Annotated in this window: 211 protein-coding genes and 2 tRNA genes (1 of these 213 cut by a window edge); 130 read left to right on the top strand and 83 right to left on the bottom strand. The window is 40.4% G+C overall.

The genetic code is table 11. The features are described from left to right. The 14 genes from purL to DDV96_RS09170 all read left to right on the top strand — a co-directional run. Positions 1-3,535, top strand: the 3' portion of a protein-coding gene (purL, locus tag DDV96_RS09235) for a phosphoribosylformylglycinamidine synthase (protein ID WP_116694475.1). The gene continues 173 nt to the left of window position 1, outside the view; the window shows 3,535 of its 3,708 coding nt (coding positions 174-3,708); the start codon falls outside the window, past its left edge; the stop codon is at positions 3,533-3,535. Positions 3,536-3,729: 194 nt separating this feature from the next. Next, positions 3,730-6,123 carry a M14 family zinc carboxypeptidase gene (locus DDV96_RS09230; RefSeq protein ID WP_116694474.1) on the top strand — a complete coding sequence of 798 codons (2,394 nt, stop codon included), beginning with the start codon at positions 3,730-3,732 and terminating at the stop codon, positions 6,121-6,123. A gap of 119 nt (positions 6,124-6,242) precedes the next feature. Continuing rightward, positions 6,243-8,024: an AMP-dependent synthetase/ligase gene (locus DDV96_RS09225; protein WP_116694473.1), complete on the top strand. Its 1,782-nt coding sequence runs from the start codon at positions 6,243-6,245 to the stop codon at positions 8,022-8,024. Positions 8,025-8,067: 43 nt separating this feature from the next. Continuing rightward, positions 8,068-11,130, top strand: a complete 3,063-nt coding sequence (locus DDV96_RS09220; RefSeq protein WP_133240833.1) for a ligand-binding sensor domain-containing protein — start codon at positions 8,068-8,070, stop codon at positions 11,128-11,130. Positions 11,131-11,144: 14 nt separating this feature from the next. Further along, on the top strand, positions 11,145-11,759 hold the full coding sequence (locus DDV96_RS09215; protein WP_116694471.1) for a response regulator: 615 nt from the start codon (positions 11,145-11,147) through the stop codon (positions 11,757-11,759). 58 nt (positions 11,760-11,817) lie between these two features. Then, positions 11,818-12,705 (top strand): T9SS type A sorting domain-containing protein, encoded by an 888-nt coding sequence (locus DDV96_RS09210; RefSeq protein WP_165805992.1) that lies wholly within the window; start codon positions 11,818-11,820, stop codon positions 12,703-12,705. Between the two features lie 130 nt (positions 12,706-12,835). Beyond that, on the top strand, positions 12,836-13,282 hold the full coding sequence (locus DDV96_RS09205) for a MarR family winged helix-turn-helix transcriptional regulator (RefSeq protein WP_116694469.1): 447 nt from the start codon (positions 12,836-12,838) through the stop codon (positions 13,280-13,282). Between the two features lies 1 nt (position 13,283). Continuing rightward, entirely contained in the window at positions 13,284-15,692 is a 2,409-nt protein-coding gene (locus DDV96_RS09200; protein ID WP_116694468.1) for a 3-hydroxyacyl-CoA dehydrogenase/enoyl-CoA hydratase family protein, read from the top strand. Between the two features lie 95 nt (positions 15,693-15,787). Further along, the gene (locus DDV96_RS09195; RefSeq protein ID WP_116694467.1) at positions 15,788-16,153 is read left to right on the top strand and encodes a four helix bundle protein; all 366 of its coding nucleotides are present in this window, start codon (positions 15,788-15,790) and stop codon (positions 16,151-16,153) included. A 39-nt stretch (positions 16,154-16,192) separates the two neighbouring features. Continuing rightward, positions 16,193-17,383, top strand: a complete 1,191-nt coding sequence (locus DDV96_RS09190) for an acetyl-CoA C-acyltransferase (protein ID WP_116694466.1) — start codon at positions 16,193-16,195, stop codon at positions 17,381-17,383. Positions 17,384-17,577: 194 nt separating this feature from the next. Then, positions 17,578-19,389, top strand: coding sequence for an acyl-CoA dehydrogenase family protein (locus tag DDV96_RS09185; protein WP_116694465.1), 1,812 nt, complete (start codon positions 17,578-17,580; stop codon positions 19,387-19,389). A 173-nt stretch (positions 19,390-19,562) separates the two neighbouring features. Continuing rightward, positions 19,563-20,429: a hypothetical protein gene (locus DDV96_RS09180; RefSeq protein WP_116694464.1), complete on the top strand. Its 867-nt coding sequence runs from the start codon at positions 19,563-19,565 to the stop codon at positions 20,427-20,429. Between the two features lie 68 nt (positions 20,430-20,497). Beyond that, a complete protein-coding gene (locus DDV96_RS09175) occupies positions 20,498-21,829 on the top strand; it encodes a M28 family peptidase (protein WP_116694463.1) in 1,332 nt (443 codons plus the stop codon). 10 nt (positions 21,830-21,839) lie between these two features. After that, the gene (locus tag DDV96_RS09170; protein WP_116694462.1) at positions 21,840-23,468 is read left to right on the top strand and encodes a M1 family metallopeptidase; all 1,629 of its coding nucleotides are present in this window, start codon (positions 21,840-21,842) and stop codon (positions 23,466-23,468) included. Between the two features lie 13 nt (positions 23,469-23,481). Here DDV96_RS09170 and DDV96_RS09165 read toward each other — a convergent pair whose 3' ends face one another. Continuing rightward, entirely contained in the window at positions 23,482-24,693 is a 1,212-nt protein-coding gene (locus tag DDV96_RS09165; protein WP_116694461.1) for a TlpA disulfide reductase family protein, read from the bottom strand. A gap of 75 nt (positions 24,694-24,768) precedes the next feature. On the opposite strand from DDV96_RS09165, the gene pheT reads away from it, so the two are divergent. The 6 genes from pheT to DDV96_RS09135 all read left to right on the top strand — a co-directional run bounded on the left by pheT (position 24,769) and on the right by DDV96_RS09135 (position 30,340). Next, positions 24,769-27,216, top strand: coding sequence for a phenylalanine--tRNA ligase subunit beta (gene pheT, locus DDV96_RS09160; RefSeq protein WP_394340128.1), 2,448 nt, complete (start codon positions 24,769-24,771; stop codon positions 27,214-27,216). A 143-nt stretch (positions 27,217-27,359) separates the two neighbouring features. Further along, positions 27,360-28,094 (top strand): hypothetical protein, encoded by a 735-nt coding sequence (locus tag DDV96_RS09155; protein ID WP_240607697.1) that lies wholly within the window; start codon positions 27,360-27,362, stop codon positions 28,092-28,094. Between the two features lie 5 nt (positions 28,095-28,099). After that, a complete protein-coding gene (locus DDV96_RS09150; protein ID WP_116694459.1) occupies positions 28,100-28,345 on the top strand; it encodes a hypothetical protein in 246 nt (81 codons plus the stop codon). 393 nt (positions 28,346-28,738) lie between these two features. Further along, on the top strand, positions 28,739-28,987 hold the full coding sequence (locus DDV96_RS09145; RefSeq protein WP_116694458.1) for a putative signal transducing protein: 249 nt from the start codon (positions 28,739-28,741) through the stop codon (positions 28,985-28,987). A gap of 45 nt (positions 28,988-29,032) precedes the next feature. Then, positions 29,033-29,842: a helix-turn-helix domain-containing protein gene (locus DDV96_RS09140; RefSeq protein WP_133240832.1), complete on the top strand. Its 810-nt coding sequence runs from the start codon at positions 29,033-29,035 to the stop codon at positions 29,840-29,842. A 42-nt stretch (positions 29,843-29,884) separates the two neighbouring features. Then, the gene (locus tag DDV96_RS09135) at positions 29,885-30,340 is read left to right on the top strand and encodes a hypothetical protein (RefSeq protein ID WP_116694456.1); all 456 of its coding nucleotides are present in this window, start codon (positions 29,885-29,887) and stop codon (positions 30,338-30,340) included. A gap of 125 nt (positions 30,341-30,465) precedes the next feature. On the opposite strand, the gene DDV96_RS09130 is transcribed toward DDV96_RS09135, so the two are convergent. Further along, complete coding sequence (locus tag DDV96_RS09130) at positions 30,466-32,091, bottom strand: ABC-F family ATP-binding cassette domain-containing protein (RefSeq protein WP_116694455.1); 1,626 nt, start codon at positions 32,089-32,091, stop codon at positions 30,466-30,468. Between the two features lie 151 nt (positions 32,092-32,242). On the opposite strand from DDV96_RS09130, the gene DDV96_RS09125 reads away from it, so the two are divergent. After that, positions 32,243-33,649: a TlpA family protein disulfide reductase gene (locus tag DDV96_RS09125; protein WP_133240831.1), complete on the top strand. Its 1,407-nt coding sequence runs from the start codon at positions 32,243-32,245 to the stop codon at positions 33,647-33,649. 161 nt (positions 33,650-33,810) lie between these two features. On the opposite strand, the gene fsa is transcribed toward DDV96_RS09125, so the two are convergent. The 8 genes from fsa to DDV96_RS09090 form a co-directional block, all read right to left on the bottom strand. After that, positions 33,811-34,464, bottom strand: coding sequence for a fructose-6-phosphate aldolase (gene fsa / locus DDV96_RS09120; RefSeq protein ID WP_116694453.1), 654 nt, complete (start codon positions 34,462-34,464; stop codon positions 33,811-33,813). Between the two features lie 79 nt (positions 34,465-34,543). Further along, positions 34,544-35,353, bottom strand: a complete 810-nt coding sequence (locus DDV96_RS09115) for an SDR family oxidoreductase (protein ID WP_116694452.1) — start codon at positions 35,351-35,353, stop codon at positions 34,544-34,546. 83 nt (positions 35,354-35,436) lie between these two features. Further along, on the bottom strand, positions 35,437-36,192 hold the full coding sequence (locus tag DDV96_RS09110) for a LytR/AlgR family response regulator transcription factor (RefSeq protein WP_116694451.1): 756 nt from the start codon (positions 36,190-36,192) through the stop codon (positions 35,437-35,439). Positions 36,193-36,329: 137 nt separating this feature from the next. After that, on the bottom strand, positions 36,330-37,055 hold the full coding sequence (locus DDV96_RS09105) for a head GIN domain-containing protein (protein WP_116694450.1): 726 nt from the start codon (positions 37,053-37,055) through the stop codon (positions 36,330-36,332). A 32-nt stretch (positions 37,056-37,087) separates the two neighbouring features. Beyond that, on the bottom strand, positions 37,088-38,890 hold the full coding sequence (locus DDV96_RS09100) for a PspC domain-containing protein (protein ID WP_116694449.1): 1,803 nt from the start codon (positions 38,888-38,890) through the stop codon (positions 37,088-37,090). Continuing rightward, the gene (locus DDV96_RS09095) at positions 38,887-39,225 is read right to left on the bottom strand and encodes a PadR family transcriptional regulator (RefSeq protein ID WP_116694448.1); all 339 of its coding nucleotides are present in this window, start codon (positions 39,223-39,225) and stop codon (positions 38,887-38,889) included. The genes DDV96_RS09100 and DDV96_RS09095 overlap by 4 nt, the downstream gene beginning before the upstream one ends. A 5-nt stretch (positions 39,226-39,230) precedes the next feature. After that, positions 39,231-39,401: a hypothetical protein gene (locus tag DDV96_RS15845; protein WP_165805991.1), complete on the bottom strand. Its 171-nt coding sequence runs from the start codon at positions 39,399-39,401 to the stop codon at positions 39,231-39,233. Continuing rightward, positions 39,385-39,921: a DUF4870 domain-containing protein gene (locus tag DDV96_RS09090; RefSeq protein ID WP_165805990.1), complete on the bottom strand. Its 537-nt coding sequence runs from the start codon at positions 39,919-39,921 to the stop codon at positions 39,385-39,387. Before DDV96_RS09090 ends, DDV96_RS15845 begins: the two co-directional genes overlap by 17 nt. A 133-nt stretch (positions 39,922-40,054) precedes the next feature. On the opposite strand from DDV96_RS09090, the gene DDV96_RS09085 reads away from it, so the two are divergent. Next, positions 40,055-40,510 (top strand): DUF4442 domain-containing protein, encoded by a 456-nt coding sequence (locus DDV96_RS09085; protein WP_116694446.1) that lies wholly within the window; start codon positions 40,055-40,057, stop codon positions 40,508-40,510. A gap of 213 nt (positions 40,511-40,723) precedes the next feature. Here DDV96_RS09085 and trxB read toward each other — a convergent pair whose 3' ends face one another. Beyond that, a complete protein-coding gene (trxB, locus tag DDV96_RS09080) occupies positions 40,724-41,692 on the bottom strand; it encodes a thioredoxin-disulfide reductase (RefSeq protein WP_116694445.1) in 969 nt (322 codons plus the stop codon). A 128-nt stretch (positions 41,693-41,820) separates the two neighbouring features. Further along, complete coding sequence (locus tag DDV96_RS09075; protein ID WP_165805989.1) at positions 41,821-42,267, bottom strand: methyltransferase family protein; 447 nt, start codon at positions 42,265-42,267, stop codon at positions 41,821-41,823. 334 nt (positions 42,268-42,601) lie between these two features. Between DDV96_RS09075 and DDV96_RS09070 the strand changes: the two genes are divergently transcribed. Further along, positions 42,602-43,036, top strand: coding sequence for a hypothetical protein (locus tag DDV96_RS09070; RefSeq protein WP_116694443.1), 435 nt, complete (start codon positions 42,602-42,604; stop codon positions 43,034-43,036). A gap of 113 nt (positions 43,037-43,149) precedes the next feature. Here DDV96_RS09070 and DDV96_RS09065 read toward each other — a convergent pair whose 3' ends face one another. Further along, a complete protein-coding gene (locus DDV96_RS09065) occupies positions 43,150-44,658 on the bottom strand; it encodes an FMN-binding glutamate synthase family protein (protein ID WP_116694442.1) in 1,509 nt (502 codons plus the stop codon). Positions 44,659-44,884: 226 nt separating this feature from the next. On the opposite strand from DDV96_RS09065, the gene mqo reads away from it, so the two are divergent. The 19 genes from mqo to DDV96_RS08965 all read left to right on the top strand — a co-directional run bounded on the left by mqo (position 44,885) and on the right by DDV96_RS08965 (position 62,762). Further along, on the top strand, positions 44,885-46,369 hold the full coding sequence (gene mqo, locus DDV96_RS09060) for a malate dehydrogenase (quinone) (RefSeq protein ID WP_116694441.1): 1,485 nt from the start codon (positions 44,885-44,887) through the stop codon (positions 46,367-46,369). A 570-nt stretch (positions 46,370-46,939) separates the two neighbouring features. Then, positions 46,940-47,380 carry a PepSY-like domain-containing protein gene (locus tag DDV96_RS09055; protein WP_165805988.1) on the top strand — a complete coding sequence of 147 codons (441 nt, stop codon included), beginning with the start codon at positions 46,940-46,942 and terminating at the stop codon, positions 47,378-47,380. A 267-nt stretch (positions 47,381-47,647) separates the two neighbouring features. Next, positions 47,648-48,082, top strand: a complete 435-nt coding sequence (locus DDV96_RS09050) for a DoxX family protein (RefSeq protein ID WP_116694439.1) — start codon at positions 47,648-47,650, stop codon at positions 48,080-48,082. Between the two features lie 220 nt (positions 48,083-48,302). Beyond that, positions 48,303-48,827, top strand: coding sequence for a YceI family protein (locus DDV96_RS09045; RefSeq protein ID WP_116694438.1), 525 nt, complete (start codon positions 48,303-48,305; stop codon positions 48,825-48,827). A 351-nt stretch (positions 48,828-49,178) separates the two neighbouring features. Then, positions 49,179-49,463, top strand: a complete 285-nt coding sequence (locus tag DDV96_RS09040; protein WP_116694437.1) for a GNAT family N-acetyltransferase — start codon at positions 49,179-49,181, stop codon at positions 49,461-49,463. Between the two features lie 212 nt (positions 49,464-49,675). Next, complete coding sequence (locus DDV96_RS09035; protein WP_116694436.1) at positions 49,676-50,569, top strand: pirin family protein; 894 nt, start codon at positions 49,676-49,678, stop codon at positions 50,567-50,569. After that, entirely contained in the window at positions 50,536-50,697 is a 162-nt protein-coding gene (locus tag DDV96_RS09030) for a TMEM175 family protein (protein ID WP_394340127.1), read from the top strand. Before DDV96_RS09035 ends, DDV96_RS09030 begins: the two co-directional genes overlap by 34 nt. A 165-nt stretch (positions 50,698-50,862) precedes the next feature. After that, entirely contained in the window at positions 50,863-51,582 is a 720-nt protein-coding gene (locus DDV96_RS09025; RefSeq protein ID WP_116694435.1) for a pirin family protein, read from the top strand. A gap of 128 nt (positions 51,583-51,710) precedes the next feature. Then, positions 51,711-52,436 (top strand): DUF981 family protein, encoded by a 726-nt coding sequence (locus DDV96_RS09020; RefSeq protein WP_116694434.1) that lies wholly within the window; start codon positions 51,711-51,713, stop codon positions 52,434-52,436. A 5-nt stretch (positions 52,437-52,441) separates the two neighbouring features. Further along, a complete protein-coding gene (locus DDV96_RS09015; protein ID WP_116694433.1) occupies positions 52,442-52,945 on the top strand; it encodes a VOC family protein in 504 nt (167 codons plus the stop codon). Positions 52,946-53,104: 159 nt separating this feature from the next. Further along, on the top strand, positions 53,105-53,908 hold the full coding sequence (locus tag DDV96_RS09010; RefSeq protein ID WP_116694432.1) for an MliC family protein: 804 nt from the start codon (positions 53,105-53,107) through the stop codon (positions 53,906-53,908). 62 nt (positions 53,909-53,970) lie between these two features. After that, a complete protein-coding gene (locus DDV96_RS09005) occupies positions 53,971-54,444 on the top strand; it encodes a DIP1984 family protein (protein WP_116694431.1) in 474 nt (157 codons plus the stop codon). 536 nt (positions 54,445-54,980) lie between these two features. Continuing rightward, positions 54,981-56,954 (top strand): monovalent cation:proton antiporter family protein, encoded by a 1,974-nt coding sequence (locus DDV96_RS09000; RefSeq protein ID WP_116694430.1) that lies wholly within the window; start codon positions 54,981-54,983, stop codon positions 56,952-56,954. Between the two features lie 387 nt (positions 56,955-57,341). After that, a complete protein-coding gene (locus DDV96_RS08990) occupies positions 57,342-57,896 on the top strand; it encodes an NADPH-dependent FMN reductase (protein ID WP_116694428.1) in 555 nt (184 codons plus the stop codon). 127 nt (positions 57,897-58,023) lie between these two features. Then, on the top strand, positions 58,024-59,085 hold the full coding sequence (locus DDV96_RS08985) for a 2,3-butanediol dehydrogenase (RefSeq protein WP_116694427.1): 1,062 nt from the start codon (positions 58,024-58,026) through the stop codon (positions 59,083-59,085). 117 nt (positions 59,086-59,202) lie between these two features. Beyond that, positions 59,203-60,450 (top strand): amidohydrolase family protein, encoded by a 1,248-nt coding sequence (locus tag DDV96_RS08980; RefSeq protein ID WP_116694426.1) that lies wholly within the window; start codon positions 59,203-59,205, stop codon positions 60,448-60,450. Between the two features lie 122 nt (positions 60,451-60,572). After that, on the top strand, positions 60,573-61,754 hold the full coding sequence (locus DDV96_RS08975; RefSeq protein ID WP_206074017.1) for an MFS transporter: 1,182 nt from the start codon (positions 60,573-60,575) through the stop codon (positions 61,752-61,754). Positions 61,755-61,803: 49 nt separating this feature from the next. Next, positions 61,804-62,373: a YceI family protein gene (locus tag DDV96_RS08970; RefSeq protein WP_116694425.1), complete on the top strand. Its 570-nt coding sequence runs from the start codon at positions 61,804-61,806 to the stop codon at positions 62,371-62,373. Between the two features lie 8 nt (positions 62,374-62,381). Further along, positions 62,382-62,762 (top strand): nuclear transport factor 2 family protein, encoded by a 381-nt coding sequence (locus tag DDV96_RS08965; RefSeq protein WP_116694424.1) that lies wholly within the window; start codon positions 62,382-62,384, stop codon positions 62,760-62,762. Positions 62,763-62,789: 27 nt separating this feature from the next. Here DDV96_RS08965 and DDV96_RS08960 read toward each other — a convergent pair whose 3' ends face one another. Continuing rightward, the gene (locus DDV96_RS08960) at positions 62,790-63,152 is read right to left on the bottom strand and encodes a winged helix-turn-helix transcriptional regulator (protein WP_116694423.1); all 363 of its coding nucleotides are present in this window, start codon (positions 63,150-63,152) and stop codon (positions 62,790-62,792) included. Positions 63,153-63,372: 220 nt separating this feature from the next. Here DDV96_RS08960 and DDV96_RS08955 point away from each other — a divergent pair, with 220 nt between their 5' ends. The 9 genes from DDV96_RS08955 (at position 63,373) to DDV96_RS08915 (ending at position 74,247) form a co-directional block, all read left to right on the top strand. Continuing rightward, on the top strand, positions 63,373-64,296 hold the full coding sequence (locus DDV96_RS08955) for a ClpXP adapter SpxH family protein (protein ID WP_116694422.1): 924 nt from the start codon (positions 63,373-63,375) through the stop codon (positions 64,294-64,296). A 149-nt stretch (positions 64,297-64,445) separates the two neighbouring features. Then, positions 64,446-65,711 carry a T9SS type A sorting domain-containing protein gene (locus DDV96_RS08950; protein WP_116694421.1) on the top strand — a complete coding sequence of 422 codons (1,266 nt, stop codon included), beginning with the start codon at positions 64,446-64,448 and terminating at the stop codon, positions 65,709-65,711. Between the two features lie 596 nt (positions 65,712-66,307). Further along, positions 66,308-67,201: a branched-chain amino acid transaminase gene (locus DDV96_RS08945; RefSeq protein ID WP_116694420.1), complete on the top strand. Its 894-nt coding sequence runs from the start codon at positions 66,308-66,310 to the stop codon at positions 67,199-67,201. Next, on the top strand, positions 67,198-68,874 hold the full coding sequence (gene ilvD, locus DDV96_RS08940; RefSeq protein WP_116694419.1) for a dihydroxy-acid dehydratase: 1,677 nt from the start codon (positions 67,198-67,200) through the stop codon (positions 68,872-68,874). Before DDV96_RS08945 ends, ilvD begins: the two co-directional genes overlap by 4 nt. A gap of 16 nt (positions 68,875-68,890) precedes the next feature. Next, positions 68,891-70,585, top strand: a complete 1,695-nt coding sequence (gene ilvB, locus DDV96_RS08935; protein WP_116694418.1) for a biosynthetic-type acetolactate synthase large subunit — start codon at positions 68,891-68,893, stop codon at positions 70,583-70,585. Positions 70,586-70,591: 6 nt separating this feature from the next. Next, the gene (gene ilvN, locus DDV96_RS08930) at positions 70,592-71,125 is read left to right on the top strand and encodes an acetolactate synthase small subunit (protein WP_116694417.1); all 534 of its coding nucleotides are present in this window, start codon (positions 70,592-70,594) and stop codon (positions 71,123-71,125) included. 109 nt (positions 71,126-71,234) lie between these two features. Beyond that, on the top strand, positions 71,235-72,278 hold the full coding sequence (gene ilvC / locus DDV96_RS08925) for a ketol-acid reductoisomerase (protein WP_116694416.1): 1,044 nt from the start codon (positions 71,235-71,237) through the stop codon (positions 72,276-72,278). Next, on the top strand, positions 72,278-73,522 hold the full coding sequence (ilvA, locus tag DDV96_RS08920; protein ID WP_116694415.1) for a threonine ammonia-lyase IlvA: 1,245 nt from the start codon (positions 72,278-72,280) through the stop codon (positions 73,520-73,522). Before ilvC ends, ilvA begins: the two co-directional genes overlap by 1 nt. A 107-nt stretch (positions 73,523-73,629) precedes the next feature. Beyond that, entirely contained in the window at positions 73,630-74,247 is a 618-nt protein-coding gene (locus DDV96_RS08915) for a trimeric intracellular cation channel family protein (RefSeq protein WP_116694414.1), read from the top strand. Between the two features lie 223 nt (positions 74,248-74,470). On the opposite strand, the gene DDV96_RS08910 is transcribed toward DDV96_RS08915, so the two are convergent. From DDV96_RS08910 to DDV96_RS08825, 18 genes are all read right to left on the bottom strand, one after another. Further along, positions 74,471-75,586 carry a mechanosensitive ion channel family protein gene (locus tag DDV96_RS08910; protein ID WP_116694413.1) on the bottom strand — a complete coding sequence of 372 codons (1,116 nt, stop codon included), beginning with the start codon at positions 75,584-75,586 and terminating at the stop codon, positions 74,471-74,473. A 233-nt stretch (positions 75,587-75,819) separates the two neighbouring features. Further along, positions 75,820-76,620 carry a HoxN/HupN/NixA family nickel/cobalt transporter gene (locus DDV96_RS08905; RefSeq protein WP_116694412.1) on the bottom strand — a complete coding sequence of 267 codons (801 nt, stop codon included), beginning with the start codon at positions 76,618-76,620 and terminating at the stop codon, positions 75,820-75,822. Positions 76,621-76,676: 56 nt separating this feature from the next. Beyond that, complete coding sequence (locus DDV96_RS08900; RefSeq protein WP_116694411.1) at positions 76,677-77,315, bottom strand: MarC family protein; 639 nt, start codon at positions 77,313-77,315, stop codon at positions 76,677-76,679. A gap of 22 nt (positions 77,316-77,337) precedes the next feature. Then, positions 77,338-78,168 (bottom strand): urease accessory protein UreD, encoded by an 831-nt coding sequence (locus tag DDV96_RS08895; RefSeq protein ID WP_116694410.1) that lies wholly within the window; start codon positions 78,166-78,168, stop codon positions 77,338-77,340. After that, the gene (gene ureG / locus DDV96_RS08890) at positions 78,161-78,781 is read right to left on the bottom strand and encodes an urease accessory protein UreG (RefSeq protein ID WP_116694409.1); all 621 of its coding nucleotides are present in this window, start codon (positions 78,779-78,781) and stop codon (positions 78,161-78,163) included. The genes DDV96_RS08895 and ureG overlap by 8 nt, the downstream gene beginning before the upstream one ends. A 53-nt stretch (positions 78,782-78,834) precedes the next feature. Beyond that, entirely contained in the window at positions 78,835-79,521 is a 687-nt protein-coding gene (locus DDV96_RS08885) for an urease accessory protein UreF (protein ID WP_116694408.1), read from the bottom strand. Then, the gene (gene ureE / locus DDV96_RS08880; protein ID WP_116694407.1) at positions 79,514-79,975 is read right to left on the bottom strand and encodes an urease accessory protein UreE; all 462 of its coding nucleotides are present in this window, start codon (positions 79,973-79,975) and stop codon (positions 79,514-79,516) included. The genes DDV96_RS08885 and ureE overlap by 8 nt, the downstream gene beginning before the upstream one ends. Before the next feature lie 12 nt (positions 79,976-79,987). After that, complete coding sequence (gene ureC / locus DDV96_RS08875) at positions 79,988-81,706, bottom strand: urease subunit alpha (protein ID WP_116694406.1); 1,719 nt, start codon at positions 81,704-81,706, stop codon at positions 79,988-79,990. A 4-nt stretch (positions 81,707-81,710) separates the two neighbouring features. Further along, on the bottom strand, positions 81,711-82,022 hold the full coding sequence (locus DDV96_RS08870; RefSeq protein ID WP_116694405.1) for an urease subunit beta: 312 nt from the start codon (positions 82,020-82,022) through the stop codon (positions 81,711-81,713). Positions 82,023-82,048: 26 nt separating this feature from the next. Then, complete coding sequence (locus tag DDV96_RS08865; protein ID WP_072875681.1) at positions 82,049-82,351, bottom strand: urease subunit gamma; 303 nt, start codon at positions 82,349-82,351, stop codon at positions 82,049-82,051. Between the two features lie 55 nt (positions 82,352-82,406). After that, a complete protein-coding gene (locus DDV96_RS08860; RefSeq protein WP_116694404.1) occupies positions 82,407-83,879 on the bottom strand; it encodes a catalase in 1,473 nt (490 codons plus the stop codon). 26 nt (positions 83,880-83,905) lie between these two features. Next, positions 83,906-84,379 (bottom strand): Dps family protein, encoded by a 474-nt coding sequence (locus tag DDV96_RS08855; RefSeq protein WP_116694403.1) that lies wholly within the window; start codon positions 84,377-84,379, stop codon positions 83,906-83,908. 178 nt (positions 84,380-84,557) lie between these two features. Beyond that, positions 84,558-85,499, bottom strand: a complete 942-nt coding sequence (locus DDV96_RS08850; protein ID WP_116694402.1) for an NADP-dependent oxidoreductase — start codon at positions 85,497-85,499, stop codon at positions 84,558-84,560. A gap of 807 nt (positions 85,500-86,306) precedes the next feature. Further along, positions 86,307-86,380, bottom strand: a tRNA-Pro gene (locus tag DDV96_RS08845). 261 nt (positions 86,381-86,641) lie between these two features. After that, entirely contained in the window at positions 86,642-87,055 is a 414-nt protein-coding gene (locus DDV96_RS08840; RefSeq protein WP_116694401.1) for a DUF4168 domain-containing protein, read from the bottom strand. Between the two features lie 156 nt (positions 87,056-87,211). Continuing rightward, complete coding sequence (locus DDV96_RS08835; protein WP_116694400.1) at positions 87,212-88,753, bottom strand: acyl-CoA carboxylase subunit beta; 1,542 nt, start codon at positions 88,751-88,753, stop codon at positions 87,212-87,214. 14 nt (positions 88,754-88,767) lie between these two features. After that, positions 88,768-90,210, bottom strand: coding sequence for an acetyl-CoA carboxylase biotin carboxylase subunit (gene accC, locus DDV96_RS08830; protein WP_116694571.1), 1,443 nt, complete (start codon positions 90,208-90,210; stop codon positions 88,768-88,770). A 6-nt stretch (positions 90,211-90,216) separates the two neighbouring features. Further along, complete coding sequence (locus DDV96_RS08825; protein ID WP_116694399.1) at positions 90,217-90,705, bottom strand: acetyl-CoA carboxylase biotin carboxyl carrier protein subunit; 489 nt, start codon at positions 90,703-90,705, stop codon at positions 90,217-90,219. A gap of 165 nt (positions 90,706-90,870) precedes the next feature. On the opposite strand from DDV96_RS08825, the gene DDV96_RS08820 reads away from it, so the two are divergent. The 20 genes from DDV96_RS08820 to DDV96_RS16095 all read left to right on the top strand — a co-directional run bounded on the left by DDV96_RS08820 (position 90,871) and on the right by DDV96_RS16095 (position 118,650). Next, positions 90,871-91,638, top strand: a complete 768-nt coding sequence (locus tag DDV96_RS08820) for a YebC/PmpR family DNA-binding transcriptional regulator (protein WP_116694398.1) — start codon at positions 90,871-90,873, stop codon at positions 91,636-91,638. A 139-nt stretch (positions 91,639-91,777) separates the two neighbouring features. Continuing rightward, positions 91,778-92,470, top strand: coding sequence for a LuxR C-terminal-related transcriptional regulator (locus tag DDV96_RS08815; RefSeq protein WP_116694397.1), 693 nt, complete (start codon positions 91,778-91,780; stop codon positions 92,468-92,470). 183 nt (positions 92,471-92,653) lie between these two features. Next, entirely contained in the window at positions 92,654-98,023 is a 5,370-nt protein-coding gene (locus DDV96_RS08810; protein WP_116694396.1) for a hypothetical protein, read from the top strand. A gap of 11 nt (positions 98,024-98,034) precedes the next feature. Next, positions 98,035-102,285 carry a hypothetical protein gene (locus DDV96_RS08805; protein WP_116694395.1) on the top strand — a complete coding sequence of 1,417 codons (4,251 nt, stop codon included), beginning with the start codon at positions 98,035-98,037 and terminating at the stop codon, positions 102,283-102,285. A 477-nt stretch (positions 102,286-102,762) separates the two neighbouring features. Beyond that, positions 102,763-103,884: a PQQ-dependent sugar dehydrogenase gene (locus DDV96_RS08800; protein WP_116694570.1), complete on the top strand. Its 1,122-nt coding sequence runs from the start codon at positions 102,763-102,765 to the stop codon at positions 103,882-103,884. 32 nt (positions 103,885-103,916) lie between these two features. Beyond that, positions 103,917-104,393 carry a c-type cytochrome gene (locus tag DDV96_RS08795; RefSeq protein ID WP_116694394.1) on the top strand — a complete coding sequence of 159 codons (477 nt, stop codon included), beginning with the start codon at positions 103,917-103,919 and terminating at the stop codon, positions 104,391-104,393. Between the two features lie 152 nt (positions 104,394-104,545). Then, on the top strand, positions 104,546-105,166 hold the full coding sequence (gene udk, locus DDV96_RS08790) for a uridine kinase (protein WP_116694393.1): 621 nt from the start codon (positions 104,546-104,548) through the stop codon (positions 105,164-105,166). After that, the gene (locus tag DDV96_RS08785; RefSeq protein WP_116694392.1) at positions 105,163-105,498 is read left to right on the top strand and encodes an FtsB family cell division protein; all 336 of its coding nucleotides are present in this window, start codon (positions 105,163-105,165) and stop codon (positions 105,496-105,498) included. Before udk ends, DDV96_RS08785 begins: the two co-directional genes overlap by 4 nt. Next, positions 105,491-106,918, top strand: coding sequence for a methylmalonyl-CoA mutase subunit beta (locus DDV96_RS08780; protein WP_116694391.1), 1,428 nt, complete (start codon positions 105,491-105,493; stop codon positions 106,916-106,918). Before DDV96_RS08785 ends, DDV96_RS08780 begins: the two co-directional genes overlap by 8 nt. A gap of 170 nt (positions 106,919-107,088) precedes the next feature. Continuing rightward, positions 107,089-109,233, top strand: a complete 2,145-nt coding sequence (gene scpA / locus DDV96_RS08770; protein WP_116694389.1) for a methylmalonyl-CoA mutase — start codon at positions 107,089-107,091, stop codon at positions 109,231-109,233. Positions 109,234-109,338: 105 nt separating this feature from the next. Next, positions 109,339-110,223 (top strand): SDR family oxidoreductase, encoded by an 885-nt coding sequence (locus tag DDV96_RS08765; protein ID WP_116694388.1) that lies wholly within the window; start codon positions 109,339-109,341, stop codon positions 110,221-110,223. Between the two features lie 133 nt (positions 110,224-110,356). After that, on the top strand, positions 110,357-111,118 hold the full coding sequence (locus DDV96_RS08760; protein ID WP_116694387.1) for a ParA family protein: 762 nt from the start codon (positions 110,357-110,359) through the stop codon (positions 111,116-111,118). A gap of 9 nt (positions 111,119-111,127) precedes the next feature. Next, positions 111,128-112,027 carry a ParB/RepB/Spo0J family partition protein gene (locus DDV96_RS08755; RefSeq protein WP_116694386.1) on the top strand — a complete coding sequence of 300 codons (900 nt, stop codon included), beginning with the start codon at positions 111,128-111,130 and terminating at the stop codon, positions 112,025-112,027. Continuing rightward, positions 112,017-112,616, top strand: coding sequence for a DUF5683 domain-containing protein (locus DDV96_RS08750; protein WP_116694385.1), 600 nt, complete (start codon positions 112,017-112,019; stop codon positions 112,614-112,616). Before DDV96_RS08755 ends, DDV96_RS08750 begins: the two co-directional genes overlap by 11 nt. Next, the gene (gene dapB / locus DDV96_RS08745) at positions 112,616-113,320 is read left to right on the top strand and encodes a 4-hydroxy-tetrahydrodipicolinate reductase (RefSeq protein ID WP_116694384.1); all 705 of its coding nucleotides are present in this window, start codon (positions 112,616-112,618) and stop codon (positions 113,318-113,320) included. The genes DDV96_RS08750 and dapB overlap by 1 nt, the downstream gene beginning before the upstream one ends. Before the next feature lie 83 nt (positions 113,321-113,403). Further along, a complete protein-coding gene (gene lepB / locus DDV96_RS08740) occupies positions 113,404-114,978 on the top strand; it encodes a signal peptidase I (protein WP_116694383.1) in 1,575 nt (524 codons plus the stop codon). Between the two features lie 51 nt (positions 114,979-115,029). Next, a complete protein-coding gene (locus DDV96_RS08735; protein WP_116694382.1) occupies positions 115,030-115,650 on the top strand; it encodes a WbqC family protein in 621 nt (206 codons plus the stop codon). Between the two features lie 127 nt (positions 115,651-115,777). Beyond that, a complete protein-coding gene (locus tag DDV96_RS08730) occupies positions 115,778-117,601 on the top strand; it encodes a flavohemoglobin expression-modulating QEGLA motif protein (RefSeq protein ID WP_116694381.1) in 1,824 nt (607 codons plus the stop codon). A gap of 6 nt (positions 117,602-117,607) precedes the next feature. Then, the gene (locus tag DDV96_RS08725; RefSeq protein ID WP_206074014.1) at positions 117,608-118,321 is read left to right on the top strand and encodes an ATP-grasp domain-containing protein; all 714 of its coding nucleotides are present in this window, start codon (positions 117,608-117,610) and stop codon (positions 118,319-118,321) included. After that, positions 118,321-118,650 carry an ATP-grasp domain-containing protein gene (locus DDV96_RS16095; protein ID WP_206074013.1) on the top strand — a complete coding sequence of 110 codons (330 nt, stop codon included), beginning with the start codon at positions 118,321-118,323 and terminating at the stop codon, positions 118,648-118,650. Before DDV96_RS08725 ends, DDV96_RS16095 begins: the two co-directional genes overlap by 1 nt. A gap of 155 nt (positions 118,651-118,805) precedes the next feature. Here the strand turns inward: DDV96_RS16095 and bshC are convergent, their stop codons facing one another. Continuing rightward, positions 118,806-120,407 (bottom strand): bacillithiol biosynthesis cysteine-adding enzyme BshC, encoded by a 1,602-nt coding sequence (gene bshC, locus DDV96_RS08720; protein WP_116694569.1) that lies wholly within the window; start codon positions 120,405-120,407, stop codon positions 118,806-118,808. A 186-nt stretch (positions 120,408-120,593) separates the two neighbouring features. On the opposite strand from bshC, the gene DDV96_RS08715 reads away from it, so the two are divergent. From DDV96_RS08715 to DDV96_RS08665, 11 genes are all read left to right on the top strand, one after another. Beyond that, a complete protein-coding gene (locus DDV96_RS08715; protein WP_116694380.1) occupies positions 120,594-122,798 on the top strand; it encodes a RelA/SpoT family protein in 2,205 nt (734 codons plus the stop codon). A gap of 24 nt (positions 122,799-122,822) precedes the next feature. After that, on the top strand, positions 122,823-123,275 hold the full coding sequence (locus DDV96_RS08710; protein WP_116694379.1) for a Fur family transcriptional regulator: 453 nt from the start codon (positions 122,823-122,825) through the stop codon (positions 123,273-123,275). A gap of 6 nt (positions 123,276-123,281) precedes the next feature. Next, positions 123,282-124,553 carry an adenylosuccinate synthase gene (locus DDV96_RS08705; protein WP_116694378.1) on the top strand — a complete coding sequence of 424 codons (1,272 nt, stop codon included), beginning with the start codon at positions 123,282-123,284 and terminating at the stop codon, positions 124,551-124,553. Between the two features lie 49 nt (positions 124,554-124,602). Then, positions 124,603-126,411 carry an OstA-like protein gene (locus tag DDV96_RS08700; protein WP_240607695.1) on the top strand — a complete coding sequence of 603 codons (1,809 nt, stop codon included), beginning with the start codon at positions 124,603-124,605 and terminating at the stop codon, positions 126,409-126,411. A gap of 19 nt (positions 126,412-126,430) precedes the next feature. Further along, positions 126,431-127,615 carry an aspartate aminotransferase family protein gene (locus DDV96_RS08695; protein ID WP_116694377.1) on the top strand — a complete coding sequence of 395 codons (1,185 nt, stop codon included), beginning with the start codon at positions 126,431-126,433 and terminating at the stop codon, positions 127,613-127,615. Positions 127,616-127,757: 142 nt separating this feature from the next. Beyond that, positions 127,758-129,158, top strand: coding sequence for a tetratricopeptide repeat protein (locus tag DDV96_RS08690; protein ID WP_116694376.1), 1,401 nt, complete (start codon positions 127,758-127,760; stop codon positions 129,156-129,158). 34 nt (positions 129,159-129,192) lie between these two features. Further along, entirely contained in the window at positions 129,193-130,164 is a 972-nt protein-coding gene (locus tag DDV96_RS08685; RefSeq protein WP_116694375.1) for a DUF368 domain-containing protein, read from the top strand. Continuing rightward, positions 130,165-131,187, top strand: coding sequence for a DUF368 domain-containing protein (locus DDV96_RS08680; RefSeq protein ID WP_116694374.1), 1,023 nt, complete (start codon positions 130,165-130,167; stop codon positions 131,185-131,187). Continuing rightward, positions 131,180-131,911, top strand: coding sequence for a shikimate dehydrogenase family protein (locus DDV96_RS08675; protein ID WP_116694373.1), 732 nt, complete (start codon positions 131,180-131,182; stop codon positions 131,909-131,911). The genes DDV96_RS08680 and DDV96_RS08675 overlap by 8 nt, the downstream gene beginning before the upstream one ends. Positions 131,912-132,013: 102 nt before the next feature. Beyond that, complete coding sequence (locus DDV96_RS08670; RefSeq protein WP_116694372.1) at positions 132,014-134,119, top strand: DUF349 domain-containing protein; 2,106 nt, start codon at positions 132,014-132,016, stop codon at positions 134,117-134,119. Continuing rightward, positions 134,112-134,753, top strand: coding sequence for a methyltransferase domain-containing protein (locus tag DDV96_RS08665; protein ID WP_116694371.1), 642 nt, complete (start codon positions 134,112-134,114; stop codon positions 134,751-134,753). The genes DDV96_RS08670 and DDV96_RS08665 overlap by 8 nt, the downstream gene beginning before the upstream one ends. 67 nt (positions 134,754-134,820) lie before the next feature. Here DDV96_RS08665 and mazG read toward each other — a convergent pair whose 3' ends face one another. Then, positions 134,821-135,594 (bottom strand): nucleoside triphosphate pyrophosphohydrolase, encoded by a 774-nt coding sequence (gene mazG, locus DDV96_RS08660; RefSeq protein WP_116694370.1) that lies wholly within the window; start codon positions 135,592-135,594, stop codon positions 134,821-134,823. A gap of 172 nt (positions 135,595-135,766) precedes the next feature. On the opposite strand from mazG, the gene nhaA reads away from it, so the two are divergent. After that, positions 135,767-137,083, top strand: coding sequence for a Na+/H+ antiporter NhaA (gene nhaA / locus DDV96_RS08655; RefSeq protein WP_116694369.1), 1,317 nt, complete (start codon positions 135,767-135,769; stop codon positions 137,081-137,083). Between the two features lie 77 nt (positions 137,084-137,160). Here nhaA and DDV96_RS08650 read toward each other — a convergent pair whose 3' ends face one another. From DDV96_RS08650 to ruvX, 4 genes are all read right to left on the bottom strand, one after another. Beyond that, on the bottom strand, positions 137,161-137,589 hold the full coding sequence (locus tag DDV96_RS08650; protein ID WP_116694368.1) for a DUF5606 family protein: 429 nt from the start codon (positions 137,587-137,589) through the stop codon (positions 137,161-137,163). A gap of 68 nt (positions 137,590-137,657) precedes the next feature. Further along, positions 137,658-138,248 carry a peptide deformylase gene (gene def / locus DDV96_RS08645; protein WP_116694367.1) on the bottom strand — a complete coding sequence of 197 codons (591 nt, stop codon included), beginning with the start codon at positions 138,246-138,248 and terminating at the stop codon, positions 137,658-137,660. A gap of 36 nt (positions 138,249-138,284) precedes the next feature. After that, positions 138,285-138,647, bottom strand: a complete 363-nt coding sequence (locus tag DDV96_RS08640) for a four helix bundle protein (RefSeq protein ID WP_116694366.1) — start codon at positions 138,645-138,647, stop codon at positions 138,285-138,287. A gap of 49 nt (positions 138,648-138,696) precedes the next feature. Continuing rightward, entirely contained in the window at positions 138,697-139,107 is a 411-nt protein-coding gene (gene ruvX / locus DDV96_RS08635; RefSeq protein WP_116694365.1) for a Holliday junction resolvase RuvX, read from the bottom strand. 96 nt (positions 139,108-139,203) lie between these two features. Between ruvX and DDV96_RS08630 the strand changes: the two genes are divergently transcribed. Genes DDV96_RS08630 through DDV96_RS08610 form a run of 4 tightly spaced genes read left to right on the top strand, consistent with a single transcriptional unit; the run spans position 139,204 to position 143,584 of the window. Further along, on the top strand, positions 139,204-140,019 hold the full coding sequence (locus DDV96_RS08630; protein ID WP_116694364.1) for a 2,3,4,5-tetrahydropyridine-2,6-dicarboxylate N-succinyltransferase: 816 nt from the start codon (positions 139,204-139,206) through the stop codon (positions 140,017-140,019). Between the two features lie 4 nt (positions 140,020-140,023). Beyond that, entirely contained in the window at positions 140,024-141,859 is a 1,836-nt protein-coding gene (locus DDV96_RS15990; protein WP_240607694.1) for a glycosyltransferase, read from the top strand. Beyond that, positions 141,860-142,540: a phosphocholine cytidylyltransferase family protein gene (locus tag DDV96_RS08615; protein ID WP_116694363.1), complete on the top strand. Its 681-nt coding sequence runs from the start codon at positions 141,860-141,862 to the stop codon at positions 142,538-142,540. A gap of 48 nt (positions 142,541-142,588) precedes the next feature. Next, complete coding sequence (locus DDV96_RS08610) at positions 142,589-143,584, top strand: CDP-glycerol glycerophosphotransferase family protein (RefSeq protein ID WP_240607693.1); 996 nt, start codon at positions 142,589-142,591, stop codon at positions 143,582-143,584. Here the strand turns inward: DDV96_RS08610 and DDV96_RS08605 are convergent, their stop codons facing one another. Beyond that, a complete protein-coding gene (locus DDV96_RS08605) occupies positions 143,585-144,337 on the bottom strand; it encodes a lipopolysaccharide kinase InaA family protein (RefSeq protein WP_116694361.1) in 753 nt (250 codons plus the stop codon). It lies immediately after the preceding gene. A gap of 88 nt (positions 144,338-144,425) precedes the next feature. On the opposite strand from DDV96_RS08605, the gene DDV96_RS08600 reads away from it, so the two are divergent. The 14 genes from DDV96_RS08600 (at position 144,426) to uvrB (ending at position 158,699) form a co-directional block, all read left to right on the top strand. Next, entirely contained in the window at positions 144,426-145,529 is a 1,104-nt protein-coding gene (locus DDV96_RS08600) for a glycosyltransferase family 4 protein (RefSeq protein WP_116694360.1), read from the top strand. Position 145,530: 1 nt separating this feature from the next. Beyond that, entirely contained in the window at positions 145,531-146,703 is a 1,173-nt protein-coding gene (locus tag DDV96_RS08595) for a glycosyltransferase family 4 protein (RefSeq protein WP_116694359.1), read from the top strand. 7 nt (positions 146,704-146,710) lie between these two features. Further along, positions 146,711-147,772, top strand: coding sequence for a glycosyltransferase family 4 protein (locus DDV96_RS08590; protein ID WP_116694358.1), 1,062 nt, complete (start codon positions 146,711-146,713; stop codon positions 147,770-147,772). A 15-nt stretch (positions 147,773-147,787) separates the two neighbouring features. Beyond that, positions 147,788-148,348 carry an L-threonylcarbamoyladenylate synthase gene (locus DDV96_RS08585; RefSeq protein WP_116694357.1) on the top strand — a complete coding sequence of 187 codons (561 nt, stop codon included), beginning with the start codon at positions 147,788-147,790 and terminating at the stop codon, positions 148,346-148,348. 7 nt (positions 148,349-148,355) lie between these two features. Continuing rightward, the gene (locus DDV96_RS08580) at positions 148,356-149,420 is read left to right on the top strand and encodes a copper resistance protein NlpE N-terminal domain-containing protein (RefSeq protein ID WP_116694356.1); all 1,065 of its coding nucleotides are present in this window, start codon (positions 148,356-148,358) and stop codon (positions 149,418-149,420) included. Between the two features lie 32 nt (positions 149,421-149,452). Further along, entirely contained in the window at positions 149,453-150,871 is a 1,419-nt protein-coding gene (locus DDV96_RS08575; protein WP_116694355.1) for a CCA tRNA nucleotidyltransferase, read from the top strand. Next, positions 150,871-151,905 (top strand): COX15/CtaA family protein, encoded by a 1,035-nt coding sequence (locus DDV96_RS08570; protein ID WP_116694354.1) that lies wholly within the window; start codon positions 150,871-150,873, stop codon positions 151,903-151,905. Before DDV96_RS08575 ends, DDV96_RS08570 begins: the two co-directional genes overlap by 1 nt. An 84-nt stretch (positions 151,906-151,989) precedes the next feature. After that, positions 151,990-152,244: a DUF6364 family protein gene (locus DDV96_RS08565; protein ID WP_116694353.1), complete on the top strand. Its 255-nt coding sequence runs from the start codon at positions 151,990-151,992 to the stop codon at positions 152,242-152,244. Then, positions 152,234-152,671, top strand: a complete 438-nt coding sequence (locus DDV96_RS08560) for a type II toxin-antitoxin system VapC family toxin (RefSeq protein WP_116694352.1) — start codon at positions 152,234-152,236, stop codon at positions 152,669-152,671. Before DDV96_RS08565 ends, DDV96_RS08560 begins: the two co-directional genes overlap by 11 nt. Before the next feature lie 152 nt (positions 152,672-152,823). Next, positions 152,824-153,342, top strand: a complete 519-nt coding sequence (locus tag DDV96_RS08555) for an IS1096 element passenger TnpR family protein (protein ID WP_116694351.1) — start codon at positions 152,824-152,826, stop codon at positions 153,340-153,342. An 84-nt stretch (positions 153,343-153,426) separates the two neighbouring features. After that, entirely contained in the window at positions 153,427-154,485 is a 1,059-nt protein-coding gene (locus DDV96_RS08550; protein ID WP_116694350.1) for a nucleoid-associated protein, read from the top strand. A gap of 243 nt (positions 154,486-154,728) precedes the next feature. Further along, positions 154,729-155,628 carry an ABC transporter ATP-binding protein gene (locus DDV96_RS08545; protein ID WP_116694349.1) on the top strand — a complete coding sequence of 300 codons (900 nt, stop codon included), beginning with the start codon at positions 154,729-154,731 and terminating at the stop codon, positions 155,626-155,628. A gap of 8 nt (positions 155,629-155,636) precedes the next feature. After that, positions 155,637-156,473 (top strand): ABC transporter permease, encoded by an 837-nt coding sequence (locus DDV96_RS08540; RefSeq protein ID WP_116694348.1) that lies wholly within the window; start codon positions 155,637-155,639, stop codon positions 156,471-156,473. Positions 156,474-156,698: 225 nt separating this feature from the next. Then, a complete protein-coding gene (gene uvrB, locus DDV96_RS08535) occupies positions 156,699-158,699 on the top strand; it encodes an excinuclease ABC subunit UvrB (RefSeq protein WP_116694347.1) in 2,001 nt (666 codons plus the stop codon). A gap of 59 nt (positions 158,700-158,758) precedes the next feature. Here uvrB and DDV96_RS08530 read toward each other — a convergent pair whose 3' ends face one another. From DDV96_RS08530 to DDV96_RS08520, 3 genes are read right to left on the bottom strand one after another with little or no spacing between them, the layout of a single operon-like run. After that, positions 158,759-160,183 carry a YggN family protein gene (locus DDV96_RS08530; RefSeq protein ID WP_116694346.1) on the bottom strand — a complete coding sequence of 475 codons (1,425 nt, stop codon included), beginning with the start codon at positions 160,181-160,183 and terminating at the stop codon, positions 158,759-158,761. After that, positions 160,161-160,760, bottom strand: a complete 600-nt coding sequence (locus DDV96_RS08525; RefSeq protein ID WP_116694345.1) for a hypothetical protein — start codon at positions 160,758-160,760, stop codon at positions 160,161-160,163. The genes DDV96_RS08530 and DDV96_RS08525 overlap by 23 nt, the downstream gene beginning before the upstream one ends. Further along, positions 160,744-161,289 carry an RNA polymerase sigma factor gene (locus DDV96_RS08520; protein WP_116694344.1) on the bottom strand — a complete coding sequence of 182 codons (546 nt, stop codon included), beginning with the start codon at positions 161,287-161,289 and terminating at the stop codon, positions 160,744-160,746. Before DDV96_RS08520 ends, DDV96_RS08525 begins: the two co-directional genes overlap by 17 nt. A 148-nt stretch (positions 161,290-161,437) precedes the next feature. Between DDV96_RS08520 and DDV96_RS08515 the strand changes: the two genes are divergently transcribed. Then, positions 161,438-162,001: a PA2169 family four-helix-bundle protein gene (locus DDV96_RS08515; RefSeq protein WP_116694343.1), complete on the top strand. Its 564-nt coding sequence runs from the start codon at positions 161,438-161,440 to the stop codon at positions 161,999-162,001. Positions 162,002-162,101: 100 nt separating this feature from the next. Here the strand turns inward: DDV96_RS08515 and DDV96_RS08510 are convergent, their stop codons facing one another. Beyond that, the gene (locus DDV96_RS08510) at positions 162,102-162,533 is read right to left on the bottom strand and encodes an organic hydroperoxide resistance protein (protein ID WP_116694342.1); all 432 of its coding nucleotides are present in this window, start codon (positions 162,531-162,533) and stop codon (positions 162,102-162,104) included. Positions 162,534-162,622: 89 nt separating this feature from the next. Between DDV96_RS08510 and meaB the strand changes: the two genes are divergently transcribed. Beyond that, a complete protein-coding gene (gene meaB, locus DDV96_RS08505; RefSeq protein WP_116694341.1) occupies positions 162,623-163,705 on the top strand; it encodes a methylmalonyl Co-A mutase-associated GTPase MeaB in 1,083 nt (360 codons plus the stop codon). A 155-nt stretch (positions 163,706-163,860) separates the two neighbouring features. On the opposite strand, the gene DDV96_RS08500 is transcribed toward meaB, so the two are convergent. The 3 genes from DDV96_RS08500 to DDV96_RS08490 all read right to left on the bottom strand — a co-directional run bounded on the left by DDV96_RS08500 (position 163,861) and on the right by DDV96_RS08490 (position 168,972). Further along, positions 163,861-164,388, bottom strand: coding sequence for a hypothetical protein (locus tag DDV96_RS08500; RefSeq protein ID WP_116694340.1), 528 nt, complete (start codon positions 164,386-164,388; stop codon positions 163,861-163,863). Between the two features lie 13 nt (positions 164,389-164,401). After that, positions 164,402-167,926, bottom strand: coding sequence for a T9SS type A sorting domain-containing protein (locus DDV96_RS08495; RefSeq protein ID WP_116694339.1), 3,525 nt, complete (start codon positions 167,924-167,926; stop codon positions 164,402-164,404). A gap of 104 nt (positions 167,927-168,030) precedes the next feature. Continuing rightward, entirely contained in the window at positions 168,031-168,972 is a 942-nt protein-coding gene (locus DDV96_RS08490; RefSeq protein WP_116694338.1) for an NAD-dependent epimerase/dehydratase family protein, read from the bottom strand. Between the two features lie 98 nt (positions 168,973-169,070). On the opposite strand from DDV96_RS08490, the gene DDV96_RS08485 reads away from it, so the two are divergent. The 3 genes from DDV96_RS08485 to DDV96_RS08475 are packed head-to-tail and all read left to right on the top strand — an operon-like array spanning position 169,071 to position 172,028. After that, positions 169,071-169,781, top strand: coding sequence for a glycosyltransferase family 2 protein (locus DDV96_RS08485; protein ID WP_116694337.1), 711 nt, complete (start codon positions 169,071-169,073; stop codon positions 169,779-169,781). Then, positions 169,778-170,410, top strand: coding sequence for a lipid-A-disaccharide synthase N-terminal domain-containing protein (locus DDV96_RS08480; RefSeq protein WP_116694336.1), 633 nt, complete (start codon positions 169,778-169,780; stop codon positions 170,408-170,410). Before DDV96_RS08485 ends, DDV96_RS08480 begins: the two co-directional genes overlap by 4 nt. Continuing rightward, complete coding sequence (locus DDV96_RS08475) at positions 170,400-172,028, top strand: ArnT family glycosyltransferase (RefSeq protein WP_116694335.1); 1,629 nt, start codon at positions 170,400-170,402, stop codon at positions 172,026-172,028. The genes DDV96_RS08480 and DDV96_RS08475 overlap by 11 nt, the downstream gene beginning before the upstream one ends. Before the next feature lie 292 nt (positions 172,029-172,320). Here DDV96_RS08475 and DDV96_RS08465 read toward each other — a convergent pair whose 3' ends face one another. From DDV96_RS08465 to DDV96_RS08455, 3 genes are read right to left on the bottom strand one after another with little or no spacing between them, the layout of a single operon-like run. After that, complete coding sequence (locus tag DDV96_RS08465; protein ID WP_116694333.1) at positions 172,321-172,890, bottom strand: phosphatase PAP2 family protein; 570 nt, start codon at positions 172,888-172,890, stop codon at positions 172,321-172,323. Beyond that, positions 172,883-173,113, bottom strand: coding sequence for a hypothetical protein (locus DDV96_RS08460; RefSeq protein WP_116694332.1), 231 nt, complete (start codon positions 173,111-173,113; stop codon positions 172,883-172,885). The genes DDV96_RS08465 and DDV96_RS08460 overlap by 8 nt, the downstream gene beginning before the upstream one ends. A gap of 18 nt (positions 173,114-173,131) precedes the next feature. Continuing rightward, a complete protein-coding gene (locus DDV96_RS08455) occupies positions 173,132-174,520 on the bottom strand; it encodes an MATE family efflux transporter (protein WP_116694331.1) in 1,389 nt (462 codons plus the stop codon). 74 nt (positions 174,521-174,594) lie between these two features. On the opposite strand from DDV96_RS08455, the gene DDV96_RS08450 reads away from it, so the two are divergent. Beyond that, positions 174,595-175,050 (top strand): DUF1801 domain-containing protein, encoded by a 456-nt coding sequence (locus DDV96_RS08450; RefSeq protein ID WP_116694330.1) that lies wholly within the window; start codon positions 174,595-174,597, stop codon positions 175,048-175,050. 291 nt (positions 175,051-175,341) lie between these two features. Further along, positions 175,342-176,013: a DUF1853 family protein gene (locus tag DDV96_RS08440; RefSeq protein WP_116694329.1), complete on the top strand. Its 672-nt coding sequence runs from the start codon at positions 175,342-175,344 to the stop codon at positions 176,011-176,013. A 13-nt stretch (positions 176,014-176,026) separates the two neighbouring features. Here the strand turns inward: DDV96_RS08440 and DDV96_RS08435 are convergent, their stop codons facing one another. The 9 genes from DDV96_RS08435 to DDV96_RS08395 all read right to left on the bottom strand — a co-directional run bounded on the left by DDV96_RS08435 (position 176,027) and on the right by DDV96_RS08395 (position 185,634). After that, complete coding sequence (locus DDV96_RS08435) at positions 176,027-177,439, bottom strand: M20/M25/M40 family metallo-hydrolase (protein ID WP_116694328.1); 1,413 nt, start codon at positions 177,437-177,439, stop codon at positions 176,027-176,029. A gap of 74 nt (positions 177,440-177,513) precedes the next feature. Continuing rightward, positions 177,514-178,392 carry a PPK2 family polyphosphate kinase gene (locus DDV96_RS08430; protein WP_116694327.1) on the bottom strand — a complete coding sequence of 293 codons (879 nt, stop codon included), beginning with the start codon at positions 178,390-178,392 and terminating at the stop codon, positions 177,514-177,516. 7 nt (positions 178,393-178,399) lie between these two features. Continuing rightward, on the bottom strand, positions 178,400-179,563 hold the full coding sequence (locus DDV96_RS08425; protein ID WP_116694326.1) for a sigma-54-dependent transcriptional regulator: 1,164 nt from the start codon (positions 179,561-179,563) through the stop codon (positions 178,400-178,402). A 3-nt stretch (positions 179,564-179,566) separates the two neighbouring features. After that, the gene (locus DDV96_RS08420; protein WP_240607692.1) at positions 179,567-180,499 is read right to left on the bottom strand and encodes a DUF6268 family outer membrane beta-barrel protein; all 933 of its coding nucleotides are present in this window, start codon (positions 180,497-180,499) and stop codon (positions 179,567-179,569) included. A 6-nt stretch (positions 180,500-180,505) separates the two neighbouring features. Further along, positions 180,506-181,402, bottom strand: a complete 897-nt coding sequence (locus tag DDV96_RS08415; protein WP_116694325.1) for a mechanosensitive ion channel family protein — start codon at positions 181,400-181,402, stop codon at positions 180,506-180,508. 2 nt (positions 181,403-181,404) lie between these two features. Beyond that, positions 181,405-182,712 carry an ABC transporter permease gene (locus DDV96_RS08410; RefSeq protein ID WP_116694324.1) on the bottom strand — a complete coding sequence of 436 codons (1,308 nt, stop codon included), beginning with the start codon at positions 182,710-182,712 and terminating at the stop codon, positions 181,405-181,407. A 12-nt stretch (positions 182,713-182,724) separates the two neighbouring features. Further along, positions 182,725-183,651, bottom strand: coding sequence for an ABC transporter ATP-binding protein (locus DDV96_RS08405; RefSeq protein ID WP_116694323.1), 927 nt, complete (start codon positions 183,649-183,651; stop codon positions 182,725-182,727). 303 nt (positions 183,652-183,954) lie between these two features. Beyond that, complete coding sequence (dnaJ, locus tag DDV96_RS08400; RefSeq protein WP_116694322.1) at positions 183,955-185,070, bottom strand: molecular chaperone DnaJ; 1,116 nt, start codon at positions 185,068-185,070, stop codon at positions 183,955-183,957. Positions 185,071-185,073: 3 nt separating this feature from the next. Then, entirely contained in the window at positions 185,074-185,634 is a 561-nt protein-coding gene (locus tag DDV96_RS08395) for a nucleotide exchange factor GrpE (RefSeq protein WP_116694565.1), read from the bottom strand. Positions 185,635-185,791: 157 nt separating this feature from the next. On the opposite strand from DDV96_RS08395, the gene DDV96_RS08390 reads away from it, so the two are divergent. Further along, positions 185,792-186,457, top strand: coding sequence for a YceI family protein (locus DDV96_RS08390; protein ID WP_116694321.1), 666 nt, complete (start codon positions 185,792-185,794; stop codon positions 186,455-186,457). Between the two features lie 50 nt (positions 186,458-186,507). Here the strand turns inward: DDV96_RS08390 and DDV96_RS08385 are convergent, their stop codons facing one another. The 3 genes from DDV96_RS08385 to DDV96_RS08375 all read right to left on the bottom strand — a co-directional run bounded on the left by DDV96_RS08385 (position 186,508) and on the right by DDV96_RS08375 (position 188,761). After that, positions 186,508-187,413, bottom strand: coding sequence for a TIGR01777 family oxidoreductase (locus DDV96_RS08385; protein ID WP_116694320.1), 906 nt, complete (start codon positions 187,411-187,413; stop codon positions 186,508-186,510). Positions 187,414-187,538: 125 nt separating this feature from the next. Further along, on the bottom strand, positions 187,539-188,213 hold the full coding sequence (gene mnmD / locus DDV96_RS08380) for a tRNA (5-methylaminomethyl-2-thiouridine)(34)-methyltransferase MnmD (protein ID WP_116694319.1): 675 nt from the start codon (positions 188,211-188,213) through the stop codon (positions 187,539-187,541). Between the two features lie 2 nt (positions 188,214-188,215). Beyond that, positions 188,216-188,761 (bottom strand): DUF4920 domain-containing protein, encoded by a 546-nt coding sequence (locus DDV96_RS08375; RefSeq protein ID WP_116694318.1) that lies wholly within the window; start codon positions 188,759-188,761, stop codon positions 188,216-188,218. A 111-nt stretch (positions 188,762-188,872) separates the two neighbouring features. Between DDV96_RS08375 and DDV96_RS08370 the strand changes: the two genes are divergently transcribed. After that, positions 188,873-189,943: a branched-chain amino acid aminotransferase gene (locus DDV96_RS08370; protein ID WP_116694317.1), complete on the top strand. Its 1,071-nt coding sequence runs from the start codon at positions 188,873-188,875 to the stop codon at positions 189,941-189,943. 22 nt (positions 189,944-189,965) lie between these two features. Here the strand turns inward: DDV96_RS08370 and DDV96_RS08365 are convergent, their stop codons facing one another. Continuing rightward, positions 189,966-190,355, bottom strand: coding sequence for a pyrophosphohydrolase domain-containing protein (locus tag DDV96_RS08365; RefSeq protein ID WP_116694564.1), 390 nt, complete (start codon positions 190,353-190,355; stop codon positions 189,966-189,968). Positions 190,356-190,401: 46 nt separating this feature from the next. On the opposite strand from DDV96_RS08365, the gene DDV96_RS08360 reads away from it, so the two are divergent. From DDV96_RS08360 to DDV96_RS08315, 10 genes are all read left to right on the top strand, one after another. Continuing rightward, the gene (locus DDV96_RS08360) at positions 190,402-190,590 is read left to right on the top strand and encodes a hypothetical protein (RefSeq protein WP_116694316.1); all 189 of its coding nucleotides are present in this window, start codon (positions 190,402-190,404) and stop codon (positions 190,588-190,590) included. Between the two features lie 113 nt (positions 190,591-190,703). Continuing rightward, entirely contained in the window at positions 190,704-191,111 is a 408-nt protein-coding gene (locus DDV96_RS08355) for a response regulator transcription factor (protein WP_240607691.1), read from the top strand. 64 nt (positions 191,112-191,175) lie between these two features. Next, positions 191,176-191,877: a hypothetical protein gene (locus DDV96_RS08350; RefSeq protein WP_116694314.1), complete on the top strand. Its 702-nt coding sequence runs from the start codon at positions 191,176-191,178 to the stop codon at positions 191,875-191,877. A gap of 25 nt (positions 191,878-191,902) precedes the next feature. Then, positions 191,903-192,565 (top strand): hypothetical protein, encoded by a 663-nt coding sequence (locus DDV96_RS08345; RefSeq protein ID WP_116694313.1) that lies wholly within the window; start codon positions 191,903-191,905, stop codon positions 192,563-192,565. Positions 192,566-192,585: 20 nt separating this feature from the next. Beyond that, the gene (locus DDV96_RS08340; RefSeq protein WP_116694312.1) at positions 192,586-194,031 is read left to right on the top strand and encodes a C1 family peptidase; all 1,446 of its coding nucleotides are present in this window, start codon (positions 192,586-192,588) and stop codon (positions 194,029-194,031) included. After that, positions 194,032-194,523 (top strand): hypothetical protein, encoded by a 492-nt coding sequence (locus DDV96_RS08335; RefSeq protein WP_116694311.1) that lies wholly within the window; start codon positions 194,032-194,034, stop codon positions 194,521-194,523. It begins immediately after the preceding gene. A 43-nt stretch (positions 194,524-194,566) separates the two neighbouring features. Next, positions 194,567-196,345: a M48 family metalloprotease gene (locus tag DDV96_RS08330; protein ID WP_116694310.1), complete on the top strand. Its 1,779-nt coding sequence runs from the start codon at positions 194,567-194,569 to the stop codon at positions 196,343-196,345. Between the two features lie 33 nt (positions 196,346-196,378). Next, positions 196,379-197,065: an ion transporter gene (locus DDV96_RS08325; protein WP_116694309.1), complete on the top strand. Its 687-nt coding sequence runs from the start codon at positions 196,379-196,381 to the stop codon at positions 197,063-197,065. Next, positions 197,062-198,240, top strand: a complete 1,179-nt coding sequence (locus DDV96_RS08320; protein ID WP_116694308.1) for a CHASE2 domain-containing protein — start codon at positions 197,062-197,064, stop codon at positions 198,238-198,240. Before DDV96_RS08325 ends, DDV96_RS08320 begins: the two co-directional genes overlap by 4 nt. Then, positions 198,213-198,998, top strand: a complete 786-nt coding sequence (locus DDV96_RS08315) for a hypothetical protein (RefSeq protein ID WP_116694307.1) — start codon at positions 198,213-198,215, stop codon at positions 198,996-198,998. Before DDV96_RS08320 ends, DDV96_RS08315 begins: the two co-directional genes overlap by 28 nt. A gap of 162 nt (positions 198,999-199,160) precedes the next feature. Here DDV96_RS08315 and DDV96_RS08310 read toward each other — a convergent pair whose 3' ends face one another. Beyond that, on the bottom strand, positions 199,161-201,203 hold the full coding sequence (locus DDV96_RS08310) for a dipeptidyl-peptidase 3 family protein (RefSeq protein ID WP_116694306.1): 2,043 nt from the start codon (positions 201,201-201,203) through the stop codon (positions 199,161-199,163). A gap of 120 nt (positions 201,204-201,323) precedes the next feature. Here DDV96_RS08310 and DDV96_RS08305 point away from each other — a divergent pair, with 120 nt between their 5' ends. Together DDV96_RS08305 and crcB are read left to right on the top strand one after the other, a co-directional pair. After that, on the top strand, positions 201,324-202,385 hold the full coding sequence (locus DDV96_RS08305; RefSeq protein ID WP_116694305.1) for an SRPBCC family protein: 1,062 nt from the start codon (positions 201,324-201,326) through the stop codon (positions 202,383-202,385). Beyond that, a complete protein-coding gene (crcB, locus tag DDV96_RS08300; RefSeq protein ID WP_116694304.1) occupies positions 202,386-202,757 on the top strand; it encodes a fluoride efflux transporter CrcB in 372 nt (123 codons plus the stop codon). Here crcB and DDV96_RS08295 read toward each other — a convergent pair. The 3 genes from DDV96_RS08295 to DDV96_RS08290 all read right to left on the bottom strand — a co-directional run bounded on the left by DDV96_RS08295 (position 202,754) and on the right by DDV96_RS08290 (position 204,260). Further along, a complete protein-coding gene (locus tag DDV96_RS08295) occupies positions 202,754-203,362 on the bottom strand; it encodes a DUF1684 domain-containing protein (protein WP_116694303.1) in 609 nt (202 codons plus the stop codon). The genes crcB and DDV96_RS08295 overlap by 4 nt on opposite strands. Before the next feature lie 103 nt (positions 203,363-203,465). Further along, positions 203,466-203,717, bottom strand: coding sequence for a hypothetical protein (locus tag DDV96_RS15780; protein WP_133240830.1), 252 nt, complete (start codon positions 203,715-203,717; stop codon positions 203,466-203,468). Positions 203,718-203,822: 105 nt separating this feature from the next. Continuing rightward, positions 203,823-204,260, bottom strand: coding sequence for an Lrp/AsnC family transcriptional regulator (locus DDV96_RS08290; protein WP_116694302.1), 438 nt, complete (start codon positions 204,258-204,260; stop codon positions 203,823-203,825). A gap of 130 nt (positions 204,261-204,390) precedes the next feature. Between DDV96_RS08290 and DDV96_RS08285 the strand changes: the two genes are divergently transcribed. Continuing rightward, positions 204,391-204,786, top strand: coding sequence for a hypothetical protein (locus DDV96_RS08285; protein ID WP_116694301.1), 396 nt, complete (start codon positions 204,391-204,393; stop codon positions 204,784-204,786). Positions 204,787-204,837: 51 nt separating this feature from the next. Here the strand turns inward: DDV96_RS08285 and DDV96_RS08280 are convergent, their stop codons facing one another. The 3 genes from DDV96_RS08280 to DDV96_RS08270 form a co-directional block, all read right to left on the bottom strand. Then, complete coding sequence (locus DDV96_RS08280; RefSeq protein WP_165805987.1) at positions 204,838-205,296, bottom strand: RES family NAD+ phosphorylase; 459 nt, start codon at positions 205,294-205,296, stop codon at positions 204,838-204,840. 14 nt (positions 205,297-205,310) lie between these two features. Continuing rightward, positions 205,311-205,802: a type II RES/Xre toxin-antitoxin system antitoxin gene (parS, locus tag DDV96_RS08275; RefSeq protein WP_116694299.1), complete on the bottom strand. Its 492-nt coding sequence runs from the start codon at positions 205,800-205,802 to the stop codon at positions 205,311-205,313. Between the two features lie 76 nt (positions 205,803-205,878). Then, the gene (locus DDV96_RS08270; RefSeq protein ID WP_116694298.1) at positions 205,879-209,304 is read right to left on the bottom strand and encodes a methylmalonyl-CoA mutase family protein; all 3,426 of its coding nucleotides are present in this window, start codon (positions 209,302-209,304) and stop codon (positions 205,879-205,881) included. A 167-nt stretch (positions 209,305-209,471) separates the two neighbouring features. On the opposite strand from DDV96_RS08270, the gene DDV96_RS08265 reads away from it, so the two are divergent. The 3 genes from DDV96_RS08265 to DDV96_RS08255 all read left to right on the top strand — a co-directional run bounded on the left by DDV96_RS08265 (position 209,472) and on the right by DDV96_RS08255 (position 211,495). Next, entirely contained in the window at positions 209,472-210,383 is a 912-nt protein-coding gene (locus DDV96_RS08265) for a T9SS type A sorting domain-containing protein (protein ID WP_116694297.1), read from the top strand. Between the two features lie 89 nt (positions 210,384-210,472). Next, positions 210,473-211,183 carry a DUF4197 domain-containing protein gene (locus DDV96_RS08260; RefSeq protein WP_116694296.1) on the top strand — a complete coding sequence of 237 codons (711 nt, stop codon included), beginning with the start codon at positions 210,473-210,475 and terminating at the stop codon, positions 211,181-211,183. 129 nt (positions 211,184-211,312) lie between these two features. After that, entirely contained in the window at positions 211,313-211,495 is a 183-nt protein-coding gene (locus DDV96_RS08255; protein ID WP_116694295.1) for a Lacal_2735 family protein, read from the top strand. Positions 211,496-211,498: 3 nt separating this feature from the next. Here the strand turns inward: DDV96_RS08255 and DDV96_RS08250 are convergent, their stop codons facing one another. From DDV96_RS08250 to DDV96_RS08185, 13 genes are all read right to left on the bottom strand, one after another. Continuing rightward, positions 211,499-212,275 carry an ABC transporter substrate-binding protein gene (locus DDV96_RS08250; RefSeq protein WP_116694294.1) on the bottom strand — a complete coding sequence of 259 codons (777 nt, stop codon included), beginning with the start codon at positions 212,273-212,275 and terminating at the stop codon, positions 211,499-211,501. Then, positions 212,265-213,083 carry an orotidine-5'-phosphate decarboxylase gene (pyrF, locus tag DDV96_RS08245; protein WP_116694563.1) on the bottom strand — a complete coding sequence of 273 codons (819 nt, stop codon included), beginning with the start codon at positions 213,081-213,083 and terminating at the stop codon, positions 212,265-212,267. Before pyrF ends, DDV96_RS08250 begins: the two co-directional genes overlap by 11 nt. Positions 213,084-213,145: 62 nt before the next feature. Beyond that, positions 213,146-214,222 (bottom strand): peptide chain release factor 1, encoded by a 1,077-nt coding sequence (gene prfA / locus DDV96_RS08240; protein WP_116694293.1) that lies wholly within the window; start codon positions 214,220-214,222, stop codon positions 213,146-213,148. Between the two features lie 155 nt (positions 214,223-214,377). Beyond that, complete coding sequence (locus tag DDV96_RS08235; protein WP_240607701.1) at positions 214,378-215,493, bottom strand: DUF3078 domain-containing protein; 1,116 nt, start codon at positions 215,491-215,493, stop codon at positions 214,378-214,380. Between the two features lie 20 nt (positions 215,494-215,513). Beyond that, the gene (locus tag DDV96_RS08230; RefSeq protein ID WP_116694292.1) at positions 215,514-216,707 is read right to left on the bottom strand and encodes an AIR synthase related protein; all 1,194 of its coding nucleotides are present in this window, start codon (positions 216,705-216,707) and stop codon (positions 215,514-215,516) included. A gap of 92 nt (positions 216,708-216,799) precedes the next feature. Then, on the bottom strand, positions 216,800-218,323 hold the full coding sequence (locus DDV96_RS08225) for a carboxypeptidase regulatory-like domain-containing protein (protein ID WP_116694291.1): 1,524 nt from the start codon (positions 218,321-218,323) through the stop codon (positions 216,800-216,802). A gap of 29 nt (positions 218,324-218,352) precedes the next feature. Further along, on the bottom strand, positions 218,353-219,726 hold the full coding sequence (locus DDV96_RS08220; RefSeq protein ID WP_116694290.1) for a CsgG/HfaB family protein: 1,374 nt from the start codon (positions 219,724-219,726) through the stop codon (positions 218,353-218,355). 11 nt (positions 219,727-219,737) lie between these two features. After that, entirely contained in the window at positions 219,738-220,142 is a 405-nt protein-coding gene (locus tag DDV96_RS08215) for a curli production assembly/transport component CsgF (RefSeq protein WP_116694289.1), read from the bottom strand. 4 nt (positions 220,143-220,146) lie between these two features. Continuing rightward, positions 220,147-220,920: a CsgE family curli-type amyloid fiber assembly protein gene (locus DDV96_RS08210; protein ID WP_116694288.1), complete on the bottom strand. Its 774-nt coding sequence runs from the start codon at positions 220,918-220,920 to the stop codon at positions 220,147-220,149. Positions 220,921-220,933: 13 nt separating this feature from the next. Continuing rightward, the gene (locus DDV96_RS08205; RefSeq protein ID WP_133240829.1) at positions 220,934-221,413 is read right to left on the bottom strand and encodes a hypothetical protein; all 480 of its coding nucleotides are present in this window, start codon (positions 221,411-221,413) and stop codon (positions 220,934-220,936) included. Positions 221,414-221,570: 157 nt separating this feature from the next. Then, complete coding sequence (locus DDV96_RS08200) at positions 221,571-223,043, bottom strand: curlin (protein WP_116694286.1); 1,473 nt, start codon at positions 223,041-223,043, stop codon at positions 221,571-221,573. A 413-nt stretch (positions 223,044-223,456) separates the two neighbouring features. Further along, on the bottom strand, positions 223,457-225,643 hold the full coding sequence (locus DDV96_RS08190) for a glutamine synthetase III family protein (RefSeq protein ID WP_116694284.1): 2,187 nt from the start codon (positions 225,641-225,643) through the stop codon (positions 223,457-223,459). 285 nt (positions 225,644-225,928) lie between these two features. After that, a complete protein-coding gene (locus DDV96_RS08185; RefSeq protein ID WP_116694561.1) occupies positions 225,929-226,885 on the bottom strand; it encodes a calcium/sodium antiporter in 957 nt (318 codons plus the stop codon). 261 nt (positions 226,886-227,146) lie between these two features. Here DDV96_RS08185 and DDV96_RS08180 point away from each other — a divergent pair, with 261 nt between their 5' ends. The 3 genes from DDV96_RS08180 to DDV96_RS08170 all read left to right on the top strand — a co-directional run bounded on the left by DDV96_RS08180 (position 227,147) and on the right by DDV96_RS08170 (position 229,553). Next, entirely contained in the window at positions 227,147-227,500 is a 354-nt protein-coding gene (locus DDV96_RS08180) for a BlaI/MecI/CopY family transcriptional regulator (protein WP_116694283.1), read from the top strand. Between the two features lies 1 nt (position 227,501). Further along, positions 227,502-229,334 (top strand): M56 family metallopeptidase, encoded by a 1,833-nt coding sequence (locus tag DDV96_RS08175; RefSeq protein WP_116694282.1) that lies wholly within the window; start codon positions 227,502-227,504, stop codon positions 229,332-229,334. A gap of 63 nt (positions 229,335-229,397) precedes the next feature. Continuing rightward, entirely contained in the window at positions 229,398-229,553 is a 156-nt protein-coding gene (locus DDV96_RS08170; protein WP_116694560.1) for an SsrA-binding protein, read from the top strand. Here DDV96_RS08170 and DDV96_RS08165 read toward each other — a convergent pair. After that, positions 229,547-230,059, bottom strand: coding sequence for an adenine phosphoribosyltransferase (locus tag DDV96_RS08165; RefSeq protein ID WP_116694559.1), 513 nt, complete (start codon positions 230,057-230,059; stop codon positions 229,547-229,549). The genes DDV96_RS08170 and DDV96_RS08165 overlap by 7 nt on opposite strands. A 185-nt stretch (positions 230,060-230,244) precedes the next feature. On the opposite strand from DDV96_RS08165, the gene DDV96_RS08160 reads away from it, so the two are divergent. Next, positions 230,245-230,318 (top strand) — tRNA-Arg (locus DDV96_RS08160). Positions 230,319-230,686 lie beyond the last annotated feature (368 nt).

Here is a 230,686-nt window from a genome sequence, read left to right as displayed (position 1 = left end):
GATCACCCCTTGGAGCACCAATGCGGTGGAAATTACGCAAAACATGGGGGTTGAAGGTATTAGCCGGATTGAAGAATTTTCAAGTGTTGCTGAAGGTTTTTCAGATTACGACCCAATGTTATCTCAAAAATACGAGGGGTTAAATCAAGACATTTTCAACATTGATATTGAACCTGAAGGTATAAAGGAAATCGACGATATCGCTGCCTTTAATGAAGCCGAAGGATTGTCCCTCAACAAAGAGGAAGTGGTTTATTTGGAAAACCTTTCCACCAAGTTAAACCGAAAATTGACCGATAGCGAAGTATTTGGTTTCAGCCAAGTGAACAGTGAGCATTGCCGCCATAAAATTTTCAACGGCACGTTTGAAATCGACGGGAAAGAGATGCCTTCTTCCCTATTCAAGCTAATAAAGAAAACTTCCGAAAAAAACCCTAACACCATTGTTTCGGCATATAAAGACAATGTGGCTTTTGTAAAAGGCCCTAAAGCCATTCAATTTGCTCCAAAAACCCCAGATAAACCTGATTTTTATCAAAATTCTGGATTTGACAGCGTTATTTCCCTAAAAGCCGAAACCCACAACTTCCCTACTACCGTTGAACCTTTTAACGGTGCAGCTACTGGAAGCGGCGGGGAAATACGTGACCGATTGGCCGGTGGAAAAGGTTCTTTGCCATTAGCCGGAACAGCGGTTTATATGACTTCTTATTCACGACCCTTCGACTCCCTGCCCGATCAGCAGGCGGACGATCACGGTGTTAATAGACCTTGGGAACAATCCATGAAAGAACGTGATTGGCTGTACCAAACACCTTTGGATATTTTGATTAAAGCCAGTAACGGGGCTTCAGATTTTGGAAATAAATTTGGGCAACCGTTGATTGCCGGGTCGGTGTTTACTTTTGAACACGAAGAGCAAGCACGAAAGTTAGGTTATGACAAAGTTATTATGCTGGCTGGTGGTGTTGGTTACGGCAAAGCAGACCAAGCTATAAAAGACATCCCTAAGAAAGATGATAAAATAGTAATTCTCGGTGGCGAAAATTACCGTATTGGTATGGGCGGTGCCGCAGTATCTTCGGCAGACACCGGCGCTTTTGAGAGTGGTATCGAACTCAATGCCATACAACGAAGCAACCCCGAAATGCAAAAACGTGCCGCAAATGCTGTCCGCGGAATGGTGGAAAGCGAAACAAACCCTATTGTTTCCATCCACGATCACGGAGCGGGCGGCCACCTCAACTGTTTGAGTGAATTGGTTGAAGAAACGGGCGGCAACATAGACTTGGACAAACTGCCAGTTGGCGATCCTACCCTCTCAGCCAAAGAAATTATCGGGAACGAATCGCAAGAACGCATGGGGCTCGTTATTGGCAATCATGATATTGACAAACTAAAACGCGTGGCAGACCGCGAGCGTTCTCCAATGTATGAAGTTGGCGATGTAACCGGCGATTACCGTTTTACATTCGAAAGCAAAACCACCGGCGAAAAACCAATGGATTTTGAATTGGCCGATATGTTCGGAAGCTCTCCAAAAACCATTTTAAAAGACAAGACCGTACAACGAGAGTACAAAAATCCTGAGTATAATACAGCCGACATTCAAAAATATGTAGCACAGTTGTTTCAACTAGAAGCTGTGGGCTGTAAAGACTGGCTTACCAATAAAGCAGACCGTTGCGTAGGCGGAAAAGTAGCCAAGCAACAATGTGTGGGGCCGTTGCAATTGCCCCTTAACAATTGTGGCGTCATGGCAATGGATTATAACGGAAAAGAAGGTGTTGCCACTTCCATTGGGCACTCTCCTATTTCCGGATTGGTCGACCCCGTTGCTGGATCCAGAAATTCTATTACCGAAGCGTTGACCAATATTGTTTGGGCTCCTTTGGAAGATGGATTGAAAAGTGTATCCCTTTCCGCAAACTGGATGTGGCCTTGCAATAATGAAGGGGAAGATGCCCGATTATATCAAGCCGTTCAAGGAGTTTCAGAATTTGCAATCGATTTAGGGATTAACGTTCCTACCGGAAAGGATTCGCTTTCCATGAAGCAGAAATATAAAAATGAAGAAGTGATTTCCCCGGGAACGGTCATTATTTCGGCTGCTGGACATTGTAACGATATTAAAAAAGTTGTGGAGCCCGTTCTTCAGAAAGAAAAAGGAAGCATCTACTATATTAATGTATCACAAGACGACTTTAAATTGGGCGGTTCTTCTTTTGCCCAGATTTTGAGTTCGGTTGGTAATGAGGTTCCAACGGTAAAAAGCGCTGAATACGTAAAAACGGTTTTCAACACCCTTCAACACTTAATTTCTGAAGGAAAAATCGCTGCTGGGCACGACGTGGCTTCAGGTGGATTGATTACTACCTTGCTGGAAATGTGTTTTGCCGACACCAATTTGGGCGCAGATCTTAATCTTTCACAATTAGGGGACGATATAGTAAAAATACTGTTTTCTGAAAATTGTGGTGTTGTTATTCAAGCTTCGGAAGATGCTATTTTAGAAGAAACCTTGACTTCAGCAAAAATCGAATTCAACAAAATAGGAAGCGTTTCTACTTCTGAAACCGTAAACATTGCATTCAACAATACTACTTTAAACTTTAATATTCCTGAAATACGCGACGTTTGGTACACAACCTCTCGATTGTTGGACGAAAAGCAAAGTGGAAAAGAAAAAGCACAAGAACGGTTTGAAAACTATAAAAAGAATCCGCTTCAATTTAGGTTTCCGAAGCAATTTGACGGGAAGCTTCCTAAAGTATCTTCAGAAAAACCACGAATTAAAGCTGCTATCCTTCGCGAAAAAGGAAGCAATAGCGAACGCGAAATGGCAAACGCCCTTTATTTGGCCGGATTTGACGTAAAGGATGTACACATGACCGATTTGATTACAGGCCGCGAAACACTTGAAGATATCAAGTTAATTGCCGCGGTAGGTGGATTCTCAAACAGTGATGTGTTGGGAAGCGCCAAAGGTTGGGCCGGAGCGTTTTTATACAACGAAAAAGCCAACAAAGCCCTAAAGGATTTCTTTGCAAAAGACGATACGCTTTCATTGGGCGTTTGCAACGGATGCCAACTGTTTATCGAGCTTGGATTGATGACACCAAACCACGATGAAAAACCAAAAATGTTGCATAACGATACCGGAAAATTTGAATGCAATTTCACGTCAGTGAAAATTCAGGAAAACAATTCGGTCATGCTATCTTCACTCGCTGGAAGTACATTGGGTATTTGGGCGGCTCACGGAGAAGGGAAGTTCAGTTTTCCGCTTTCCGAAGACAATTATAACATTGTTGGAAAATATGGCTACGAAACCTTCCCGGCAAACCCGAACGGAAGTGATTTCAATACAGCTATGATGACCGATGAAACCGGAAGGCACTTGGTCATGATGCCACATTTGGAACGCTCTACGTTCCCCTGGAACTGGGCACACTACCCAAAAGACCGTACCGATCAAGTTTCCCCTTGGTTGGAAGCTTTTGTAAACGCGCGAAAGTGGTTGGAGAAAAGATAAATTTCAGGGCTCAATGTCAGTAATGCAATAACGAGTAAACCGATTTTGATTTTGCTTTTTCCTTAGCAGAACCTCTTTCTTTTTGCCGAAACAGCAAACTTGTCCGTAATTTTTTAGTTAAAAAGCACCATAAATTAAAAGCAATTTGTTAGTTTTCGGCTCGTTTTAAGACCACACTAAACCAAAACCCGAATATGAAAAAAACAGTACTCTTATTTTTATTATTGACCACTTCGTTCCTTTTTTCGCAGGAATATCAAGAAAAACACCAACGTGCCAAAATAAACTACACGTCAATTGATGACCTTTCAAGATTAGAATCCCTAGGGGTTCCCGTAGCGCACGGCACTCATAAACGGGGGTATTTTATTATTTCAGATTTTTCAGTTTCAGAAATTGAAACGGCCCGAAATGCCGGCTATAAGGTGGATGTATTGATTGAAGACAGCAAGCAATATTTCCTACAGCGCAACCAAATGCAAGAACCTGTCGTAAACCCCAGTTGTGATACCTCGGGCGAAGATTATGAAACCCCGGCCAATTTCAATTTGGGATCTATGGGCGGCTACTTAACCTACCAAGAGCTTTTGGACGAGCTGGATGCCATGCGTGCCCAATATCCAAATTTAATTACTGAAAAAGAAAACATCGGTAATTTTTTAACCGAAGGCACGCCCGACAATTCCACTACCCCTTCCATTGGCGGCAACGGTATTAAGTGGGTGAAAATAAGCGACAACCCTGAAAATACTTCAGAAGGCGAACCACAGATACTTTATACAGCCATACACCACGCCAGGGAACCCATCTCACTGTCGCAATTGGTATTCTATATGTGGTATTTATTGGAAAATTACGACACAGACCCCGAAGTACAAAGCATTGTAAACAACACCGAGCTGTATTTCGTGCCCGTAATAAACCCCGACGGATATTTATACAATGAGAAAACAGACCCCAACGGCGGCGGGTTTTGGCGTAAAAACCGAAAAAACAGTTATGGGATAGACCTAAACCGTAACTACGATTATTATATAGATGGCAATCCCAATAACGGTGTTTGGGGGGGCGAAGGAGCATCTTCAAATACCAGTAGTGAAACTTACCACGGTCCTGCGCCTTTTTCAGAAGTGGAAACGCAGGCCATAAAGTTTTTTGTGGAAAACCACGATTTCCTCATGGCATTCAACAATCACACCTCAGGGGATTTGCTATTGTACCCGTATGGATATACAAGCAATGCCCCAACGCCCGAGAACGATTTGTTTATGGGTATTTCAGAAGAATTGGTCTCCCGAAACGGCTTTAACAATATTTTATCTTCAGAACTGTACCCGGCTGCTGGCGATAGCGATGATTTTATGTACGGAACCGTAGGAACCCACGATAAAATTTATGCTATGACGCCAGAGATTGGTCCTGAGTTTTGGCCACCGAGCAATCAAATTGAATCACTGGTAAAAACTATGATGTACTTGAATTTGACTTCGGCAAAAATGGTCAATAATTTTGCAGAGGTTACCGACACCGCTCCAGCTTTTACGGGAAATACAGCGACGAGCGATGCTACGTTCAACATTAAGAGATTGGGCATAAACGGCAATGGCAGTTTTACCGTTAACCTAAATCCTGTTTCAGCGAATATTACCTCAGTTGGAAGTCCGGTTAGTTTTAATGGCCTTGAGCTTTTAGATGAAGATACTGGAAGCATTCAATTTACATTGGCCACCAATGTAGAACCTGGGGACGAAGTGGTTTACGAACTGGTAGTTAACAACGGAAGCTACGACACCAGTACATTGATCACCAAAACATTCGGGGCATTGGAAGCTGTTTTTGAAGACGCAGGCGATAGCGTAACCGATAATTTCAACAACAACGGCTGGGGCACCACAACGGCTACTTTTGTATCGCCATCCAGTTCTATCACAGATTCGCCAGGAGGGGATTACCAAAACAACGCCAATAAAACCATTACGCTAAAAAATACTGTGGATTTAACCGAAGCCATTGGTGCCAATGTTACTTTTTATGCCAAATGGGACATTGAAAACAATTGGGACTACACGCAATTTGAAGTATCGATAGACAACGGTGCCACGTGGACGCCCCAGTGCGGTAAATTCACCAATAACGGTAGTTCAAACAGCGGCCAACCCACGGGCGAACCTCTTTACGATGGCACGCAAAACGATTGGGTATTGGAAGAAATCGATTTAAGCGATTACTTGGGCGAAACCATTTTGGTACGCTTTCAGTTTAGCTCAGACACTGCCGTGAGTGCCGATGGGTTTTATTTTGACGACCTAACCATAAATATTGTTGACGATTCCGGGCTGTTGGTTTCAGGTATTTCAGAAAATCAATTCAACATTTACCCCAATCCCGTTACCGATATTTTGAACATAAACACAGCGTTAAACGATTATTCTGTTGAACTTTTTACTGTACAGGGACAACGCGTTTTTGTATCAAAAAGCAATCGTGGATCGCAAACCTTGAACTATAACGGTTATGCTGCGGGAATTTATCTTTTAAAACTTACTTCGGAAGAAGCGTCACAAACTTTTAAAATTGTAAAACAGTAACTTTTTGAAAAATTATCATTAATTTTAATGGAGCGGCCACAAAGTTGGCAGCTCCATTTTTTTTTCGGCTTCATTCTGAAAAAAATCACTATTTTGCACCTATCCTTTAAATACAGATTATGAAAGACCCTAAAAGACTTTTCGATTTTCCATACTATCAACTGGAGACCAACCCACAAAAAAAAGCCTTGGTAACAAAGTACGATGGCACTTGGAAAGCCACTTCAACCCAAGAATACATTGATAAAGCCAACGCGTTAAGCCGCTCCTTGCTTAAAATGGGAGTTGAGCCCAATGATAAAATTGCCATCATCTCCATGACCAACCGCACCGAATGGAACATCTGCGATATAGCCATTATGCAAATAGGAGCGCAAGACGTTCCCATTTATCCAACCATTTCGGAAGATGAATACGAATACGTGCTCAACCACAGTGAATCAAAATATGTTTTTGTTTCGTGCCAAGAAGTACTGGATAAAGTAAAAAAAATAAAAAACAATGTACCTTCTTTAAAAGAGGTGTATTGTTTTGACAAATTAGACGGGTGTACCAATTGGGAAGAGTTGTTAGAAAAAGGAAAGGACGAAAGCAACCAAGATGAAGTTGAAAAACGAAAAGAGGCCATAAAAGAAGACGATCTGGCTACCTTGATATACACATCGGGCACAACCGGAAAGCCCAAAGGGGTCATGCTGTCGCACAAAAACATAGCCAGCAACGCCATTTACAGTTCCGATAGGTTGCCAATCGATATTGGCGAGTCGCGGGCACTCAGTTTTTTGCCGGTTTGCCATATTTATGAGCGTATGCTGCTATATATGTACCAATACACCGGTTGCGAGATTCATTTTGCCGAATCGTTGGAAACCATAAGCGATAACCTGAAAGAAGTAAAACCACACGTTATGGGCTCGGTCCCAAGGTTATTGGAAAAAGTATATGACAAAATTATCGCCAAAGGAGCTGAACTTTCGGGCATAAAGAAAAAACTGTTTTTCTGGGCCATTGAAGTCGGTTTGCAATATGAACCGTACGGTCAAAATGGTTGGTGGTACGAAACCAAGCTGAAGGTAGCCCGCAAGTTGATTTTTAGCAAATGGCAAGAAGCCTTGGGCGGTGAACTTAAAGCAACAGCAAGCGGTAGTGCCGCCTTGCAACCGCGCTTGGCCAGGGTGTTCAACGCTGCTGGAATCCCGGTAATGGAAGGATACGGCTTGACCGAAACCTCCCCGGTGGTGTCGGTAAACGATATGCGCGACCACGGTTTTAAAATTGGCACCGTAGGTAAACCCTTAAAAGAAACCGAAGTGAAAATTGCCAACGATGGCGAAATATTGATCAAAGGCCCACAGGTTATGTGTGGGTATTACAAAGACAAAGAAAAAACAGACGAAGTATTGATAGACGGGTACTTTCATACCGGCGATATTGGCGAAGTAGATGAAGAGGGTTTCCTTAAGATAACCGACCGCAAAAAGTCTATGTTTAAAACCAGTGGCGGCAAATATGTAGCCCCGCAGTTAATAGAAAACGACTTAAAACAATCCCGATTCATCGAACAGGCCATGGTTATTGGCGAAGGCGAGAAAATGCCAGCTGCGCTCATACAGCCTGATTTTGAATTCTTAAAAGAATGGGGAAGCAAAAAAGAATATGATATCCCTAACGACCATAAAGAGTTGGTCAAAAATGAACATGTAATAAAACGCATTCAAGAGGAAGTCGATTTTTACAACGAACGTTACGGGCAATGGGAAAAAGTTAAAAAATTTGAACTTACCCCAGACGTTTGGAGCATTGAAGAAGGCCACCTTACCCCTACTATGAAAATGAAACGCAAAGTGATACAGGAAAAATACCAAGACCTGTACGATAAAATTTACGGGCACAAAAAATAACCATTCAAAAAAAACCACAATAGCTTATTTCTCCTCTAAAAATTTGCCAATAGCGTTGCCCAATCTTTTGTTGGTGCTCTTTTTATTGTGCTATGCCAAAAGTATAGCCCAAGACACAGAAGTAGTTCAAATAAACAGATTGGGGCAAGAAGCTGGTCTGTTGCAATTAAATGCACAAGCATTGACGCAAGACTCCTTGGGTTATTTGTGGATAGGTACCGAAGATGGCCTACACAGGTTTAATGGCTACAGCTTTAAACCATACTTGGCGCATGCCAAAGACAGTACTTCTATCCCCGACGATCACATACGTGGACTATTGTCCGTTAATGACACACTGTGGATTGCGACCAACTCTAAAGGGATAGCAGGATATAAACGTTCAGAAAATAGGTTTTTCAATTTATATGAAACGTATGAAAACAGTGATTTGGCCATCGCTTATAAAATTTTAAAACTCGATGAACAAACCCTGCTTTTTTCAACGAGAAACCACATCATTATTTTCGACAGGAAATCTAAGGCCAAACAGGTTTTCAAACTTCCGAAGACGAACAAGGAAAATTTTGTGACCGATGTCGTCAAGGTTTCAAAAAACACCTATTGGTTGGCAACCACCCAATCCGGCATCCTCATTTTTAACTTATTGACCAAAGAGAAAAGCCTATTGGAAAATTTTGAGGACCATTCAGTTTATTCCTTTTTAAAAAACGGAGACATCGTTTATATTGCTTCAGGAAAAGGGCTTCAAACCTATAACTTAAAAGACGGTACCGTTTCAGGTATTTTACTGGATGTTCCATTGCGATCACTCTTCAGAAAAAACGAAAAGAGCTGCTATATCGCTTCTAACCAAGGAACGTATTTATTTACATTCAGTACAGGAGCGATCAAAAAGATTATATTCAAGGACCAACAGTCTAAAGTTTATGAAAATGTACACATAGAGCAGTTTGTAAAAGACAACAAAGGCAACTTATGGATGGGAACGGCGGGCGAAGGTGTGTTTCACAGCAATGTGTATCAAGATAAATTCGCATCTGTAAAAGTAACATTGCCAACCAAGAAGGACGACCAACGCATCAGTGTTTTTCCTTTTTACAAACGCAATGACTCTATTTTGTGGATGGGCACCACCCGTGGCACTCTAAAATACAACTTAAAGAAACAAACGTTTAAGCAGTACCAAACAGGAAAAAACGGGATCACCTATTGTTTTGCCGAAGATGAAGATGGCACCTTATGGACCGGTGGCATCTATGATGGTTTAATGAAATACAACCCAAAATCTGACACCTTTGAACAATGGCTGCACAACGGAACTAAAAATAGCTTGCCAGATAATGAAGTACTCACCATCATCCCCATGGAAAACCATAAGTTATGGCTGTGCACTTGGTCTGGCGGAATTAGTGAGTTTAACACCAAAACTGAAACATTCACACCTGTTTTAATTAACGGAAAGCAGTTGAACCGGGTTCGGGTGTACTTAAAAGACTCAAAAGAAAATTTATGGTTGGGTACCGATCAAGGCCTGTACAAACTCTCAAACGGAAAATGGGTGCAAACCTATTTGCAAAGCAATACAGAAAAAAGCCAACTTACCAACGATAGGGTTTTTGCTCTTAACGAAGACCAAAAAGGCATGATTTGGATAGGCACCAGCGCTGGATTGACCAAATTGAACCCGAAAACCGACGAAACCACCCTTTATTACAAACAAAAAGGTTTTCCTAACGATTTTGTTTATACCATATTGATAGATGATAACTGTCACATTTGGATGAGCACCAATTATGGACTTTCTGTACTAAATACCAGCGACAATACTTTTAAAAACTACACAGAGAAAGACGGTCTGCAAGACAATGAATTCAACGGAAAATCTGGTTTCAAGGATGACGATGGCACGTTTTATTTTGGGGGCATCAACGGTTTCAACAGTTTTGATCCTGAAAACATTGTGGACAACCCCTATTTGCCAAACGTTTATGTAGAATCGGTCGAGCTGTTCAACAAACCCATTGACCGTAACGAACTCTTCAAGGACAGTTTGCGCTTTGAAAGCAGCGAAAATGTCCTTACCTTCAATTTTGCAGCATTGAATTATTTGAACCCACAAAAGGTATCGTACCAATACAAATTGAAAAATTTTGATAAAAATTGGAGTCCGCCAAGCGGAAAACGCAGCGTTACCTATACTAATCTAAACCCTGGAAAATACACCCTTAAAATAAAAGCTTCGAACGATGCTGGGGTTTGGGGCGATACTGTAAAAACACTACGGTTGATTGTGGTCCCGCCGTGGTACCAAACAACTGTTTTTAAGGTTGCCGTTGTGTCTTTCCTTATTTTTGTTGTAATTGCGTTTTATTTATATCAAACCAGGAAGTTAAAAAGAGACAAATTAAAACTGGAACACACTGTTTATGAACGCACCCAAGACTTAATTCATAAAAACGAAGATTTAAAAGCTTATAACGAAGTTATTTTAAAGCAACGGAACAATATCGAATTTTTAATGAAAGAACTGAGCCATCGCGTTAAGAACAACTTGCAGATCGTGTCCAGTTTGTTGAACATCCAGACCAACTCCATAAAAGATGAACATTCCAAAGAAATATTGACCATCGCCAAAAACAGGATTTTGGCCATTTCGTACGTGCAAGCAGAACTCAGTTCAAAAACAGACGAGGTGAACATGGGCGCTTTTATAGAAAACTTTACGACCAAGATCATGGAAACCCTAACCGATGAGCATTCTGCCAAATTTGAGCTGGAACTCGATTTGCAAAAAAACATCATCTGCAAAATAAACATTACACTGGTTGGATTGATTTTGAACGAACTGATCACCAATACTTTTAAATATGCTTTCAGACAGTACAAACCACAACATCTACTGTCTATTTCCTGCAAACAAACTGCAGGAATGGTTATTATTACCATTAAAGACAATGGTAAAGGCTATAGCGCAGAAGCAATAAAACGAGATTCGCTTGGGCTGGACATGGTAAATGAGATGGTGCACCAATTGAACGGCACCATAGCAACAGACAGCTCAAATGGAGTAGTTAACAAAATTGAAATTCCTTGCACATCATAAAAACAGCCATCGTTATGAGAACAATTTTATTGATTGAAGACGAATTTATCATCGCTAAGGATATTAAGCTCTTATTGGAGAAAGATACTTCCATACAGGTAAAGACGGCCCGAAACCATAAAGAGGCCTATCATCATTTTAAAGCGAATGATATTGATGTTATAATTTGCGATATCAACTTAAATGAAGAAAAAGACGGTATTGCTATCATGACCGAATTTAAGCAACTAAAAACTGTTCCCGTGGTCTATTTAACCGCTTATGATTCCCCGGACATTTTAAAACGCGCCAAAGCCACCATGCCTTTCGCCTATTTGCTGAAACCGTTTAATGAAACACAGTTAAGGGTAACGATAGATTTGGCATATTTAAATTACCAAAAAGAAACCGATAACATTAGCGAAAATATAGACTATACAGACCAACTGGAGCACCTCACTAAAAGGGAAAAGGAAATTTTAGTGGTCATCGCATCTGGAAAAACAAGCAAGGAAACCGGAGAATACCTGAATATCTCCTCCCACACGGTGGAAAAGCACAAAAAAAACATTAAAAAGAAACTCAATCTGAATACTGTGGGCGAATTGGTACGGTTTGCCATGCGGTCTAATTTGTATGAGGTATCTTAAAAAATTATTATATTTAACTGGTTTTTTCTTATTAAAATACCATTATCGACCAAATATTATGAAAAATATTTTACTTTTTATAACTTTAGTATTAGGTGTTACGCAATTATATAGTCAAAATGATTGCTCACAAGATGATGGCACATTTCAATATCGGGCACACCTAACTTTAGAAAATGTCCCTATAGATTTTAATAAAAATGACTTTTTAACCTTTATAATTGGTCTTGACAATATTTCCAATCAAGATTTAAATACACTTACCGATCACGTAACATCAGTCTCTAAAACCATTCCTTCATTAAACCCGCATAAATCTATTACCATAGTTGCAACTACCGAAATATATTCAATTTTGGATGAGTTGAACAATTCTATAGAATTCCAATATTGTGTTATAAGAGACTGCACCCAAAACGATGGAACCTATAGCTATTATTCCACCCTCACAAATGGTCCCATTGCGAACGACTTTGATAAAAATGACTTTATAGACTATGTTACCGAACTTGATGACATCTCTACAGATGATTTAGCCATAATCACCGAACATATAACAGCGGTCTATAAAGCATTTCCCAGCTCACAATCAGATTTCCTTAAACGCACTGTTGTCATTGATGCTACAGCTGATTTATATTCAATTTTGGAAAGTTTGAACAACGCTATTGAATTTCACGAATGTATTGACGACGCAATCATTTTAGGACTAAACGACAGCCGAAGCATCAACTTTTCAATTATCCATCCCAACCCTACTAAAAACATATTTAATATTTCTAACCTAAAACATGGGACAATTAAAGTGATGGACAGCCAAGGCAGAATGGTGAGAAAGTTTAAAGCAGGTGATTCGTATTCCGTGAAAGACCTTCCCAAAGGGATTTATTTTGTTCAAATTCAATCGGGCAATTACAAAACCGTTCGGCAACTGATTAAAAATTAAGGTTGTTGCTAAAAACAACATCTTAAATCCAATATTTAACATTACTGCCTAAAACTTTTACATTTATTTACTATGCGTGCATAATAAAATTTTCTATCTTTGGTATTCCGAAAAATAAAACCAATACTTTTTGAAGGAAAAAACAATAGATTACATACTACGTTCCACTTGGATGGGCGTTCAAAAAATGTATAACGAAGAAGCCAGTAAAAAAGACAGTACCATGGCCACAGGCTTTGCCCTGATAAGCATCGATCCTGAAGAAGGAACCCCTTCTACAGCTTTAGGCCCAAAAATGGGAATGGAAGCTACGAGCCTATCGCGCACCTTGAAAAATATGGAAGCAAAAGGCTTGATTGAACGCAAACCAAATCCCGAAGATGGCCGCGGGGTGTTGATCCATTTAACCCCTTTTGGAAAAGAAATGCGGGAATTTTCAAAAAATGTGGTGCTCCGGTTTGACGAAGCCGTAAAAGAGAACATTTCAGAAGAAGAATTAAAAACATTTACAAAAGTGGCCAACACCATTTTAGAACTGATTAATTCAAAAAAAATATATACCAAAAAAATAGCATAATATGTCCAAAAGAAGAATTAACAAAGTTGCCGTAATAGGCTCCGGAATCATGGGTAGCGGAATTGCCTGCCACTTTGCCAATATTGGTGTGGAGGTTTTGCTGCTCGACATCGTTCCGCGCGAACTCACCGATAAAGAAAAGAAAAAAGGGTTGACCCTTGAGGATGAAGAAGTGCGCAACCGCGTGGTAAACAACTCACTACAAGAATCCATTAAATCCAAACCTGCCCCACTCTATCACAAAGATTTTGCAGATCGCATCACTACGGGGAACATGGAAGATGATATTTCAAAAGTTTCTGAGGTAGACTGGATCATTGAAGTAGTCGTAGAACGCCTTGATATTAAAAAGCAAGTGTTCGACAACCTTGAAAAGCACAGAACAGAAGGAACGTTGATTACCTCCAACACCTCAGGTATTCCCATTCATAAAATGAGCGAAGGCCGTAGTGACGATTTTCAGAAACACTTCTGCGGTACCCACTTTTTTAACCCACCACGGTATTTAGAACTTTTTGAAATCATCCCAGGGCCAAAAACCGATCAAGAAGTACTTGATTTCCTTAATGGATATGGCGAAAAGTTCCTTGGAAAAACTTCCATCGTAGCCAAAGACACCCCTGCTTTTATAGGGAATCGAATTGGAATCTTCGGGATTCAAAGTTTATTCCACCAAGTAAAAGAAATGGGATTGACAGTTGAAGAAGTTGATAAACTAACCGGTCCCGTAATTGGACGCCAAAAATCGGCCACCTTCCGCACCGTCGATGTGGTTGGACTTGATACCTTGGTTCACGTAGCCAACGGAATTTACGAAAATGTTCCTGATGACGAAGAGCACGAAATCTTTAAACTGCCCGGTTTTATTGACACCATGATGGAAAAAGAATGGCTGGGCAGCAAAAGCGGACAAGGGTTTTACAAAAAAATAAAGGACGATAAGGGCAACAGCGAAATCCTGACGCTGGACCTCGACAAAATGGAATACCGCGAAAAAGAACGCGCCTCTTTCGATACCTTGAAAAAGACAAAGGACATCGACAACGTAACCGACCGTTTTGAGGTATTGATAAATGGCGACGACAAAGCCGGCGAGTTTTACCGAAAAAACTTTGGAGCGCTCTTTGCCTACGCTTCCAAACGCATCCCCGAAATAACCGATGAGCTCTATAAAATAGACGATGCCATGAAAGCCGGTTTTGGCTGGCAGCACGGTCCGTTTGAAATTTGGGATGCCGTGGGCGTAAAAAAAGGAATCGAACTCATTAAAGACCTCGGAAAAGAACCCGCAGCTTGGGTAAACGAGATGCTCGAAACTGGGGTAAATAGTTTCTACGACGTTAGAGAAGGTAACACCTATTATTATGGTATTCCTGAAAAAACTCACGTTAAAATCCCTGGACAAGATTCATACATTATTTTAGACAACATTCGCGAAAGCAAAGAGGTTTTCAAAAACAATGGTGTTGTAGTTGAAGATTTGGGCGATGGTATTTTAAATGTAGAATTCAGAAGTAAAATGAACAGCGTTGGCGCCGATGTATTGGCCGGAATAAACAAAGCCATCGACATTGCTGAAAAAAGCTACGATGGATTGGTAATTGCCAACAACGGAAAGAACTTCTCTGTTGGCGCCAATGTGGGAATGATTTTTATGATGGCCGTAGAGCAAGAGTATGACGAATTGAATGCAGCCGTTAAATACTTCCAAGACACGTGTATGCGCCTTCGATATTCTTCAATTCCAACCGTAGTTGCACCTCACGGAATGACATTAGGTGGCGGTTGCGAAATGACCTTGCATGCAGACCGCGTGGTAGCAGCTGCAGAGAGTTATATCGGTTTGGTTGAATTTGGTGTTGGGGTGATCCCCGGCGGTGGCGGTTCCAAAGAAATGACGGTTCGCGCTCAAGATCTTTTCAGAAAAGACGATTTAGAACTCAACACTTTACGCGAACACTTTTTAACCATTGGGATGGCAAAAGTATCCACATCGGCTTACGAAGCTTTTGATACTAATATTTTAAAAGAAGGAAAAGATATCATTATCGTCAACAAAAACCGCCGTATTGCCGCTGCCAAAGAAGTTGCGCGCATGATGGCAGATCAAGGCTACACCAAACCCATTGAGCGGACAGACATTAAAGTATTAGGCAAACAAGCCTTGGGTCCATTCTTGGTAGGAACCGACCAAATGAGGGCTGGAAATTACATAAGCGAACACGACCAAAAGATAGCCAACAAACTCGCCTACGTCATGTCCGGTGGCGATTTAAGCGAACCACAACAAGTAAGCGAGCAGTACTTGTTAGACCTTGAAAGAGAAGCATTTTTAAGCCTGTGCGGCGAACGAAAAACATTGGAAAGGCTGCAACATATGATTCAGAAGAATAAGCCGCTTAGAAACTAACGTTTTAAGGATGTAAGATTTAATGACGTACGACGTAAGACAGAATTACAAAGTATTTTAAATAAAATTTATGTAAACCTTTTTAAGTATGACAAATGGCAGCAAGACACAACTTTAGAAAACTTACTATTTGGAAAGAAGGAATCGAAATTGTAAAAGATACTTATAAAACAACTAAGATATTTCCGAAGTCTGAAACATATTCCCTCTGCAACCAAATGCAACGTTGTTCGGTATCAATTCCTTCCAACATTGCGGAAGGAACGGCTCGAGGAACGGATAAGCACTTTTTACAATATTTAGAAACTGCCTTAGGATCTGCTTATGAATGGGAAACTCAATTAATAATTGCCTTTGAAGTGGAATATATTTCAGAAGCAACTTTTAAACATTTAGAAAATAAAATTCAAAAAATCCAAGGTATGATAACTCGATTTATGGAAGGGCTCAAAATTAATTAGTCCTATGTCCTAAGTCATACCATCTTAAGTCAAAAAAATATGAAAACAGCATACATAGTAAAAGCATACAGAACCGCAGTTGGGAAAGCCCCTCGTGGCGTATTTCGGTTTAAAAGACCAGACGAAATGGCCGCGGAGACCATTCAATATATGATGGACAAACTGCCCGAACTGGACAAAAAACAAATAGACGACGTCATTGTGGGCAACGCCATGCCCGAAGCCGAACAAGGACTGAACATGGGGCGTTTTATTTCTTTAATGGGCTTGAAAACTGAAGACATTCCAGGGGTTACCGTAAATAGGTACTGTGCCTCGGGAGTTGAAACCATTGCAATGGCTTCGGCAAAGATACAGAGCGGTATGGCCGATTGCATTATTGCAGGTGGTGCCGAAAGCATGAGCTACATCCCAATGGGCGGTTACAAACCCGTGCCAGATTACAAACTGGCCAAAGAAGGCCATGAAGATTATTACTGGAATATGGGCTTAACGGCCGAAGCGGTAGCAAAAGAGTATAATGTTTCCCGTGAGGAACAGGACGAATTTGCGTACAACAGCCAGATGAAAGCCCTAAAAGCTCAAGAAGAAAACCGTTTTCAAGACCAAATCGTTCCCATTGAAGTGGAAGAAACCTTTGTAAACGATTCAGGGAAAAAAGAAACCAAAACCTACACCGTAAAAAAAGACGAAGGCCCCAGGAAAGGCACCAATATAGAAGCGCTTTCAAAATTGAAGCCTGTTTTTGCCGAAGGCGGAAGCGTAACCGCTGGTAATGCATCGCAAATGAGCGACGGTGCTGCTTTTGTGATAGTGATGAGCGAAAAAATGGTTAAAGAACTGAATTTAGAACCCATTGCCCGTATGGTAAACTATGCTGCTGTAGGCGTGGAACCACGAATTATGGGGATTGGCCCAGTGAAGGCCATACCAAAGGCCTTAGATCAAGCTGGGATGAAACTGGATCAAATCGATTTGGTGGAACTGAACGAAGCCTTCGCTTCCCAATCTATCGCGGTAATCAGGGAACTAGGGTTGAATAAAGACATTGTAAACGTCAATGGAGGTGCCATTGCTCTTGGTCATCCATTGGGTTGTACCGGAGCCAAACTCTCCGTCCAACTTTTTGACGAAATGCGAAAACGCAACATGCAAGGCAAATACGGTATGGTTACCATGTGTGTAGGTACCGGACAAGGTGCCGCTGGAATTTACGAATTTTTGAATTAACAGAATTTTTTTAATGGAAAACAACGTACGACTGAATGACATAAGGTGCCACACATAAAGACATAAGCGAGGTTCAAGCACCTGAAAAGCCATTAAATTCAAAGCATAATTTCAATTCTTATGAGATCAATAAAATAAATCCTACGTCGTACGTCATTATGTCCTACGTCATAAATCTAACACAAAAACAAACTATGAAAGATAAAGCAAACACAAAAGAAAACAACCTTCTCCGCGGCGGCCAGTTTCTAGTAAAAGAAACAGCTGCTAAGGATGTTTTTACACCGGAAGATTTTTCCGAAGAACAAAAAATGATGCGCGATTCGGTTAAAGAATTCGTGGATCGCGAAATCTGGCCTAAAAAGGAAGAGTTTGAAAAGAAAAACTACGACCTCACTGAAGAAATTATGCGCAAAGCCGGTGAAATGGGCTTATTAGGCGTTGCCGTCCCCGAAGAATATGACGGATTGGGAATGGGCTTCGTAACCACGATGCTGGTTTGTGATTATATTTCGGGCGCTACAGGTTCTGTTGCGACCGCTTTTGGCGCCCACACAGGTATTGGCACCATGCCGATAACATTGTACGGTACCGAAGAACAAAAGAAAAAATATGTGCCTAAATTAGCTACGGGCGAATGGTTTGGCGCGTACTGCCTTACCGAACCGGGTGCAGGAAGTGATGCCAATAGTGGAAAAACAAAAGCCGTTCTTTCTGAAGATGGAAAAAACTACATCATCAACGGACAAAAGATGTGGATTTCAAATGCGGGCTTTGCCAATTTATTCATTGTTTTTGCGCGAATTGAGGATGACAAATACATAACAGGTTTCATAGTTGAAAACGATCCTGAGAACGGAATCACATTTGGCGAAGAAGAAAAGAAACTCGGAATCCACTCCTCCTCTACCCGTCAAGTGTTTTTTAACGACACTAAAGTGCCTGTTGAAAATATGCTTTCAGAAAGAGGAAACGGATTCAAAATTGCGATGAATGCTTTAAATGTTGGCCGAATCAAACTAGCTGCTGCCAGTCTTGATGCCCAACGCCGCGTTATCGATCAAGCTGTTAAATACGCCAACGACAGGGTTCAATTTAAAACCCCAATTGCAAAGTTTGGTGCTATTAAATCGAAAATCGCCGAAATGGCAACTTCTGCCTTTGTTGGCGAAAGCGCCACCTACCGTGCCGGTAAAAACATTGAAGACCGTATTGCGCTGCGCATGGAAGCCGGGAACGATCACCAAGAAGCCGAACTTAAAAGCGTTGAAGAATACGCAATAGAGTGTTCCATTTTAAAAGTAGCCGTTTCTGAAGATATTCAGAATTGCTCCGATGAAGGCATCCAAATTTTTGGTGGGATGGGCTTTAGTGCCGACACCCCGATGGAATCTGCTTGGCGCGATGCCCGTATTGCTCGTATTTATGAAGGTACCAACGAAATAAACCGAATGTTGGCAGTTGGCATGCTCATCAAAAAAGCCATGAAAGGCCACGTAGATCTATTGGGGCCTGCACAAGCTGTTGGCGAAGAGCTGATGGGAATTCCATCGTTCGACACCCCGGATTACTCCGAAGTGCTTTCCGAAGAAAAAGCAATGATTGGCAAACTGAAAAAAGTATTATTGATGGTTGCTGGTAGCGCCGTTAAAAAATACGGCCCAGAGTTAGAAGAACACCAACAGTTATTATTGGCCTCTGCCGATATTTTGATTGAAATCTATATGGCAGAAAGCGCTATTCTACGTGCCAAAAAGAACCATAAACGCGATGACGCTAATGCCGAATACCAAGTTGCCATGGCACAATTGTATTTATACCATGCAGTTGAAATTGTGAACCAAAAAGCAAAAGAAGCCATTATTTCATTTGCTGAAGACGACGAGCAAAAAGCCATGCTAATGGGCTTGAAACGCTGGACGAAGTATGACAACTTCCCCAATATCGTTCAATTACGAAACAAAATTGCCGAAAAAGTAACAGCAGAAAACACGTATCCGTTTTAAACCTTTAAAAATTGGAACATTTTAGGCCTCACAGGTTTTTAAAACCCTGTGAGGTCTTTTCTTTCCTGCAAGGTTTTCCAACCTTGTAGGTCTTTTCAGTTTTTGTGCAAGGTCTTTTTATTTCCAATTCTTGGCGCAGTCTTTGTTATCTTTACCCTAAAATTAATACGACAATGACAAAGCACCTTTTCGCCCTTCTTTTATTGAGCAGCACTTTTCTTTTTTCTCAAGAAAACACCGAAGTTTATCTTATGGACATCCATCCGGCTTATTCAGGTTTGGAAGTTTATAATATGCAGAACATTTCAGAAAATCCTGGTTATGACAACCAACCCCATTTTATAGACAACCATACGCTCGTATTTGCGGGAAGCAATAAAGAGCAAACCGACATTTCAGTGCACCACATTCCTTCCCAAAAAAAATCATTTTTCAACAGCCCTACGGCGGGTGGGGAATATTCGCCCGCACCTATGTTCGATTCTGAAAACATTACAGCTGTTCGTTTGGATCCCGACGGAAAACAACGGTTGTACGCTTATTCAAAATCTGGTAAAAGCAAGGTGCTCATTCCAAACCTTCAGGTAGCTTATTATGCGTTTAAAGATAAAAACACGTTGCTGGCCTCGGTTTTAGATGGAGATGGCCTGGACCTTGTAGTTGCCAATCTACAAACCAAACAAGTAGATACGCTTAAATATAATGCAGGTCGTTCCATCCATAAAGTGCCCAATACAAAAAAGACGATGAGCTACACGTTTTTAAATGAAGACGGCAACTACGATGTGTACCAACTGAATATGGAAAATCTTGAAAGTTTTTTTGTGGCACAATTGCCCATTGGCATCCAAGACCATATTTGGCTCAGTGAATCGCAATTGCTTATTGGTAGCGGCGACAAACTGTTTATCTACGACCTCTTCGGAAATGGCGAATGGCACGAAGCGGCAGATCTTTCAGAATACAACATCAGCAACATTACCCGCTTGGCCGTGAGTCCCAATGGAAAAAAACTAGCCATTGTAGCCGAACCAAAATAGGTGCTTAAATAGATTCCGGTCTTGTAACGTGAATAAGTTTTATGTATTTTTAAGGAAATTTCCCTTACATGAAAAACATAGTTCTTCTTTTTGGTTTACTCATAACCTATAGTTCTTTTTCACAAACCGATTCCCGTATTTATGATATTATAAATGCTGTTTCTGCTGAACGGATTAAAGCAGATATCACAACCCTCGCCGGCTTTGGCACACGACACACCTTGAGCGACACCGTTTCGGACACCCGTGGTATTGGAGCAGCGAGACGTTGGATAAAGTCAAGTTTTGAAGAAATTTCAAAAGACTGCAATGACTGTCTTGATGTGTTTTATCAGAAAAATTTCATTGAAAAAGGAGATAACGACCGCATTACAAAAGACGTTTGGATCAACAATGTAGCTGCCGTGCAAAAAGGAAGGAAATTCCCCAACCGTTATATTATTATGAGCGGCGATATCGATAGCCGTATAAGCGATGCCAACAATTTTACCGACGATGCGCCAGGTGCCAATGACAATGCCAGCGGAATGGCGGGAGCGATTGAAGCCGCCCGGGTACTTTCAAAATATAAATTTGAGAATAGTATAGTCTATTTAGGCTTAAGCGGTGAAGAACAAGGTTTATATGGAGGTAAAGGATTTGCCGAATATGCCAAAGAAAAAGGTTGGGAAATAATCGGGGTGTTAAATAATGATATGATCGGAAACATCAAAGGCGTGGATGGCGTGATAAGCAACCGGGATTTTAGGATTTTTTCAGAACCCGTTCCGCCCAATGAAACCGAAAGAGAACGTCGTGCCCGAAGGTTTTACGGTGGCGAAGTAGATGGAATCTCGAGGCAATTGGCACGGTATGTCCACAAAACAATAAAAACCTATATGCCTGAAATGAACCCTATGATGATTTATCGGTTGGACCGATTTGGTCGCGGCGGCCATCATCGGCCTTTTAACGATTTAGGGTTCGCGGGAATACGCATTATGGAAGCCCACGAAAATTACACCCAACAACATCAGGACATCCGTACCGAAAATGGCATCGAGTACGGTGATAAATTAAAGTTTGTTGATTTTGACTACGCTGCTAAATTAACCGCTGTTAACGCGATTACCATGGCTAATTTGGCTTGGGCACCGCCAGCACCTAACAATGTTGCCATTGGTGGTATTGTAGAACCTTCGGCTAAGTTAAAATGGGACAAAGTAGAAGGTGCCGCTGGTTATAAAATTTATTGGCGGGACACGACGTCGCCAACGTGGGACTATAGTCGGTATGTTGGTGATGTTTCAGAATTCACTTTGGACGGTATTGTAATAGACAATTACTTTTTTGGCGTAGCTACCGTTGATAAAGACGGGTTTGAGAGTGTTGTTGTATTTCCAAATTCAGTTTTCAGATAATTAATTATTTATGATAAAAAATATTTTACCCTTTGTTTTCCTTTTTATAGGAATAAATTCATTCGCCCAACAATTCACCCATCAAGACACCCTCCGTGGTAGCATTACCCCCGAACGTGCATGGTGGGACCTGCAGCATTACGATCTTGAAGTAGAAGTATTTCCTTCAGAAAAAAGCATCAAAGGCACCAACACAGTCAACTATACCGTTTTGGAACCTAACGATGTGATGCAGATCGATCTGCAACCACCAATGAAATTGGATAAAGCAGTGCAAAGTAGAAAGGAACTGGAAATTACTTCAGATGGAAATGCGCATTACATCCATCTTCAGAAAAAACAGAAAAAAGGAAAAGAGTTTGAAGTAACCCTTCATTTTTCAGGAACTCCGGTAGAAGCACAAAACCCACCTTGGGACGGTGGCTTTACTTGGGCAAAAGATGAATACGGCAATCCGTTTATTGCCACGTCAAATCAAGGGATTGGTGCCAGTATTTGGTGGCCCAACAAAGACCACCCGTATGATGAACCTGATACGGGTGTTGATTTTGCTATTACCGCTCCTTCAAATTTGGTGGCCGTTGGGAACGGACGTTTAAAAAAAACCAAAGAGAATGACAGCACGAAAACATGGCTATGGGAGGTGAAAAACCCCATTAATAATTACGGAGTAAACATCAATATTGGCGATTACGTTAATTTTTCAGAAGAATACGAAGGCGAAAAAGGAACGCTTGACTTGAGTTATTGGGTACTCAGCCACAATTTGGAAAAAGCCAAAGAACAGTTTAAACAAGCCCCAAAAATGATGGAAGCTTTTGAATATTGGTTTGGTCCCTACCCTTTTTACGAAGACAGCTACAAGCTGGTAGAAGCGCCCTACTTGGGTATGGAGCACCAGAGCAGCGTAACCTACGGAAACCATTATAAAAACGGTTATTTGGGCCGCGATTTAAGCGGCACCGGTCAAGGGATGAAGTTCGATTTTATAATTATCCACGAGTCTGGCCACGAGTGGTTTGCCAACAACATCACCAATAAAGATGTGGCCGATATGTGGATACACGAAGGGTTTACCGCCTATTCTGAAAATCTATATTTGGATTATTTCTTCGGAAAAGAAGCTGCTGCCGAATATGTAATCGGTACCCGTAGGAGCATTAAAAACGACCGCCCTTTAATTGGCACGTATAATGTGAACAAAGAAGGGAGTGGCGATATGTATTATAAAGGGGCCAACATCTTGCACACGTTGCGGCAATTGATAGCCGACGATACCAAATGGCGCAGTATTTTACGCGGCCTGAACAAAGAATTTTACCACCAGACGGTCACGTCAAAACAAGTGGAAAACTACATCAGCGAAAAAACCGGAATTGATCTTACCCAATTTTGGGAGCAATACTTGCGCACTACGCAAATTCCGAAAATAGAGTATAAAGTAAATGGTAACGAGCTTTCGTTTCGGTATTCCAATATCGTTTCAGGTTTCGATATGCCTGTCATTGCTATCATCAACGAAAAAGAAACTTGGATTTACCCTACCAATAGATGGCACAAAAAACGGTTTAGCGAACCCATTCAGTCTATAGCGATAAAAAAAGACTTTTATGTGGAAAGTGAAAATATGAGTAAATAAACAACACGAACAATCACTCTTTTGCCAAGAGTTCAGTAAACCGTTCAAACTCATTTTTAAATGTCTCATATTCTTTTCCTGTTGCCGGGCCGGTAAATCCGGTGTGAATTTTGCGCACAGTACCCATTTTGTCAATGAAAATAGTTGTAGGGTACGATAGCACTTGGTTTAACATCGGTAGTTTTTGGTTTGCTTGTTGTTTGCTGGTATTGCCGTATTGCGCCAATAATATGGGATATGGGATTTCTACAGCTTTTTTGAGCTTTTTTATGGCCTGTACAGCTTTTTCTCGTGTAGGAGCATATTCAAAGGCCAAGGAAACAATTTCTACATTATCGGGTTTATTTTTATAATATTCTGAAAGAAATTTGGTCTCATCGAGACAGTTTGGGCACCACGTTCCCATTAACTGCACGACAACCACTTTATTTTTAAATCGTTTATCTCGTAATGAAACGGTATCGCCTTTTATGGTTGGGAAAGCAAATTGCAACGAATCATACTCTTTTTTTAAAGACGTCAACGAATCGGCTTCGGGTAATTTATAATTTTCATTGCGTTTGGCAGTAAAAGGTTCTTTCCAGTGGTTCCCGCTGTAAAATATGCCTTCCATTATGCTATCGCCATTGGTTACTTTTGCTTCAAACAAAAAAGCATGGGCACCATCGAATGTGGAGAGTTTAATGCTATCGTTTTCCACAACACCGTCCAAATACCTATAATCCCCGGTTGTGGTCATAAAAGTACCGGTAAGGCGGTTACCTTTTTGGTCAAAAATCCCTTTGGCCATGTACCGGTCTTTTTGCGAGTTGGGACTGAAGACGGTTTCCCAAGTTCCCGTAACAATAACATTGGGCGCAGCATCCACGTCAAATCGTGCTTGGCGGCCACTGGTCATTATTATAGGCACGGTTCTGCCTTTATTGGGCTTTATAAAGGCCCCTTTTATACTGTCTTTTGTAAAAGTTCCCTTTATCGTCCCTTCAAAAACAGGGTGCGAAATAAAGACAGAATCGTTTTTAAAGGTCACATCATCAACATCGATGCGTTCTTCGGCATTAATTATCACAAAACTGCTGTCCTGCTTATATTCCAATAAAAAAGGAATCTCCCTTTTATCGTCTAACTGCAATACAGCACGCCAAGGACCTGTTTTCAATGGTCCGCTTTCTTCTTTGCAAGAAACCAAAACCAGCACCGTAATTATAAAGGCAAGATATTTCATCTTAGAAAAATTAAAATCTTTACACCGAAAGTATCAAAATTACTTACAAAAAACGAGGTAAATGCTATCTTTGCAATTCGTTTAGAATTATTTGAAATGAAAATATCGTACAACTGGCTTAAACAATTTATAAAACTGGACTGGAGTCCCGAAAAAACGGCCGAATTGCTTACCAATCTCGGCCTGGAAGTAGAAGGGATTGAAAAATATACATCTGTGCCCGGTGGTCTGGAAGGCATAGTGGTAGGTCATGTTACCGAATGTACAAAACATCCAAATGCCGACCGTTTAAAATTGACGAAAGTAGATTTGGGCAATGGCGAACCGGTACAGATTGTATGCGGTGCGCCCAATGTTGCTACAGGTCAAAAAGTGCCGGTTGCAACAGTAGGCACGACACTTTATACTGCCGAAGGGGAACCGTGGAATATTAAAAAAGGAAAAATTCGAGGCGAAGTAAGTATGGGGATGATTTGTGCTGAAGATGAATTGGGACTAGGCCAAAGCCACGATGGCATTATGGTCTTGGACAATGATCTACCGCCCGGAAAACCCGCTAGTGAACTGTTTGATATTGAAAATGACGTTGTTTTTGAAATAGGCCTGACCCCAAACCGTGCCGATGCCATGAGCCATTGGGGCGTAGCGCGCGATCTGCGGGCCGGTTTGTTACAGGAAAACATTACCCTGGAGCTTATTACACCGTCCACCAGTAGTTTTCACGTGGATAACCGCACCTTAAAAATAGATGTGGACGTGGCAGACCTTAAAAAAGCGCCACGGTATTGTGGTGTTACCATTAGCGGCCTATCTGTAGAACAATCGCCAGCATGGTTGCAAAACCGATTACAGGCCATTGGCCTCACGCCCATTAACAATATAGTTGATATTACCAATTACGTGTGCCACGACCTTGGACAGCCGTTGCACGCTTTTGACGCTGCAAAGATAAAAGGCAGCGAAGTGAACGTAAAAACACTGCCAAAAGGAACCAAATTCACTACTTTAGATGAAGTAGAACGCGAATTGCACGAAGACGACCTAATGATCTGCGATGCCGAAGGCCCCATGTGCATTGCCGGGGTTTTTGGTGGCGCCAATAGCGGTGTTACCGAAACTACTACCAGCATCTTTTTGGAAAGTGCCTATTTTGATCCAGTGAGCGTACGCAAAACAGCCAAAAGACATGGATTGAATACCGATGCCTCTTTTCGTTTTGAAAGGGGGATTGACCCAAACACCTGTAAATATGCGATGTTACGGGCAGCATTGTTAATTCAGGAAATTGCTGGAGGTGAAATTACCAGTGAGGTAGTCGATATTTATCCTAAAAGGATTGAAGACCACCAAGTGTATCTTAATTTTGAAAACGCCTCTAAGTTGATTGGCGAAGAAATTTCACCGGAAATCATAAAGGATATTCTCAACTCGCTCGATATGAAAGTAAACAGCGTAACCGAAAGCAGCATCGGGATGTTGGTCCCCGCCTACCGTAACGATGTAACCAGAGAGGTGGATGTGATTGAGGAAATTTTACGGGTGTACGGATACAACAACATTAATTTTACCGAAAAACTGAATGCCTCCATCGCCATAACACAACCTGTAGAAGACTATAAAGTGCAAAATAAAGTAGGTGATCAATTAACAGCATTAGGCTTTAATGAAATGATGGCCAATTCGCTTACCAGCCCTGATTTCGTTGATTTTTCAGAAAACTTAAAACCCGAACACAACGTGATCATGCTCAATCCTTTGAGCAAAGAGCTTTCGGTTTTACGGCAATCTATGTTGTTCGGCAACTTAGAAGCACTTGCCTATAACAGCAATAGGCGCATGCCAAATGTAAAATTGTTCGAGTTTGGAAAAACGTACCATACCTTTTCTGAAAAGCGGGTGGAAAACAAACATTTATCCATTTTAATATCAGGTGATAAAAACCAAGATAATTGGACCAGCCCAGCAGAACAGGCCGGTTTTTTCTACGGAAAAGGAATCGTTTTATCAATTTTGGAACGTCTTGGCATTAACCCGACCACTGAAAAAGACACCAAAAACGATATCTTTTCGGAAGGCATAGCCATTTTAGCAAATAAAAAACAAATTGTAGAATTAGGTATTTTAAAGAAACAGCTTACCAAAGAGTTTGATGTGGAAGCAGAAGTATTCTACGCAGATTTTAATTGGGATGCCGTATTGAGCAGTATTTCCCGTAACGGTTTTCTTGTAAAGCCCATCCCTAAATATCCGCAGGTAAAACGTGATTTCGCCCTGTTACTGGACGAGAACGTTTCTTTTAAAGAGCTGCGGGACGCTGCCCAACAAACCGAAAAAAAATTGTTGGTTGGCATGAACCTTTTTGATGTCTATACCGGCAAAAACCTTCCGGAAGGTAAAAAATCGTACGCAGTGAGTTTTACCTTGCAAGACGATAAAAAAACCCTGACCGACAAACAGATAGACAAAATAATGAAGAAACTGCAACAACGGTTTGAAAAAGACTTTGGGGCAACGCTTCGGTAAATACATTTTACAAAACACGCGAACAGCCTGTATTTATTAGGCTATACACTTATTTTAAACTGTCTTTTGCAATGATTCCCAGACGTTAAATTCGGGAATTGGTTGTTAAAATGTTGCGTTCCTTTTAGTTATGCCTTAATTTTATGGAAAAAGAAACCGGTATGCTATCGAAAACCAATATTGAAACGAAACTGGAACGGGTTCGGGACAAGCGTATTTCCGAAACCGATATTTTAAAAGAAGTCGAAACCATATTTTCTGAAACAAAGGCCAAGCGTGATGCCATTAAAAAAACACTTGTAGAAGATGCTTCAGGAAAAACAAATAGTTTTGATTTTGACAAACTGAAGAGCAATCGCGTCTATCATATTACCGATATCCAAAAAATATGTGTGGATTACCGGCTTCGGTTTTTAGACTCGCGGTTTTTTAAAGGCACCATTCCTGAAGAAGCGGTAAGCAAGATCCGCCAACTTGAAAACGACCATAACACTGCGCTTGGCAATTTTAAGATTATGGCCCCTTCTAAACTGCTGAAACTGGAAAATGCCGACGATCCCTTGCTTTTCGCTCCAATGGGCAACGATTATTTTTACCTGATCCATAAATGGGGCAATGATTTGCACCCATTGAGAAAGCTATTGATGTGGCCGTATAAAACCTTGGAAAACCTCGTAGTAACCGTATTTTTGCTTAGCATCCTGTTAACGGCCATCACGCCTATGCATTTATTTTCGGCAGCGCCAACCATGCAAGAGTATGTATTGTTGTTTTTGTTTATGTTTAAATCTGTGGGAGGCCTAGTTATCTATTACGGCTTTGCAAAGGGGAAAAATTTTAATACAGCCATCTGGAAAAGCAACTATTATAACGCATAAAACCTATGGACACAAACCAAGAAACTATTAAAATATATACGGGGCCCGGTGTCATCGCACAGGGGCTTATCTCCGTATTACAAGGTTTGAATATCGAGCCCATAATTAAAAACGAACAACAAAATGAGCTGGTAAGCGGTTTTTCTGTGGGTGGGGCATCTCATGACCTTGCCGTGTTCATTAGAAAAGACGAACTTGAGAAGGTTCGTCCTGAAATAGAATCTTATTTAGCTGAAGTTGGTGAAAAGTAAAGCCGGAATGACATTAAAAACTTTATCATAGTGCCGTTTTTTTATTTTCCGAAGATTTAAATTCTGTTGAAAGCATTTCCATAAAAACCAGGAAGTTCAGACTTTTGGTTTTATCTTCCAATTTTCTTCAATTATCAATATTTCTTAAACAAATTTCCGTAGGCATATTTATATTGACATTATTGAAAAATCAAAGCAGTGTTGCCATGGGTTTTCTAAAAGGAATAAAAAAGTGTTTAAACTTATAAAAGACTAAACCTTAGGAAAGCATAATAACACGGCAACTATCCTCATGAACGAGGATGGTTTTTTATGAAAGTTTTCACAAGCGGCAACCCTGCTAACCGAAATAAGTCAGTATTTTAGTATATAGAAATATAAAAAACACAAAACATGCCAAACAATCCCGAAGAGACCATACGCATCTATACTGGTCCAGCCTTAGTGGCCCAAGCCTTAAAATCGAGACTTAACGATATTGGTATTGAACCCATAACCAAGGACGACCACCAAAGTGGCATCGTTAGTGGATTTGCCATTGGCGTGCCGGGACAGGTACGGTTGTTTATCCGTAAAGACCAGTTGCCAAAAGCACAACCGGTAATTGATCTCTTTTTAAAAGACATGGCAGAAGAAGAATAACCTGCGATTGCAACCATAGCGTTGTAAGTGCTAAAAAAAACCGTTTTGGATAATGGCTTTATCATACAAAAACCTTTTAACCACCATTTGCAAACCTTGGTGGATTACTACTTTTATTTAGACATTCCCGTAAGCCAACTTAAACTTCAGGAAGAACACGTCATCCCATTTCCAAGGATTACTTTTGGTTATTTTTTTGACCATCCCTTTTCGGTTACCAACCATACCGCTAATGAAACGGTTACGGCCAATATGGTCATTTCGCGCATCGCTACCGACCAGATTTCGGTTAAGCCACTTACCGACAGGGTAAAGATTATCGGTGCCCACGTACGGCCTTATACGTTGGTATTTTTAACTGATGAAAACATTTCTAAATTACCTTGGCTGATCGATACCGAGAACTTGTTCGGAAACCGAGCAAAGCGTTTTAAACGCGACGTAGAAAATTGTGCAACACCACAAGATATGTTTGCCGAAGTTGAAAACATATTCCTGAAAACGATTCTCGATAAAGACCTATCAACCATCATAAAAGCCGTTAGGCTCATTGAATCGAAAAAAGGGGAAATTGCCCTTGCAACGCTTTCAGAAAAACTGAACCTTTCAAACCGGACGCTTCGTAACCATTTTTATCGCGCTTTGGGATGTTCGCCAAAGGATTACATACAGTTGGTAAAATTGAAGCAATCTATTTTCCAGATGAAACATTCCGCCGACAACCTCACTGAAGTAACCTATTCACAAAACTATGCCGACCAAGCCCATTTTACCAATACGGTTAAAAACCTGACGGGCGAATCCCCAAAAGATATTCGGAAAAAAATGCCCGATTTCCGATTTTTGCAATTTTAGACACCGGTAAGCACGTAGTTTTATCCCTTAAAGCCCAAAGAGATGAAACGTTCCAAGATTGTTACCGTACACATTATTGCCACATGTATCGCAGTTATGACCATTAGTTGCTTTTTCAGCTTTTCGCTTTTGGCCGAAATACTCGGGAATGAAGTATTTATAAAACAAGTAAAAACAGCTATTCTCTACTGTTTGCCCATTTTATTAATCTGTATGCCAGTTCTGGCCTTATCGGGAAAAAAACTGGCAGGAAATTCAAAAAGCTCCATCGTTGCAAAAAAATTAAAACGAATGAAACTGGTTGCCATAAATGGCGTCATCCTGATTTCATTGGCGATATACCTGTATTACCACGCCATTTTTAAAACCATCGACACCACTTTTTTATTGATTCAAATTTTAGAATTGTTATTTGGAGCGATAAATTTAGGACTGATTGGCTTGAATATTCAGGCTGGTTTAAAACTATCGGGCAGGATGAAAAAGCGCCGCATTTAAAGTGTTGAAAAAAAGTAATGAAATAAATTTTAATCTACTTTTTCTCACCTTTAATTATTTGTTTGCCAAACGTTTCAGATAAAAACAGATACAAAAAATCCCGCCAAAAAGCGGGATTTTTTATCTTATGCCTCCACAGCATACATTTTGTCACGCTGTTCTTTTAATTTTTTGTCGTTCATGTATTCATCGAAGGTAGCATAGCGGTCAATTACGCCATTTGGGGTCAACTCAATCACGCGGTTACCAACGGTTTGCGCAAATTCGTGGTCGTGGGTGGTGAGCAACACGGTTCCTTTAAAGTTTTTCAAGGAATTATTGAAAGCTGTAATCGATTCCAGGTCCAAGTGGTTGGTGGGTTCGTCTAACATTAATACATTAGCACGCATCATCATCATTCTACTCAACATACACCGCACTTTTTCGCCACCCGAAAGTACATTCGATTTTTTGAGGGCTTCTTCGCCACTAAAGAGCATTTTACCCAAAAAGCCACGAATATAAACCTCTTCCCGTTCTTCTTCGGTTTTCGCATATTGGCGCAACCAATCTACCAAGGACATATCGTTTTTAAAAAACGCTTCATTATCCAAAGGCAAATAGCTTTGCAAAGTTGTTACACCCCATTTGTATTCGCCCGCATCGGCTTCCATATTGCCGTTTATAATTTCGTAAAAAGCAGTTGTGGCACGGGAATCCCTTGAGTACAATACCACTTTATCGCCTTTCGCCAAATTGATGTTAACGTTCTTGAAAAGGGTTTCGCCATCCAAGGAGGCTGCCAGCTTGTCCACGTTCAATATTTGGTCGCCGGCTTCACGCTCACGGTCAAAAATAATGGCGGGATAACGACGGCTAGATGGTTTAATGGCATCGACATTCAGTTTCTCGATCATTTTCTTTCTCGACGTTGCTTGCTTCGATTTTGCTACGTTGGCACTAAAGCGACGAATGAAATCTTCCAATTCCTTTTTCTTTTCTTCGGCTTTTTTGTTTTGTTGGGCGCGTTGCCGCATGGCCAATTGGCTGCTTTCGTACCAAAAGGTATAATTTCCGCTGTAATGGGTTATTTTTCCGAAGTCAATATCGCTGATGTGCGTACACACCGCATCGAGAAAGTGACGGTCGTGCGAAACCACGATTACGCAATTGTCATAATTGGCCAAAAAGTTTTCGAGCCACGTGATGGTTTCGTAATCCAAGTCGTTTGTTGGCTCATCCATAATCAACACATCTGGGCTGCCAAACAAAGCTTGGGCCAGCAGCACCCGCACTTTTTGCTTTCCGTCCAAGTCGCCCATCATAGAATAATGCAAGCTTTCGTCTATCCCTAAGTTAGACAGCATGGCGGCGGCATCGCTATCGGCGTTCCAACCGTTCATTTCTTCAAAAACAACTTGCAGTTCGCCAATTTTTTCGGCATTGGCATCGGTATAATCGGCATACAGTGCATCGATCTGTGATTTTATTTCAAACAGCGGTTTGTTTCCGCGAAGCACTGTTTCCAAGACGGTATATTCGTCATACGCATTGTGGTTTTGCTCTAATACCGACATGCGTTTTTCTGGTTCTAAATGTACGTGCCCAGAGGTTGGCTCCTGTTTTCCGGCCAGTATTTTCAAGAACGTGGATTTTCCGGCACCATTGGCACCAATGATCCCGTAACAATTACCTTGCACAAACTGGGTGCTTACCTCATCGAACAACACGCGTTTACCAAACTGCACCGATAAATTTGAAACTGAAAGCATTTTCTTTTCCTTTTTTAAAAATTTTGCGCAAAAGTAACGAATAACCTGCGATTGAAGAAAGATTAACGTTTTATTATTCCTTTTAACGTGTGGTTAACAGTTTGCCCTCGCAGGGTCGGTTACATTTGTTGGTAACCAAATGTTTATTTTTGTGAGCAAAAAGTTACTTTTCTTCCTATTTATTGCAACACTAACCGTTATTTCCTGTAATGACAATAAAGAACCGGCTACGGGAGATACGTGGATTAGCGGTGAAATTGTGAATCCTAAAAACGATTTTATTTACATTACCCGAAATAAAAAAGTACTGGACACCGTAAAACTGGACAACAATAATTTTTTTTCCTATCAGTTTAAAGATCCTGAAGCTGGAATTTACTTTTTTAACCACAATGAATACCAAACGGTTTTTGTTGAACCCGGTGACAGTATTTTATTACGGGTAAATACTATTGAGTTTGACGAATCGCTTTCATTCTCTGGAAAAGGCGGCGAAAAAAACAACCTGTTGATGCGTTTTTTTCTGTTAAATGAAAAAGAAGCTCCCCTATTGGCCCGTTACTACCAATTACCCCCCGCGGAATTTGAAACCAAAGTGGATTCCTTGAAAAAAAAATGGGAAAAGATTTACAACGGGTTTTTAGCCAAATATGATCCTTCTGAAACATTTAAAGAAATAGCCCAATCCAATATCGATTACATCTATTATATGCGCAAAGAGCTTTATACGGCTGCACACGCCAATAAAAACACTTTAAACCCGATTATCTATCCGGCTGGTTTTTATGCGTATCGAGATAAAATAGATATGGGAAACGAATTGCTCCGCACTACCTATCCGTATTATCGTTTTTTGAATTTTTACTTGGACAATCTCGCCCACGAGAAAAGAGAAGCAAAAACACATTTCAATAGGTTATCCTTTGCCCACAACTATGCAAAATTGAGGGTCATCGACAGTGTCATCACGAACGATTCGCTTAAAAACGATCTTTTAAAATACAATGTAAGGCGATACCTGCTCAATGCTAAAAACGCTGAAAACGAAGAGAAAATCATTGCGCTTTTTGAAGAAACAAGCACCAACACCCAGCACATCAAGCGAATGAAAAAACTAGCCGAGGCCACGATGCAACTGACTCCAAACCACAGCTTGCCTAATTTAGAACTGGTAACAACAAACAATACCTTGGTACAATTAAAAGAAGTGATCAAAAACCCAACAGTATTCTATTTTTGGTCTGTAAAGTCGGCACGCCACAATAAGACCATTCATTTAAAGGTAGCTGAACTGAAATCAAAATTCCCAGAATACGATTACATTGGCATCAACACCGATACCAACTTCAAAAAGTGGTTGAATATGGTAAAAAAGCAAGATTACGACCTTTCCCATGAATATCAATTTGAGGATATTGGCCAAGCAGAGAAAAAACTGGTGCTCACCTCGGTAAACAAAGCCTTGATCGTTGATAAAAACGGTAAGATTTTAGAAGGCAACACCAATTTGCTCAGTACCGAAATTGAGGAGCAGTTATTGGGGTATATCAATAAATAAGAGGGCGTCTAAAAAGTAAAAGTAGATTGAATTGTCTGGTCGAGCGCAGTCGAGACCTTATTGGAGTTTGCTGGTATGGAGTTCTCGACTGCGCTCGAACGGACAGCTAAAGTTACTTTTTAGACACCCTCTTTTATAATTTCTGAATTAAATTTCTTTTCTTAATTTCCCTTTTTATAATCTGCCAAAAACTTCTCCAAGCCAATATCAGTCAGTGGGTGTTTTAACAAACCTTCTATTGAAGAAAGAGGTCCGGTCATAACATCGGCTCCAATTTTAGCACATTCCAAAACGTGCATGGTATGACGAACAGAAGCTGCTAATATTTCAGTTTCAAAACCGTAGTTATCGTAAATCAAGCGTATTTCGGCTATCAGATTTAGGCCGTCTGTTGAAATATCATCCAATCTACCAATGAATGGCGACACATAAGTAGCACCTGCTTTTGCAGCCAATAAGGCTTGCCCTGCAGAGAAAACCAGTGTACAGTTAGTACGGATTCCTTTATCGGTGAAATATTTTATTGCCTTTACCCCTTCTTTGATCATGGGTACTTTCACCACGATCTGCTCGTGCAGGTCGGCCAGTTGTTCGCCTTCTTTAACGATGCCGTCAAAATCGGTCGCGATCACTTCAGCTGAAACATCGCCATCCACGATTTCGCAGATATCGACATAATGTTTTAAAATATTGTTGCGGCCGGTAATGCCCTCTTTGGCCATTAAGGAAGGATTGGTGGTCACGCCATCCAAAACGCCTAAGTCTTGTGCTTCGCGTATTTGATCTAAGTTTGCGGTATCGATAAAGAATTTCATAGTAACTGTTTTTGGTTTTGACAATTACAAAAATAAGGAAGATTACCGCTGTTTTAAACCGAAAAGGAAAAAAGATTCTCTATTTCAATTTATAATGGTTCAGTAACATTCGTTCGTAGGTCTTGTCGGGGAGAATTTTTTTCAGTACAACTGAAAATTTCTGAAGGAAAGAGCCAACCTTATAATGTACTTTAGGATTTTTCGTTTCGATAATTTGATGCACTACTTTAGCCATTTTATCTGGATCTTCGCCAGCGTCTACGTGCTCATCCATTAATTTTAAGGTGTTCCCGTATTCTTTTTTATAAGGCGAATTCTCTAATTGTGGCGCGTGATAACGGCTAGCGGCAATATTGGTGGCAAAATCGCCCGGGGCAATGTTGGTCATTTTAACACCAAATTGCCGTACTTCCATCCGCAGGGCTTCAATGGTGATTTCGAGCGCGGCTTTAGTGGCCGAATAGATACCCCGGTACGGCAGCCCCATATACCCTGCAATAGAAGTGATGTTGATAACAGTGCCACTTCCCTGCTTGCGCATAGTGGGCAATACCGCTTTTATCACATTTATGGGCCCGTAAAGGTTAGTGGCAAAAGCCTTTTCAATTTCGGGGTTTGGGGTTTCTTCAATAGGGCCGGTAATACCTACGCCCGCATTGTTGACCAATACATCAATTCTACCTTCCTGTTGCAATAAGTTGCTTACAGATTCCTGTACACTTTCCAAACAAGTTACTTCCATTTTCAATAGTGGGAACGGACTGGTATCGCTATATTTATCAGGATTACGGCTGGTTCCGTACACTACGTAATTTTTAGAAAGTAAATAAGCACCTATGGCCTTTCCTATCCCGGAAGATCCGCCAGTTATTAAGACAACCTTTGACATAAATATATGGTTTATAGCTCGCAAAGATGCAGTTACGCCTTAACTTTTGCAAGGATAGCTGTATTTTATTTCTGAAATATGAGTTATTCCAACCATATTTTAAAATCTTTCACTTTCTCACGGGCCACGATAATATCTTGATCGGAATAATTGTTTAGTTTTAGCTGTAGCCGTGAATTGGTATAAGAAATTATATCTTTTATAGCATTTATGTTGATGAAAAACGTCCGGTTCACACGGAAAAATGTTTGGGGAGCCAGCTCGTTTTCCAGTTGCTCCAATGTAGTATCGAGTAAATAATTACGCCCTTCGGTGGTATGCGCGTAAGTGCCTTTGTTTTCAGAATAAAAACATTCAATATCATCTACCGAAATCATTTTAAGATGCTGCCCAATTTTCGTGGTAAAGCGTTTTTTGTACTCGCGTTCCACTGGATTGATTAGCATTTTTTTTATGTCTTCAAAGTTTAACTGAACGTTTTGCTGTTGGGGTTTAAAGGTTTTGTATTTTTCAACTGCTTTTTCCAAATCCTCTTGATCGATAGGCTTCAACAAGTAATCGATGCTGTTCAGCTTAAAGGCCTGCAGCGCATATTCGTCATAAGCGGTAGTGAAAATCACAGAACTGGTTATGGAAACGGTATCGAAAATTTCAAAAGAAAGACCGTCGCTCAACTGAATGTCCAAGAAAATCAATTCGGGTTGTGGGTTGTTTGAAAACCATTCCACAGCTTCTTCCACACTGTGCAGGGTGTGTTTTACGATAACATCCAGTTTTTCCAGCATGCGTTTTAAGCGTCGTGCCGAAGGTTTTTCGTCTTCTATAATCAATACTTCCATATTCAATAAATCAAATTTTACGCTACTAAAATAACAATTAAAGGTTGGAAGCTTGAAATAAAAACTACTGAAACAACAAAAACCGAAGCTGAATTGTCTTCGGTTTTTGCATTTTGGTAGGTTAATAGGGATTTCAACTACATCTTATGCGTTCCGCCGCCAGATTTGCTTTCGTTTTGTGAAACATTGCCCGGATTGCCGTAGTAATGCACATCGCCACCACTGGAGGTTTCGGAAACCAATTTTTCTTTTACGTTTACCGTAATATCGGCACCGCTGGAAACATCGGCCGTGCAATTGATTACCAACAGGTCTTTGGCGTTTAAATCACTTCCGCTGGAAGCTGAAGCGTCCAAGTTTGTGGCTTTGCCCGACACTTTTAAATCGGCCCCGCTACTGGTTTCGGCAATTAGATATTTTGAAAAGACTTCCACTTCCAAATCGGCACCACTGCTGCAATCCAAGGTTAGTTGCTCACTTTCCACTACCGAATTTCCTATGACATCGGCTCCGCTGCTGGCTTCAATGGTGTTTAATTCAGTATAAGTTACATATACTTTTTTCGCTTTAGAACGACCAATGTTTTCTTTGGTCTTAATTTTTAGCTTGCCATCGATTATTTCGGTTTCAATAATATCGACCAGGTTTTCATCGGCTTCCACCACTATTTTTTGCTCGTCGCCCTGTGTTAAAAATACATCTAAGCCCGCGCTACCGCGAACCGCATTGAATGGCTCTGAAGCAGGGCGTTCTTCGGTTACTACGTTTCCGTTACCGTTGGTCTGGCCAAGGTTGATGTCAAATTGACATGCAGTGCTTACACCTGCTATCAATACTAATAGAATTGCATGGATTGGTTTCATAATCATTGGTTTTATCGGTTCTTGTTGTTTGTTTATTGATCGGAAATCACCGAATCTGTTTCAACGGCATCCCCTTTCTCTTGAATGGTTTTTGAATTGGTTTCACCTTGCTTAAAGCGTTCATTTACATCTTGTTTCCAGTTTTTTGAACTTGTTTGCTCGAGGGTTACTTCGGCATCGCTTTTAGAGGTATCGTCTAAAGTATCTGTTTCCAAAGAAGTTTCAGAGGCATCCCCTTCCAAGGTTTCCATTTCATCCTCACAATCCAAGCACTGTGTGGCGTCGCGGAGTATCAACAGCTTTTTGCCTTCGTCCCCGTTTTCCAGTATATCTTCGTACCGGGAATCGTTGCGGTGAAAGGAATAGGTGTTTTTATCGGCCACCAGCACGCTGCCTTCTGGCAAATAGAGGGTCACCTCCACTTCTTGATCGTGAAACTTGTTTTCTGTTCCAGTGGTTAAAAACCCATCTAACAGCAAGGTATTGTTCTCAAAAGAATAGTTATAATCAATGGCCCGGGCATGCTTTTTAGCATCGAGGAAGCTCTTTCCTTCAGCCTTGCGCTCGATCAATAACTTCCCTACGGAATCTTTTGTGGAACGAACGATCAACCTTATGTCATTGGTATAAATAATACGTTCGTCTGCTTCATTGTATTTAAGCTCCAGGCCTCCGTGACGGTGCACTTCGTATTCATATTGCTTATCGGCACGCATTTGCAATTGTAAGGTGTCCCCTTTTTGTACCGGAATGGTGGTTTCGGTAATTTCTTCACCATCATAGGCTTGTTGTGTGGCTTGGCGAATGCCCAAAATACCCAGTATTATCAAAGATACAAACCATACCACCACCAAGGTGATCTTTGCCGGTGTACCGATGGACTTTAGATTGTTTATCAACAGTTTCAGGCCTAGTATAAAAAGTACAAAAAATGGAATGCCCACCGCAAATAAGGTCAATACCGAAATGATCCAGATGGGGGTGCCGGTGGTATCGAACATAGTGATGTACTCCATTAACTCGCCAGTGCCCCAAAGGCCGACCGTACCCAAAGTGAACAGGCTAACGATAAGTCCTACCAAGGCGCTCAATGAAATAACGATTAAAAAAAGCCCAAAAAGTTTCACAAAAAAGGTGAAAATGGCCACAATGATCTTTCCCACGGTGTCGAAAAATCCTGAAGTACCTTGTTTAACCTTACTACCATATTTTTGATAATCGGCATTTTTAACTTTATCGGCAACGGTATCATACCCTTCTTTGAACTTCCGTTCTATATTTGAAATATTGACCGGTTCGCCCGTCATTTTCAGTTTATCGGAGGTGGTTACCGCTGCCGGCACCAAAATCCAGAAAATAATATAAACCACAATGAACACTCCTTGCGAAAGGAGGGTCAAGATAATCCACAAGAGGCGAATCCAGATGGCATCTACGCCTAAATAATGGCCAAGGCCGGAGGAAACCCCAGAAATGAATTTATTGTCTATGTCACGAAACAGCTGCTGTCTCTTAGACCTGCTTCGGGTTTGGGCTTTCTGTGCTGGTGGCACATCGTCGAACAGTTCTTCGTCCACTTGATAATCTTCCGGTTGTCCCATCACGGCAATAACCTCGTCCAGTTCTTTTAAAGAAATGACTTGGGATTGGGTTTCAATTTTTTCAGAAAAAAGCTCTGCGATACGGGCCTCTATGTCGCGCATGATCTCGTCGCTGCCATCCGGGCCGGTGAGTGATTTTTTTATGGCATCGAGGTATCGGGAAAGTTTTCCGAAGGCATCTTCATCTATATGGAAAAAGGTTCCTGCCAAATTTATGTTTACTGTCTTTTTCATTTCTTGGTGTTTTCGCTGGTTACTCGGTTTACCGCCTGTTGCAGTTCGCTCCAGGTGGTGTTCAATTCGTTTAGGAACAACTGTCCGGTTTCGGTCAGTTCGTAATATTTCCGGGGTGGGCCGCTTGTTGATTCTTCCCAGCGGTAGGAAAGAAGCCCTGCGTTTTTAAGCCGTGTAAGCAAAGGATAAATGGTTCCTTCTACCACGAGCATTTTTGCGTCCTTTAGGGTTTCCAAAATATCGGAAGTGTACGCCTCCCCGTCCTTTAAAACGGAAAGGATGCAATACTCCAAGACCCCTTTGCGCATTTGCGCTTTTGTGTTTTCAATTTTCATCGGTCCTATTTACAATTAATCGTTTCGTTTTTAGTGAACAATGCCGCTTTGTTGCTTTTAACGGCCTGCTGGCATTGTATCGTTGTATTCATAGCGGTTTCATTTTTTTCTTTGCGCACTTCGGCACCCAAAAAACTTAAAATTGCTGCCAATACGATGTTAACTAGTGTGCTCATGCGGTTGGTTGTTTTTTTCTGAAGCAATTTCAGAAGTTGGTTTTAAAAAAGAGATACATAAGGGATAGTTGTACATTTTCCCTTTAGCCGCGTGCATGGTTGCGGTGATCACGGCATACAATTCCAATACGAAAAGCCCAAATAACAACAACCCTGCAATTCCGAATAAAAGAATGTATCCTGAAAGATTTCTTATTTCGGCAAAACCCGGATTGCCGACCGTATCTTCCATCGCCTCCATAAGCGAAATGAAATCTGCCGCAAATATGACAAAGAACGGAAGGCACACCAACCCTATCCCGATGGAATACAATAAAATGCTCAACTGAAAATTTAGGGCTTGTTTTCCATGGGTATCCACAAATGGTTTTTCTTTGTGAATGGTCCAAATAATCAATGGAGCTATAAAATTGGCGAACGGGAACAAGTACTTTAAAAAAGTGCTTAAATGGATTCCCGCTGCGATATTCTTTTGGTTTTCAGCTTCTTTTTCAGAAAGGTTTGTCAAAATTGTTGCCATTGTCATTAAGTTCTTATACAAAGATAAGTACAAAAAAAGGTATTATGTTACGCATAGTACTAAAATTTAACATTTATTTAAGAATTAGCAGGTTCGTCTTTTTTGGAGTATCTTCGCTATAAAACCAATGCCTATGGCACTTAGCCCTTCAAAAATCAATACTTTTTTATTTTTTAAATTGCCTTCCGCTTGGCTTACGGGGGTCCGGGTAATGCGTATTGACGCCAATAGCTGTGTCACTTCGGTAAAACACCGGTGGATCAATCAAAATCCGTTTAAATCGATGTTCTGGGCGGTACAGGGTATGGCTGCCGAGTTAAGTACTGGCGCTATGGTCATGGCGACCATTAAAGAAAGTAATGAAAATATTTCTATGCTGGTTGCCAATAACAAGGCTTCATTTTCAAAAAAAGCAAAGGGAAGGATCACGTTTACCTGCGAAGATGGAATTAAAGTAAAAGAAGCCATTCAAGAAGCTATAAAAACCGGAGAAGGTCAGACTGTCTGGATGAAATCTCAAGGTGTTGATAAAGCTGGGAATGTTGTTTCCACCTTTGAGTTTGAGTGGACGGTGAAGGTAAAAAAGTAAACTATGGTTTAAAGATACCGCCAAAGATAGAAGCAAGACGGCTTCACTGCAAGAATTAAGAAACAGGGCTTCTTTAAAGATATAGCCTTATTTTCTCCTAAAAAGAGGAATACGCAATTAGTAGGATGTGATCTCTCCTGTCGTCGAGATGACTAAAAAAAAGTCCCGAGGCAATATACTTCGGGACGTCTAATGAATATAGTTCTTTTTTTACTACGCCTCTACCGTTTCTTCGGTTTCGACGGTCTGTAAATACCGTTCGGCGTCTAAAGCGGCCATACAACCGGTTCCTGCGGCTGTAACAGCTTGACGGTATTCTTTATCCTGCACATCGCCACTGGCAAAAACACCGGGTTTGTTGGTTTTGGTACTTTTCCCTTTGGTTATAACGTAACCGGTGTCGTCCATATCTAACTGCCCTTTAAATATTTCGGTGTTAGGCTTGTGACCAATAGCTATGAACAATCCCGTAATTTTTATTTCTTCTTTTTCGCCCGTTTGGTTGTTTACCATTCGCAGGCCTTCAACAACTTGATCGCCCAGCACTTCATCCACTTCGGTGTTATAGCGAAGATCAATGTTCTTGGTGTTGGTTACGCGGTGTTGCATGGCTTTGGAAGCTTTCATATAATCCTTACGCACTAGCATAGTTACTTTGGTACAGATATTGGCAAGATAGGTTGCTTCTTCAGCAGCGGTATCGCCCCCGCCTACTATGGCAACATCTTGACCTTTGTAGAAAAATCCATCGCACACGGCACAGGCCGAAACCCCGCCACCACGTAATTTTTGTTCGCTTGGCAATCCTAAATATTTTGCCGTTGCACCTGTTGATATGATAACCGTTTCGGCTTCCAGCTGTTTGCTGTTGTCCACGGTTACTTTATGGATACCGCCTACTTGATCGCTAAAATCCACGGCCGTGACCATTCCCATACGCACTTCGGTTCCAAAACGTTCGGCCTGTTTTTGCAAGTGCACCATCATGGTAGGGCCGTCCACCCCATCGGGGTAACCGGGAAAATTATCAACTTCGGTAGTGGTGGTCAATTGCCCCCCGGGTTCCATACCGGTGTACATCACAGGTTTTAAATCTGCCCTTGATGCATAAATAGCTGCCGTGTATCCTGCTGGACCAGAGCCAATGATCAAGCATTTTATTCTTTCAATAGTATCTGCCATAATAGAGTTGTTCAAGTTCATCGCCCGAGAAACTGGGCGGTGTTCATTTCAAAATGTAAAAATACCAACTTTAAATAGAACCTTACAAAGAAAGTTATTAATAAACGTTATTTCTTTATCGGAAACGTTTATTTCCTGAGTTTTGGAAAAAAACGCCCCGTCTTTTTTTTATAGACCCGATACTGCTCATATTTTTCAACCATCCAGCTTTCTTCACTGTCCGATTTATAATAAAAAACCACTGCCATAATAACCGTTAAAACAACTTTTAATACCGAAGCGGTAAATAGTGCATAGGCCAACATACTCAACAAAATACCCGAATAGATAGGGTGACGCACATATTGATAGATGCCATTAAAGGTCATACGGCTGCCTTTTTTGGAATGTATCCCGCTTAAATCGTCATTGAGGTTCAATATCCCCAAGAAGATGACCACAAAACCCAAGCCTACCAATGAAAGTAAGGTATAATTCACCCATGGGGCAAAAGAATAGGATAGTATATGAATGTCAATAAAATAGCAAGAGAAAAGTATAAACTGAATGATTAAAAACAATACTTCTTTTTTCAAAATTGAGGAGGTTTTTAAAAAGCAAAAGCACTCAAAAATAACATAAATTAACAGGTTTTACCAAAAATATATTGTTGGCATTGCAATTAACTTGAAAAAACTGAGCAGCACCACAATTATACGAAAAAACTTACTTACAGCAACATGTAGGAAAATATTTGCAGCTTCAAAAATAAAATATCGTATTATTTTTTTACTTTTAGTCCAATTCAAATCACAGACCAATCCCCTTTTTTTTACTTAGTGTCCCAATACCTCTTGAGCGCACCCATAAAATATCAATGCCATTAATGCTGAAGATATGTAACTCAAGTAATAATTAAATATAAAAGGTATGAAAAAAGTAAACGCACTCTTGTGTACCATAGCGGTACTGTTGTGTTACAGCAGTGGCCTATGGGCACAAGAAATGAAAGCAAAGAAACACGAGAACCCTGAATGGGTACGCATTGCGTATGTGAAGTTTAAACCCATGATGAAAGACAAGGCAAAGAGCATTATTAACGATTATTTTATGAAAGCGGGCCAAAATTCTGGTGGAGCTGCACCTACTTCGTACGATTTAGCTTCGGGCGAGTATGATATGCTCGTTATTTTCCCAATGGAAAAAGGCATTGAAACCCTGAATTATAAAATGACCGAAGAGGACGTAAAGTGGATGGGAGAGTTGAGCAAACTTACAGGTGGTCAAGAAAAAGCAATGGCCAAAATGCAAGAATTTTATTCGTACGTCGCTAAAATGGACAGTGATATTGCTATGAAAGAGTAACACTCCATATTTATTAATTTAGTGAAAAAACAGGTCGTGGGATTATATTCACGGCCTGTTTTGTATTTTTGGAACCTTACTTATTTCGTGAAAGCACTCGTTTAGCATTACAATTACAAATAAGCGCCTACTTTTACCGAAGGGTACAACTCTTCGTATGATTTTATCTCCCCTTCCAACTTCTTAAAGATCAGTTTCCTGTCAAGCTGTTCCAAATCGGTACAGCCGGCTGCGGCAAACAGTTCAGTAAAGTCTTTTAATATCTCGTGGTGGTAGTTGCGCACCCGTTTCCACTTGTCGGCAACCACTAAACCTCTCATTAATCGAGGATCGTTGGTGGTAACGCCCGTAGGGCATTTGTTGGTGTCGCATTTAAGTGCCTGGATGCAGCCCAAGGCCAGCATCATCCCACGCGCCGAGTTACAGAGATCGGCTCCAATGCAAAGCGCTTTAAAAATATCGAAAGCAGTAAAAATTTTTGTAGCCGTAAATACTTTGATGTCTTTCTTTAAATCATAACCATTCAATACGTCCACCACAAACAGCAGTGCCCGTTCCCACGGCATGCCCACGTAATTTGAAAAGTCTATGGGCGCAGCACCGGTGCCCCCCTCTGCCCCATCTACAGTGATGAAGTCCGGTTTTATTCCTGTTTGTACCATTTGTTTACAGATGGTTATAAATTCTTCTTTACTGCCAATGCACAGTTTAAAGCCTATAGGTTTCCCGTTGGAGAGTTCGCGCATTTGCTGCACGAATTCCAAGAGGCCTTTTGCATCGTTGAATGCCGAATGCCCGGGAGGCGACAATACTTTGGTATGCGGCTCAATGCCACGTATTTTAGCGATTTCCTCATTGTTTTTAACAGCTGGCAATACGCCTCCGTGTCCCGGTTTTGCCCCTTGGGAGATTTTAATTTCTATCATTTTCACCGTTGGCATCGCAGCTTTTTCCGTGAACTTTTCCGGAGAAAAATTACCGTCCTCCGTTCGGCAGCCAAAATAACCAGTACCCACTTCATAAACCAGGTCGCCACCTTGCAAGTGATACTCTGATATGCCCCCTTCACCCGTATCGTGAAAAAAATTGCCTGCCTTCGCACCTAAATTAAGGGCCTTTACCGCATTCTTACTGAGGGCACCAAAACTCATGGCCGAAATATTAAACAAACTCGCCGAATAGGGTTGCGTACATTGAGGACCACCAACCATAACCCGTGGCGGATTTTCCAATGTTTTTGAAGGGTAGATACTGTGCTGCATCCATTTAAAATTCTCTTCTTCCACGTCCAGCTCAGTACCAAAGGGATGGGTTTCATTTTCCAGTTTGGCCCGTTCATAAATATATTGTCTATGGTTTTGGTCTATGGGCTTGCCATCAGTGCCAGATTCCACAAAATATTGATGGAGCTCCGGGCCGATCATTTTCAGTAAAAACCGCATATGGCCTATTACAGGAAAGTTTCGCAATACGGTGTTTTTTTTCTGAAACAAATCGTACATCCCCAATGCAAAAATCAAAACAGCCAATATGGAGAACCCGTAAGCGGGCCAAATAGCCGTAAGCACGATGCCGGCAATAATAAAAAGTACGATTCCAGTAAAACGAATGGCTTCTCTCATATTTTAAATATTTTCAAGTATATGCACGTAGGTGGTCCTCTTCTGGATTATTAAGAGTAAACTTATATAAGAATAAATTTTCGCTTTTGCTATGCCCAGAAGAAAATCAGTATTTAAAATTAAGGCTTTTAAAAGGCTTATTGTCTTAGTGCTTTCTTAAAATAATACAGCTGCCCATTAAGTTTCATTTTCAATGATACTTGTGTACCTTTATGGAAAAAGAGCGATGGAAACAGCCAAAGTAAACAAAGATTACGATTTAATTTGCGTAGGAGGCGGCATTATGAGCGCCAATTTAGCATTGATAGCCAAAATACTGAAACCTGAATTAAACGTATTGATACTGGAAAAACTGGATAAAGTGGCTCAGGAAAGCTCTGCTGCGTGGAACAATGCCGGCACCGGTCACTCAGCGCTGTGCGAACTCAATTACACTCCTGAAAATAAAGACGGAGACATCGACATCAGCAAGGCGATCGCTATTTGCAACCAGTTTGAAATATCCAAACAATTTTGGTCGTATTTGGTCAATAACGGCCATATTAAAGCCCCGCAAAGTTTTATACACAATGTACCGCATCACAGCTGGGTGACGGGAAAAGCCAATGCTGAATACTTGGAAAAACGGTACAAAACCATGAAAGAGCACTTTATGTTTGAGAGCATCGAGTTTACGAAAGACCAAGAGATTATGAAACAATGGTTCCCGCTCATTATGCAAAACCGAAACAATGATGAAGTAATGGCAGCCTCTCGAATAGAACGCGGTACCGAAGTGAACTTTGGGGTATTGACCAAAAAACTGTTCTCCATTTTGGAAACCGATTACGGCACCCCGGTACAATGCAATGAAGAAGTATTGGACATTGATCCGGACGAAGGCGTTGAGTGGTCTGTTAAAGTTAAGAATACGGAAACGGGCAAAGTACAGCATTTAGATGCCGAGCATGTGTTTATAGGAGCTGGTGGCGGTAGCTTGTTGTTATTGGAAAAGGTAGAAATAGAAGAAAAAGACGGCTATGGCGGATTTCCAGTAAGCGGCCAGTGGTTGGCATGCAAAAACCAAGAAGTCATCAACCAGCATCACGCAAAAGTGTACAGCAAAGCAGGATTGGGCGACCCACCCATGTCAACCCCACATTTGGATACCCGTTACATCGATGGCAAACGCGAACTGCTTTTTGGCCCTTTTGCCGGTTTTAGCCCTAAGTTTTTGAAGGAAGGCTCCAAGCTGGACTTGTTTAAATCGGTCAATCTTAAGAATATTCCTTCCATGTTGGGCGGTTTTTGGCACAACCTATCGCTGACCAAGTATTTGATAAAACAATTGGCTATGTCTTTTGACGACCGAATGGACGATCTTCGGGAGTTTGTAAAAAATGCCAAAAACGAGGACTGGGAAGTAGTGGTCGCCGGCCAGCGCGTGCAAATCATAAAAAGGGACGAATATGAAGGCGGCAAGTTAGAATTCGGCACCGAGGTGGTAAGCAGCAAAGATGGTCGCATTACCTGTTTGTTGGGTGCTTCGCCAGGGGCCTCCACGGCTGTAAAGATTATGCTGGATGTTATGAACAAAGCCTTTCCTGAAGTCATCAACTCCAATAAAGGCAAGAAATTGTTACAGCAAATGGCCCCAACCTGGAACACCCAAGTAGATGAAACCACCTTTAAAACCCAGTTAAATCAATCTAAGAAAACGTTGGGGTTGTAGCTTTTAATCCTACTTGGGCACAACGCAAGAGAAAATATTAAGAGAGAAAGAAGGTACGCGACTCAAGCTATCAATAAAATTAATGATAGTCATGTACCTATATAATACAAACACTTTACTATTTGTGTTTTTCTTCGACTTTACCCCCTATTTCCTTCGACTTTTAATACGTAAAATAAGGAATCTTGTCGAATAAAAGTCGAAGAAGACTCGAAGAAAACTGGAAATAAAGCTAAGGAAGCACCTTAAAAAATCACTTTACTTTCTATTAAAATGAAAAACCATCTCAAACATGATTAGGGGGTTGTATCTTTAAATTAGCTTCAGAAAATGAGCCATTTTTTCCTGTAGTTAGTATTGCTATGGTCGAAACCGAGGTTTACTCCTGCTTTATCGTAGCTTTTCTTCATAATCGGGACGGTCATCAATACTTAGGCTTCGCAAAATGCCACATTAACCAATTATTTCGATAAATATTTGAATATCAAACTTTAACAAGACTTTAATCTTGTTTAGTTCGATATTTTACGAACTAACAGTATATTTATGTTTAATTCAAATAAAGAAAAGATGAAAAACTTAAAATTAGCCGCATTGGCTTTATTTGCTTCAGTAGCGATGTACGGTCAAGATGTAACAGCATCTAAGGTGCCTTCAAACTTCACAGATGGTCTTTTAAAGGCCTACCCCAATGCCACTAACATTGAATGGGAGCGTAATGGCAACGATTACAAAGTAGAATTCGATTCTGGCAGGATGGAGCACGAAATCTGGTTTAACAAAACTGGAGATATGGTACGGGTTGAAAAAGATATAACCAGGGCTGAACTTCCAACAATCGTTAGTGAGATAATTAAACGAGATTACCCAGACTTTAAAATTGACGATGTTCAATCTGTTTTTAAAGATGGGGTTACAACGTATGTAGTAGAAATAGAAAAGGGATGGTCTAAAGATATTACCATAACATTTACCCAAACAGGCAAAGTGATGAGTATAATGAAAGACTAATAACTTTTTTATTACAGTTAAGTGAGGGGCTTAATTTTTGGCCCCTTTTTATTATCTTCAAATTTGTTTTATCCGTATTTAGAGGTTTATCAATAAAACTAGAAAAAATGACTGTTAACTTATACCTTAAGCCGGTTTTACTCTGTCATCTTCTTCAAAGCCACTTTCACCTAGATTTCAACTTCTTACCATACATCAATGTAGAACATCCTCTTGTCGTGTAGTTTTGTAATCAATTATAACATTTATCCATTTAAAAAGAAAAAAATGAAACAAACACTCAAGCGAATTCTCGATACAGGCAATTATCCCAAAAACCTAAATATCGTACTTTTAATTTTGCGTTTCCTCGTAGGTATTCTTATGCTTACCCACGGTATGGGTAAACTTCAAACATTGTTTGGAGGCGACCCCATTCAGTTCCACGACCCTCTTGGAGTAGGTGCTGCCATGTCCCTTGCACTTGCTGTTTTTGCTGAGGTGTTGTGTTCTATTTTATTGATTATTGGGCTGGGCACCCGTTTGGCCGCTATACCATTGCTTTTTACAATGATGGTTGCAGCCTTTGTTATCCATATAAACGATGACTTTGGGCGGCAAGAACTACCAATGCTTTATGCAGCAATCTATATTGTAATTGCCACAATAGGTGCAGGCAGGTATTCTTTAGATTATTTATTGCTGAAGAACAACAAAAAATGAGATAATAATTTAATCAGAAATAGCATGGTTCCAGCATGTGCCAAATCTTAGATGAAAAAAATATCTGAAACCAAATTAAAAAAAATAAAATGGAATTGACTATTTAAATTAAATCTTTTATATTCAAATACTTAGCTTCTTATCATACATCAATGCACAGCATTATTTAGTAGCGTAGCTTTGTATCAAATCAAAATGTTTAACACATAAAATTAAAGAAATGGAAAACACAGAAAAAACAAATTGGAAAGTAGATCCTGCACATTCTGAAATCGAATTCAAGGTAAAACACATGATGATTTCAACGGTATCGGGAAGTTTCAGTGAATTTGATGGTGAAATTGAAGCAGAAGATGACACTTTTAAAAATGCAAAATTCAAATTCAGCGCAAAAATCGATTCTATAAGCACAAAAAATAAGGACCGAGATACGCACTTAAAGTCTGATGATTTCTTTAATGCCGAAAAACATCCTCGTCTTACTTTTGAATCAAAATCTTATGATGGAGAAAAAATGGTAGGCGAAATGACCATAAGGGACGTTACCAAAGAAGTGACCTTGGATGTAGATTTCAACGGAATTGCTGAGGATCAATACGGACAAACCAAAGCAGGTTTTGAAGCTACCGGAAGCATTAACCGAAAAGACTTTGGCCTAAACTGGAGCGCTGTAACCGAAGCGGGAAATGTTGTGGTGAGCGATAAAGTTAGATTAATTGCCAACCTTCAGTTTATCAAGCAGTAAATAATAGTTTACTGTAAAACATGGGCCGATAGTTAATTAATAGATAGATATAAAAATGACTATCGGCTTTTTTTTTCTGAATTGGAAAATTTAAAAAACGCAACAGATTCCTTAACTTCTCAGACTATTTTAAAATAACCAATTATTGAAACTACATCGTAAGACCCGAAATAACCTATTTTCACGATGCGCTTGGCGAATTTATCTTAAAGTGTCAAAATATCAAAAAAGAAAATAATCCTGCCTAAGTAGTGCTAAATTTCTCCAAGTAGTTGCAACCACGCGGCAAAACTTACCAAGTGGAATAAAAGAAATCAAATTCAGTTTAGATAAAAATTCAAAATAAAAACTATGGCAAAAATTGAACGAGTAGACAACGGAAAAAAAGGTCGGTTTATCATTTACGAAAATAATGAGGAAGCAGGAGAAATGACGTTTACCTGGGCAGGGAAAGGAAAATTTATTATTGACCACACCGGGGTTGTGGATAAGTTTGAAGGTCAGGGATTGGCCAAGCAATTGGTAATGGCCGGTGTGGAATACGCGCGGGAGAATGACTTAAAAATCATTCCGCTTTGTCCTTACGCAAAACGCAGGTTTGAAAAAGATGAAAGCATAAGGGATGTTTTGGCGTAAATAAAATCACTGACTTAAGACTCTAAGACCTATGACGTAGGATTATCACTATAAATAGTTCGTTTAATCCGCCATTCCATTTAATAATGCAATTTTTGTCTTAAGTCCTATAGCCTTCCGTCCTTCGTCAAAAATAGAAATTTATACTTTATTCCACAGAAACCTTTCTGCCGAAAAGCAAAATAATAGTTGAACCAAAAACTTAAAACAATATGTCAAACACTCAATTAATAATAGAAGAACGCGCCGCCGATATCGGGAACTTTATGGTGGGGCGCTTATTGCCTTTCCGACAAAAAAGAAATGTTGGCCCCTTTTCATTTATCGATCATATGGGGCCGGCGGAAATGGATAAGGACACGAATCTGGATGTGGCACCTCATCCGCATATTGGTTTATCTACCCTCACCTATTTATTTGAAGGATCTATTCAGCATAAAGACAGTTTGGGTTCTGATATTGAAATTAAACCCGGAGCGGTTAATTGGATGACCGCAGGAAAGGGCGTGGTTCATTCTGAAAGAACTCCGGAATATTTACGTAATAAAGAAAAATCCTTACACGGCTTGCAGATTTGGGTTGCACTCCCTAAAAATTTAGAGCAATCGGAACCTAGTTTTTCGCATATTGAAGAAAAAGATATTCCACATTGGAGCGAGCAAGGGGCGCAATTTAAATTGATTGCCGGGAAAGCTTTTGATAAAGAATCGCCTGTGCCCGTACATAGCGAATTGTATTTTATAGAAATTAAAAGCGACCATAAACAGCAAATCGATATAGGAAAAGATCTTTATGGTGAAAGTGCTTTGTATATTCTGGAAGGCAGTATTAACGCCGACGGACATAACTACGGAAATAAACAAATTCTTGTAGCCAAGGATAGTACGCTGTGTTCTTTCGAAATGGAGCCAAACACCACGATTTATATTTTTGGCGGAACCCCATTTGATGAGGAACGTTACATCCACTGGAATTTTGTCAATTCTGATAAAGAAGTGATTGAAAAAGCCAAAAAAGATTGGGAAAATCAGAATTTGGACGCTTTTCCAAAAGTAGTTGGCGATGAAGAAGAATATGTGCCGTTGCCAAAACCGCGTATTCGATAAAAACAGGAAGATTAGAAGCCTTTAGTGATGGGGTACTGGCCATTATCATAACTATTATGGTGCTAGAAATGAGCGCGCCGGAAGGCTATACTTTTAAAGCTTTAAAACCATGCTACCGGTTATTTTAACGTATTCCTTCAACTTTATATATCTCGGAATTTGGGTCTTTATCTCACCATATATTTGGCTATGGCTATACTATGAACGGTCCTGGATCCCCAAACTGAAAAAGCTATGAAGGAATAAAAACAACTAAAAAAACTTTTAATAATTGATTATTAAATAGATAAAAAATGAAAACAATATTGCACAAAGCAGACACAAGAGGAGATGCCAATCACGGTTGGTTACATTCAAAACACAGTTTCAGTTTTGCAAATTATCACAATCCTGAGCGTATGAATTTTGGAGTGCTACGCGTGCTCAATGACGATACCGTTTCAGAAAACAGGGGCTTTGGCACCCATCCGCATAGGGATATGGAAATAGTTTCCATTCCGCTGGAAGGCGACTTAAAACATATGGACAATATGGGCAACTCAACCATTATCAAAGAAGGCGACATCCAGGTAATGAGTGCGGGTACTGGCGTCATGCATTCCGAATACAACAACAATCCCGATAAACCGGTAAAATTCTTACAGATTTGGATTATTCCGAATAAAATGAACGTAGAACCCCGCTACGACCAAATCACCATAGCCGATAATGCAAAGCCAAATGACTTTCAGCAAATTTTATCACCCAACCAAGACGATGCAGGCGTTTGGATTTATCAGGATGCCTGGTTTCATCTCGCTAATTTTGACAAGGAAATTTCCAAAGAATACAAGCTGAAAAAAGCGGGCAACGGCGTATATATTTTTGTCCTGGAAGGCAAAGCCAAAATCGGCGATCAGGTTTTGGAAAAAAGAGACGCCCTGGGAATAAGTGAAACCAATTCCTTTGAACTGGAAGCGCTTGAGAATTCTAAAATACTTTTAATGGAAGTGCCAATGGAGCTCCCTACATAGAATAAAAAAAGGAAAATCAGTCAAAAAAAGCAGTTAAAACGCTGCAAAAATGGTTAATGTTAATTTAATTGACCTGCTTTTATGCAAAGCATTCTTTAACTTTGGTTTTTGCTGAAAAATAACTTTGTATGTCGCAAGATTCCGGACTAATTATCGATTGGGTTAGTATGCCCACTTACAATACTATTATGGCTTTGGCCACAGGCGCCGTACTAATGTCCTTGGCCAGAATAGGACAACAATTGTTTAGAAAACAGCATATAAATCCGTTGGGCTGGAGTTTAAATTTAGGGATTTTAGGTATTTTGCTTTTTACAACCGGTTTGCATATGACGCTTACCTGGCCCTTGGCAAAATATTTCCCTTTTGACAATATTGTCTTTGGTGAACCCACGTTGGCGCTTGGGGTCATTGCTTTGGGACTTTCATTTTATTTTTATAAAACCCGAAATCAAATCGCAAGTGCCGTAAAGCCTTTTCAAGATGTCGCCCGGGTGGTTTGGCATATTAAATATTTGCTTTACGGATTAGGTCTTGCGCTAATTGCCATTGGCATAGCCGGGGTAACCTATCAACTTTTTGCAGCCCCGCCGGAAGAACCCATTACAGGAATGTTCGCAGATTACCCAATGGTTGAAGCAACATTTATTTCCTTATTATGGGCCTTGACCGGAGTGGCTTCTATTTTAATGCCTTCGGTACTAAAATATTTTGCAACGGGAAATACCGCGATGACCAGCAAAGTGAAAATCAGTTACAGTTTGCTTTACGGCCTGGGAATTGTATTCCTATTATTCGGCGCCTTTAACTATTTCACACATATCGGACTTATTGTAAATACGATGCCAAATTAAAAACTATGAATTATCCAGTTAATTTTTCTCACGTGGGAATTAGTGTTCCAGATATTGAAAAAGCCGTTGCGTTTTATAAAGATGCTTTGGGTTTTTATCACATCGCGGGACCTATAGAAGTCAAAGAAAATGAAGACAATAATTTATCGGCCATCAGTAGAAAAATTTACGGGCAAGGTTGGAAGAATTTTAAATTCGCCCATTTGTCGTCTTCAGATGGCATTGGGTTGGAAATTTTTGAATTCGCTAATAATTCCGAAGAAAAATCAGATAATAGTCCGTTTAAAACCAGTGTTTTCCATTTTTGCATTCAGCATCCCGACATTGAAGCGATGATTGAAAGAATTGTGGCGCACGGCGGAAAGCAAACAATGCCTCCACAGGAAATGTACCCGGGTAAAAAACCGTATAAAATGGCCTTTACGGAAGATCCCTTTGGAAATAGTATTGAAATTTATACGCATTCTTACGAGTTACAAAACGTTGGTGACGGCGGAAGCATCACTTAAATAAAAACGAAGAATGAAGGATATTAAAAATATGTCACCTCGAGCGCAGTCGAGAGGTCTTGGGATCTCATCTAAACTCAACCTGAAATAATATATAATTTCCTTTATTCATTATATTCAGCATAGCACATATAAATTCAAACATAAAAAAAAAGAAAAATGATAAAAAGAATTCTTACAATCGGAATGCTAACAGCAACGGTATTTATTTCCTGTAAGAATAACCAAAAACAGGAAAATACAGATTCATCCAATACAGAACAAACAGCTTCCAAAGATGTAGTTACCCAATCTTTGACCAATAATGATGGCGAAACCCTTGAAATGTCTTTTAATAATTCTGAAGGAACGGCAACCGTGAATTTTAAAGGAGAAAGCATTGATTTGGAGCAACAACGATCGGGATCTGGAATTTGGTATAAAAATGATCAATATGAGTTACGCGGAAAGGGAAACGATATTTGGCTAAAAAAAGACGGCGAAGTGATTTTTGAACATCAGGACAAAAAAGCTTCCGTAGAATTTAAAAATGAGGAAGGCGACGTATTGAATGTAACCTTTAACAACACCGCAGGAACTGCAAAAGCCTATCTAAACGGTGGCGCGCAGATCGATTTGGAGCAAGAAAAAGCAGCTTCGGGAATTTGGTATAAAAACGACCAATATGAATTGCGCGGAAAAGGAAACGATGTTTGGCTAAAAAAAGACGGGGAAACGGTTTTTCAACACGAGGACGATAAAGTAAACGTAGAAGCAAAAAACGACAAAGGCGATGTTTTAACGATGACTTTTAACAACACTGCCGGAACGGTTAAGGCCTATTTAAACGGCGGCGAACAAATCGATTTGGAACAGAAAAAAGCAGCCTCCGGAATCTGGTATGAAAATGACACCTATGAGTTACGAGGAAAAGGAGATAATTACATGCTGATAAAAGACGGAGAGACCGTTTTTGAAAATTAGAGTTGTAGAACAAACGACCACCTCGGTGTTTTTATAAACTGAGTAAATCAACAAGCAATCAAATGTCTGAACAAATCATACAAAAGAAAATGAAGCTTGCCGAAGGGCTCTTGTTAAGAGCAGATCTTATGAAGAAAATAGAGCATCTTCAAAACAGGATACGGCCTGTATTGATCGTTTCTGATGATAAAGTTCCACAAGAAGATCCAGACAAATTACTGGCCCAACTAAGGAAAGCTATTGAAGATTTAGAGACCTTGGTCATAAGGATTAATAATACGAACAATAAAACCAGGGTTAAGGGCGAAGGATCACTTATGGAAGCCCTGGCCAAAAGGGATTCGTTAAAAATGCTTTCGGAAAAACTAAGGAACATAAGATACGCCGCACAAGTAAATAACAGTGGCGAAACCAATCTTAAAACAACCATTGACATTAAAAAGTTGCAAGCTGAGATGGATCAGACAGGAAGAGCATTTAGGGAGCTGGATAGTAAAATTCAGGAAATTAATTGGCTCACAGAGTTGAAAGAATAAATTTTTGCCGAAAGGCGGAATGATCGGAGCGAGTACCAGCCCCTTTTTTTAGTATGTTTTCCGGGCAAAGTGAAAACTATACCACCAGAGCTGCTTGGGCTGCGGCAAAATTGTATTGTTTAAGACCCATTACTGCTTACAAAGTACAAGCGTAAAATGTAAAATTTACTACCGGGTACTGACCGATCATTCTTTTTTAATCAATCGAAAAACACTAGTAGAACAACTCGTTTTAGAGACAGCTTTCAAAATAGGTAGTATTTTTTGCTCCATTATGTGTTCTTTATCCTAAAAATTTTAGATCGCTGTTGTCCGGCCTTGATCGGGCGTCGTCTCATTTATGTCGTCTTTTGACTAAAAACAACCTAATTTGATGTATAAGGTAAGCTTAACAAAAACACTATAAGCATATTTTTCTTCAAAAATATTTACATTTAATGTCATTAGTTTATCTTTAGTAACTCTTATTTTTCAAAGTAAAAGTGAGCGAATTCAGATAATAACAACAAAATTAATTACAAGAATACCTAAAGCGTATGGCATTATTACAAGATATTCTTATTCTTCTATCTTTTTCAGTCGTTATTGTTTTTGTGCTGCAGCGGCTAAAACTTCCTTCAATAATCGGTTTTCTTTTAACAGGTGTTATCATTGGTCCTTATGGGTTAAGTCTTATTAGAGCCGTAGAGCAAGTCGAAATTCTATCGGAGGTTGGTGTAATCCTGTTACTTTTTGTTATTGGAATGGAATTATCCATCAAACAATTGGTCTCCATTAAAAAAACTGTTTTTATAGGTGGCTTTTTACAGGTAGGGCTTACCGTTGGTGTGGCCGCTCTTGTTTATAATCTTTTAGGAAATTCTTGGAACGAGTCTGTATTTGTTGGTTTTCTGTTTTCTTTATCGAGTACTGCAATAGTATTAAAGACCTTACAAGATCGTCAGGAAATTTCGGCTTCCCATGCAAGAAACGCTCTGGCCATTTTAATTTTCCAGGACATTATTGTTGTGCCTATGATGCTGGTTACCCCAATGATCGCTGGGGAATCTAGCGATGTAGCCATGGATATTTTAATGCTCTTGGTCAAATCGGCCATTGTTGTTGTGCTCACTTATATCAGTGCAAGATATGTTGTGCCGAGACTGATGCACGCTGTGGCAAAAACCAACAGTAAAGAACTTTTTCTATTGGTCACGATCACCCTTTGTTTTGCTATTGCTTTTCTTACTGCGGGAATAGGGCTGTCACTGGCATTAGGCGCTTTTATAGCCGGACTTATTATCTCAGAATCCGAATATAGCCATCAAGCCACCAGTATAATCCTTCCTTTTCGTGAGCTTTTTACCAGTTTCTTTTTCGTTTCGGTGGGTATGCTGCTCGATTTAACTTTTTTTCTAAACAATATTCCAATCATCCTGCTTTTGGTACTTATTGTGCTTATATTAAAATCGTCGGTTGTTGCAGTTGCCGTTGCTATTCTTAAATATCCCACCAAAACTGCTATTTTAACGGGCTTGGCGCTTTTTCAAGTTGGAGAATTTGCATTTATACTTTCTAAGATAGGTATTGAATACAACCTTCTAACGCCACAGACCAATCAATACTTCTTGTCCGTTTCAATTGTTTCTATGTTAATAACTCCATTTGTTATTATGTTTTCGGAGCATATTTCCGATAAGGTTTTGGGGGTTAAAAGAAAATTAGGGCTCAACAGGGAACTGGATGCCAGTGGTATAGAAGAAAATGTCGAAACCGGTTTAGAAAACCACTTAGTGATAATCGGATACGGAATAAACGGAAGCAATTTAGCCAGGGCAGCCACCGCCAGTAACATCCCTTTTATTGTAATAGAAACGAATGCTGAAATAGTAAAACGGGAAAAGGCAAAAGGTTTGCCCATCATTTTTGGTGACGCAACAAATGACCATATTCTAGAAACCGTTCATCTCTCAAGAGCCAGGGCAGCTGTCGTTGCCATTTCTGGAAATACCGACACGCAAAACATCATTAAAAAAATACGATCCATCTCAGATTCTTTATATTTAGTGGTACGAACGCGATATGTAAAAGAGACTTCCGAATTATTGGCTTTAGGGGCCGATGAAGTAATTCCAGAGGAGTTTGAAACGTCCATACAAATATTTGAACACATCTTACATAATTTTCTGGTGCCCGAAGGCGATATAGTGCAGCTCATCCATAAAGTTAGGGCGGACAATTACCAAATGTTCAAAGGCGAATTAAAAGGTCCGAAAACCTATAGAAACAGTGAATTGGCAGATTTCAATATCAAAAGCTTGCGCATGAGATCGGACAGCAATAGGTTCTTGGGCAAGCCTTTACGGAAATTGAACCTGAGAGCAAAGTACGGTATAAATATTCTGGCCATTAAAAGAAAAGACAAATTACTGGAAAGTGTACAGCCAGACGAAATAATAAAACAAGGAGATATTATTTATATTCAAGGGGCCCAGAGCAAGGTAGAAGCGTTTTATAAACTTATAAACTAAAACGGAAGTTTAACGGGTTTTCAAGCCTATAGCTTAAGTTTCACAAACTATCCTTCGCACAAACTAAACAGGGCCATAATATAAAAAATTGGCCCTATATCGCATTGTTCTTGATTGCCGATTTAAAAAGCAACTTCCTTTGCTAAGGGAAGGGTTATATATACTCACGACAAAACAGACACCTTTCTTCATAAAAAAGAAGCCTTTCATTCACTATTCGATACAATGCCATTAGTTTCAGAAAAAAAAAGAGGTATGACCTTTTTAAAGATGGTTAAAGTATCGCCAAAATGGTTGGTTAAACCATTAGTTTTAAGCATATTTAAGATATAACAACAAGTTAACAAGGATATTGAAAACAAATCAATATCCCATAAAATATAAATCATGAAAAAATACAAAATCGCAGTTGTCGTAGGAAGCTTACGCAAAGAGTCCTTTAACCTCAAAACAGCCAAAGAAATGATGGCAATGGCACCAGATTCTCTTTCTATGGAGCTTCTTGACATATCGGGACTTCCGTGGTTCAATGAAGATTTAGAAGAAAATCCGCCAAAAGAATGGGTTGCCCTCCGTGAAAAAATTCGGGATGCAGACGGACTCCTATTTTTTACTCCGGAATACAACCGTTCGGTTCCCGGGGTTTTAAAAAATGCCCTGGACGTTGGTTCCCGCCCTTACGGGGAAAATTCGTGGGACGGAAAACCGGCCGGCATTGTTAGCGTATCCATAGGCGCCATTAGTGGTTTTGGAGCTAATCATCACTTACGCCAATCTTTGGTTTTTGTAAACGTGCCTACTATGGCACAACCAGAAGCCTACATTGGCGGAGCGGCAGATCTTTTTGACGATAATGGAAAACTTACAAACGATTCGACTAAAGACTTCTTAAAAACCTATTTGGAAGTTTTCGAGAAATGGGTTCATATGATTGCGAAATAACAGCAAATTCGTTTTAATTTCTGAACTATTTTTTCAAAAAACAAAAGGTGGATACCATGCAAATTGAATAAAAGCCTACAAGGATGTAGCAACTAGAATTAACCCTAATACTTTAAAATTAAAAATTATGGCAACGATGAAAGCAGCACGCTGGCATGCAGCGAAAGATATAAGAATTGAAGAAACAACAATTCCAACCCCCAACGATAATCAGGTGAAAATTGAAGTGAAATTTGCTGGAATATGTGGCTCAGACTTGCACGAGTACACCAATGGACCGCAGCTAATTCCGGTTGATGAGCCCTTTTCACTTAATGGGCACCAAGGAACGACCACGCTTGGGCACGAATTTTCCGGGATTGTGGAAGAAGTTGGAAAAAACGTGCAGAACATCAAAAAAGGCGATCGGGTGACGGTGGAACCAATTTTCAGAAACCCTGAAAGTCCGTTTATTTCCACGGGAGAATACAACCTGTCAGAGCCGTTGGGTTTTGTTGGACTTACAGCCAACGGGGCTTTTGCCAAACACGTAGTTGTAGAGGATTATATGGTGCATAAAATGCCCGACAATATGACTTTTGAGCAGGGCGCCATTGTAGAGCCGGCAGCGGTTGCTGCTTATGCCATTGAGCGCAGCGGGATGAAAATGGGCGATACCGTATTGATTGCTGGAGCAGGGCCAATTGGGATGCTTACGGTACAGGTTGCTTTGGCTACGGGTGCTTCGCGAATTTTCGTTTCAGACCTTTCAGAAAACAGGTTGAAAAAAGCGAAGGAAATAGGTGCTACCCACACGTTTGATGCACGGGATAAAGATATTCCGCAGAAAATTAAGAAAATGACCGGAAAGGGCGTTGATATTTTTATTGATGCAGCTGGAGCACAGGCCTCATTCGATACCGGTATTGATAGTTTACGCAATGGTGGGACAGCTGTTTTAGTTGCTCTTTTTGGTAAAAAAGTAACCCACGATGCTTTGAACCAGACCTTGCGGGAATTGACCATTATAGGAACTGCTGCCTATCGCAATATTTTCCCGGAAACTATTGCATTAATCAATAGCGGACGGTTGCCGGTCGAAAAATTGGTTACCAGTGTGATCTCGTTAGATGAAATTGTAGAAAAAGGCTTTGATGCTTTAGTGGAAGACCCTTCAGAGGTAAAAATATTGGTTGATTTAGAAAAGTAAATTTCTAATTTATTCTCTATAAAACTCATTGAAAGTAATAGAAAAGTGTTGAAAGCCGAACGATGGATAACATTAAAAATACCGCGCTAAAACACTAACATTAAAACAAATGTAATTATGAAAAAAAAGTTTTTTAATGCGAAAATTTATCGCAATGATACAGCAACTGAACTTATAGTTGAAAATGGTAAAATTACAGAAATAGGAACAAATCTATCTAAATGTGAGGAAGAAATTGATCTCGGCGGAAAGCTTGTTATGCCTCCCTATGTAGATCCGCATTTGCATTTAGATTATGTATATACCTTGTCTGAACTCGGACAGGAAGGTGCTGGCTCAGGTACTTTATATGAAGCTATCGAATTATGGCCAAAATTTAAGGAAACCCTTACGGTTGAAAGCGTTAAAAAGCTTGCAATGAAGGGGATAAAAGATGAAGTTTCCCAGGGAGTTCAGCATATTCGCACCCATATTGATGTTACAGATCCAAACTTCACCGCGCTAAAAGCTATGCTGGAAATGAAGGAAGATTTAAAAGACACCCTTGATATCCAAATTGTAGCTTTCCCACAGCAAGGAATGTACACCTACAAAGGCGGGAGGGATCTAGTAGAAGAAGCACTTAAAATGGGTGCTGATGTCGTTGGTGGAATTCCGCATTACGAACCAGCCAGGGAATTCGGCGAAAAATCGGTTCACGACATTGTAGATCTTGGTTTAAAGTACGATAAGATGATTGACGTTCATTGCGATGAAACAGATGATCCCAATTCACGTTTTGTTGAGCTGCTAAATGCACTTGTACTTATGGAAGATTTTGGCACCAAAACAACTGCCAGCCATACCTGTTCCTTTGGTTCTGCAGACGATTCTTATGCTTTTAGGATGATGGATTTGTTCAAAAAAAGCAAAATGAACTTTATCTCCTGCCCTACCGAAAACGCTTATTTACAAGGCCGCCAGGACACCTATCCAAAACGTCGTGGACTAACCAGGGTAAAAGAATTTATCGAAAATGGAATAAACGTTGCTTTCGCACAAGATTCCATAAACGATCCCTGGTATCCAATGGGTAATGGTAATATGATGAATATTCTTGACAACGGAATTCACCTAGCCCAAACGATGTCCCCAGAAGAGATTAAAACAATTTTTGATTTAATTACCTATAATGGAGCACGTTGTTTAACCATTCAGAATAGCTACGGTTTAGAGGTTGGGAAGGCAGCCAATTTCATTGTTCTTAATGAAAGCTCGGTTTATGACGCGGTTCGGAAAAGAGTAGCTGTATTGGCATCTGTTCGAGATGGAGATTTTCTATTCCGCCGTAAAGAAATGGCCTATGATATACCTTTGAGTCTCTAATTTTATTTTCCACAATTAGCACTAAAAGATAAAAATCAAAATACGATTGTCGTTAAAATCACCGTAGTATCGAACTTTTGTTGAACAATAAACGAAAAGCCCTAGCTTTCAATTCGTTTAAAATGAAAATTATGAGTAAACAAAACATCGCAAAGCAAGCCAAAGGTGCTTTTCCATGGCTGATTATGATTTTGATGTCATCGGTAACTTTTGTAGGAATATTGTCTGAGTTGATGCCTTCAGGAGTATTGCCACAAATAATGTCCGATTTAAATATCAGTGAGGTGCAAACCGGTAACTTGGTTGGTTACTACGCAATAGCTTCTGCTATTTTCGCAATCCCGCTCATTTCATTGACCATGCGGGTCAACCGAAAGTACTTATTGCTTATACTGCTTGGAGGCTTCGCTATTTCCAATATCATTGCAGGACTCGTTTACGACTATACCCTCATTATAATACTTAGGATCATAGGTGGAATCTGTGCAGGCGTAATGTGGCCAATGATTGCTGCATATGGGATGCGACTGGTTGATGAAAGCCAGCATGGAAAGGCTATCGCAGTAATTATGGCGGGTAATACGCTGGGCATAAGTATTGGAATGCCATTAGTAACCGCCATTGGAAATGACTACGGCTGGCGAACTGAATTTATTGGTCTCGGGATTTTTATCATCGTTATTGGTTTAATTGCATTATTTGCACTGCCCTCAACCCCAGGGGAAAAGCTTACCAAAAGCTCATCACCATTTGCCCTTTTAAAAATACCGGCAGTACTACTCGTGCTTCTGCTTACACTGCTTGGCGTGGTGGCACACTACGGGGTGTACGTTTATATTACAAGCCTGGTTGATGAAATACAGTTGGCCGGCGGGATTGAAAGCGCATTAATGCTTTTTGGGGCAGGTTCTTTAATTTCTGTATTGTTGGCCATAAAATATACCGATAAACACCTTAGAGCCCTTACCACGGCTATGTTTGGTTTGTTGATCGTTTCTATGGTCTTAGTCTTGCTATTTGGTAAAATAACCGGAATTGCTCATTTTGCGTTCTTTCTATGGGGGCTTTCATTTGGTCCCTTAGTAACTTTGTTACAGGCTGCCGTAAGCAAACAGGTAGATAGCGCCATAGATGTGGCTACTTCAGTACAGTCCTCTGTGTTCAACCTATCCATTATGATAGGTAGCTCGGTAGCCGGTCTCATGCTTGGTATCTATTCGCCCTTGAGCCTCGTTTATTTGGCGATTGCTCTGTCAATTCCTGGCTTGATAATCGCCATTTCTTCTAAGAAAACCTTAGATTGATATTTAAAAAATCACTTATATAAATTATTAACCTTAAAACTAAAGTATTATGAAAAATATTATAATTTTAATTACAGCAGTACTCTTATCGGTAAGTAGCTTTGCCCAAACACAATGGAAAGTAGACCCCTACCACTCCTCGTTGAACTTTCATATTGAACATTCGGGCATTAGCATGGTAAACGGAAAATTTATGGATTATACCGGAAGTTTAACTACAAATGGGGATGCATTGAGCAACGCCAGTTTTGATTTTACCGTAAAAACAGAAAGTATCAATACCAATGTTGACAAAAGGGACAACCATTTGAAAAGCGCTGATTTTTTTGAAGTAGAAAAATATCCGGAAATGAAATTTAAAAGCACTAAAATTCTCGCTACGGGCAAACCGGATGAATATTTATTATATGGAGAATTGACGATTAAAGGCGTTACAAAAGACGTGATTTTTGATGTGCATTATGGCGGAACAATAAAAAATGACCAGGGCGAAAAATTAGGACTGAAAGCCGAAACCACCATCAATAGGTTTGATTATAATATTGATTATGACCCAACCGGTGCAGCTGTTGGAAAAGAAGTAAACATTGTCGCTCACTTACAATTTGCAAAACAATAATATTAAACATGAAAAATTCAGCAAAAAAAGTAGTAGAAAATATGTTTGCTGCATTTAGCAGTGGCGATGCAGATAAATTTGTCGCAACAGTTTCAGACGATACCGTTTGGATCTATCATGGAACACAGATAATCCCTAAAGCAAGGTTTGAAAAAAAGGAAGGTGTAAGGGCTTTTTATAATAATATTATGGAAAGAACCGAAATCATCAACTTCGAGCCTCTACAATATATTGTTGAAAACAATATGGTTGTGGTGTTAGGTCGTGAACATCAAAAAGTAAAACGATCTGGAAGAGAACTGAAACAAGATTGGGTTCAGGTTTATACTGTTGAAAATGGTTTGATTACTAAAATGGAAGAATTTGCAACTTCAGAAGAAGTAAAGTAAGCTACTATCGTTACTATAAACTCGAACTTATTTAGCACCGTGGACTGACTGTCTATATTCAATGCCCCACTTTGCCAATTCGTTGATTACTGGCGAAAGTGTCGCACCGTATTCAGTAATCGCATATTCTACAGTTATTGGCTTTGTATTCATAACGGTTCGGCTAACCAAGTGGTTTAATTCTAAGTCTTGAAGTTCCTTAGAGAGCATTTTATTCCCAATGCCATCTATTTCCCGCATCAAATCCATAAACCCAAATTTATCACCTTCTATAAGGGTCCCTAAAATATGGAACTTCCATTTTCCCGAGAGAATGCTCATTGTGTCGCTAATGGCTTGCATTCTTACTTGACAAGCGGGTGTATTGTTTATTACTGCTTTCTTCTTCATTGTTTTCATTTATTTATAAAACATCAAATTGTATTAAATTCCTAAGGATAGTTTCCTAATGGATAGTACTTTCCAAAAGGAAATGCATATCAAATATACAGTTAATTCTAAGTATATTTGTATTAATATTTCAGAAGATAAGTGCTTAGAAATGAATAAAGTAGAAAATATGATTGCTGAAATAATATGAAACGGATAAATAATTTATAAAAATAAAGATATGAATACCGAAACATCAAAAAACAATCCGCTTTTATGTGATATAGAAACGGGTATGTGCGAAACATCTGGGGATACTTCAGACACCGCAAACAAAACCAAAGAGCAAGCAACCAAAAAATCTGTAAAGCTCATTTATTATACAGATCCTATTTGTTCATCCTGTTGGGGTATCGAGCCACAATTGCGCAAGCTAAAACTGGAATATGGTAATGCTATTGAAATAGCGTACAGAATGGGTGGCTTATTGCCCGACTGGAGTTACAACAGCGGCGGCATTGGACAACCATCAGACGTTGCTTCACATTGGGACGAGGTGAGTGAACATTACGATATGCCCATAGACGGAGACGTATGGCTGGAAGACCCGTTAGATTCCTCTTATCCACCGTCCATTGCATTTAAGGCCGCGCAAATGCAAGATGAAGAAAAAGCAACTTTATTTATGCGGGAAATACGGGAAATGGTATTTCTGAAAAAGAAAAACATCGCTAAGTGGGAACATTTGGCATCGGCCGCAAAAAATGTGGGGCTTGATGTAGAACAATTGAAATCTGATTTTGAAGGCAAGGCAAAAGAATTGTTTGAAGAAGATTTGAAATTAGGAAGAGAACTGGGTGTGAGAGGGTTTCCTACCATATTTTTCATTGACGATGACGGAAACCAAGAAACCGTATATGGCACCAGGCCTTATGCCTTTTACGAAATGGCCATTTTAAAATTGAACCCCAATGCTAAAAAAAGCGAATACAGCAAAGATTGGGAAACACTCTTCTCAAAATATCATTCACTCACCGCTAAAGAGTTTTCCGAACTATCTGGAACTCCTAGAGCCGATAGTGAAAACGTTTTGAACGAGCTTACAAAAAAAGGTTCTTTAGAAAAATTATCGACTAAAAACGGTTCTATTTGGAAAATAAAATAAATTGGGTTCAAAATAATTGACTCTTATCGATACAATTCAAAGAATAATCGCACGGAAAAAACCTAAGAGTTAAATAGTTTTTAGGTAGGTGGATTACAGCATTATTTTATTATGTTTACGGCTTATAAACAAAAAAACCTAACTATAAAATGATGAAAAAACTACCCACTAAACAACTTTTTAGTCTTGTAATGATTACACTTTTATTTTCCGGAGCGAAAATGCACGCAAGTAATGGAAGTGAGCAAGGAAATCCCCTTAGTGTAACTCCTTGTGATGAAAAAACCGTGATAGAATGTGATACGGTTTATACCGCAGAGCTGGTTCCAAATGCAGGTTTTTGGACTAATTATACAGATGTTCCATATAACTATACCGGATCGGAACAAGTATTTGAATTTACGGCTACTTCCTCTGGTCTTCACGTGATGGATTTAGATCAAGGAGCAGGCGATGCAGACTTTATGTTAATGGATGCCTGTGCAAATACGGCCGGAAATATCACTGGTTTCTATTGGACCGGAGAGCAATCGGAATATCTAGAGTTAGTTGAAGGAACCACGTATTATATTATTGCTGATTTGTATGAAACAAGCGATGCGACTACCGTAAGTGTTAAAGTAAATTGCATTGGAGATGTCGTTATTCCAGAACCGGATTTTGATTGCTTCCAAGGCCTGGGTATCGCCCCAAGTATTGATGCAGCATTTAATTTAGACCCGCTTAATCCAAATACATTTGTAGCCAATGATTTTACGGTTGAAGGAAATACCACCTTTGCACTTCAACAAATATCAATAAGTACAAACCAGATTCAAGTTCCAGATCATGGTGTTTTCAATATTAGAGAAGACAATAATGGCATACCAGGTGATGTAATTGAGGTAATTGAAGCTGATGTAACATCATCTATACTGTACTCCGTGCTGTTCGATGAGCCTGTGTACCATGTGATATTCGACTTGACCGAAACGGTTGTTTTTACTGAAGGAACTTTTTGGCTAGAGCCAAAAATCACTACTCCTCAACCTTCTACTGTGTGGTGGGCGGCCACCGAAAATGGGACAGATGGCGCCATAACGATGTTATCGGAAGATGGCGGTACAACTTGGACACCTTTGGCGGCAGAATCCATTTTTTTCGTAGCCGGAGAATGTGGAACCTTAGGGGTTTCTGATTTAACATCAGTTGATATTGATTATTATCCAAATCCGGTAAACGAAGTGTTAACTATTCAATCAAAAGAAACTATAGCGTCGATTGATGTTTATAACCTATTGGGGCAAATAATTTTAAAATCAAGCACAATTTCCGATGGAAAAATAGATTTGAGCGCTCTGAATTCGGGAATCTATTTGGTGAAAGCAACTTTTGACGGTGGACTTGTTGAAACGCTCAAAATTGTAAAAAAATAATAGAAATCAATTACATTTCGTAAAGTTTATAAGCCGTCTTATTTTTCGAAATATGACGGCTTTACTGGAAAACATTTGGATTAAAACAGTTCAAAAATCAAACTTTTCAACTTTTTCAATTAAAATCGTTGTACATTCATTTATTTACATACATTTGTCCAACAATTAGAGTCAAAGTGAAAAAATCAATTATTATACCTTCAATTATTATTGTAAATGTGATTATCACATCTGCAAAGGGAAGGCTATAAAATATATTTAACATATTTAAAGAGCCTCCCGAGAAATTAGGAGGCTTTTTTTATTGCATAATATCAATACATGACAACCAACACCAACATAATTAGTATCAGCATTATTATTCGCTCTTTCGGGTGAGTCAGGCTGGTAGTGTTCATTTTAAGCCTTTCTCATTCCCTTGAGAAAGGCTTTTTTATTTTACACAAAATCAAAATATGAAAACTAATACTAGCATAATTATTATCAGCATTATTATTCACTCTTCCGGATGAGTTAGGCTGGTATTGCTCCATTTTAAGCCTTTCTCATTCATTTGAGAAAGGCTTTTTTTATTTAATGAATTAACAATTAAACCCATGTATTACAACAACAACACCCAGATTTACCTTGACGGAACATTTGTAAAAGCAAATGAATCGGTAACAGATTTGTACGGTCAGACCCTGCACTATGGTTATGGCGTCTTTGAAGGAATTCGCGCTTATGCTACTGAAAACGACACGCGTGTTTTTAAAGCCAAAGAACATTATGACCGTTTAAAAAATTCAGCAGAACTCATCAATATTCCATTTAAGTATAACGTACAGGAATTAGTGGATGCCACTTACAAACTATTAGAAAAAAACAACTTAACCAATGCGTATGTTCGCCCGTTGGTTTTCTGCGATCCCAATATGTCGCTTGCCAGACCAAATAAGGTTTCTATCATGATCTGCGCTTGGGAATGGGGTGCTTATTTAGGTGATAAACAATTGCGTTTAACCGTTTCTTTTTACTGCCGCCCGCATCCACGTTCCATAAAAATTGAAGCCAAAGTTTGCGGTCATTATGTGAATTCTATCCTTGCCACCAATGAAGCAAAAGATAAAGGCTATGATGAAGCTTTGCTGTTGGATAGTGATGGGTATTTAGCAGAAGGGCCGGGTGCTAACTTCTTTTTTGAAAAAAACGGGGTTTTATATACCCCTCAATTGGGAAATATCCTTCCGGGAATTACGCGCGCTACAGTTTTAGAATTAGCTGAAAAACTAAGGATTGAAGTAAAGCAAGGACTTTACAAGCCTGAAGTTTTAGTTTCAGCAGATAGTGCTTTTTACTGCGGAACGGCGGCCGAAGTCATTGGGATTGAATCTATAGACGAAAAAAAATTCCGTAAAGAATGGAAAGATTCATTAGGGCTAAAATTACAGGAAGCTTATTCAGAATTTGTTAGAAAATCAGAAAAAACATTAAGTAAAATACACGCATGAAAACACTAAACAACTACAGTAAAACCATAACGCAAGACGAAACCCAACCAGCGGCACAAGCCATGTTATACGGAATTGGGTTAACCGAAGAAGACATGCAAAAAGCCCAAGTAGGGATTGTAAGTACTGGTTATGAAGGCAATACTTGCAATATGCATTTGAACGATTTGGCTACAACCGTAAAGTTTGGCGTAAAAGCTGAAAATTTAGTCGGGTTGATTTTCAACACCATTGGAGTAAGTGACGGAATTTCCAACGGGACAGACGGCATGCGGTTTTCATTGGTTTCCAGAGATGTCATAGCAGATTCTATTGAAACTGTCGTCAGCGCACAGTGGTACGATGCGGTTTTGGCCGTCGTAGGATGTGATAAAAATATGCCGGGCTCAGTGATGGCAATGGGCAGGTTGAATCGTCCAGCAATAATGATCTACGGTGGAAGTATTCATTCCGGAAAATGGAAAGGGGAATCCTTAAACATTGTTTCGGCTTTTGAAGCCTTAGGAAAAAAATTCAATAAAACGATAACGCCCGAAGATTTTAAAGGTGTCATTAAAAATGCGTGTCCGGGAGCTGGTGCCTGTGGTGGCATGTACACCGCAAATACCATGGCTTCAGCAATTGAAGCCTTGGGAATGAGCTTGCCTTACAGTTCGTCAAATCTTGCTTTGAGTGAAGAAAAAAACCAAGAATGTTTGGATGCAGGAAAAGCCGTTAAGGTTTTACTGGAGAAGGATATTAAACCTAAAGACATTATGACCAAGAAAGCCTTTGAAAATGCGCTGACGATGGTGACGGTTCTTGGCGGTTCTACCAATGCCGTGATGCATTTGATCGCTATGGCGCATTCGGTGGATATAGAACTAACCTTAGAAGATTTTCAGAAAGTAAGTGATAAAACCCCGGTCTTGGCAGATTTAAAACCAAGTGGAAAATATTTAATGGAAGATTTACACGCTGTGGGCGGTGTTCCGGCAGTAATGAAATACCTGTTGGAAAACAAATTGTTACATGGAGATTGCTTAACCGTAACAGGTAAGACAGTTGCCGAAAATCTAGCTGATGTTCCCAGTTTAACCGAAGGGCAGAACGTATTTCTTCCGTTAAAATCTCCTTTAAAAGCTACAGGACATTTACAAATTCTCTTGGGAAACCTTGCTTCGGAAGGAAGTGTGGCAAAAATAAGTGGCAAGGAAGGCGATTATTTTGAAGGCACAGCAAAAGTGTACGATGATGAATATGCAGTAATCGAAGGTGTAAAAAAAGGAGCCGTAAAATCGGGAGATGTGGTGGTGATTCGTTTTTGCGGACCTAAAGGTGGTCCGGGGATGCCTGAAATGCTAAAACCCACCTCCGCCATCATGGGCGCGGGATTAGGAAAAGACGTGGCTTTAATCACCGATGGAAGGTTTTCTGGCGGCACACACGGTTTTGTGGTGGGACATATCTCCCCTGAAGCTTATGTGGGAGGAACTATTGCATTGGTAGAAGATGGAGATACAATTGTCATCGACACAAAAAATAACACTATTGAATTAAAAGTAAACGAACAAGAATTAGCCAAACGAAAATCGGAATGGAAACAACCAAAACTTAAAGCAACAAAAGGTGTTTTGTATAAATATGCAAAATGCGTTTCGTCTGCATCTACAGGCTGTGTAACGGATAATTAATTTAAAATAACAAGAAATGAATTCAACAAGAATAACAGGCGCACAAGCGGTAATGAAATCGTTAGTAGCTGAGGAAGTTGACACCATATTTGGATATCCCGGTGGGGCTATTATGCCCATTTACGATGCTTTGTATGATTATGAAGCTACGGTAAATCACGTCTTAGTACGCCACGAGCAAGGTGCCATCCATGCCGCCCAAGGCTATGCCAGAACTTCCAATAAAACGGGTGTCGTATTTGCAACTTCAGGCCCCGGAGCTACCAATTTAATAACCGGTCTAGCCGATGCCTTAATTGATTCAACCCCTGTAGTATGTATTACCGGGCAAGTGGCTTCCCATCTTTTAGGTACCGATGCTTTTCAGGAAACAGATGTAGTTGGCATATCGATGCCCATTACCAAGTGGAATATTCAAGTTACCAAAGCAGAAGATATTCCTTCCGCCATCGCAAAAGCATTTTATATTGCACAATCCGGACGCCCCGGACCAGTACTGATCGATATTACCAAGGATGCACAATTTGGAGAAATGGAATTTAAGTATGAAAAATGTACGAATATCCGAAGTTATTTTCCAAGACCAAAGTTGAAAAAAACGGTTGCTGAAGCCGCTGCAAAATTAATCAACAAAGCCAAAAAACCATATTTATTGATTGGTCAGGGAATTATGCTTTCCAATGCAGAAAAAGAATTACTGGAATTTGTTGAAAAATCTGGAATTCCAGTGGCATCCACACTTTTAGGATTAGGGGCTTTTCCTAATCATCACCCGCAATATGTTGGCTATTTAGGCATGCATGGAGATTATGCGCCCAATATAAAAACCAATGAATGCGATGTGCTCATCGCTATTGGGATGCGTTTTGATGATAGGGTTACGGGAGATGTTTCCAGGTATGCCAAACAAGCTAAAGTGGTTCACGTGGACATTGATGCAGCAGAATTGAACAAAATAATAAAAGCTGATGTCGCTGTTCATGCCGATGCAAAAGAAGCCTTGAAAGTATTAACCGAATTGGTAAATAAAAAACAACATACCGCTTGGTTACAGGAATTTAAAGATGCTAAAAAGATTGAAGTTGAAACGCTACAAGAAAGCGCAAAAGAATTGCATTCCGAAGAACTGAAAATGGACGAAGTAATCAAAATGCTTTCAGAAATAACAAATGGAGAGGCTGTTGTAGTGACAGATGTTGGGCAGCATCAAATGATGACGGCTCGCTATTATCAATATAACAAAACAAAAAGCAATGTTACTTCTGGCGGTCTGGGCACAATGGGCTTTGCACTACCCGCTGCAATTGGAGCAAAATTTGGCGCTCCAAAAAAACCTGTAGTTGCTATTATTGGAGACGGAGGTTTCCAAATGACGCTTCAAGAATTAGGGACGATTCTACAAAGTGATGTCGATGTGAAAATCATCATTTTAAACAATCGATTTCTCGGAATGGTGCGCCAGTGGCAACAAATGTTCTTTGAAAAACGCTATTCCTTTACGAATATGGTAAGTCCCGATTTTTTGGCGCTTTCCAAAGCATATAGTATTAAAGCTGCAAAAATTAAAGTTAGAACAGATTTAAAAGAAGGTTTATTAAAAATGCTGAACCATAAGGGTTCTTACTTGTTAGAAGTGATGGTAGCAAAAGAGGAAAATGTGTTCCCAATGGTATCAACAGGAGCCTCCGTATCAGAAATACGTTTAAACTAAATAGAAATGAAAAAAACATTTACAGTATCGGTCTTTACCGAAAACAGCATTGGGATGATGAATCGCGTGACGATCATATTTACGCGTAGACATTTGAATATTGACAGCATTACAGCTTCAGAATCTGAAGTAAAAGGTGTGTTTCGATACACCATTGTTCTAAGAACAACTAGAGCGCAAGTAGAAAAAGTAATAGGACAACTAGACAAACTAATCGATGTTTTTAAAGCTTTTGTACACGAAGATTCCGAAGTAGTACACCAAGAAATTGCCTTATATAAAATCAAAACGGCAAGCCTGACCAATGGCGATGTAGAAAAAGTAATTCGGGAACATCACGCCAGAATCCTTACGGTTGATACAAAATTTATGGTCATCGAAAAAACAGGCCATGTAAATGAAACCCAATTGCTGTTTGAAAACTTTAAACCTTATGGCGTGCTCGAATTTGCACGTTCAGGTAGCGTGGCAGTAACCAAACCTATGAAAGAATTTAGCACCTATTTAAAAGAATTGGAAGAATTAAATCATAAACAATAAAGATTAGAATTAAATATTAAATACTTAAAACATCAATGTCAGGTCGAGCGCAGTCGAGACCTTTTAGATGAAAAAAAAACTATTAGTCACAAAAATATATTATAAAATTATGGCAACAATAAATTTTGGAGGAGTTCAGGAAAACGTAGTAAAACGTGATGAATTCCCACTTAAAAAAGCACAAGAAATATTAAAAGATGAAACGGTAGCAGTTATTGGTTACGGCGTTCAAGGACCAGGACAAGCACTCAACTTAAAAGACAATGGCATCAATGTTATAGTCGGGCAACGTAAAGGAACAGGCAGTTGGAAAAAAGCCTTAGCTGATGGCTGGGAAGAAGGAAAAACATTGTTTGAGCTTGAAGAAGCTTGTGAAAAAGCGAGTGTGGTGATGAATTTACTTTCCGACGCTGGACAAATACAAGCTTGGGAAGGCATGAAAAAATACTTAACCAAAGGAAAAGCACTCTATTTTTCACATGGATTTGGAGTTACTTTTCACGAAAAAACAGGCATTGTTCCACCAAAGGGCGTAGATGTGGTTCTGGTGGCGCCCAAAGGTTCGGGTACTTCACTTAGAAGCTTATTTTTAGAAGACCAAGGCCTCAATTCCAGTTATGCGGTATTTCAAGATGCGACGGGAAAAGCAAAAGATCGCGCCTTGGCATTAGGGATTGCGATTGGTTCGGGATATTTGTTTGAAACGACATTTCAGAAAGAAGTGTATAGCGACCTAACGGGAGAACGCGGTGTTTTAATGGGTGCGATTGCTGGAATTTTTGACGCGCAATTTAATGTGCTTCGCCAACGTGGCCATTCGCCAAGTGAAGCCTTTAACGAAACCGTAGAAGAATTTACCCAAAGTTTGATGCCGCTTATCGCGGAAAACGGGATGGATTGGATGTTTGCGAACTGCTCTACCACAGCGCAACGTGGCGCATTGGATTGGAAAGGAAAATTCCGTGAAGCTACCGAACCTGTTTTAAATGAATTGTACGACAGTGTGGTTTCAGGTAAGGAAGCCGAAATAGTAATTGAAGCCAATAGCAAACCTGATTACCGCGTAAAATTAGAAGAAGAATTAAACGTGATGAAAAACAGCGAATTGTGGCAAACTGGATTAGAAGTCCGAAAATTAAGACCAAAAAAATAATGGAATTATTAAAAGAAATATATGAAGCCAGGGAACGCATAAAAGACGTTGTGGTACATACTCCTTTAATGAAAAATGAAAACTTGAGCAAAGAATTTTCCGCTCAAGTTTTCTTAAAACGGGAAGATTTACAACCGGTACGCTCTTACAAATTAAGAGGGGCGTACAACAAAATAGTTTCGCTTAGCGCAGAAGAACAGTCAAAAGGAGTCGTTTGCGCCAGTGCTGGAAATCACGCGCAAGGTGTGGCTTATGCTTGCCATAAATTAAATATTAAAGCGACGATATTTATGCCCGTGACAACGCCTCCTCAAAAAACAAAACAGGTAAAACTCTTTGGCAAAGATAAAGTGGAGATAGTTTTAAAAGGCGATACCTTTGATGAATCCTCCCAAGAAGCAAACTGTTTTTGCCAAAAAATTGGCGCTATCTTTATTCATCCCTTTGACGATGAAAAAGTAATGGCTGGACAAGGAACTATTGGCTTGGAACTCTTGGAAGACACCAAAACGCCTATTGATTACTTATTCCTGCCTATTGGTGGTGGCGGTTTAGCATCGGGCGTGAGTACGGTTTTTAAGCAATTGAGTCCGCCTACCAAAATCATTGGTGTGGAACCAGCCGGCGCTCCATCGATGACAAATTCGATAAAGAAAGGAGTAAATACGACCTTGGGAAATATTGACAAATTTGTGGATGGCGCTTCCGTTAAACGTGTAGGCGAAAAAACATTTGAGATTTGTAAAGACAGCTTGGAAGATATTATTCTTGTTCCAGAAGGAAAAATCTGTACCACTATTTTGCGTCTGTATAATGAAGAAGCTATTGTGGTAGAACCTGCTGGAGCATTAACTATTGCGGCACTCGATTTTTACCAAGAGAAAATAAAAGGAAAAAATGTGGTGTGCGTTGTTAGCGGAAGTAATAACGATATTACCCGAACGGAGGAAATAAAAGAACGATCGTTATTGTATGAAGAGCTGAAACATTATTTTCTTGTACAATTTCCACAGCGCCCAGGCGCTTTAAAAGAATTTATGAATGATATTTTAGGGCCTAATGATGACATTGCCTATTTTCAATATTCGAAAAAAAACAATAAGGAAACCGGACCGGTGATAGTAGGGGTAGAATTAAAAAACAAGCATGACCTGTTCTATATTGAAGAAAAACTAACCGCCAAAAAATTTACCTATCAATACCTGAATGGAAATAAAGATTTGTTTACACATCTGATTTTATAATAAAAACGCCAAAAAAAATACGATTTTAAGGAAGTTTGTTGAAGTATTTAATTTTCATTAATTGCTATTCCGTATATTGACTTGGTTAACTTAAACCTAACTAAGCAATGGAGTCTATTAGAATAATCGATATTGTTGGAACGGCGGCTTTTAGTATTGCCGGAGCTTCGGCTGCAATGGAAAAAAAACTGGATGTTTTTGGAGTTTTCATTATAGCTTTTATAACGGCTTTGGGCGGAGGTACCTTACGCGATGTTTTAGTTGGCGAAGTACCCATCAGGTGGTTGTCAGATTTAAGTTCAGGGGTCATAGTCCTGCTCAGCACAATTGCAACAATATTCTTTAAAACAGTAATTAAAGACTATCATAATATTTTATTGTTTTTTGATTCTATAGGGTTAGGGTTTTTTACGGTAGTGGGTATTCAAACAGGAATCAGTCTGGACTTGCACCCTGTAGGTTGTATCGCGTTAGGAACCATTACGGCCTGCTTTGGTGGCGTTATTAGGGATATTTCTTTAAGCAACATTCCACTTATCTTCGAAAAAGAAATTTATGCCACTACCAGTATTTTTGGTGGATTGGTATTTTTTCTTTTAATGAAGATGGGTGCGCCCAAAATGCTGTTTGAAGTCACTTGCCTGGTCTCCATCGTGGTATTTAGATTATTAGCGGTAAAATTCCACTGGCAATTGCCAACAATCTGGAAGTCTGAGAAGCTTTAAATTCATTATAAACGGCTTTCCCATTTAATTTTTTGACAGTAAAATAGTTTTTTAAATTTAACTTTAAAATAAAAAGCACAAGGAACGTTTATTTTCGTCATTATGGTATAGTTATTAGTGTATTTTTCATTGATTGTTCCAAAAACCGATTTTCAATATTATTTGCTGAGCTACAACATAAATTTAATTATGATTACTAACTGAAATCACGAGTAGCTTTTAACTAAATTGAGTTTTCATTGTTTACGGCATCTTTCTCTTCTGCCTTCATGACCACTGTGCGGTGCGGGAATGGTATTTCTATCCCTTCTGCTTCAAAACGCTTTTTAACGGTTTCAAAGACATCACGTTTCAGTCCAATTGATTTTCCGTAGGTTTCAGCCCAAGCCCATGCACGTAACTTTACTGAAGAGTCACCAAGTTCGATAAGGGCGACCCTTACGATAGGCTGTCCATCCTTTTTTTGCTCTTCTGTTCTATTGTCTATAATAAAAGGATGGTTCTCACATTCTTCCCGTAAAATTTCTTTGGCACGATCCACATCACTGTCATAAGAGATGCCCACGACAACATACTCGCAACATTTTTGTTCATCTAAATCGAAATTGGTCAACTTCTCTTTATTGATTATTGAATTTGGGATAATTACTCTTCTGTTTTGCCACGTACGGATTATGGTGTGCCGCAATGTTATATCGGTAACGATACCTCTTATTGAATTGTCTATGGCCACCACATCGCCAACTCTAAAAGGTTTAAAAGCAATGATGAACATACCACCAATTAGATTGGAAAGCGCTTCTTGAGAAGAGATACCTACTACAAGTGCAATGACACCTGCACCACCTAAAGCTGTTTGGGCTACTCCGTGTAAAGAAGGAATAGCGAGCAGGCCGAAAAGCAAACCGGTTAAATATACTCCCACGACTGCAATGTAGCGGAGAAATTTAAAATTGGTTGGATCTTCGTCATTCAATATTTTTCTCTCGATAACACGTTTAAACCATAAATTTAGTGTGGCCGCAATGACGATGGTCAGCACGCTCAATACCCCCAAATAAAATACCAGCTTGAAATTATTATTCAATAGCTTATACTGTTCTTCATCAACAAAAATGAAGCTAATAGCGATAATACCCAATACTATCCAAAGTACATTGAGGAGTCGTTGTGCGATATTTAGTGATGATGATAGGTGATGATGCCCCCATTTTTTTCGTCTTTTTTTTAGTAAACGCTTGTTTAATAATCGAGTAAGTATAAGAAGCACAACTACTATGGCAATTACCAAAGCAGCATACTTAAAGTCCGAAGTATGTGAATTAAAATATTCTTCCATGATCTATTGGATTGGTTTATATTTATATGCTATGCTGGAGATGTTCATTCACTTTGAAACTATTACTTTTTATTTTGGCTCACTTTAAAATGTCTTTTAGAGTGGACGGATAGTCATTTGCAATTGGTCAAAATCTTCATCACAAGAGAAATAAAACACTATTTATATGCTTCTGTTTTCTACTGAATAATACTTTTAAGAATAACGTTTTGACGATATCAGTACTTTTCACTTTAAGATTGCAGAAACAAACCTTGCGCAAAGCCTATTTCGTAAACCATATACATTCCGAATAACAGGCTTGCTGTGCCAGCTAATATTCTCAAATTGGAAGTATTAAAAATAGCCAATTTTCCTTTTCCATATACAAAAGGTAAGGCGATGGCACCGGTAATTAGCATCATGCCTACGATGGTGCCCAATCCAAAGATAACAAGATATATTAAAGCCATCCAAGCGCTTTTTATAAGCGGTATAATCATAAGCGTAAGCGCGGCGGTACCTGCAAAACCGTGTATCACACCAATGATAACCGGCCTGAGATTGTGGTATATTTTATTATGGCCAAATTTCTTGTCCAGTTTTGAGGTAGGAACATCCTTTGCTTTATGGCCGTGGTTTTCGGGATTATGACCATGGGGGTGAGTGTGTATGTAATCTCCGTGACTATGAGGATGGCTGTGCACATATCCGTCATTGCTTTTGTTGGCTTTTGAACCAAAATTTATATTCATCCATTTTTGAAACCCGCGTAAGTTCCAAAGGCCTAAAATGATAAGCATAAATGCCACTCCCATTTCCAGACCCATCGATAGTTTTTCGGGTATGACGATACTGAACAAAATAACGACGCCCCCAAATACCAAAATAGTGAAGCTATGTCCTATACCCCAGAAAATGCCGATTTTTGATGCTTTTTTCAATGAGGGTTCCTTATCGAGAATAGTGGATACTGCAATAACATGATCAGGATCGGTTGCGTGACGCATTCCGAGGAAAAAGCCCAAGGCAATAACTGTAAATAAAGTAGTCATATTCGTATTGTTGATTTAAAAAAGAAACGTTTTAATTGCACCAACTGTAATGGTTACTAATCACTATAAATATTAAATGCCAGTTGAATTCCATTTATAATCATGTCTGTACCAATAACAGTAATAATCAACCCCATAATCCGGCCTATGACACCAATTACATTTTCACCGAGTTTTCTAACAATAAGCCCGCTCATGCGGAAAATTATGAAGTGAAGCAGGCATATCACACCAAACATTAAAATAACAATGCCCATCTCTATCCATCCTCTTCCAGATACAAAGGTCATTGCAGTGACAATGCTTCCGGGACCTGCCATTAATGGAGTTGCAAGAGGTGAAATAGCCACGTTTGGGTCAAATCTTTTCCTTTTTTTATCTTCTATATCTTCATTAGAATCTTTTGAACGTACCATATCTATTCCAGCTAGGAAAATTAAAATGCCTCCGGCAATCTTAAAAGCTGGAATTGTTAGCCCAAATAGACTAAAAATAATTTTCCCTAAAATAATAAAGGACAAAACAATAAAAAACGCAACGGTTACGGCCCTCCGTTTTGCCTCCTTTTTTTCCTCTTCGTTAGCGGTCTCTACAAGAGACATATATACGGGCAAATTGGCAATGGGATTGATTATCGCAAAAAACCCTGTGAATACTGTAATTGCAAACCCAATATATACGGCTAAACTATCCATAATAATTCATACCCATTAAACTTTAATATTTTCTTAATAACGGAGGTGTTTTAGCATACCACTCTTTACTGATTAATGCATGACAAGCCGAAATCACCTTTTGAATATCTTGGGTCATATTGGCCATTACACGTAGCGTGAACCCAGCAACCGTTAGGCTGGAAATTCCTGCTTTAAAATCTCCGGATTGTTTGTTTATCACTTCCTGAAGACGCTTCACTAAATCCTCATCAATTTTTTCAGCAATCACAATAAAAGTTCCAAGATGTGTATATTCCTCCATAAACCCCAGAACATCTATTTGTTGTACTGCCGGCTCTAATTTTATATTATCATAAACCACCAATTCATCTTCCATATAAATATTGGTTCTTAGATGAAGCATATCATAACTGAACGAACGCCCTTCAGCAGACCAACCAGGAGTTAAAATATCAGAATAAAATAACGTAGCGCCTTTCTTCATATAAATTGTGTCCAATTGTTTGTACCGGGCTTTTTCATATCCAATAATGGGATCGGGCAAATACTCTAAGTAGCTGTTTTCCTCAAGAAAAATTTCTGTTTCCTGGTAAACAGGTTTGGTTGGTGTTTTATAGATTAAGGTAGCACCAAGGGTTGTGAGTGTTAACTCTGCCTTTTCACGCACCTTAATTTCGATACGGTAAGTGTCGCCATCTAAATAGCCACCTCCCAAATTGAGAATGTAATAACACGGTCTTCCACTTTTTCCATCATAAACAGGCCGCTGTACTTTTAAGGCATCGTGAAAATAGATATTTTTAGGAACCGATTTTCCTGCCCTGTTTTCAATATCCATACTAAGAAAGCCTGTCCATTGCGTTCTATCCATGGACTTTCAAACCTTTTAATAGTACATTTTCTTCTATCCAGTTTACCACATCTTCCAGACCGTCATCTGTTTTAAGGTTGGTAAAGAAAAAAGGTTTATCTCCCCTGAATTTTTTTGTATCTGAAGCCATAATATCAAGGTTGGCATCAACGTAGGGCGCTAAATCTGTTTTGTTGATAATAAATAAATCGGACTTTATCATTCCCTGGCCTCCTTTTCTTGGTATTTTTTCACCCTGGGCCACATCGATGATATAAATGGAAAAGTCAACAAGTTCAGGGCTAAAAGTGGCTGCAAGATTATCACCACCACTCTCAATAAAAATAAGCTCTACATTTGGGTGCCGTTCTATCAAAACATCAACGGTTTCGGCATTCATCGAAATATCTTCCCGAATGGCGGCGTGCGGACAACCTCCGGTTTCCACTCCTATAATTCGGTCTGATGGCAAGATGCCCGTTCGGTTAAGAATTTTAGCATCTTCTTTGGTGTAAATATCATTGGTAATTACACAAGTATCCACTTTTCCATCCATAGCGCGGGTTATTCGCTCAATAAGTTGAGTTTTTCCTGACCCCACAGGACCTCCTATTCCTACTTTTACTGGTTTCATATTCAATTGTTTTTTATTTTTAATTTTGACCTGCCTGCAGGAATTTTAATAGATTAAGACATAAATATCCTAACCGTCAAGTTTTCATGTTGCATTTGTGCCATTTCTATTCCTGGGGCAATAGTTCCAAAATCACTTTCTTCCAGGTCATTTATGGTCGTGACCGCTTTTTGTAATTTCGGTTGAAAAGCGGTAATTATCTTTTGTCCGGCGGTTTGTCCTATTGGAATAGCGCGAACAGCATTTTGTACAAGGTTTATTACCGTTGAATACATGTAATATAAAATGGTAGTATCCTTGGTAATTTTTAAATGGTTTCCTGCCAAAGCGAATACAATAGCTGGATGTGCGAAAGATTTCTTCTCCTTGATTCTTTTGTTGTATAATTCAATTAATTCAGAATCATAAATAGTTTCTGCAATTTTAATTAAGGATCTTCCCATAAAACGTGTTCCCTCACGGGTTTCCTGCGATACGTTTTGGACGGTCAACAAGCGATCTAAATGCCATATCTCTTCAAAATTATCATTTTCCAAAGCTTGGTATGCCAATTTTATAGCGAAGCCATCTGCGCTAACCATTTGTTCTTCCAGATACAATGTTAACCACTGCGAAAAAGTTTCCGGATCAATTACTTTATCCTGTTGAATATACGTTTCTAACCCGAAAGAATGGCTAAACCCGCCACTGGGAAAATTGGAATCACATAATTGAAACAAACTCAATAAACTGCTATCCATGGCTATGCGCTCCTGTTACATGCCGAAAAGCATCTTTCACTTTTCTATCTTCCCTTTTAAACGGAATTCCTTTGGTTTTAAGCAATTCTTCTACAAGGTAATCGTATTGTACAAGCATTTCGTTGCCCTCAAACTTCGCGGGCATGTGCCTATTGCCCAATTCGTGGGCGATGACACCCATTTCCTGGATATCATTAGGTTGTATGACAAGAAGATCATCACTTTTAACATCAATGATAATCATGCTTCTATCATTCATAAACAGAATATCACCATCCTTAAGATCTTTGGGAGTAGATAAGCGAATACCTAAATCTCGATTATGATCGGTTTTAAGGCGTTGCACTCTTTTAACGAGATCAGCACTTTCCAAGTTTACTTTCTCAATATGGCGTTTTTCAATTTCTGAAGTTTTCAGGTTCTGGATATTGCCAATTATTTTTTCTATAATCATATTTCAATTTTTTTAAAATAGAAAGTACCGCTGGCCTAAAGGCACTTCCTTAACAGGGTCGCAGGTAAGCACTTTGTCACCAATTCTTACCTCATAAGTCTGAGGGTCCACTTCAATATCAGGTGTTTCAGAATTTAGTTTCATTTTCTTTTTCGTCATATTCCTAATATTCTTAACCGGCAAGACTTTTTTCTTCAGGTTCAATTCATCTCTTATATCGTTTTCAAAAGCGTATGAAGAAACAAAAGTAATAGAACTCTGGGCGAGTGCCCCGCCGTATTGTGCATACATTGGCCTGTGAATCATAGGCTGTGGCGTAGGGATAGAAGCGTTTGCATCACCCATCAAGGCCATAACGGCTACTCCGTTTTTCAACACCATGTCTGGTTTTGCACCAAAAAAAGCAGGATCCCAAAGCACCAAATCGGCTACTTTTCCTTTTTCGATAGAACCAACGTAATCTCCAATACCATGAGCAAGCGCTGGATTAATGGTATATTTTGCTACATATCGCTTTGCCCTGTTATTATCGGCATGTTTGCTATCTCCTTCCAGGGTTCCGCGTTGTTTTTTCATTTTATCCGCGACTTGCCACGTACGAAGCACCGTTTCACCTATACGTCCCATTGCTTGGGAATCTGAACTAACCACACTAAATACGCCCATATCCTGTAAAATATCTTCTGCAGCAATGGTTTCGGCACGAATACGGGAATCGGCAAAGGCTAAATCTTCGGGAATAGATGGGTTGAGATTGTGTGCCACCATAACCATATCCAGATGTTCATCTACAGTGTTCACGGTAAAGGGAAGCGTTGGGTTTGTAGAAGCCGGCAAAATATTATTGTAACCAGCCGAACGGATCAAGTCTGGCGCATGACCACCACCGGCACCTTCTGAGTGATACATGTGAAGCACACGACCATCAATAGCCTTCATGGTGTCTTCAAAAAAGCCCGATTCGTTTAAGGTGTCCGCATGTAAAGCCACTTGAACGTCAAATTGATCGGCACATTGCAAAGCATAATCAATTACCGAATGCGTAGCACCCCAATCTTCGTGAACTTTAAGCCCAACAGCTCCCGCGCGTATTTGCTCATTTAACGGCCCCAAACTGGCTGCATGACCTTTTCCTGTTAGTCCTATATTTATTGGAAGCCCTTCAATGGCTTTTAGCATGGTTTTTATATTCCAAGGACCGGGAGTCCCTGTGGTTGCTCTTGAGCCTGCTCCTGGACCTGCGCCACCACCTATTAAAGTAGTCGTGCCACCGGCTAAAGCTACATCAACCTGTGCGGGATTAATAAAGTGAATATGCGTATCTACAGCTCCTGCAGTAAGAATTTTACCTTCGCCAGAAATGACTTCAGTAGCTGTTCCCAGAACAATATCTACATTATCCTGCACTAATGGATTTCCTGCTTTTCCTATACCGGTTATTTTACCATCCCTAATACCTACATCGGCCTTGAAAATACCGGTATAATCTAATATAAGCGCATTGGTAATGACTACATCTGGCACGCGATCGTCTTCTGCCCTAGTAATATACGGATGTTGTCCCATACCATCGCGAATCACCTTTCCGCCGCCAAAAACCACTTCTTCTCCATATGTTGTATAATCATTCTCAACCTTGATAAATATATCTGTATCACCCAGACGTACTGAATCGCCAGTGGTAGGTCCAAACATTTGGGAGTATTGTTCCCTGTTCATTTTAAAACTCATAGGCTTATTTTTTTAATGGTCCGTCAACCTTATTATGAAACCCATAAACTTCGCGTTTACCGGCATAATCAATTAGTTCTACTTCTTTTTTGTCTCCCGGTTCAAAACGAACAGCGGCACCGGCAGGAATATCGAGCCGTTTTCCATAGCTTTTGTCACGATCAAAATCAAAGGCGTCATTAACTTCATAAAAGTGATAGTGCGAGCCAACCTGAACGGGACGGTCTCCCGTATTGGTAACGAGAAGCTTGATTGATTTTCTGCCTTCGTTACAAACAATGTCGGTTTTCTTATGTATATATTCCCCGGGTATCATAACAGTGGTTTTTTAGGATTATAAATTTAATTAATAGGATTATGCACAGTAACCAATTTAGTACCATCTGGAAAGGTAACCTCTACTTGGATATCGGGGATCATCTCTGGAATTCCTTCCATCACATCTTCACGGGTTAAGATCGTTGTTCCATATTTCATTAACTCTGCCACGGTCTTGCCTTCTCTGGCACCTTCCATAATTTCATTTGTAATTAGGGCCATTGCCTCCGGATGGTTGAGTTTCAATCCTTTTTCCCTTCGTCGTCTTGCCACATCGGCGGCAACGACAATCATGAGTTTATCTCTTTCCCTTGGTGTTAAAAACATAAGATTCTTATTTTAGAATATGAAAAAATGTTCGGATCTGTTGAAGAATTGCTTCTTAACTCAGATTTATATCGTTTATATCAATATTTAAAGCACTGGCAACGCCTTTTCCATAGTCGGGATCGGCTTTATAACAATTCTTAATATGCCTTTCCTGAATAAACTTTTCGGCACCACCAACTTCAGCCGCGGTATTTTTAAATAAAAGATTTTTCTGTTCCTCATTCATCAACCGGAAAAGGTTGCCGGGTTGGGTATAATAATCGTCATCATCTTCCCTAAAATCATAATGATCTGCGGCGCCCTCCAATGGCAAAGGCGGCTCGGTAAACTCTTTTTGTTCTTCCCATTGATCATAGCTGTTCGGAAAGTAATGAAGGGTAGCCCCTTCGTTGCCGTCTACACGCATTCTTCCATCCCGTGAAGCGTTATGGAACGGACATTTGGGTTTGTTTACGGGAATTTGATAGTGGTTTACGCCCAGTCGATAACGCTGCGCGTCACCGTAGGAAAACAACCTGGCTTGCAACATCCTATCGGGTGAAAATCCTACACCGGGAACCACATTGGCCGGGTTAAACGCGGCTTGCTCCACATCTGCATAATAGTTTTCCGGATTTTTGTTTAACTCCAATACGCCTACGTCGTGCAACGGATAATCGCCGTGTGGCCAAACCTTGGTCAGATCAAAAGGATTAAAAGGACATTCTTTTGCCTGCTCTTCGGTCATTACCTGAATTTTCATTTTCCAACGTGGAAAATCACCTTCTTCAATAGCATCGAATAAATCGCGCTGGTGACTTTCCCGGTCTCCGGCAATTATGGCCCCGGCCTCTTCGTTACTCAAATTTTCTATTCCCTGTTCGGTTTTAAAATGAAATTTCACCCAAACCCTTTTATTTTCGGCGTCGATCAAGCTAAAGGTGTGGCTACCGTAACCGTTCATATTTCGGTATGATTTAGGAATGCCCCGCTCGCTCATAGTGATGGTAACCTGATGTAATGCTTCGGGCAACAGGGTCCAAAAATCCCAGTTGTTGTTGGCATCACGAAGGTTGGTCTTCGGGTCTCTTTTTACTGCTTTGTTAAGATCGGGAAAACGGTACGGATCGCGTAAAAAGAAAACAGGCGTATTGTTACCTGTTAGATCCCAATTTCCTTCTTCGGTGTAAAACTTAATGGCAAAACCTCGAATGTCGCGCTCGGCATCGGCAGCACCACGCTCTCCCGCCACGGTGGAGAATCGTACAAACACAGGGGTTTCTTTTCCGATTTCCGAAAAGAGTTTTGCTTTGGTAAATTGCGAAATATCGTGGGTAACTTTAAAAGTTCCAAATGCTCCCGAGCCTTTAGCGTGCATTCTTCTTTCGGGGATCACTTCTCTATCAAAATGCGCCAATTTTTCCAGAAACCAAAAGTCTTCCAGAAGCATGGGGCCTCGTTTTCCTGCTGTTTTAACGTTTTGATTCTCAGCAATAGGTCTTCCAGATACTGAAAATAATTTCTTTTTGTCGTCTTTTTCTGCCATGATTGGTTATTTTCTTGTTTACTGATTTAGTTTAAATAGGAAGAATACATCCAAACCAATTTTTCCTGTTCCCGTATGTAATCGCTCATTAGTGCGTTGGTTCCTTCATCTTCTGCATCGGCAGACAGGTCTAGGATTTCACGTTGTAAAGTGATAATTATTTGTAGCGATTCAAGTGTATCTTCTACATCTTTTACACCGTCGGCAACCTCGGTGCTTTCTTCAACTTTTGCATCTTTCAAATATTTTGAAAATTGGTGATCTGGGGTGTGTCCCAAGGTTTGAATACGCTCTGCCACTTCATCGATTTTTACAAATAAATCTTCATAAAGCTCTTGAAATTTGTCATGCAGCTCAAAGAATTTATCTCCTTTTATGTTCCAGTGATACCCTCTGATATTTTGATAAAAGATGGAATAATCTGCAAGCAGTTCATTAAGTTTTTCTGAAAGTTTTTTAGACTTTTCCTTGTCCAGTCCGATAGCATTTAGTTTAGCCATTTTTTTTAGTTTTTTAATTAATTAATTTTTTTTTGCTTTTTTATTAAAGGTTATTAGCTGTTTTTTTGATGTACAATTCTTATATTCAGAATACTATAAATTTACATAATTTTTACGACTTGACAATTATATTGGCTAATGGGAATATAAAGTCTATGGATTCATCACCGTATGCTTTTTAAAAACTTACTAAAATCTTTCCTTTAGTATGGCCTTTCTCCAATTCTTTATGCGCTTCCCTAATTTCGTCAAGCGTAAAACTATTGGCGATAAAAGGTTTTAATTCCCCGGTTTTTAATAGCTGGGCAATGGCTTGCATATCCTCTTTTTTGTTTTTAAGGCTGAATCGTACCCCAACGCATCCTGCTTTCTTAGCTTTTTCTTCAACCGCCTCGTTGGTCGCGCTGGGGATACTTATTAATACACCACCTTTTTTCAAGGATTTTATAGAGCGATCGATATAATCCCCGCCAATCAAATCGAAAACCACATCCATATTTTGTGCTTCGTCCTCAAATTTTTCGGTTTTGTAATCAATAAAATGATCAGCACCCATTTCTTTTACAAAGCTTTTTTTAGGTCCTGAAGCCGTGGCCCAGACCTCAGCGCCAAAATGTTTGGCAAACTGAACCCCATAATGACCTACGCCCCCGGAAGCCGCGTGGATTAGTACCTTGGTGTTCGGTCCTAATTTTCCGAAATATTTCAGGGCCTGATAGGCAGTAATGGCCGCAATGGTGCTAGCTCCAGCATCTGCAAAGCTTACGCCGTCAGGAATACGGGTCAAGTGCTTTTCTTCGGCCACAAAATATTCGGCATAAGTTTTCCCGAAGCCGGGGAACCCGATGATGCCAAAAACCTTATCGCCCGGTTTAAACGCGGTACTATTTTCTCCTACTTTTTCAACCACTCCACTGGCGTCCCAACCTAAAATAGGATAATCGTGCTGCAGTAATTGCTCGCTAAACCTATTTCCTTTACGCGTTTTTATTTCGATGGGATTGATACTGGCTACTTGGGTTTTCACAAGAATTTCGTCATCACCTATTTCAGGAGTTGGAATATCCTTCACCTCCAGTTGATCTACTCCTCCTGTTTCTTTAAGAATAGCTGCTTTCATAATTTAATTTTTTAAGTTTCTGTCAATTTATTTTCGTGCAGTCCAATGGCGTTTAAGATACTTTATCAACGAATGGAATTTTACTTTGGAAGGGCTCCAGATTTGTCCCTTTAGCTTTGTAACTGTCAGTTTGACCAATGGCAGACGAACTAACCCTATATAGACTCATTTTATCCGGACTATCTCATTATGCTCCACTGCTGAATATACGTATATTTAACCGATTTAACTAATGTCGAGCTACGGGATCATTTTAATGAACATCTTCAAACATATTATAACCGCCCTGGAAACCTTTAAATAGAGGCATTCAATATCAGTGGCTTGCTCACATATGATAGCATATAGCCACCATGGGCAATTTTGCCAACCTAAGAACAAGTTATTTAAAGAAAGGCGTGCATCCGGAATTATTCAATGGAATTTTGAAAACTGGATTGAATAAATTTCGCGGAATAAAATTTATATAACGAGTAAAAAAAAATATATGGAAAATCTTTGAAGTCTGCCTATACTCTTGCTTTAAGTGAATATTTAATTTAGGAAAGTCAAATCAGGTGAAACTCAACCCCATTTAATTACCAATGCAATAAAAGTTTTGATAATAATTTAGATAGCCTTTCAGTTGATGATAAAGCCAATCTTCTGATTTCAATAAAGTTGTAAGTAATATATTTTCAAAAGATTGTAATAATATAGTGTCCGTTGACAGTGTAATTATCGGGATGACAGGGTTTTTAATCTTCAAGCAACCCTATCGCAAAAAAAAAAATGACTTGGCCAAAAACCAAGTCATTTTCCGTTAAGTCGGGATGACAGGATTTGAACCTGCGACCCCACGCCCCCCAGGCGTGTACGCTACCGGACTGCGCTACATCCCGAAATTATTTTGATAAAAACCTACACTTGGTGTAGTGCAGTTTATCCTGAGCTGCGACCCTAAGAGCTAGTCGAAGAGCTATATCCCAAAATCAAGTTGCAAAAATAATCATTTACATTACTTGCACAAACCAAATACCAGGTTTATTGTACAAAAAAAGGGACACGGTTTCGCATCCCTTCCTCAAACGTATTTTGTTTACTTAATTTTGCTTTGTTTTGCTCATCATAATGTTCTGAAAACGTTGCTGCAAGCTTTTATCCTATTGCAACGCAGTTCCAATGGCTTGATAACGCTCTATGGTAATTCCAGAATCTGCTACCGCTTTTTCCATTTTGGCTTCAATGGCAGGTTGCATTTTCTTGATCTCGGCCATAATGGCTTCGTGTTTTTTCATTTCGGCATCTGTGGCATCCACCTCTTGGTTAGGGTTTGAAGTCGCTTGCTGAATGGTAGAGAACCGCTCTACCTCCATACCGTTGTCCTGAATGACCGTTACCATTTGCTGCTGTGCTTTTTGGTTTTCCATTTGCACCACCTGAAAAGCATCGGCGAATTTTTCCAGTTCGGCATCGGTAACTTTAGACTGGGCCTGTAAATTTTGTGCTTGCATAAAAGACAAACCGCCTAAAAGGGTTACAAATAATACTAATGTTGTTTTTTTGAATTGTGACATTATTCTTTATTTTAATTTTTATTGCTTTCGGTACAATGGTAACAAAACATATTCCAAACTAAAAATTATCCTCTTTAATCTTTATTTTTTTAAATTATTTTTAACAAAAGAGGGTTTTTCAAGCTGAAACCTATCACTTTTTTAACGGGTAAATCCCTACAACGGAATATTGCCGTGCTTGCGTTTTGGCACTTCAACTTGTTTGTTTTCAAGCATAGCGAACGATTTCAATAACTTTCTCCGCGTCTCATTTGGCTGAATCACTTCGTCTATAAATCCGCGTTGGGCTGCTTTAAACGGATTGGCAAACGTTTCGGCATATTCCTGTTCTTTTTCCGAAAGCTTCAACGCCGGATCATCGGCAGCGGCGATTTCTTTCCTGAAAATAATCTCACTGGCACCTTTGGCCCCCATCACTGCGATTTCGGCCGTGGGCCAAGCATAATTTATATCGGCCCCTATGTGCTTACTGTTCATAACATCATAGGCTCCTCCATACGCTTTCCTTGTAATCACGGTTACTCTTGGCACGGTTGCTTCGCTCAATGCATACAACAACTTGGCACCGTTTAAAATAATCCCGTTCCATTCTTGATCGGTTCCCGGTAAAAAACCCGGCACATCTACCAACACCAACAACGGAATATTAAACGCATCGCAAAAACGGGTAAAGCGCGCTCCTTTTTTACTGCTGTCCACATCGAGAACGCCAGCAAGGCTCATCGGCTGGTTGGCAACAATACCAATGCTGCGTCCGCCTAATCGAGCAAAACCGACAATAATATTGTCTGCATAATCTTTATGTACTTCAAAAAAGGAATCGGTATCGATTATACCACTAATTACCGTGTGCATATCGTACGGTTTATTTGAAGAATCCGGTACAATGCTTTCCAATTCTTCCCGCACCTCATCTTCCAGTTCATACGGTAGTGACTCAGGTGTCGTTTGATTGTTTTGAGGCAAATAACTTAACAATTGTTTTATCTGCTCCAAACAAACAATATCGTTACTCGCGGTAAAGTGTGTTACACCGCTTTTGGTTGCATGGGTATGAGCGCCTCCTAATTCTTCTGAAGTTACATTTTCATTGGTTACGGTTTTTACTACGTTAGGTCCCGTTACAAACATATAGCTACTGTCTTGTACCATCATCGTAAAATCGGTCATCGCTGGCGAATACACGGCTCCACCGGCACAAGGTCCCATAATCGCTGAAATCTGCGGAATCACCCCGGAAGACTGCACGTTTCGGTAAAAAATATCGGCATACCCTCCTAACGACCGCACTCCTTCTTGAATTCGAGCCCCACCAGAATCATTTAAACCAATAACTGGCGCTCCTACCCGCAACGCATGATCCATAATTTTACAGATTTTCTCGGCATGAGTTTCAGATAATGCCCCGCCAAAAACGGTAAAGTCTTGAGCAAAGACATACACAAGCCTTTCGTGTATCGTGCCGTATCCCGTTACCACCCCATCACCATAGTATTTTTGTTTGTCCATACCAAAATCGGTGGTACGGTGGGTAACGAGGATGCCCATTTCCTCAAAAGAACCTTCGTCTAATAGATATTCTATTCGCTCACGCGCGGTAAGTTTCTTTTTTTCGTGTTGTTTTGCTATTCTTTTTTCGCCTCCGCCTAACTTTGCTTCGGCTATCTTTTTCTTTAATTCTTTATTTGTATCGCTCATAAACTCTATCGATATTAATGTTTTGGCACCCGTAATTGTTCAACTTCTTTCAAGTAGGTTTTCAAGGCAATTTTAGCTGCTATTTCGGCCTCTTCTTTAATTTCTTCTTTCAATAAATCTTCGGAATAAAATTTCTTTACAAAGTGCGTATCGAAATTCCCACTTCTGAAGGCTTCATGCTCGCAAACAAATTTTCCAAAAGGCAAAGTGGTGCTCACGCCTTCCACTTCATAAGCGGCAATGGCCTCGATCATACGCTGAATGGCTTCGTTACGGGTTTTTCCGTAGGTAATCAATTTTGCCAACATCGGGTCATACTGAATAGGCACTTCCATCCCTTCTTCAAAACCATCGTCCATTCTAATATGCTCTCCTCTTGGCGGTTGATATACATTTAATGTACCTACGCTCGGCATAAAATTATCAAGGGAATCTTCTGCATACACCCGCAATTCCAATGCATGGCCATTAATTTTTAAATCTTCTTGGGCAATTGATAATTTCTGTCCGTCGGCGATTTTAATTTGTTCTTCTACTAAATCAATGTCGGTGATAAGCTCGGTTACCGGATGTTCCACTTGTAGCCGGGTGTTCATTTCCAAAAAATAGAAGTTGTGGTTCTCATCGAGCAGGAACTCTACCGTTCCGGCACCGACATAGTCGCAGGCTTTGGCTACTTTAACGGCTGCTTCGCCCATTTTTTTACGCAATTCAGGCGTTAAAACAGAAGAAGGTGCTTCTTCCACTACTTTTTGGTGCCGCCGTTGAATGCTGCATTCCCTTTCAAATAAATGAAGTATCGTCCCGTGGGTATCGGCCAGGACTTGGATCTCGATATGCCGTGGGGAAGCGACATACTTTTCGATAAACACTGCGCCGTTGCCAAAAGCCGATTCGGCTTCACTGATGGCGCGTTTCATTTGCTCGGCCAGTTCTTTCTCTTCTTCTACCACACGCATCCCTTTTCCGCCACCGCCGGCAGCAGCTTTTATTAGAATAGGAAAGCCAATGTCCTTAGCAATTTTTGTTGCCTTGTCAACATCGGTTATGGCTTCATCGATTCCAGGCACCATGGGAATATCGTAATCCTTTACGGCATCTTTAGCGGCCAATTTATCTCCCATCACCTTAATGGCATGCGATTTTGGCCCGATGAAAATCAGTCCTGCTTTTTCCGCTGCTTCGGCAAAATCAGCGTTTTCACTTAAAAATCCATAGCCGGGATGAATGGCGTCAACCTCTAATTCTTTAGCAGTTTCAATGATTAAATCACCTTTCAAATACGATTCTGAAGAAGGTGGTGGGCCAATGCAAACGGCTTCATCTGCAAATTTAACGTGTGGGGCATTTCGGTCTGCTTCCGAAAAAACAGCAACCGTTTTCAAGCCCATATTCCGGGCGGTTTTCATCACGCGAAGGGCGATTTCACCCCTGTTGGCAACCAATATTTTTTTTATGTCCATTTAGTCTTCCAATTCAATTAACAATGCGTTTTTACCTACCGTTTCCCCCGTAGCGATGTGCACGGTCTTTACCACGCCGTCACTGGGTGCTCCCAGGGCGTTTTCCATTTTCATAGCTTCTAGCACGCACAATGGATCACCTTGAGAAACTTCATCGCCTTCTTTTACGTTCACTTCCAAGATCAATCCGGGCATTGGGGCATGGATTTCATTTTCAACGGCATTGGCACCTAATGAAAGGCCCATTTCAGCGATAAGCGCATCGAGTTCGGTTTCGATATGCACGGTATATCGGTTTCCGTTTACTTTAATCGTGTATGTTCTGTTGATAAGGTCTTTAGAAATCACATTGACCGTGACCGATTTGTTGTCCTGAAGCAAGTGCAAGGCGTTTTTTGTTTCTGAAACGGCGTCCAGTGCATCTATTTCCTTCCGAAGCAATGAAAACTCCTGCGAGCCATTGACCACGGCTTTGTACGTTTCGCTCATAGAAAAGATTTTTTGTAAATATACGGTAAAATTAAGCGCTCACAAAAACGCTCCACCCTGCTTCGCCTGCCCCAACCCTTCATAAACGAAGGAGAGAGCTACTTGTATCTTTTTTTTTAACTTTGACACTCAGAGAACCGTTAACCCTATAATTTTTATTCGATAATGGCAGGACACAGTAAATGGGCAAATATTAAACACAGAAAAGGTGCCCAAGATAAAAAACGCGCCAAGCAATTTACACGGGTAATAAAAGAAATCACCGTTGCAATAAAGGAAAACAACCAAAATGGCGATCCGGAAACCAATCCCGCGTTGCGTAACGCTATACAAAATGCAAAAGGTGTCAATATGCCCAAAGACACCATTGAACGGGCTATAAAAAAAGCTTCGGGCGCCGATGCCGACAGCTACGAAAAAATGACCTTTGAAGGCTACGGCCCGTACGGCATCGCTTTTTATGTTGAATGCACTACCGACAATACCAACCGCACCGTGGCATCGGTTCGTTCTATTTTTACCAAGCACAACGGTAGTTTGGGCACCAACGGTTCGTTGGAGTTTTTATTTGACCGCAAAGGCGTGTTTACCCTGAAAAAAGAAAACCTGGATTGGGATTTGGAGGAACTGCAATTGGAACTTATTGAAGCCGGTGCTACCAAATTTGAAAATGAGGATGGTTTTTTTGTAATTTACACCGATTTCACGGACTTCGGAAAAATGTCAGAAAAACTGGAATCCTTAAAAATAGAGCCACACAATGCCGAACTGCAACGCATTCCTTTAAACACAGAAACTTTAGCTGTCGAACAAGCAAAACAAATTGTGAACCTTATAGAAGCATTTGAAGACGATGATGACGTTCAGGACGTTTATCACAATTTGGAAATGACCGATGAACTGGAGGTTGCTTTGGAAGAAGAAGCTTCATAAAAAGCCCGATTTTTACAGAAGTATTATTGATTCAATGGCTTTTTTTACATACACCGTTTCTTTGTAAGGCAACAGCCACAACTTACTTTTAACAGTTGAAAATCAAATAATTAAATGGTTTGTGTTAATTTTATGGGTCATGTTTTTACAAACCAACACCCACAACAACAATATCCCCTTAGACCCTTCGATTGCAGGGGTGCTAAAACAAATTTCGTTGATCTGCAAAGACCAGCACCAAATCATGGTAAGCGTATTCGATGTTAAACAAAAACTATTTTTGTTCTGCAGCGATTCATTTGAAAAAATTTTGGGTTATTCGGGGAACACCGTAGGTTTGGGCGGTTGGAAATTTTGGCAAAGGAAAATCGATCCTGGCCATATCAAAATATTTCAACAACAACTTTCTGAAACGTTGCGCAACAGCAAGGAAAACCTATCTAACGAGACCAAATTTTCTGCATATCGCTTTAAGGATGCCAAAGGAAACTGGCGCGTGCTTAAACAAGAAATTTCGGTGTTCAAAAAAGAAAAAACCTGTCTGTTACTTAATTTTTTTTTCGATGTGTCGCCAAAGGTACACATTAGCGAATTATTGGACATCACTGAAAAAAAGCTTCTTACAACCAGTCCCATCCCTGTTGAGATTTCGGCCCGGGAACATCAAGTGCTCAACTTATTGGCAGAGGGCCACAGCACCAAGAAAATTGCACAACTGCTTTTTATAAGCAGCCATACCGTTACTTCGCACCGCAAGCATCTTCTTCAAAAGTTTGAAGTTAAAAACACGGCCCAGCTCATCAACAAAGCTGCCCGCCAACATACCTTGTAGCAGTCCGTATAAAATCACTATAAATAGGGATTGTCCGTCTTGCCGTTTTGCGCTACATTTATAATCTATATTATCGGATTCCCTTACCTACCGATCCCATACTGCTCCTCTAAATTTTGTGTAACCAACTTGTCCATACCGCCTTATCACTTTGGCGACCAAATGGCAGCAACAACCTAACGCATGGAAACCAAAGATTTAGATGCAACCCTCAACGCTTGGGTAGGTCACCTTATCATTACAGATAAAGAGGCAAAACGTAAATTTGATGAGTTGGGCGAGCTTATGTCCCAGTCTTCCTTTACTGTGGATGCCTGTAGACCTGCTAAAAAGGCATTCTCTTTCGAAAAATCCGATCTGTTTTTTGACGATAAAATTTCCAAAGAAACTTCTAAACGTATATCTGGTATATCCAAACGTCTTACCAAAAACAAAGATATGCCCCAATACCGGGTGGCTAAGCGGGAAACGCCCCTACAGCACCCTATGTTGCCAAACTCCAACCCAGATTGGGCTGTAGGCGCCAAAGCCGAAAAAACAATAGGTCCGTTCATTCAAAAAGATGGCAGAAACATTTGGTTCGACTTTTTTCCTATTCAAAAGTTTGTCAAACTGTACATTCAAGGAGTGAACAATCCGGTTTTACTGTTTAAAACACCTTTGATCCAGTTGGGGACCCAACCTTTGAGCGATATCATTTCCAGGAGCCGAAACAATACATTTAGCCTTTCCAAAGGCAGTATTTGGATAGCATCGTCTTTTTTGGATGCCGGTGCGCCCACGGGAGCTTACACAGGCTTGACCTTAAGTGGCGGTACCATTGCGTTAAGTGAAGCGCCAACCATTATAAATGGCAAACTAACCGTTAGTGCCAACGCCATTATAACCGTACAGCTCAATCTGGAACAGCCAGAGGTAGAAGGTGCCGATGAAAACAGCGGTTTTGGTGAAGATGCCCGTAACATGGAACTGCAACTGCCCGAGCACTTCAACTTTCATTTTTCTGCTCAAGGCCGCAGCATCGATAGTGTAAGTGAATCCAGCCTTCAGGTGTATGGACAGGCCATGGATTTTAATTGGCAAGAAGGAAGCCAGACTCAATACAATTCGCAAAGCAGCAGTATTGAAATCCCTTGGCAGGTCTCACAACAGTCCTTTGAGGTTTCCGAAGCCCTTTCAACGTTCAATACCCTTTCTGGCAACGCACAAATCAACGGTAGCGCTTGGGCCTTGCCCGTAGCCTTTATCGATATTTCACAAATCACAAAAGCCCAAGGCATCGGGGCTATATTATTACGGACATCGCAAGGTGTTTCGGCACATTGGAGTGGCTTGTCCGGTTCCGCAATTGGCCTGCAAGCCCCAAACTGGCTATTTGCACCCGGAAGCATCTTAGTTGCCGATACCCAAGCGAAAAATGCCCACGCGTTGCAGGAATTCAACCTCTGGAAGGACGAAAATAATCCATTTGGGACGAAAGTAATCTTGACCTTTCCAAAACCCAATCCATTTTTTTACTTCAATCATGCCAGTGGATATGAATTGATATCCTCCCTTACCCATGCCGAGTTTAAAATAGACCGCCCCGTTAAGGTAAATGGAAAACCCCCAAAAGTAAAATCACTTAACTCCCTTTTAATGTTGGCCGTGAGCGATGCCAACAAACTGGTGTACCTGTTCGATGATAATTTAATTCAAGATGATTATGAAAGTAGCGGTGAAAAGGACTACAAACCCAAAAAATTTGCCTTGGCGCTCAAAAATGCACTCTTTACCGTAAGCCAGCCAAATGGTTGTTTGTTGTTCGGAAGCCTTTCCAACGATTACCTGAAAGTTACTGAAGGAACACTCTTTTTAACCTTCGGGCTCTACCGCTACATCCCCACCTTGCCTGACCCCTATGCGGCCAATTTGGGCATTTTAAGGCGCAATGAAAAAGACCGCCCAAGATCCACCGTGGGCACTACCGCCGTGGGACCGCAAATAACCACATGGTTGGTATGTAGGGTACAGTGGGAGCCTATAGATGCTGAAGAAACAACAGATGCCGTATCCGTGTCCTTTCATTTTGCACCGCTTAACAATCAATTCGGAGGTATTTCCTTGGAAGAATCGAAACAGAAAAATTCAAATGAACCGGAAACTTCAGAACCCGATATTGCTTCAACATCCTTTCTATCGGTTGAAAAACCTATCAAAGGCGCTACTACCGCATTTGCTACAAGTGGCAATAGGGCTTCAGAAGAAAGACAGGCTACAGAAAACCCCTCTTTTTTGAGGCAAGCTGTTGAACATGAAGCTACCACACGCAGCTCCGATAGACGTCCGAAAAAACCATTGCCAAATCTCGATGCTATATGGCAACGGGCTACCGACAATTTTCGTAGGGATTGGTTTTCCCTGCTCGATGTGAGCTCCAATGCCGATCTTTTCGGCATCAGTTTCAACCTGTTTTACCGAGGCCGTGAAAACCAGGCATTGACACACCGTACCTCCAACACCGGACAAGATGCCTACCCCATTCAGGTGCAGGACATGGAGGTGGTAAGCCGGGGAATAAATGTTAAAACCTTTACCGTACCCCAGATTTCTTGGGAACCGGTGCAAAACCTTACCAACCCTCAAATTGAAGGTGATCCCCCTTTAGGCCCCAATTATTACCCAAACGACGGGGGACCGATGCATATTATCAATACGGGGGAAGATTCCGTTGCTTTGGCCCCAATCCCATTGACAAATTACATCAATCAAAAATTTGAAAGCGATCCAGACACCTTTAAGGCACTTTCCATATTTACCTTACCCTTTGGGCTTCGGGCAATGGCCTTGCTCGAACAAGAACACGAAGTCCCGTTGGAAGGAGGCGGAACCGATGTTCGCGAGGGATCACGTTTTTCGTTCAATTCCGAAGATTTTGAAAACGATGTGAAAGGAGGCCGCCAATTGCAATTGGATGCTGGCGAGGCTTTCATAAACGGGGAATCCAATATGTTCGTAGGCAGCACCCTGCAAGTGAACAATATTCTTGACTTTACAGGAAATCCTACTGGCGATAGTACTTTAGGCCGCACAGTGACCGATATATTCAACAACGAGTTCCTTTTACAGCCTTATAATTTAATCCGGCAGCGCGGTGTACCGTTAACCCGTATCGATTTAAGTGGGTATGGTGCCAGTACGTTCAGCAATTGGCTCAATCCAGGAGCGGCTTTTGCGGCAACCAGCCAAGCCAAATTCGATGTTTGGGTTGGGCGTTGTGCGCACGAGATCATTCAAGTAAAAAGTATTATCTATCCTTGGGCCATAAAGGTGGTGCGCACCATTACCATTTTCAGGGTCTCTTCAGGCTACGTGTATCGCCACGATTCGGGCTGGCGGGCAGAGAGCGATGGTAATTTCGATTTCCGGTATTTCGTGAATATCACCCCAGACGAAAAAACCGAAATAGACTCCCCTTTTGAAATCCATCCGGGCATCATCAAAAAACTGTATAATGTCCAAAATATCATTGAAACCGAAGAAATAAAGGCAGAAGAAGGCCAGATGGTCTCTGAAAAGATCGTTGACGAAAATGGCCTGTATGTCGATAATCCCAATATTGGCGATTTACTTGACTTTAAGTTGCAACCCGTTTATTTTGATGCCGATATAGAAGTGGAGAACGTTACGGCTGGTTTTGTTGAAAAAACGATCCACGGAGATCCAAAAAAAATAGTTCCTTCCAAAAAGATAGTGGGATATGTACAAGTAGGCCCCCGAGGTATCCCTATTTCCAAAGAAATATTGCGCAATCTCGTTACGGTACAATTGGGCGCTATTGGCGGGCCTATTTCTTGTGAGGTCAATCTGGCCAACAGCGACCAGCGTATGGTCTTAAACCAGTTTGGCTTTAATAATTCGTTTGGCGACGATGGCAGTTCCATTGTATTTGCCTTAGCTGGCCGCGGCAGTGTCATGTTGCCAAAAGACGGGGCTTGGAGTATGGTAAAGCATGAACGGGCCAATGGTGATGTGAGTCCTGTTCCCGAAGATTTGAGCATCCCGGTAATACGGGAAGGCAAGGTGGTTCGGAAAAACGACTTGGAAGTTGAAATAGACACGAAACCGGAAGAAGCCTTGTTGCGCATAGCCGAACCTTCCGAATTATTACGGCAACCTATAGATGCTACCATTAACTACGGGTTCTTACAGAGTACCGACACCCAAAAAGCCTTGGTGATCAACCCTTCTTTTGAATTTGGCTCCAAACAATTGATGAGCAAGGTACCACCCTTGTTTGTAGATGCCTTCAGGATCGTGAATTCCAAAGGGATTTTTCCCAATATCGGCGATGCGGACACCAACTTTGGCGATGTCATCCCGTTATCGGCGGGTGGCACCAACCCTTTCCCCACCGGAAACTTGACCGATCTGGGCGAGCAAGTGTTCCAGTTGATGGATATTTCAGATACCATAGATAATGCAAAACAGCAAGGCTATCAATTGATCAAGGAAAACATTACCAACTTTGACCTGCCGGATACCGAATTTGAACTCGTGAATTTAGGCGATGGAAATTTCCGCATCTATATTGAATATAAAGGAAAAGACGATAACGAAACTAAGGGCGAACTGGACTTTAACATCGATTCGCTTGCCCAAGATGTCGCTGAAAGCTGGAAGAGCAAAATGGAGAATGTCGCCTTGGTCGTCGATCTTGCCGGGATTGACCGTTTGATGCGCATTAGTGGCAGTTGGGATTCCAAAAAAGGTGAAGAGGCCAGTTATCCAAAACCTAAAATAGAATTTTCCCCAGTACTAGAACCGGTAATTGAAATATTGCAAATTTTACAGCAACTGCAAGGAGGCAAATATGCCTCCGCGGTCGCCAATGGCCTAAAACTGGCCATGAGCAACAAAGCTGGAAGCTGGGAATATAAATTGGAAGCTTCTAAAGAAATCCCCGCCGTTCGTTTCCCTGTACCCGACGAAGTTTACAACAATCCCAACACCCCATTGAAACTGGAAGCGGGCCTCAGGTTAGGCGCTTATTTCAATGCTGCATTAAAAGTGACCAACGACGCAAATGAACTCATACCATCGGCTGGTGGTTTCTTGGGCTTCTACGGAAGGCTTTCGGTTATGTGCGTATCGGTATCGGCAGCAACCATTTATGCCCTTGGACAAGTAAACCTGGATATTGCGGCCGACACGAAATTGGGCCCTTCACTACGGATGAAATTCGGGTTTGGTGCCCAGATCGTGGTAGGCTTGCCCGTTGCCGGCAATGTAAGCGTACTGTTTATGGTAGGCGTTGAAGTTTTCGCTGCGGAAGGGCTTTTGGAAGTAACCGGCATCCTCCTGTTTGAAGGCCACGCCGAAATTCTTGGCGGCATCGTTTCTATCACTATCCGTATAGAAGCAAAAGGTACGGTATCGCGAAAAGCTTTGCCCAGTGGCGAAGAACGAACCGATATGGCCTGCCAGGTCACATTTGGGCTGGACATCAGCATTGCATTTATCATTAACATCAGTTTTTCAGAATCTTGGCAGGAACAACGCCAGATTGCATAAAATATATCATTATGGAACCGAACCAACGTTTTACCATACTCACTTTTCCCCAATTTTTCGATGGGGAAAACCTCCACTTGAATATTGTGGTGCTGCCGCGCGACCAAAATCCGTTGGCACCTGCCATTGTAGGTACCCCGCCCATTCCTAATTCAGATACGGCTTTTGCCGATGCAGCGTTTGAATTTACCGCCAAAATACAGTCGGGCTTTACCATTAACCCGTTGCCCTTACCGCAAGCCGGACAAGGTATTCCGTTAAGCGTATCCCAACCTGAAAATGCCCGGGATATTTTTGAGGCCTTGGCGCAGCATTTCAATATTGACGATGTGGGGATGGACAACGCGACCAACACGCTGGAAAACCTGCCTGCAGACCGCAAGCCAGAAGCCCCGCGCACACAGGAAAATTCGGTTAAAAAATATATTCCGAAGACATTTTTTGAAGTATCCGGCATGCAATCCATAGACAACCCCAATGCCGTTACCGATGACAGTTACCACTGTGCCATCAAGGACGGAAAATTCAACCCTAATTTTCAACAAAGTACCGATGCCGTAAGTTGGGGGAAAGTATTTGCTTATTTATTGCGGCAACCACTATTGGCGCGGGAGGCCGGAATGATATTTACCACCCAAGTTCCGATTGATGAAAACACCTTCCCCGATGGGGGGTATCTATACATAGACACCACCGAAAACAGTAGTTATTTTGACCAAAAAGACGCAGACCCCACCTTTATCAAGCATTATGCGGCCCGTATCCCGGCCCTTGTTCCAGGAGAAGCACGGCAAGTGTTTGCTGCTGTGCAGTTTCCGGTGCTGCAAACCCATTCTGGCAACTACGATAGATTGTTTATTGAAGCAGCCGATTATGACGATGGTTTTACGAAGATCATTCACACCTTTCAACCCCGAAACCGCGATATGATTGTGGAAGAAAGTGATGGAAACTACCCCGTAAAGGATGTGGGCATTCAGTTTGCTTTTGACGATGTACAAATACTGGAGCGCTATATGCGGCAATTGATGATTGATACTTCGGTAGGGCCTGCCGATCGGTTGGACGCTCCCGTAGGTGTTTTTGGGTATGTCCTGGACGTGCGGCAAACTGCTGAACCGGAAAATGAATGGGAATCGCTCAATTTGGTGTCCAGCAACCAACCGCTTGTCTTGTTCCGGCAACCGGGAAATACCGATAACCCCATTGTAATTGGGGATTTTGAAGGGGAATTGCCCTTTCAGGTATATCCCATTCAAATCGATGGCCGTAGCGGCCTTAATTATTGGCTGCCTATGTATTACGGTGGCTGGAACGGACATAATATTGTTTTGCCCGACCCCGATGCAGCAGCAATATATCAAAATACCAGCGAAGGTTTGGAGGCAGATGAAGAAATACCCGTATTGGATGAAAATGGAGACCCAACCTACGATGATGATGGAAACCCAATAACCACAGGAACAGGTGTTTCTGAAGGCGGGGCAGACAATCAATTGAACCAATTGTACAGTCCAGGCCCTTTGGAAACCTTACTGCGTTATGGGCTTAACTATGAGTTCAGGGCGCGGATGATGGACATAAGCGGTGGTGCCCCCAGTATTGAAACCAATCCCATTCAAGAAACCGCATCAAACACAACCACTACCCGGCTAAAACGCTTCATTTCGCCCAACCAGCCCATTGTGGCCGAACTACAACCCACCGGTAACGACGATGACACCATAGCAAATACTGACACTGTTTCTGAAATTTCAGAATTAAACCTCAAACGTCCAAAATTGGGATATCCGGCCGTTGTTTTTACCGGAAAGTACCAAAACCCAATACAACGGCTGATCGATCAATCCACCTTAAGTACAACCATTGAAGATGATCTGTCAGTGAATGCCGAACACCGCACCGGTCTGGGCATTGCCGACCCAGATGTGGACCGGGTGGAAGTGATCGTAGAAATACAATCCCTTAAATTGGACAAGCTCGATAGTGTTTCAGGGCAAGAGGACTATGTGCACCTATATACCACGTATCGAAGTTTTCCAACCATAAATACAGACGACGATTATGATGCCAACCTGAACATTCCCATTGAATATGTGGATGTTTCGGTGCTGCATACGGGAGATGAAGTAGATATTACGAACGATTTTAACCTAACTTCAGCTATCGACGACCTTTCGCAAATTGTGCTTCCAACGGGAAGAACCGTGCGGTTAACCCTGCGTGCCGTTTGTGAAGAAAAAGAGAACCCTGAACTTTATTTCGGGGTAATCAATAACGGCAACAAACAAATGGACAATCGTTATGGGGAAACCTTGCAGGTTACCACCTATAAAATACCTGAGGAAGAAAATAATCTGTTTCAAGAAATTGCCGGGGTACCTTCCTTACAGGGCATCTTTATGCAACCCGATCTGGAAACCTCGTTTGATGGAAAATTCACTTCTTTTCTCTTTGGTAAAGAAGCAAACGTACAGCCCGATAACATCCAGCGGTTGGCAGCTGAGCTGAATATTGAAAATAACAAACTTACCTTGACCGCACCCAAAGGCGAGCGTATTGTATTTGGGTGTTCCAGTAGGATACGGCACACGTTGTCACCAGACCATTCATCTTTGACCATTGCTTCCAAAGGCGATTTGGCCAACCATTGGTTATGTTGCATTAGCCTTTCCCTTGAACGCGACTGGATGTGGGATGCTTTGAAAACAAGAAGTTTCGTTATAAAGCGTACTAAAAAATATACCCGTGACGATGAAGCAGAAAGCACCGAGGCCCTTATAGGCGATATTGAAATAATGCGTACAGCCCCTTTTGATGCTTTGGATACCCCCAACCGAAATGCTACCCGTATAATTTTCATTGATGCAGTGGAACCTACCAAAGAGAAACCGGACAGCGTTTCCCAACCCGATTTCCCCGACACCATTGCTTTGAGCTACACCATTGAAGCACAATATAAAGCCGACAGCCATACGGCATCACAGAAATTAGAAGTCCTGTTGCCCATAACCACCCCACCGGCCCAAGTACCAAAAGTGGCTTCGGCAGGCTACGCTCTTTCGCCTTATGAGCGGGACGAAACGTACAGTAGTACTGTTAAAAGGCAACGCTATTTATGGATTGAGTTTGAAGAACCCATCGCCGACCCTCAAGACACCTATTTTGCCAGGGTGCTGAATGTCGCGCCAGACCAATTGCTCAGCAATAACGCGCCTAATTTACTGAAGGCACCAAAAGAACCGCAACTGCCCATTTCGCCAGAATTTATACGCATCATTACCGAAGACAGCAGCAATGATCTTGCTGGACTCAACGCCATGCAACCCATGAAGAAAAGTACGACCAGCGACAGGCATTACCTGTTGCCCATCCCTGCGGGAATGCACGCGAATGCCGACGAACTGTTCGGGTTTTTTACTTATGAATTCAGGATAGGACACTACCAAAATCCAGATACCAACGAGCCGGTGTGGACCACGGCGCAAGGCCGATATGGAAGACGATTGCGGGCCACTGGAATTCAGCACCCGGCACCCACCCTACTCTGCTCGACCAACAGGGACGAAAAAAAACTTTGGGTAACCGCCCCCTATGCTGTAGCCGTTCATGAAAGTAAAAACGTAACTGCCAATCCGCCGCGCACCCAATTGTGGGCCTTGCTCTATGCCCAAGTAAAGCAGGCAGACAATTTGGACTACCGAAACATATTGCTGGACGACAAACAACTTGACTGGCGTATTGAAGTAACCCCCGAAAAAGAAGAATTAGAGCTTTTTGACAGTTATACTTCTAATGAAATAGAACTGTTGAACAACATTGCTTTTTCACAATTCAGCACTAAAGTTTCCTATACTGAATTTGAACAAGTGTTGAAGCTGAAAAGTTTCAGTAAAAGCAATAAAGACGCCACCAAATACGGTACCACCGTTTGGACCAACGGAGAGGTAAACCAGTTGTTGAGAATCATGGGCCTCCCCGCAGATTCCGCTTTGAGTGTAGTAGTGGTAGAAGTGCTTCCGCATATCAACACTATTTGGCAGCACGTGTCGCAATTGCAAAACCCAGAAGTAAAACGAGAAGCTGAAAACTTAGTGGGAATACACGACAGAAGCCGTTTTTCCAACTTTACAACAGCACAAAGTACCGCCCAAGCCAGTTTTAAAACAAAAAGCCCGGTAGATGAAGATTTAGGCAACAAACGGATATACAGAACATCCAATTTGGAGCCTGTACCAGAGGTGTGTTGTAGCGAGTGTTGATAACACAGACCATTCGACTGTACATTTTATGCTTTCTGAAAGGGAAAGGGCTTTATTTCCATACTAGATAGCCTTTTTAGAGTCTATAATACAGTATTCATAAACAAGCTGATTGAGCAGATCGATTGTTTCTGTATTGTTTTCGGTAATTGCTTTTAAATGTTTTTAAATACTGTCCACTTTGTTTTGTCCCTGAACAGGCAAAAAAGCCAAGAAAAAAAGAATGATAAAAACAGTTCATAATGTTAATATTCCCTACAAAGATTAAGGTTAAAAAAAATTTCAATAAAAGTGGTTGTTTGAAAAGAAACCGAATCCATCTTTTTTCCGTACATATATTTGAAGTCAGAGATCCATTATCATTTTAGCATGGTTAGACTTTAAAATAATGCTTCTGCAAAGTCCCTTTGGTAAATTAACTTGAGGGGCTTTTACATTTCAAGCGATTTTAGTACCTTTTCACAAAAGAAACTGGTTATGAAAAAATTGCTTCTCCCTTTGCTCTGTCTTACGGTTATGGCGTCTTGTGCACAGCGTAAAAAAAAGGACGACGTTGCCTTAAAAACCAAAGACAACAGAAACTACACCACCGAAAAGGTAGTCAACAACCTCGATAATCCTTGGGGGATGACATGGCTGCCCGACGGCAGTATGTTGATTACCGAAAAAGCCGGTGCGCTTATTCATTTTAAAGACGGAAACAAAACAGAAATTAAAAATGTCCCCGAAGTGTATAACCGCGGTCAAGGCGGGCTGTTGGATATTGAACTGCACCCCAATTATGCTGAAAACGGCTGGATTTATATCACCTACGCTTCAACCGAAGGAGAAGGCGATGGCGGAAACACCAAACTTATCCGATGTAAACTTGAAAACGGTTCGTTAACTAATATTGAAGAGTTGTACAAAGCAGCCCCCAATTCAACAAGGGGACAGCATTTTGGCTCCCGTATTGAGTTTGATAATGACGGATACCTTTATTTCTCCATTGGGGAACGGGGCAACCGCGATGTAAATCCGCAGGACATAACCCGGGATGGCGGTAAAATATATAGACTGAATGATGACGGCAGCATCCCAAACGACAATCCTTTTATGGATAAACCTAACGCCAAAAAAGCGATTTTTACCTACGGAAACCGAAATCCGCAGGGAATGGCCAAACACCCGACCACCGGAAAAATTTGGATGCACGAGCATGGCCCTAAAGGCGGGGACGAAATAAATATTGTGGAAAAAGGCGCCAATTACGGTTGGCCAGTCGTATCCTACGGTGTAAATTACAGTGGCACTAAGTTTACCGACATCACAGAAAAACCCGGAATGAAACAGCCCGTATATTATTGGGTACCATCTATTGCTCCCTGCGGAATGGACTTTGTAACCGGCGACCGCTATCCCGATTGGAAAGGGCACGTACTGGTAGGATCGTTAAAGTTCAATTATGTTGAATTGGTAAAACTGAACGGAACCGAAGTAACCGGCCGCGAGAAAATCGCTCAAGACATCGGTAGGGTACGCAATGTAAAAATGGGGCCAGATGGTTATATCTACATCGCCGTACAAGGACAGGGTATTTTCAAAGTAATTTCAAAATAATTTACTTCAACTTAACACCAATCACCATTCGTATGAATATACTAAAGACGGTTCTTGTGCTATTAGGATTTATATCGACTACCGCTTGTAATAATTCAAAAAAAGAAAAAACCATTGCCAATCGAGTTGTTGCCGCAAACCAGGATTCTACATACATTTTGCAACAAAAACAAGACAAGCTGGCCGAAAGCAAAAAACGCGGTAGCTTGCTCTATACCGATTTCTGCATGCAATGCCATCAAGCCAACGGAAAAGGCGTGCCCAACGCTTTTCCTCCCTTGGCAGGTTCCAATTGGTTGACCGAAAAACGGGAAGAAACCATCCACGCCGTCAAATACGGCCAAAGCGGAGAGATTGAAGTCAACGGAAAAAAATACAACGGTATTATGACCGCTATGGGCTTGAGCAATAAAGAAGTAGCCGATGTATTGAATTACGTGATGAACTCTTGGGGCAATACACAGGAAAAAATGGTAACAGAAGAAGAGGTCGCAAATGTGGAGAAATAGTTTGCTAGAAGATGGGAGCTCGAAATTGAAAACTCGAAGCTGGAAATGGAAAAACGTTCCTAATTCTTTTTAATAGCTGTAAACCGTAAATCCCATTTCCTACTTCGCACTTTATTTTTTAAATCCCTATTTTTGCAAAAACTGAAAAAAACATGCTTATAATTGGCATTGCCGGTGGCACGGGAAGTGGGAAAACAACCGTGGTACAACAAATAGTGGAAGAATTGCCCGCAGATGAAGTGTGCATCATCTCACAGGATTCCTATTACAAAGACACTTCCCATCTATCTTATGAAGAACGGATTAAGATAAATTTTGACCATCCGCAGGCCATCGATTTCGATTTGCTGGTACACCATTTAAAGGAACTTAAAAAAGGAAACCCTTTTGAGCAACCAGTGTATAGTTTTGTAGAACACAACCGCACTGCCGAAACCGTTACCACCCATCCCCGAAAAGTAGTTATTGTGGAAGGGATATTAATATTGACCCATCCCGAAATTAGGCAACTGTTCGATATTAAAATTTTTGTCCACGCCGACAGTGACGAACGGCTCATACGAAGGCTAAAACGTGACATCGCCGAACGCGGCAGGGATCTAGACGAAGTGTTGACCCGCTACCAAAACACGTTGAAGCCCATGCACCTGCAATTTATCGAGCCTACAAAGGAATTTGCCGATATCATTATACCGACCAATAAATACAACACCGTCGCCGTTAATGTAATACGCAGCATCATCAATCAAAAACTGAGTAAAAACGAGTCGTGAAACTTTCAGAAATAAAACAGCAAAAATGGTTCAAGATCGTGAGCAATAAATACGTGCTTATTATTCTGGTGTTCTTGGTCTGGATGGTTTTTTTCGACACCAATTCTTGGTTTATCCACGAAGAATTGGACCAAGATATTGAAGGACTGCAAGAAAATGCCGAATTTTATAGGTCGGAAATAGAAAAAGACAAAGCGTTTATCGAAAAAATGAAAGATAGTGACGAAGTAGAACGGTTTGCGCGCGAAAAATACTATCTTAAAAGAGAAAACGAAGACATTTATATTATAGAGCACGAAGACAGCCTTAAAAACAAGGAAGACCATGAGTGATTTATTTAAGGAATTTGCACCCGTTTCTGCCAAAGAGTGGAAACAAAAAATACAGGCCGATTTAAAAGGTGCCGATTATAACGAGAGCCTCGTCTGGCAAAGCCCAGAGGGCATTCACGTAAAACCATTTTACCATCCTGATGATTTCGAAAATCCCTTCCCGCCTATTTCCGGCCAACCTACCACTTGGAATATTGCCCAACATATTTTTATAGATGACGAGGCCGTTGCCAACAAGCTGGCCCTCGATGCCGTGGAAAGAGGCGCCGAGGCCATCATATTATCAGCGGAAAAAAAGTTTGCTATTGAAAAAGTATTCAAAAATTTTCCTTTTGAAGAAACGCCTATTTATTTTAACCTTACCTTTTTTTCAGAAGAATTTTTACTTCACCTGAAGTCATATCTTTCAAAAAAAAATGCCACAGTTCATTACAATATCGATATAATCGGGAATTTAACACGAACCGGAAACTGGTTTCATAACTTAAAAGAGGATCACAGGGTTTTAGAAAAATTTGTTTCCGAAAACCCTTCCGAAGCCATTATCAGCATTGATACAACCGGCTACCAAAATGCCGGGGCAACCATAATGCAGCAATTGGCATACGCCCTCGCCCATGCTAATGAGTATTTAAATCATTTTGAAAATGTCTCCCTGAGCCCTTCGATAAACTCAGGACAGGCTAAAGTCGAAGGGGCAACCATACAGCAATCTCTTCAAATCACTTTCAAACTCGCAGTAGGTTCCAATTACTTTTTCGAAATCGCAAAGATCAGGGCGCTCCGTAAAGGGTATGCCGCATTGGCTTCAGAATATGGATTTTCTGAAACGTGCCACATTATGGCCACACCTTCAAAACGCAATAAAACACTGTACGATTATAACACAAATATGCTACGTACCACAACCGAGTGCATGAGCGCGATTCTGGGCGGGGCCGATATCATTTGCAACTTACCTTATGATGCCCTGTACCACAAAAGCAACGAATTTGGAGAACGCATAAGCCGCAACCAGTTATTGGTGTTGAAAGAAGAAAGTTATTTTGATACGGTGAGCAATGCCGCAGATGGAACGTATTATATAGAAAGCCTGACCGATGATCTGGCCGAAAAAGCCCTTGAACTTTTCAAGTCTATCGAAAAGGGCGGCGGTTTTTTAAAACAGTTGAAAGAAGGGAAAATTCAGCAAAAAATAAAGGAAAGTGCCGAAAAAGAGCAACAGCTTTTCAACCAAGAAGAGTTGAAACTGGTGGGCACCAACTACCATACCAACCCCGAAGACCGTATGAAGAACGCTTTTGACCTTTACCCTTTTGTAAAAATAAAGCCGCGTAAAACCATCATCGCCCCGATCATTGAAAAGCGGTTGGCCGAACAAACGGAACAAGAACGCTTAAAACAGGAAAATAATGGGTGAACAAACATTAATCGTTATTTTGGGGATTGTATTTGCCATATTGGGCCTGGCCATCATAACCAGGCTTAAAAAACTTACATCCCATAAATATTATCGAATACTTATTTTTATCATAGCCATTTTGTTAGTATGTTTTGGCGTGTATCTTGGCATAAGAGGAATCAATCAATATGGATAGAAAGAACGTTCAACATATCAGTTTAAAGAAAACAGAAGCCAAGGAAACCGACAAAGTGGTTTCCAATAAAACCTATACCACTTCCGAAAAAATAAACGTGAAAAACCGCTACTCGGCAGCCGATTTAAAAAACTTGGACCATTTAAAGTTTGCCGCTGGTATTTCGCCTTATTTGCGAGGGCCCTACTCTACCATGTACGTGCGGCGACCGTGGACCATCAGGCAATATGCTGGTTTCTCTACTGCCGAAGAGAGCAACGCTTTTTACCGCAGAAATCTGGCCGCCGGGCAAAAAGGACTTTCGGTAGCGTTTGATTTAGCTACCCACCGCGGCTATGACAGCGATCACGAACGTGTTTTTGGCGATGTAGGAAAAGCAGGCGTTGCCATCGATTCGGTTGAAGATATGAAAATCCTTTTCGATCAAATTCCCTTGGACAAAATGAGCGTTTCCATGACCATGAATGGTGCCGTGCTGCCCATTATGGCATTTTACATTGTTGCTGCAGAAGAACAAGGCGTTTCGCCCGAAGCCCTGGCAGGAACCATCCAGAACGATATTTTAAAGGAGTTTATGGTGCGGAACACCTACATTTATCCGCCTACGCCTTCCATGAAAATCATTAGTGATATTTTTGAATTCACTTCTAAACACATGCCGCGATTTAACTCGATTTCTATTTCTGGCTACCACATGCAGGAAGCCGGTGCCACTTGTGATATTGAGTTGGCGTACACCTTGGCAGATGGACTGGAATACATCCGCACCGGTATCAATGCCGGGATGGATATAGACACCTTTGCCCCTCGCCTTTCTTTTTTCTGGGCGATTGGGATGAACCATTTTATGGAAATAGCCAAAATGCGGGCCGCCCGAATGTTGTGGGCTAAACTGGTAAAACGATTTAACCCTAAAAACCCAAAATCGTTATCGTTGCGCACGCACTGTCAAACCAGTGGTTGGAGTTTGACCGAACAAGATCCGTTCAATAACGTAGCCCGAACGTGTATTGAAGCTTCGGCCGCCGCTTTTGGCGGGACCCAATCGTTGCATACCAATGCTTTGGATGAAGCCATAGCACTACCCACCGATTTTTCAGCACGAATTGCGCGAAATACCCAAATTTATCTTCAAGAAGAGACTAAAATCACCAAGACTGTCGATCCGTGGGCAGGCAGTTATTATGTGGAAAAGCTAACGGATGACATCGCTAAAAGTGCTTGGGCGCTCATTGAAGAAGTGGAAGAGCTAGGCGGTATGACCAAAGCCATTGAAAAAGGCATCCCAAAACTGCGTATTGAAGAAGCCTCGGCTCGCAAACAAGCAAGAATTGACAGCGGACAGGATATTATTGTAGGCACCAACAAATATAGGTTGGAAAAAGAAGATCCGCTTCAAATACTGGATGTGGACAACCAAAAGGTGCGCACCTCGCAAATAGAACGGTTGGAGCGTATTAAAAAAGAACGAAATACCCAAAAAGTAAAAGAAACACTTCAAAAATTAACCGAATGTGCCAAAACGGGTGACGGAAATTTATTAGCTTTAGCCGTAGATGCAGCTCGGGAACGGGCTACATTGGGTGAAATTTCAGATGCTTTAGAAGAAGAATTTGGAAGATATAAAGCACAAATTAAATCGGTTAGCGGCGTGTATAGTAACGAAATAAAGAAAGATCCATCGTTTGCAAAAGCAAGGGAATTAGCAGATCAATTTGCCGAATTAGAAGGTCGTCGGCCCCGGATTATGATCGCAAAAATGGGGCAAGACGGTCACGACCGCGGTGCCAAAGTAGTTTCAACAGGTTATGCCGATGTCGGGTTCGATGTGGATATAGGACCGTTGTTTCAAACCCCAGCCGAAGCTGCCAAACAAGCGGTGGAGAACGATGTGCATATTTTAGGCGTTTCTTCATTGGCTGCAGGACACAAAACCTTGGTTCCGCAAGTTATTGAAGAATTAAAAGAACACGATCGCGAAGATATTATGGTAATTGTGGGAGGTGTAATCCCTTCGCAAGATTATCAATATTTGTTCGATGCTGGAGCTACTGCTGTGTATGGTCCAGGAACCAAAATTAGTGATGCAGCCATTGAGATACTTCAAATTTTAATAGATGCTGTTTCAGAAGAATAACAGAACTTTTCCGTAAACCAATATTACCGCCTTTCACTTATTACCTTTGGCTGTTACCCTATTTGACTGCAATTGCCTATTTTTACAAGACTAAAAAATACAGCTATGGATACTTCAGCAAAAATGCTTCGCGACGATGCACTTAAAGGAAAAACAATAGTCGTTACCGGCGGTGGTAGCGGATTGGGAAAATCGATGACCACCTATTTTCTAGAATTAGGTGCCAATGTAGTAATCACTTCCAGAAACATCGAGAAACTACAAACCGTAAAAAAAGAATTGGAAAAAGAGACTGGCGGAAAAGTTTTACCCGTTCAATGTGATGTGCGAAATTATGACGAAGTTGAAGCCATGGTAGAAGCTTCGGTTAAAGAATTCGGTACTGTTGATGTATTATTAAACAATGCCGCAGGCAACTTTATTTCTCCTACCGAACGCCTTTCGGCCAATGCGTTTGATACCATTATCGATATTGTTTTAAAAGGAACAAAAAACTGTACGCTTGCTTTCGGAAAGCATTGGATTGATAAAAAAGAAGAAAACAAAACCGTATTGAACATTGTAACAACCTATGCTTTTACAGGATCTGCCTATGTAGTACCAAGTGCAACCGCAAAAGCAGGGGTGTTAGCGTTAACGCGTTCTTTAGCGGTAGAATGGGCCAAATACGGCATCAGGTTTAATGCTATTGCTCCGGGACCGTTCCCTACCAAAGGTGCTTGGGATCGATTATTGCCGGGCGATTTAAAAGAAAAATTTGATCTCGCCAAAAAAGTCCCATTAAAACGTGTGGGCGACCATCAGGAGTTGGCAAACTTGGCCGCTTATCTCGTTTCAGATTTTTCCGCATACTTAAACGGCGAAGTGGTTGTTATCGATGGCGGCGAATGGCTTAAAGGCGCCGGACAGATGAATCTTTTGGAAGAAGTGCCAGACCAAATGTGGGATATGCTGGAGATGATGATCCGTTCTAAGAAAAACAAATCGTAATTTTTAAAATAAGCAACACTTCCTATCTGTATTTATTTTAAAACATACAGATTGTTCATTTTCTGTTAACAAAAATGATTTTATGTCCGCATAATTAATCGTATTTTTATGCCTTTAAACCATAACAAACTTAATGGGTAAAATAATAGCAATTGCCAATCAAAAAGGTGGCGTGGGCAAAACCACGACCTCGGTGAATTTAGCCGCCTCCCTGGGCGTATTAGAAAAAAAAGTTTTATTGATAGACGCCGATCCCCAAGCAAATGCCACCTCAGGGCTGGGCATTGATGTAGAAGAAGTAGAAAACGGCACCTACCAGATCTTGGAACACACCATAGCTGCCAAGGACGCCATTATGCAAACCTCTTCCCCAAATTTAGACGTTATTCCGGCGCATATAGACTTGGTGGCCATAGAAATTGAACTGGTTGACCAAGACAAACGGGAATCGATGCTGAAAAACGCCATCGAAGGCCTTAAAAAAGATTATGATTTTATATTGATAGACTGCGCGCCTTCTTTGGGTTTACTCACTTTAAACGCTTTAACGGCGGCAGATTCCGTAATCATCCCAATACAATGCGAGTATTTTGCACTGGAAGGATTGGGCAAATTGTTGAACACCATTAAAAGTGTTCAGAAAATACATAACAACAACTTGGACATAGAAGGGTTGTTATTAACGATGTACGATTCGCGTTTACGCCTTTCCAACCAAGTGGTCGATGAAGTTAAAAAGCATTTTGATGAAATGGTCTTTAAGACAATCATTATGCGAAATGTGCGTTTAAGTGAAGCACCAAGCTACGGCGAAAGCATCATCAGTTACGATGCCAGTAGCAAGGGCGCCAATAATTATTTAAGTTTGGCACAAGAGTTAATTGAGAAAAATTAGAACCGATAGATGGCGAAAGCAACAAAAAAACAAGCCTTGGGCCGTGGTCTTTCCGCCTTGCTGAAAGACCCCTCAAACGATATACAATCTGCCGAAGACAAAAATGCAGATAAGGTAGTTGGTAATATAGTTGAACTGGACCTGGAAACAATTGAAGTAAACCCGTTTCAGCCCCGTACTAGTTTTAATGAAGAAACCTTAAGAGAACTGGCCTCTTCCATTAAGGAGTTAGGTGTTATTCAACCAATTACCGTCCGAAAATTAGGCTTTAACAAATACCAACTGGTAAGTGGAGAACGGCGGTACCGAGCTTCCAAACTTATAGGTTTAGAGCGTATTCCCGCATATATCCGTATTGCGAACGACCAAGAGTCGCTGGAAATGGCCTTGGTTGAAAACATTCAACGGCAAGATTTAGACCCAATTGAAATAGCTCTCTCATATCAACGATTGATCGAAGAAATTGAGGTTACCCAAGAAGAATTAAGTGATCGTGTAGGTAAAAACCGTTCCACTATTGCCAATTACTTGCGCCTTTTAAAACTCGACCCCATTATACAGACCGGTATGCGTGACGGCTTTATTTCTATGGGGCACGGCCGTGCCTTGATCAATGTAGAAGACCCGGACCAGCAACTGGACATTTACGAAAAAATAGTGAGCGACAAGCTCTCCGTTCGCGATACCGAAGCCTTGGTGCGCAGCTACAAATCAACCGACGAAAAAAAGAAGCCCTCCAAAAAAACCACGCCGCAGTTTGCCAATAAAGGCAGAAAAGAACTGGAAGACCTGCTGGAAACCAAAGTGAACGTAAAAGTCTCAAAATCTGGAAAGGGGCAATTGGTCGTTCCGTTTAAAAACAAAGAGGATTTCCTGCGCATTCTCAAGGTACTGAAAAGTGAAGGTTAAGCTTTTAAATATCCTATTCCTTATCGCGGCAACGACGGCTTTCGCACAAGACGTTGATACGGTTGCTGTACAAAAAGACAGTGTGATCGTTTCTGAAAAAAAGAACGCCATTGTGGTAAAGGATACGGTGTTGGACAAAACACCCTATAATCCGTTGGCACCTTCAAAAGCGGCATTTTATTCGGCTGTGGTACCGGGCTTGGGGCAAGCCTATAACAAAAAATATTGGAAAATCCCCATTGTGTATGCCGGAATGGCCACAGGCGTTTATTTTTATTTGAAAAACGACGACGATTACAACCGCTTTCGTGATGCGTATAAAAGGCGTTTGGCAGGATTTAGCGACGACGAGTTTCAAGGTATTTCAACCGAACGGCTTATCGATGCCCAGCGAAATGCAAAAAAAAATAAAGATTACAGTATAGTTGCAGTAGTTTTAGTGTACATGTTGAACATCATTGATGCCAATGTTGACGCTCATTTACAGCAATACAATGTAACGGAAGACCTGTCCCTTTCCCCTAGTTTTGAAGTTAACCCAATAAACATCCAAGCCAATTACGGCTTGTCATTTCGATTTAAATTATAATGAAAATAGCACTTTTAGGATACGGAAAAATGGGCAAGACCATTGAAAAACTGGCAGTTGACAAAGGTCACGAAATTGTTTACAAACTGGATAGCGAATTTGAGGAAGGAACCTTAAAAGATGCCGATGTAGCTATTGAGTTTTCAGTGCCCGAAGCTGCAGTTAAGAATATAACCCGAAGTTTTTCAGAAGGTATCCCTATCGTTTGTGGCACCACCGGCTGGCTGGACGATTACAATAACGTGCTAAATAAATGTGAAGAGCGTAACGCGGGCTTCATTTATGCGTCCAACTTCAGTGTGGGCGTCAATTTATTTTTCAACATTAATGCGTATGTTGCCAAATTAATGGTCCCGTGGGACGAATATGCGGTTTCAATAGAGGAAATCCATCATACGGAAAAAAAAGACGCCCCTAGCGGAACGGCCATAACCATAGCCGAAGGAATTATTGAAAATACCGATAAAGAAAACTGGAAGTTGGACGAAGGTTCAGGGAACACTATCCCCATTTCCGCAAAACGGGAAGGCGACGTAAAAGGGACGCATAGCGTGGCATACCGTTCAACTATAGATACTATTTCAATAAAACACGAAGCGCATACCCGCGATGGATTTGCCAAAGGAGCCATTCTGGCTGCCGAATGGCTTGTAAAAAAAGGAAGTGGTGTATATACCATGAAAGATGTGTTGGGAATTTCGTAGTATTGCAGCGTGGTTTTGCGTACTGAATTTAAAGACAAATTAAAGTTAAAAGAAGAAATCATTCTTCAGTAAAAAATAAAAACATGAGTTGGACAGGTTGGTTGATATTTATTCTTTTGGTTCAGGTAATCCACTTTTTGGGCACCTGGAAATTGTACATTAAAGCCGGCCGGCAAGCTTGGGAGGCCGCTGTTCCCATTTATAATGCCGTGGTGTTGATGAAAATTATCAACCGTCCGTGGTGGTGGGTCATTTTGTTATTTATCCCCATTGTAAACCTGATTATGTTTCCCGTGGTCTGGGTAGAAACCATCCGCAGTTTTGGTCGCAACAGTACGGCCGACACGTTTTTGGTCCTTATCACGCTTGGCTTGTACATTTTTTACATCAATTATGCGCAAGAGGTAACTTATATTGAAGACAGGAGCCTAAAACCCCGTACGGCAACCGGCGAATGGGTGAGTTCCATATTATTTGCCGTTGTTGCAGCAACAATCGTGCACACCTATTTTATGCAACCCTTTACCATCCCAACAGGATCATTGGAAAAAACGTTGTTGATTGGTGATTTCCTTTTTGTGAGCAAAATGCACTACGGCCCACGGGCTCCCATGACGCCGCTCTCGTTCCCAATGGTTCACGACACCATTCCGGTAGTAAAAACAAAATCGTACCTCCCGAAACCACAAATTCCTTATTTTAGGTTTCCAGGTTTTGAAAATATAGAGCGCAACGATATTGTGGTGTTCAACTGGCCTGTAGATACGTTAGTAGATATAAGCCCGGGGAGTATGCGGGGATCGGTACAAAAACCTATCGATAAAAAGTCAAATTACGTAAAACGCTGCGTGGGTTTGCCGGGCGATTCGTTGGAAGTGCGCAATGGCTATGTGTATATAGACGGAAAGCAAAATGATTTGCCCGACCGCTCTAAAATACAATTTTCCTATGCGTTTAGGACCAAAGGAAAAATGAATCCGAATATTTTCAGGGAACGTTATAACATCACCGATGGCATTGGTTATGATGAAAACCTAAAAGCTTATATATTACCAGCTGTTTCAGAAGAATCGCTGAATATGCTGAAGAAAAACCCAAACATTGCCGAAGTTTTTCGCTATAAATCTGATGTAGGTGAATTCGATGCTGGGGTTTTCCCGAATGATGACCGGTATCCGTGGAATGCCGATAATTTGGGGCCTATTTATATTCCGAAGAAAGGTGCAACGGTTGACATAAACTTAGAGTCTATTCCATTTTACCAACGCATTATCGAAGTATATGAAGGCATCGAAATGGGCTATGACAATAAAATTTCCATATCAGAAAACCAGGTGTTGCTCAATGGCAACCCGCTAACGGAATATACCTTTAAGCAAGATTATTACTGGATGATGGGCGATAACCGAAACAACTCGCAAGACGCCCGGATGTGGGGTTACGTTCCATTTAACCACGTGGTGGGCAAACCTGTGTTTATTTGGTTTAGTTGGGACGGCAGCAAACAGGGCATTATGAACAAAATACGTTGGGAACGCGTCTTTACGACCGTTGGTGGCAAAGGGAAACCGGTTTCGTACCTTTCGTATTTCCTTATTGCCTTAGCGATATGGTTCGCTTTCGATTTTTTCAGGAAAAGAAGAAAGAGAAGTAAATAAAGGTTAGAAAAAAAAGCTTCAGAAAACTTTCTACAAGTTAAATTTATTGAAATGGAATCCATTTTAGTACATCCCACTTATTTTCCTTCCATTGCACAAATGGTTGCCGTTGCAAAAGCCGAGAAAGTAGTTTTTGAGGTTTCGGGAAATTATCAAAAACAAACCTACCGTACCCGTGCCTATATTGCCCACAGCAATGGTAAACTATTGCTTAACGTACCTATAAAGCATACTGGCAAACGCCAAAAAACCAAGGATGTACAGGTAGAAAATGAATTTCCTTGGCAGTCGCAACACTGGAAGTCGCTACAAACTGCCTATCGCACTTCGCCTTTTTTTGAGTTTTATGAAGACGAACTCTATCCGCTTTTTAAAACACCCGTGTCAAAACTATTAGACCATAACATCCGTATTTTCCATGTGCTTTGCGAGCTCTTGGAATTAGAAATTCCTACGGAACAAACCGATGAGTACTTTAAAAAACCGGAAGAGGTTAAAAACCTGCGTTATTTGGCCAAAGCCAAAAACGAAAAGCAGTTCCAGTTGTCTCCTTACAAGCAGGTGTTTGAAGCCAATCACGGATTCCTTTCCAATTTGTCCATTCTCGATTTGCTTTTTAACGAAGGCCCCAACACTTTGAATTACTTGCAGCAACAGGAAATTGAGTTTTAAACGACGGTGGTTTCGGTACACCTCGACTCCCAAAAACCATAAATATTCTTTAACATTTCAGTTAATTATATACTAAACCCATTTCTACATATTACTAAACGCCTGTAATTATAGTAACTTTATTATTATGATTTCAGAAAAACTAATCGACAGTATTTGCAAAAGTTTAGAAAAACAACTTCCTGTAAAAGAAACCATTGCAGAAGAGGGCGAATTGCACATCGATAAACTGCTGCCTTATATTTGTGTCTATCGCTACAAAGAAAAGGACCCTAATTTTTCGGGCTTATTGAAAACCCAGGCTTCATACTTAATTGTTAAGGACACGGTGGACATTACCCACCTACTGGAATGTTTGTCCAGGACAATTTCCACAAAACTGAACGCTTTTTTAATCATTGAAATGTGGCCGTTTCGGAAAGACCACGATGCCGAATTGGAGATTTTTTGCCCAAAAAGCAAAGCCCCAGCGACCATAGCGGCGTTTAAGGAAGGGTTTGACGAACTGCATGTAATCTATCCAGAAATCAACACCACCGTTCACGATACGCATGCCCGACACCCAGAACATTTGCAACCGCTCATAGAAATAGACGAAAGCAAACAATCTGGGGCATTGATCATTGGTCTTGGTATTCCCACCATTTACGAACGGCCCGAGGAAAATCAACTATTCTCCATTTTTTACAGAAAATTCAGTTCCCGTTTTTCTGAAATCGTCAAGCGTGCGGTGTATGAGTTTATTCGCGTACAAACATCCAACCCATTTAACCATTATTTAATGCTTGGCAAGACCAACTTGGACCGCATTACACTGGAAGCAGACAGCAAATTAGCTAAAATAAGCGAAAAGATGTCATTTTTGCTGCGTACAACCCCTGTTAATGCTTCAACCGAATGGGAACGCTTCAAAAAAAACAAATTTCAAAAAACGCCGGCGTTCAATTATCGCCTTATCGCTTTGGACCCAGAACTGGAAAAACGAAAATTATACCAACTCCCCATCGATAAAGTGGACGACCCCACCCTATCGTTTATCTTGCGCGATAAACGTTTGGAGATTGAAAAACAATTGACCATGCTCGAAGAGCGCAGCACCCATAATTTTCGGTTTATTGGCGAAAGTCTGTATGGCCCTATAAAGCAAAACGTTCTGGAAGGGGCGGCAGCAATTTTAAAAAAATTTCCAGAACCCATGGAGCGCAGCAACATGGAACGGGCAGATTGCCACCAATTTGCCGAACATGCCCAAAAAGAAATCGATTATTATAAAGAGCATTTTACCAACCTCGACCTCGGGCTGGAAATACGCAAAGATGTAGCCGGCATCATGGTGTCGAAAACCAAGCTGTTTGTAAGCGAAAACCTGTCGATGGATGCCAGCCGTTGCGATGCCTTGGTACAGCACGAAGTGGGCACCCACATCCTTACCTATTGTAATGGTAAACGGCAACCCTTGGAGCAAATGTACGCTGGGTTTGCGGGTTATGATAGGCTGCAGGAAGGCCTGGCGGTCTTGGCAGAATACTTGGTAGATGGGCTTACCAAAAACAGGCTTAGGTTGTTGGCCGGACGTGTGGAGGCAGCAAACTCCCTTGTCAACGGAGCTTCGTTTATTGAAACCTTCAATATGCTTCACCACACCTATAATTTTACCCAATACACTGCATATTATATCACCATGCGCGTTTACCGGGGCGGTGGCCTTACCAAAGATGCCGTTTATCTAGCCGGCTTAATGAACTGCATGGCCTACCTAAAAAACGGTGGAAATATTGAAACGCTCTACACGGGTAAATTCAATACCAACCACGTGCCTTTGATTGAAGAGCTGTTGCACCGGGATATTGTAAAAAAGCCATTGTTGCCCCGGTTTTTAGAACGGGACATTGCCAAAAAACGCCTTCAGAAATTAAAAGAAGGAATACAGCTAACCGAGTTGCTAAACTAAAAAAACATGAAAATCGCCTTTATCATCAACGACCACGCCACCGAAAAGCCCAACTACACCACTCCTGCCCTTGGCTATGCGGCGTACAAAAGGGACCACGAAGTATATTTTATTGGTGTGGGCGAATTGGCCTATGCCAGCGACGGTCACCTATCGGCCCGCTGTAAAACCATAAGCGGAAAAAAATTCCACAGCCAAATCACGTATTTTAAAGCCTTGCAAAAAGCACCTTTTACCAAAATAACCTCTGCAGAATTGGACGTGCTTTTTCTTCGGAATGACCCTTCCGATGAAATCGACGAACGGGAATGGGCCCAAAACGCCGCCTTTATTTTCGGGGAAATCGCTATGCAGGACAAAGTATTGGTATTAAATCACCCCAGCACCTTGGCCAATGCGGTAAACAAAATGTATTTTCAACATTTTCCCGAAATATTGCGTCCCAAAACCATTATTACCCGAGATGAAGAAGAGATAGTCGATTTTTTTAAAGAACAAAAACAGAAAATGATCCTAAAACCCCTACAAGGTTCTGGCGGTAAAAACGTGTTTTTGATGGATAAAAAAACCGAACACAACCTCTCGCAAACCATTGATGCCATTTGCCGGGACGGGTTTGTGATTGCACAAGAGTACCTTCCAGAAGCCAAAAACGGCGATACCCGGCTCTTTTTAATGAACGGTGTGCCTTTACAATCTAAAAATGGAAATACGCCATAATGAAACGGGTTAATAAAAGTGGGGACATACGCAGCAACATCCACGCCGGCGGTAAACCTGAAAAAACAAAAATGACCGATCAAATTTTGGAACTGGCAGAAATTGTGCGTCCAAAATTAGTGCAAGACGGGATGTTCTTGGTAGGAATCGATATCGTAGGCAACAAGCTTATGGAAATAAACGTGTTCAGTCCCGGCGGTTTAAATGTGATGGGCGAAATGTACCAAACGGATTTCGCCGTAGAAGTGGTAAAATCAATCGAGAAAAAAGTACACTACAACAATACCTACGAAGATTATTTGTTTAACAGCCGGTTGGCAACCATGTAGGGCTTCGGCTTCAATCAGCCCCCTAAAAAACAGTAATTCCGGTTGTTCCGATACTATTTTGAAAACAACCTTGTTTTTCCAAAATACCTCAACCACCTTAAAGGTCTATTTCGAAGTAAGGTGGCTGAGTGATATAGTTGAAACAGCTGTTTCAACTAAATTGTATCGAGGCCCAACACCGTGAACTCATTTACCAAAGGATCAAGGTTCTGCTTAATTTCTGAAAACAACCGATCGCCATATTCCACATAAAATTCTGAAAAGTTTTTGGTGCGTTCCTGTAAGCTCTGATTAGGGAACAGGGCATCTTGAATGGCCGTAAGCCGCTCCAGTTCATCGGCCAATTTTCGCTTTTGGGCTTTTAGCAGGCGTTTTTCCAAGTGGTCCAGACCGTTCAACTGCTTTTTTTCCTGTGCGGCAACAGCCCCTATAAACGAGGCATCGGTTTTTTTGGCCAAGGTGTACAGCTCTTTAAATTGTTTTTGAAGGTGCTCGCGCTGTTGTGAAAAATCGATATCGATTTCTGAAATACGCCGGGTGTGTTTTGTTTTCAATTCATGCTGTTTCAAAAACAATTCTTCTACCGTAACATCCAGTTTTTTCAATTTTTCTGAAAGCTTAAAAGGCAACAGCAATACCGAATTTCGAAGCAACAACATTGGAAACGGCACTTGCACCGCATCAAAATAATCTTTTAATTGAAACCAATAGGCCAACTCGCCACCACCACCAACATAACATAAATTAGGCAATATCACCTCTTGAAACAGCGGCCTGAGTAAGGCATTGGGCGAAAAACGTTCGGGATGGTTTTCCAGTTCTTTTAGGATTTCTTCTTTTGAAAAAGACAGTTCGGTTTCATCAACAAAAAACCGGCCATCCCGTTCAATAATGCGTTCACGCAGGTTTTCATTTAAATAAAACAGATTGATTTCCCGAGGGTGTACTTGTTCGGCATAGCCTAAATCGATGAGTTTTTCAGTGGTCTCAGTTACATTTTTGTAGGATAGGTTTTCCTTCAGTTCCCTTTCAGCATAAGGTATAAACGCTTTTTTTAACAAAGCATCGTTCCCGTCCACGATGACCAAGCCGTATTCCTTAAAAAGCTGATTGGCAAGGTAACGAGTGGCCTCGGTTAAAGTGTTGTGTTTGGTGTAAGCTTCAGCAAAAAGCGTGTTTAAAAACTGGGCGTTCTCACTGGCACCGAATGTATGTTCCACCGTTTTGAGCACTTCTTCCAAACCTTGGGTATTCAACTCCCCTACTGCTCCAGAAGCTTCGCGGTTCCATTGTATTTTTTGCCTTTTAAAATTGAAGTAATTTATTTCGTCAAAATCGTGGTCTTCGCTCGCCATCCAATAAACCGGTACAAAATGGTGTTCAGGATGTTCCTTGTTCAGTTTTTCTGAAAGGTTAATAACCGAAAAGATCTTGTACAAAAAATAAAGTGGGCCGGTAAATAAGTTCAGTTGATGCCCGGTGGTAATGGTAAAGGTGTTTGTATCTGCAAGTGCCTGAATGTTATCACGGGTTGTTGTTGAAGCATCAACATTACTGTACTGTTTCTTCAACGCCGTTACCAAAAGTTCTCTGGATTCCTGAGAAAAAACTTCTTTTTGTTCAATTTGTTTTCTGAAATTTTTCAACTTCGGAAAATTTCCGTAGAGCGGATTTAGCGCATCTTTTTCAGCAAGATAATCGCAAATCAATCTTGAAAAATAACCGGTTTTTTGGTACGGGATGGTTTTAGTTGGCATACAGGATTCAAAAATTGAAGCAAAGGTAACCACTTTAGCCGAGTTGTGATTTTAAAGATACGTTAATGTTAATTTAGCTTCAGGATAGGAAATTAGAACCTACGTTCTCTTAAACTGAAAAATGCCCTTAAAAGAAACGAAGAAATTTTTGTTGTCTAATACTTATGGAAATTGTACTTTTAATTTATGACTGAAGCCGTATTGGAAGCCGAAAAGAAACAACTCGCCAAAGAGTACAAAAAGCTGCTTAAAATCAGTTACCGCAACCTTACCGCGGAAGACAAAAAACTGATTCGAAGCGCTTTTGACGTAGCTGTCGATGCCCACAAAGACCAGCGGCGTAAAAGTGGCGAGGCGTACGTATTCCACCCGATAGCCGTAGCGAAAATAGTAGCTGCCGAAATTGGGCTGGACGCAACCTCCATTGCCGCTGCCCTGCTGCACGATGTGGTAGAAGACACCGATTATACCTTAACAGACCTGGAACAGCTTTTTGGCGAAACCGTTGCCCGTATTGTGGACGGCCTCACGAAAATATCGCAAATGCCTTATGATAAGGACGTTTCCTTGCAGGCTGAAAATTTCAGGAAAATGCTGCTCACCCTCAACGAGGACATTAGGGTGATCATCATTAAGATTGCCGACCGTTTGCACAATATGCAGACCATGGACAGCATGCCATCGTACAAACAGGTTAAAATTGCTTCGGAAACCTTATATATTTACGCGCCATTGGCACACCGCATTGGCCTTTACAACATTAAAACCGAACTGGAAGACCTGGGCCTAAAGTATACAGAGCCCGATGTATATCACGACATCCACAGTAAAATTAGGGACAGCAAAGAAGAACAAGATGCCTACATAGAGGCATTTTCAAAAACCCTGAAAGACTCATTGAATGCCGAAGGGTTAAACTATGAAATAAAAGGGCGTCCAAAATCCATTTTTTCCATCCGCCGAAAAATGATTGCCCAAAACGTAAGCTTTGATGAAGTGTATGACAAGTTTGCGGTGCGCATTATCTACAAAAGCGATTTAGACAACGAGAAGTTCTTGGCCTGGAAAATATACTCCATTGTTACCGATCATTTTAGGCCCAACCCCATGCGGTTGCGCGATTGGATTTCCTCGCCAAAATCAACCGGTTACGAAGCGTTGCACATCACGGTTATGGGACCAAAAGGCCGATGGGTTGAAGTACAGATTCGCAGTGAGCGTATGAACGAAATTGCCGAAAAAGGATACGCTGCCCACTACAAATACAAGAACAAGGAAAAAGATGACGGTGGTCTCGAAAATTGGTTGAACAAATTGCAAGATACCCTAGAAAACTCCGAAATTAGCGCTGTGGATTTTGTGGAAGAGTTTAAACTCAACCTCTACGCAAAAGAAATTTTTGTCTTTACCCCAAAAGGGGATCTCTTTTCATTGCCCAAGGGTGCCACGGCCCTAGACTTTGCCTTTCAAGTGCATACCGAAGTGGGCATGCACACAAGAGGCACCAAGGTAAACGGTAAATTAGTGCCTTTGAGCCATGTACTTAAAAGTGGCGATCAAGTGGAGATCATCACTTCAGAAAAAAGCAAACCTTCGGCCAACTGGTTGGATTATGTAACCACCGGTCGGGCCCGGTCCAAAATTAAATCGTCCTTAAAAGATGAGAAAAAACAAATAGCTGAAGAAGGAAAAGAAATTTTGGCTCGTAAGTTAAAGTCGCTGAAAATCACCTTAGACGAAAAAACCATTAATCAACTGGTCGTTTTCTTTAAGGTAAAAACCAGTTTGGATCTTTTTTACCGCGTAGGTGCCGGTATAATCGATAACCAAAAGCTGAAAGACTTTGCAGCTTCCCGAAGCAATGCTTTTGTAAATTTCTTTAAAAATAAAATTCGCAAGCCGGACAAGCCACAGGACATCAACAAAGAGGAAATTACCGAGAAGTATGACCAATTGGTTTTTGGCAAAGAAGAAGAGAAGCTGGATTACAAAATGGCAAATTGCTGCAATCCCATCCCAGGGGACGATGTATTTGGTTTTGTCACGGTAAACGAAGGCATAAAAGTGCACAAACAAAACTGTCCTAATGCGTTGCAGTTGCAGAGCAATTTCAGTTACCGTATTATGCCGGCCAAATGGATCGACTCTACACAACGCGAGTTTAAAGCACAATTGATCATTAACGGAATCGATGCCGTAGGGTTGGTGAACAATGTGACCAAGCTAATTTCGAATAATTTGAACATCGATATGAAAGGAGTTCATTTTGATAGTGACGACGGGGTGTTCAACGGAAAAATAACCGTTGTGGTAAAAAACAAAACCGTCTTGGACAATCTGGTGATGAAATTGAAAAAAATAAACGGCATAGACAAAGTGAAACGAGTTTAAATTGAGTACCTTTGCACCTTTGTTATGAGCACCAAAACTGAAAAAAACAATCAAGCAATCGTTAAAAATGTGTTTACGACCTACCTTGAAGAAAAAGGACATCGTAAAACACCGGAACGCTATGCCATACTTCAGGAAATCTACGATCAAAAGGAACATTTCGATATAGAATCGCTCTATATCAATATGAAGAACAAAAACTACCGCGTAAGCCGCGCAACGTTGTACAACACCATAGAGCTTTTGTTGGAGTGTGGCTTAGTGCGCAAACATCAATTTGGGCAAAACCAGGCGCATTACGAAAAATCATATTTCGATAAGCAGCACGACCACGTTATCCTGTCCGATGGCGAAGTGATTGAGTTTTGCGACCCGCGCATTCAGTCCATTAAAAAAACAATCGAAGAGGTTTTCGACATCGAGATCACAAAACACTCGTTGTATTTCTACGGAAACCGAAAACAGAGCAATCAATAACACATTATGGCAGTAGATTTACTACTTGGATTACAATGGGGCGACGAAGGAAAAGGAAAAATCGTCGATGTCCTCACCAAAAACTATGATATTATCGCCCGTTTTCAAGGTGGCCCCAATGCTGGTCACACTTTGGAGTTTGACGGTATCAAGCACGTGCTGCACACGATTCCCAGCGGTATTTTTCACGAAGATGCCGTAAACCTTGTCGGCAATGGGGTAGTTATCGATCCGGTGATTTTTAAAAAAGAACTGGACAACCTATCTCAGTTTAACCTTGATCTTGAGAAAAAACTGCTTATTTCGCGAAAAGCGCATCTAATCCTACCCACCCACAGATTGCTGGACGCCGCCAGTGAAACTTCAAAAGGAAAAGCCAAAATAGGTTCCACCTTAAAGGGAATTGGCCCAACCTACATGGACAAAACGGGGCGCAATGGCATTCGCGTGGGCGATCTTGAGCTGAGCGACTGGAAAGAAAAGTACCGTACCCTAGCCAATAAGCACGAAGCGATGATCGACTTTTACAATGTCGATATCCAATACAACCTTGCCGAACTGGAAGCAGAGTTCTTTGAAGCGGTTGAAGTATTGAAATCCTTAACCTTCATTGACAGCGAAGAATACCTCCACCAAGCCCAGAGAGAAAACAAGACTGTTTTGGCCGAGGGGGCCCAAGGATCTTTATTGGACATTGATTTTGGCACCTATCCTTTTGTAACGTCATCAAATACCACAGCGGCGGGTGCTTGCACCGGTTTGGGGATTGCCCCCAACAAAATAAAAGAAGTGTTCGGCATCTTTAAAGCCTACACCACACGTGTGGGAAGCGGCCCCTTCCCTACCGAGCTTTTTGACGAAGATGGCGAGCGCATGGCCAAGATAGGCAACGAATTTGGCGCCACTACCGGCCGTGCCAGACGTTGCGGGTGGTTAGATTTGGTAGCCTTAAAATATGCTGTACACGTTAATGGCGTTACCCAATTGATGATGATGAAAGGCGACGTGTTGAGCGGTTTCAAAAAATTAAAGGTGTGTACTGCATACAAATACAAAGGGAAGACCATTGACCATTTACCGTACAATATAGAAGCAGAAAACGTAACCCCGGTTTATACTGAAATGAACGGCTGGAAAGAAGACTTAACCAAGATGAACGATGCCGGTCAACTTCCGAAGGAATTGAACGACTACATCGAATTTTTGGAAAAAGAGCTGGAAGTACCAATTAAGCTCGTTTCTGTAGGGCCGGACAGAACACAGACCATCGAGCGGTAATATACTTATTGAACACAATTTACGTTACAGGATACAAGCAAACTGCATATTGAAGATAATTGCCAACATATTATTCTGTGTTTTTTTCTTGCTTGTCCTTGTCCATAGCTTCGGAATAACGCTACACGCACAAGACGAACCTAAAAAAGCCAAGGTAAATATCGAGTCTGGTTATTTAGAAATCAGGCCCGAACTGCCCGATGCTGCCATTTACACCAAAGACGATACTGGGCAAGTTTATATTGTGCACGAAGGGGTTGAAATGTGGTGTGACCAAGCCTATGTTTACCTAAACGATAATTTTGTAAAAGCTTACGGCCAAGTAAAAATAACCCAAGCCGACACCGTTACCCTAAACAGCAAATATGCTGAATACAACGGCAACACCCAATTTGCTTTTGCCAGTGGCGATGTGCTGTTCAAAGACCCAAAGACCACTTTAAAAACCGACACTCTTTATTTTGACCGCATAAAACAACAGGCCTATTATCGAACCGGGGGCACCGTTAGGGATACTGCAAGCACCCTCACCAGCCGTATAGGACGCTATTATGCCGAAACAAAAAAATATCAGTTCCTTTCCAATGTGGTGATCAACAACCCAGATTATATCGTAAACTCCCCCCAACTGGATTTTTATTCTGAAACTGGCGACGCCTTTCTGTACGGTCCTTCAACCATAAAAACCGAAAACAGCACGGTATACTGCGATCGAGGCTATTACGATACCCGTGCCAATACAGGCTATTTTGTAAAAAATTCTAGGGTAGATTACAAAAACAGGATCTTGTACGGCGACAGTATTTATTTTGACCAAAACAAGAGTTTCGCTTCGGCAACCAACAATATCAAGGTGCTCGATACGGTGAACAAGAGCATTATCCGTGGGCATTATGCGGAAGTGTTTCGCGATAAAGATTCCGTTTTCATTACCAAACGTGCCGTAGCGGTAACGCTCAGGGACCGAGATTCCGTTTACGTGCATGCCGACACCCTACAAGTGACCGGAAAACCCGAAAACCGTATTATTAAAGGGTTTTACCGCGCCCGGATGTTTAAACGAGGTTTAGAAGGCGAGCAACCCACCAGCGGCAAATGCGATTCTATTTTCGTAGATCAAAAAAAAGGCATAACAAAACTGCTCAGAAACCCCGTTTTATGGAGCGGCGAAAACCAAATGACAGGCGATACCATCCATATCCTTTCGAATACCAAAACCGAGAAGCTCGATACGTTAAAAGTGTTCAACAACGCGTTTTTAATACAAAAAGATAGTGCGGGATACAACCAAGTAAAGGGCGAACGGCTTATTGGACTGTTTACCAATAATGAACTGGACACCGTAAACATTCATAAAAATGCCGAAGTGATTTATTTTTCACGAAATGATAAAGACGAACTGGTGGGCATTAACAACACTCTGTCCAGCGATATACAGCTTTATTTGGAAGAGCAACAAATTACCGGCATTCGTTTTTTGAAAAATGTGGACGGAAAACTCTACCCACCACCTGAATTGCCCGAAAATGCCCGGATTTTGCCCGGTTTCAGCTGGCGGGGAGACGAACGGTTGCAACAAGTGGAAGACCTGTTTAAAGGAAAGCCAGCCCCTATTCTTCCCAAGATAAAAGGCATCCGTTTGCCCGAAGATGAAGGAGAATTTTTTGAGGATACTCCAGGGGACGAATTGGAACTGCCCGAACAATCCAAATTAAAAGCAAAAGACCTACAAAACCGGATAGAAGACCCCAGGCCAATGACGAGGAAAACGGATAGTATTCAAACCGATTCGATTCGCCAACCTCCCGATCCTGCAAAAGATTCGCAAGAAAACGCTTCCGAAGAACAAGAAAAGTAAAAATTGATGTAGAAAGACCATGAAAGAAGATTTTTTTAAATATCAAACCCAAACCACGCCACATCCGTTGGCCATGGAAATATCACACGCCCAAGGAAGTTATATATATGACACCAACGGCAACAAACATCTTGATTTTGTAGCAGGTGTTTCTGCTTGTAGTTTAGGGCATCGGCACCCTCGAGTTGTAAAAGCGATTAAAAATCAGCTGGATAAATACCTGCATGTTATGGTTTATGGCGAATACATCCAGCAACCCGCTGTTGCGCTCACCAAGCTATTGGCCACCCATCTTCCAGCACCTTTGGAAACCACCTATTTGGTAAACAGCGGTGCCGAAGCCATTGACGGCGCTTTAAAGTTGGCAAGACGTGTTACCAACAGAACCGAATTGGTATTTGCCAACAAAGCCTACCATGGCAATACCTTTGGTGCGTTGAGCGTGATGGGGAATAACGAGCGAAAAAAACCTTTTGCTCCGCTCCTGCCCGATTGCAACCCTATCGATTTCAATAATTTTGATGCTCTTGAAAAGATTACCACTAAAACCGCAGCAATTATTTTAGAAACCATTCAAGGCGGTGCTGGGTTTGTATTTCCTGAAAAAGACTATCTCAAGAAAGTACGTAAACGGTGCGATGAAACTGGCACACTGCTTATTTTAGATGAAATTCAGCCAGGCTTTGGCCGTACTGGAAAATTGTTCGGCTTTCAGCATTTTAATGTGGTCCCCGATATTTTGGTCATGGGAAAAGGAATGGGCGGCGGCATGCCCATTGGTGCGTTTACCGCTTCGCAAAACCACATGGCCTTGCTGAAGGACAACCCAAAATTAGGGCACATCACCACCTTTGGCGGTAACCCTGTCATAGCGGCAGCCGCTTTGGCGACCTTAAAGGAAGTGACCGAAACCGAATTGATGCCCCAAACCCTTCAGAAGGAGCAACTTTTCAGAAAACTGCTGAAACATCCGTTAATTAAGGAAGTTCGCGGCAAGGGGTTGATGTTGGCCTTAATAATGGATTCAGCTGAAATAGCTTCCGAAGTTATTTTACGTTGCAAAGACAGGAATTTGATTCTTTTTTGGCTGCTTTTTGAACCTAAAGCCGTCCGAATTACCCCACCGCTGACCATTTCAGAAGCAGAAATACGACAAGGTTGCCACACCATTATTCAAGTGCTACAAGAGATAGAAAAAGGGTAAATAAATTGCAATTAACTGAAAATCAATTATTTATTTCAAAATATTGCTGTTGATAAGCCTGTTAACAATAAACGCGGCACAACTATTGAACAAGACATTACATTAGTATCTTTAAAATAGACGAAACCGTAAAACGTTCTGTATGCAATTACCTCCAAACGAACACGACAACTTCTCGCTATCCCGCTTTGAATCTATGCTGAAGACCAACGATGTGTATTTTTTCGATTCGGAAGAGTTTGAGAACATCATTCAATACTACCTTGAAAACGGGAAAATCGCCCTTGCCAAAAAGGCGACCAAACTGGGGCTAGAGCAGCATCCTTCGGCCACGAATTTGAAATTGTACCAGATAGAGATGCACATTTTTGAAAACGAACTGGACATTGCAGAATCGCTGTTGGATGAGTTGTATTCTTTAGAGCAGTCCAACCAAGAGGTGTATATACAAAAAGCGAATATTTTTTCCCGACGGGACGATCATAAAAAAGCCATACAGTTGTTGGAACAGGCTTTGGAGATCACCAATGACGAAAATGATGTCATGGCTCTTATAGGCATGGAATATCTCTTTTTGGAAGACTTTGAGAACGCCAAGCTCGTTTTCATGAAATGCCTTGAAAACGACGAAGAGGACTATTCAGCCTTGTATAACGTGATTTATTGCTTCGAATTTTTAGAACAGCATCAACAGGCTATCGACTACCTTAACGATTTTCTCAATAAGAATCCGTACAGCGAAGTCGCTTGGCACCAAGTAGGGAAACAATATTATATTTTAAAAGAATATAAAAAAGCCTTGGCCGCTTTCGATTTTGCCATTATAAGTGATGACCGTTTTATTGGCGCCTACCTTGAAAAAGGAAAAGTACAGGAAAAACTGAACCAATACGAAGACGCCATTGAAAGCTACACGATAACCTTGGGCTTGGACGACCCTACCTCGTTTGCGCTTTTGCGCATTGGCAAATGTTATGAAAAATTGGGCGATAACGAGTTGGCCCTTCAGTTTTTTACTAAGTGCGTAGAAGAAGACGGCTTGTTGGACAAAGGCTGGATTGCCATCACTGATCATTATTTCAGAAAAAAAGATTACAAAAAAGCCTTGTACTACATTGAAAAAGCTATTAATATAGACAGTGAAAATGTACGGTACTGGAAACGCTACGCGCGCATCAACCTACGTTTGCACTTATTTGAAGAAGCCGAACACGGCTACCGCCGAACTTTGGAGCTTGGCAATTATGAGCTCAACACTTGGCTTAACCGCTGCGACCTTTTATTGAAGTTGGGCGAATTTGAAGCTGCCATTAAAAACCTGTTGCAGGCCTCAGAATTTTATCCCGAAAATGCCGAAATAGAATTTAGGTTTGCTGGACTGTACAATATTTTAACCGAAGGCAGAAAGGCCACTTATCATTTAAAAAACGGCTTGAAGTTCAACCCAGACTATGTAATAATTATAGAAGAACTGTTCCCTAACTTTTATCAGCGGCCTTCTGTTCAGCAAATAATTGAAAAACACAAAAACCCTTCCTTGTAATTTGCGTATTTTTGGCGGTCAGTAATTATACGCTATGCCAAAACGAAATTTTATTCAATATCTCGTGATTACCGCCAAGGGAATGGCCATGGGAGCTGCCGATGTAGTGCCTGGGGTCTCTGGCGGCACCATCGCTTTTATCTCGGGCATTTACGAAGAGTTGATTGAAACCATCCATAAACTGGACTTAGGTTTTTTAAAACTTTGGAAAAAAGAAGGGATTTCAACCGCTTGGAAAACATACAACCTATCTTTTTTGGTAGCCCTGTTCGCAGGGGTGGCAATTAGCATCCTATCGCTCGCCAAAGTCATCACTTGGCTGTTGAGCAACCATCCTATTCTGGTCTGGTCTTTCTTTTTTGGCTTGGTGATCGCAAGTATTCTATACGTTGGCAAACAAGTTACCAGCTGGAGCGTGTGGATTGGCGCCGCACTTATCATAGCCGCTGCCGCTGCGTATGGGGTTACCCTGGCAGAACCCTTGGGCACCGCAGATAGTACATGGTTTCTCTTTTTTGCCGGTTTTATAGCCATCATCGCCATGATCCTGCCCGGTATTAGTGGGGCATTCATACTTTTGTTGATGGGGGCTTATACCGGTATTATCGGTACCATTTCGCTCTTGGGAGAAGGCATTGCCAATATGGATTGGCAACGCATATCGCAAGCCTTGATGAAAATAGGGATATTTGCAATTGGTGCCATTGCAGGTTTAAAAGTTTTTTCGCGGGTATTGAACTGGATGTTCAAAAACCATAAAAATTTAATTTTGGCCGTCTTGACCGGGTTTATGGTCGGTGCACTCAATAAAATATGGCCTTGGAAAGAGGTTTTAAAGTACCGGGTGGATTCCCACGGGGAAGAAGTACCGTTTATTGAACGCAGCATCATGCCTACGCAATATCCCGAAGATCCTCAAATACTGCTTGCCTTGCTGTTTATGGTTTTGGGCTTTTTAAGTATTTTTATCTTGGAGCGGGCAGCGGTTTCAAAAAAGAAAGCATAAATGTACGAAGAACGGTCTTTTAGCGATAAAATGTGGCTGGTCTTAAAAGGCCTCGCTATGGGAGCTGCCAATAAAGTGCCGGGGGTTTCCGGTGGAGTGGTCGCTTTTGTTGCCGGTTTTTACGAAGAATTTATCTATTCGCTCCAAAAAATAAATCGCAAAGCTGTTGGGCTATTGTTCGATGGGCGTTTCAGGAGTTTTTTTCAGTACATCAATGGCAGGTTTTTAGGGCTGCTCATCTTAGGGATGGTCATCAGCTATTTCAGCATATCGAAAATACTGGACGTATTGCTCATCCATTTTGAGCTGTACGTGTGGAGTACCTTCTTTGGCATGATCGTAGGTTCTATTTACTATATCGCAAAAGATTTTGGTGATTGGAACCGAAAATACGTAGCCTATCTATTGTTCGGTATCATTGCCGGGGTGAGCATCAGTTTCTTGGAACCCGCCAAGGAAAACGATAATTTGATATTCGTTTTCTTTTGTGGTATTATCGGCGTTTCGGGAATGACCTTGCCAGGGCTTTCAGGCTCTTTTATCTTAATACTTTTGGGCAATTATGTTTTGTTGTTGGTCGATTCGGTCAATGCGCTGTACGATACCATAATAGATTTGGCCCAGCTGGATTTCAGCTTTGCGAACGATCCACAACGCGTGAAGCTCTTAAAAGTTTTAACCTCGTTTTCATTGGGCTCTTTGGTGGGTTTGGTGTCGCTTTCGCATCTATTGGCTTATGTGCTTAAAAGGTTCAAAAAAGCCACGTATGCCGTTATTATTGGTTTTATATCGGGTTCGTTGGGCGTGGTCTGGCCATGGAAAGAAAAAATCTATGCGCTGGATGCCTTCGGAAATATTAAGCACGATGCCAATGGTCGCGTAATAATCACTGGATACGACCGCTATTGGCCATCAGAATTTTCGTTCGACACCTTTTGGGCTATTTTCTTTATTTTCGCAGGCGTACTGATTGTGTTGAGTTTAGATTGGTATTACAAAGCAAGAACCAAAAACAATGGCTAAATACGGACTGGTAGGAAAAGACATTTCCTATTCATTTTCAAAAACATTTTTTTCAGTAAAATTCGATCGGGAAAATAGGGCGGACACCTACCATAATTTTGATATCGACCGTATAGAAGAATTCCCCAAAATAATTTCAAAAACAAAAGACCTCAAAGGCCTTAATGTTACCATACCTTACAAAGAAGCCATCATCCCGTTTTTGGACCGCATCGACAAAGAAGCTTCGGCAATCGGGGCCGTAAATACCATAAAATTTCAGAATGACGGCAGTTTAAAAGGTTTCAACACCGATCATTACGGTTTTGCAAAATCCCTCGCCAATTTATTGCCCATAAAAGAAAAAACAGCCTTGATCTTGGGCACTGGCGGGGCTTCTAAAGCCATTAAGTACGTGCTGGATACCATGGGATTTTCTTACAAGATCGTTTCCCGCAATAAAACAGAAAACACCATAAACTACCAAGAGCTTAACAGGGAGCTCATGACAACGCATTTCTTGATCATAAACTGTACCCCGTTGGGCACCTTCCCCAACGTGTCGCAATGTCCCACCATCCCCTACCAATACATTACAGCAGACCACGTTCTCTTCGATTTGATCTACAACCCAGACCAGACCGAATTTTTAAAATTGGGTAAAGCACAAGGGGCCCGTACCCGCAACGGATTGAAAATGCTGGAACACCAAGCAAAAAAATCCTGGAAGATCTGGCGGTCTTAAATTTAGGGCAAATCTTCTCAAAATAAAGCCCGAGCCTTTGCCGTTTCATCAGTTGTTAGTATCTTGACAACCTAAGAACAACGAACCTAAACATTGAAAAACATGTCTGACAAAAAAACGGCAAGCGAAGAAGAGAAAACAACCGTTCCCGAAAGCGCAAACAAGGAAACACAACAATCAGGTAGTAACGAACATACTCCTGAAAAAGACAGCGAAGTACTGGAAGATGCCTTGGTTGACGAAGCCGAAAAGAAAGAAGCCCCAAAAGAAAAAGTGACTGCCGAGGAAGAGGAAGTTGAAACTGAAGCTGAGGCTGAAGGAGTGCCTGATACTGATACCGATAAAAAAAGCAAAACCGAGACCGAAGCAAAAGAATCTGCAAAAGAGGAAGAGGAAGCTAAGGGTCAAGAAGACCTGGATACTACCACCGAAGAGGAAGAAGAGGTTGCTTCTTCTGATGAAGAGGAGGATGAAGACGACCAAGAAGAAGGAAAAGACTATAGCGAGCTATCTAAAAAAGAACTGATACAGGAATTTAAATCCCTGCTCAAAAACAAACCGGTACAGGAAATCAAGAACGATGTGGAGGAAATTCGGTCTGAGTTCAATTCAAAATTCAACGACCTTTTAGAACAGAAAAAAGAAGAGTTTTTGGCCGGTGGCGGGAACATCATCGACTTTCAATACACCACACCCCAGAAAAAAGAGTTCAACTCCCTGTATTTTGATTATAAGGAAAAGCGCAACAGCTATTACAAAAACCTGAAACGCGATCTTAACGCCAACCTTAAAAAAAGAGAAGAAATCATAGAGGAACTGAAAGGATTGCTCAATGCCGAAGAAAGCATGGGCAAGACCTACAATCATTTTAAGGACATTCAAAGCCGTTGGCACGAAGCAGGCCCCATACCCCGCGACAAGTACAACCTGGTATGGAACAATTACCACCACCACGTAGAAAACTTTTACGATTTCCTACACCTTAACCGGGAATTCCGGGATATGGACTTTAAGCACAATTTAGAGCAAAAATTAAAGCTTATAGGGCGTGCCGAAGAACTGCTTCAAGAAGACAATATAAACAAAGCCTTTAGGGAACTGCAAATGCTCCACAAAATGTGGAAGGAGGACGTGGGACCCGTCGCCAAAGAATACCGTGACGATGTTTGGGATAAATTCAGTGAAGCAACAAAAGCCATCCACGATAAACGCAATGCGTATTTAGAGGAACAGGAAAAAGAATACGAGGCCAATTATGAGGTTAAAAAAGACCTGATAAACCAGATAAAACACATTACCGAAAACACCAAGCCCAGCCATCAAGCTTGGCAACAGGCCATTAAAAAAGTACAGGAACTGCGCGACGCCTATTTTGCGGCAGGAAAAGTGCCCAAAGCCTTGAACAAAGGCATTTGGAACGCTTTTAAAGATGCCACCCGTACGTTTAACCGTACCAAGAACGCTTACTATAAAAACCAAAAGAAAGAACAATACGCCAATCTGGAAAAGAAACGGGAACTGGTAAAGATCGCAGAAGACAACAAGAACAGCGAAGATTTGGAATCCACCACTCCGTTGATGAAAAAAATACAGGCCGACTGGAAAAAAATTGGCCACGTACCCAGAAAACACAGCGATAAAATATGGAAACAGTTCAAAGACGCGTGTAATCACTATTTTGATAGGTTGCACGCCCAAAAGGACGAAGAAAAGGAAGAAGAAAAAGAACATCTGCAATCCAAAGAAGCCCTGCTCGAAAAAATGAACAATCTGGAACTTTCTGGCGATCACAAGAAAGACCTGAAGACCATTAAAGAAAACATCAGCGAATGGAAAAAAATAGGCCGTGTCCCTTATAAAAAACGCAATATTGAACAAAAATTCAATAAAACGTTGGATGGGCTCTTCAAAAAGTTGGACCTTAGCAAAAAAGACGCCGAGCTCATTAAATTTGAAAACAAGCTCAATACACTTACCAATCGCGATGATGAGCGAAAACTTAAAAACGAGCATTTCTTTATTTCAAAAAAAATAAACGAAACGAAAGACGAAATTCGCCAATTGGAAAACAATTTAAGTTTCTTTAAGCACGTGGAAGATGACAATCCGCTTGTAAAAGAAGTGCATAAAAACATTGCAAAGCATAAAGAACAATTGGAGGTCTGGAAGGCGAAGCTTTCTAAAATAAAATCGGTCAGAGATGTCTAATGCCGTTATTTGCCCTTTGTGCAAAAATGGTGCCAACACCGTTTATCACAAGGGCAAGCAAGGGTTGTTTTACCGGTGTAATACCTGTGGCATTATTCACAAAGCTACTACAGATTATCCATCGAAAGTCTCAGAAAAAGCACGTTATTTAACCCATAATAACGATGTTACCGATACTCGGTACCAAAACTTTGTGTCGCCTATTGTAAACAGCGTGGTTACAGACTTTCCGCCTACAGCCAAAGGGTTGGATTTCGGGGCCGGCACCGGCCCAGTCATTACCAAAATGCTTTCAGGAAAAGGGTATGCAGTTACACTGTACGACACTTTCTTCCATCCCAACAAACAAGCATTGCAGCACAGTTATAACTTTATAGTTTGTTGTGAAGTAATGGAACATTTTCATCATCCCAATAAAGAATTCCTCCTTCTGAAAAAATTATTGAAACCAAGGGGAAAGCTCTATTGCATGACCGAACTTTTTTCATCTGAAATCAACTTTGGGAAATGGTATTATAAAAACGATGAAACCCACGTGGTCTTTTATTCTGAAAAAACAACTAAATGGATGCAGCGGTTCTTTAATTTTTCTGAAGTAAAAATTGACGGTAGATTGATCGTTTTTACTGCGTAGCATTTTCAACCCGCCCAAAACTAACCACTTTGACCACCTTAGCTTCCTAAGTGGTGCCGAAGAGCTATCACAAAAGTTTTGCTTCTTCCCAAAAGACGTCCATTTCGGCCAAAGTCATATCTTTCAAGGCAATGCCTTGCTCCTTGGCTTTAGCTTCCAAATACTGAAACCTGTTAATAAATTTTTTATTGGTGCGCTCTAAGGCATTTTCGGGATTTATGTTTAAAAACCGGGCATAATTGATCATCGAGAAAAGTACATCGCCAAATTCGGCTTCTATTTTATCGGCATTGCTTTCGGTCACTTCGTGCTGTAGCTCTTCCAGTTCTTCTTTTAGTTTTTCAAACACTTGTTGGGGCTCTTCCCAATCAAAACCTACTCCAGCCACCTTATCTTGAATCCTATTGGCTTTTACCAAGGCCGGCAACGATTTTGGCACGCCTTGCAACACGCTTTTTTTACCTTCTTTCAGTTTTAGGTTTTCCCAGTTGCGTTTTACTTCTTCTTCATTGGCAACATCCACATCACCGTAAATATGGGGGTGGCGTGAAATGAGTTTTTCACAAATTTGATTGGCCACATCGGCAATATCAAAATCGTTGGTTTCGCTACCTATTTTAGCATAAAAAACAATGTGCAACAATAAATCGCCAAGCTCTCCTTTTACTTCATCAAGGTCGTTGTCCAAAATGGCGTCGCCCAACTCATAGGTTTCTTCAATGGTAAGGTGCCGCAGGGTTTGCATCGTCTGTTTTTTGTCCCACGGGCATTGCTCGCGCAGCTCGTCCATAATGGTCAATAAACGATCAAACGCTTTTAATTGTTCTTTTCTGGAGTTCATAACTTGCCTGTTTCAAAAAAGTTAGGGAGCAAAGCTACTGCAATTAAGCTTCAAAGCATGAAAACCTGCGGTAAAAAAACGGCGAAACCGAATATAAATAATTCAAAAATCGTATTTTTATAGCTTTTATAGTTTTACTACGGAAAACTTAATATAAAAATTCAAGTTCTATATGATTAAACAAACCTTTTTGACCCCTTTTAAAAGATTCGTTAAAATTGAGGCCTTCAGCGGTTTCCTGTTGTTGGCTGCAACTATTTTGGCCTTGATTTGGGCCAATTCCCCGTTCTCGGAAACCTATCAAGAGATATGGGATCACGAGTTTGGTTTTTCGATTGATGCATTTGAGCTGAAAAAACCGCTTATTCTTTGGGTCAATGATGGGTTGATGGCCATTTTCTTTTTCTTGATCGGCCTGGAAATTAAAAGGGAGTTTTTAATTGGAGAACTGAATACCGTTAAAAAAGTGGCCTTTCCCCTTTTGGGTGCCATCGGGGGGATGTCGGTTCCTATCTTAATATTCGTTTTACTTAACCAAAACCCAGAAACCCACAAAGGATGGGCCATCCCAATGGCTACGGATATAGCGTTCGCTTTAGCCGTATTAAACCTCTTGGGCAACAGGGTGCCCTTGAGCCTTAAGGTTTTCTTAACTGCTTTTGCTATTGTGGATGATATTGGTGCCGTCCTGGTCATCGCCCTTTTTTATAGCGGCGATCTCCACTTGGGCCTACTCGCCATAGCCATGGGCATCTTGGCCTTTTTATATGTTTTATCGGCGCGTGGGTATTATTCAAAATTCCTGCTTTTGTCTGCCGGGGTCGTAGTGTGGGTATTATTTTTAAAATCGGGCATCCACCCAACCATCGCTGGAATTTTATTAGCTTTTTCGATTCCGATACGGCAGAAAATATACACGCCAAATTTTGTGGATAGATTGGTGAATATAACCAACAATATAAAAGATGCCGAAGTAATAGAAAAACCAATCCTCTCCAGGGAGCAAATTCATGAAATTGACGACCTGCAGGATTGGACATCCAAATTTCAAAGTCCGTTACAGCATTTAGAGCATACCCTTCACGGGTGGGTGTCTTATTTTATCATCCCAATTTTTGCTTTTGCCAATGCAGGAGTCGTGCTGGATAGCGGTGTTCAATTGGACACCTATTTTATGTTCACCATAGCAGCGGCATTGGTTTTGGGCAATAGTATTGGGGTAACGACCATTATTCTTTTTGCCCAGCGCATACGGCTTATTTCCATACCAACCGATATTACATTTAAGCATATAGTTGGCGTTGCGTTTTTAGCTGGAATTGGGTTTACCATGTCCATCTTTGTGGCCAGCCTGGCGTTTACCAACGACCCTGCCCATATCGATTCGGCTAAGTTGGGGATCTTATTGGGCTCTCTAATTTCGGCTGTAATTGGTTATACTATTTTAAGGGTTGGTTCAACCAAAAAATACAAGCGTTACAGAAAATAGCTATCACAAAATCCCATAAAAAAGCCCGCACTGTTTTGTACGGGCTTTTTTTGTAGGTTTTAAAATTGTTTACTTGCTTATTCTTCTTCTGAAACAGCTTCGTTTTGGTCGGCTTCAGTTTCAGAAAAATCGGTGATTCCATTTCTAACGAGCAAATTGTACCATTGCACCACTTTTTTGATGTCGCTGGCATAGACGCGATCTTCATCGTAATCTGGCAATACTTCAAAAAAGTATTCTTCCAGTTTTATTTTAGGTTCTTTATGGCTTATGGCCTCTCCACCATCTTCTTTTTCATATATTTTTTTAAAGACCTCGCGTAGGGGCAGTTCTTCGGTCAAGGTATAAATGGCTATTTCGCTCAACAAACTTACATTATGGCGGCCACTTACGTTAATTTTTTTACCGTTCAACAACGATTCGGCCAAAAAGCCACCTCGCGTTTGGGTTTTTAATTTGTACAATCCGGGCTTCCCGGAAATCGATAAAATTTTCTCTAAGGTCATAAACTATGTGTTCAATTTTTTTCTGAAAGGTGCAAATATGCACGGTTTCTATATTCTTTGCAATGGTATTAACGTTTCTTTTTCGCTTTTGGGAACCGCATTCTATAATCTATAGTAATTTTTCCTGCTGAAATTTTCTTCAACTTGCTTTTAATCAACTGTTTTTTTAAAGGCGATAGCTTGTCGGTAAACAAGATGCCTTCAATGTGGTCGTATTCGTGCTGCACGATACGAGCAGCAATGCCCTTGATGGTTTCTTTATGGGTTTTGAAGTTTTCATCTTCATACTCAATGGTAATCTCGGGCTGGCGAAATACATCTTCCCGAACTTCTGGAATACTTAAACACCCTTCGTTAAACGCCCATTCGTCCCCTTCCTCATCAAGGATACGCGCATTGATAAAGGTTTTTTTGAAATCTTTCAATTGGTTGCGCTCTTCTTCGGTTAAGTCTTCATCGTCTGCAAAAGGAGAAGCGTCCACGATAAAAACACGGATGGGCAATCCTATTTGTGGTGCTGCTAACCCCACGCCACGGGCCGCGTACATGGTTTCGTACATGTTTTCAATCAATGCATCCAGTTTTGGATAATCGGCATCGATATCCTTACACGCTTTTCGTAAAACGGGATCTCCGTAGGCTACAATCGGTAAAATCATTTTTTAAATGTTTAATGTTTAGTGTCTAATGTTTAATTATTGCCTATCCTTAGACTTTTCAGCTGTTTTCCGCGATGCGATAAAAATTGATGTCAATTCAGCAGATTCTTTCAATAGCGCTTCACATCGATTGAACGTAAGCAACTCTTCATCAAGTAAAAACTGAATCCAAAAATTACTCTCGTCGGCCTCTTCAATTACTATGCTCAATTTAGAAATAAACCCTCTTTTGGTCTGTGCCAAACACGCTGCCCTGTAATTAGCAGCAGTAGAAGTAGAACTTCGTATTAGTTGTCCTTCAATATGGCTGCCAAGTTTTGTCGATGGAAGTGCCAATGCCAGTTTAACGCATCTGTGGGCAAATTCATTAGATCGTATTTTTAAGTTTTGTTCTTTCATTTTAAATTACTTGATTAATCAGTATCCATTCAACATTATCCATTCAACATTATTCATTATAAAGGTATTCCTGAAGGATAATGGTCGCACTAATCTCGTCAATCAACGCTTTATTCCTCCGCTGCTTTTTCTTCAGTCCGCTGTCTATCATTGTTTGGAACGCCATTTTACTGGTGTAGCGCTCATCTACGCGTTTTACTTCCATAGTGGGAAATGTTTCGGAAAATTTCAGAAGGAATTCTTTGATATGCACTTCCACACCGCTGGCCGAACCATCTTTTTGCTTGGGCTCGCCCACTAAAACCAATTCCACTTTTTCGGTAGCGATGTATTTTTTCAGAAAATCGAGCAATGTTGTCGTAGGTACCGTTGTCAACCCGGAAGCAATTAACTGCAGCTCGTCAGTAATGGCAATTCCAGTGCGTTTGGTACCGTAATCTATGGCTAAAATGCGTCCCATTTAGCTGCAAAAATACGGGTTTGTAAAATAGTATGCCAAAAAAGGGAAGTTAATTGCAATGGACTTTTATCTTTGTGGTTAAATTTTGATTGAATTATGAACCAATTACAGCAGATTATAGAAAAAGCGTGGGACGACCGTTCCTTGTTGCAAGACACCGAAACTATCAACGCCATTCGGGAAGTGGTACAATTGTGCGATGAAGGAGCACTTCGTTGTGCCGAACCTTCTACCGATGGATGGCAAGTAAACGAATGGGTAAAAAAAGCTGTTGTTTTGTACTTCCCCATTCAAAAAATGGAAACTATGGAAGCGGGTATTTTTGAATACCACGACAAAATCCCGTTGAAAAAAGGCTACAAAGAAAAAGGCGTTCGGGTAGTGCCGCATGCGGTGGCCCGCCACGGCGCTTACGTTTCAAAAGGTGTGATTATGATGCCCAGTTACGTGAATATCGGTGCTTATGTGGATGAAGGCACCATGGTTGATACTTGGGCAACTGTAGGAAGTTGTGCCCAAATAGGTAAAAACGTGCACCTTAGCGGCGGCGTGGGCATTGGGGGTGTGTTGGAACCCTTGCAAGCGGCTCCTGTAATTATTGAAGACAATGCTTTTATTGGCTCGCGCTGTATTGTTGTTGAAGGCGTACGGGTGGAAAAAGAAGCTGTTCTTGGCGCCAATGTAGTGTTGACCGCTTCTACAAAAATAATCGATGTAACGGGCGATGAACCCGTTGAAACCAAAGGGTTAATTCCTTCACGATCGGTTGTGATCCCTGGAAGCTATACCAAAAAATTCCCTGCCGGTGAGTTTCAAGTACCGTGTGCTTTGATTATTGGTAAACGGAAAGAAAGCACCAATAAAAAAACATCTCTGAACGACGCCCTTCGCGAGTATAATGTAGCAGTTTAGGTAGATGAAAGTCCTCGTAATACAACAAAAAATGATCGGCGACGTGTTAACGTCCACCGTGCTGTTTGAGGTATTGCGAAACCATTTCCCCGAAGCAGAATTGCATTATTTGGTCAATTCCAACACCATTCCCGTAATTGAAAACAACCCGGTAATTGATAAAGTGATTCCGTTTACCAATGACATGGAGGAATCCAAAAGCCAATTTAAAGCCTTACGGGAACAAGTGAAAAACGAAGGCTACGACGTGGTGATCGATGCGTATGCCAAGATAAGCAGTGCGTGGATCACTAAAAGTTCTGGAGCTAAATACCGTATTTCGTATAAAAAATGGTACACCCAATTTGCCTATACGCACACATTTTCGCGCCATACCATGTCGTTAACACAAGCCGGTTTGGCCATCGAAAACCGGTTAATGTTGTTATCGCCCATCATCAAAGAGATAGAACAGGACTGCAAACCCAAAATATATCTTACCGAAACGGAAATAAATACTGCCAAAAAAGCGCTGCAACAGCATAAAATAATTGTTTCAAAACAACTATTTATGATCAGCGCTTTAGGGAGCAACGAGTTTAAAACCTATCCGTTGCCATTTATGGCCAAGCTTTTGGATTATATAGTAGCACAAACCGAAGGACAACTGCTTTTTAATTACATTCCCAGCCAAAAAAAGGAAGTTGAAAAACTGTATGGCTTGTGCAACGCAAAAACCCAAGAGCATATATTTTTGGAGCTTTATGGCAAGAGCCTTAGGGAATTTATGGCCCTTACCCACCATTGCGATGCATTGATTGGCAATGAAGGCGGTGCCATCAATATGGCAAAAGCGTTGGGGGTGAAGACATTCTCCATATTCAGCCCTTGGATAAAAAAAGAAGCCTGGAACATTTTTGAAGACCGAAACAACCACGCTTCGGTTCATTTATTTGATTATATAGATTACAACCCTCATTTTTCAAACAAAAAAGGGGCACGCTTGAAAGGCAAGCAACAATATGAACATTTTGAACCTGAGCTCATCATTCCAAAACTGCATGAGTTTTTAACAGGTGAAAATATTTATGCTGAAGAAAAACGTTTTTCTGCGACGGTAATCACACTTAATGAAGAAAATAAAATCGCCCGTTGCATAGAATCCCTGCTTCCAGTAGCCGATGACATCGTTATCTTGGATTCCTTCAGTACCGATGCCACGGAAGCTATTTGCAAAAACTATCCGGTACGGTTCCTTCAACAGAAATTTGAAGGCCATATTCAGCAAAAAAACTCCGCTATCGATGCTGCAAAATATGATAAAGTCATTTCCCTCGATGCCGATGAAGCCCTGAGCAAAGAACTGCAATCGGCTATTTTAAGACTAAAAGAAAACTGGAAAAAAGATGGTTACTTCGCAAAGCGATTTAACAACTATTGTGGGCAATGGATTTACCATTCAGATTGGTACCCAGATAGAAAATTACGGGTCTTTGACCGTAACAAAGCTCGTTGGGGCGGCATCAACCCACACGATACCATACAAATGCAGCCTGGTTCTAAAACCGGAAAACTAAACGGAAGCATTTTGCACTGGGTACACACTAGTTATGAAGAACATAGCTTGAAAGTACATAAATTCTCTTCCATTGCGGCAAGGGAATATTATAAACTGGGCCGTAAATCGGGCATTTTCGACATTTTATTAAAACCAACTTGGACCTTTTTTAAAGCATATATTTTACGTCTTGGTTTTTTGGACGGTTTCAACGGATTAATAATTTGTACCTTTAGCGCCTACACTACTTTTTTAAAGTATTTAAAATTAAAACAGATCATTAAAAATAATTCCAACACATAAATGAAAATCGTAATACTTGCTGCGGGGATTGGTTCTAGGTTGGGCAATCCATTCCCTAAACCGCTCACGCCGCTAAAAAACGGGAAAAGCATTATGCAAATGATGGTCGAAAACATCGACAAAAATTTTTCAGAGCACGATGTCTATGTCGTGGTCGGTTTTAAGAAGAACAGCATCATGGAAAACTTTCCGCAGTTGGCGTATGTTTACAATCCGTATTTTGATCAGACCAACACAGCAAAAAGCTTGGTAAGGGCGTTAAGAAAGTGCAAAGGCGAAAGTGTACTTTGGTTTAACGGAGATGTTGTTTTTGATGAAAAACTATTGAAAAACCTACGGCCGCATATTGATGAAGATACTTCGTTCGTTGCCGTAAACACCAATTCGGTTGGGGACGAAGAGGTGAAATACACTTTAAAAAACGGTTTTGTGGATCAACTTTCAAAAGAAGTGAAAAACGGTCTGGGCGAAGCGGTTGGCGTTAACTTTATTTCAAAAAATGATCTTTCACAATACATTGCACGCTTGGAGGAATGTGGCGAGAACGATTATTTTGAACGCGGACTTGAACTGTTGATCGAAAAAGACAACGCCAAAGTAAAAGCCGTTGATATTTCAGCCTTTAATTGTATGGAAATCGACTTTCAAGAAGACCTGGATAACGTCAATAAATTTCTATAACCTATGAAAGTGATTCTGTTCTGTCAAAACGCATACGCTTTTGAAATTATGAAACCTATTAAACAGGTTTTGAAGGAACGAGGTCATAACTATATTTGGTTTATCACTCCCAAACTTTCATCATTATTTCCATTCACTGATGAACCCGTCACGCAAAGCATTGCTGAATTGGAGGCTCTTAAAAGTGATGCCATTATCGCCCCTGGAAATGAAGTGCCCCATTATTTACGTGGATTGAAAGTGCAGATCTTTCACGGCTTGGCTGGCGAAAAGAAAGGGCATTTTCACATTCGGCATTATTTTGATCTGTATTTAACACAAGGACCTTATTTTACCCGAGGTTTCAACAAATTGAAAAATCGCTTTAAGAATTTTGAGGTTATTGAAACCGGCTGGTCCAAACTGGATTTGTATGCACAAAACCGTCAAAAGATTCTTTCAGAAAAAAAAGATTTGCTTAAAAAACACGACGCCAAACACGTTTTATTGTATGCCCCAACCTTTTCCCCTTCCCTTACCTCTGCAGAAGTTTTAGAACCTGAAATTGAGCAATTGGCACAACAGGGAAATTATGTCATCAATATTAAATTTCACGATTTAATGGATGCGAAGTTTATTGAAGCCTATAAAAAATTAGCTCTAAAATACGATACAGTTTATTTTAAGAAAGGCCGCGATATCATTACGCAGTTTTTACTGGCAGATTTATTAATTAGCGACACCTCTTCAGTTATTTATGAGTTTTTGTTGTTGGACAAGCCTGTTGTTACCTTCGGAAACATTAATAAAAACATACAATGGCATAACCTTACCGAAGAAAATATGTTGCAAAAAGCCGTTGCAGAAAACCTTACCAATGATCCGTTTTCTGAAAAACGAGCAAACGTGATTGCAGAATATCATCCATACAATGACGGAAAATCTTCAGAAAGAATGGTTCAGGAAATTGAAAAATATATTGAAAAGCACGGCGTACCGGAGAAACGGAACCTATCGCTTTTCAGAAAATATAAAATCAATAAGATTTTTGATAGGAAATCGTAGTTATTTCAGCTTTAGCTTTTGTTTAAGTTTTTTCTTTCGGTAAAACTTCATCTGGAATTTTTCGGTCAATCCCCACATTAATCCAAACACCTTTTCATAGGGCTGACCCGTGATTTTTGCATACTCGTCGCTCATAATAGCGACCATTTCTTTATGGGGCGATAACCTGGAGAAGTTTTTAATCCGCTCGTGAAAAGTGAGGTCTTTAAAATCCATGCGGTTTAAATCGACCAAATAGAATTTAAACCCATTTTCTGTTTTTTTAATCAGTGTGTTTCCGGGTGAATGATCTTTAAAAAGAATCCTGTTTTCGTGCAAATTATGGGTAAAGGCCGTAAACTGCCGCAATATGGTTTCCCGCTCTGGATAATCGGGGTTTTCTACCAATTCACGGTAGGTTAAATCCACCGCTTGATGTTCACTAATGTAATAGCTTTTACCAAAGAAAACGGGATTGTCCTGTTCCAAAAAAGCCACTGGGTACGGGGTTCCAATGTTGTGTTTCAGTAAATAGGATGCGTTTAAAAAAGAACGCTCCGCCTTCGATTTTCTGAAGAAATTATACACCACCTTATTGATTAGGTTGGGGACTTTAAACGATTTAATGTTTATGGTTTCATTCCCTAACGGAAAAACCTTGATGACGTTTCGGTCGCCTTTTCCCAAAGGTTGTCCTTTATTTTCAAAAGAACCAAGGATCTTTAAAATTTCCTTTTCTTGAGGTTTGTATTTTTCAGAAAACTGTTTTTTCATTTTTCAAAGATACAATTTGGTTTATAAGAAAGCCATGTTTAATTTTTATGGTTATTTTGCAGAAAACTAAACCACAACCAACAAATTCATGAGATTAATCCAAGTAACTGCTTCACAAGTTTGGCGCGGCCACGAACAAAAAATAATTTATCTATATGAAGCCTTCAGGGACTTGGGCTATGTGGAAGACCAATGGATCGTGTGCCCCAAAGAATCTGAAGTGTACGAAATGGCATCGCAAAAAAACATGCAGGTTATCGGGTTGGATTTCAATGGTGAATACGATTTAAAATTTGCCAAATCGTTGAAAAACATTTCCGAAGAAAAAAATGCCGATGTGGTTTTTATTCATAACAGCCAATCACACACACTAGCCGTTCTGGCTTCTTTGTTTTATGGCATGAAAGCGCCAATGGCACTTTGCCGAACGCTTATAAAACGGGTGGATACCAATTTTTTCAGGAAGTGGAAATACAACTATAAAGGCATTAAAAAAATAATCTGTGTGTCGCATCCCGTGGTCGAAGTGCTGAAATATGCCGTGAAAGACCACAGCAGGTTGAGCGTGGTTGGCAGCGTAACCGATGTTGCAAAATTCCCCAAACAAGAAAAAACAGGTTTGTTGCACCAAGAGTTCAACATACCGGAAGATTATAAAATTATAGGAAATATCGCCGAATTTACCGGTTTTAAAGACCATTACACGTGGGTGGACACCGTTGAAATTTTGGTAAAAGAAAAAAAACTAAAGGCAAAATTCATTTTGGTCGGGAAAGGAAAATTGGAAGCGGAAATAAGACAGTATGTTGCCGATAAAGGATTGACCGACGATATAATTTTTGCAGGTTTCAGAAAAGACGTGCCACAGATTTTACCGGAGTTTGATTTGTTTCTCTTCACCTCCAACAACGAACCCACAGGTGGCGTCCTCTTGGAATCGTATGCTTGCAAAGTTCCCATTGTAGCCGCAAACGCCGGAGGAATACCCGAAGTGATCGTGGAAAACGAAACCGGGTTGCTGGCCGAAGTTGGCAACCCGCAAAGCTTTGCCGAGAAAACGATGCAGCTTTTAAACGATACCGCCCTACAAGAAAAATTTAAGGAAAATGGCTATCAGTACCTGCTCGATAACTTTACCAAAGATGTCATTGCCAAAAAAATGTATGATGAGTTAGCTGAAATAATCAACTAATATGAGAATTCTTTTTTTCACAAATGAATATTCCCACCCCAGTCTGCCTGCAAGCGGCGGTGTAGGTTCTTTTCTGAAAATATTGGCTCATGAGCTGTCAAACAAAGGGCATGAAGTTTATGTGTATGGGTTTCTAAAAAAGAAATATTCTTTTAAAGATGAAACCATTACAGTAGAGTTTTTTAAAAGGTACGCTAAAAGTTTTCCCATTACCGAGGCTATTCGTTCCTTGGGTTCTAAACTAAATATTGAATCTGCCGAACTATATTTTCTTGAAAAAGAACGAAACTATTTAGCATATAAGCTAAAAAAATACGCACTTGCCCATAACATTGACATCATTGAATCTTTTGTTTTTGGTGGTTATACGGCCTTTTGGGACAATACCATCCCTTTGGTGCTAAGGTTTCACGGATCTCGAGGGTTTTGGCATTATTATTTAAACCAAAAACAGAGTAAATTTAAAATTTTGATGGAGCAAAAAGCATTGGAATCTACGCCGTATACCATAGCGGTATCAAAATTTTCAGCTGAAGCAGTAAAATCTATTTATAGTATTGATATTTCTACTGTAATTCACAATGGCATAGACCACAATCTGTTTTCACCCAAACCTGATGTAGAAGAAATTCCACAATCCATTTTTTATTTTGGTACGCTTTCAACTGCCAAAGGCGTTGATATTCTTTGTGAAATATTCAATAATTTGATTGAAAGCTTTCCAAAAGCAACTTTACATATTATAGGAAAAGGTAAAAGCTATTGGCAAAATACGTGTACATCTATTTTAACTACCGAAGCATTACAGGCAACTACGTATTACGGCGCCATAGAAAACACCAAACTTCCTGAAAATGTTCAAAAGGCTTCCCTGTGCATCTTTCCTTCTAAAAACGAAAATTTCGCTTTGGTATTTGAAGAAGCCATGGCTTTGCAAAAACCCATCATTGTTTCAAATATAAATGCCGCAAAAGAAATTATAGACCACAAAAAAAATGGTTACTTGGCCAATACCACAGAAGACTATGTTACATTTGCTTCTGCGTTGTTAGAAAACCCAGAACTTAGGGTAGCAATAGGTAAAGAAGCCCGAAAAAAAGTTGTGGAAAACTTTACCAAAGAAAACATGACCGAAAAAACAATTTCTTATTACAAGGAAGTTTTAAAGAATTAATTTGAACATGACTTCACAAAAAAGTGTTTTTATCGACTTCCATTACTTGAAAAACCTCAATAAGGGGTTTGGACAATTTTCGCTGCATTTAGGAAAAAAAATGGCCCAACAGCCCTTAGACGGTTTAGATTTGACCTATTACGCACCGTTAAAGTTTAAAAACCGCTTCGGAAAAAAAATAAACCACAAAACCTCTTTCGATTTTCATCGCTACTTTTCTTTTAAAAAAGAGTATGATGTTTGGCACAGCGTGACCCATTTAAGCAAGGTCGAACCGCATAAAAGCAACAATTCAAAATTACTTTTTACCATTCACGATGCCTTGTTTACGCTCTTTGACCGCCCACATCATCAAATAAAAGACCGAGTAGAGAGCTTGCAATCTAAAATAAATAAAGCCAGTGGTTTGGTGTATATTTCAGAATTCACCAAAAAAAACATTCAGGAAAAATTTGATGTTCCAGAACACGTAAAACAATATGTTATTTATAATGGAAATCCTTGCGAAGGATTGGAAAAAGTAAATAGCGACATGTATAATTTTCCCTATTTATTAACGGTAGGAGAATTTAGGGGGTATAAAAACCAGGAAAGTTTGATTCCGATGCTCCGTTTTTTAGATCCTGAAATAAAATTGATCTGTGTGGGCCGCTGTTCTAAAAAACAACAAGAAAAAATTGAAGCACTTGGTAAAAAACATCAAGTAAGCGATAGAATTATTATAAAAGGGACTGTTTCAGAAAAAGAAAAAATCATACTGTACAGCAATGCAACAGCCTTAGTACACCCATCGCTGGCCGAGGGGTTTGGGCTTCCGGTGGTAGAAGCCATGACTTTTGGTGTTCCGGTTATAATTTCAAACAAAACGTCCCTTCCTGAAGTAGGGGGAAACGCTGCCAGTTATTGGGATCATTATGATGCTGAATATATGGCCAAGATTGTACAAAAAACACTGAAAGATTTCGAGTCGAACCCAGAAAAAAAATCTTTGGAGTTAAAAGCCCAAGCAGCGACATTCAGTTGGGAAAAAGCTGCAAAACAATATTTAGATGTGTATAGAAATCTATAACCTTAAACACACTTTATGCGCGAAGAAATAAATAAAACCATTCAGGTCTTAAAACGCGGCGGACTCATTCTCTATCCTACCGATACCGTTTGGGGCATTGGGTGCGATGCTACCAACCCTGAAGCTATTGCAAAAGTGTTTAAACTGAAACAACGCGATGAACGCAAATCGTTGATCTGTTTGGTCCACGATTTTAAAATGCTGAACGAATACGTGGAAGATGTACCCGAAGTAGCCTACGATATCTTAAAATATGCTGCAAAACCCACGACAATAATCTACGACGACCCCATTCGCGTGGCCGAAAATTTAATTGCCGAAGATAATTCGTTGGCAATCCGCGTGGTGCAAGACCAATTCTGCAAGCAATTGATACGGAAATTTAGGCGGCCTATTGTTTCCACCTCAGCCAATATTAGCGGTGTTAAAACCCCGTTAAATTTTAAAGCCATTGCCCCCGAAATTTTGGAAGGCGTTGACTATGTGGTAAATTTGCAGCAATCCAAACAAACGGCACAACCATCGGCCATCATTAAGTTAAAGAATGATGGGACGGTAAAAGTAATCCGAAATTAAAAGCGCCATGAGACATTTCATATATGTATTTATAATCTGCTTATTTGCAATTTCCTGCAATCAGCCTAAAAATGTGGCTCCCAACGGAACGTATTACGGTACCTTGCCTTGCGCAGATTGCCCGGGCATTAATTACGCCATTACTTTTGAAAACGATTCAACCTATTCCGAAACACAGTTTTACCAAGACAGAAATGTTGATCCATTAAAACATTCCGGAAATTTTACGGTTTCAGAAAACGGCACCATCATCTTGACCGATAAAGAAGAAACCGAAGGGATACGCCAATTTACCCTGCAAAACGACACCCTGCAAATACTGGATGTTTCAGGAAAACCGGTTATGGGCGATTTATCGGATATGTATTTGCTAACCAACAATAAGCCCAAGAATTTTAAGATGGAAGCTGCAAAACCAAACACTTCCTATGGGTTTAAAGCCACCGGAAATGAGCCTTTTTGGAACCTTGAAATCGATTTTGCCAACAAAAAGATGAAATTTCAAACTATGGAAGGCGACTCCATCGTCACTCCATTAAATAAACCTGTAAAACCACAGGATATAGATGCGGTTTCCTACCGAGCGCAAACTGAAAATGGCACCCTTAACGTGATGATCACTCGTGATGAATGCACCGATAGCATGTCCGGTGAAAAGTCAGGCTATACCGTTCGGGCAAGCGTACAAATGGGCGATGGCGATATGAACGATTACAACGGTTGTGGCGACTACAAAGGCGATTACCGGCTTCACGATCTTTGGGTGCTGAAAAGCATAAATGGCGATGAATTGGATAGCAAAACAAAAGCGCCTAATCTTGAATTCAATTTAGTTGAAAACAAACTATACGGTTTTGGTGGTTGCAATAGAATTAATGGTGATATTGAAATGACGACTGATTCTATAAAGATTGGCAACGCTATTTCAACACTAATGGCCTGTCCTGAACTCGATATGGAAGAAAAATTCTTGCAAGCCATTTCAGACAAAGAATTCAAATTTTCTTTTTCTGAAAGACAACTCACTTTGAAGAATGAAAACAATACATTGGTTTTCAAAAAAGTAGATTAAACTATATCCCATTCAAAATACTTGTTTAAAGCATGCCAACGTACCCAAACGCCCTGCAACACCCAATATTCAAGACCGTCTCCCAAGCGGCTGCCAATATAGGTACAGATAGTTACGTGATTGGCGGCTATGTAAGGGATTACCTTTTAAACCGGGGAAAAGCAAAAGATATAGACATTGTAGCTGTGGGAAGCGGCATTGAATTAGCAAAAGAAGTGTCTTCGCTTCTACCTGGAAAACCAAAAGTATCCATTTTTAAAACATACGGTACCGCCATGCTCAAAACCGGTGGCATTGAGTTGGAGTTTGTTGGCGCCCGCAAGGAATCGTATTCCAAAGAAAGTCGCAACCCCGCAGTGGAAGACGGTACCTTACAAGATGACCAAAACCGTCGTGATTTTACCATCAATGCCTTGGCGTTGAGTTTAAACGATGACAACTTTGGTGAATTGTTAGATCCCTTTAACGGAGTGGAAGACCTTGAAAAAAAAGTGATTAAAACTCCTTTGGATCCTGATATTACATATAGCGATGATCCGTTGCGTATGTTACGCGCCATCCGGTTTGCCACGCAGCTCGATTTTTTTATCGAAAAACAGTCGTTAAAGGCCATTACCAAAAACGCCAAACGGATCAAGATCATTTCAAAAGAACGAATCATTGACGAAATCAATAAAATACTGCTCGCCGATAAACCTTCCAAAGGGTTTGCGCTGCTTGAAAAAACAGGTTTATTGCCGTTTATTTTTCCAGAGCTCACTGCTTTAAAAGGTGTTGACGAAAAAGAAGGCCAACGCCACAAAGACAATTTTTGGCACACGCTTGAAGTAGTCGACAATATTGCCAAAACCACCGATAACCTTTGGTTGCGTTGGGCAGCTTTATTGCACGACATTGGCAAAGCCCCCACAAAAAAGTTTGACAAAAAAATTGGCTGGACGTTCCATGCCCACGAGTTTGTAGGCTCAAAAATGGTCTATAAACTTTTTAAGCGTATGAAAATGCCTTTGAACGATAAGATGAAGTTTGTTCAGAAAATGGTGTTGATGAGCTCGCGTCCTATCGTACTGGCCAGCGATGTTACCGATAGCGCGGTGAGACGGTTGATTTTCGATGCTGGCGACTATGTGGACGATTTAATGACGCTCTGTGAAGCCGACATTACCACTAAAAACCCAAAAAAGTTTAAGAAATACCATAACAACTTTCAAAAGGTGCGCGACAAAATAGAGGAAGTGGAAGCGCGCGATCACATCAGAAATTTTCAACCACCCATTAGTGGTGAAGAAATTATGGATACCTTTGGGCTGAAACCTTCGCGGGAAATCGGCGTTATAAAAGATGCCATTAAAGAAGCCATTTTGGAAGGCGACATCCCCAACGAATATGAAGCCGCTAAAGATTTCATGTTGAAAAAAGGCGAAGAATTAAACCTAACACCCGTTAAGTAATGTACAGAAAGTGGGTTAAAATAGCATTGGTTGCCGTTTACTTGGTCATCATAGCTGGCGCCATGGTGCGCATGACCGGTTCCGGAATGGGCTGCCCAGATTGGCCCAAATGTTTTGGGTACTACATCCCTCCTACTGAAATCACTGAACTGGAATGGCAACCGCAACGTACCTTTAAAAAAGGGCAGGTAATCATTAAGGATGAAACGCTACAAGTAGCTGCCAAGGATTTTACTACCGGCGAATCCTTTTCAGAAGAAAACTGGAACCTTTACACCAAACACGACTACGCTATCTTTAACGTTTGGCACACGTGGATTGAATATGTAAACCGGCTGTTCGGTGCACTTTCCGGTTTGGCTGTGTTTATTATGGCGTTGTTTTCCTTCAGCCAATGGAAATACAGCAAACGCATCGTCCTGCTTTCGTGGCTCAGCGTCTTCTTGCTCGGTTTTCAAGCTTGGTTGGGCGCCACGGTAGTGTATTCGGTACTGTCGCCTTTAAAAATCACCGTCCATATGGTCATGGCATTAGTGATTTTAGCGGTTTTGCTTTATCTGTTATACTATTCCAGGCCAAAATTACGAACGTTTTCCATTTCACGAGGTTATACCAATTTGTTGATTTTTGCACTGTTGTTAACCGTTGCACAAGTGGTATTGGGCACCCAAGTAAGGGAGTTTGTAGATGAACAAGTAGCTATTGTTGGGGACCAAGCCAAATCACTTTGGCTCGATAATCCTGATTTGTACTTTTACATACACCGTTCTTTTTCCATAGTGATTTTCTTGGTCAACTTAGCTTTATGGTTTTTCAACAAAAAGCACAGTTATGGACTCAATAAGATAAATATGGTGTTCTTTTTGGTCATTTTGGAAGCCGCAACCGGCATCGCTATGTATTATTTCGATTTCCCTTTCCTATCACAACCGCTGCACTTGGTCATTGCGTCCCTCCTGTTCGGGTATCAATTTTATGTGGTACTGCAAGCTTGGAAACGGCACCGGCCCGATTTTATCACGCGGCAGGTTTAACGTTTTGTTTAATAGGCTAAATCAAATCGTTTTGCACGTATTGCATGCTAAAAAATAAGCACGTATATTTGATTAAAAACCACGATGAACACTAAATTGACATTAACATTGGAAAAGGAGGTTATTGAAACTGCCAAAAAGTACGCTAAAGAAAAGGGGCAAAGCCTTTCTGAAATGGTTGAAAACTACTTCAAGTTGCTGACCGTAAACAGAATAAATTTAAAAGAAGACCAACTTTCCCCTAAAGTTAGAAAACTACGTGGAATTATAAAAACCACCGAAAACGTTGACTACAAACAAATGCTAACCGAAGAATTATCGAAAAAATATGGCATTTAAGCTATTTATTGATTCCGATGTAGTTATTGATTTTTTTACCGACAGGGCACCTCATGCAAATCCAGCAAGTGAGCTTTTTGAACTTAACGAAAAGGGCAGTGTGACGTTATACCTTTCCGCTGTGAGTATAAATAATATATATTACATAGTGAGAAAGTTTTTAGGGCATAAAAAAACACTGGATGTTGTGGAAACCCTAATTGAAATGACTGAAGTGATCGGGACAACAAAAAAAGAAATCATACAAGCCTTAACAAATGATTTCAAAGATTTTGAAGATTCCATTCAATATTCTTCAGCACTTACGATTAACGGGTTGGACGCAATTATTACAAGGAATACAAAAGATTTTAAGAATTCAAAAATTGCAGTAATGACACCTTTGAATTTTCTTAAAATGAAAGAAAAAAACAAGCATAGACCATAGGTTTTACCCAGTTGGTTACCAACAAATACAAGCTCGCAATATTAAGTGTCATTACATTATCCTACCCACTCAAAGAGTCTTTATATTTAATCCTCTATTCTCCTTCCCAAAAGACGAATTGTTTGTACCTTTGCGCCCTAAATTTTTCAGTTATGGTGTACCGTTTTAGGGTTATTCTCGACACGCACGAAGATGTTTTTAGGGATATTGAAATTGAAGCTTCAGATAGCTTGGAAGACCTTCATAATGTAATCTTGCAATCCTTCGGTTTTGAAGGGCAAGAAATGGCTTCTTTTTATGTAAGCAACGAAAAATGGGAACAAGGTGAAGAAATCGCTTTGTTTGATATGGGCGACAAACCCGGTTCCGTTCGCGTAATGAGCGAAAACCGCTTGGAAGATACCGTTTGGCGCGAACAAACACGATTGCTTTACATATACGACTACCTGAACATGTGGACGTTTATGGTAGAACTGGCCGACATTGTTGAGCCCGAAGATGGCATGAGCTACCCAAATTTAATGTACGTGGAAGGTCAAATCCCGGCCGTAGCCCCAGAACGTGAATTTATTATCGAGGATATGGACGATGCATTTTCTGAAGAAGAAGATGAAATGGGCTTAGACCCCGAAGACTACGACAATCTCGATTTTGACGAAAACTGGAATTAAAACAGCCAAAGTTCTCAGCTTTTTACAGTAGCTTTAAAGGCTACAATTTTCAGTTAATTTTACACTTAACATTTTACATTTCAAATGATAAACTTATACGCTGCACATATCGCTTCTCTTTCTATTCACAGGGTAGGAAACAAAAGCCGTAATGAAGGTATTTTTCTCTCTTCGGCGCCTTATAAAATGGACGATGAAATACGGCCTTTGTTAAAAGAATTCTTCCTGAAACCATTCCGCGATAAAGAAGAAAACTATTTTCAGTTCCGTCACGAAGCCGATTTGGAATTTCACGATTTATACAACACTGTTTCTGAAATTTTCGATAACCCTGAACGCATCCATGAACACAGCAAAAAAATCACCAAACATCTTTTTGATCAATCTATGCACCCGCACATCAAAAATGGCGAAGTGTATGTTGCCTACCTCGAAGGGTTGCAAATTGACAATGAAAAGGTAGATGGTATCGGTATTTTTAAATCTGAGATAAAACAAGATTTCCTTCAATTTGCCGAACAAGGTGACCAATTGGATGCCATTTTGCAGCAAGGCGTCAATTTGAAAAAACTGGATAAAGGGGCACTTATTTTCAACGTAAAAAAAGAAGAAGGCTACAAAGTGCTTTCTATAGATAGCAACCGTTATGACGCCCGGTATTGGTTGGAAAGTTTTTTAGGCATTGACGCGTTTGAAGATGAAAATTTCTTCACTAAAAAATATTTAAAGTTCTGTCAGGATTTCGCCAAAGACGTCGTTTTGCCCGCTGAAGACAAGCAACAGGAAGTCATGTTTATGAACCGTGCCGTAAACCACTTCGCCAAAAACGATAATTTTGAAGAAAGCTCTTTTGTAAACGAAGTGATTGATAACCCCGCTTTGGTACCAGAGTTTAATCATTACAAAACCGAAAAGGCCCCCAAATACAAAATTGAAGACCTAACCACCTTCCCAATTGCGAACACCGCCGTAAGTGCAGCCCGAAAGAAGATTAAAAATGTGATCAATCTCGACACCAACATCCAGATAAAAATGGATTTCATTAACCCTGACAGTGCGGAACGTTTTGTGGAAAAAGGCTGGGACGAAGAAAAGCAGATGTACTATTATTTGGTGTATTTCAACAAAGAGGAAAAGTCATAGTTTAAAGATGACGGGTGATCGATGCTGGGTGACAGATGACGGGTGTTTGAAAACTCTTTTATCTGTCATCCAGCACCTAGCACCAAACATTTATTTTTATTTTTAACGGTGCCTGAGTGTCCCGACGTTAGAAAGGATGCGATGTGCTGAGTTTATCGAAGTGTATCGAAGGCCTAGCATTAAATTGTAACAAAACCCAACTTCATTCGTCATATAAATAGCTAACCCAAAAAACACAATTCTTTGCAATCCATACTCACCCTTAACAATCTCACCAAGAAATTTGGCCCTATTACCGCCGTAAAAAACCTCTCTTTCACCATTGAAAAAGGAAACGTGTACGGAATTTTAGGCCCCAACGGAAGCGGGAAATCCACCACCTTGGGCATTGTCCTTAATGTGGTCAATAAAACCAACGGAAGCTATCATTGGTTTGATGGTAGTGATTCTACTCATAACGCCTTAAAAAAAGTAGGAGCCATTATCGAACACCCCAACTTTTACCCGTATATGACAGCGGTGCAAAACTTGGCGTTGGTCTGTAAAATAAAAGGCGTTCCCACTTCAAAAATTGACGAAAAATTGGAAGTGGTTGGTTTGCTTGATAGAAAAAATAGCAAGTTCAGAACGTTTTCTCTGGGGATGAAACAACGCTTGGCGATTGCTTCGGCATTGTTGAACGATCCTGAAATATTAATTTTGGATGAACCCACCAATGGGTTGGACCCACAGGGGATCCACCAGATACGGGAAATCATCAAGAAAATTGCTTCAGAAGGGACCACTATTTTATTGGCTTCCCACCTTTTGGACGAGGTTGAAAAAGTGTGTTCGCATGTGGTGATCCTTCGGAAAGGGGAAAGCCTTTATACCGGTACGGTAGATGAAATGAACGCCAGCCACGGCTTTTTTATCCTTCAGGCAAGCGATATGGGCGTTTTGGAAACCGAGTTAAAAAATCACGCCGGTTTCGGAAAAATAAAGAAAGAAGGCGATACACTTGTTGCTTATCTGGAAGAACCGATGGATGCTTCCACCTTGAATCAAGAATTGCAGCAAAAAGGAATTGTGCTGTCCCACTTAGTGAAACGAAAAGAAAGCTTGGAAGAGCAGTTTCTTGAATTGACCAAAAACCTAAACTAATCAACCGCATGCTACGACTTCTCAATATAGAACTTCAAAAATTAAGGTACAACCGCTCTGCGAAAGTGATCTCGATCGTTTACTTTGTATTGATTACATTTATTGCTTTGATCGCTTCGATAGAATTTCCCTTAGGCAGTGTAAACTTTAGAGTAGCCGACCAAGGAATTTTTAACTTCCCGTTTATTTGGCACTTTAATACCTATGTAGCAGCCATTCTAAAAATATTCTTGGCCATCGTTATTGTTTCCATGATGAGCAACGAGTACAGCTATCGCACGTTAAAGCAAAATCTCATCGATGGCTTGAGCAAAAAAGAATTTGTATTATCCAAGTTTATAACGGTCATTGGTTTTGCACTCATATCCACTTTGTTTGTTTTTATCGTTTCAATGATTTTGGGGCTCAGTTTTTCAGACTATAATGAATTCGGCATCATCTTCAGCGATATGGAATACTTATTAGCCTATTTTATCAAGTTGGTCGGTTTCTTTGCTTTTTGCATGTTTTTAGGAATTTTAGTAAAACGTTCAGCGTTTGCCATAGGTTTCTTAGTGGTTTGGTGGATTGTTGAAAGTATCGTTTACGGCTTGTTAAAATGGCAATTCTTCAAAGGAACCGATATTGCCGAAACCATTTCGCAGTTTTTCCCTCTAGAAGCCATGAGCAACCTAATTAAAGAACCGATGACGCGTCTAGGCGCTGTGCAATCTGCTGCCACACAATTGGGCGAAAACTTTACCAAAAGCTACGATGTTACGTTTTTAAATGTTGCTATCGTGCTGGTTTGGACATTCCTGTTTGTGTATTGGAGTTATGCTATCTTGAAGAAACGTGATTTGTAAGTAGTCGTTTCCGAAAGACATAAGACTAAATTGATAATCGGTTGGAGGATACCTTTATATCATAAATAGTCATTCAAATTTAAATTTGAGAAGGCCGAAAACTATACTAACTTATAAGTTTGATTTTCACTTCAGAAAGTTAACTAACAAAAATTTCGTTTAGGTTTCTTTCACACCTTACTACCTACATTTTCAGTATTTTTGCATCGCATTGAAAAAGAACCTATGAAGTTTAAAGTAGTATCAGATTTTACCCCCACCGGCGACCAACCGGAAGCGATAAAATCGTTGGTAAACGGGCTTAATTCCGAAGAAAAATATCAAACCTTACTTGGCGTTACCGGAAGCGGAAAAACCTTTACGGTCGCCAATGTTGTTGCAGAAGTTCAGAAACCTACCTTGGTCTTGGCGCACAACAAAACCTTGGCCGCGCAATTATATTCAGAATTCAAAAATTTCTTCCCCAATAACGCGGTGGAATATTTTGTATCGTATTACGATTATTACCAACCAGAAGCCTTTATTCCAAGCAGCGGACAGTATATTGAAAAAGACCTTTCCATTAATGAAGAGATAGAGAAACTTCGGCTGAGCACCACCTCTTCCCTATTGTCGGGACGGCGGGATGTGCTCGTGGTGGCTTCGGTGTCTTGTTTGTACGGTATTGGGAATCCGGTGGAATTTCAGAAAAACGTCATCAGTTTACAACAAGGCCAAACCCTTTCGCGCACTAAATTGTTGCACAGGTTGGTACAAAGTTTATACGCCCGTACCGAAGCGGAATTTCACAATGGAAACTTCAGGATAAAAGGCGATACCGTCGATGTATATCCGGGGTATGCCGATGATGCGTTCCGAATTCATTTTTTTGGCGATGAAATTGAAGAAATTGAAGCTTTTGATCCCAAAACAAATGAAGTACTGGAAAAATACGACCGGTTGAATATCTATCCGGCCAATATGTTCGTTACTTCGCCCGATGTGCTACAAGGCGCCATTCGTGAAATTCAGGATGATCTGGTAAAACAGATCGATTATTTTAAAGAAATAGGCAAACCGCTGGAAGCTAAACGGCTGGAAGAACGTACTAATTTTGATTTGGAAATGATACGCGAACTAGGCTATTGCAGTGGGATTGAAAATTATTCCCGCTATCTCGATAGACGATTGCCTGGCACAAGACCGTTCTGTTTGTTGGATTATTTTCCCGATGATTACTTAATGGTAGTTGATGAAAGCCACGTTTCCATTCCACAAGTAGGGGCGATGTACGGTGGCGACCGCAGCCGGAAGGAAAATCTAGTGGAATATGGGTTCCGCTTACCGGCAGCAATGGACAACCGTCCATTAAAAGCTGAAGAGTTTGAAGCCTTACAAAACCAAGTGATTTACGTGAGCGCCACCCCAGCCGATTATGAATTGGAAAAAAGTGGCGGTGTTTATGTAGAACAAGTTATAAGGCCTACTGGATTATTGGATCCGCCTATTGAAGTGCGCCCCAGTTTAAATCAGATTGACGATTTGCTGGAAGAAATGCAACTCCGCATTGAAAAAGACGAGCGGGTGTTGGTCACCACCCTCACCAAACGGATGGCGGAAGAATTAACAAAATACCTGACCCGTGTTCAAATTCGCTGCCGCTACATCCATAGTGATGTGGATACGCTGGAACGCGTTGAAATTATGCAAGATTTACGTTTAGGGTTGTTTGATGTGTTGGTCGGTGTTAACTTATTACGGGAAGGACTCGATTTACCAGAAGTGTCCTTGGTGGCCATACTCGATGCCGACAAAGAAGGGTTTTTGCGCAGCAACCGTTCCTTGACCCAAACTGTAGGCCGGGCAGCACGTCATATAAACGGAAAGGCTATTATGTATGCTGATAAAATAACCAACAGCATGCAAAAAACGATCGATGAGACCGAATACCGGAGGGAAAAACAGATAGCGTATAACAAAGAACACAACATCACGCCAACTGCGATTAAAAAGTCGTTTGAAAATACGTTGGCAAAATCAAAACAAGAAGCTTATACTTTTGAAACAGCCGATAGTTTGGCTGCCGCAGAACCTGAAGATGAATATTTGACCAAACCGCAAATAGAGAAGAAAATACGCGATACGCGAAAAGCCATGGAAAAATCGGCTAAAGAATTAGACTTTATGATGGCTGCCAAGTTGCGGGATAAGATAAAAGTATTGCAAAAATCTTTGGAAGAAGCATAACCATTACCACTTAGAAGAAGTAAAACATGCTTTTTTTTCTTGCCAAGGGTTCTACGTTCTTATTGAATGCGAACATTGCTGTAATTGGCGTTGACGGTCAAATTCTTTCCACCTTTATTGTTTTTGTGATACCCGCTTACCAATATTCGGTTGTTGTTTTTGATTCGGTTCAATTGCAGCGATTTTGGGTATTTTAACGTGGACTGTTTTCCATTGAAATAAAAAGAAAAAGCGGTTTCGGGCATAGACAGTTTAGCATCGGTGTTTTCCAAAAGGATATCAATGTTTTTAAATCCTTCGGAAATATCTGAAACTTTAAGGTTTCCGAAAGAGCCTGCCAAGACCGCTTCATTGGCGATCGTACCGATGAGGACATCACTGGAGTTTGCCCTTAGGTTGATTTTACTAACATCGGCAATCGTACAGTTTTGCACAAATTGTATGTAGAGCGACCCATCCTTCCAATTGTTTACCACTACCGGCGCATAAGAAGCATTGATGAGGGTGTTCCCCCCATCAATACTGTTTGCCGTGAAAGGCGAATGGTTTAACGTAGCCCTGACGTTTACCGCATCTGCCATTTCAATATCGCCGTGTCGCACATTAATTTCGGTTTTTGCTCCTTTAGGCATTTTTATTTTTATAGTTTTTACGCCTTTTGGTTTTACGCTCTTTGATGTAGTGGTTTTACTGCCTTGAATAATAACGGTCTTGTTGCCGTTGGGACCAGTAATCACTTTTTTGGAGTACTTTCCATCCTTACCGTATTTTTCTTCCATTTCTTTTTCAAAACGTTTTCCCCAAGCTTCCATTTTTTTCCCGAAATTTTCGCCCCACGCGTTCATTCGCGACTCCCAATGGGCTGCAATACTATCGGACTTTTCTTCGTTGAACTGCTCGGCAAATTCGTTGCCCCATCGTTCCATTTTTACTTCAAAATCCTTCCCGAATTTTTTGTCCATCTGGGCTTCAAATTTTTTCATATACGCTTCTTTGTCTTCCATAAACTCTTCGTAATCAAAATCGATACTGCTCAAATCCTTCATTAAATCATCGGGCAGGTTGGGAATTTTCATATTGGTGACCATAGGCGTGATCATGTCTTTCAGCATAGGACCTAAAAACTCCAGATCCTGTAGCGATTCCATATTGTTCATGGAGGCTACGCCATTCCAACGGCCACCCCCTTTTGAGGTAATAACTACCTTGTTGCTGTTGCCCAAAACGCTTAGGTTCCAATTATCGAACAGTTCTTGTTTTTCGGCTTCGGAAAGATTCCCACCTTCAATATAGGCTTCTACTTCTACCTTGTCTTTGTTCCAAGTTTCAAAAATAATATTGGTGTGGCTGGTGTTTACCAAAACGGTAACATCATCCTTTACGTTAAAGGTTTCTTTGTACTGTTTTTGTGCCATGCTGATGGTGGTGCATAGCAACAATAGCATTGTGGGTATCACTGTTTTAAATAATACGTGTAGTTTCATTTTCTTGGTTTTTTAGTTCTTTTAATTTGTTTTTAAGTTTGAACAGCAATTCCAAACGTAATTGCAAATTATCGATCAATGCGGTGATGGTTGCCTCGGTGGGACCTGCTTCATTTAAATCTACCGTGAGGCGTTTATACTCTTTGTCCAGTTCGTTTAATTGTTGCATATAGCCATCGATCAATTCTTTATTTTCGTCTTTTATTTTAAGGGAGGCCAATTGCACATTGATGCCGCTCTGGTAATAGTTTTCTATCTTTTTAAGTTCCGGCGAGAGGTCGCCAAGGGTAATCGTTGCCATGGTACCGCTGGATTCGGGATGTTGCTTGGGCACTTCGACAACGTTAACGGGTTCTTCGCTTGAGAGCTGTTGGTACCCAAAAAACCCAACTGAGACCAAAACGATAGCAACGGCGGCAACTTTAAGCCAAACAAAACGTGCATTATTAGCTCTTAAAGGTTTTGGCGCCCCAAATGCTGCATCGAGTTTTTCTTCAAACCGGGCCTTATGTCCTTTTGGGGGTTTTATGGCCGCCTCTTTCCTGTCTTTAAACATAGTTCTAATATCCTGTGCCATTTTGTAACTGTTTTAGTTGTTTTTTCAATTGTATTTTTCCACGGTGCAAATTGGTCCGTGATGCGCTTTCCGAAATATTCAGTATTTCTGAAATCTCCTGATGGTCATAACCTTCCAGTAAATATAGTTTCACCACAAGCCGATGGTTTTCGTTTAATTTTTCAATGGCCGCGTTTACCTCCTTTATTGTTGTTTTATCCGGCACGTTCCATGCGTCATCGTCATCTACAATATGCAAGGTTTCGTCGTGCAAGGGTTGCAATTCCATCTTTCTTGCCTTAATGGCATCCAAGCAGGTGTTGATCACGATGCGTTTTAACCAAGCACCAAAGGTGACGTCCCCTTTAAACTGCTCGAGTTTTTGAAACGCCTTGATAAACGCTTCTTGCATGGCATCTTCGGCTGCTGCCGTGTCCCGCATATACCGTTGAGCCACGATAAACATACCATCGCAATATTTGTTGTACAGCGCCAACTGCGCTTTGCGGTTGTACTGTTTGCACTGCTCAACAAGTAAGGATGTGGACAAGTTAGATGGTTTTTTGGTTGCTGTTCGGTTAAAAGACGACACTTTTATGAATGTGTTGCAAATCTTAACATATTTTAGCTTAAATTAAATATAAATTTAAGCTCGGGAATAGAAATTTAATGGTAGATTTGGTATTAAATCACTCATTATGAAGAAGAAATACGCCGATTTTAATAAGCTGAACCGTTTGCTGGTTGCCAGTTTTGAAGCCGAAAAGCTCTACTATAACGCAGCCCAGGATGCCAATGCCACGCATTTAAAACGGTTTTTGAATTATATGGCCACCGAACGCAACCGGATGAGCCATGATATTTCAAATGAGCTGCATTCACGCGGAATCGAACCGTTAAAGGAAGATTCAGAAAAAGGGAACATAGACCGTACGTGGCATGAAATTAAAGAAGCTTTGGAGAAATTCAATGCAACCGTGATTTTAAATCAGTGCATCGCAAGGGACCTTAACAATATTAAGCGCTATGACGAACTATTGGAACGTAAGGAATTACCCGACGACATTTTAAGCCTGTTGGAAAAACAAAAACAAAAATTGCAGTGGTACATCAAACAATCTGAACAGCATAAAGAAACCCATTTTGAGCCAGAACCTCAACAAGCAGTTGAAGAGAAAGAACACGATAAAGACTCAAAAAAAAACAACTCAAAGGACGGTGATGAAGACACGGGAAGGATTATCCCGTTGAAAGCCATGTAATTATCGAAACATTATAAAAAAATCCCTTTTCAATGCGAAAAGGGATTTTTTATATATTTAATGCTCGTTTTATAAGTGTAAAGTAATCTAAAACGTACAATTACTCATCCAGCATTAAGTTGAGCGTTACTGTAATATTGTCTCGCGTGGCCCTAGAAAACGGACAGATTACGTGTGCCTCGTTGACCAAGTCTTCCCCCGTTTCCACATCTACTCCGGGAATATAGCAATCCAATGTCGCTTTTAATTGCAGATTGCCTTTTTCGGTTTTACCTATGCCAATGGTCGCAGTGACATTTATTTCTTCGGTATCCAACTCAACACCTTTTTTTTCAGCTATGGCCTCTATGGCACTACCAAAGCAAGCTGCGTAAGCACATCCAAACAATTGTTCTGGGTTGGTACCGTCACCACCGTCACCGCCCATTGATTTAGGCACTGACAGATTAAGGTCTATTGGTCCGTCTTCGGTTTTAACATGTCCTTTTCTTGCTCCTTTGGCTATCGAAACAGCCTTGTACATTATTTCCATTTTTGTTTTTTTATTTAATAATATTCAATATACTATGGTTTCATGGCTTTTTAAAACCGATATTCATAAAATTGTCATAAATTTCAGCAATGGCAGAAAAGCAAGAACATAACAAGGCACTTTCAGAAAAAAAAGGAATCGATCAACCTACGCGATTAAACCCGTTGGCCGCAGAACGCTTGAAAAAAAACCGAAGTAAAACACCTTCCACCCAACAAATTACCGAAGGCTTACTTGCGGGGAACAAAACACAATTAAGCCGCGCTTTAACCCGAATAGAAAGTACTGCTGAAAAACACCAACAAGAAGGACGGGAAATTATAGAAGCCTGTTTGCCGCACGCCAATAAATCCATCCGCATTGGGGTTACCGGCGTACCCGGTGTTGGAAAAAGTACGTTTATTGAAAGTTTTGGAAAACTATTGACTTCCAAAGAAAATAAAGTAGCTGTCCTTACCGTAGATCCCAGCAGTTCGTTGAGCAAGGGCAGCATTTTGGGCGACAAAACCCGAATGGAAGAATTGGTTAAAGACCCCAATGCGTTCATCAGGCCTTCCGCCAGTGGTGATTCGTTGGGCGGTGTGGCACAAAAAACCCGTGAGGCTATTATTCTATGCGAAGCTGCCGGTTACAACATTATTGTTATTGAAACCGTAGGCGTGGGCCAAAGCGAAACCGCAGTACATTCCATGACCGATTTCTTTTTATTGCTGAAATTGGCCGGGGCCGGCGACGAACTGCAAGGCATTAAACGTGGCATTATGGAAATGGCCGATGCCATTGTCATTAACAAAGCAGATGGCGAAAATCGAAAAGCTGCTAAAATGGCCAAAAATGAATTTAATAGAGCGCTTCACCTCTACCCGCCCAAAGAAAGTGGCTGGACCCCAAAAACGCTCACATGTTCTGCACTTGAAAATGAAGGGATTGATGATGTTTGGAAATTGATTGAAGCGTATATTTCTGAAACAAAAAAGAACCAATACTTCCAACACAAGCGCACGGAGCAAAATAAATTCTGGTTGTTACAGACCATTGAAAACACCTTAAAAAGAGATTTTTATAACAACCCGAAAGTTAAAAAAGCGCTGGAGGTTCAATTAAAGCTAATTGAAGCCAATAAAACTTCGCCATTTGAGGCGGCGGCTTATTTATTGAAGTTGAAGAAATAATTTAATTTGAAAAAGTTAAAGGCTCCCAGTTTTATTTCGCTCTAAAACCCTTCCGCCATCCTTGCTTCGCTTGATAGCACCGTCCCCTGTCAAGGGAAGGAACACTGAATTAATAGTTTTTATTGTATATGTATAAAGATTGAAAAGAGAATCAACTACAAATCTTCATCAAAAAAATCATCTGGATTGAAGGGAATGTCGTCATCTGGATCTTCATCGTCATAATTAACGCCTGACGGATTGAAAAGCCCCCACCGGTCAATGATGTAGTTCCATTGGTCAAAGCTTTTTACCCATTCGGCAAACAAAGGTCGGAACTCGTCGATTTCATTTCGCAACAATTCTAAATAATCTTCGTCTTTAAACCCGCACATTTTAAGGCCGGTGCAGTCCACTTTTATTTCCCGGGCAGCCTTACGGATGATGGCTGCATTTTCCATACGCAGGTCATAGAGGTCACCTCCTTCGGCCCCAGCGATCTTGGCAGGTATGGTCATGGCGTTCAACCGGATGTAATGCCCATAATCTTGAATCATCTCGCCTTCTGCTCCTTCTGGGAGTTCCGTTTGTTTATCTCTTACCAGCTCGACAACCTTATCGGCCAGCTTGGAAATTTCCATGGCCTTTTTGTAGATGGGCATCTCTTCAAATTTAAACGGATTTTCGTGTTCGTTATCTTCCATGATAATAAAGTGATTATTTTTTAATCAACTTTTTAATTGTTTTATTGTAGCTTTCATCTATTAATTTTATTGTATATACTCCGCTTGTCAACTTATGTATTTCTATTTCTTTAACCCCCTGATTATTTTCTTTTTCCATAACTAATTGTCCTAATTCATTATAAATTTGAAGTTTGACAATCTTTGTATGTGAATTAACATAAACTGAACCTGTTGATGGCACAGGATAAACAGAGACGCTCTCCATAGAGTTATCGCTAACACTTAAATTTTCAATTATAGTAGTGCTAACTGTATTTGTTGTAATGGGAGGATTAAAGTCAAAATAAATATCAGCTTGATTCAATATTGAATCACCAACATCTACAGTACTTTTAGGTTTAATTTTATATTGAATATATCCATGTGATTCAGGTTCGTTTGTATTTTCATCTGGTAGATTAATATTATCAAAAATAAATTCCACATGATTGCCATCAACAATTTCAACTCTGTTAGCGTGGCTAACATTTTCCAATTGCATGGTATTCCAATCTAAATTTGGGTCCAAATCATTTTTTACTCGTACATTAATTGCTGATGCTGTTCCTGTGTTTTGAAAACGAATAATATAGTGTAAATAATCATCTGCTTCTTCCAAGTAAATTTCCTCTCCTTCTAGAACTTGTATATCATTGGGATCGAAAGAGTCTATAACGGTTTGATTATATGAAAAAAAATTATTTGCTTCATTAATATCGTTATTTAATGGGTTTATTGTTGCTGAAAAAAAGAGAATATCTCCTATTTCAACTACAGGAGGAGTATTTACAGAAAATTCTATATCAAAAGTTTTTATTTCAAAAGGTTCTATATTTGAATAATTAAAAGTTAGACTATTAGCAGTTTGTGAACTTATTGGAATACTTGAGTTCAAAAATTCTAAACTTGGACTATCAAATTCGATTTCAATATTTCCGCTCATTATAGTAGTCCCTTTATTTTGATATGTTATTTGATAATGAGAACTAAATCCTGGCCTAGCACCATCAAGTGAATATAGTGAAATAGTAAGATCATTTATCGTTTGATCTGGTTCTACACAGAAATCTGCAATATCAGAACTACCCAATCCAACAAAAGAAGAAGTATGGACTAAAGGGTTTGAAATAAAATAATTTGGTAATGAAGAAGAAATTGAAGTTGTAAAAACACCCTCATTAACATTTATATTATAATTTCCATTACTATTAGTAAAAGTTGCAAAATCTTCTGTTCCATTATTTGTAATAATTAATGCATTTGAAACTGGCAAGTCCTTATTATCGCAACCATTTAAATCACTATCCAGCCTAACATATCCATGTATTGAATTTCCAAGACTCCCTAAATTTTCATACCATGCCACCTTATCATCACCTCTTGAGGCTGATAGTAAATCTATTCTTCCATCATTATTAATATCTGCTGCAGAAACAAAATCTACTTGATCAACATTGTTAGATATTGGAGGATATTGATATTGAAACTCCCCTAATCCATTCGTGTTTTCAAACCACGCTATTTCATTATCAATAAATGAAGCTGAGACAATATCAATATCACCATCATTATCTAAATCCTTTGCAATAATAGGAAAAGGACCTGTCAATGCAGAGGATACGTAATTTTTGGGGCCAAAATTACCTAATCCATCTAGGTTTTCATACCAAGCAATTTCATAATTTCCTACAATTACATCTATATCACCATCTCCGTCTATATCTGCAGGAAAGTTAGAAGAAAAAGAATTATTTTCAGTTGCTATTATTTTTTCAGTATCAAAATTACCTTGACCATCTAAATTTTCATACCAATAAACAAAGCCGTTAGAGTTGTTTCTACCAGAGGCAATAAAATCTATATCGCCATCACTGTCTATATCTGCAGAATGTACTCCTCCAAGCCCATTACCTGGTATGTCTTGACGTTCTCCAAAACTACCTAAACCATCTAAATTTTCAATCCACCATATTCTTCCTATAGGATCCGATGTTAATAAATCTATATCTCCATCTCCATCAATATCAGCAATATCAAAAGATTCTGAAAAATTGCTTATGTAGTTTACAGAGCCAAAATTAGCTTGCCCATCAATATTCTCAATCCAATAAATCTTTCCTCTTTCAGAAGACACTACAAGGTCCAAATCACTATCATTATCAATATCAACAGATTGAACCTGAATAGGGGCATCAATTTCATTACTAATTATATATTGACTGCTAAATGAGCCTTCACCATCTATACTTTCAAACCAAGAAACTTTATCATCATAACTGGATACTACTACAATATCTATATCTCCATCAGCATCTAAATCATTAGCTTCTATGCCTTTAGGATCTCTTGTATATAAATGAATATTTTTCCGGGTAGAAAAACTTCCTAATCCATCTGTATTAGGAAGCCAAATAATGTCATTGCCTTCTACGGCAGCTGATACAATGTCTATATCATCATCGTTATCAATATCACCAGTAAAAACTAATTGAGGACCTGAATTATTTGTGTCTATTTCGTCTGAGGTACTAAAGTTTCCTAAGCCATCTACATTCTCATGCCAATAAATTCGACTAAAATTAGAGCTAGAAGATGAGATTACATCCATATCACCATCACCATCAATATCGTTTGTGTGAACAGATTCAGTATCAAATTGTGAAGTACTTATTATTTGTTGATCTCCAAAATCTCCAAGACCATTAATATTTTCATACCATGCTATAGTTCTATCAGATTTAGAGGCTGAAACTACATCTAAATTTCCATCATTATTTATATCAGTCAAATAAATTTCTATAGCAAAACCTTCAAGGTTTTCATTTATGACCTGTTCAGATCCAAAATTACCATGATTATCTAAATTCTCATACCATGATATTGTTTGATAGGAAGTAGAAACTACATCCATATCCCCATCACCATCAATATCACCTGAATAAACAGAATTACTAGGAATAGAATGAATAACTTTTTCAGAACTAAAGTTACCTTCTCCGTCTAAATTTTCATACCAAGAAATATTATGATAACTTGATGCAGATATAACATCTAAATCTCCATCGCCATCCATATCACTAGCATGAATAGACTGTACTTCTGATGCATCAATATTAATTATATTTTCAGTTCCAAACTCCCCTTCCCCATTGGAGTTTTCATACCAGCGGATTTTGTTGTCACCCTGAGAAGCAGATAAAACATCTATATCTCCATCACCGTCAATATCATCAGCATAAACATCTGTTATATCTTCTGCTTCATTATCAATAATTTTTAAATCACTAAACTGGCCTTCTCCTAAATTCTCATACCAACCAATTTTGTTAATACCTACATTAGAAGAACCAAAAATTAGATCAAGGTCACCGTCACCATCTAAATCAATAACGTATATTGATTTAATTCCCCACACAGCATGTGATTCATCAATGATAGTATAATCCTCAAAACCAATTTGGGCATTTAATTTTATAAAAAAAATTAGTGAAATAAATAATAATATTCTTAATTTCATTTTTAAAATTTAAAGGTAGAAGACTAAAATATAAAAATAATGTTAAACCCGTTAACATTTAAAATGATATATAAAAACTGCCGATTGAAAAAAAGAGTAATAATTTAATTGAATTTAGTTCTAAACCAAGCAATTTGCGCTTTCAACCCTTCTTCCAAATTGGTTGTAGGATTATAATTCAATAATTTCCTTGCCTTATCTATATTTGCTTTGGTACGGGATTGATCGCCAGCACGCGGAGGTTTTGCCGAAATTTCTATCTTGGTGTTCAGTAAGTTTTCTACAGTTTCAATTCCGGTTGCGGTAGTGCTTTCTTCTTCGGTGCCCAGATTGAAAATTTCACCATTTGCTATATCTTCTTTCCCAATAACACTTACAATCCCATCCACAATATCTTGTACGTAGGTAAAACTGCGCAGGTGTTTTTCGCTGCCATCGTACAACGGAAACGGTTTGTTGTTCAAACCACAGTCAATTAAACGGGTGTAAAGCTTATCGGGACGTTCCCTTGGGCCATAGACCGAATACAATCGTAATGAAGTGGATTGTAGTTTTTCTTCACGGGATTTTGCCAACACCAATTGCTCGGCGGCCAATTTTGTTACGCCATACCACGAGGCGGGTTTTGGGACTACATTTTCGGGGAATGTCGCCTCTAGGCCGTAAATTGAGGACGTCCCAATGTTGACAATAAACGGTGTTTTTTTACACTGAAGCACAAAATCAATCAGGTTTTTGGTCGCTAAAATGTTGTTTGAAAAATAATCTTCAAAAGTCGAAGTGTTCGAAATACCCGGATGGGCCGAAAAGTGAAAAATATAGTCTAAATCTTCAGGAAGCGCTTCAACAAGATTATCGGTACGAAGGTCAAAACGCAATATTTCGATTCCTTTTTCAGAAAGGGCTTTGGCATTCAGTTCTTTCAGCTCAATATTATAATATGGAGAGAAATTATCAATCCCAATAACCTGATGGCCCATTTTGGCCAATCGTTCCGAAGTGTGTGATCCTATAAACCCTGCTGCGCCTGTTACGAGTATCTTCATATTGCATTTTTCAGGTTACAAAGTAACAGCTTTTTTTATGTTTCTGAATTATTCAGTAAAAAAGAAATACTTTTGCACAAACAAGTTTGCAACCTTATATGTACGAATTTACCATAATTGTCCCGGTGTACAATGAAGAAGACAACCTTCAACGGGTTGAAAAAGAACTGCTGGCCTACACGAAAATTTCGATTAAAAAAACAGCAATTCTTTTTGTGAACGACGGCTCTTCAGACGGTAGCCAAGCACTAATTGAAGCTATTTGCCAAAGAAATGAAGCTTTTAACTACATTTCTTTTGCCGAAAATTGTGGGTTGAGCGCTGCCATAAAAGCCGGTTTCGATTATGTGGAAACACCACTTTTAGGATATATTGATTCCGATTTGCAAACGGCACCAGAAGATTTTAACCTACTGTTGCAACACATTGGCGAATACGATTTGGTTACAGGAGTTCGAGCTGATAGAAAAGATACATTCGTAAAAAATATGTCCTCCAAAATCGCCAATGGCATCCGCCGTACCTTTACCCACGACGGAATGGACGACACGGGTTGTCCGCTCAAAGTAATCAAAACCGATTATGCCAAACGCATCCCCATGTTCAATGGATTGCACCGTTTTTTACCAGCTATGATCTTGTTGCAAAACGGAAAAATAATCCAAATTCCCATTCAGCATTTTCCACGCATGGCAGGAACAGCAAAATACGGCCTTTGGAACAGGCTGTTTGGTCCTTTGGTGGACTGTTTTGCATATTTGTGGATGAAAAAAAAATACATTAATTACCAAGTGAAAGACAAAGGATGAGCGATTGGCTTATTTACGGCATCGGGTTTTTGGCGCAAGCGCTTTTTTCGGGTCGTTTGTTGGTGCAGTGGATCCTTTCGGAAAAAAGCAAACGCGTCATCACGCCTTCCCTATTCTGGAAACTGAGTTTGTTGGCCTCTTTTTTATTGTTTGTGTATGGTTATTTACGGGACGATTTTGCCATTATGTTGGGCCAATCACTTACCTATTTTATTTACATACGAAACCTTCATTTACAGGGTGAATGGCAAAAGTCACCCAAGTGGTTTCAATTGTTTTTGCTCGCCTTCCCAATTTTTATCGTTGTTTATGCTTATAATAATGGCGAATACGATTTGGATCAACTGTTCAATAACGAGAACATACCGTTGTGGTTGTTGCTTTTGGGAGTCTTTTCGCAACTGCTCTTTACGCTGCGGTTTGTGTATCAATGGCTGTATTCCGAAAAAACCAAAACCTCGCAACTGCCTGTTGGGTTTTGGCGCATGAGCGTAGTTGGGGCTTCGTTGATATTGACCTACGCTATTTTTAGGGAGGACCCAGTATTGTTTGTTGGCCATATCGCGGGTTTAATTATTTATGTAAGAAATATATTCATTTGGAAAAAACAGCGCCAGTTTGAAAATTGAAAGACTACATATCGTCATACTGATTCTCGTTTGCATTGCCATCTTTTTTGTGAACCTTGATGCTATTTTCGTGAACATCATGGAAGCGCGAAACTTTACGACCGCTCGCGAGATGCTGCACGACGGCAATTGGCTGTTGACCACCCTCAATGGCGAGCCCCGTTATCAAAAACCGCCCTTGCCCACTTGGCTCACGGCTGTTTCGGCAGCAATATTTGGGTTAAAAAGCTTAACTGCGCTTAGGCTCCCAGCCGCTTTGATTACGGTTGTTTTAATCTTGTTTTCATATAAACTGGCTTTAAAATTTACAAGAAGCAGGACGTATGCCTTTATTTCCTCCTTGATTATGGCAACGTCGTTTTACATTGTCTTTGCCGGGCGCAACGGCCAATGGGATATATTTACACACGGTTTTATGATGGTGTGTGTTTACCAACTATACCTCTTTTTTACTTCGGAAAAACAAAAATATCAGCACGCTTTAATCGCTGCCTTGTTTTTTGGGTTTTCGTTTATGAGCAAAGGGCCAGTGTCATTATATGCGCTGTTCATACCTTTTTTAATTTCCTTCGGAATCGTGTATAAATACAGGAATTTTAAGAGCCGTATCCTTCCTCTTTTGCTTTTCTTGATTGTTGCTTTCGCCGTTTCAGGTTGGTGGCATTGGTACACCTATACGTTTGACACGCAAGACGTAGCCGCCATTACCCAAAAGGAGACCTCCAACTGGACCAGTTACAACGTGCGTCCGTTTTATTATTACTGGAGCTTTTTTACACAAAGCGGCGTTTGGACTATTCCAGCTTTTATCGGGTTACTGTATCCCTATTTAAAAAACCGGGTTTTTAATAAAAAGGCATATTTGTTCACTTTTTTATGGACGGTGGTTTCGGTGGTGCTGCTCTCCATTATCCCTGAAAAAAAATCGCGCTATTTGCTGCCGGTATTGATTCCGTTGGCATTGAACACGGGGTTTTATATAGAATATCTTTTCCGAAGGTTTTCTGAAATATCAGATAAACGGGAAACCTTTCCGGTGTATTTCAACTTCGGATTGATTGCAACCATCGGTCTCGTTTTTCCTATTGGAGGCTATTTGTTTTTGGGCGCAGATGCGCTTTCAGGAAATTGGGGCTGGTATATCGCGCTTTCCATTGTTCTATTCGGAATCGGTTTTTTTATACTTCAAAAATTAGTTCAGAAAAAAATAAAACCGGTGTTCTATTTAACCATTGCTTTTATCGCCGCGATTATCTGTTTTGGGATGCCGCTCGCCAAAACCTTAACCGTTAATCCTGAATATAAAAGCCTGGCCAAACTGAACGACTGGCAACAGAAAACCGATTTAAAGGTCTATGAACTCACCTACTTTACGCCCGAGATGATCTGGGAATACGGCAAGCCCATTGAAGTATTGAAAAAAGACGACCGCTTTAAAATGCCTGCTGAAGACAGGTTTGGCGTACTCGTCGCGGAACCGGACAAAGAGTTTTTTAGAAAAAAATTTAAACATTATACCATCAAGAAAGTAACGCGCTACGATATGAACCCAAATGCTCCGGGAAGTCGCACGCACCGTGATCGGTTGTATCGGGATTTGTATGTGGTCAAGAAATAACACTTGGACACTTCGATACGAATAGTCCAAAATTCCATTCTGGACTATTCACTCAGCAACCTTGGTTTTAGCCTTTGTTTTTCCACTGTCTGCCGAATTTATACGAAGCAGCTTTTCTTCCCTTAGTAAAGGAACCTGCCCGAATGCTGTGGCAGGCGGGGGTGGCCCGTAGGGTCGGAAGGGTTTATAAACCATATTTAAACCTTTGCAAACAATCAAGGCCACTGAGTGGCTGTTCAAGAATAGAATTATTGAACAGTTGTATCGAAGTGTCATACTCCTATTCCAACCGCTAAGGTTTTACAAACCGCCGTTGTCCCCTAAGCTGAATTCGATAAAACAACAGCCCTATCAACGCTCCAAAAAACATGCCCGTAATGGTGTCCAACGGATAGTGAACGCCCAGATAAATACGGCTATACGCCACTACGGCTGCCCAAAATAATAGTAGAAAGGGCAAGTAACGGTACCATTTTTTTAACAACAAGCTCAAAAACACTGCGGCTGCCATGGTACTGGCCGCGTGTGCCGAAAAATAGCCATAGCGGCCGCAACGTACCGCTACATAGCGCATGGTTTCGCGCAAGGCTTCTACTTGACACGGACGCGGACGCTTTATTCCGTGTTTGAACAAATTGGCCAATTGGTCGGTTGCGGTAATCATCAAGGCGACACTTACCAGTACAACTAAAGTTCCTTTTAAGCCGTAGTGTTTATACACCAAGTACAATAAAACCGCATAAATGGGAATGGAGGACCATTTTTCGGTAACAATCAACCAAAAGCCGTCCCAAGAGGTATTTCCTAACTGATTCAGAAATAGGAAAAGTTCGGTGTCATATTTCAGCAGTTCTTCAATCATCTTCGTAACGGGCTACTTCGCGGTCGTAAAACTCGGTAGCTTCTTTTATGTAATTTTCGGTTTCTGACTCTAATTCTTTCTGGTCGTGGTTGTCGAATTCTTCTAACCATTCCACTTCATCGTCTTCCAAGTTGATGATAAAACGTGGAAATTCAGTATGGATTACAAAAATAGCGGTGGGGTAATCGGTATTATCGCCTAAAATATATTTTGGTAACGTCATAGTTCTGTTTTTATAAAATTAGTCAAGTTCTGCGCCTGCCTTACTTGCAATCAATTTTTTTGAAAGATAATTAAATCTGATGAATAACAGTATGCCCGAAACGGTAAGTCCTGCCAAAAGCCCGAACCAAATGCCTGAACTGCCATATTCGGTATATGTACTTAGGTAGTACATTATAGGAAATCCAATTAACCAATACGCAATAAAAGTAATCAAGGTAGGGATTTTAACATCTTGCATACCCCGTAACGCTCCCAGAGCAACCACTTGCACCGTATCGGAAATCTGAAAGATTGCAGCGATAAACAGCAATTTGGAAGCGATGGAAACCACTTCATAATTATCGGCAAATTCGGCCACATTATCATAATCCAAGTACAACTTGGGAAAAGCAGTGTTGAAAATCATAAACGAAACGGCAAACACAATGGCCATCAAGGTGGACAACAGGAAAATGGAAAACGTGATGCGCCGTAGCTCCAAAAATCGCCGCAATCCCTTTTGGTTTCCTACCCGTATCATAGCAGCCACGCTAAAACCAGTAGCTACCATAAAGGTCATGGATGATAGGTTCAAGGCAATTTGGTTGGCTGCTTGGGGGTTTTTTCCTAAGATTCCCGATAACCAGACTGCTGATGTAAAGATTCCCACTTCAAAAAACATTTGCATAGCCGAAAGACTTCCTAAATTGGATACTTTTTTCAGCATCGCTTTCGATAATGTGAAAAACTTGATATTCAGTACAAAATCGCGCGACTTATGGTGTTGCGACAATATATACCACAAATACACGACCATGATAACCCGAGATGCCAAGGTACCAATGGCCGCACCTACCACGCCCAAGGCCGGCATGCCAAATTTTCCGAAGATAAAAATATAGTTTAAAATAACGTTCACCACATTGGCCACAATGGTGGCGTACATAGGGTAGCGCGTCATAGACAACCCATCACTGAATTGTTTAAACGCCTGAAAAACCACCAATGGAATGATTGATATAGCCACTAAATTAAGGTACGGCATGGCGAGATCGACCACCTCAACGGGTTGGTTCATTACGTACATCAACGGCTTGGCAAACAACAGGATTATAAATAACGAAATGGCCAGCATGGTACACAAGAACAAGCCGTGTTTAAATGAAGATTTTCCCGTCTCGAAGTTGTTTTCGCCATCTGCTTCGGCTACCAATGGCGTTATTGCCGTGGAAAACCCAATACCGATGGACATAGCAATAAACATAAAACTGTTTCCCAACGAAACAGCAGCAAGCTCGGCCGTGCCCAACTGCCCTACCATAATGTTATCGACCAATGCCACAACCGTATGGCCCAGCATTCCCAAAATTACGGGCGTTGCCAGACGGATGTTGTATTTGAATTCTTTAGTGTACCGTTTTAACAAGTTGAAAAAATTTTGGGCAAAGGTAGCAAACCCAATCGGGTTAAATTTGGTAACTTTCGGTAAAATTTAAAACGATGCAATCTAACGCCAAAACACCTGAGCAATACATAGCCGAACTTCCTGAAGATCGTAAAGAAGTTATTTCGAAATTCAGAAATATTATTTTAAAAAACCTCCCAAAAGGGTTTGAAGAACAAATGACCTACGGAATGTTGGGTTACGTCGTACCGCATTCCCGATATCCCGATGGCTATCATTGCGACCCAAAGCAACCGCTTCCATTTATAAATCTGGCTTCTCAAAAAAACCATATTGCACTCTATCATTCCGGAATTTATAGTGATCCCGATCTTTTAAATTGGTTTACCAAGGAGTGGCCCAAGCATGCTTCTAACAAACTCGATATGGGAAAAAGCTGTATCCGGTTTAAAAACCCAAAGAAAATACCTTTTGATTTAATGGCAGAACTGGTTGGGAAGATGACCGTTGATGAGTGGATTGAAAAGTATGAAAGCGTGGTGAAGAGGTAATTGAATGTCGAATGTCGAATGTCGAATGTCGAATGTCGAATGTCGAATGTCGAATGTCGAATGTCGAATGTCGAATGTCGAATGTCGAATGTCGAATGTCGAATGTCGAATGTCGAATGTCGAAAATTAAATGTTTAAAGCCGAAAACACAATATTATTTCAAAACATACATTAGATTATTTTTTAAAAGCACCGGAACTTACAGCTGTTTCAGGTTCTTTTCCTTTTTCGTTCTTTTCTTTTTCTGAAGAAGGAATTGACCGCTCTTTATTTCAATTTCCTGAAAAAACGATGTTGGGAAAACAGGCCGAAGCTTGTTTTGAATTTTTGCTGAAACAATCTAAACGTTACCGATTGCTCGCTGCCAACACTCAAATACAAGGCGAAACGCAAACCTTGGGCGAATTGGATTATTTGGTTTTTGATACCAAAACCAACAAAACACTTCATATTGAACTAGCCTGCAAATTTTATCTGTTTGATGATCGTTTAGGCCCCAGCTACGAAGCGAAATGGATTGGCCCCAATCGCAAAGACAGGCTGCAAGAAAAATTGGATAAGGTTAAAGAAAAACAATTTCCATTGCTCCATGCTTCTGAAACTGCTGCAATTTTAGAAGGTTTAAAACTTGACGTTAATACTATTGAGCAGCAGGTGTGCATTAAATCATTTCTCTTTATTCCGAAGAACTTTAACATAGAAAAATTTCCAAAACAGTATCAAGATTGTGTCTTGGGAACGTATATTCCTTTTTTAGAATTTGAAAGCGAAGAAAATCCCGAAGCCCAATTTGCAATCCCTGATAAGAAACAATGGTTGCTCCCTCCTAAAAATTTGACCGAATGGTTTTCTTTTTCTGAAGCAGAAGAACGTGTTTCAGTATTGATACACCTTAAAAAATCCCCTTTGGTATATAAAAAACAAAAGGGGAAACTTGAAAAATTCTTTGTGGTTTGGTGGTAGGGGTGGGGTCAGGTTAATTTTTTACGTCGCTCGTCGCTGTTTTCGTTCCGTACTTATCAATTAAATACACCAAACTGGCCATGGTGGCACCGCCCAATTCCAATTCGCGTTTGTTGATGGCGTCAAACGTGTCATTAGCAGCGTGATGGTGAACAAAATAACGTTGCGAATCGGGACGTAAACCGGCCAATACGATGTTTTCATCTTTCAATGGGCCTATGTCTGCTCCGCTTCCACCCCTGGTGAACGAATGGATCAAATACGGCTCAAACAACGGTTTCCAGCTTTCAATTTGCGCAAAGTTGGCTTCATCGGTATCAAAGGAGAACCCGCGCGGTGTAAAGCCTCCCGCATCGCTTTCCAAAGCGAAAATATGCTGTTCGTTTTTCAGTTTTGCTTGTTCGGCGTATTTTCTTCCGCCGCGCAAACCGTTTTCCTCATTCATAAACAATACTACACGAATGCTGTGCTTGGGTTTATAGTTTATTTTTTTAAACAAGCGCAACACCTCCATAGATTGTACGCAACCGGCACCGTCGTCATGGGAGCCGTCGCCCAAATCCCATGAATCCAAGTGGCCGCCCACTACAATGTACTTATCTGGATGTTCAGACCCTGTAATTTCACCGATTACATTATACGATTTTACATCGTCAAAGGTTTTGCAGTTTTGTTTAAAGTAGAATTTAAGATCGGGTTTTATACCCAGGGCGCTGCTTAAATAATTGGCCCCGTTGGTACTGATGGCACAGGCTGGAATACGTTGGTCCGCCGGTATGTCGCCATAGCTCATAGAACCGGCATGTGGCAAATCGTCTTGGCGCAGGTTCATAGAACGCACGATAACGCCCACCGCGCCATACTTGGCCGCCTCTGCAGCACCAGCGTAGCGTTGGTCCACGCAACCGCCGTAGGCTTCAAAGGTGTTGATTAGGTTGGCTTGCATAGGGCGGTTGTAAAACACGATTTTACCTTCAATTTGCTCACGACCATAGTTTTTTAAGTCGTCCAAGCCCTGAACTTCGATCACTTCAGCTTTAAGCCCTAATGCAGGGGTGGCTACAGAACCACCTAATGCACAAATATTAGTTGTAGTGGAAACGCCAGGAGCGGTTTCAATATAGGCGTACTCTTTGGTGCCGCGCGTCCATTTTGGGACCATAACGGGTTGCAGCCAAACTTTGTCAAGCCCTAGTTGTTTCAGTTCGGCTTCGGTATATTCCACGGCTTGTTGTGCTTCCAAAGAACCCGATAATCGCCCTCCAATTTCGTTGGATAGATGGTCTAACCAATCGTAGCTTTTCCCGTTTAACAACGCCATATCGTAAAGGTTACGGATGGTAAGCGAGTCTTCGGTATTCACTTTTTGGGCGTAAGAATGACCTATAAATAATACTAATAAAAGAAAAGTAATTTGTTTTTTCATAGCATGTGTTTTCGATTTTAATAACGGAACAAATCCCCGTTCATTGTCCTTTTATTAGGGTTGCTTCTAATATATTATTCATTCTTCAGCTGTTCTTTGTATTCTGAAATTTTAGCCTCGATTTCAGGCGCTAATTCAGGCTCTTTAATATCTTTATAACTGGTCATGGTTTCGTACAGGATTTTTGAAACCAAATAGCGGGCAGTTTTTTTACTGTCCGAAGGAATAATATACCAAGGCGCATATTCAGTAGAAGTGTTGTTCAATACAGCTTCGTAACATTCCATATACTCATCCCACAGTTTACGTTCTTTTAAATCGCCGGGCGAGAATTTCCAGTTTTTCTCCTTTTTGTTCAGCCGTCTCAACAAGCGGTGTTTTTGCTCTTCTTTGCTGATGTTCAAAAAGAATTTGAAAATGATGGTGCCGTTTTCAGAAAGTGTTTTTTCAAAGGCGTTGATCTGTTCAAAACGTTGCTGCCAAAAGGATTCGTCAATATCTGAAACTTTAGTGATATTAGGCAGGTTTTCATTTAAAATATATTCGGGGTGTACGCGGGTTACCAATACATTTTCATAATGCGTGCGGTTGAACACCCCAAATTTTCCCCGTTGTGGCAACGCAATATAGTGCCGCCACAGGTAATCGTGTTTCAGTTCGTTTTTTGAAGGCGTTTTAAAACTGTGCACCACTACGCCCCGACTGTTGAACTCTTCAAAAACTTCACGTATCAAGCTGTCTTTCCCAGCAGTGTCCATTCCCTGTAAACAAATTAAGGCAGCGTATTTTCCGTGGGCGTACATGGTATCCTGAAATTTCGCCAAGTCTTTCCGGGTGGTGCGCAAGGCGTCTTTTATTTCGTCTTCTGAAGCGCCTAAATCTACTTTTGTAGCTGTTTCTTCAATGATTACTTTCTTAGAAACTTTATAATCTGAAATATTAAATGCTTTCATACAATATTCATTTGGTTGCAAATAGTTTTACGTCTTTTTCGCTTACCTCTTTTCCGCCCAAGATAATCAATCGTTCTACCACATTGCGAAGCTCCCGTATGTTTCCAGTCCAGTCGTATTCTTTTAATTTTTTAAGGGCTTTTTCTGAGAATTTTTTGTGGGCCGTTCCGTGTTCATCGGCTATTTTCTTGCTGAAATAATCCACCAATAACGGAATATCATCCCGGCGTTCGTTTAATGGCGGTACTTTAATCAATATTACTGCCAACCTGTGGTAGAGGTCTTCCCGGAAGTTACCTTCTTCAATCTCTTTTTTCAGGTCTTTATTGGTAGCGGCAATAACGCGTACATTCACTTTTATGTCTTTATCGCTCCCTACGCGCTGTACTTTATTTTCTTGTAAGGCCCGCAGTACTTTTGCTTGGGCAGAAAGGCTCATGTCGCCTACCTCATCTAAGAAAATAGTACCTTTATTGGCCGCTTCAAACTTACCGGCACGATCTTTATTGGCATTGGTAAAGGCGCCCTTTACGTGGCCAAAAAGTTCACTTTCTATCAATTCGCTGGGTATGGCGGCGCAGTTTACCTCGATCATGGGGCCTTTGTTGCGATCGCTTTTTTGATGCAACCAATGAGCGACCAATTCTTTTCCAGTACCATTGGGGCCGGTAATGAGCACCCTAGCTTCGGTTGGGGCCACTTTTTCGATCATTTCTTTTATGTGCACAATTTCGTCAGACTCCCCGATCATTTGGTAATTCTTACTCACTTTTTTCTTTAAACGGGTATTTTCCACTACCAGTTCTTTTCGGTCCAAGGCAATGCGAACGGTATTCAACAAGCGGTTTAAATCTGGTGGTTTCGAAATATAATCAAACGCACCCATACGCATCGTATTTACAGCGGTTTCGATATCGCCGTGGCCCGAAATCATGACGATAGGCGTTTCGGGTTTTATTTTTTTAATGGATTCCAGCACTTCTACCCCGTCCATTTTTGGCATTTTAATGTCGCAGAGTACGAGATCGAAGTCTTTATCTTTAATGAGTTCGGTGCCTTCCAGACCGTCTTCGGCTTCGGTAACATCGTAGGTATCGTTTTCTTCGGTAAGGATTTTCACTAAGACGCGGCGAATGGACGCTTCATCTTCAATAATTAAAATCTTTGGCATAGCTTAGTATTTAAATTTTAGTCCAGCTCTAAAATAGGGGGTGTTGGTGGTGTTTATTTCATAAATTTTATCGCCATCGTTGTTTTCCAGCCTAAAGTTATTATAGACCGAGTGAGCAGCATAACCATAAAAAAGGAAATGTTCGGTAAAAAAATGCTCGTAGCCTAATCCCAAAAGCCCGATGGTGTGTTCTATGTTTTCCACCTGTTTTCCGTTGGGGTTTTGTGGTGACATCGGGACAAAATTGGTTTGCAGGTTGGCGAAGATATTGTCCAAGGTGGCAAAAGCCTGTATGGCGTCTTTATGGCTGTCGTTTAAATAGTGGCGTACATTGGTCTTAGGCACCCCCAAGGTAAAGGTCCAATTGGGATGGAACTCTTTAAAATAATTAATAAGGGGTAACGGATAATTACGGCCCGGTGTTGTGGAATAGGTAAGGCCTAAAATAAGACGGTAGGGTTTGGCGACGGTGGTATCATCTTTTTTATCCAAAATGGAGTAAATGCCAAACTCATAAACAATATCATCGCCACCTATTTTCCCTTCTAAAGTAGAATTGATCCGCGCTCCTGCTTTGGCACCAAAACGCCATGTGTCATTGGGTTTCCAAGTGTAGCCTAAGTAACTGTACATACGTTGGGAGGAGTTGACCATGTGTTCACCAAAAGCAGCGATGTCTTCTTCATCTTTTAAGGAATAGTCCACATAGCGGTATTCCAGCCCAACGACAAAAATGCCGTTTTTATCTTCATCGACAGGAATGGGAATTTGAGCAAGGGCTCGATATCGTTGTATGGAATTATCAGATTTTGAAAAGGGAATGTGCAAATATTCAACTCTGGCAAGATCGGTGGTCTGTGCAAAAGCGGTACTGCAAATTAGAATAAAAAAAAGGGTGAAAATGTTTTTTAAAAGTGGGTTCTTTCTCTTTTTCAAGTTATTTTATTTTTTAGTTTGAAACAAATGCACATCGCGTTGCGGGAACGGGATGTTGATTTGGTTTTCCCTGAACAATTGTTCTATGCGAAAACGCATTTCACTTTTAATACGGGGATCGACAAAACTGTCGCCAATATAAAAGTAAACACTAAATATAAGTGCTGAATCACCAAAATCCTCAAATAATACGAAAGGTTTAGGACTTTTTAACACTCCTTTTTGTTTTGCCGCACTTTGCAAAAGCAGGTCGCGCACCAAATTGGTATCGCTGCCATAAGCCACCCCAACCTTAACATACTCCCTTGTTGTACGGTGGTTTTGGGTATAGTTGTACAATGTATCGGTAATAAATTTACTGTTGGGTATAATGATAATCTTATCGTCCCTGGTAATGGCGCGGGTGGTGCGCAGCTTAATATCGGTAACCCGGCCAACTTTGCCTTCGAGTTCAATGATATCGCCCACCAATAACGATTTATCAAGAATGATAAAAATACCGCCAATCACATCTTTAAAAAGGTCTTGGAGCGCCAGGCCAAAACCAACCAACAAAGCTGCCGATGCTGCCAAAAGCGGGGTAATATTAAACCCGGCAACACTTAGAACCGAAATAAAAACAACAATGTAAGTAACGTATTTTATAAACTTGAACACACTGATAAACTTCCGTTTATCACCCTCGACCATTTTACGGGTGTAGATTTTGCGTATCCATTTTAATATAAGGCTTGCAACAAATATGGAAGCTATTAGCAAGAGCAACAAGCCAATGGTTATGCTCACCCGCTTATCACCTTCGCCAAAATGAATTCCCATTTGGAGAAATTCCTGGATAGCGCCCCAGATATCTTCTTTTACAACCTCTTCAATTTTTTCTGAAACGTCCTCCTTTTGAACCATTGTTAGTATTTAAGCCACTTCACTAATTCTTTGTAGCTCGGTTTCTTTCCGTACATTAAAATACCAACCCGGTATATTTTTGCCGCAAACCAAACCATCCCCATAAAAGTAGCAAATAAAATAATTACCGAAACAATTTGTTGCCAAATTGGCACCCCAAATGGAATGCGCATTAACATCACCACGGGCGAGGTGAACGGGATAAATGAAAACACTTGCGAAACCGTACCGTGCGGATTGTCAATAACGGTAAAGAACCCTACATAAACCGCCAAGATCAACGGTAAAAGGATGGGCATCATAAATTGCTGCGTATCGGTTTCGCTGTCAACCGCCGCACCAACAGCTGCATATAAAGAGGCATATAACAAATAACCGCCAATGAAAAACAGGATGAACATAATAATCAAATTGGTTATCGGTAGCGAGGTTACTTCACGAATTACTTCTGCCGCTATTTGTTCAACCCCACTGCCATTGGCCTCCATCATTTGCTGTTGTGGCGTTTGCACGGTAGAAGGGTCTATGCCCAATACCGAAGTAACCACAAGGCCGAATACCCCTATTAAAATTAGCCACGCCACAAACTGGGTGATTCCAGCCAATGTGGTTCCAAAAATCTTGCCCAGCAGTAGTTTTATGGGTTTTACCGAAGAAATGATCACTTCGATAATGCGGCTGGTTTTCTCTTCGATTACACTGCGCATAATCATATTTCCGTAGATGATGATAAACATAAACAATAAATAGCCCGCTGCGCCACCAAAAATCAATTTAAGGCCCGATCCCAGCTTGGAGGTTTCTTCCCCGGCATAGGTTTCCAGGTTGGTGTTTATATTAATGCGCAATTGGTCTATTTTTTTAGGGTCGATCCCTGCTTCCTGCAGTTTTTCGGTGTTTACTTTTTCTTCTATGGCATCTTGAATATCGCCCATAATGGTCAAGGATGGAGAGTCTTCAGAATAAAAAGTGATTTTATTGGCCAGCTCATCGATGGTCTGTGTTTTGGGGATATACAAAAAACCATAATATTCAGATTCTTCGGAAAGTTTCTTTGCCTCGGCCAACGTGATATCGTTCAACGGTTTGTAATGTATGGAGCCGGTATCTTCAAATTGATCGACAAACAATCGGCTTTCATCAAGAATGGTAATGGTGCGCACACTATCGTTATTGATGTTTGAAAGATAAGCGACCAAGGTAAAAATACCGACCAGCAACAACGGGCTTAAAAACGTCATGATAATAAACGACTTGTTGCGTATTTTATTTAAATATTCCCTTTTGAGTATGAGCGGAAGGTGGTTCATGGTTCTTTATAATTAGTTGTTGCGTACCGTTTCTATAAATATATCGTTGGCTGTAGGGATGACCTCCACAAAGTGGGTAAGTTCACCCTTACCTATTAAATAGGTTATCAAATCGTTGGCCGTATGGGTTTCCGGAATCTGTATTTTATACTGCAGTTCGTTGTTGATGCTTTTAAAGGTAGCCGGGAAGAGCTTGAATTTTTGTTTTAAATCGGCCGTGACCACATCGGGATATGCTGTTTGTATGCCCACTTCGTAGGTGTTCGATTTGTATTTCCGCTTAATGTCTATCAATTTACCGTCCAATATTTTGTTCCCTTTGTTGATAAGGGCAATATGGTCGCACATTTCCTCGACCGATTCCATACGGTGGGTCGAAAAAATAATGGTGGCACCATCGTCGCGCAGTTTTAATATTTCGTCCTTAATTAAATTGGCATTGATGGGATCGAACCCACTAAAAGGCTCATCGAAGATCAACAATTTTGGCTGGTGTAGCACGGTGACCACAAACTGGATTTTTTGTGCCATACCTTTGGAGAGTTCTTGAATTTTTTTGTTCCACCAATCGCCTATTTCCAAACGGTTAAACCAATATTTTAAGCGTTCTTTTGCTTCGGTTTTGCTCAAGCCTTTCAATTGTGCCAAATACAATGCCTGCTCCCCTACTTTCATGGACTTGTACAGGCCCCGTTCTTCGGGCAGATAGCCAATATATTGTATGTGATGGGGCTGCAAAGGTTCACCATCTAAGATCACCGTACCCGTATCGGGCATGGTGATTTGGTTGATCACGCGGATAAATGTTGTTTTTCCTGCTCCGTTTGGCCCCAAAAGCCCAAAAACACTGCCTTTGGGAACCTCGACCGAAATATTGTTTATTGCGGTGTGCTTGCCAAATGATTTGGAAACATTGTGGGCCACTAAAAGTTTTTCCATATAGTTTATAATCGATTCGGTAAAAGTATTGAAATGCCTTTGAAGACAAATATCATTTTACCAATTTTTAATTTATTAGTGCCAAGAAATTCTTTAACGTTACGGTTTTTCGAGTATTTCTGAAAAAAAGTATATCGTAAGCTATACAGCTATTGTGTAGTTTATAGGAATATTCAAAAAAACAAAACCCACCCTCTATTAACATAAAGGGTGGGAAAAAAATTGCTATGAAAAAGAAAAATTATCGCTACAAAGCGTAGCGATAAATCAAATATAAGTAAAAATTATTTAATTAACGTTTATTTAAGAAAACATATCTTTTACCTTTTCAAAAAACGATTTATCTTCTTTTTCAGGTTTCGGTGTAAAATGTTCATCATCAACCATTTTCTCGAAAAAAGCACGTTGTTCTTTGCTCAACGTTTTTGGTGTCCATACGTTAACATGAACCAGAAGATCGCCGGTACCATAACCATTAATGCTTGGTATCCCTTTGTTGCGCAGGCGTAAAATTTTTCCGCTTTGCACCCCGGCCTCTACTTTAATTCTAACTTTTCCGGTAACGGTGTCGATTTCTTTTGAAGCCCCCAAAGTGGCATCTGGGAAACTTATATATAGGTCGTAATGTAGGTTATCACCCTCGCGTTGCAGGGTGGGATGCTCTTTTTCCTCTATGGCAACCAAAAGATCGCCTGCAATTCCGTTTCCGGGGGCATCGTTCCCTTTTCCTGAAACTTTAAGTTGCATCCCATCCTCTACGCCTGCAGGGATTTTTATAGAAACCGTTTCTTCGGTGGCCAACATGCCGTGGGCATCGGCGTTTGAGGGTTTTTCGTCTACAATTTGACCGCTGCCACCGCATACGTTACAAGTAGTTGCCGTTTGCATGCGACCTAATATAGTGTTTTGAATACGGGTCATTTGTCCCGTACCGTTACAGGTAGAACAGGTTTTGTACGTAGTGCCTTTTGCAACTTTTTTACGTTTAACCTTGATTTTCTTTTCTACACCGTTGGCTATCTCTTCTAAGGTAAGTTGCACGCGAATGCGGAGGTTGCTCCCTTTTACGGTTCTACGGCCTCTGCCTCCAAAACCGCCAAAGCCGCCACCGCCACCAAAGGCACCGCCGAAAATATCCCCAAACTGACTAAAGATATCGTCCATATTCATACCGCCACCGCCAAAACCACCGGCACCATCGAAAGCTTGATGGCCAAAACGGTCGTACCGGGCTTTCTTATCGGGGTTGCTCAATACCTCATAAGCTTCAGCAGATTTTTTGAATAGCTCTTCAGCTTCAGAATCACCGGGGTTTTTATCGGGATGGTACTTAATGGCCATCTTGCGGTATGCTTTTTTAATTTCTGCCGCCGAGGCGTTTTTATCTATTCCGAGTATTTCGTAATAATCTTCCTTCATAAATTATTGGCCTATCACAACTTTTGGGAACCGGATGATCTTTTCACCCAAGGTGTACCCTTTTTCAATTACATCTACTATTTTTCCTTTTAGATCGTCCGACGGAGCAGGCACTTGCGTTACCGCATCGTGTATTTCGGCATCAAAGGTGTCGCCCTGTTCGGTTTTTATGGGCTCTAACCCTTTAGAACGGAGTGTCTCCTTTAATTTATTCTGAATGAGCTGCACTCCTTTCAACAGATTTTCGTCTTCTGTTTTTTCAATTTCTTTCAAAGCACGGTCAAAATCATCCATTACGGGAAGCAGGGAGGTAATGACATCTTGCCCGGCGGTTTTAAACAATTCTACCCGTTCGCGGCCGGTTCTTCTCTTATAGTTTTCAAATTCTGCAAACAACCTAAGGTAGCGCTCTTTTTCTTTTTCAACTTCTTCTTGAAGCTGTGCTATCTTATCTTGCCCGTTACTTTCCGTTTCGGCAGTATCTTTGGTCTGTTCTTGCTCTTGAGTTGCCACCTCTTCTTCTTGGACAACCTGTTCTTTCTGGGTTTTATCTTTCTTGCTCATAAACGAGATCATTTTTGTTTTTTTCTGAAAGTTGCAAAAGTACTGCCATTTCAGAAGAAATGACAAAATGTCAACACATTTATTTTAATAGTATTTTAAGAATATGAACACCTAAAAAGCATATTTTTGCCAAAACTATAAAAACACAATCAATACTATGAAAAAAACAATCATCAACAGCATGTTGATAGCCTTTATAGCAATAGGGGCTGTTTCGTGCAACGATTCCAAAAATGAAGCAAAAACCTCTGAAGCCAAAACAGTGGCCGAAGCTACCAACGAAGCCGTAGATTATAAGGTGGACGCAGGTGCTTCCACTATTAAATGGCATGGCACCAAACCGACGGGAAGCCACCACGGCACCATCGACATCGCCGAAGGCACCCTTATGGTAAAGGGCAATGCAGTAGAGGCCGGTAAGTTTGTCATTGATATGAAAACCATTAATGATGAAGACCTGGAAGGCGAGAAAAAAGCAAACTTAGAAGCGCATTTAATGGGGACTGTTGAAGGAAAAGAAGGCGATTTTTTCAACGTAAACAAATACCCAACCGCCACTTTCCAGTTAACTGCCATTGAAGCTATGGGAGACCACAGTATGGTAAAAGGAAACTTGACCATTAAGGACAAAACCAACCATATTGAGTTTCCGGCTACAGTAAACATGGATGTTGACAAAATAACTTTGGAAAGCAAACCGTTTACCATAGACCGCACCAAATGGGGCGTTAACTACGGTTCAAAATCGGTTTATGACAATTTGGGTGATAAATTTATAAGCGACGATATTGAGCTTACCGTTTCGCTGGTCGCCAAAAAATAATACCACTGAAAATTTCATTATCAAAAAACGGCTCTACTTGGGCCGTTTTTTTATTTAAGCAGGTTTTTTATCGCCGGTGCCACATTGACGTACCGAAATTCAAAACCGCTTTCCTCCAATTTTTTGGAGCTTACCAACTGCCCTTTGAGTACCAATACAGCCATTTCGCCAAGGATTAACCGCAGTACAAACCCAGGGACATTGGGCAACCACAGGTCTTTATTTAAATACGAAGCAATTTTACGGGTCATCTTTTCATTGGTCACCGGGTTGGGGGCGGTCGCATTGTAAATACCCCTTAAGCCGTTTTTTATGATATGAACGTAAACACACGCAATATCATCGATGTGGATCCAAGAAAGCCATTGTTTTCCACTGCCCAGTGGAGCGCCAAATCCTTTTTCGATAGGTTTTAAAAGTTTTGGGAACGCACCTTCTTCTTCGGCGAGCACTACGCCGGTACGTACTTTGGCCACCCGCATGTCCAGTTTTTTAAATTGATCTGCGGAGGCCTCCCATTTTTGAACCACCTCGGCTAAGAACGTGTCGTCCACAGCGGTGTCTTCTTCGGTATACAAACGGGACTCACTGTTGGGGTAAATACTCACCCCACTGGCCGAAATAAAATGCCGCACACTCGTTTTGTTGTTTTTAAGGGTTTTGAATATGAGGTTGGCCGTTTGGGTACGGCTCTCGATAATGGTTTTTTTGTAGCTTTTGGTCCACCGTTTTGAAATGGTAGCTCCTACCAAATTGATAATAGTAGTCACATCGGTAAAGGCATCGGGATCGATTTCTTCTTTATACGGATTCCAGTAAAATCCTTTGTAGTTGGGCTTGTTTTCTATTTTTTTCTTACTTGTGGTCAAATAATTTACGCTAATGCCTGCATTGTGGCATTCTTTCGTCAATTGGGTGCCTATCAATCCTGTTGCTCCTGTTATCAATACTTTCATAAATCAACGCAATTGTAATATTGTATCTTATTATACCTATTATTTTAAAGTTACAGCATATACAACCAACGGCAATAGCACTTAACGCAATATTAAGAAGCAGGCCGTTAAAAATTTCACAAAGACTATTGATGAATTTTCGTAGCCCGAAGCATTTGTCTTTTTCCGGGTGGGCCAGGCAATCGCTCCACGGTAAAACCTACTGCTTTCATATTTCGGCGTACGCTGCCTTTTGCCGAATAAGTAACCAAAACCCCATTGGTTTTCAGCGCCCGATACATTTTTTTGAATATCTCAAAAGTCCAAAGTTCTGGTTGTACGCGAGCTCCAAAGGCATCGAAGTAAATAAGATGGAACGCTTCGATAGCTTCTATTTCTGAAAAAAATTGTTTTCGTTTGGTAAGCTGAAAATTTGGCGAAATCTGGACTGGCAGTCCCCAGTTGGAAGTATGAAGGTTTTTAAAAGTATCTTTATTTGCGTTCAATTGCTCAGGATAATTCAACCCCGGCAATTCTTCGGCAGGTATTGGATAGGCCTCTATCCCCGTATAATTTATCTGAAGTTTCTTTTCTTTGGCCTTTAAGAGGGTTAAAAACGCATTTAAGCCCGTACCGAAACCAATTTCCATGATGGAAAAGGTGCTGGCTTCGTGAGTATTGCAGCAATGCAACAACCCGTTTTTAATAAAAACGTGCTGGGCTTCGGCGATGGCCCCGTGCTTAGAGTGGTATTGTTCGTCCCAATCGGGCAGATGTATGGTCATAGACCCATCGCCCGTTTTGAGAAACTTGCGTTTCATTGCTATTGCTTTTCGGCCATTTCGGGCAATAGTACGCCGTGCGATAGAATGGCGTAGGTAGTCTTTGGTTCGGTAATGGCAGCGATTTCGGCTTCGCTTTTACCGGCATCTTCTGCAAAATGCTTCAGGTCTTCCACGCTTGTTTTTTCAACATAGGCTTTTCCTGCAACGATCACTTCTTCGGTGGCAATGTCTTTGGGCATAAAAAAACCGTAATCCTTAAACTTTACAAAAGCTTCCTCTTCCCCGCCAATGTCCAAGCGCATCCAGCATCCTTTTTTCTGGCAAACGGAATTCACTGCCGAGCGGAACTTTACAGCAACGGTATCGCCCACTTGCATACCTTCAAATTTTGCTTTCATATCGGCAGCGCTCATCACGTTGGCATCGTCAATTTCTTCCCCGAAAGATTGGTAGGCCATATCCTTGTTGTTTTCGGTGGTTTGCTCGGTTTCGGTTTTTTGGGCCTCAACCGGTTCTTCTTTAGTGCCATTTTTACAACTTACAGCAATAAACACCAATACAAATGCAATTAGAAAATTTTTCATGATTATTTTTTCAGAAATTAATTGTATCTTAATCTTCTACAATTTTAAGGAATTTTTACATTTTTTATGGTGTAAATTTTAACTAATTTTGAACACTAAACATCCTATCCCATGAGTATTGCAACCAACGAACATATAACAGTCGAAAAAATAAAGAAATCGAAATTAGATCAAGTGGATTTTGACAACTTGACCTTTGGTAAAAATTTTACCGATTATATGTTTGAGTGCGATTATAAGGACGGTAAATGGCAGAATCCTACCATTAAACCTTATGGTAATTTGGAACTGTCGCCCGCCACAAAGGTGTTTCACTATGGACAGGCCGTTTTTGAAGGGATGAAAGCCTATAAGGATGACCAAGGCGAGGTGTTTCTGTTCCGCCCGGAGGATAACTTTAAGCGTATAAACATTTCGTCCAAGCGTATGGCCATTCCTGAATTTCCGAGGGAATTCTTTTTTGAAGCGCTCCATACCTTAGTCCAGTTGGACAAAGATTGGGTGCAACCGGGCGAAGGAAATTCGCTTTACATACGTCCTTTTGCTATGGCGACCGAAGTAGGCGTCTCTGCGGCACCCTCTGATGAATATAAATTTATGATCATTATGGCACCTGCTCAAGCCTATTACACGGGCGATGTACGGGTAGTGATCGCAGAACAGTTTAGCCGCTCTGCCGATGGTGGAGTTGGTTTTGCCAAAGCGGCCGGAAATTATGGCGCTCAATTTTATCCTACCAATTTGGCTCGCGAAAAAGGGTTTCAGCAGGTTATCTGGACCGACGCCAAAGAACATAAATATTTGGAAGAAGCGGGTACGATGAATGTTTTTTTCAGGATTGGCGATACGTTGATCACTGCACCGACCAGTGATCGAATTTTAGACGGAGTAACAAGAAAAAGTGTGCTTAAATTGGCAGAACATAATGGCATTAAAGCAGAAGTTAGGCGTATTCAGGTTTCAGAGTTGGTAGAAGCAGCAAAAAATGGGACCTTAAAAGAAATTTTCGGTGCAGGTACTGCTGCCGTAATCAGTCCTGTGAGTGCTTTCAGCTATCAGGAAACGGTGTATGACATTCCCAAACAAGAAGACAGTTATGCCAAACGTTTTAAAAAGGAGTTGATGGACATCCAGCAAAACAGGGCCGACGATCCGTTTGGCTGGCGGTATCCTGTTGCATAGGTTATTTTAGTACTGAAAGTCTTTATTCATTTTTCAAAATAGCCTGGATATTGGGCTTAAAATAATCAGGGCCTTTTAAAATTTTACCGTCTTCCCTGCAAATAGGTTTGCCATCGGCACCTAATTTGCTCATGTTGCTACGTTGTATCTCGTTGAATATTTCTTCTATTTTGTGTTGCATCCCGTGCTCAATAATGGTCCCGCACAATATATAAAGCATATCGCCCAAGGCATCGGCCACTTCTACCAAGTCATTGGCATTCGCGGCCTCTAAATATTCTTCATTTTCTTCACACATCAAAGTATAGCGCAACAAGTTTTTTTCGGTTCCCAAGTTTGCTGTGGGAGTTTTATTAATCCCTAAGCCAAAAGCTTGATGAAATTTGCTCACCGCGGCAATTTTATGCTTCATATTGATTTGTTTAATTGTATTTTTGTTTTGATAAAAATACACTTTTATGTTTACTACCGGTCAATGGGTTTTTGCTATTCTTGCTGCAATTGCATTTATTGTTATTATTATATATAGCTATAGAAAAGACATCAACCGCCATAAAAAACACTACAAAGGAACTTTTTGGATACTACTGGGTTTTATTGTTTTTATTTTGCTTCTTCTGGCTGTTAAAACCTATATAAAGGGATAAAAAGACATTTTTTCTTTTTTTTTCGATATTACGCAAGAAAAACAAGTGCTTCACTAAAAAAATACCCTGAATTGGGTATTTTATGCATTTTGTAAAGCATCTACTTTTGTGCTGTGAACACGTACAAAAAAATAACGGAACTTCTTAAAAAGGCAAAAAAAAATTCGTTACAGTTAAATAATAATGAAACGATAGCTGTATTGGACGCCTTGAAACAGATATCAGAAAGCAAAAGGATAATAGACAAGGCAATTTACTATTCTTTAATATTAGAGCAAAAAAGTCCGAAAATCAAAAACCTCAGCCCGAGGGAGATTCAAATATTCACGTTGGTGGGCAACGGATTGCGCTCTAAAGAAATTGCAGCAATGCTCTCCATAAGCCAACAAACAGTTGGCACCCATAGAAAAAACATTATTAAAAAACTCAAGATAAAAGGAAGCCGACAACTGCAATCTTTGGCTTATAAATACAACAATAGCGAATCGAAAAAGGCATTTCTTACAAAAAATACCCAATAATGGGTATTTACTACTATTCCCTCTTAACTTACTTTTAACAAAAATTATAAACCAAATTTTAATTATGAAAAAAATTACATTAATTGTGTTGTGCGTTTTGTGCTGGGCCACTTCTAAAGCACAAGAAACCAGCTTATTTCCACAAGCTCCCGGAGAAACTTATGAGTATGCTTTAGAAGAATCTTTCGCACAAGATAAGGTACAAACCTTCAAAGAATATTCTTTAGGCGTAATGTTTATGCCTATTCCATTATTCATCGATGAAATTCAAATTACCCAAGATGGGGACACACAGAGTTTTTCAAATGATGAAAACATTTTTAACGTAGGTATAGGCTTAGTGGTCAACGCAGATTTTAACGAATCTGGTTTAGGATTTGGATCCTTGGGATACTTTTCGATTATTGGCGGAGAAGATATTAGGGCTTATGATGGGTATTTTGCTCTAAAATATGATTTCGCTTTAGGTGATCCCATCGACACAAATTTTGAAATATCTCCATTACTTGGATTGGGGTGGCTACATTTTCAACGAAAGTCGGACGAGGTTAGTTACGGAAGCAGTTATTATGTGGCTGGAGGACTACGGCTAACTTGGAAAATTGTTAATGGAGTTTTTGTAGGGGCCGATGCTTTGACAACCCCTACTCTTTTTACTTTTAACAACGAAAAGTTATTAGGCGTTGAAGATCAAGTGGACGAAGTGACGTTTAAAAACAAAACCCCTGTTACGCTGAACATTTCCTTACGTTTCAACATACTTTAAAACACTCAATTTAAAACACAATACAATGAAAAAATCATATATATACATTACACTTTTTATATCGCTGTTGGGTCTGGCGTCCTGCGATGTTGAATCAGAAGCATCATTCCTTGAAGATGGCGAAGATTTAGGTTTTACAGGAACAGAAGACGATATTATAGACTTTTTAACCGAAGATGCCTACCAAGGTTTGTTAGACTTAGGAATAACCGTTAACACAGGAAACACCCCGCCAGAAGTAGAAGGAACTTACTTAATGAGTCCTTTCACATTAAAAGCCACCAATATTCCTGGGGACGGCTATGAAACGGGCGATGTTTTTTTAGATAAGTTAATTTCTTTATTTGGCCAAGATAATGAAAGCTTAAAAATAGAATACTCCGGTTCACAAATTGATTCTGACGGGAACAGCGTTTCGACGGAAACAGGGGTTGAATCCTACATAACTGGTTCTGGTAATAACTTCACGATTATCGTCAAAACCAGCGGAACAAGTCCCGGTTCATCTGGTCCTGTTACGTTTATAAACGGGATAGCAATTTCAGGAAGTATAGGGCAAAATGGGATTATCGATGCTGAATATGGATTAATTATTATTGAAAAAAATGACGATGTGAATGACGAATACATAGATGAGGGAGAGGGTCGTTTATTCGAAGATCTTGATGGATTGTCCAACCGTCAATAATTAAAGTTTAAATAATTTCTATGAAACAATTTTCTTTTTATATTATTTTATTAATCGCCCCCCTGTGTCTTGCTCAGCATGGTACAGGGTTGGTGTTTGATGACGAAGCTTACGAAGAGATACCTGCGAAACCCAAAAATGTCGCATTTTTTGATGATCTGGCCGATATAACTCAGGCTTCGATTAAAAAATATGCTCCTGTGGTTAGAAGTCAAGGAGGATATGGCACCTGTACCGGTTGGGCAACTGCCTATTACGGCCGTACCATTGTAGAAGCCAAGCAGTTAGAGTTAAAAGAGCAAGAAGAAATAAATAAAATAGCCTTCTCTCCCATTTTTACCTACCTAAACGCTGCGACGAAAGAAAATAGTTATAATTGCCAAAAAGGCGCCTCCTTGGACCGTGCTTTAAGGTCTTTAATAGAAGATGGATCTCCATATTTTGAAGATTACAAAGACGCCCAATTTTGTGACGATGACATTCCTGAAACTATTTTTGAAAAAGCAAAATCTAATGTTATCAAGGAATATAACCGTGTTATTGTAGGTAGCGAAACCAAACAAGAAAAAATTGAAAACGTAAAACGGGCCATACACAATGGTAACCCGGTAATTATTGGTTTTAAGGTAGAAAAAGCATTACACATTGCCAAAGGAGTTTACGTACCAGACAATCAACTAACTGGAGGTGGCCACGCCATGTGCGTTGTAGGCTTTGATGATGAAAAATACGGCGGTGCTTTTGAAATCATAAACAGCTGGGGGACAGATTGGGGCAATAATGGATATATCTGGGTAAAATATGATGATTTTGTTAATTATACCCGTTATGCATTAGAAATCATCCCAAAACCTAAACCGGTAAACAAGCTCAAAACCTTAGCAGGTGAATTAAGAATTGAGCTGAAAGGTGGTGCCGAAATGCAAGTGATAAAAGGGGGTGCGTCTTTCAAAAAAAGCGTTTTGGGCTGGCAAGATGTTGTAAAAGAAGAAGAAACCAACGATAAAACAGTAGGTGACTATAAAACCACTACCTCTTACCCAAAAGAAACCAAATACCGCATGTATGCAAAAGTTAACCAACCAAGCTACGTATATGTATTTGCTGCAGACAGCGCTGGTGAAAACGGGGTACTGTTTCCGCATCAAGATGGAATATCCCCATATTTTGACAATACAGAAGCCGAGCTGGTGATTCCTGGAGAAAAATATTTTTTCAGGCTTAACAAAGATGTTGATTCCGACTACACAATTGTTGTTTTCTCCCTCGAAAAAATAGACACAAAAAAAGTAAAAGAACAATTAGACACCCTTGAAGGTGATATGCTTGATAAATTATACATGATTTTTAATGACAGCTTGATTGCTAAAGAACACATGAAACTGTCAAAAAACAAAATGAAGTTTGATGCAAAGTTTGAAAAAGGCACAACAGCAATGATGGTGTTGGACATAAAACGATCTTAAATGAAAAAGCTAACTGTCACCCTATTAGTCTGTGCCCTAACAATTTGCTGTAAAGGACAAAAAAAAAGTATATATAGTTCGCAAGACGTAGTAAAAGAGGAAACTGTCGATTTGGGAAAAACAGTAGGCAAGGCAAAATTAGGACATATTCAAAACACACGAAAAATAGTCATGTACAAGATTGAAGATGTACTGATTGAAGGAACCACAAACCAATATGGAAAAAAAGCTGTAAAAACAGACAGTATAATAAAAAATGCTGTTGATAAGTTCATTTCTGAAATTACAAATCCCGCTAACTACGTCGTTGCTACCAACAAAAAAGTATCGTTTGAACCTGATTTTCAATTTGAGCTCTGCGCACAAAACTGTGAGCTTTCAATTTTATTGGATTCAAAAACCAAAAAAATAGGCTTTATAAATCTAGAAGGCCAAGAAGTAATTGGCATACGGAAAAATTTAGTTTCGTTCTTAACAAAAAACAATCAATAATACAATGGCAAATTATTGTCGGAAATTTATATAAATAAACATTATGAAAAAAATAGTAGTTTGGGGTTTCATTTTTTTCACAATAAGCCCTGTTTTTTCGCAAAAATTTCAAGACGTGGTAAAAGCTGAAACCGAAGAAGAGGTAGATGAACTTTGTCAAACCATTGGATTGGGTTTTATGAGCACACCAAAAGAAGTAGAAGATATTATTAATGAAATTGTTCAAACTGCAGGGGTAAGTAAAGCAGGTTTTGAGCTTAAAGAATGTTCAAACATTGAAAATGCAGTAGCCAAAATCATACCTATTCAAGGTGAAGATGTCCGGTATATAATATATGATAGTGATTGGCTGCAAAGCCTTATCAATAGCACTTCGAATGACTGGTCTGGTAAATTTGTACTTGCACATGAAATTGGACACCATTTAAATGGGCATAGCTTAAATAACGGCAGCAGTAATCATGATTATGAACTACAAGCAGATTATTTTGCCGGACGAGCACTGGCAAATTTAGGAGCTTCTTTAGAAGAAACATTGTTAGTTACCAGTAAACTACCTGAAAAAGCCACTTCGTCTCACCCAGCACGAGCAGACAGGACTCAAAAAGCAGAAGAAGGCTGGAAATCTGTAAAAAACAAAGCCCTCACTATTAAAGTTAGAAAAGAAGACGAAAGTGAAGTAGCACTAAAATTAGTGCAGATGATTGACAATAAATTAAAAAGTCGATCCTTAATTAAAGATGACTACCAAAAGACCTTAAAGCAACTAAGCGTCGCCAGAAACAGGTATTATAAAGGTTACACTGAAGATATACGTTATTTTGAAGCGATCTGCTACACAGGTATAGAGAATCAAGAAAAAGCAATGGATGCGTATGTCAACTATTTAAGCATTGAGGGCCTCGATAAAGACCAAAGAATAAAGGAAATTAGTGAGTTATATACCAACTCACCTATAGACAACACTGCTTTTTTTGCAAATACATCTGTAGTGTACCATTTAAGCAAATCATACTATAAAAATAAAAACTACGATAAAGCCATCATTTTTGGAAACCAATTTTTGACCCGATCACAAGATGCAGATAAAAACAGTGATATAATTGAAGTAATAGCCACCAGTGAGTTTGAAAAAATTGAAGAAGGCATTAATGGGATGAGCGTAAAAGAATCTGTTGAGAAGGCTGCTCTTTACATTCAAAATGAAGAGTACAGTAAAGCATTCAAGTTATTGACAAAAGCAGCAGAAAGCAAAAATGCAGAAGCCCAACATCTTTTAGGAAATCTCTACTTATATGGAAGGGGTGTGGAAAAAGATGCCAGTAAAGCATTAAACTGGTATATTTCTTCAGCACAACAAGGTGATGTTGAAGCACAGTATATGGCAGCAACTTGCTATTTTGAGGGGTACGGCGTGTCTAAAAGTTTAAAAAATGCACGGTTTTGGTTCAATAAAGCTGCAGAAGGCAACCACCCATATGCAGCAGAAGGTTTAGCAAAAGTTGAAGCCGAAGAAAATCCGAAAAAGAGCATTCCTGTTAAAAAAACAGAATCTAAAGAGACTAAAGTTGAAACTATCGCAAAACAAGTGATCAAGGGAGATTCTTATTTTAATAAACGAATGTACCCTGATGCTTACAACATGTACATCACCCCAGCAAATAAAGGCAACGCTCACGCTCAAGAACGAATAGGTTGGCTTTATTATAAAGGAAAAGGAGTTAAAAAAGATAAAGATTTGGCAGTATCCTGGTGGAAAAAAGCTGCAAAGCAAGGAAATGTAGAGGCCATTAACTACTTAACGAGATTAGGCCAATGGTAAACTAAAAATTTTTCCTTGCAATTTTTAAGAAACATGATCACCAATGTAAATTCCAGATTAGGAAGGCGTTTTGATATTTTTATTCAAATACTCATCGTGCTTTCCATGATTGCTTTTGCGGTAGAAACCATACCAAACCTTCACCCAAAAACTGTAATCTTTTTAAAAATTTTCGATGTTGTCTGTATTGCGGTTTTTACAATTGAATACATCTTACGTATTTACTTTTCAAGCTCTAAACTTAGTTATATTTTCAGTTTTTATGGTATTATTGATTTATTGGCCATTTTGCCATTTTACATCGCTATTGGTGTAGATTTAAGATCGCTTAGGGCTTTCAGGGTTTTTAGAATCTTTCGGGTATTAAAACTAGTTCGCTATAATAAAGCCCTTACTCGTTTTAAAACAGCCGCCGTAGAGGCCAAAGAAGAAGTTATTTTGTTTTTGTTTATAACAGCCATTTTATTGTATCTATCGGCTGTAGGCATTTATTATTTTGAACATGAGGTACAACCAGAAAAATTTAAATCTATTTTCCACAGCCTGTGGTGGTCTATTTCAACTTTAACAACTGTTGGTTATGGCGATATATATCCTATTACCACTGGAGGTAAATTGTTTACGTTCTGTATCTTAATTGTCGGTTTAGGCATTGTAACGGTACCCGCAGGTATTGTTGCAGCGGCACTTTCCAAAGCAACTAAAATCAACAAAAAATGAAACAGAGTTTTAAATTATTGATGAAAGATGCGGGCCTGTGCCTTGTATTTTCAGTAATTGTAATTTACTTAATTTCATTTCTCATTGTTAATCTTTCTATATTTAATCCATTCACAAATGCATTTAAAGACTTTAGTTTTTTAGACCTCTATTATTCGCAGGAAATGTTCGATAAAAAACCTGTTAAAGATATTGTGGTGGTCAATATAGAACACAAGGACAGGTTTCAAATACATCAATTAATAGAACACGTAAAAAAACAAAAACCAAAAGTAATTGGTCTTGATATAGTCTTCAAAGATAAAAAGGACAGCTATGTAGATTCTCTTTTAGGCAACAGTTTGCAGCCCGACAACGTCATACTTTCCAAAGCTTTTTTAGGCAAATCTTGGGCCTACAACGCCGCTCCCTTTATAAAAAACCCTGAACTTGTAGGGTATTCCAATTTAAATTTTAATTTAAAAACAGATGTTATACGGGAGTTCGAAGGCTATCAAAATATTAGCGACAGTACACAAACATCTTTTTCAACACTGGTTTCAAAACAATTTTTGGAAGATAAATGGAACCATAAAAGAATGAGAGAGAAGCTTTCAAAACCAATACCAATAAATTACAGTGGCACATCAGATCAGTTTTTTACATTCTCGTACCAAGAATTTATGGAAACAGATACCCATCCTTTTTTAAAAGATAAAATTGTATTGATTGGCTACTTGGGCACCCCCCATAATAATTACTATGATATTGAAGATAAATTTTTCACTCCTTTGAACATTAAAACAGCAGGTAAAAGCCCTCCAGATATGTTTGGTGTCCTAATCCACGCTAATATTATTGCAATGCTCATAAACAATGATTTTATTAAAGTAATACCTAATTGGGCAATATTATTTATAACTGGAATAATCTCATATTTAGCGCTGTTGTATTTTATGTATGCCAGTACTAAAAAACCTGTGAGTTATATGCTCAATAAAAAGATTGTTCAACTTTTGTTTACAGTATTTCTATTATGGTTTTCATTATGGTTATATAAAATAAATATTCTTTTTAAACCAGAATTGATTATTGCTGTACTGGTGTTAAGCGTAGAGTTCATAGGATTATATAAAATTTTGATTTTTAAATTAAACAAAAGATACAAATGGAAAAGCTATTTTTTTCAAGATTGATGTTTATTTTCTTTTTAGCATCGCTTTCGACGCAAGCACAAGAATTCATAGTTTATAAAACCGAAGGTTCTCCTACCAATACTATTGACAGTTCTACTAAAACACTAAAAAAAGGTGCTTTGGTAAAAAGTGGCACTATCGAACTTTTAAAAGACAACAAGGTATTGTTTGTCGATCAGGAAGGAAGGCTATATGAACTTAACGATACCGGGAAATATAATGTTCCGGAAATTAAAAGCTATCCCAAACCGTTTGATGAAGACACTTTCTCCAAAAAATACTTTACCTATGTTTGGAAACAATTAAAAGGTGCCGAAAACACCAAGCAGCATACCGGTAACGTTTATCGGGACAATTTGCTGGATATATTAATAGAACCCAAAGACAGCATACGTATTTTCAGTAATGAAATCACTTTTTCGTGGAATGAAAAAAAACCGAATGAATACTATTATTTTTTCTTAAGAAACAATACCACTAACACACTTTCGAAAATAGGCGTGTACGGTAATTCCATTACTCTTTTTGTTGATGATGTCCTGCTCACAAAAGGCAATTCTTTTGCGTGGGGTGTATCTCAAAAAGAGTTTCCTAATTTTACTCAAATTAAGTTTAACGCTTTTAAATACCTTACAGCTGCAGATTATGAACGGGAAAAAAATGAAATTACAAAACTTACAGAAAACCTCTTGCAATTAGGTTTAACCCAAAAACAAATCGATCAAGAATTATGTGATTTTTATAATCTGTGCCATTAAAGTTTCTTCTTTGAAAATACCCAATAACGGGTATTTATTTAAAGACAGCTATACCTTATTTTTGAAAGCTCATCTAACTATTTAAATTTTGTTTCATTAAAAAAACCTCCTCGGAAATTTCCAAGGAGGTTTTTCATTCTTATTAAGATCAATCCGGATTGATTAATTTTCCACCGGAAGATTTCCAAATTGTTCAGAATATTGCAACATCTGCTCTTCAAAAGAAGCGGGTTGTTCAATACTGAAACCTTCTATAGCACCTTCCTCATTCGTTTTTGGAACGATTACCGGATTAACAAAACCGCTGTAAGGAGGCGACTTAAACTGCTTGTTTCGCTCCAATACCTCTTTATGAAGTTCTTGATCTACTTTTACACCGTAATCTTCAACTAAGGCTTTGGCAGCCTCATAATCACCTTCGGAAGTAATACGCTGTGTTTCGCGCAACAGTTCGCCAAAAATCTCACGCAATTTCTGGTAGTCTTTAATGTCGTAATACGTTTTACCGTCGCGGGTTACTTTTTCGATCACGCCTTCGTCTTTTCCTTTTTCGAATGCCCAAGCACTTACCCATTGGCGGTTGCGCATATGAGCTTCTTCTACGTCGTCACCCAATTCCAAACGAACCAACTGGCCTATCAAACCGTTACGGATGTACCCGTCGTAAGCGGCTTTCCCTGTTTTTTCCCAGTTATCGGTAAGCCCCAACTCTTCAATTTTGGGATCCATTAGGTAATACAGCCCAAAAAGATCGGCACGGCCTTCTTCGATGGTAGATTTATAGCTTTTCAATGTTTCTTTTGGAGTACCAACACCTTCGTTTATCTGTCCAGAAGCATGCCCCACTACTTCGTGAAGGGCGGTGTGCAATTTATCGGCATTTTTGCCGTATTCTTCTTCCAGTTCTACTTCTTCTTCATCATGGGCAAACTCGTGCAAACGACCACTTCCGCCGGCATTGTTATAAGCGTTTATAATGTTGCCCAAAGAAACAGATTTGCTTCCATGAGCTTGGCGTATCCAATTGTTGTTGGGCAAGTTCACACCTATGGGCGTGCTGGGAGAGGCATCCCCGGCTTCCCCGGCGACGATAACTGTTTTGTATGATACTCCTTTAACACTGTCTTTTTTATGTTCTTCCATCAAAGGGGAGTTATCTTCAAACCATTGTGCTTCTTCAGAAAGAACGGCCATTTTTTTGGACATATCAAAATCCTTGATTTGTACAATCGATTCATAAGAGCCTTTATACCCTTTTGGGTCGTTATAGACTTCAATAAATCCGTTGATCCAGTCGATGTCACCTTCAGTAGATTCTACCCAAGCCACGGCATAGTCATCCCACGTATCTAAGCTGCCGGTTTTGTAATATTCAATCAACAGGCTTAACGCTTTTTCTTGTTGTGGGTTTTCGGCGACTCCTTTGGCTTTTTCCAGCCATTCCACTATTTTATCGATTGCCGAACCGTACATACCCCCACTTTTCCAGGTTTTCTCGACCAACTTGCCATTTTCCTTGACCAGTTTCGTATTCAAACCAACTTCAATGGGCTCGTTATCATCTACTTTCACGTTTCCGTAAAAATTTTCCACATCGGCCGTGGTTACATTGGGACCGTAAAAATTCACGGCACTTTCTTTAACAATATCGGCATCTTTGCTCAGGTTTACCTTTTTAGAATCTTTATCGTTGAACAATACTTCAAAAGCTTCTCCCGTAAGTTGGGTATTGGTTTCGTCCAGTAATGTTTGCAAATATTCTTTACTGAAATCGGGCTTCATTTTGGCCGTGCTGTAATGGTGGTGTATGCCACCGGAAAACCACACCCTTTTCAGGTAGGTTTCAAAGTTTTTCCAATCGTCTGTAGCTTTGTCGCCTTCATAGGTGGTGTAAATATTTTCCAGCGCCTCACGTATTTTTAGGTTGTGACGGTAATTTTGATCCCAAATAATATCACGGCCTTCCAACCCTGCTTGGGTAAGGTAATACACCAGTTTTTGTTCTTTTAAAGAAAGGTCTTCCCAGCCAGGAATTTGATAACGCAATATCCTAATATCGGCAAATTGATCTACTTGATAGTCAAAATCATCGGTTTGGGACGTTGTTTCAGCAACTTCCGGTGTGGATTTTTTATTTTTTTCTTCAGCACACGAAAAAAACAGCAAGCCGCTCAAAAAAGCAGCCAAGATAAAAGTATTCTTCATTTTGTTGATTTTTAGTTTCAGCAAATGTAGTAAATTCATAGCAACCAAAGAAACACCCTAAATAGCCCTATTATGTTAAAATGATTATCTTTATGGATTATAACCAACAAACTTCCGTAAATGAAAATTTTAAAATACCTCCTTTTCCTTATTTTGATTGTAATAATCGGTGCCGCTATTTATTTTGCGACCCAGGATGGCAGTTTTGATGTTTCTGAAACAAAAACCATAAACGCCCCTGCCGAAGTGGTGTACAATAACGTGAAAGATTTTAAAAGCTGGCCACAGTGGGGGCCGTGGATGGAAGAAGATGAAAACATGAAGATTGATTATGCCGAAAAGACCGAAGGAGAAGGAGCTTCGTATTCGTGGACCAGCGATGCTGTTGGTGATGGGTCAATGAAAACAGTGAAAGTAATACCTAATAAAGAGATTGAGCAAGAAATTATTTTCAACACGCCAATTGGCGACAGCAAAAGCGAAGTATATTGGTATTTTGAAGATACTGAAACCCCTGGGCAAACTAAGGTAACGTGGGGTATGAAAGGAGAACAATCTTTTATGGAAAAGGTGTTTATGGCATTTCAAGAAGACGATATAGAAACCGGGCTTTCAAAAATGTTCGAGAACGGATTAAACAACCTCGAAGATGTAGTGAACGAAAGCATGGAACAATATTCCATAAACGTTGATGGCATAACCCGGTACAGCGGCGGTTATTATATGTACAATACAACTGCATCCAAATTATCTGAAATCAGCAAAAAAATGGGTTCCATGTTTGGCCAGGTCACGGGATATATGCAACAAAACAACATACAGCCTTCGGGAATGCCCTTTACCATTTACAACGCTATGGACCAAGCCAATGGAACCGTTATTTTCTCGGCTGCCGTTCCTGTAAAAGACCGGGTAATAACCCCAGAGGGAAGCCCCGTTTTAACAGGTTTTATGGAACCTTCTACTGCCGTAAAAACTACCCTTAAGGGAAATTATACCAATCTATCTCAAGCATATAAAAAAGCAGAGCAGTACATAGCGGAAAATAATCTGGAAAGGGATACCAACGCCAATATGTTTGAAGTTTACACAAACGATCCCGGAGAAGTGCCGAATCCTGCCAACTGGATTACCGAAATATATATTCCTATTCAGCAAAAAACAAAGCCAAAAGGACTTTAAATGAAACAATTGATATTGGTATTTATTGGTGGTGGCATAGGCAGCTCATTGCGGTACTGGATAAGCAAACACCTCAACAGCGCAGAAACGGGCATCCCCTACGGCACCATGACGGCAAATATAATTGGCAGTTTTATTATCGGGATTATTTTAGGACTCTTTTTTAAGCATAACTCCATTTCGCAAAACACAGTTTTGTTTCTTGCTACGGGCTTTTGCGGAGGATTTACCACTTTTTCCACCTTCGCTTATGAAAACCACGTCTTTTTGCGTTCGGGCGATTTTTTACACTTTGCACTTTATACAATGGGCAGTTTTATTATTGGGTTTGCCGCCGTTTTTGGTGGTATGTACTTGGTAAAATTTCTTTAATGCTTTTTGAAATCTTTTACCCCCGCTTCAATACGCACCGATAAATTATTTTCTTTAGGCGGAATGGGACACGAATACCGTGCATTGTAAGCGCAATATGGGTTGTAAGCCTTATTAAAGTTCAATATAATGGTATCGCCCTCTGGTATCTTGGCATCTAAAAATCGTCCGCCACCGTAGGAGCCATCCCCGCTGGTTAAATCGGTAAAGGGTAAAAACAAATAATCCTCATAGCCCGGCTCATCGTAAGGTTGGGTGTTTTGGTAGAGGTTCAGTTTTAATTTTTGGCCATCTAAAGTAAAGTGTGCTTCCCCATATTTTACGTATTCTGGCAACCTATCTGTGGTGGTTGGCATTAAAAAAGGGGTTTCATTGGGAGTTCTTATGAAAGTGGCCTCGACTCTGTATTTTAAATTGATTGGATAAAATTCCAATTCCTTAAAGATCTTAAAATCTTTTTTGGTCAAAATGGTGGTTTCGGCCGAGGCAAAGGTTTTGTTTTCTGAAGCGTGATATGTTTCAATTTCTTCAATCAGTTCTTTATCGGTTTGGGCAAAAGGAAAAAAACATATCAGTAAAAAAATCAGGCTTAAGAACTGTTTCATATTAAAATTTTGGATAAATATACAATTATCCACAATTTATTCAGAAAAACCTATTTAAGCGAATATTTCTGAAAAAATATAACACCTTCTTTACAGGAAATCATTAAGATGTCGTTTTGTTATCGAAACGATTAGAAGTATTCTCGCTCGTAACTTTTTTGGTGCTCATCTGTTTCTTCATTTTTCTGTTTCTTCGGGTAATGAGTACAGCGTCTAAACAGGAAATAAGCAACCCGACACTTGAAACCAAACATGCAAAACGAATGACGGTGCTGCCGGGGAATTCAAATCCTGAAAATCCTAAAATCGCAGTAATAATGGTTATCAATAAGAAATGGAATGTATAATTTTTCATAATCGTAGTTGTAGTTGATTTGGATCAAAAATAATACACACCTTATCGGCTTATTGCCAATATCTCCTTAATTGATATAAGTTTAACTGATAGCCCGTAAAAACGTTAAGCTTTCTTAATTTCGTTGTTTTTAACCACATGTGAAAGTACAATCTGGGTTTTGGTTTCGCCATACACAATCAATTGGTCGATGAAATTTTCTAAGTGTTTTTGGTTTTTCAGCGCCACTTCCATCACTATGTTCTCGTTGCCGGTTATTCGATAACAATTCAACACCTCATCGTAGGTTTTTACTTTTTCAAGAAAAGGCTTCAGCTTTCCCATAAATGCCCGCAAGGTAATAATCGCTTTTAGTTGATATCCTGCTTCGAAGGGCGAAACCACGGTGTGGTATCCATGGATCACGCCGGCATCTTCCATTTTCTTTATACGTTCGGTTACAGCCGGAGAGCTCATTCCTACCCTTCGGCCTATTTCGGCACTGGAAAGCCTGGCATTTTCTTGTAAATGCTTTAAAATCCTCCAATTTAGGTCATCAATCATTTTTAAGGTTTTTAAATAAATAAGTTTAAAATTTATTCCAAATATAATTATTTGCCTTAAATTACATTGACAAATAAGTAATTATCTTAGTAAATTTGTGTTATTATAACTTAATAAAGTACTTGGTGCCATGGCCACTCACCTTCCACATAAAATTCCTCAAACAGCACTTTATAAAAAGGCGGAGGATATCTTTGCCCTTTCAAGGAGGATTTCAGAATATTTGGCCCACGATTTAGCCATTTTAAAAGAAGATGGAACAGAAGACCACCATATTTATTTTACAGGTGATATGGTGCAGCAATCCACAAATTTGGCACCACAGATATTGAAGGCCGAAAGCCAACTTTTTTCTGAGGCCAAACACAAACACGCAGCTTCGGTGACCCGGTTGACCAACCTGTTGTATAAAAACTGCGAACGCTTGGAACGTTCTAACAGTAATGGAAAAGAGTTTCTAAATCTATTGCGGCACGAACTCAAAAAATTCAGGAAGTTGCAGCGTACGTGGCTCTTGACCTTGTGATATATTAGATACTGTTTCTTCTTATCGGAAAAAATTCAGGTAGCTGCCCTATCACACCTGTATTCTCGAATCAATGTCCAAAATTTTCTCTTTTGAAAATTTAATTTTCGGGAAATCGGGGTGCTTTGGGTTAAGAAGGATATTGTATTCAAAAGGCAATACAGCCGAAGGAACACCCATAGCAAGCTGTCCAGAGTTTTGCAACCAGTTGGAACCATAATCCTGTGTGCTCGATAAAGGAGGGTTGTTCCGCCAATTGATATGGACGTTTTCAATTTCTTTTAAGAAAAATATATCCTTGTCTGCAATTTCAGTTTCAATAAAATAATGATCGTCGGTAAAATATTGATAATCTAAATGCACTAAAATTTCCAACACACAAAGCGACAGATGCTGCGAACAATAAAGCATCGCATCGCCTGTTTTGTTCCAACGCCCACCGTAAAGCCTGGCACCTTCGCCACTAACATCGGTAATGAATTTTTTTTTGGCTATTCTGTAAAGTTTCAAAATAAAAAAAGCGATTAGGAATAAACACCATGTTCAATCCTGCCCAAAATATCTTTAACGAGCTTGGTACCAAAGCTGGTGTCGAGGAAATCGAGCGGCTTGGCATAATTTAAAGCGCGGACTTCGGAATGCAACCAAGCTGTAAAATTATCGAGAGTACCCAAAACCTCGATGCCCCGGGAAATGACATCGGCAATTTCAAGGATTTGCTCTGTGCTGTACACATTCAACAAATCGTTGCTTCCCTTTCGCTGTATGGTACGATGCGAAATATGAAGCAAATTGCTCATTTTTTCCATGGAAATACCCAAGACCTTGCTCAATGTGGAAACAACCGATGTAGGCAAGCCCTTTCGGGTTATTTTTATGAGGTCTATATCACTGTTTACTACCTGTGATACTTGCGTACTACCGCCTAAAACGCTTATAATCCTATCATATTTATTTTGAATACGGTAGAACACTTCGGGCTCCTGAACTAAATTAATAACTTTACCTGCTTCCATGATTACGACATTTGTCACAAATTTACGTATTTTTGTCGTAATTTAAAAATTTATAGTCACCTTTTACTATTGCACGTTACATATTTCTACGGTATTGCCCTCCTACTTCAAACAGTGCTTCGGTAATTTGCCCTAACGAACACACCTTGGTTGCCTCCATGAGCTCCTCGAACATGTTTTTGTTTTCGATAGCCGCTTCTTGCACCCGTTTTAAGGTTTCCTCGGCACGGTCTTCATAGGTTTTGTGAAGTTTTTCCAAGGTGTCTATTTGTGCCCGTTTCTCCTCTTCAGTAGCCCTAATCACTTCCTTGGGCTGGATAGTGGGCGAACCTTTACTGCTTAAAAAGGTATTGACGCCAATTATAGGAAATTCACCAGTATGTTTCAGGGTTTCGTAATACAAGCTTTCTTCTTGGATTTTTCCGCGTTGGTACATGGTTTCCATTGCGCCCAACACCCCACCGCGTTCGGTTAAACTATCAAATTCTTTTAAAACAGCTTCTTCTACCAAATCGGTCAACTCTTCGATAATAAACGAACCCTGAATTGGATTTTCATTTTTAGCCAAGCCTAATTCCTTATTGATAATTAACTGAATGGCCATGGCACGGCGCACGCTTTCTTCCGTAGGCGTGGTAATCGCCTCATCGTAGGCATTGGTGTGCAGTGAGTTACAGTTATCGTAAATAGCATATAAAGCCTGAAGCGTAGTACGGATATCATTAAAATCAATCTCTTGCGCGTGCAACGAACGACCTGATGTTTGAATGTGATATTTCAACATCTGCGCCCTTGGGTTGGCACCGTACTTTTCCTTTAAAGCTTTAGACCAAATTTTTCGTGCTACGCGACCAATTACTGAATACTCAGGATCTATACCGTTACTGAAAAAGAACGACAAGTTAGGGCCAAATTTATTGATGTCCATCCCACGGCTTAAATAATATTCAACGTATGTAAAGCCATTGGCCAAGGTGAAAGCCAATTGAGTAATGGGATTGGCGCCAGCTTCGGCAATATGATAACCACTAATAGATACCGAATAGAAGTTTCTAACTTGTTTTTCTATGAAATATTCTTGAACATCGCCCATTAAACGAAGTGCAAATTCCGTAGAAAAAATACAAGTGTTCTGGGCTTGATCTTCTTTTAAAATATCGGCCTGTACCGTACCGCGAACCTGTTTTAGAGTATCGTACTTTATCTTGTTATACACCTCTTGAGGCAATACTTGGTCACCGGTAACCCCAAGCAGCATCAAACCCAGACCATCGTTTCCTTCAGGCAGTTCGCCGTGATATTTGGGGCGGTCCATACCGCTTTGTTTGTAAATTTTGGCAATTTTCTTTTCCACCTCATCTTCAAGGCCGTTTTCTTTGATGTATTTCTCACAGTTTTGGTCAATGGCCGCATTCATAAAAAAGCCAAGGAGCATCGGGGCCGGCCCATTAATGGTCATACTCACCGAGGTCATTGGGTGGCTTAAATCGAAACCAGAGTACAGTTTCTTTGCATCGTCCAGACAACAGATGGAAACGCCGGCGTTCCCTATTTTTCCATAGATATCGGGACGGTGATCGGGGTCGTTACCATAAAGGGTTACGCTATCAAAAGCAGTTGAAAGGCGTTTGGCCGGAAGCCCCATACTTACATAATGAAAACGCCGATTGGTACGTTCTGGACCGCCTTCTCCCGCAAACATACGGGTAGGGTCTTCGCCTGTGCGTTTAAAAGGGTATAATCCAGCGGTATAAGGGAATTCGCCCGGAACATTTTCCTGCAACACCCATTTTAATATATCGCCCCAAGCTTGGTACTTTGGCAAACACACTTTTGGTATTTGTGTATGTGAAAGCGACTCGGTATGGGTATCAATGCTTATTTCTTTATCCCTTACCTTAAATTTATAAACCGGTTCTTGATACCGGTTTACTTTTTCGTCCCAACCTATGATAACCTCCCAATTATAAGGGTCGAGATTCATTTTTTCCTTATCAAATTCAGCAATTAAAAGCTCTACTATATCCTTATTTTCTTCGGAAACGGATAGTGATTCAGAATCAATTCCCGATTTATCCAAAGTAGGCGTAGCACCTGAAACCGTTTCAATCGTTTTAAAAATCCCGTAAAGTTTTTGGGCAACTTCAGCCTGCTCGGTTGCCTTTTTATCGTACGCCCTGTTATTTTCGGATATTTCAGAAAGATAGCGTGTTCGCGCTGGAGGGATAACGAATACCTTTTCGGACATTTCATCTGAAATTTCATAATCACTGTGTAAATCGGCTTTTGTCTTGGAAGCGATTTCGTCCATAATGGATTTGTACAGCTTGTTCATGCCAGGGTCGTTAAACTGCGAAGCAATAGTTCCAAACACCGGCAAATCCTCATTCTTTGCATCCCATAGTTGGTGATTGCGCTTGTATTGCTTTTTCACATCGCGAAGCGCATCCTTGGCACCTCGTTTATCAAACTTGTTGATGGCCACCAAATCGGCAAAGTCCAGCATATCGATTTTTTCCAATTGTGTTGCCGCACCAAATTCTGGCGTCATCACATAAAGGGAAACATCACTGTGATCTAAAATTTCGGTATCACTTTGACCAATTCCGGATGTTTCAAGGATAATAAGATCGTATTCCGCTGCTTTTAGTACCTGTACCGCCTCGGCCACGTGTTTGGAAAGTGCCAAATTGCTCTGGCGAGTGGCCAAACTGCGCATATAAACCCGAGGAGAATTGATGGCGTTCATACGAATACGGTCGCCAAGCAAGGCCCCACCCGTTTTTCGTTTTGAAGGATCTACTGAAATGATCCCAACGGTTTTTTCGGGAAAATCGACCAAGAAACGGCGCACCAACTCATCGACCAAAGAAGATTTTCCTGAACCGCCCGTTCCTGTGATGCCCAAAACAGGGATGCTGCTTGTTTTATTTTTTTTATGAATTGAATCTAATGCCTGTTTTGCAACTTTAGGAAAATTTTCGGCTGCTGAAATAATCCGGGCAATGGAACTTGGGTCTTTTTCTGAAAGTTTTTCCGCTTCACCATTCAAGTTTTCTCCTATGGGGAAATCGGCCGTTTTAACCAAATCGTTGATCATGCCCTGCAACCCTAATTCGCGGCCGTCATCGGGAGCGTAGATACGGGTTATACCGTAGTTTTGCAATTCTTCTATTTCTTCTGGGAGAATCACGCCACCGCCGCCGCCAAAAATTTTTATATGTTCGGCACCTTTTTCCTTTAACAGGTCGTACATATATTTAAAATATTCGTTATGGCCACCTTGGTATGAAGTCATGGCTATTGCGTTTGCATCCTCCTGTATTGCCGTGTTGACTACCTCTTCCACACTGCGGTCGTGTCCTAAATGGATCACCTCCACCCCGGTTGACTGAATAATGCGCCGCATAATATTTATAGCGGCATCGTGGCCATCAAAAAGCGAGGCCGCGGTTACGATTCGTACTTTGTTTTTAGGGGTATAAGGTTTGGCCTGTTCCATAGTAATGTTGTCTTAATTTTTTTTGAAGTACAAATTTACGAAAAAGGCAGTAAAAAAAGGGTTTAAGAAGATTGTTTAGACATAAAATAAATTTTCAGTAAATTAGCAATAATTATGATATTTTCGTATCTTTCATTAAATTTATTAACAACTAAAACATTAACATTATGAAAAAAGTTTACTTATTAAGTTTTGCTTTATGTGCATTCGCATTTACTGGAATTGCGCAAGTTGAACAAACTGATGATATTGAAGCGTATGATCTTGGTGATATTTCACCGCAATCATTTCAGTGGCGAACTTGGTCCGGAGATGAAAACACTCCTGAAGAAGGACAAGTAACCACAGATCAAGCAAATTCTGGTTCTCAGTCTATGGTCATTGGCCCTGGAAATGCAGGACCTCAAGACCAACTTTTTTTAACAGCATTTCAACCTAGCAGTGGAATTTATACTGTTGCTTGGGAAATGTATGTTCCTAGTGGACACGAAGGTTTCTTTAATGTTCAAGGTGAAATAACAACTCCCCAAGAAGGTAGTTTTTTATTGACAGATCATTATTTTAATCCGAATAATCAAACTCCGGGTCAGGGACAAGACCCTGACGCCAACTTTACGTGGACATTTCCACACGACACCTGGTTTAATGTTACCATTTATTTTGATTTAGATGCCAAGACTTATGAGTTAATTGTAGATGGTGATGTAGCTATTCCTGCCGGAACCCCGTTCAATGATCTAACAGCACCCTATTTAGGCGGTGTTGACTTTTTTGCACCTAGTGAATTTTCGTATTATTTCATAGATGATGTCGTAGCAGGTGTAGGTCAATTGAGTACAGATGAATTTTCTGAAGCTGTATTCAGCGTATATCCTAACCCAGTTAAAAATGTATTGAACATCGAATCTGCTGCTGCTGTAAGCTCAGTAACCATTTACGATGTGCTTGGAAAAGCAGTATTGTCGGCTCAACCGGATGCTATTTCTCCAAAAATCGATATGAGCGGACTATCATCTGGCGCTTACTTGGTGCAAGTAACTATTGATGGCACCTCTAAAACAGTTAAAGTGATTAAATAAAGTTTTTAATTAATCGTCTTTTTTAAAGCCCTTTGATCTTTTTCAAGATTGAAGGGCTTTTATATATCTTTACTTAAAATAATACTCCTATGCGCTATCAAAAATTCATCCTTTTCTGTTCCATCTTTATATTGGTTTCCTGTGCCGAACTGCAAAACGTGGTCAATACATTGCCCAGTGGACAAGTGGGCACCGACCCAACCATGATCGCCAATGGCCTACGCCAAGCCTTGAACTTTGGTATAGACAAACAAGTTACCAAACTCACCCAGAAAGATGGTTTTTATAAAAACAAGCTGGTTAAAATTCTGTTGCCAGAAGAATTACAAAAAGTTGACCAGACGTTACGCGATATAGGTTTAGGAAGCTTGGCCGACGAAGGCCTAAAAGCCATGAACCGTGCCGCCGAAGACGCCGTTAAAGAAGCCACCCCAATTTTCGTAAACGCTGTTAAAGAAATTACGTTTGCCGACGCAAAAAACATTTTGTTGGGGCCGGATAATGCAGCTACCAATTATCTGCAAAACAAAGCAAACAACAAATTGTACGCAAAGTTTAATCCGGTTATCCAAAACTCCTTCTCAAAAGTGGGAGCCGATAGAATATGGACCAACATCATCACAAAATACAATGCAGTTCCTTTTGTGAATAAAGTAAACCCAGACCTTACCGATTATGTTACTAATGAGGCCTTAAAAGGTGTTTACACCATGATCGGGGTGGAAGAAAAGAAAATAAGGAACTCCGTTCAATTCAGGACTACTTCATTATTAAGACAGGTATTCGCGCTTCAGGATTAACGTCTATCTGTTAAGGTTTTAACGCATCTATCATCTAAGCCATAAATAATTATGATAGAATTAACCAAACACTAACAGCACTTTTTTAACAACATAATTAATTTTGTATCGTATGAAATAAATGTGGTTATGACGAATTGGTTTAAAAGAGAAACAAAACTCGAAAAGCTTAAAAGACGCTATAAAAATTTAATGCGGAAATCTTACGAAATTGCTTTGAAAGACAAGGAAAAAAGTGATGAAATACACCAACAAGCTGAACGGGTTTTAGAGCAGATACAATCGTTACGGTATCAGTACGCAGATAATTAATTGCTATTTATGCAATGTTTTAAAGTAGGAGAAAGCCTCTGCAAGCCTTGAACCATACCAACTGAAATATTCCCCATCTACTACGTTGACTTTCGTCCCCAACTCTTCCCTCAATTTTACAGCGTGCTTTTCTTTGAATGGAAAAGGCTCGGTAGATAACAATACTTCGTCAGCCTGTTTCAAAAAATCTTTTTCCACTTTTGGATAACGCGAGCTTGCATTTTGGCATACATTTTCATAATTATTGAGTGCCAACAGTTCATTTATAAACGTAGCTTTTCCTGCCAGCATAAACGGTTTTTTCCATATAACATAAGCAACTTTCTTGCTGGGTTTGCTTTGCATAAATTGTTCAAAGCTATTTTTTTCGGAATTTATTTTCATCACCATTTTTGAAGCTTGCACTCCAGCATTGCACATTGCACCTAATGACCGTATCATCTCTAGACTGTCTTCAATAGAAAAAATATCACTTACCCAAACCGGCGCAATGTTCTGAAGCTTAGTTACCATATCTTTGGTGTTTTCCTCTTTATTGCAAATTATCACATCTGGGTTTAGGGCTTCAACTCTATCATAATGAAGGCTTTTGGTGCCTCCAACTACTTTTATTTCCTTTCTTAAATTCTTTGGGTGCACACAAAACTTGGTAATTCCTACGAGTTGCTCTTTTAGTCCCAAATCCACCAGCAATTCCGTTTGCGAAGGTACTAGTGAGACTATCCGTTTGGGCGTACTGTTGAGCGATATGGTATTTCCTAACTGATCTTTAAACTGCATGCAATATGCTTTCCATTTGTTGTTGCAGATTTTTGGCTTCTTTGCGGGCCGCTTCAGCAAAATCTGAACCATTTGAAGCATATAAAATTCCCCGGGATGAGTTGACCAATAACCCGACATTCTCGTTCATCCCGAACTTGCACACTTCGGCCAAGTTACCACCTTGTGCGCCTATGCCCGGAACCAACAAGAAGCTGTCTGGTACGATTTTTCGTATTTCCGAAAAATATGCTGCTTTGGTCGCCCCCACTACGTACATTAAATTTTTGGCGTTCTTCCAGTTTTTTGATGTGCTTAAAACAGTTTTATACACTTCTTCTGAAGCGATCTTCCTCGTTTGAAAATCGAATGCCCCTTCATTGGAGGTCAATGCCAATAAAATAGTGTGTTTATCTTTAAAAGCTAAAAAGGGCTCTACGGAATCTTTTCCCATATAAGGCGCGACCGTTACCGAATCGAAACCCAAATCGTTAAAAAAAGCGTGGGCGTACATGGAAGACGTATTGCCTATATCGCCGCGTTTGGCATCGGCAATGGTAAAAATTTCCGGATGGTTTTCGTTTAGGTATTCAATTGTTTTTTGAAGGGATTTCCAACCATTTATCCCATATGCTTCATAAAAAGCCGTATTGGGCTTGTAAGCAACTGCCAAATGATGGGTAGCATCGATTATCGCCTTGTTAAAAGAAAAAATCGGGTCTTCATCTTCCAGTAACTGTTTCGGAATTTTATTTAAATCGACATCCAATCCTATACACAGGAACGATTTTTTTCTTCTTATTTCTGAGATTAGCTTTTGTGTTATCATGTTCCTCTCTGCCTTCGGAATCTCTCCCAAAGGAGAGAACAGTGTTTTTAATTTTAACTATTCTAAAACGTTTCCCCGGCTTCTTTAAGTTTTTCGGTATTGCTTACCATTTGCAACTCATCGATTATTTTCTGGATATCCCCATCAATGATATTACTTAAGTCGTACAAGGTAAGGTTGATGCGGTGATCGGTTACACGGCCTTGAGGATAGTTGTAGGTACGTATTTTTGCGCTACGGTCGCCGCTGGTAACCATGGAACCTCGTTTTTCGGCATCCTCTGCCTGTTTTTTGGCCAGTTCCATATCATACAACCTAGAACGAAGTACCTTAAACGCTTTTTCTTTGTTTTTATGTTGCGACTTTTGGTCTTGGCATTGCGCTACCAAGCCAGTAGGCTCGTGGGTTAACCGAACCGCAGAATAGGTGGTGTTCACTGATTGTCCGCCAGGCCCTGAAGAACAGAAGTAATCGATTCGTACATCTTTCGGGTCGATTTCAATATCAAACTCCTCTGCTTCAGGAAACACCATCACGGTTGCGGCACTGGTGTGCACGCGGCCTTGTGTTTCGGTTTGTGGCACGCGTTGTACCCGGTGAACGCCTGCTTCAAATTTTAAGATTCCATACACATCTTCTCCTTCAATCTCCATTTGTATTTCTTTAAAACCACCACTGGTCCCTTCGCTGTAATCTACAGTGTTTACTTTCCAACCTTTGCTCTCGCAATATTTGGTGTACATACGGTACAGGTCGCCGGCAAAAATACTGGCCTCATCGCCACCAGTCCCCGCCCTGATTTCCATGACGGCGTTTTTGGAATCTTCGGGATCCTTCGGTATCAATAAAAATTTTATTTCTTCTTCCAGTTTTGGCAGTTCTTCTTGGGCTTCTTCCAGCTGCATTTTCCCCATCTCGACCATTTCTTCGTCAGTACTCTCTTTTATAATCTCTTCGGCTTCTTCAATGCGGTTGGTAAGGGTTAGGTACCGCTCCCTTTTGTCCATCAGTACCCTGAGGTCTTTGTATTCTTTATTGAGCTCTATGTACCTTTTTTGGTCGCAGATGATGTCGGGCTGGATGATAAGATCGCTTACTTCATCGAACCGTTGTTTTACTATTTGCAGTTTTTCTAACATATATTTTATTATCACAACCTGCCGTTGGGACAGGCGGTTACAAATTTACGATAATTTGAAGGAATATTTATTTTTGCTTCTATTTCAATTGCATAAGTCTCAAAAGCACAAATGAATTAAATAAAATAACCTTGTTGAACACAAATTCAAATGCGCTACAACTCGACTGTTATTCCAATTCCCAGTTGCTGTTTCCATTGGGCTACTGGGCCTTTTTCTATGGTTTCGCCATCGGCATTTTCCACTCGCATTTTTATGTCGTTGTCATAGATAAAATGCGATCCTAAATTGGCCACCACAAAATGGTTCACCTTAAAGTTGAAGGCTACTTCCCAATCGATGTCGATATTGCCAAAATCGTTCAAATAATCAGTATATAGCGACAACTTATTCGATAACGTTATGTTTTCTGCAATCTTGGCTTTATATTCATTGGTGATCAAAATACCCATTTGGGTAAGCAGGTGCTCTCCTTCTTCTATAACGTTACCTTCGCTATCCCTAACCGCTGGCTTCACACCAAAAGCTCCATTATTGGCTAATTCCTGATCTAATACCAAGGTCGATTTCATGGTAAGCGGAGAAGCATATATGGAGAAATTTTCGTCATTCGCGCCATACTCTGCCCCTATTCCTGTAAAAAGATAAGCAGGGGAAAATATGGTGGAAATCCTGTTTGAAATATCTGGATATTCATACCCATTTGAAAATTGAGTGGAAAATCGCAGTTTTGCCGTATAATAAAGGTTGGTAAGGCTGTCGTTCCTGAAACCGAAAGAACTGTTCAGTTCAATATTATCCTCGGTTTTGCGCCAACCCAGTTCTTTTTGCTTGTTTACACCGTATTTGGCCAACAATTCATTTCTCCAACGGGTATTTTTGGTTTTATAGGTTCGTTTTAAATCTACGTTTATCAAACCTGAAACTGAGCTTACTCCTCCCGCATTCCAATTTACGAAAGCCACTTCGCTAACATTTACGCCTATTTTATTGTACGATCCCCATAAGGTGGGTTTCACAAAACCGTACACACTTCTTTTAATAGGCCTTTGTTTTAAGGCTACACGGAAAAAAACGGGATCTTTAGGTTGCAAGCTGCTACTCATAAAAACAGGTTCCCTTTTGTTATTTTCAACAACAGGCGTTTTAAAGATCACAGGGTTTTCTGCATGTAGGGTATTGACCATAAAAACATAGCCCCTTTGGTTATCTTCTTGAGCCAAGGCAATTACAGGCCATAGCAACAATAATAAAATTATGTAGCGTTTCATCAAAAAAAAACAAGCAATGGTTAACTATACACAAAACTACCTTGAACAGTGTTTATTGTCAATTTTTTTTCCTGCTTGACGGCAGGCATGGCTTCTACGCTCCCAACTATCTGCGCATCAACATCAAAAGATTTGGAGATATCAATAATTTCTGAAGCTATTTCCTTGGGAACGTACAACTCCATACGGTGTCCCATATTGAACACTTGGTACATTTCTTTCCAATCGGTTTTGCTTTCCTGTTGAATAAGCTGGAACAAAGGCGGAACCTCAAATAAATTGTCTTTTATAATATGGAGATTTTCAACAAAGTGAAGTATCTTGGTCTGTGCCCCGCCACTGCAATGCACCATTCCATGAATCTGTTCATTGGTAAACTTCGATAAGATTTTTTTAATGACCGGCGCATAGGTTCGGGTTGGAGACAGAACCAGTTTTCCAGCGTCTAAAGATGTTTCAGCGATTGCATCGGTCAATTTTTTGGATCCAGAATAGACCAAATCTTGAGGGACAGAAGCATCAAAACTTTCCGGGTATTTTTCTGCTAAATAATTATGAAATACATCGTGTCTTGCAGAGGTGAGACCATTACTCCCCATTCCGCCGTTATATTCGGTTTCGTAAGTAGCCTTACCAAAGGAGGATAGTCCCACTATAACATCACCGGCTTTAATGTTTGCATTGTCTATAACATCGCCTCGTTTCATCCGTGCGGTAACTGTGGAATCTACAATTATGGTGCGTACTAAATCGCCTACATCGGCCGTTTCGCCTCCAGTGGAATGGATGGACACGCCATGTTTTTGTAAATCTGAAATCAACTCTTCTGTTCCGTTGATAATGGCCGAAATCACTTCGCCAGAAATCATATTTTTGTTGCGCCCTATGGTAGAAGACAGCATGATATTATCGGTAGCTCCTACACACAGCAGATCGTCCACGTTCATTATCAAAGCGTCTTGGGCGATCCCTTTCCATACGGAGAGGTCGCCGGTTTCTTTCCAATACATATAGGCCAAGGAAGATTTTGTCCCGGCCCCATCGGCATGCATGACCAAACAATGATCGTCGTCCCCCGTAAGGTAATCGGGAACTATTTTACAAAAGGCATTGGGAAACAACCCTTTATCCACATTCTTGATTGCGCTGTGTACGTCTTCTTTTGAAGCCGAAACACCACGCTTGGCATATCGTTTTGAAATTTCCTGACTCATAGCAACGTGTTTTCAACTGCAAAAATAGACAATAAAAAACGTCCCGGAAATTTGGGACGTTTTTTTTTGAAAGCATCTGGTCAGTTATCATTTTATTCCCAGTCGGGCATAGAGGCTTTGGTAAAAGTTTTATTGTCATTAATGTCTGAGCCGAATACCTTGGTAAATATGTCAGGGACAGCACCAAAATTATTGCCCACACGGGTAAAGATAACGCCTCCTTCGGTTGGTGAAAAGCGGCATTGCAATTCGTTATCCCCAGGATCTACATCGGTATCTATCATGACGGCTGGATCTCCCGAAGCAATATCATATAAAAACATCCTAGCCGTAAATTGCCGGTACACTGAATTTTCTGAGCCGGAAATATCTTGCGAATACAACACCCTATCGGCATTGGCGGTTATATCTATGGCACCCGCAGCGCCATCAACATTTTCCAGTATCACGGTCTCTTCGGCATTGGCCGATAGCCTGTAGGTAAAAATCCGGACGTTATACCCACGGTTGTCATTGGTTTTCAACAACAGTAAATCAGTATCGAATTCCGGTATTTCCACTTCCGAGATAAAGGACCCATCAGCTGTGCTGTACACCAAGGTACGGTTACTGCCATCGTTGTTTATACGGTACAGTTTATCGAAATAAGGATAGTATAAAAAAGCGCCATCGTCAGACCAGGTGTAGGATATCTGCTCTTGTCTAAAACCGGCTACCGGTACCGTGGAGGTAATTTGATCCACATTTGTTCCGTCCAGGTTCATGGTAAATAAATGGGTATCACCGCCTACAGTTCGTAAAAAAGCCAACCGTTGCAATGTATTGTTCTTTTTTGGCTTAAAACTGTTGGTATTTTCATTTGTTAGCTTAAACAGGTTTTGGTCCACCGTGTTCGTTATAGTATCATTATCTGCATTACCCGAATAAATAACATTGTTATTGTCTTCTTTTTTAACAAAAAAGTAAGGGTTGTTGGGCGTGGTCAACGTCTTGAACTCACTTATGGCCGACTCTACAGCCTCGCTATCTTCATCTTTGGCCGATACCTGCCAAAAATAATTCGTGGCCAGTTGCAGGTTGTCAACAATAAAAAAGGTGTCTTTTTCAATTTCAAACTCCTGCATCTCGCTGGTACTGCCGTTGCGCAATTTTAAGGTATAGAAAATATCGTCGTCTTCAGGATCGGAAGCTCCCCAAGTAAATTGCACCTCCAGTTCAACGTCTTCAGCACCGTCTTCGGGAAATACGAGTATTGGTTGAGAAGGAGGCTGGTTGTCTTCGTCTTTCACCTCTAAGTTGATAACCACTTCAGAAATACCATCTTCCACGACATTCACGGCTTCAAAACCGGTGCGGTACCCATCGAGTTCGGCCTGTACCGAATAATCATCAATTAAAATATTATTTAATGTAAACTCCCCTTTCTCATCTGTTGTTGCCGTAGTGGATGCGGGATTAGTGGTTATCTGCACATTCTCCAACGGTTCTTCGGTTTCTTTGTCGAGTACTGTTCCAATAATGGTTCCTTTGCGTTCAATTTCCAAAGTGTCTTCATTACAGCTTAAAAAGGCTATAAAGAGCAAGAAGGAAAAAATATAGTAGTGTTTTGTTTTCATCGTGTAGGTTGCTTTGCGTTTACGTGTTTCTAAAAGTCAAAATAATAATCCAGCCCAAGACCGAAGTTAAAATAAAAATCGTTTCTTTTTCCGTTGATTACATGGTCCAGCTCATCACTGAACACAATATTGTGCTCTGCAAAAAGCTTGAGGCCCAACCGTTGGGAAAGGTAATATTTCAATCCGGCGCCATACTGCATTTTTATGAAGGTATCTGCGGCTTTGTTGGAGGCTCCAGACATATTAAAAACCCCACCTGCACCTGCATAAATATACGGGGCCACATCATCATCAGGCAATATGTCGAAATAGGCATTTAAATTTATTTCGCTGAAAATGTCCGAAAATTGCTTTCCGCTATCCAATTGCATGACCGAACCAGAAAAACCATATCCTAAATTACGGGTGAATTTTTCTTGATATCCCAAACGCGCTAAAAAACCAGCGTTCTTTTTGGCATAATCGGCATCGATTAAAGAAACCCCTCCCGACAGGCTTAAGTTTCTTTTGGCGGTTCGTTTTTTAAACACGCGGTTATACAGCTCAATGGATTCTTGTTCTTCTTTTTCCTTGGTATAATTTTCCACCAACTGCTTGTTGGTTTCGGCTCCTTCTTTAGTGGACCAAAACCGTTCTTTTATTCCTTCTACAATAAGGTCGTGCACTGCTTTTTCAATGGCGTCCTTTACGGCTATCTGTAGTGGTTCGTTGCGGGTAATCCCTGTTTCGGCCTCTAACAAACGCTGAAATTTAACAAAGCGGAAATAACTGGCATCCAACGATTGCGACAAAATGGTTTTTGACACATACACGGTTTTCAAAATCTCGCCATTGCTGGTAGAAACGGCTCGTAAATAAATGGTAATGCGGTCTTGACGGTACCTTGATGATCCGCCAATACCAAAATACCGGGCACCAATACCTCCGGTAACAATGTTCGTATCGTACGAAACAATACCGCCTTCCAGCAAAAGCCCGGCATACAGCAACGGTGGTAATGGCGGCTCGTTGGGGTTCAGATTTTTAATGTATTCCTGTTTGGTGTTGCGTATAATGCTACGCTCGGTAGAGAGGTTGCTCAAATTTTCCCGTTCAATTGGGATAAACCAACCAGAATCTTCCAAAGCTTTAATTAAAATAGTCGTAGCGCCTTGGGTCACGGCGGTACTGAAGGTGCTTCCATTTTCCACGGGCTTGTACTGCCCTGTTTGGTCGCTAAAATTGTAAACCGCAACCTCAACGGGGTCTGCGGCTTCGGGAAGATCAAGCAACGTTTGGGTAGATTTTGAAAACTCACCAACTCTCGATGGGGTTTGTTGCAACGGCTGGTTAAAGTAGGTGCTACACGAGCTTACCAGTAAAACAAGGCCTGTTAAACAAACCAGTATAACTTTTTTATGCATAAACAGTTAGGTTAATTAGGAACTATTACTTGTGTTTGTTCGCCATTTGAGGTATCCAGGATATTGATCACCAAACCTTCGTCTGACTCGAATACCTCGATGGCCAAGGTACCAAACGTAAAGGTGCCGGGCTCAGTAAAATCGCCCAAACCTTCTATTTGTTGTTGCAGCAACCGTCTTGATATCTGGCTTAAAATCTGACTGTTCAGGGATTCACCAAAACGTTCTAGATCTGATTGTTGATCGCGATTCCTACCTGGAGCAGTAAATCCGTTTTGTGCATTGGCAGAACTCAACATCCAATTATAATTAAAAGTATCGCCTCCAAAAGCTGGATTTAATGGCTTATAGGTCAATTGTTGTGCACTTAGAGCACAACTAAAAAAAATAAAAAGTAAATAGATTGGGATTTTCATAAGTTTAATATCTGGTTATTTGTTCTTTTTGTTGTTGCAGGCGTTGTAAATAGGCGATGGAACGGTCCAAGGCCGTGCGGGCCATTTGTTTTAAAAACTCTTTTCTGGGCTGCGAAAAAAACTGCCATACCAAGTCGTCGCCCACTTTAACACTTATTCTGGTGGTGCGGCCCCTTCCGGGTGCCTCTTCTATGGTAATGTTTTTAGCCGAGATAATACCCCTGTTGTAATAATCGGAATAAAAATACCGGTAAAAGTCTCTTCCAGCTTTGGTTAAGGTATCTTCAATCACCAAGCCGTTTATTATAAACCCGTCTTGGGGTTTGGCTTGATCTTGTGAGGGGGCAACGACTTGCTCGCGTTGGGGATCCAGTTCGGTTTTTCCGCCATGCTCAAGAACAATCCGGTCTTTGCCAATGGGCTTGCCGTCTTTATCGTAAAGAAGCAGTACCAAAATGATTTTTCCTTCTTCGTTATAATTAATGTTCACCTGAGAAAGAAGGATTTTATCATTACCTTTTATAAAGAAATCGTGGACTTGGTTACTCTTTGAGGTATTGCCGTTTGCACCGGTCTTAAAGACCATAAAATCATATTGTAAGGAATAATCAGACGGGGTCAAGTTTTCTGCTGATGCTTTGAAAGTGGTAAATTCACTGTTTTTTTCAATCAGGATTTCGGCTTTTACTTCTTTGTTATAAAATTGTGCATGAAGGGAGACTGTAGGTACGGCACCAACTAATAAACAGGTAAGTAGAATAAAGGGTTTTAATTTCAAAATAAAATCTGGCTTATTGATAACTTCGTATAATAATGTCGGGAGAATTTTCGGTTTGTTTAAATTTCAACGATTTTGTAAGATCATTGGTACCAAAGCGTTCAAAATAGTTTCCACCTTCTTGGGTAAGTTCCAGTGCGGCATCTACGTTGCGATCATACACAAAATCCTTTACAAAGTTATAATTGCCATTTTGGCGTACATCGGTGAAAATGGTGTTTGCGGTATAATCTAAATCAGCACCATTTTGAACTCCATTTTGAACCAAATTGATTTCACTGGCATTGGTATCGGTATTAATGGCGGCGCGATTACCTTCGCCAATTTGCCGAATAAAAACGGTATTGTCGGTCAAGGTCGCGTTCTTCGGGTTAGGTGAATTATCAATGCCCAACGATTTAAACAATTCTGGCGTCACCGCTTGAGCCTCTCCTGTTTTCTCATTTTCGGTTTTTTCGTTTTTATACGTTTGTGAAAATGCTACTGAACTCACAAAAAGCGCTGTAAGAAAAAAAATGCTTGTTAAATTTTTCATAATATTAAATATATAAAATTATTATGTAATAACCATTGTTTTTTATGAAAAGGAGGACATCATATTATTATGAGCCCTCCTTCTGAAATTATTTAGACTTACTTAAGCCAAGGGCTTAGCAACCTGGACATACATCATCGATAGAGATGTCTGGAATGCTGTAATCCATATCAAGATCCATCTCTGGGTCAAATGTACAATCGATTCCATCGTTTGCGAAGTCACCATTAGGTCCTAACTGAAGGATATCGGCTACATTACCACCGTTAGGCATACCTACTGGAGTACCGTTTGGTAAGTTTTGCGTTACGCTGTAGCTGTGCCCTCCTCTTTGAACCAATAATATCTGGTTGTCTTGACCGCGCTGCCCTGTTGTAGCGTGGTTAAAGTCACCATCTTGGTAAGTATTAACCAAGTTGTCTTGTCCTCTCTGAGTTGACATTGCAATGTTATTGTTGTCATACTGACGCTGGTATGCTTTATGACCAGTACCATTTTGACCAATACCTGCTTGGTTATCATTACCTACTTGCAATTGTTTTGCATAGTTGGAATTCCCATTAGGATTACCATACGCATTTTGCACTACAAAAGCATCGTTGTTATCACCTGTTTGACGTTGCTCAGAGTAGTTGTCTTCACCAAATTGGTGTGCTTCGGCATCGTTACCGGCACCTTCTTGTCTTTGGAAAGCTGCAGCACGGTCAGAACCTGGGTTGAACGATCCATTGGCAATATTATCGATTGGCAATAATTGACCGATCCAAATCGAACCTATCAAATTTGTACCAACCGTACCGTCACCTTGTACAACCAAAGCGTCGTTACCAGTACCTCCTTTGCCGTCAGTGGCTATTTGGTATTGCTTAGACTGGTTCTCATCACCTACTTGTAATAGGTAAGCAGAGTTACGAGCACCGTTACCGCGTTGGTCAACAAAAGACTCATTTAAGTCACCTTGTTGCTCAACTGATGCATAATGTCCATCAGACTGGTTAGGGCTGGCATTTTGTACAATCATCGACTTGTTTTCATCACCAACCTGTTGGGTCCACGCATCACTGTTATCATACGTTTGTCTAGTGCTTGCAAGGTTGCCATCACCATCTTGGTCTATCGCAGCAAAGTTATCTTGAGCTTGTTGTCCTGTACCCTGGCGAATTCTAGCTTTATTACCAGTACTGCCATCGTCGTTCATACCTTGACGCGTCACAGCTTCGTTAGCATCACCTTCTTGAATAGTGTTGCTCTGGTTTTCAGTACCTTGTTGACGGGTATCTGCCGCATTGGCAACACCACTAGCAGCAGATACTGCTCCAGTTTGCATTACTTTGGCCAAATTACCACCAATGCCCGATCCATCACTTTGATTGGTATAAACCGATTGGCTAGTACCAGCTTGACGTACCCATACGCGGTTGTCGTTACCATTTTGCACGGACTCACCCGTATTTGCACCTGCAGCGGCATTAGGAAGTGGCGCTACCACATTAGGAGATGGAGACAAATCTCCATCGGTGTCGGTTACCTGAGCGAAACCTATCGCTCCAATCATTAGCGCTGCTGCGCTTAACATTAATTTCTTCATAATTTAAAAATTTAGTTACTAATTGATTTATATTGGTTTGAATATGACACATATTGGCTCTCAATATGTGGTACTTTTCTGTATGGACCAAAATATTTATTTCAGTCAACATAACATCCGTTCTACTAAACGGCTATTATACAATACAGTATTATTTAAATTCGGTTTTGGGACTTATAGTGAGGAGTTGCGTTTCAGTGTTCAGTCCCTTTTGAAACACATCCCAAAGTTGCGAAAAAAAACACAATCACAACTAAGTGTTAACACGTACGTATTTAAAACTCAAATTGATTGTAAGAATTTTCCTATTAAAATAATTAATGCGAAAGGACGTACACAAAAAAAAATCGTTCAAAAACCAAATTTCAGCTTTTGAACGACCTTTATTTTAAAGTGTTAAAGTTTTGTTAATGTTATTTTGTAAACAAAAGCTCTCGGTATTTGGTCATAGGCCAAATCTCGTCATCGACCAAAAGCTCTAGTTTGTCACAGTGGTAGCGTATGGTTTCAAAGTACGGTTTTACCTTATTGCAATAGGCTTTAGCGCGTTTTTCGGCATCTGCTATCTTATTGGCCGTTTTCCGTTCGTTGATCATACTGGTAATCCCTTTATTGATGCTTTCAATATGGTGCGATATTTTTTCAACAAGAATCAATTGTTCCCCGCCATATTTCTCGAAGTCATCTTTATAAATATCCTTCAACCCCCTCACATTCTCAATAAGGATGTTTTGGTATTGAATGGCGATGGGGATAATGTGGTTCCTGGCGATATCGCCCAGCACCCGACCTTCAATCTGGATGCGCATGGCATATTCTTCCATCTCTATTTCGTGGCGGGCTTCAATTTCAACCTTGCTCATTATATTAAGGTCTTCAAAAAGGGCAATCGATTTTTTGGAAATTCTGGCCTTTAGTGCCTCAGGAGTGGTTTTGTTATTGCTCAAACCTCGTTTTTTGGCTTCTTTTTCCCAAGCGTCACCATAGCCATCGCCTTCAAAACGGATGCGCTTGGAATCTTTTATATATTCCCGCAATACGTTGAAAATAGCATCGTCTTTCTTCATTTTCTTGCCTTTGATCAAACCGTCCACTTTTTCCTTGAAGTTAAACAACTGCTTGGCAACAATGGCGTTTAGCACGGTCATGGGGTTGGCGCAGTTTGCGGTGGAGCCCACGGCACGGAACTCAAACTTATTGCCGGTAAAGGCAAAGGGCGAGGTACGGTTCCTATCGGTATTGTCCATCAATATTTCAGGGATTTTACCCACTACGTTCAATTTAAGATCGGTTTTTTCCTGTGGCGACAGTTTGCCGTCGGTCACTTTTTCAAGCTCGTCCAGCACATCGGTCAATTGACTGCCAATAAATGCTGAAATAATGGCCGGCGGGGCTTCGTTTGCTCCCAAACGGTGATCGTTGCTCGCCCCGGCAATGGACGCCCGCAATAATTCTTCGTGATCGTTTACTGCTTTTAAGGTGTTGATGAAGAAGGTTAAAAACTGAAGATTTTTCATGGGCGTGGTGCCGGGACCCAACAAATTAACGCCGGTATTTGTGGCCAACGACCAGTTGTTGTGCTTCCCGCTGCCGTTTACGCCAGCAAAAGGTTTTTCGTGCAGTAAGACCTTAAAGTTGTGGCGGTCTGCTACCTTGTCCATTAAATCCATCAACAACGAGTTGTGGTCCACGGCCAGGTTGGTCTCTTCAAAAATGGGGGCCAGTTCAAACTGGTTGGGCGCCACTTCGTTATGCCGTGTTTTTACGGGGATGCCCAATAGCATGCATTCGGTTTCCAGGTCCCGCATATAATTAAGGACACGCAAGGGGATAGAACCAAAGTAATGGTCGTCCAACTGTTGTCCTTTTGGTGAGGAATGCCCCAATAAGGTACGTCCAGAAAGCATGATATCTGGACGGGAAAGTGCCAAGGCCTTGTCGATAAGAAAATACTCCTGCTCCCAGCCCAGGGTAGCACTTACTTTGGTAACGTTTTTATCGAAATATTTTGCTACTGCGGTCGCGGCTTGATCTACGGTTTGCAACGCCCGCAACAAGGGCGTTTTGTAGTCCAGTGCCTCTCCAGTGTAAGAAACGAACACCGTAGGAATACACAAAGTGGTGCCATACAGGAAAGCAGGCGAAGTAGGATCCCAAGCGGTGTACCCGCGGGCTTCGAATGTGTTCCTAATGCCACCGTGCGGAAAGCTGGATGCATCGGGTTCTTGTTGCACCAATTGCTGACCGCCAAATTTTTCAATGCTCTGCCCATTGTCTATGGTTTCAAAAAAAGCGTCGTGCTTTTCGGCAGTTGCGCCGGTCAAAGGTTGAAACCAGTGTGTATAGTGCGTGGCCCCTTTTGCGATGGCCCATTCCTTCATTCCGGTGGAAATGTGATCGGCTACACTGCGCTCTATTTTTTTTCCGGTCTCAATAGCGTCCATCACACTATTGTAAGACGTTTTTGTGAGGTATTGCCGCATGGCAGTCTCGTTAAAAACGTTTTGTCCGAAAATGGCCGAACGGCGTTCCGGTTCTTTTACCTCTACAGGTCTTCTGTTAAAGGTTTCTTTAATGGCGTAAAATCGTAACGTTGACATACAACAGTCTTTTATTTAAAGTTAGAATGGCGCAAAAATAGTTTTTATTTTTTTACACCCCCATAATTTTAATGTTAACTTATTAAAAAACATACTTAAAATGTTCACAACCCCTTAATTTTAGGGGGGTGATTTTTTTTATGAAGTAATTTCGTGTGTTGTTTTTTTTCCGAAGAACGCTACGAAAGCATCTTGTAAAAGTGTTTTTTACGGAAATAAGAAAGTATAAGAAGGCTCAACCATTAGGGAGGAGTTGCTGAAAACATCGGGGAACGGGTCAATTTTTTACTTTTCCAAAAAAGCAAGACTGATGAACACGGCGTAGGCGATTGCGATCAAGAGTCCTTTGTACCTTCCCAGTTCAAATTTCTTCGGAATAAATGCCAATGGAATCAATATGGCGGCAAAACCCAACATCCAAAAAATATCGTTGGTCAAAATTTCCTTGCTTTTAACGGCAATGGGCTGTATAAGTGCCGTAATGCCCAAAACCGAAGCAATGTTAAAAATATTGGACCCAATTAAATTGCCCAGCGAGATGGCTTTTTCTTTCTTTAAGGCCGCAATGACCGAAGCGGCCAGTTCAGGAACGCTCGTGCCCACGGCGATCATGGTCACGGCGATCACCCGTTCGGTAACGCCAAGGGCCTCAGCCATATCGACCGCTCCGGTAACCAAAAGCTCACTACCGCCCCAAAGGCCAAAACCGCCCAACAACAACCAGATTATTATTTTAAAGCCGGAGGTTTTTGAAAGCCCATCGTCTATGCTTTCATCCACGGGTTTCGATTTTTCTTGTTTCCGGGCGCGGCGTATCAGCAAAAACAAATACACCCCCAGTAAAGCAAGCAGGACACCCCCTTCCAAGCGGTCTATTTGATTGCCGCTTTTCAGTAAAAAATACAAGGCGATCGACAGCAGCATCATCACCGGCCAATTGAATTTATAGAAATCACGGTCTATGGTCAAAGGTGCAATAACGGCCGTAATGCCCAGCACCAAGCCAATGTTGGCAATGTTGGAACCAATGACGTTCCCCAGGGAAATATCGCTAAAGCCGGTAAGGGCTGCTTGTACGCTCACCAAAAGTTCGGGTGCCGAGGTGGCAAAAGAAACCACCGTCAAGCCAATCACCATTTTTGATAACTTCAGCTTAAATGACAAAGCAACCGAAGAACGCACCAAAAACTCCCCTCCAATAACCAATAATAATAATCCTAGAAAGACAAAAAGCAATGAAATTCCCATAGTGTTTTTTTACCGTGCGAAGATACTAAAATGAAATATGAAGTACGTAATACGATTTCCGAAATACGAAATGGTAAATGCAAAATGGAAAGTAAGAATGAAAAATATGGAATGGGATGTACGAATTACAGTATAAATTTTTGGGGTTTAGGGATATCCACTACCAACTAAAAAAACACCAATAAACTAAAATTTCAGTTATATAACTATAAAAATAGTTTGTTAACTAAATAAATAGTTATACATTTGCATTCTATGGAACGACTCACCAATAAAGAAGAAGAAATCATGCAGGCGCTTTGGCAACTGGAAAAAGCCTTCGTTAAAGAGCTTATTGCGCTTCTGCCCGGCAAGAACCATTACAATACCGTTTCGACCATCGTTAGGAACTTGGAAGAAAAAGGGTTTGTATCGCACAAAGCTTATGGGAAAACCCATCAATATTTTCCTGTTGTTAGTAAAGCCGAATATACGGAACGCTTTATGAACTTGGCCACTAAAAAATATTTTGACAACAGCTATAAAAGCATGGTTTCCTTTTTTGCCAAAGAAGAAAAAATTAGTGCAACCGAGCTTCGGGAGATTTTGGAACTAATAGAAAACAAATAATATGGATGTCCTTGTATATATAGGTAAAACCGCAATTGTACTATCGCTTTTCTACTTAGTGTATGCAACACTTTTAAAAAGTGACACGCATTTTACAACCAACAGGCTCTTTTTAGGTAGCGGACTCCTATTGTCCTTTATTTTTCCCTTTATTGAGTTTGACAAAACAATTACCATCCCCGCTCCAAGTGTTGATGTAGCAGCATATTCTGAAGAAATCCCAACTCAATTGGCTACCGCAACGCAACAAACGGATTGGTGGTTAATTGCGCTTATTATATATGCTCTGGTGACCGCTATATTTTTAGTACGGTTTGCCAAGCAATGCTACTCGCTTTCTTTATTGTTACGAAAGCATCCCGTTGCCATTAAAAATGGATTCAAATTCATAGAAACAGATGAAAAACTATTGCCTTTTTCTTTCTTCAACTACATCGTGTACAATCCCAACTTGCACCAAGCTAAGGAGCTTGCTATGATTTTAAAGCACGAAAAAGTACACGCTCATCAAAAGCATTCCATCGATATTATATTGGCAAATTTACTCACGGCCGTTCAGTGGGTCAATCCTTTTGCGTGGTTGTACAAAAAAAGCATCGAAGAAAATTTAGAGTTTATTGCAGACAATGAAACTGCCACACAAGTTTCATCAAGAAAAGAATACCAAGTAGCGTTGGTAAAGGCCTCATCTACTTATCCCATACCAGCGTTGACCACTAATTTTTATCAATCATTCATCAAAAAACGAATTGTTATGTTAAATAAAAAGAATTCAAAAAAAGTAAACATATTAAAATCGGTGACCATCGCGCCACTCTTGGCTTTGTTTCTATGGGGTTTTAACGTAAATGAGAACATTCAATATTCTGAAACTGAAAAGCCTTCGGTCGATGCTACTGTTCAAAACAATGACAGCGGGATTTCCGAAACACATAAAAACAATACAGCAACGAATACAGCAAATAGCGGAACTGCTTCTTCTGAAGAAAAAAAGAACAAAACAAGCTCGTTTTCAGCAGAAAAAAGAAATGGCAAAACCCAGTTAGATTCGGTAAAACCCATTAAAATTGTAATTACAAAAAACACCAGTGATGCCGAGCTTGAAGCGTATAAACAAAAACTGAAAACTGAAAATAAAGCCAGTTTTAATTACAAAAACGTAAAACGTAACAATAAAGGCGAAATAACCGGTATTTCCATTTCATTCAGCGATTCGCGCGGCAATAACAATAATTATAGTGTAAGCAGCGGGCAACCCATAAGTGATTATGTGCTTACCGTTTCAGAAAACGGAGGTATTAGTTCAAGAACCGTTTTAACAGAAGAACAAGAAGCCCAGCGACAAAAAATGATGGCAGAGCGTGATGAAATGATGTTGGAAAGAAATGAAGAAATGGAACACATGAAAGAACGGATGAAAGAACGCCGTGAAGAAATAGAAATTAGGCAAAAGAAACGAATGGAAGCCCAAAAAGAACGCATGGCCAAACTGCAAGAAGAACGAGCTGTGCTAGAAAAAAAACGGGCAAAATACCAAATGCAACGGTTGAAAAAAAGAAACCAACCGCAACAAGAAGTTTCGGAAGAAACAAAGAAATTGACCATTGCCAAGAACAAGCCCGGTTCTGTTTTAGAAAAAAAAGGATTGGTAAGCGACACCAACGATAAAGAACCACTGTATTATGTTGATGGTAAATTGACTTCGGTACCGCAAGTAAAACAGATTGCCCCCGAAGACATTAAAAAAGTAATCGTCTTAAAAGGTAAAAAAGCATTGAAAAAATATGGCGGAAAAGGAGTTAACGGCGTGATTGAGATTATTACCAGAGAGTAATACAACTCTTATAAATTTCTTAAACCTTCCCCTTTTCGGGAAGGTTTTTTTAACTTTATGGTTATGAAAAAGCAGTTTTTTAAAACCTTGGCCAAATTGAACAAAAAGCTACTGCCCAGCTATACCAAAAAAAATGTGGATCTCGCTAAGGCATCCAAATTTCAATTGGCCCTTTTTGGCTATAAACTGTGGGTAACAAAAAACGCCGTGAATCAATAACAGAGCAACGAGCGTACATCGTACGATTTCAGCTTGCTTGCCCCTTTCAAAAATTCCAATTCAATTAAAAAATTACATTGCACGATTTCGCCGCCTAATTTTTCAATCAACTGGCAGGCAGCGCGGGCAGTGCCCCCAGTAGCCAAAATATCATCGTGCAACAATACTTTATCGCCTTTTTTTATGGCATCTTCATGGATTTCCAACGCGTCCATTCCGTATTCCAGTGCGTAGGGTTGTTTTAAGGTATGGTGCGGCAATTTCCCTCCTTTACGGACAGGGACAAAACCCGCTTTCAACTCCTTTGCCAGCAACGTACCAAACAAAAATCCGCGCGATTCGATGCCCACAACCTTGTCGATTTGTTGACTTTCGGTAAGAGCGGCCAATTGTTCCAAACAAAAAGCAGTAGCCTCGGCGTGCGCCAGAAGTGGGGTAATATCTTTGAAGTTTACCCCTGTTTTTGGGAAATCGGGGATTTCACGAATGTATTTTTCTATATCCATTGTAATTTTTTGTGAAAGTGCTTTGTGTATAAAGGTAAAAAGAAATATATTTGCACCCCGAAACAATGGAGGTTTTATTTTTCTTCTTTGTATTGATCAAAACATTCTTTTTTACCAGTAAAAAGAAGTTTAATTTTGAAAAAGTGAAAATCACAAAATAGATTCCTGCCTGCGCAGGAAATTATGGCCTCGTGGCGCAACTGAATAGCGCATCTGATTACGGCTCAGAAGGTTACAGGTTTGAATCCTGTCGAGGTCACGACACTTAAGAAACTACGCTCCCAAGAGCGTGGTTTTGTGTTTTATGGAGAAATTGAGCTCGCTCAAAATTTGGGAGTAAAATACAAAATCAGCATCGCCTAAGTGATGCGTGGTTTCTAATTTGCAACAATGAATTTTATCAGGACCACAATAGTAATCCTGTCGAGGTCACTTAGAGCGAAAAGTCTGCACGATAGTGCGGACTTTTTTGTTTCAGAAACCATCAAAAGCCTCAAGCTGGATCAAGAACATTTTCTGGGTTTTTGAGTTTTTAAGCAAATAATTTTTCAAGTCTGTACAGGAAGAATTCAGTTCTTCTTACGCCTCTTAATTGTGCTCTAAATGCTTTAATTTTTGCATTAAAAG

The sequence above is a fragment of the Marixanthomonas spongiae genome (genome assembly GCF_003095375.1).
Classification (GTDB): Bacteria; Bacteroidota; Bacteroidia; order Flavobacteriales; family Flavobacteriaceae; genus Marixanthomonas; species Marixanthomonas spongiae.
The sequence above is the reverse complement of the archived record's forward strand: the minus strand, read 5'-3'. Positions and strand labels throughout refer to the sequence as shown.

Bases quoted from the DNA above. Each gene is read 5' to 3' on its own strand.
- DDV96_RS09230 (WP_116694474.1), top strand. From the start codon at position 3,730: ATGAAAAAAACAGTACTCTTATTTTTATTATTGACCACTTCGTTCCTT.
- DDV96_RS09225 (WP_116694473.1), top strand. From the start codon at position 6,243: ATGAAAGACCCTAAAAGACTTTTCGATTTTCCATACTATCAACTGGAG.
- DDV96_RS09215 (WP_116694471.1), top strand. From the start codon at position 11,145: ATGAGAACAATTTTATTGATTGAAGACGAATTTATCATCGCTAAGGAT.
- DDV96_RS09210 (WP_165805992.1), top strand. From the start codon at position 11,818: ATGAAAAATATTTTACTTTTTATAACTTTAGTATTAGGTGTTACGCAA.
- DDV96_RS09200 (WP_116694468.1), top strand. From the start codon at position 13,284: ATGTCCAAAAGAAGAATTAACAAAGTTGCCGTAATAGGCTCCGGAATC.
- DDV96_RS09195 (WP_116694467.1), top strand. From the start codon at position 15,788: ATGGCAGCAAGACACAACTTTAGAAAACTTACTATTTGGAAAGAAGGA.
- DDV96_RS09190 (WP_116694466.1), top strand. From the start codon at position 16,193: ATGAAAACAGCATACATAGTAAAAGCATACAGAACCGCAGTTGGGAAA.
- DDV96_RS09185 (WP_116694465.1), top strand. From the start codon at position 17,578: ATGAAAGATAAAGCAAACACAAAAGAAAACAACCTTCTCCGCGGCGGC.
- DDV96_RS09180 (WP_116694464.1), top strand. From the start codon at position 19,563: ATGACAAAGCACCTTTTCGCCCTTCTTTTATTGAGCAGCACTTTTCTT.
- DDV96_RS09175 (WP_116694463.1), top strand. From the start codon at position 20,498: ATGAAAAACATAGTTCTTCTTTTTGGTTTACTCATAACCTATAGTTCT.
- DDV96_RS09170 (WP_116694462.1), top strand. From the start codon at position 21,840: ATGATAAAAAATATTTTACCCTTTGTTTTCCTTTTTATAGGAATAAAT.
- DDV96_RS09165 (WP_116694461.1), bottom strand. From the start codon at position 24,693: ATGAAATATCTTGCCTTTATAATTACGGTGCTGGTTTTGGTTTCTTGC.
- DDV96_RS09155 (WP_240607697.1), top strand. From the start codon at position 27,360: ATGGAAAAAGAAACCGGTATGCTATCGAAAACCAATATTGAAACGAAA.
- DDV96_RS09150 (WP_116694459.1), top strand. From the start codon at position 28,100: ATGGACACAAACCAAGAAACTATTAAAATATATACGGGGCCCGGTGTC.
- DDV96_RS09145 (WP_116694458.1), top strand. From the start codon at position 28,739: ATGCCAAACAATCCCGAAGAGACCATACGCATCTATACTGGTCCAGCC.
- DDV96_RS09135 (WP_116694456.1), top strand. From the start codon at position 29,885: ATGAAACGTTCCAAGATTGTTACCGTACACATTATTGCCACATGTATC.
- DDV96_RS09130 (WP_116694455.1), bottom strand. From the start codon at position 32,091: ATGCTTTCAGTTTCAAATTTATCGGTGCAGTTTGGTAAACGCGTGTTG.
- fsa (WP_116694453.1), bottom strand. From the start codon at position 34,464: ATGAAATTCTTTATCGATACCGCAAACTTAGATCAAATACGCGAAGCA.
- DDV96_RS09115 (WP_116694452.1), bottom strand. From the start codon at position 35,353: ATGTCAAAGGTTGTCTTAATAACTGGCGGATCTTCCGGGATAGGAAAG.
- DDV96_RS09110 (WP_116694451.1), bottom strand. From the start codon at position 36,192: ATGGAAGTATTGATTATAGAAGACGAAAAACCTTCGGCACGACGCTTA.
- DDV96_RS09105 (WP_116694450.1), bottom strand. From the start codon at position 37,055: ATGAAACCAATCCATGCAATTCTATTAGTATTGATAGCAGGTGTAAGC.
- DDV96_RS09100 (WP_116694449.1), bottom strand. From the start codon at position 38,890: ATGAAAAAGACAGTAAACATAAATTTGGCAGGAACCTTTTTCCATATA.
- DDV96_RS09095 (WP_116694448.1), bottom strand. From the start codon at position 39,225: ATGAAAATTGAAAACACAAAAGCGCAAATGCGCAAAGGGGTCTTGGAG.
- DDV96_RS15845 (WP_165805991.1), bottom strand. From the start codon at position 39,401: ATGAGCACACTAGTTAACATCGTATTGGCAGCAATTTTAAGTTTTTTG.
- DDV96_RS09090 (WP_165805990.1), bottom strand. From the start codon at position 39,921: ATGGCAACAATTTTGACAAACCTTTCTGAAAAAGAAGCTGAAAACCAA.
- DDV96_RS09085 (WP_116694446.1), top strand. From the start codon at position 40,055: ATGGCACTTAGCCCTTCAAAAATCAATACTTTTTTATTTTTTAAATTG.
- trxB (WP_116694445.1), bottom strand. From the start codon at position 41,692: ATGGCAGATACTATTGAAAGAATAAAATGCTTGATCATTGGCTCTGGT.
- DDV96_RS09070 (WP_116694443.1), top strand. From the start codon at position 42,602: ATGAAAAAAGTAAACGCACTCTTGTGTACCATAGCGGTACTGTTGTGT.
- DDV96_RS09065 (WP_116694442.1), bottom strand. From the start codon at position 44,658: ATGAGAGAAGCCATTCGTTTTACTGGAATCGTACTTTTTATTATTGCC.
- mqo (WP_116694441.1), top strand. From the start codon at position 44,885: ATGGAAACAGCCAAAGTAAACAAAGATTACGATTTAATTTGCGTAGGA.
- DDV96_RS09055 (WP_165805988.1), top strand. From the start codon at position 46,940: ATGAAAAACTTAAAATTAGCCGCATTGGCTTTATTTGCTTCAGTAGCG.
- DDV96_RS09050 (WP_116694439.1), top strand. From the start codon at position 47,648: ATGAAACAAACACTCAAGCGAATTCTCGATACAGGCAATTATCCCAAA.
- DDV96_RS09045 (WP_116694438.1), top strand. From the start codon at position 48,303: ATGGAAAACACAGAAAAAACAAATTGGAAAGTAGATCCTGCACATTCT.
- DDV96_RS09040 (WP_116694437.1), top strand. From the start codon at position 49,179: ATGGCAAAAATTGAACGAGTAGACAACGGAAAAAAAGGTCGGTTTATC.
- DDV96_RS09035 (WP_116694436.1), top strand. From the start codon at position 49,676: ATGTCAAACACTCAATTAATAATAGAAGAACGCGCCGCCGATATCGGG.
- DDV96_RS09025 (WP_116694435.1), top strand. From the start codon at position 50,863: ATGAAAACAATATTGCACAAAGCAGACACAAGAGGAGATGCCAATCAC.
- DDV96_RS09020 (WP_116694434.1), top strand. From the start codon at position 51,711: ATGTCGCAAGATTCCGGACTAATTATCGATTGGGTTAGTATGCCCACT.
- DDV96_RS09015 (WP_116694433.1), top strand. From the start codon at position 52,442: ATGAATTATCCAGTTAATTTTTCTCACGTGGGAATTAGTGTTCCAGAT.
- DDV96_RS09010 (WP_116694432.1), top strand. From the start codon at position 53,105: ATGATAAAAAGAATTCTTACAATCGGAATGCTAACAGCAACGGTATTT.
- DDV96_RS09005 (WP_116694431.1), top strand. From the start codon at position 53,971: ATGTCTGAACAAATCATACAAAAGAAAATGAAGCTTGCCGAAGGGCTC.
- DDV96_RS09000 (WP_116694430.1), top strand. From the start codon at position 54,981: ATGGCATTATTACAAGATATTCTTATTCTTCTATCTTTTTCAGTCGTT.
- DDV96_RS08990 (WP_116694428.1), top strand. From the start codon at position 57,342: ATGAAAAAATACAAAATCGCAGTTGTCGTAGGAAGCTTACGCAAAGAG.
- DDV96_RS08985 (WP_116694427.1), top strand. From the start codon at position 58,024: ATGGCAACGATGAAAGCAGCACGCTGGCATGCAGCGAAAGATATAAGA.
- DDV96_RS08980 (WP_116694426.1), top strand. From the start codon at position 59,203: ATGAAAAAAAAGTTTTTTAATGCGAAAATTTATCGCAATGATACAGCA.
- DDV96_RS08975 (WP_206074017.1), top strand. From the start codon at position 60,573: ATGAAAATTATGAGTAAACAAAACATCGCAAAGCAAGCCAAAGGTGCT.
- DDV96_RS08970 (WP_116694425.1), top strand. From the start codon at position 61,804: ATGAAAAATATTATAATTTTAATTACAGCAGTACTCTTATCGGTAAGT.
- DDV96_RS08965 (WP_116694424.1), top strand. From the start codon at position 62,382: ATGAAAAATTCAGCAAAAAAAGTAGTAGAAAATATGTTTGCTGCATTT.
- DDV96_RS08960 (WP_116694423.1), bottom strand. From the start codon at position 63,152: ATGAAGAAGAAAGCAGTAATAAACAATACACCCGCTTGTCAAGTAAGA.
- DDV96_RS08955 (WP_116694422.1), top strand. From the start codon at position 63,373: ATGAATACCGAAACATCAAAAAACAATCCGCTTTTATGTGATATAGAA.
- DDV96_RS08950 (WP_116694421.1), top strand. From the start codon at position 64,446: ATGATGAAAAAACTACCCACTAAACAACTTTTTAGTCTTGTAATGATT.
- DDV96_RS08945 (WP_116694420.1), top strand. From the start codon at position 66,308: ATGTATTACAACAACAACACCCAGATTTACCTTGACGGAACATTTGTA.
- ilvD (WP_116694419.1), top strand. From the start codon at position 67,198: ATGAAAACACTAAACAACTACAGTAAAACCATAACGCAAGACGAAACC.
- ilvB (WP_116694418.1), top strand. From the start codon at position 68,891: ATGAATTCAACAAGAATAACAGGCGCACAAGCGGTAATGAAATCGTTA.
- ilvN (WP_116694417.1), top strand. From the start codon at position 70,592: ATGAAAAAAACATTTACAGTATCGGTCTTTACCGAAAACAGCATTGGG.
- ilvC (WP_116694416.1), top strand. From the start codon at position 71,235: ATGGCAACAATAAATTTTGGAGGAGTTCAGGAAAACGTAGTAAAACGT.
- ilvA (WP_116694415.1), top strand. From the start codon at position 72,278: ATGGAATTATTAAAAGAAATATATGAAGCCAGGGAACGCATAAAAGAC.
- DDV96_RS08915 (WP_116694414.1), top strand. From the start codon at position 73,630: ATGGAGTCTATTAGAATAATCGATATTGTTGGAACGGCGGCTTTTAGT.
- DDV96_RS08910 (WP_116694413.1), bottom strand. From the start codon at position 75,586: ATGGAAGAATATTTTAATTCACATACTTCGGACTTTAAGTATGCTGCT.
- DDV96_RS08905 (WP_116694412.1), bottom strand. From the start codon at position 76,620: ATGACTACTTTATTTACAGTTATTGCCTTGGGCTTTTTCCTCGGAATG.
- DDV96_RS08900 (WP_116694411.1), bottom strand. From the start codon at position 77,315: ATGGATAGTTTAGCCGTATATATTGGGTTTGCAATTACAGTATTCACA.
- DDV96_RS08895 (WP_116694410.1), bottom strand. From the start codon at position 78,168: ATGGATAGAACGCAATGGACAGGCTTTCTTAGTATGGATATTGAAAAC.
- ureG (WP_116694409.1), bottom strand. From the start codon at position 78,781: ATGAAACCAGTAAAAGTAGGAATAGGAGGTCCTGTGGGGTCAGGAAAA.
- DDV96_RS08885 (WP_116694408.1), bottom strand. From the start codon at position 79,521: ATGGATAGCAGTTTATTGAGTTTGTTTCAATTATGTGATTCCAATTTT.
- ureE (WP_116694407.1), bottom strand. From the start codon at position 79,975: ATGATTATAGAAAAAATAATTGGCAATATCCAGAACCTGAAAACTTCA.
- ureC (WP_116694406.1), bottom strand. From the start codon at position 81,706: ATGAGTTTTAAAATGAACAGGGAACAATACTCCCAAATGTTTGGACCT.
- DDV96_RS08870 (WP_116694405.1), bottom strand. From the start codon at position 82,022: ATGATACCCGGGGAATATATACATAAGAAAACCGACATTGTTTGTAAC.
- DDV96_RS08865 (WP_072875681.1), bottom strand. From the start codon at position 82,351: ATGTTTTTAACACCAAGGGAAAGAGATAAACTCATGATTGTCGTTGCC.
- DDV96_RS08860 (WP_116694404.1), bottom strand. From the start codon at position 83,879: ATGGCAGAAAAAGACGACAAAAAGAAATTATTTTCAGTATCTGGAAGA.
- DDV96_RS08855 (WP_116694403.1), bottom strand. From the start codon at position 84,379: ATGGCTAAACTAAATGCTATCGGACTGGACAAGGAAAAGTCTAAAAAA.
- DDV96_RS08850 (WP_116694402.1), bottom strand. From the start codon at position 85,499: ATGAAAGCAGCTATTCTTAAAGAAACAGGAGGAGTAGATCAACTGGAG.
- DDV96_RS08840 (WP_116694401.1), bottom strand. From the start codon at position 87,055: ATGTCACAATTCAAAAAAACAACATTAGTATTATTTGTAACCCTTTTA.
- DDV96_RS08835 (WP_116694400.1), bottom strand. From the start codon at position 88,753: ATGAGCGATACAAATAAAGAATTAAAGAAAAAGATAGCCGAAGCAAAG.
- DDV96_RS08825 (WP_116694399.1), bottom strand. From the start codon at position 90,705: ATGAGCGAAACGTACAAAGCCGTGGTCAATGGCTCGCAGGAGTTTTCA.
- DDV96_RS08820 (WP_116694398.1), top strand. From the start codon at position 90,871: ATGGCAGGACACAGTAAATGGGCAAATATTAAACACAGAAAAGGTGCC.
- DDV96_RS08815 (WP_116694397.1), top strand. From the start codon at position 91,778: ATGTTTTTACAAACCAACACCCACAACAACAATATCCCCTTAGACCCT.
- DDV96_RS08810 (WP_116694396.1), top strand. From the start codon at position 92,654: ATGGAAACCAAAGATTTAGATGCAACCCTCAACGCTTGGGTAGGTCAC.
- DDV96_RS08805 (WP_116694395.1), top strand. From the start codon at position 98,035: ATGGAACCGAACCAACGTTTTACCATACTCACTTTTCCCCAATTTTTC.
- DDV96_RS08800 (WP_116694570.1), top strand. From the start codon at position 102,763: ATGAAAAAATTGCTTCTCCCTTTGCTCTGTCTTACGGTTATGGCGTCT.
- DDV96_RS08795 (WP_116694394.1), top strand. From the start codon at position 103,917: ATGAATATACTAAAGACGGTTCTTGTGCTATTAGGATTTATATCGACT.
- udk (WP_116694393.1), top strand. From the start codon at position 104,546: ATGCTTATAATTGGCATTGCCGGTGGCACGGGAAGTGGGAAAACAACC.
- DDV96_RS08780 (WP_116694391.1), top strand. From the start codon at position 105,491: ATGAGTGATTTATTTAAGGAATTTGCACCCGTTTCTGCCAAAGAGTGG.
- scpA (WP_116694389.1), top strand. From the start codon at position 107,089: ATGGATAGAAAGAACGTTCAACATATCAGTTTAAAGAAAACAGAAGCC.
- DDV96_RS08765 (WP_116694388.1), top strand. From the start codon at position 109,339: ATGGATACTTCAGCAAAAATGCTTCGCGACGATGCACTTAAAGGAAAA.
- DDV96_RS08760 (WP_116694387.1), top strand. From the start codon at position 110,357: ATGGGTAAAATAATAGCAATTGCCAATCAAAAAGGTGGCGTGGGCAAA.
- DDV96_RS08755 (WP_116694386.1), top strand. From the start codon at position 111,128: ATGGCGAAAGCAACAAAAAAACAAGCCTTGGGCCGTGGTCTTTCCGCC.
- dapB (WP_116694384.1), top strand. From the start codon at position 112,616: ATGAAAATAGCACTTTTAGGATACGGAAAAATGGGCAAGACCATTGAA.
- lepB (WP_116694383.1), top strand. From the start codon at position 113,404: ATGAGTTGGACAGGTTGGTTGATATTTATTCTTTTGGTTCAGGTAATC.
- DDV96_RS08735 (WP_116694382.1), top strand. From the start codon at position 115,030: ATGGAATCCATTTTAGTACATCCCACTTATTTTCCTTCCATTGCACAA.
- DDV96_RS08730 (WP_116694381.1), top strand. From the start codon at position 115,778: ATGATTTCAGAAAAACTAATCGACAGTATTTGCAAAAGTTTAGAAAAA.
- DDV96_RS08725 (WP_206074014.1), top strand. From the start codon at position 117,608: ATGAAAATCGCCTTTATCATCAACGACCACGCCACCGAAAAGCCCAAC.
- DDV96_RS16095 (WP_206074013.1), top strand. From the start codon at position 118,321: ATGAAACGGGTTAATAAAAGTGGGGACATACGCAGCAACATCCACGCC.
- bshC (WP_116694569.1), bottom strand. From the start codon at position 120,407: ATGCCAACTAAAACCATCCCGTACCAAAAAACCGGTTATTTTTCAAGA.
- DDV96_RS08715 (WP_116694380.1), top strand. From the start codon at position 120,594: ATGACTGAAGCCGTATTGGAAGCCGAAAAGAAACAACTCGCCAAAGAG.
- DDV96_RS08710 (WP_116694379.1), top strand. From the start codon at position 122,823: ATGAGCACCAAAACTGAAAAAAACAATCAAGCAATCGTTAAAAATGTG.
- DDV96_RS08705 (WP_116694378.1), top strand. From the start codon at position 123,282: ATGGCAGTAGATTTACTACTTGGATTACAATGGGGCGACGAAGGAAAA.
- DDV96_RS08695 (WP_116694377.1), top strand. From the start codon at position 126,431: ATGAAAGAAGATTTTTTTAAATATCAAACCCAAACCACGCCACATCCG.
- DDV96_RS08690 (WP_116694376.1), top strand. From the start codon at position 127,758: ATGCAATTACCTCCAAACGAACACGACAACTTCTCGCTATCCCGCTTT.
- DDV96_RS08685 (WP_116694375.1), top strand. From the start codon at position 129,193: ATGCCAAAACGAAATTTTATTCAATATCTCGTGATTACCGCCAAGGGA.
- DDV96_RS08680 (WP_116694374.1), top strand. From the start codon at position 130,165: ATGTACGAAGAACGGTCTTTTAGCGATAAAATGTGGCTGGTCTTAAAA.
- DDV96_RS08675 (WP_116694373.1), top strand. From the start codon at position 131,180: ATGGCTAAATACGGACTGGTAGGAAAAGACATTTCCTATTCATTTTCA.
- DDV96_RS08670 (WP_116694372.1), top strand. From the start codon at position 132,014: ATGTCTGACAAAAAAACGGCAAGCGAAGAAGAGAAAACAACCGTTCCC.
- DDV96_RS08665 (WP_116694371.1), top strand. From the start codon at position 134,112: ATGTCTAATGCCGTTATTTGCCCTTTGTGCAAAAATGGTGCCAACACC.
- mazG (WP_116694370.1), bottom strand. From the start codon at position 135,594: ATGAACTCCAGAAAAGAACAATTAAAAGCGTTTGATCGTTTATTGACC.
- nhaA (WP_116694369.1), top strand. From the start codon at position 135,767: ATGATTAAACAAACCTTTTTGACCCCTTTTAAAAGATTCGTTAAAATT.
- DDV96_RS08650 (WP_116694368.1), bottom strand. From the start codon at position 137,589: ATGACCTTAGAGAAAATTTTATCGATTTCCGGGAAGCCCGGATTGTAC.
- def (WP_116694367.1), bottom strand. From the start codon at position 138,248: ATGATTTTACCGATTGTAGCCTACGGAGATCCCGTTTTACGAAAAGCG.
- DDV96_RS08640 (WP_116694366.1), bottom strand. From the start codon at position 138,647: ATGAAAGAACAAAACTTAAAAATACGATCTAATGAATTTGCCCACAGA.
- ruvX (WP_116694365.1), bottom strand. From the start codon at position 139,107: ATGGGACGCATTTTAGCCATAGATTACGGTACCAAACGCACTGGAATT.
- DDV96_RS08630 (WP_116694364.1), top strand. From the start codon at position 139,204: ATGAACCAATTACAGCAGATTATAGAAAAAGCGTGGGACGACCGTTCC.
- DDV96_RS15990 (WP_240607694.1), top strand. From the start codon at position 140,024: ATGAAAGTCCTCGTAATACAACAAAAAATGATCGGCGACGTGTTAACG.
- DDV96_RS08615 (WP_116694363.1), top strand. From the start codon at position 141,860: ATGAAAATCGTAATACTTGCTGCGGGGATTGGTTCTAGGTTGGGCAAT.
- DDV96_RS08610 (WP_240607693.1), top strand. From the start codon at position 142,589: ATGAAACCTATTAAACAGGTTTTGAAGGAACGAGGTCATAACTATATT.
- DDV96_RS08605 (WP_116694361.1), bottom strand. From the start codon at position 144,337: ATGAAAAAACAGTTTTCTGAAAAATACAAACCTCAAGAAAAGGAAATT.
- DDV96_RS08600 (WP_116694360.1), top strand. From the start codon at position 144,426: ATGAGATTAATCCAAGTAACTGCTTCACAAGTTTGGCGCGGCCACGAA.
- DDV96_RS08595 (WP_116694359.1), top strand. From the start codon at position 145,531: ATGAGAATTCTTTTTTTCACAAATGAATATTCCCACCCCAGTCTGCCT.
- DDV96_RS08590 (WP_116694358.1), top strand. From the start codon at position 146,711: ATGACTTCACAAAAAAGTGTTTTTATCGACTTCCATTACTTGAAAAAC.
- DDV96_RS08585 (WP_116694357.1), top strand. From the start codon at position 147,788: ATGCGCGAAGAAATAAATAAAACCATTCAGGTCTTAAAACGCGGCGGA.
- DDV96_RS08580 (WP_116694356.1), top strand. From the start codon at position 148,356: ATGAGACATTTCATATATGTATTTATAATCTGCTTATTTGCAATTTCC.
- DDV96_RS08575 (WP_116694355.1), top strand. From the start codon at position 149,453: ATGCCAACGTACCCAAACGCCCTGCAACACCCAATATTCAAGACCGTC.
- DDV96_RS08570 (WP_116694354.1), top strand. From the start codon at position 150,871: ATGTACAGAAAGTGGGTTAAAATAGCATTGGTTGCCGTTTACTTGGTC.
- DDV96_RS08565 (WP_116694353.1), top strand. From the start codon at position 151,990: ATGAACACTAAATTGACATTAACATTGGAAAAGGAGGTTATTGAAACT.
- DDV96_RS08560 (WP_116694352.1), top strand. From the start codon at position 152,234: ATGGCATTTAAGCTATTTATTGATTCCGATGTAGTTATTGATTTTTTT.
- DDV96_RS08555 (WP_116694351.1), top strand. From the start codon at position 152,824: ATGGTGTACCGTTTTAGGGTTATTCTCGACACGCACGAAGATGTTTTT.
- DDV96_RS08550 (WP_116694350.1), top strand. From the start codon at position 153,427: ATGATAAACTTATACGCTGCACATATCGCTTCTCTTTCTATTCACAGG.
- DDV96_RS08540 (WP_116694348.1), top strand. From the start codon at position 155,637: ATGCTACGACTTCTCAATATAGAACTTCAAAAATTAAGGTACAACCGC.
- uvrB (WP_116694347.1), top strand. From the start codon at position 156,699: ATGAAGTTTAAAGTAGTATCAGATTTTACCCCCACCGGCGACCAACCG.
- DDV96_RS08530 (WP_116694346.1), bottom strand. From the start codon at position 160,183: ATGAAACTACACGTATTATTTAAAACAGTGATACCCACAATGCTATTG.
- DDV96_RS08525 (WP_116694345.1), bottom strand. From the start codon at position 160,760: ATGGCACAGGATATTAGAACTATGTTTAAAGACAGGAAAGAGGCGGCC.
- DDV96_RS08515 (WP_116694343.1), top strand. From the start codon at position 161,438: ATGAAGAAGAAATACGCCGATTTTAATAAGCTGAACCGTTTGCTGGTT.
- DDV96_RS08510 (WP_116694342.1), bottom strand. From the start codon at position 162,533: ATGGAAATAATGTACAAGGCTGTTTCGATAGCCAAAGGAGCAAGAAAA.
- meaB (WP_116694341.1), top strand. From the start codon at position 162,623: ATGGCAGAAAAGCAAGAACATAACAAGGCACTTTCAGAAAAAAAAGGA.
- DDV96_RS08500 (WP_116694340.1), bottom strand. From the start codon at position 164,388: ATGGAAGATAACGAACACGAAAATCCGTTTAAATTTGAAGAGATGCCC.
- DDV96_RS08495 (WP_116694339.1), bottom strand. From the start codon at position 167,926: ATGAAATTAAGAATATTATTATTTATTTCACTAATTTTTTTTATAAAA.
- DDV96_RS08490 (WP_116694338.1), bottom strand. From the start codon at position 168,972: ATGAAGATACTCGTAACAGGCGCAGCAGGGTTTATAGGATCACACACT.
- DDV96_RS08485 (WP_116694337.1), top strand. From the start codon at position 169,071: ATGTACGAATTTACCATAATTGTCCCGGTGTACAATGAAGAAGACAAC.
- DDV96_RS08480 (WP_116694336.1), top strand. From the start codon at position 169,778: ATGAGCGATTGGCTTATTTACGGCATCGGGTTTTTGGCGCAAGCGCTT.
- DDV96_RS08465 (WP_116694333.1), bottom strand. From the start codon at position 172,890: ATGATTGAAGAACTGCTGAAATATGACACCGAACTTTTCCTATTTCTG.
- DDV96_RS08460 (WP_116694332.1), bottom strand. From the start codon at position 173,113: ATGACGTTACCAAAATATATTTTAGGCGATAATACCGATTACCCCACC.
- DDV96_RS08450 (WP_116694330.1), top strand. From the start codon at position 174,595: ATGCAATCTAACGCCAAAACACCTGAGCAATACATAGCCGAACTTCCT.
- DDV96_RS08440 (WP_116694329.1), top strand. From the start codon at position 175,342: ATGTTGGGAAAACAGGCCGAAGCTTGTTTTGAATTTTTGCTGAAACAA.
- DDV96_RS08435 (WP_116694328.1), bottom strand. From the start codon at position 177,439: ATGAAAAAACAAATTACTTTTCTTTTATTAGTATTATTTATAGGTCAT.
- DDV96_RS08430 (WP_116694327.1), bottom strand. From the start codon at position 178,392: ATGAAAGCATTTAATATTTCAGATTATAAAGTTTCTAAGAAAGTAATC.
- DDV96_RS08425 (WP_116694326.1), bottom strand. From the start codon at position 179,563: ATGCCAAAGATTTTAATTATTGAAGATGAAGCGTCCATTCGCCGCGTC.
- DDV96_RS08415 (WP_116694325.1), bottom strand. From the start codon at position 181,402: ATGGTTCAAAAGGAGGACGTTTCAGAAAAAATTGAAGAGGTTGTAAAA.
- DDV96_RS08410 (WP_116694324.1), bottom strand. From the start codon at position 182,712: ATGAACCACCTTCCGCTCATACTCAAAAGGGAATATTTAAATAAAATA.
- DDV96_RS08405 (WP_116694323.1), bottom strand. From the start codon at position 183,651: ATGGAAAAACTTTTAGTGGCCCACAATGTTTCCAAATCATTTGGCAAG.
- dnaJ (WP_116694322.1), bottom strand. From the start codon at position 185,070: ATGAAGGAAGATTATTACGAAATACTCGGAATAGATAAAAACGCCTCG.
- DDV96_RS08395 (WP_116694565.1), bottom strand. From the start codon at position 185,634: ATGAGCAAGAAAGATAAAACCCAGAAAGAACAGGTTGTCCAAGAAGAA.
- DDV96_RS08390 (WP_116694321.1), top strand. From the start codon at position 185,792: ATGAAAAAAACAATCATCAACAGCATGTTGATAGCCTTTATAGCAATA.
- DDV96_RS08385 (WP_116694320.1), bottom strand. From the start codon at position 187,413: ATGAAAGTATTGATAACAGGAGCAACAGGATTGATAGGCACCCAATTG.
- mnmD (WP_116694319.1), bottom strand. From the start codon at position 188,213: ATGAAACGCAAGTTTCTCAAAACGGGCGATGGGTCTATGACCATACAT.
- DDV96_RS08375 (WP_116694318.1), bottom strand. From the start codon at position 188,761: ATGAAAAATTTTCTAATTGCATTTGTATTGGTGTTTATTGCTGTAAGT.
- DDV96_RS08370 (WP_116694317.1), top strand. From the start codon at position 188,873: ATGAGTATTGCAACCAACGAACATATAACAGTCGAAAAAATAAAGAAA.
- DDV96_RS08365 (WP_116694564.1), bottom strand. From the start codon at position 190,355: ATGAAGCATAAAATTGCCGCGGTGAGCAAATTTCATCAAGCTTTTGGC.
- DDV96_RS08360 (WP_116694316.1), top strand. From the start codon at position 190,402: ATGTTTACTACCGGTCAATGGGTTTTTGCTATTCTTGCTGCAATTGCA.
- DDV96_RS08350 (WP_116694314.1), top strand. From the start codon at position 191,176: ATGAAAAAAATTACATTAATTGTGTTGTGCGTTTTGTGCTGGGCCACT.
- DDV96_RS08345 (WP_116694313.1), top strand. From the start codon at position 191,903: ATGAAAAAATCATATATATACATTACACTTTTTATATCGCTGTTGGGT.
- DDV96_RS08340 (WP_116694312.1), top strand. From the start codon at position 192,586: ATGAAACAATTTTCTTTTTATATTATTTTATTAATCGCCCCCCTGTGT.
- DDV96_RS08335 (WP_116694311.1), top strand. From the start codon at position 194,032: ATGAAAAAGCTAACTGTCACCCTATTAGTCTGTGCCCTAACAATTTGC.
- DDV96_RS08330 (WP_116694310.1), top strand. From the start codon at position 194,567: ATGAAAAAAATAGTAGTTTGGGGTTTCATTTTTTTCACAATAAGCCCT.
- DDV96_RS08325 (WP_116694309.1), top strand. From the start codon at position 196,379: ATGATCACCAATGTAAATTCCAGATTAGGAAGGCGTTTTGATATTTTT.
- DDV96_RS08320 (WP_116694308.1), top strand. From the start codon at position 197,062: ATGAAACAGAGTTTTAAATTATTGATGAAAGATGCGGGCCTGTGCCTT.
- DDV96_RS08315 (WP_116694307.1), top strand. From the start codon at position 198,213: ATGGAAAAGCTATTTTTTTCAAGATTGATGTTTATTTTCTTTTTAGCA.
- DDV96_RS08310 (WP_116694306.1), bottom strand. From the start codon at position 201,203: ATGAAGAATACTTTTATCTTGGCTGCTTTTTTGAGCGGCTTGCTGTTT.
- DDV96_RS08305 (WP_116694305.1), top strand. From the start codon at position 201,324: ATGAAAATTTTAAAATACCTCCTTTTCCTTATTTTGATTGTAATAATC.
- crcB (WP_116694304.1), top strand. From the start codon at position 202,386: ATGAAACAATTGATATTGGTATTTATTGGTGGTGGCATAGGCAGCTCA.
- DDV96_RS08295 (WP_116694303.1), bottom strand. From the start codon at position 203,362: ATGAAACAGTTCTTAAGCCTGATTTTTTTACTGATATGTTTTTTTCCT.
- DDV96_RS15780 (WP_133240830.1), bottom strand. From the start codon at position 203,717: ATGAAAAATTATACATTCCATTTCTTATTGATAACCATTATTACTGCG.
- DDV96_RS08290 (WP_116694302.1), bottom strand. From the start codon at position 204,260: ATGATTGATGACCTAAATTGGAGGATTTTAAAGCATTTACAAGAAAAT.
- DDV96_RS08285 (WP_116694301.1), top strand. From the start codon at position 204,391: ATGGCCACTCACCTTCCACATAAAATTCCTCAAACAGCACTTTATAAA.
- parS (WP_116694299.1), bottom strand. From the start codon at position 205,802: ATGGAAGCAGGTAAAGTTATTAATTTAGTTCAGGAGCCCGAAGTGTTC.
- DDV96_RS08270 (WP_116694298.1), bottom strand. From the start codon at position 209,304: ATGGAACAGGCCAAACCTTATACCCCTAAAAACAAAGTACGAATCGTA.
- DDV96_RS08265 (WP_116694297.1), top strand. From the start codon at position 209,472: ATGAAAAAAGTTTACTTATTAAGTTTTGCTTTATGTGCATTCGCATTT.
- DDV96_RS08260 (WP_116694296.1), top strand. From the start codon at position 210,473: ATGCGCTATCAAAAATTCATCCTTTTCTGTTCCATCTTTATATTGGTT.
- DDV96_RS08255 (WP_116694295.1), top strand. From the start codon at position 211,313: ATGACGAATTGGTTTAAAAGAGAAACAAAACTCGAAAAGCTTAAAAGA.
- DDV96_RS08250 (WP_116694294.1), bottom strand. From the start codon at position 212,275: ATGCAGTTTAAAGATCAGTTAGGAAATACCATATCGCTCAACAGTACG.
- pyrF (WP_116694563.1), bottom strand. From the start codon at position 213,083: ATGATAACACAAAAGCTAATCTCAGAAATAAGAAGAAAAAAATCGTTC.
- prfA (WP_116694293.1), bottom strand. From the start codon at position 214,222: ATGTTAGAAAAACTGCAAATAGTAAAACAACGGTTCGATGAAGTAAGC.
- DDV96_RS08235 (WP_240607701.1), bottom strand. From the start codon at position 215,493: ATGAAACGCTACATAATTTTATTATTGTTGCTATGGCCTGTAATTGCC.
- DDV96_RS08230 (WP_116694292.1), bottom strand. From the start codon at position 216,707: ATGAGTCAGGAAATTTCAAAACGATATGCCAAGCGTGGTGTTTCGGCT.
- DDV96_RS08225 (WP_116694291.1), bottom strand. From the start codon at position 218,323: ATGAAAACAAAACACTACTATATTTTTTCCTTCTTGCTCTTTATAGCC.
- DDV96_RS08220 (WP_116694290.1), bottom strand. From the start codon at position 219,726: ATGCATAAAAAAGTTATACTGGTTTGTTTAACAGGCCTTGTTTTACTG.
- DDV96_RS08215 (WP_116694289.1), bottom strand. From the start codon at position 220,142: ATGAAAATCCCAATCTATTTACTTTTTATTTTTTTTAGTTGTGCTCTA.
- DDV96_RS08200 (WP_116694286.1), bottom strand. From the start codon at position 223,043: ATGAAGAAATTAATGTTAAGCGCAGCAGCGCTAATGATTGGAGCGATA.
- DDV96_RS08190 (WP_116694284.1), bottom strand. From the start codon at position 225,643: ATGTCAACGTTACGATTTTACGCCATTAAAGAAACCTTTAACAGAAGA.
- DDV96_RS08180 (WP_116694283.1), top strand. From the start codon at position 227,147: ATGGAACGACTCACCAATAAAGAAGAAGAAATCATGCAGGCGCTTTGG.
- DDV96_RS08175 (WP_116694282.1), top strand. From the start codon at position 227,502: ATGGATGTCCTTGTATATATAGGTAAAACCGCAATTGTACTATCGCTT.
- DDV96_RS08170 (WP_116694560.1), top strand. From the start codon at position 229,398: ATGAAAAAGCAGTTTTTTAAAACCTTGGCCAAATTGAACAAAAAGCTA.
- DDV96_RS08165 (WP_116694559.1), bottom strand. From the start codon at position 230,059: ATGGATATAGAAAAATACATTCGTGAAATCCCCGATTTCCCAAAAACA.